The sequence below is a fragment of the Gilliamella sp. App4-10 genome, from assembly GCF_001690495.1.
Classification (GTDB): domain Bacteria; phylum Pseudomonadota; class Gammaproteobacteria; order Enterobacterales; family Orbaceae; genus Gilliamella; species Gilliamella apicola_G.
In genome coordinates, this window is sequence record NZ_LZGS01000035.1 from 1 (window position 1) to 230,686 (window position 230,686).

At 36.5% G+C, this 230,686-nt stretch carries 218 protein-coding genes, 1 rRNA gene, 2 pseudogenes, 1 CRISPR repeat array and 1 riboswitch (1 of these 223 cut by a window edge); of the genes and pseudogenes, 67 read left to right on the plus strand and 154 right to left on the minus strand.

Annotation, left to right across the window (positions count from 1 at the left end):
* A 16S ribosomal RNA gene (locus tag A9G23_RS04980) occupies nucleotides 1–391 on the minus strand; the annotation flags it as partial.
* 394 nt (nucleotides 392–785) lie between these two features.
* Nucleotides 786–1,601: a glutamate racemase gene (murI, locus tag A9G23_RS04985; protein ID WP_065586570.1), complete on the minus strand. Its 816-nt coding sequence runs from the start codon at nucleotides 1,599–1,601 to the stop codon at nucleotides 786–788.
* A gap of 216 nt (nucleotides 1,602–1,817) precedes the next feature.
* On the opposite strand from murI, the gene metK reads away from it, so the two are divergent.
* The 4 genes from metK to A9G23_RS05005 are packed head-to-tail and all read left to right on the plus strand — an operon-like array spanning nucleotide 1,818 to nucleotide 4,924.
* Nucleotides 1,818–2,969: a methionine adenosyltransferase gene (gene metK, locus A9G23_RS04990; protein ID WP_065586571.1), complete on the plus strand. Its 1,152-nt coding sequence runs from the start codon at nucleotides 1,818–1,820 to the stop codon at nucleotides 2,967–2,969.
* Nucleotides 2,953–3,462 (plus strand): SprT family zinc-dependent metalloprotease, encoded by a 510-nt coding sequence (locus tag A9G23_RS04995; RefSeq protein ID WP_065586572.1) that lies wholly within the window; start codon nucleotides 2,953–2,955, stop codon nucleotides 3,460–3,462. Before metK ends, A9G23_RS04995 begins: the two co-directional genes overlap by 17 nt.
* A gap of 8 nt (nucleotides 3,463–3,470) precedes the next feature.
* Nucleotides 3,471–4,082 carry a hypothetical protein gene (locus tag A9G23_RS05000; RefSeq protein WP_065586573.1) on the plus strand — a complete coding sequence of 204 codons (612 nt, stop codon included), beginning with the start codon at nucleotides 3,471–3,473 and terminating at the stop codon, nucleotides 4,080–4,082.
* On the plus strand, nucleotides 4,082–4,924 hold the full coding sequence (locus tag A9G23_RS05005) for a 23S rRNA (adenine(2030)-N(6))-methyltransferase RlmJ (RefSeq protein WP_065586574.1): 843 nt from the start codon (nucleotides 4,082–4,084) through the stop codon (nucleotides 4,922–4,924). The genes A9G23_RS05000 and A9G23_RS05005 overlap by 1 nt, the downstream gene beginning before the upstream one ends.
* Nucleotides 4,925–4,982: 58 nt before the next feature.
* On the opposite strand, the gene A9G23_RS05010 is transcribed toward A9G23_RS05005, so the two are convergent.
* The 20 genes from A9G23_RS05010 to pgk form a co-directional block, all read right to left on the minus strand.
* Complete coding sequence (locus A9G23_RS05010; protein ID WP_065586575.1) at nucleotides 4,983–5,351, minus strand: diacylglycerol kinase; 369 nt, start codon at nucleotides 5,349–5,351, stop codon at nucleotides 4,983–4,985.
* Between the two features lie 21 nt (nucleotides 5,352–5,372).
* The gene (accA, locus tag A9G23_RS05015; RefSeq protein ID WP_065586576.1) at nucleotides 5,373–6,332 is read right to left on the minus strand and encodes an acetyl-CoA carboxylase carboxyl transferase subunit alpha; all 960 of its coding nucleotides are present in this window, start codon (nucleotides 6,330–6,332) and stop codon (nucleotides 5,373–5,375) included.
* Nucleotides 6,333–6,581: 249 nt separating this feature from the next.
* The gene (gene dnaE, locus A9G23_RS05020) at nucleotides 6,582–10,061 is read right to left on the minus strand and encodes a DNA polymerase III subunit alpha (RefSeq protein ID WP_065586577.1); all 3,480 of its coding nucleotides are present in this window, start codon (nucleotides 10,059–10,061) and stop codon (nucleotides 6,582–6,584) included.
* Nucleotides 10,062–10,253: 192 nt separating this feature from the next.
* The gene (gene fabF, locus A9G23_RS05025) at nucleotides 10,254–11,498 is read right to left on the minus strand and encodes a beta-ketoacyl-ACP synthase II (protein WP_065586578.1); all 1,245 of its coding nucleotides are present in this window, start codon (nucleotides 11,496–11,498) and stop codon (nucleotides 10,254–10,256) included.
* Between the two features lie 153 nt (nucleotides 11,499–11,651).
* On the minus strand, nucleotides 11,652–11,885 hold the full coding sequence (gene acpP, locus A9G23_RS05030; RefSeq protein WP_034910452.1) for an acyl carrier protein: 234 nt from the start codon (nucleotides 11,883–11,885) through the stop codon (nucleotides 11,652–11,654).
* Between the two features lie 149 nt (nucleotides 11,886–12,034).
* Nucleotides 12,035–12,769, minus strand: coding sequence for a 3-oxoacyl-ACP reductase FabG (fabG, locus tag A9G23_RS05035; RefSeq protein ID WP_065586579.1), 735 nt, complete (start codon nucleotides 12,767–12,769; stop codon nucleotides 12,035–12,037).
* Nucleotides 12,770–12,788: 19 nt separating this feature from the next.
* On the minus strand, nucleotides 12,789–13,724 hold the full coding sequence (gene fabD, locus A9G23_RS05040) for an ACP S-malonyltransferase (RefSeq protein WP_065586580.1): 936 nt from the start codon (nucleotides 13,722–13,724) through the stop codon (nucleotides 12,789–12,791).
* A 35-nt stretch (nucleotides 13,725–13,759) separates the two neighbouring features.
* A complete protein-coding gene (locus A9G23_RS05045; protein WP_065586581.1) occupies nucleotides 13,760–14,713 on the minus strand; it encodes a beta-ketoacyl-ACP synthase III in 954 nt (317 codons plus the stop codon).
* 4 nt (nucleotides 14,714–14,717) lie between these two features.
* Entirely contained in the window at nucleotides 14,718–15,764 is a 1,047-nt protein-coding gene (plsX, locus tag A9G23_RS05050; RefSeq protein WP_081296960.1) for a phosphate acyltransferase PlsX, read from the minus strand.
* Between the two features lie 33 nt (nucleotides 15,765–15,797).
* Nucleotides 15,798–15,965 (minus strand): 50S ribosomal protein L32, encoded by a 168-nt coding sequence (gene rpmF, locus A9G23_RS05055; RefSeq protein ID WP_025316508.1) that lies wholly within the window; start codon nucleotides 15,963–15,965, stop codon nucleotides 15,798–15,800.
* A 4-nt stretch (nucleotides 15,966–15,969) separates the two neighbouring features.
* Entirely contained in the window at nucleotides 15,970–16,479 is a 510-nt protein-coding gene (gene yceD, locus A9G23_RS05060) for a 23S rRNA accumulation protein YceD (RefSeq protein WP_065586582.1), read from the minus strand.
* 439 nt (nucleotides 16,480–16,918) lie between these two features.
* The gene (locus A9G23_RS05065; protein WP_065586583.1) at nucleotides 16,919–17,203 is read right to left on the minus strand and encodes an antibiotic biosynthesis monooxygenase family protein; all 285 of its coding nucleotides are present in this window, start codon (nucleotides 17,201–17,203) and stop codon (nucleotides 16,919–16,921) included.
* An 84-nt stretch (nucleotides 17,204–17,287) separates the two neighbouring features.
* Complete coding sequence (rpoC, locus tag A9G23_RS05070) at nucleotides 17,288–21,505, minus strand: DNA-directed RNA polymerase subunit beta' (RefSeq protein ID WP_065586584.1); 4,218 nt, start codon at nucleotides 21,503–21,505, stop codon at nucleotides 17,288–17,290.
* A gap of 90 nt (nucleotides 21,506–21,595) precedes the next feature.
* Nucleotides 21,596–25,624, minus strand: a complete 4,029-nt coding sequence (gene rpoB, locus A9G23_RS05075) for a DNA-directed RNA polymerase subunit beta (RefSeq protein ID WP_065586585.1) — start codon at nucleotides 25,622–25,624, stop codon at nucleotides 21,596–21,598.
* 245 nt (nucleotides 25,625–25,869) lie between these two features.
* Nucleotides 25,870–26,238: a 50S ribosomal protein L7/L12 gene (gene rplL / locus A9G23_RS05080; RefSeq protein WP_065586586.1), complete on the minus strand. Its 369-nt coding sequence runs from the start codon at nucleotides 26,236–26,238 to the stop codon at nucleotides 25,870–25,872.
* 59 nt (nucleotides 26,239–26,297) lie between these two features.
* Nucleotides 26,298–26,795: a 50S ribosomal protein L10 gene (gene rplJ, locus A9G23_RS05085; RefSeq protein ID WP_065561374.1), complete on the minus strand. Its 498-nt coding sequence runs from the start codon at nucleotides 26,793–26,795 to the stop codon at nucleotides 26,298–26,300.
* A gap of 229 nt (nucleotides 26,796–27,024) precedes the next feature.
* Nucleotides 27,025–27,729 carry a 50S ribosomal protein L1 gene (gene rplA, locus A9G23_RS05090; protein ID WP_065586587.1) on the minus strand — a complete coding sequence of 235 codons (705 nt, stop codon included), beginning with the start codon at nucleotides 27,727–27,729 and terminating at the stop codon, nucleotides 27,025–27,027.
* 3 nt (nucleotides 27,730–27,732) lie between these two features.
* Nucleotides 27,733–28,161 (minus strand): 50S ribosomal protein L11, encoded by a 429-nt coding sequence (gene rplK, locus A9G23_RS05095; protein ID WP_065586588.1) that lies wholly within the window; start codon nucleotides 28,159–28,161, stop codon nucleotides 27,733–27,735.
* Between the two features lie 187 nt (nucleotides 28,162–28,348).
* Nucleotides 28,349–29,428 carry a class II fructose-bisphosphate aldolase gene (gene fbaA / locus A9G23_RS05100; RefSeq protein WP_065587031.1) on the minus strand — a complete coding sequence of 360 codons (1,080 nt, stop codon included), beginning with the start codon at nucleotides 29,426–29,428 and terminating at the stop codon, nucleotides 28,349–28,351.
* Between the two features lie 73 nt (nucleotides 29,429–29,501).
* Nucleotides 29,502–30,665, minus strand: a complete 1,164-nt coding sequence (pgk, locus tag A9G23_RS05105) for a phosphoglycerate kinase (protein WP_065586589.1) — start codon at nucleotides 30,663–30,665, stop codon at nucleotides 29,502–29,504.
* Between the two features lie 224 nt (nucleotides 30,666–30,889).
* On the opposite strand from pgk, the gene rpsT reads away from it, so the two are divergent.
* From rpsT to dtd, 4 genes are all read left to right on the plus strand, one after another.
* Nucleotides 30,890–31,153, plus strand: coding sequence for a 30S ribosomal protein S20 (rpsT, locus tag A9G23_RS05110; RefSeq protein ID WP_025316521.1), 264 nt, complete (start codon nucleotides 30,890–30,892; stop codon nucleotides 31,151–31,153).
* Nucleotides 31,154–31,266: 113 nt separating this feature from the next.
* On the plus strand, nucleotides 31,267–31,881 hold the full coding sequence (locus A9G23_RS05115) for an SPOR domain-containing protein (protein ID WP_065586590.1): 615 nt from the start codon (nucleotides 31,267–31,269) through the stop codon (nucleotides 31,879–31,881).
* Between the two features lie 15 nt (nucleotides 31,882–31,896).
* Complete coding sequence (locus A9G23_RS05120; RefSeq protein ID WP_065586591.1) at nucleotides 31,897–32,739, plus strand: virulence factor BrkB family protein; 843 nt, start codon at nucleotides 31,897–31,899, stop codon at nucleotides 32,737–32,739.
* 7 nt (nucleotides 32,740–32,746) lie between these two features.
* Nucleotides 32,747–33,181 carry a D-aminoacyl-tRNA deacylase gene (gene dtd / locus A9G23_RS05125; protein WP_065586592.1) on the plus strand — a complete coding sequence of 145 codons (435 nt, stop codon included), beginning with the start codon at nucleotides 32,747–32,749 and terminating at the stop codon, nucleotides 33,179–33,181.
* 253 nt (nucleotides 33,182–33,434) lie between these two features.
* Here the strand turns inward: dtd and metA are convergent, their stop codons facing one another.
* The 6 genes from metA to rne form a co-directional block, all read right to left on the minus strand.
* Nucleotides 33,435–34,367 (minus strand): homoserine O-acetyltransferase MetA, encoded by a 933-nt coding sequence (metA, locus tag A9G23_RS05130; protein WP_065586593.1) that lies wholly within the window; start codon nucleotides 34,365–34,367, stop codon nucleotides 33,435–33,437.
* A 213-nt stretch (nucleotides 34,368–34,580) separates the two neighbouring features.
* Nucleotides 34,581–35,393, minus strand: a complete 813-nt coding sequence (locus A9G23_RS05135) for a peptide ABC transporter ATP-binding protein (RefSeq protein ID WP_065586594.1) — start codon at nucleotides 35,391–35,393, stop codon at nucleotides 34,581–34,583.
* 23 nt (nucleotides 35,394–35,416) lie between these two features.
* Nucleotides 35,417–36,406, minus strand: coding sequence for a putrescine export ABC transporter ATP-binding protein SapD (gene sapD / locus A9G23_RS05140; protein ID WP_065586595.1), 990 nt, complete (start codon nucleotides 36,404–36,406; stop codon nucleotides 35,417–35,419).
* A 2-nt stretch (nucleotides 36,407–36,408) separates the two neighbouring features.
* Entirely contained in the window at nucleotides 36,409–37,269 is an 861-nt protein-coding gene (locus A9G23_RS05145) for an ABC transporter permease subunit (RefSeq protein ID WP_065586596.1), read from the minus strand.
* Complete coding sequence (locus tag A9G23_RS05150; protein WP_176700234.1) at nucleotides 37,262–38,113, minus strand: ABC transporter permease subunit; 852 nt, start codon at nucleotides 38,111–38,113, stop codon at nucleotides 37,262–37,264. Before A9G23_RS05150 ends, A9G23_RS05145 begins: the two co-directional genes overlap by 8 nt.
* Nucleotides 38,114–38,267: 154 nt before the next feature.
* A complete protein-coding gene (rne, locus tag A9G23_RS05155; RefSeq protein WP_065586598.1) occupies nucleotides 38,268–40,955 on the minus strand; it encodes a ribonuclease E in 2,688 nt (895 codons plus the stop codon).
* A 740-nt stretch (nucleotides 40,956–41,695) separates the two neighbouring features.
* Here rne and syd point away from each other — a divergent pair.
* The 7 genes from syd to A9G23_RS05190 all read left to right on the plus strand — a co-directional run bounded on the left by syd (nucleotide 41,696) and on the right by A9G23_RS05190 (nucleotide 48,154).
* Entirely contained in the window at nucleotides 41,696–42,229 is a 534-nt protein-coding gene (gene syd / locus A9G23_RS05160) for a SecY-interacting protein (protein ID WP_065586599.1), read from the plus strand.
* A 127-nt stretch (nucleotides 42,230–42,356) separates the two neighbouring features.
* Nucleotides 42,357–43,532: an amino acid aminotransferase gene (locus tag A9G23_RS05165; protein WP_065586600.1), complete on the plus strand. Its 1,176-nt coding sequence runs from the start codon at nucleotides 42,357–42,359 to the stop codon at nucleotides 43,530–43,532.
* 528 nt (nucleotides 43,533–44,060) lie between these two features.
* Nucleotides 44,061–45,422, plus strand: coding sequence for an adenylosuccinate lyase (gene purB, locus A9G23_RS05170; RefSeq protein WP_065587032.1), 1,362 nt, complete (start codon nucleotides 44,061–44,063; stop codon nucleotides 45,420–45,422).
* The gene (locus A9G23_RS05175) at nucleotides 45,419–45,943 is read left to right on the plus strand and encodes a GNAT family N-acetyltransferase (protein ID WP_141669985.1); all 525 of its coding nucleotides are present in this window, start codon (nucleotides 45,419–45,421) and stop codon (nucleotides 45,941–45,943) included. Before purB ends, A9G23_RS05175 begins: the two co-directional genes overlap by 4 nt.
* Nucleotides 45,940–46,722 carry an amino acid ABC transporter substrate-binding protein gene (locus A9G23_RS05180; protein ID WP_065586601.1) on the plus strand — a complete coding sequence of 261 codons (783 nt, stop codon included), beginning with the start codon at nucleotides 45,940–45,942 and terminating at the stop codon, nucleotides 46,720–46,722. Before A9G23_RS05175 ends, A9G23_RS05180 begins: the two co-directional genes overlap by 4 nt.
* Nucleotides 46,719–47,390, plus strand: a complete 672-nt coding sequence (locus A9G23_RS05185) for an amino acid ABC transporter permease (protein WP_065586602.1) — start codon at nucleotides 46,719–46,721, stop codon at nucleotides 47,388–47,390. Before A9G23_RS05180 ends, A9G23_RS05185 begins: the two co-directional genes overlap by 4 nt.
* An 11-nt stretch (nucleotides 47,391–47,401) precedes the next feature.
* The gene (locus A9G23_RS05190; RefSeq protein ID WP_065586603.1) at nucleotides 47,402–48,154 is read left to right on the plus strand and encodes an amino acid ABC transporter ATP-binding protein; all 753 of its coding nucleotides are present in this window, start codon (nucleotides 47,402–47,404) and stop codon (nucleotides 48,152–48,154) included.
* A 41-nt stretch (nucleotides 48,155–48,195) separates the two neighbouring features.
* Here the strand turns inward: A9G23_RS05190 and A9G23_RS05195 are convergent, their stop codons facing one another.
* Entirely contained in the window at nucleotides 48,196–49,554 is a 1,359-nt protein-coding gene (locus A9G23_RS05195; protein ID WP_065586604.1) for an MmgE/PrpD family protein, read from the minus strand.
* Between the two features lie 227 nt (nucleotides 49,555–49,781).
* On the opposite strand from A9G23_RS05195, the gene folK reads away from it, so the two are divergent.
* From folK to gluQRS, 3 genes are all read left to right on the plus strand, one after another.
* On the plus strand, nucleotides 49,782–50,267 hold the full coding sequence (folK, locus tag A9G23_RS05200) for a 2-amino-4-hydroxy-6-hydroxymethyldihydropteridine diphosphokinase (protein WP_065586605.1): 486 nt from the start codon (nucleotides 49,782–49,784) through the stop codon (nucleotides 50,265–50,267).
* 135 nt (nucleotides 50,268–50,402) lie between these two features.
* Nucleotides 50,403–50,858, plus strand: coding sequence for an RNA polymerase-binding protein DksA (gene dksA / locus A9G23_RS05205; RefSeq protein ID WP_065586606.1), 456 nt, complete (start codon nucleotides 50,403–50,405; stop codon nucleotides 50,856–50,858).
* A gap of 25 nt (nucleotides 50,859–50,883) precedes the next feature.
* Nucleotides 50,884–51,783 (plus strand): tRNA glutamyl-Q(34) synthetase GluQRS, encoded by a 900-nt coding sequence (gene gluQRS / locus A9G23_RS05210; protein ID WP_176700240.1) that lies wholly within the window; start codon nucleotides 50,884–50,886, stop codon nucleotides 51,781–51,783.
* Here the strand turns inward: gluQRS and moaA are convergent.
* Complete coding sequence (moaA, locus tag A9G23_RS05215; protein ID WP_065586608.1) at nucleotides 51,763–52,737, minus strand: GTP 3',8-cyclase MoaA; 975 nt, start codon at nucleotides 52,735–52,737, stop codon at nucleotides 51,763–51,765. The genes gluQRS and moaA overlap by 21 nt on opposite strands.
* A riboswitch (molybdenum cofactor riboswitch) is annotated at nucleotides 52,733–52,858 on the minus strand. It overlaps the preceding gene by 5 nt.
* Before the next feature lie 224 nt (nucleotides 52,859–53,082).
* Between moaA and ppnN the strand changes: the two genes are divergently transcribed.
* Nucleotides 53,083–54,459, plus strand: a complete 1,377-nt coding sequence (gene ppnN, locus A9G23_RS05220; protein WP_065586609.1) for a nucleotide 5'-monophosphate nucleosidase PpnN — start codon at nucleotides 53,083–53,085, stop codon at nucleotides 54,457–54,459.
* 99 nt (nucleotides 54,460–54,558) lie between these two features.
* Here ppnN and radA read toward each other — a convergent pair whose 3' ends face one another.
* The 3 genes from radA to A9G23_RS05235 all read right to left on the minus strand — a co-directional run bounded on the left by radA (nucleotide 54,559) and on the right by A9G23_RS05235 (nucleotide 57,451).
* Nucleotides 54,559–55,938: a DNA repair protein RadA gene (gene radA / locus A9G23_RS05225; RefSeq protein WP_065586610.1), complete on the minus strand. Its 1,380-nt coding sequence runs from the start codon at nucleotides 55,936–55,938 to the stop codon at nucleotides 54,559–54,561.
* Nucleotides 55,939–55,947: 9 nt separating this feature from the next.
* A complete protein-coding gene (gene serB / locus A9G23_RS05230; RefSeq protein WP_065586611.1) occupies nucleotides 55,948–56,922 on the minus strand; it encodes a phosphoserine phosphatase in 975 nt (324 codons plus the stop codon).
* Nucleotides 56,923–57,109: 187 nt separating this feature from the next.
* Entirely contained in the window at nucleotides 57,110–57,451 is a 342-nt protein-coding gene (locus tag A9G23_RS05235) for a winged helix-turn-helix transcriptional regulator (RefSeq protein WP_065586612.1), read from the minus strand.
* A 108-nt stretch (nucleotides 57,452–57,559) separates the two neighbouring features.
* Between A9G23_RS05235 and A9G23_RS05240 the strand changes: the two genes are divergently transcribed.
* The gene (locus A9G23_RS05240; protein ID WP_065567395.1) at nucleotides 57,560–58,102 is read left to right on the plus strand and encodes an NAD(P)H-dependent oxidoreductase; all 543 of its coding nucleotides are present in this window, start codon (nucleotides 57,560–57,562) and stop codon (nucleotides 58,100–58,102) included.
* A 53-nt stretch (nucleotides 58,103–58,155) separates the two neighbouring features.
* Here A9G23_RS05240 and rsmB read toward each other — a convergent pair whose 3' ends face one another.
* Entirely contained in the window at nucleotides 58,156–59,448 is a 1,293-nt protein-coding gene (rsmB, locus tag A9G23_RS05245) for a 16S rRNA (cytosine(967)-C(5))-methyltransferase RsmB (RefSeq protein ID WP_065586613.1), read from the minus strand.
* A gap of 33 nt (nucleotides 59,449–59,481) precedes the next feature.
* Entirely contained in the window at nucleotides 59,482–60,825 is a 1,344-nt protein-coding gene (locus A9G23_RS05250; protein ID WP_065586614.1) for a Na+/H+ antiporter family protein, read from the minus strand.
* Nucleotides 60,826–60,999: 174 nt separating this feature from the next.
* Between A9G23_RS05250 and A9G23_RS05255 the strand changes: the two genes are divergently transcribed.
* The 3 genes from A9G23_RS05255 to A9G23_RS11365 all read left to right on the plus strand — a co-directional run bounded on the left by A9G23_RS05255 (nucleotide 61,000) and on the right by A9G23_RS11365 (nucleotide 63,394).
* A complete protein-coding gene (locus A9G23_RS05255; RefSeq protein ID WP_065586615.1) occupies nucleotides 61,000–61,872 on the plus strand; it encodes a shikimate dehydrogenase in 873 nt (290 codons plus the stop codon).
* A 113-nt stretch (nucleotides 61,873–61,985) separates the two neighbouring features.
* Nucleotides 61,986–62,750: a type I 3-dehydroquinate dehydratase gene (gene aroD, locus A9G23_RS05260; protein ID WP_065586616.1), complete on the plus strand. Its 765-nt coding sequence runs from the start codon at nucleotides 61,986–61,988 to the stop codon at nucleotides 62,748–62,750.
* Nucleotides 62,751–63,235: 485 nt separating this feature from the next.
* Entirely contained in the window at nucleotides 63,236–63,394 is a 159-nt protein-coding gene (locus tag A9G23_RS11365) for an endonuclease V (protein WP_141669986.1), read from the plus strand.
* 58 nt (nucleotides 63,395–63,452) lie between these two features.
* Here A9G23_RS11365 and glnS read toward each other — a convergent pair whose 3' ends face one another.
* From glnS to A9G23_RS05280, 3 genes are all read right to left on the minus strand, one after another.
* Nucleotides 63,453–65,129 carry a glutamine--tRNA ligase gene (glnS, locus tag A9G23_RS05265; protein ID WP_065586617.1) on the minus strand — a complete coding sequence of 559 codons (1,677 nt, stop codon included), beginning with the start codon at nucleotides 65,127–65,129 and terminating at the stop codon, nucleotides 63,453–63,455.
* Nucleotides 65,130–65,399: 270 nt separating this feature from the next.
* On the minus strand, nucleotides 65,400–66,743 hold the full coding sequence (locus A9G23_RS05275) for an ATP-binding protein (protein ID WP_065586619.1): 1,344 nt from the start codon (nucleotides 66,741–66,743) through the stop codon (nucleotides 65,400–65,402).
* On the minus strand, nucleotides 66,740–67,468 hold the full coding sequence (locus A9G23_RS05280; protein WP_065586620.1) for a winged helix-turn-helix domain-containing protein: 729 nt from the start codon (nucleotides 67,466–67,468) through the stop codon (nucleotides 66,740–66,742). The genes A9G23_RS05275 and A9G23_RS05280 overlap by 4 nt, the downstream gene beginning before the upstream one ends.
* A gap of 160 nt (nucleotides 67,469–67,628) precedes the next feature.
* Between A9G23_RS05280 and A9G23_RS05285 the strand changes: the two genes are divergently transcribed.
* Genes A9G23_RS05285 through A9G23_RS05300 form a run of 4 tightly spaced genes read left to right on the plus strand, consistent with a single transcriptional unit; the run spans nucleotide 67,629 to nucleotide 69,962 of the window.
* Entirely contained in the window at nucleotides 67,629–68,360 is a 732-nt protein-coding gene (locus A9G23_RS05285; protein WP_081296962.1) for an MtnX-like HAD-IB family phosphatase, read from the plus strand.
* Nucleotides 68,361–68,369: 9 nt separating this feature from the next.
* Entirely contained in the window at nucleotides 68,370–69,203 is an 834-nt protein-coding gene (locus tag A9G23_RS05290) for an alpha/beta hydrolase (protein WP_065586621.1), read from the plus strand.
* Nucleotides 69,203–69,559: an EamA family transporter gene (locus tag A9G23_RS05295; RefSeq protein ID WP_065586622.1), complete on the plus strand. Its 357-nt coding sequence runs from the start codon at nucleotides 69,203–69,205 to the stop codon at nucleotides 69,557–69,559. Before A9G23_RS05290 ends, A9G23_RS05295 begins: the two co-directional genes overlap by 1 nt.
* A gap of 1 nt (nucleotide 69,560) precedes the next feature.
* Nucleotides 69,561–69,962 (plus strand): DMT family transporter, encoded by a 402-nt coding sequence (locus A9G23_RS05300; RefSeq protein WP_065586623.1) that lies wholly within the window; start codon nucleotides 69,561–69,563, stop codon nucleotides 69,960–69,962.
* Nucleotides 69,963–70,044: 82 nt separating this feature from the next.
* Here A9G23_RS05300 and A9G23_RS05305 read toward each other — a convergent pair whose 3' ends face one another.
* From A9G23_RS05305 to A9G23_RS05315, 3 genes are all read right to left on the minus strand, one after another.
* Entirely contained in the window at nucleotides 70,045–70,917 is an 873-nt protein-coding gene (locus A9G23_RS05305) for an arginase family protein (protein WP_065586624.1), read from the minus strand.
* Nucleotides 70,914–71,963 (minus strand): GNAT family N-acetyltransferase, encoded by a 1,050-nt coding sequence (locus A9G23_RS05310; RefSeq protein WP_065586625.1) that lies wholly within the window; start codon nucleotides 71,961–71,963, stop codon nucleotides 70,914–70,916. The genes A9G23_RS05305 and A9G23_RS05310 overlap by 4 nt, the downstream gene beginning before the upstream one ends.
* 74 nt (nucleotides 71,964–72,037) lie before the next feature.
* Entirely contained in the window at nucleotides 72,038–73,447 is a 1,410-nt protein-coding gene (locus A9G23_RS05315) for an aspartate aminotransferase family protein (protein ID WP_141669987.1), read from the minus strand.
* A gap of 184 nt (nucleotides 73,448–73,631) precedes the next feature.
* Here A9G23_RS05315 and A9G23_RS05320 point away from each other — a divergent pair, with 184 nt between their 5' ends.
* The 7 genes from A9G23_RS05320 to gyrB all read left to right on the plus strand — a co-directional run bounded on the left by A9G23_RS05320 (nucleotide 73,632) and on the right by gyrB (nucleotide 82,917).
* Nucleotides 73,632–74,381, plus strand: coding sequence for a MipA/OmpV family protein (locus A9G23_RS05320; protein ID WP_081296963.1), 750 nt, complete (start codon nucleotides 73,632–73,634; stop codon nucleotides 74,379–74,381).
* A 113-nt stretch (nucleotides 74,382–74,494) separates the two neighbouring features.
* A complete protein-coding gene (locus A9G23_RS05325) occupies nucleotides 74,495–75,403 on the plus strand; it encodes a recombination-associated protein RdgC (protein WP_065586626.1) in 909 nt (302 codons plus the stop codon).
* A gap of 195 nt (nucleotides 75,404–75,598) precedes the next feature.
* Entirely contained in the window at nucleotides 75,599–76,702 is a 1,104-nt protein-coding gene (ompA, locus tag A9G23_RS05330; protein ID WP_065586627.1) for a porin OmpA, read from the plus strand.
* 161 nt (nucleotides 76,703–76,863) lie between these two features.
* A complete protein-coding gene (dnaA, locus tag A9G23_RS05335) occupies nucleotides 76,864–78,222 on the plus strand; it encodes a chromosomal replication initiator protein DnaA (protein WP_065586628.1) in 1,359 nt (452 codons plus the stop codon).
* Nucleotides 78,223–78,237: 15 nt separating this feature from the next.
* A complete protein-coding gene (dnaN, locus tag A9G23_RS05340) occupies nucleotides 78,238–79,341 on the plus strand; it encodes a DNA polymerase III subunit beta (protein WP_065586629.1) in 1,104 nt (367 codons plus the stop codon).
* A gap of 48 nt (nucleotides 79,342–79,389) precedes the next feature.
* Nucleotides 79,390–80,463, plus strand: a complete 1,074-nt coding sequence (recF, locus tag A9G23_RS05345; protein ID WP_065586630.1) for a DNA replication/repair protein RecF — start codon at nucleotides 79,390–79,392, stop codon at nucleotides 80,461–80,463.
* 42 nt (nucleotides 80,464–80,505) lie between these two features.
* Nucleotides 80,506–82,917, plus strand: coding sequence for a DNA topoisomerase (ATP-hydrolyzing) subunit B (gene gyrB, locus A9G23_RS05350; RefSeq protein WP_065586631.1), 2,412 nt, complete (start codon nucleotides 80,506–80,508; stop codon nucleotides 82,915–82,917).
* A gap of 318 nt (nucleotides 82,918–83,235) precedes the next feature.
* Here gyrB and A9G23_RS05355 read toward each other — a convergent pair whose 3' ends face one another.
* The 12 genes from A9G23_RS05355 to gss all read right to left on the minus strand — a co-directional run bounded on the left by A9G23_RS05355 (nucleotide 83,236) and on the right by gss (nucleotide 101,859).
* A complete protein-coding gene (locus tag A9G23_RS05355) occupies nucleotides 83,236–84,651 on the minus strand; it encodes a VWA domain-containing protein (RefSeq protein ID WP_065586632.1) in 1,416 nt (471 codons plus the stop codon).
* A gap of 69 nt (nucleotides 84,652–84,720) precedes the next feature.
* Nucleotides 84,721–85,203, minus strand: coding sequence for a hypothetical protein (locus A9G23_RS05360; protein WP_065586633.1), 483 nt, complete (start codon nucleotides 85,201–85,203; stop codon nucleotides 84,721–84,723).
* A gap of 2 nt (nucleotides 85,204–85,205) precedes the next feature.
* Nucleotides 85,206–85,895: a hypothetical protein gene (locus A9G23_RS05365; protein WP_065586634.1), complete on the minus strand. Its 690-nt coding sequence runs from the start codon at nucleotides 85,893–85,895 to the stop codon at nucleotides 85,206–85,208.
* Nucleotides 85,895–87,511, minus strand: coding sequence for an SUMF1/EgtB/PvdO family nonheme iron enzyme (locus A9G23_RS05370; RefSeq protein WP_176700603.1), 1,617 nt, complete (start codon nucleotides 87,509–87,511; stop codon nucleotides 85,895–85,897). Before A9G23_RS05370 ends, A9G23_RS05365 begins: the two co-directional genes overlap by 1 nt.
* Complete coding sequence (locus tag A9G23_RS05375) at nucleotides 87,468–88,691, minus strand: ABC transporter permease (RefSeq protein WP_065586635.1); 1,224 nt, start codon at nucleotides 88,689–88,691, stop codon at nucleotides 87,468–87,470. Before A9G23_RS05375 ends, A9G23_RS05370 begins: the two co-directional genes overlap by 44 nt.
* 3 nt (nucleotides 88,692–88,694) lie before the next feature.
* Entirely contained in the window at nucleotides 88,695–89,411 is a 717-nt protein-coding gene (locus tag A9G23_RS05380) for an ABC transporter ATP-binding protein (protein WP_065586636.1), read from the minus strand.
* Between the two features lies 1 nt (nucleotide 89,412).
* Nucleotides 89,413–91,377, minus strand: a complete 1,965-nt coding sequence (locus A9G23_RS05385) for a vWA domain-containing protein (RefSeq protein ID WP_065586637.1) — start codon at nucleotides 91,375–91,377, stop codon at nucleotides 89,413–89,415.
* A gap of 12 nt (nucleotides 91,378–91,389) precedes the next feature.
* Complete coding sequence (locus tag A9G23_RS05390; protein ID WP_065586638.1) at nucleotides 91,390–92,391, minus strand: hypothetical protein; 1,002 nt, start codon at nucleotides 92,389–92,391, stop codon at nucleotides 91,390–91,392.
* 130 nt (nucleotides 92,392–92,521) lie between these two features.
* Nucleotides 92,522–95,194, minus strand: coding sequence for a putative virulence factor (locus tag A9G23_RS05395; RefSeq protein ID WP_065586639.1), 2,673 nt, complete (start codon nucleotides 95,192–95,194; stop codon nucleotides 92,522–92,524).
* Entirely contained in the window at nucleotides 95,191–98,217 is a 3,027-nt protein-coding gene (locus A9G23_RS05400) for a virulence factor SrfB (protein ID WP_065586640.1), read from the minus strand. Before A9G23_RS05400 ends, A9G23_RS05395 begins: the two co-directional genes overlap by 4 nt.
* A gap of 9 nt (nucleotides 98,218–98,226) precedes the next feature.
* Nucleotides 98,227–99,720: an SrfA family protein gene (locus A9G23_RS05405; protein ID WP_065586641.1), complete on the minus strand. Its 1,494-nt coding sequence runs from the start codon at nucleotides 99,718–99,720 to the stop codon at nucleotides 98,227–98,229.
* Nucleotides 99,721–99,984: 264 nt separating this feature from the next.
* Complete coding sequence (gene gss / locus A9G23_RS05410; protein ID WP_065586642.1) at nucleotides 99,985–101,859, minus strand: bifunctional glutathionylspermidine amidase/synthase; 1,875 nt, start codon at nucleotides 101,857–101,859, stop codon at nucleotides 99,985–99,987.
* 196 nt (nucleotides 101,860–102,055) lie between these two features.
* Here gss and ybeD point away from each other — a divergent pair, with 196 nt between their 5' ends.
* Nucleotides 102,056–102,322, plus strand: coding sequence for a DUF493 family protein YbeD (ybeD, locus tag A9G23_RS05415; protein ID WP_065586643.1), 267 nt, complete (start codon nucleotides 102,056–102,058; stop codon nucleotides 102,320–102,322).
* A 287-nt stretch (nucleotides 102,323–102,609) separates the two neighbouring features.
* Here the strand turns inward: ybeD and adk are convergent, their stop codons facing one another.
* The 11 genes from adk to putP all read right to left on the minus strand — a co-directional run bounded on the left by adk (nucleotide 102,610) and on the right by putP (nucleotide 113,656).
* Nucleotides 102,610–103,254, minus strand: a complete 645-nt coding sequence (adk, locus tag A9G23_RS05420; RefSeq protein ID WP_065586644.1) for an adenylate kinase — start codon at nucleotides 103,252–103,254, stop codon at nucleotides 102,610–102,612.
* Nucleotides 103,255–103,292: 38 nt separating this feature from the next.
* Nucleotides 103,293–103,544, minus strand: coding sequence for a YfgJ family double zinc ribbon protein (locus A9G23_RS11900; protein ID WP_081296964.1), 252 nt, complete (start codon nucleotides 103,542–103,544; stop codon nucleotides 103,293–103,295).
* 3 nt (nucleotides 103,545–103,547) lie between these two features.
* Nucleotides 103,548–105,014: a ribosome biogenesis GTPase Der gene (gene der / locus A9G23_RS05425; protein ID WP_065586645.1), complete on the minus strand. Its 1,467-nt coding sequence runs from the start codon at nucleotides 105,012–105,014 to the stop codon at nucleotides 103,548–103,550.
* A gap of 19 nt (nucleotides 105,015–105,033) precedes the next feature.
* Nucleotides 105,034–106,206 (minus strand): outer membrane protein assembly factor BamB, encoded by a 1,173-nt coding sequence (gene bamB, locus A9G23_RS05430; protein ID WP_065586646.1) that lies wholly within the window; start codon nucleotides 106,204–106,206, stop codon nucleotides 105,034–105,036.
* Nucleotides 106,207–106,232: 26 nt separating this feature from the next.
* A complete protein-coding gene (locus tag A9G23_RS05435) occupies nucleotides 106,233–106,958 on the minus strand; it encodes a YfgM family protein (RefSeq protein WP_065586647.1) in 726 nt (241 codons plus the stop codon).
* Nucleotides 106,959–106,976: 18 nt separating this feature from the next.
* On the minus strand, nucleotides 106,977–108,254 hold the full coding sequence (hisS, locus tag A9G23_RS05440; protein WP_065586648.1) for a histidine--tRNA ligase: 1,278 nt from the start codon (nucleotides 108,252–108,254) through the stop codon (nucleotides 106,977–106,979).
* 24 nt (nucleotides 108,255–108,278) lie between these two features.
* Nucleotides 108,279–109,388 (minus strand): flavodoxin-dependent (E)-4-hydroxy-3-methylbut-2-enyl-diphosphate synthase, encoded by a 1,110-nt coding sequence (gene ispG, locus A9G23_RS05445; protein ID WP_065586649.1) that lies wholly within the window; start codon nucleotides 109,386–109,388, stop codon nucleotides 108,279–108,281.
* A gap of 85 nt (nucleotides 109,389–109,473) precedes the next feature.
* Nucleotides 109,474–109,914, minus strand: coding sequence for a helix-turn-helix domain-containing protein (locus A9G23_RS05450; protein ID WP_065586650.1), 441 nt, complete (start codon nucleotides 109,912–109,914; stop codon nucleotides 109,474–109,476).
* A gap of 60 nt (nucleotides 109,915–109,974) precedes the next feature.
* Nucleotides 109,975–110,841: a pyridoxal kinase PdxY gene (gene pdxY, locus A9G23_RS05455; RefSeq protein WP_065586651.1), complete on the minus strand. Its 867-nt coding sequence runs from the start codon at nucleotides 110,839–110,841 to the stop codon at nucleotides 109,975–109,977.
* 4 nt (nucleotides 110,842–110,845) lie between these two features.
* Entirely contained in the window at nucleotides 110,846–112,117 is a 1,272-nt protein-coding gene (tyrS, locus tag A9G23_RS05460; RefSeq protein WP_218058750.1) for a tyrosine--tRNA ligase, read from the minus strand.
* Nucleotides 112,118–112,168: 51 nt separating this feature from the next.
* A complete protein-coding gene (putP, locus tag A9G23_RS05465; protein WP_176700237.1) occupies nucleotides 112,169–113,656 on the minus strand; it encodes a sodium/proline symporter PutP in 1,488 nt (495 codons plus the stop codon).
* A 268-nt stretch (nucleotides 113,657–113,924) separates the two neighbouring features.
* On the opposite strand from putP, the gene nth reads away from it, so the two are divergent.
* Together nth and smrB are read left to right on the plus strand one after the other, a co-directional pair.
* A complete protein-coding gene (gene nth, locus A9G23_RS05470) occupies nucleotides 113,925–114,563 on the plus strand; it encodes an endonuclease III (RefSeq protein ID WP_065586653.1) in 639 nt (212 codons plus the stop codon).
* A 6-nt stretch (nucleotides 114,564–114,569) separates the two neighbouring features.
* Entirely contained in the window at nucleotides 114,570–115,112 is a 543-nt protein-coding gene (gene smrB, locus A9G23_RS05475) for an endonuclease SmrB (RefSeq protein WP_065586654.1), read from the plus strand.
* A 350-nt stretch (nucleotides 115,113–115,462) separates the two neighbouring features.
* On the opposite strand, the gene cgtA is transcribed toward smrB, so the two are convergent.
* The 4 genes from cgtA to rplU form a co-directional block, all read right to left on the minus strand.
* A complete protein-coding gene (gene cgtA, locus A9G23_RS05480) occupies nucleotides 115,463–116,635 on the minus strand; it encodes an Obg family GTPase CgtA (RefSeq protein ID WP_065586655.1) in 1,173 nt (390 codons plus the stop codon).
* Nucleotides 116,635–117,600, minus strand: coding sequence for a DMT family transporter (locus A9G23_RS05485; protein ID WP_065586656.1), 966 nt, complete (start codon nucleotides 117,598–117,600; stop codon nucleotides 116,635–116,637). The genes cgtA and A9G23_RS05485 overlap by 1 nt, the downstream gene beginning before the upstream one ends.
* A gap of 88 nt (nucleotides 117,601–117,688) precedes the next feature.
* Entirely contained in the window at nucleotides 117,689–117,949 is a 261-nt protein-coding gene (gene rpmA, locus A9G23_RS05490; protein WP_034915250.1) for a 50S ribosomal protein L27, read from the minus strand.
* Between the two features lie 15 nt (nucleotides 117,950–117,964).
* On the minus strand, nucleotides 117,965–118,273 hold the full coding sequence (gene rplU / locus A9G23_RS05495) for a 50S ribosomal protein L21 (protein ID WP_065586657.1): 309 nt from the start codon (nucleotides 118,271–118,273) through the stop codon (nucleotides 117,965–117,967).
* Nucleotides 118,274–118,504: 231 nt separating this feature from the next.
* Between rplU and narX the strand changes: the two genes are divergently transcribed.
* The 3 genes from narX to A9G23_RS05510 all read left to right on the plus strand — a co-directional run bounded on the left by narX (nucleotide 118,505) and on the right by A9G23_RS05510 (nucleotide 122,182).
* Nucleotides 118,505–120,313, plus strand: coding sequence for a nitrate/nitrite two-component system sensor histidine kinase NarX (gene narX, locus A9G23_RS05500; protein ID WP_065586658.1), 1,809 nt, complete (start codon nucleotides 118,505–118,507; stop codon nucleotides 120,311–120,313).
* A 3-nt stretch (nucleotides 120,314–120,316) separates the two neighbouring features.
* The gene (gene narL, locus A9G23_RS05505; protein WP_065586659.1) at nucleotides 120,317–120,970 is read left to right on the plus strand and encodes a two-component system response regulator NarL; all 654 of its coding nucleotides are present in this window, start codon (nucleotides 120,317–120,319) and stop codon (nucleotides 120,968–120,970) included.
* A 189-nt stretch (nucleotides 120,971–121,159) separates the two neighbouring features.
* Complete coding sequence (locus A9G23_RS05510) at nucleotides 121,160–122,182, plus strand: DUF4272 domain-containing protein (protein ID WP_065586660.1); 1,023 nt, start codon at nucleotides 121,160–121,162, stop codon at nucleotides 122,180–122,182.
* Between the two features lie 150 nt (nucleotides 122,183–122,332).
* Here A9G23_RS05510 and cysG read toward each other — a convergent pair whose 3' ends face one another.
* The 4 genes from cysG to nirB form a co-directional block, all read right to left on the minus strand.
* Nucleotides 122,333–123,706 (minus strand): siroheme synthase CysG, encoded by a 1,374-nt coding sequence (gene cysG / locus A9G23_RS05515; RefSeq protein WP_065586661.1) that lies wholly within the window; start codon nucleotides 123,704–123,706, stop codon nucleotides 122,333–122,335.
* 233 nt (nucleotides 123,707–123,939) lie between these two features.
* Nucleotides 123,940–124,710 carry a nitrite transporter NirC gene (gene nirC, locus A9G23_RS05520; protein ID WP_065586662.1) on the minus strand — a complete coding sequence of 257 codons (771 nt, stop codon included), beginning with the start codon at nucleotides 124,708–124,710 and terminating at the stop codon, nucleotides 123,940–123,942.
* A gap of 27 nt (nucleotides 124,711–124,737) precedes the next feature.
* Nucleotides 124,738–125,070, minus strand: coding sequence for a nitrite reductase small subunit NirD (nirD, locus tag A9G23_RS05525; protein ID WP_065586663.1), 333 nt, complete (start codon nucleotides 125,068–125,070; stop codon nucleotides 124,738–124,740).
* Between the two features lies 1 nt (nucleotide 125,071).
* Nucleotides 125,072–127,594 (minus strand): nitrite reductase large subunit NirB, encoded by a 2,523-nt coding sequence (nirB, locus tag A9G23_RS05530; protein WP_065586664.1) that lies wholly within the window; start codon nucleotides 127,592–127,594, stop codon nucleotides 125,072–125,074.
* A gap of 220 nt (nucleotides 127,595–127,814) precedes the next feature.
* Here nirB and A9G23_RS05535 point away from each other — a divergent pair, with 220 nt between their 5' ends.
* The 3 genes from A9G23_RS05535 (at nucleotide 127,815) to A9G23_RS05545 (ending at nucleotide 130,653) form a co-directional block, all read left to right on the plus strand.
* Nucleotides 127,815–128,312 (plus strand): MarR family winged helix-turn-helix transcriptional regulator, encoded by a 498-nt coding sequence (locus A9G23_RS05535; protein WP_065586665.1) that lies wholly within the window; start codon nucleotides 127,815–127,817, stop codon nucleotides 128,310–128,312.
* Between the two features lie 74 nt (nucleotides 128,313–128,386).
* Entirely contained in the window at nucleotides 128,387–129,499 is a 1,113-nt protein-coding gene (locus tag A9G23_RS05540) for an HlyD family secretion protein (protein ID WP_081296965.1), read from the plus strand.
* The gene (locus A9G23_RS05545) at nucleotides 129,499–130,653 is read left to right on the plus strand and encodes an ABC transporter permease (protein ID WP_065587040.1); all 1,155 of its coding nucleotides are present in this window, start codon (nucleotides 129,499–129,501) and stop codon (nucleotides 130,651–130,653) included. Before A9G23_RS05540 ends, A9G23_RS05545 begins: the two co-directional genes overlap by 1 nt.
* A gap of 696 nt (nucleotides 130,654–131,349) precedes the next feature.
* Here the strand turns inward: A9G23_RS05545 and A9G23_RS05550 are convergent.
* The 4 genes from A9G23_RS05550 to A9G23_RS05565 form a co-directional block, all read right to left on the minus strand.
* Nucleotides 131,350–131,601, minus strand: coding sequence for a hypothetical protein (locus tag A9G23_RS05550; RefSeq protein WP_065586666.1), 252 nt, complete (start codon nucleotides 131,599–131,601; stop codon nucleotides 131,350–131,352).
* Nucleotides 131,601–132,854, minus strand: a complete 1,254-nt coding sequence (locus tag A9G23_RS05555; RefSeq protein WP_065586667.1) for a hypothetical protein — start codon at nucleotides 132,852–132,854, stop codon at nucleotides 131,601–131,603. The genes A9G23_RS05550 and A9G23_RS05555 overlap by 1 nt, the downstream gene beginning before the upstream one ends.
* The gene (locus A9G23_RS05560) at nucleotides 132,854–133,120 is read right to left on the minus strand and encodes a PAAR domain-containing protein (RefSeq protein WP_065586668.1); all 267 of its coding nucleotides are present in this window, start codon (nucleotides 133,118–133,120) and stop codon (nucleotides 132,854–132,856) included. Before A9G23_RS05560 ends, A9G23_RS05555 begins: the two co-directional genes overlap by 1 nt.
* Before the next feature lie 635 nt (nucleotides 133,121–133,755).
* On the minus strand, nucleotides 133,756–136,314 hold the full coding sequence (locus A9G23_RS05565; RefSeq protein WP_081296966.1) for a type VI secretion system Vgr family protein: 2,559 nt from the start codon (nucleotides 136,312–136,314) through the stop codon (nucleotides 133,756–133,758).
* A 900-nt stretch (nucleotides 136,315–137,214) separates the two neighbouring features.
* Between A9G23_RS05565 and agp the strand changes: the two genes are divergently transcribed.
* On the plus strand, nucleotides 137,215–138,474 hold the full coding sequence (gene agp / locus A9G23_RS05570; protein ID WP_065586669.1) for a bifunctional glucose-1-phosphatase/inositol phosphatase: 1,260 nt from the start codon (nucleotides 137,215–137,217) through the stop codon (nucleotides 138,472–138,474).
* 141 nt (nucleotides 138,475–138,615) lie between these two features.
* On the opposite strand, the pseudogene A9G23_RS11905 reads toward agp, so the two are convergent.
* From A9G23_RS11905 to gatA, 8 genes and pseudogenes are all read right to left on the minus strand, one after another.
* A pseudogene (locus A9G23_RS11905) lies at nucleotides 138,616–138,797 on the minus strand (class II fructose-bisphosphate aldolase); the annotation flags it as partial.
* Nucleotides 138,798–139,520: 723 nt separating this feature from the next.
* On the minus strand, nucleotides 139,521–140,375 hold the full coding sequence (locus A9G23_RS05575; protein ID WP_065586670.1) for a tagatose bisphosphate family class II aldolase: 855 nt from the start codon (nucleotides 140,373–140,375) through the stop codon (nucleotides 139,521–139,523).
* Nucleotides 140,376–140,396: 21 nt separating this feature from the next.
* Entirely contained in the window at nucleotides 140,397–141,341 is a 945-nt protein-coding gene (locus tag A9G23_RS05580; protein ID WP_065586671.1) for a hexose kinase, read from the minus strand.
* Nucleotides 141,342–141,479: 138 nt separating this feature from the next.
* Nucleotides 141,480–142,253 (minus strand): DeoR/GlpR family DNA-binding transcription regulator, encoded by a 774-nt coding sequence (locus A9G23_RS05585; RefSeq protein WP_065586672.1) that lies wholly within the window; start codon nucleotides 142,251–142,253, stop codon nucleotides 141,480–141,482.
* 94 nt (nucleotides 142,254–142,347) lie between these two features.
* Nucleotides 142,348–143,391: an alcohol dehydrogenase catalytic domain-containing protein gene (locus tag A9G23_RS05590; RefSeq protein WP_065586673.1), complete on the minus strand. Its 1,044-nt coding sequence runs from the start codon at nucleotides 143,389–143,391 to the stop codon at nucleotides 142,348–142,350.
* 101 nt (nucleotides 143,392–143,492) lie between these two features.
* Nucleotides 143,493–144,875, minus strand: a complete 1,383-nt coding sequence (locus A9G23_RS05595; RefSeq protein WP_065586674.1) for a PTS galactitol transporter subunit IIC — start codon at nucleotides 144,873–144,875, stop codon at nucleotides 143,493–143,495.
* A 4-nt stretch (nucleotides 144,876–144,879) separates the two neighbouring features.
* Complete coding sequence (gene gatB / locus A9G23_RS05600) at nucleotides 144,880–145,164, minus strand: PTS galactitol transporter subunit IIB (protein WP_065586675.1); 285 nt, start codon at nucleotides 145,162–145,164, stop codon at nucleotides 144,880–144,882.
* Between the two features lie 15 nt (nucleotides 145,165–145,179).
* A complete protein-coding gene (gene gatA, locus A9G23_RS05605; protein WP_065586676.1) occupies nucleotides 145,180–145,632 on the minus strand; it encodes a PTS galactitol transporter subunit IIA in 453 nt (150 codons plus the stop codon).
* Nucleotides 145,633–145,920: 288 nt separating this feature from the next.
* On the opposite strand from gatA, the gene gntK reads away from it, so the two are divergent.
* The 8 genes from gntK (at nucleotide 145,921) to A9G23_RS05645 (ending at nucleotide 155,064) form a co-directional block, all read left to right on the plus strand.
* Nucleotides 145,921–146,457 (plus strand): gluconokinase, encoded by a 537-nt coding sequence (gene gntK / locus A9G23_RS05610; RefSeq protein WP_065586677.1) that lies wholly within the window; start codon nucleotides 145,921–145,923, stop codon nucleotides 146,455–146,457.
* A gap of 35 nt (nucleotides 146,458–146,492) precedes the next feature.
* Nucleotides 146,493–148,298: a phosphogluconate dehydratase gene (edd, locus tag A9G23_RS05615; RefSeq protein WP_065586678.1), complete on the plus strand. Its 1,806-nt coding sequence runs from the start codon at nucleotides 146,493–146,495 to the stop codon at nucleotides 148,296–148,298.
* Nucleotides 148,299–148,604: 306 nt separating this feature from the next.
* Nucleotides 148,605–150,473 carry an SLC13 family permease gene (locus A9G23_RS05620; protein WP_442899769.1) on the plus strand — a complete coding sequence of 623 codons (1,869 nt, stop codon included), beginning with the start codon at nucleotides 148,605–148,607 and terminating at the stop codon, nucleotides 150,471–150,473.
* Nucleotides 150,474–151,118: 645 nt separating this feature from the next.
* Nucleotides 151,119–152,081, plus strand: a complete 963-nt coding sequence (gene fmt / locus A9G23_RS05625; RefSeq protein ID WP_065586679.1) for a methionyl-tRNA formyltransferase — start codon at nucleotides 151,119–151,121, stop codon at nucleotides 152,079–152,081.
* A gap of 332 nt (nucleotides 152,082–152,413) precedes the next feature.
* Entirely contained in the window at nucleotides 152,414–153,202 is a 789-nt protein-coding gene (gene fabI, locus A9G23_RS05630; RefSeq protein ID WP_065586680.1) for an enoyl-ACP reductase FabI, read from the plus strand.
* A 202-nt stretch (nucleotides 153,203–153,404) separates the two neighbouring features.
* A complete protein-coding gene (slyD, locus tag A9G23_RS05635) occupies nucleotides 153,405–153,962 on the plus strand; it encodes a peptidylprolyl isomerase (RefSeq protein WP_065586681.1) in 558 nt (185 codons plus the stop codon).
* A gap of 170 nt (nucleotides 153,963–154,132) precedes the next feature.
* Nucleotides 154,133–154,804, plus strand: coding sequence for a RadC family protein (gene radC / locus A9G23_RS05640; protein ID WP_065586682.1), 672 nt, complete (start codon nucleotides 154,133–154,135; stop codon nucleotides 154,802–154,804).
* A 56-nt stretch (nucleotides 154,805–154,860) separates the two neighbouring features.
* Entirely contained in the window at nucleotides 154,861–155,064 is a 204-nt protein-coding gene (locus A9G23_RS05645; RefSeq protein WP_065586683.1) for a SlyX family protein, read from the plus strand.
* Between the two features lie 173 nt (nucleotides 155,065–155,237).
* Here A9G23_RS05645 and rplQ read toward each other — a convergent pair whose 3' ends face one another.
* From rplQ to iscR, 35 genes are all read right to left on the minus strand, one after another.
* On the minus strand, nucleotides 155,238–155,627 hold the full coding sequence (gene rplQ / locus A9G23_RS05650; protein WP_065586684.1) for a 50S ribosomal protein L17: 390 nt from the start codon (nucleotides 155,625–155,627) through the stop codon (nucleotides 155,238–155,240).
* A 29-nt stretch (nucleotides 155,628–155,656) separates the two neighbouring features.
* Complete coding sequence (locus A9G23_RS05655) at nucleotides 155,657–156,646, minus strand: DNA-directed RNA polymerase subunit alpha (RefSeq protein WP_065586685.1); 990 nt, start codon at nucleotides 156,644–156,646, stop codon at nucleotides 155,657–155,659.
* A gap of 25 nt (nucleotides 156,647–156,671) precedes the next feature.
* Entirely contained in the window at nucleotides 156,672–157,292 is a 621-nt protein-coding gene (gene rpsD, locus A9G23_RS05660; protein ID WP_065567150.1) for a 30S ribosomal protein S4, read from the minus strand.
* Nucleotides 157,293–157,332: 40 nt separating this feature from the next.
* Nucleotides 157,333–157,722, minus strand: coding sequence for a 30S ribosomal protein S11 (gene rpsK, locus A9G23_RS05665; RefSeq protein ID WP_025314405.1), 390 nt, complete (start codon nucleotides 157,720–157,722; stop codon nucleotides 157,333–157,335).
* 15 nt (nucleotides 157,723–157,737) lie between these two features.
* Nucleotides 157,738–158,094: a 30S ribosomal protein S13 gene (rpsM, locus tag A9G23_RS05670; RefSeq protein ID WP_065586686.1), complete on the minus strand. Its 357-nt coding sequence runs from the start codon at nucleotides 158,092–158,094 to the stop codon at nucleotides 157,738–157,740.
* Between the two features lie 169 nt (nucleotides 158,095–158,263).
* Nucleotides 158,264–158,377 carry a 50S ribosomal protein L36 gene (gene rpmJ / locus A9G23_RS05675; RefSeq protein ID WP_025314403.1) on the minus strand — a complete coding sequence of 38 codons (114 nt, stop codon included), beginning with the start codon at nucleotides 158,375–158,377 and terminating at the stop codon, nucleotides 158,264–158,266.
* A gap of 26 nt (nucleotides 158,378–158,403) precedes the next feature.
* Nucleotides 158,404–159,744: a preprotein translocase subunit SecY gene (secY, locus tag A9G23_RS05680; RefSeq protein ID WP_065586687.1), complete on the minus strand. Its 1,341-nt coding sequence runs from the start codon at nucleotides 159,742–159,744 to the stop codon at nucleotides 158,404–158,406.
* Between the two features lie 8 nt (nucleotides 159,745–159,752).
* Nucleotides 159,753–160,187: a 50S ribosomal protein L15 gene (gene rplO / locus A9G23_RS05685; RefSeq protein WP_065586688.1), complete on the minus strand. Its 435-nt coding sequence runs from the start codon at nucleotides 160,185–160,187 to the stop codon at nucleotides 159,753–159,755.
* Between the two features lie 5 nt (nucleotides 160,188–160,192).
* A complete protein-coding gene (gene rpmD / locus A9G23_RS05690) occupies nucleotides 160,193–160,372 on the minus strand; it encodes a 50S ribosomal protein L30 (RefSeq protein WP_025314400.1) in 180 nt (59 codons plus the stop codon).
* Nucleotides 160,373–160,378: 6 nt separating this feature from the next.
* The gene (rpsE, locus tag A9G23_RS05695) at nucleotides 160,379–160,879 is read right to left on the minus strand and encodes a 30S ribosomal protein S5 (protein ID WP_065586689.1); all 501 of its coding nucleotides are present in this window, start codon (nucleotides 160,877–160,879) and stop codon (nucleotides 160,379–160,381) included.
* Between the two features lie 14 nt (nucleotides 160,880–160,893).
* A complete protein-coding gene (gene rplR / locus A9G23_RS05700; RefSeq protein ID WP_025314398.1) occupies nucleotides 160,894–161,247 on the minus strand; it encodes a 50S ribosomal protein L18 in 354 nt (117 codons plus the stop codon).
* 9 nt (nucleotides 161,248–161,256) lie between these two features.
* Nucleotides 161,257–161,790 carry a 50S ribosomal protein L6 gene (gene rplF, locus A9G23_RS05705; RefSeq protein WP_065586690.1) on the minus strand — a complete coding sequence of 178 codons (534 nt, stop codon included), beginning with the start codon at nucleotides 161,788–161,790 and terminating at the stop codon, nucleotides 161,257–161,259.
* Nucleotides 161,791–161,801: 11 nt separating this feature from the next.
* Nucleotides 161,802–162,194 (minus strand): 30S ribosomal protein S8, encoded by a 393-nt coding sequence (gene rpsH / locus A9G23_RS05710; RefSeq protein ID WP_065567155.1) that lies wholly within the window; start codon nucleotides 162,192–162,194, stop codon nucleotides 161,802–161,804.
* A gap of 17 nt (nucleotides 162,195–162,211) precedes the next feature.
* A complete protein-coding gene (rpsN, locus tag A9G23_RS05715; protein ID WP_025314395.1) occupies nucleotides 162,212–162,517 on the minus strand; it encodes a 30S ribosomal protein S14 in 306 nt (101 codons plus the stop codon).
* 11 nt (nucleotides 162,518–162,528) lie between these two features.
* The gene (gene rplE, locus A9G23_RS05720) at nucleotides 162,529–163,068 is read right to left on the minus strand and encodes a 50S ribosomal protein L5 (protein WP_065586691.1); all 540 of its coding nucleotides are present in this window, start codon (nucleotides 163,066–163,068) and stop codon (nucleotides 162,529–162,531) included.
* Nucleotides 163,069–163,089: 21 nt separating this feature from the next.
* Nucleotides 163,090–163,404 carry a 50S ribosomal protein L24 gene (gene rplX / locus A9G23_RS05725; protein WP_065586692.1) on the minus strand — a complete coding sequence of 105 codons (315 nt, stop codon included), beginning with the start codon at nucleotides 163,402–163,404 and terminating at the stop codon, nucleotides 163,090–163,092.
* 10 nt (nucleotides 163,405–163,414) lie between these two features.
* Nucleotides 163,415–163,786 carry a 50S ribosomal protein L14 gene (rplN, locus tag A9G23_RS05730; RefSeq protein WP_025314392.1) on the minus strand — a complete coding sequence of 124 codons (372 nt, stop codon included), beginning with the start codon at nucleotides 163,784–163,786 and terminating at the stop codon, nucleotides 163,415–163,417.
* 195 nt (nucleotides 163,787–163,981) lie between these two features.
* Nucleotides 163,982–164,242 (minus strand): 30S ribosomal protein S17, encoded by a 261-nt coding sequence (gene rpsQ, locus A9G23_RS05735; RefSeq protein WP_065586693.1) that lies wholly within the window; start codon nucleotides 164,240–164,242, stop codon nucleotides 163,982–163,984.
* A 1-nt stretch (nucleotide 164,243) separates the two neighbouring features.
* The gene (rpmC, locus tag A9G23_RS05740) at nucleotides 164,244–164,435 is read right to left on the minus strand and encodes a 50S ribosomal protein L29 (protein ID WP_034902373.1); all 192 of its coding nucleotides are present in this window, start codon (nucleotides 164,433–164,435) and stop codon (nucleotides 164,244–164,246) included.
* Entirely contained in the window at nucleotides 164,436–164,846 is a 411-nt protein-coding gene (rplP, locus tag A9G23_RS05745; RefSeq protein ID WP_065586694.1) for a 50S ribosomal protein L16, read from the minus strand.
* A 12-nt stretch (nucleotides 164,847–164,858) separates the two neighbouring features.
* Nucleotides 164,859–165,596 (minus strand): 30S ribosomal protein S3, encoded by a 738-nt coding sequence (gene rpsC, locus A9G23_RS05750; protein ID WP_025314388.1) that lies wholly within the window; start codon nucleotides 165,594–165,596, stop codon nucleotides 164,859–164,861.
* Between the two features lie 14 nt (nucleotides 165,597–165,610).
* Entirely contained in the window at nucleotides 165,611–165,943 is a 333-nt protein-coding gene (gene rplV, locus A9G23_RS05755) for a 50S ribosomal protein L22 (RefSeq protein WP_034947997.1), read from the minus strand.
* 13 nt (nucleotides 165,944–165,956) lie between these two features.
* Nucleotides 165,957–166,235, minus strand: a complete 279-nt coding sequence (gene rpsS, locus A9G23_RS05760) for a 30S ribosomal protein S19 (RefSeq protein ID WP_024496505.1) — start codon at nucleotides 166,233–166,235, stop codon at nucleotides 165,957–165,959.
* A gap of 19 nt (nucleotides 166,236–166,254) precedes the next feature.
* Nucleotides 166,255–167,079 (minus strand): 50S ribosomal protein L2, encoded by an 825-nt coding sequence (gene rplB / locus A9G23_RS05765; RefSeq protein ID WP_065586695.1) that lies wholly within the window; start codon nucleotides 167,077–167,079, stop codon nucleotides 166,255–166,257.
* An 18-nt stretch (nucleotides 167,080–167,097) separates the two neighbouring features.
* Entirely contained in the window at nucleotides 167,098–167,400 is a 303-nt protein-coding gene (rplW, locus tag A9G23_RS05770; RefSeq protein ID WP_034885052.1) for a 50S ribosomal protein L23, read from the minus strand.
* Nucleotides 167,397–167,999 (minus strand): 50S ribosomal protein L4, encoded by a 603-nt coding sequence (rplD, locus tag A9G23_RS05775; RefSeq protein ID WP_065586696.1) that lies wholly within the window; start codon nucleotides 167,997–167,999, stop codon nucleotides 167,397–167,399. The genes rplW and rplD overlap by 4 nt, the downstream gene beginning before the upstream one ends.
* Nucleotides 168,000–168,015: 16 nt before the next feature.
* Nucleotides 168,016–168,642, minus strand: coding sequence for a 50S ribosomal protein L3 (gene rplC / locus A9G23_RS05780; RefSeq protein WP_065586697.1), 627 nt, complete (start codon nucleotides 168,640–168,642; stop codon nucleotides 168,016–168,018).
* A 31-nt stretch (nucleotides 168,643–168,673) separates the two neighbouring features.
* On the minus strand, nucleotides 168,674–168,985 hold the full coding sequence (gene rpsJ, locus A9G23_RS05785; protein WP_006120582.1) for a 30S ribosomal protein S10: 312 nt from the start codon (nucleotides 168,983–168,985) through the stop codon (nucleotides 168,674–168,676).
* Between the two features lie 377 nt (nucleotides 168,986–169,362).
* The gene (gene fdx, locus A9G23_RS05790; RefSeq protein ID WP_065586698.1) at nucleotides 169,363–169,701 is read right to left on the minus strand and encodes an ISC system 2Fe-2S type ferredoxin; all 339 of its coding nucleotides are present in this window, start codon (nucleotides 169,699–169,701) and stop codon (nucleotides 169,363–169,365) included.
* A gap of 14 nt (nucleotides 169,702–169,715) precedes the next feature.
* Nucleotides 169,716–171,575 carry a Fe-S protein assembly chaperone HscA gene (hscA, locus tag A9G23_RS05795; RefSeq protein WP_065586699.1) on the minus strand — a complete coding sequence of 620 codons (1,860 nt, stop codon included), beginning with the start codon at nucleotides 171,573–171,575 and terminating at the stop codon, nucleotides 169,716–169,718.
* 36 nt (nucleotides 171,576–171,611) lie between these two features.
* The gene (gene hscB / locus A9G23_RS05800; RefSeq protein WP_065586700.1) at nucleotides 171,612–172,130 is read right to left on the minus strand and encodes a Fe-S protein assembly co-chaperone HscB; all 519 of its coding nucleotides are present in this window, start codon (nucleotides 172,128–172,130) and stop codon (nucleotides 171,612–171,614) included.
* Nucleotides 172,131–172,145: 15 nt separating this feature from the next.
* Complete coding sequence (gene iscA, locus A9G23_RS05805) at nucleotides 172,146–172,469, minus strand: iron-sulfur cluster assembly protein IscA (RefSeq protein ID WP_065586701.1); 324 nt, start codon at nucleotides 172,467–172,469, stop codon at nucleotides 172,146–172,148.
* Nucleotides 172,469–172,855 carry a Fe-S cluster assembly scaffold IscU gene (iscU, locus tag A9G23_RS05810; RefSeq protein ID WP_065586702.1) on the minus strand — a complete coding sequence of 129 codons (387 nt, stop codon included), beginning with the start codon at nucleotides 172,853–172,855 and terminating at the stop codon, nucleotides 172,469–172,471. Before iscU ends, iscA begins: the two co-directional genes overlap by 1 nt.
* Nucleotides 172,856–172,870: 15 nt before the next feature.
* Nucleotides 172,871–174,085, minus strand: coding sequence for an IscS subfamily cysteine desulfurase (locus A9G23_RS05815; RefSeq protein WP_065586703.1), 1,215 nt, complete (start codon nucleotides 174,083–174,085; stop codon nucleotides 172,871–172,873).
* Between the two features lie 37 nt (nucleotides 174,086–174,122).
* Entirely contained in the window at nucleotides 174,123–174,578 is a 456-nt protein-coding gene (gene iscR, locus A9G23_RS05820) for a Fe-S cluster assembly transcriptional regulator IscR (RefSeq protein WP_065586704.1), read from the minus strand.
* 162 nt (nucleotides 174,579–174,740) lie between these two features.
* Here iscR and sltY point away from each other — a divergent pair, with 162 nt between their 5' ends.
* The gene (gene sltY / locus A9G23_RS05825) at nucleotides 174,741–176,681 is read left to right on the plus strand and encodes a murein transglycosylase (protein WP_065586705.1); all 1,941 of its coding nucleotides are present in this window, start codon (nucleotides 174,741–174,743) and stop codon (nucleotides 176,679–176,681) included.
* Nucleotides 176,682–176,692: 11 nt separating this feature from the next.
* A complete protein-coding gene (trpR, locus tag A9G23_RS05830) occupies nucleotides 176,693–176,983 on the plus strand; it encodes a trp operon repressor (protein WP_218058752.1) in 291 nt (96 codons plus the stop codon).
* A gap of 49 nt (nucleotides 176,984–177,032) precedes the next feature.
* Here the strand turns inward: trpR and robA are convergent, their stop codons facing one another.
* The 3 genes from robA to A9G23_RS05845 all read right to left on the minus strand — a co-directional run bounded on the left by robA (nucleotide 177,033) and on the right by A9G23_RS05845 (nucleotide 179,373).
* On the minus strand, nucleotides 177,033–177,947 hold the full coding sequence (gene robA, locus A9G23_RS05835) for an MDR efflux pump AcrAB transcriptional activator RobA (RefSeq protein WP_065586707.1): 915 nt from the start codon (nucleotides 177,945–177,947) through the stop codon (nucleotides 177,033–177,035).
* Nucleotides 177,948–178,043: 96 nt separating this feature from the next.
* Nucleotides 178,044–178,619, minus strand: a complete 576-nt coding sequence (gene nfuA / locus A9G23_RS05840) for a Fe-S biogenesis protein NfuA (RefSeq protein ID WP_065587043.1) — start codon at nucleotides 178,617–178,619, stop codon at nucleotides 178,044–178,046.
* A 103-nt stretch (nucleotides 178,620–178,722) separates the two neighbouring features.
* Nucleotides 178,723–179,373, minus strand: a complete 651-nt coding sequence (locus A9G23_RS05845) for a phosphoribosyltransferase family protein (protein ID WP_176700238.1) — start codon at nucleotides 179,371–179,373, stop codon at nucleotides 178,723–178,725.
* A gap of 299 nt (nucleotides 179,374–179,672) precedes the next feature.
* Here A9G23_RS05845 and A9G23_RS05850 point away from each other — a divergent pair, with 299 nt between their 5' ends.
* Entirely contained in the window at nucleotides 179,673–180,239 is a 567-nt protein-coding gene (locus tag A9G23_RS05850) for a peptidylprolyl isomerase (protein WP_065586709.1), read from the plus strand.
* A 57-nt stretch (nucleotides 180,240–180,296) separates the two neighbouring features.
* On the opposite strand, the gene pepB is transcribed toward A9G23_RS05850, so the two are convergent.
* Complete coding sequence (pepB, locus tag A9G23_RS05855; RefSeq protein ID WP_065586710.1) at nucleotides 180,297–181,577, minus strand: aminopeptidase PepB; 1,281 nt, start codon at nucleotides 181,575–181,577, stop codon at nucleotides 180,297–180,299.
* Nucleotides 181,578–181,678: 101 nt separating this feature from the next.
* On the opposite strand from pepB, the gene A9G23_RS05860 reads away from it, so the two are divergent.
* Nucleotides 181,679–182,452, plus strand: a complete 774-nt coding sequence (locus A9G23_RS05860; RefSeq protein ID WP_065586711.1) for a tyrosine-protein phosphatase — start codon at nucleotides 181,679–181,681, stop codon at nucleotides 182,450–182,452.
* 49 nt (nucleotides 182,453–182,501) lie between these two features.
* Here the strand turns inward: A9G23_RS05860 and A9G23_RS05865 are convergent, their stop codons facing one another.
* The gene (locus A9G23_RS05865; RefSeq protein WP_065586712.1) at nucleotides 182,502–183,119 is read right to left on the minus strand and encodes a 4'-phosphopantetheinyl transferase family protein; all 618 of its coding nucleotides are present in this window, start codon (nucleotides 183,117–183,119) and stop codon (nucleotides 182,502–182,504) included.
* Nucleotides 183,120–183,218: 99 nt separating this feature from the next.
* Between A9G23_RS05865 and metC the strand changes: the two genes are divergently transcribed.
* Nucleotides 183,219–184,430 (plus strand): cystathionine beta-lyase, encoded by a 1,212-nt coding sequence (gene metC / locus A9G23_RS05870; RefSeq protein WP_065586713.1) that lies wholly within the window; start codon nucleotides 183,219–183,221, stop codon nucleotides 184,428–184,430.
* 38 nt (nucleotides 184,431–184,468) lie between these two features.
* Complete coding sequence (tilS, locus tag A9G23_RS05875; RefSeq protein ID WP_065587044.1) at nucleotides 184,469–185,755, plus strand: tRNA lysidine(34) synthetase TilS; 1,287 nt, start codon at nucleotides 184,469–184,471, stop codon at nucleotides 185,753–185,755.
* 89 nt (nucleotides 185,756–185,844) lie between these two features.
* Here tilS and A9G23_RS05880 read toward each other — a convergent pair whose 3' ends face one another.
* On the minus strand, nucleotides 185,845–188,025 hold the full coding sequence (locus A9G23_RS05880; protein ID WP_065586714.1) for a heavy metal translocating P-type ATPase: 2,181 nt from the start codon (nucleotides 188,023–188,025) through the stop codon (nucleotides 185,845–185,847).
* 116 nt (nucleotides 188,026–188,141) lie between these two features.
* A complete protein-coding gene (suhB, locus tag A9G23_RS05885) occupies nucleotides 188,142–188,945 on the minus strand; it encodes an inositol-1-monophosphatase (protein WP_065586715.1) in 804 nt (267 codons plus the stop codon).
* A 237-nt stretch (nucleotides 188,946–189,182) separates the two neighbouring features.
* Between suhB and A9G23_RS11225 the strand changes: the two are divergent.
* Nucleotides 189,183–190,219: pseudogene (locus A9G23_RS11225) on the plus strand (IS3 family transposase).
* Nucleotides 190,220–190,282: 63 nt separating this feature from the next.
* Here A9G23_RS11225 and A9G23_RS05900 read toward each other — a convergent pair.
* Entirely contained in the window at nucleotides 190,283–191,005 is a 723-nt protein-coding gene (locus A9G23_RS05900; protein ID WP_065586717.1) for a hypothetical protein, read from the minus strand.
* A gap of 352 nt (nucleotides 191,006–191,357) precedes the next feature.
* Between A9G23_RS05900 and A9G23_RS05910 the strand changes: the two genes are divergently transcribed.
* A protein-coding gene (locus tag A9G23_RS05910) for an IS3 family transposase (protein ID WP_442899740.1) occupies nucleotides 191,358–192,430 on the plus strand; the annotation gives its coding sequence in 2 pieces (ribosomal slippage) (nucleotides 191,358–191,592 and nucleotides 191,592–192,430; 1,074 coding nt in all).
* Nucleotides 192,431–192,851: 421 nt separating this feature from the next.
* Here the strand turns inward: A9G23_RS05910 and A9G23_RS05915 are convergent.
* The 9 genes from A9G23_RS05915 to A9G23_RS05955 all read right to left on the minus strand — a co-directional run bounded on the left by A9G23_RS05915 (nucleotide 192,852) and on the right by A9G23_RS05955 (nucleotide 201,647).
* Nucleotides 192,852–193,157 carry a hypothetical protein gene (locus A9G23_RS05915; RefSeq protein WP_065586719.1) on the minus strand — a complete coding sequence of 102 codons (306 nt, stop codon included), beginning with the start codon at nucleotides 193,155–193,157 and terminating at the stop codon, nucleotides 192,852–192,854.
* A 154-nt stretch (nucleotides 193,158–193,311) separates the two neighbouring features.
* Complete coding sequence (locus A9G23_RS05920) at nucleotides 193,312–193,626, minus strand: hypothetical protein (protein ID WP_065568027.1); 315 nt, start codon at nucleotides 193,624–193,626, stop codon at nucleotides 193,312–193,314.
* A 96-nt stretch (nucleotides 193,627–193,722) separates the two neighbouring features.
* Nucleotides 193,723–194,052 (minus strand): hypothetical protein, encoded by a 330-nt coding sequence (locus tag A9G23_RS05925; protein ID WP_065586720.1) that lies wholly within the window; start codon nucleotides 194,050–194,052, stop codon nucleotides 193,723–193,725.
* 276 nt (nucleotides 194,053–194,328) lie between these two features.
* Nucleotides 194,329–196,164: an RHS repeat domain-containing protein gene (locus A9G23_RS05930; RefSeq protein WP_065586721.1), complete on the minus strand. Its 1,836-nt coding sequence runs from the start codon at nucleotides 196,162–196,164 to the stop codon at nucleotides 194,329–194,331.
* 822 nt (nucleotides 196,165–196,986) lie between these two features.
* Nucleotides 196,987–197,133: an IS3 family transposase gene (locus tag A9G23_RS11910; protein ID WP_141669918.1), complete on the minus strand. Its 147-nt coding sequence runs from the start codon at nucleotides 197,131–197,133 to the stop codon at nucleotides 196,987–196,989.
* Nucleotides 197,097–197,405, minus strand: coding sequence for a DDE-type integrase/transposase/recombinase (locus A9G23_RS11230; RefSeq protein WP_081296968.1), 309 nt, complete (start codon nucleotides 197,403–197,405; stop codon nucleotides 197,097–197,099). Before A9G23_RS11230 ends, A9G23_RS11910 begins: the two co-directional genes overlap by 37 nt.
* A gap of 340 nt (nucleotides 197,406–197,745) precedes the next feature.
* Complete coding sequence (locus A9G23_RS11500) at nucleotides 197,746–197,886, minus strand: hypothetical protein (RefSeq protein WP_176700202.1); 141 nt, start codon at nucleotides 197,884–197,886, stop codon at nucleotides 197,746–197,748.
* 800 nt (nucleotides 197,887–198,686) lie between these two features.
* Nucleotides 198,687–200,168 (minus strand): SulP family inorganic anion transporter, encoded by a 1,482-nt coding sequence (locus A9G23_RS05950; RefSeq protein WP_065586723.1) that lies wholly within the window; start codon nucleotides 200,166–200,168, stop codon nucleotides 198,687–198,689.
* A gap of 474 nt (nucleotides 200,169–200,642) precedes the next feature.
* Entirely contained in the window at nucleotides 200,643–201,647 is a 1,005-nt protein-coding gene (locus A9G23_RS05955) for a LacI family DNA-binding transcriptional regulator (RefSeq protein ID WP_065586724.1), read from the minus strand.
* A gap of 196 nt (nucleotides 201,648–201,843) precedes the next feature.
* Here A9G23_RS05955 and A9G23_RS05960 point away from each other — a divergent pair, with 196 nt between their 5' ends.
* The gene (locus tag A9G23_RS05960; RefSeq protein ID WP_065586725.1) at nucleotides 201,844–203,088 is read left to right on the plus strand and encodes an oligosaccharide MFS transporter; all 1,245 of its coding nucleotides are present in this window, start codon (nucleotides 201,844–201,846) and stop codon (nucleotides 203,086–203,088) included.
* Between the two features lie 110 nt (nucleotides 203,089–203,198).
* On the opposite strand, the gene flgJ is transcribed toward A9G23_RS05960, so the two are convergent.
* The 9 genes from flgJ to flgB are packed head-to-tail and all read right to left on the minus strand — an operon-like array spanning nucleotide 203,199 to nucleotide 210,429.
* Nucleotides 203,199–204,230 (minus strand): flagellar assembly peptidoglycan hydrolase FlgJ, encoded by a 1,032-nt coding sequence (gene flgJ / locus A9G23_RS05965; RefSeq protein WP_065586726.1) that lies wholly within the window; start codon nucleotides 204,228–204,230, stop codon nucleotides 203,199–203,201.
* A gap of 12 nt (nucleotides 204,231–204,242) precedes the next feature.
* Nucleotides 204,243–205,352, minus strand: coding sequence for a flagellar basal body P-ring protein FlgI (locus tag A9G23_RS05970; RefSeq protein ID WP_065586727.1), 1,110 nt, complete (start codon nucleotides 205,350–205,352; stop codon nucleotides 204,243–204,245).
* An 11-nt stretch (nucleotides 205,353–205,363) separates the two neighbouring features.
* On the minus strand, nucleotides 205,364–206,053 hold the full coding sequence (locus A9G23_RS05975) for a flagellar basal body L-ring protein FlgH (RefSeq protein ID WP_065586728.1): 690 nt from the start codon (nucleotides 206,051–206,053) through the stop codon (nucleotides 205,364–205,366).
* 10 nt (nucleotides 206,054–206,063) lie between these two features.
* Nucleotides 206,064–206,846, minus strand: coding sequence for a flagellar basal-body rod protein FlgG (gene flgG / locus A9G23_RS05980; protein ID WP_065586729.1), 783 nt, complete (start codon nucleotides 206,844–206,846; stop codon nucleotides 206,064–206,066).
* A 29-nt stretch (nucleotides 206,847–206,875) separates the two neighbouring features.
* Nucleotides 206,876–207,634 carry a flagellar basal body rod protein FlgF gene (locus tag A9G23_RS05985; protein ID WP_065586730.1) on the minus strand — a complete coding sequence of 253 codons (759 nt, stop codon included), beginning with the start codon at nucleotides 207,632–207,634 and terminating at the stop codon, nucleotides 206,876–206,878.
* Nucleotides 207,635–207,648: 14 nt separating this feature from the next.
* A complete protein-coding gene (flgE, locus tag A9G23_RS05990; protein ID WP_065586731.1) occupies nucleotides 207,649–208,860 on the minus strand; it encodes a flagellar hook protein FlgE in 1,212 nt (403 codons plus the stop codon).
* Nucleotides 208,861–208,875: 15 nt separating this feature from the next.
* The gene (locus A9G23_RS05995; protein ID WP_065586732.1) at nucleotides 208,876–209,595 is read right to left on the minus strand and encodes a flagellar hook assembly protein FlgD; all 720 of its coding nucleotides are present in this window, start codon (nucleotides 209,593–209,595) and stop codon (nucleotides 208,876–208,878) included.
* A gap of 13 nt (nucleotides 209,596–209,608) precedes the next feature.
* Nucleotides 209,609–210,013 carry a flagellar basal body rod protein FlgC gene (flgC, locus tag A9G23_RS06000; RefSeq protein ID WP_065586733.1) on the minus strand — a complete coding sequence of 135 codons (405 nt, stop codon included), beginning with the start codon at nucleotides 210,011–210,013 and terminating at the stop codon, nucleotides 209,609–209,611.
* A 5-nt stretch (nucleotides 210,014–210,018) separates the two neighbouring features.
* The gene (flgB, locus tag A9G23_RS06005) at nucleotides 210,019–210,429 is read right to left on the minus strand and encodes a flagellar basal body rod protein FlgB (RefSeq protein ID WP_065586734.1); all 411 of its coding nucleotides are present in this window, start codon (nucleotides 210,427–210,429) and stop codon (nucleotides 210,019–210,021) included.
* A 152-nt stretch (nucleotides 210,430–210,581) separates the two neighbouring features.
* Here flgB and flgA point away from each other — a divergent pair, with 152 nt between their 5' ends.
* From flgA to flhA, 5 genes are all read left to right on the plus strand, one after another.
* Nucleotides 210,582–211,241, plus strand: coding sequence for a flagellar basal body P-ring formation chaperone FlgA (gene flgA / locus A9G23_RS06010; RefSeq protein ID WP_176700203.1), 660 nt, complete (start codon nucleotides 210,582–210,584; stop codon nucleotides 211,239–211,241).
* Between the two features lie 78 nt (nucleotides 211,242–211,319).
* Nucleotides 211,320–211,613 (plus strand): flagellar biosynthesis anti-sigma factor FlgM, encoded by a 294-nt coding sequence (gene flgM / locus A9G23_RS06015; RefSeq protein WP_065586736.1) that lies wholly within the window; start codon nucleotides 211,320–211,322, stop codon nucleotides 211,611–211,613.
* 28 nt (nucleotides 211,614–211,641) lie between these two features.
* On the plus strand, nucleotides 211,642–212,076 hold the full coding sequence (locus A9G23_RS06020) for a flagella synthesis protein FlgN (protein ID WP_065586737.1): 435 nt from the start codon (nucleotides 211,642–211,644) through the stop codon (nucleotides 212,074–212,076).
* Nucleotides 212,077–212,219: 143 nt separating this feature from the next.
* The gene (flhB, locus tag A9G23_RS06025) at nucleotides 212,220–213,350 is read left to right on the plus strand and encodes a flagellar biosynthesis protein FlhB (protein WP_065586738.1); all 1,131 of its coding nucleotides are present in this window, start codon (nucleotides 212,220–212,222) and stop codon (nucleotides 213,348–213,350) included.
* A gap of 17 nt (nucleotides 213,351–213,367) precedes the next feature.
* Nucleotides 213,368–215,455, plus strand: coding sequence for a flagellar biosynthesis protein FlhA (flhA, locus tag A9G23_RS06030; RefSeq protein ID WP_065586739.1), 2,088 nt, complete (start codon nucleotides 213,368–213,370; stop codon nucleotides 215,453–215,455).
* A 39-nt stretch (nucleotides 215,456–215,494) separates the two neighbouring features.
* Here flhA and A9G23_RS11505 read toward each other — a convergent pair whose 3' ends face one another.
* The 9 genes from A9G23_RS11505 to carA all read right to left on the minus strand — a co-directional run bounded on the left by A9G23_RS11505 (nucleotide 215,495) and on the right by carA (nucleotide 230,258).
* The gene (locus A9G23_RS11505; protein ID WP_176700604.1) at nucleotides 215,495–215,647 is read right to left on the minus strand and encodes a hypothetical protein; all 153 of its coding nucleotides are present in this window, start codon (nucleotides 215,645–215,647) and stop codon (nucleotides 215,495–215,497) included.
* Nucleotides 215,648–216,005: 358 nt separating this feature from the next.
* Nucleotides 216,006–216,991: direct repeats of the CRISPR family, unit length 28 nt; unit sequence TTTCTAAACTGCCTATACGGCATTGAAG.
* Nucleotides 216,992–217,128: 137 nt separating this feature from the next.
* On the minus strand, nucleotides 217,129–217,698 hold the full coding sequence (gene cas6f / locus A9G23_RS06035) for a type I-F CRISPR-associated endoribonuclease Cas6/Csy4 (protein ID WP_065586740.1): 570 nt from the start codon (nucleotides 217,696–217,698) through the stop codon (nucleotides 217,129–217,131).
* Between the two features lie 5 nt (nucleotides 217,699–217,703).
* The gene (csy3, locus tag A9G23_RS06040) at nucleotides 217,704–218,714 is read right to left on the minus strand and encodes a type I-F CRISPR-associated protein Csy3 (protein ID WP_065586741.1); all 1,011 of its coding nucleotides are present in this window, start codon (nucleotides 218,712–218,714) and stop codon (nucleotides 217,704–217,706) included.
* A 35-nt stretch (nucleotides 218,715–218,749) separates the two neighbouring features.
* Entirely contained in the window at nucleotides 218,750–219,673 is a 924-nt protein-coding gene (gene csy2 / locus A9G23_RS06045; RefSeq protein WP_065586742.1) for a type I-F CRISPR-associated protein Csy2, read from the minus strand.
* Nucleotides 219,673–221,052, minus strand: a complete 1,380-nt coding sequence (csy1, locus tag A9G23_RS06050; protein WP_065586743.1) for a type I-F CRISPR-associated protein Csy1 — start codon at nucleotides 221,050–221,052, stop codon at nucleotides 219,673–219,675. The genes csy2 and csy1 overlap by 1 nt, the downstream gene beginning before the upstream one ends.
* Before the next feature lie 402 nt (nucleotides 221,053–221,454).
* Complete coding sequence (gene cas3f, locus A9G23_RS06055; protein ID WP_065586744.1) at nucleotides 221,455–224,766, minus strand: type I-F CRISPR-associated helicase Cas3f; 3,312 nt, start codon at nucleotides 224,764–224,766, stop codon at nucleotides 221,455–221,457.
* Nucleotides 224,763–225,716 carry a type I-F CRISPR-associated endonuclease Cas1f gene (gene cas1f, locus A9G23_RS06060; RefSeq protein WP_065586745.1) on the minus strand — a complete coding sequence of 318 codons (954 nt, stop codon included), beginning with the start codon at nucleotides 225,714–225,716 and terminating at the stop codon, nucleotides 224,763–224,765. Before cas1f ends, cas3f begins: the two co-directional genes overlap by 4 nt.
* A gap of 169 nt (nucleotides 225,717–225,885) precedes the next feature.
* Nucleotides 225,886–229,098 (minus strand): carbamoyl-phosphate synthase large subunit, encoded by a 3,213-nt coding sequence (gene carB / locus A9G23_RS06065; protein ID WP_065586746.1) that lies wholly within the window; start codon nucleotides 229,096–229,098, stop codon nucleotides 225,886–225,888.
* 2 nt (nucleotides 229,099–229,100) lie between these two features.
* The gene (gene carA, locus A9G23_RS06070; protein WP_065586747.1) at nucleotides 229,101–230,258 is read right to left on the minus strand and encodes a glutamine-hydrolyzing carbamoyl-phosphate synthase small subunit; all 1,158 of its coding nucleotides are present in this window, start codon (nucleotides 230,256–230,258) and stop codon (nucleotides 229,101–229,103) included.
* A gap of 270 nt (nucleotides 230,259–230,528) precedes the next feature.
* Between carA and argF the strand changes: the two genes are divergently transcribed.
* A protein-coding gene (argF, locus tag A9G23_RS06075) for an ornithine carbamoyltransferase (RefSeq protein WP_065586748.1) crosses the window boundary here: on the plus strand, nucleotides 230,529–230,686 show its start. Its footprint extends 853 nt past the window's final position; 158 of the gene's 1,011 nt are visible here — the first part of the coding sequence; its start codon is at nucleotides 230,529–230,531; its stop codon lies off the right edge, out of view.

Genomic DNA, 230,686 nt, shown 5'->3' on the forward strand with positions numbered 1-230,686 from the left:
GCTGCATCAGGGTTCCCCCCATTGTGCAATATTCCCCACTGCTGCCTCCCGTAGGAGTCTGGACCGTGTCTCAGTTCCAGTGTGGCTGGTCATCCTCTCAGACCAGCTAGAGATCGTCGCCTAGGTAAGCCTTTACCTCACCTACTAGCTAATCCCATATGGGTTCATCAAATGGCGCATGGCCCGTAGGTCCCATGCTTTGGTCTCTCAACTTTATACGGTATTAGCAGTCGTTTCCAACTGTTGTCCCCTTCCATTCGGCAGATCCCCATACATTACTCACCCGTCCGCCACTCGTCATCAAGTGCAAGCACTCATGTTACCGTTCGACTTGCATGTGTTAAGCCTGCCGCCAGCGTTCAATCTGAGCCATGATCAAACTCTTCAATTTAAAGTTTGATGCTCAATAACTGTCTCTGACATATTCAAATGAATCTTCAGTGTCACTTATCAAGACTTGATTCTTTTAAGTCCGTAGACTTTTCATTCTTCGTCTCGCAAGTGCCCACACAGATTGTCTGTTTCTTCTTTTTAAAGAGCTGACAGCTTCAATATCTAATCAACTTTTTGTCAATTTAGTTTGCTGTCTCAAGGGCTGCGTATACTACGCTACACCTTTTAATTCGTCAAGATCTTTTTTTCAATTTTTCGATCTTATTTTTCAACTCACTCACCGTCTGCTTGTCGCTGACTGCGTGTCAGTGGATGCGCATTATAAGGACTTCTTTTTTTTTAGCAAGCAAAAAAGTTCAAACACTCATTCATTCGAGTGATATTTAGACACATTAAATTTTAATAGTTTGATATTTATTAAGATTATAACCGGATAATTTTTTAATCAACTTTTCCACAGACAGAGTATAGCTTGTACTCAATACAATATTTTCAGATGTAGATGAAGGTATTTGGTCTATGTTATATTTATCATTTAGTAAATTACAAACCCTTGCTGCAATTGCATAACCTGAATCTATGAAGGTAGCTTGAGGAAAAATCATCTGTAACTCTGTTTTAATAAAAGGGTAATGCGTACAGCCAAGCACTATTGTATCGGGGATTGTTTGTAATTCAAGCCAAGGTTGCATTATTTCTTTTAGCTGTTTCATATCTACAGTAACACCTTGCAATTTATTTTCGGCTATGAGTGCTAATTCCGACAGGCCTAACAATTTAACAGTGCAATGTGCCGCAAATTGCTGTATTAAATCAGTTGTATAAGTTCTTTCAATTGTTGCTTTTGTCGCTAATAACCCTATACATTTATTTTTAGTAATTAAGCTAGCTGGTTTAATCGCTGGTACAACGCCAATAATAGGAAAAGAAAATTTGGAGCGTAAACTAGGTAAACAAATAGTACTAGCTGTATTACAGGCAATAACCGCTAAATCTATTGAGTAAAATTTAGTAATAGCTTCAATGACCGAATTGACTCTATTAATTAAAAATCCTGAAGATTTATCTCCATAAGGAAACATTTCATTATCAAATACATATATATAGTGTACATTGGGTACTTTATTGTAAATTTCATTATAAACAGATAATCCACCAATACCTGAATCAAACACTAATATAGAAGGTGATTGTTTTACGATATTCATTTTAGCTATAGGTCACTAGATAATAAATTAGAAACGCCAATATCGTAAATTGATTAAAAATTAATGCAAGTAATTTTACCCAAGCCAATATTGTATTTTGTTCGATAAATTATAGACTAGACGTCTAGATGGTAAAACTGCTAAAATAGATTCATATATTAAAGCTGAATATTATATATCAGGCGTTATGCAAGAATTAATTTAAGAAGGTATTCTATGTCAGAATTTCTATTTACTTCAGAATCTGTTTCAGAAGGTCATCCAGATAAAATTGCCGATCAAATATCTGATGCAGTACTTGATGCAATATTAAAGCAAGACCCAAAAGCACGTGTTGCTTGTGAAACATATGTAAAAACGGGTATGGCTTTAGTTGGTGGTGAAATCACGACTTCAGCTTGGGTAGATATTGAGGAATTAACTCGAAAAACCATTAATGATATTGGTTATACCAGTTCTGAAATGGGATTTGATGCAAATTCATGTGCGGTGCTTAATGCTATTGGCAAGCAATCTCCTGACATCAATCAAGGGGTCGATCGAAAAGATCCACTAGAACAAGGTGCGGGCGATCAAGGTATTATGTTTGGTTATGCGACCAATGAAATGCCAAACTTTATGCCTGCAGCCATAAGTTATGCTCATGATTTGATGCGTCGCCAAGCAGAAGTCAGAAAAAATGGCACACTTTCTTGGTTAAGGCCTGATGCAAAAAGCCAAGTCACATTAATTTACCAAGACGGTCAAATAAAAGGGGTTGATACTATCGTTTTATCTACACAGCATTCAGAAGCCATTGAACAAAAAGCATTACATGAAGCTGTTATGGAAGAAATCATTAAACCTACATTACCAACTGAATGGTTAACTTCAAGGACAAAATACTTTATTAATCCAACTGGACGCTTCGTTATTGGTGGTCCAATGGGAGATTGTGGGTTAACTGGCCGCAAAATTATTGTAGATACTTATGGCGGAGCCGCACGTCATGGCGGTGGTGCTTTTTCAGGAAAAGATCCGTCAAAAGTTGACCGTTCAGCAGCTTATGCTGCACGCTATGTTGCCAAAAATATTGTTGCGGCTGGACTTGCTGACAGATGTGAATTACAGATATCTTACGCAATTGGTATTGCCAATCCTACATCAATTTATATTAATACTTTTGGCACTGAAAAAATCGATCACCATAAAATTGTTTCACTTATCAAAGAATTTTTTGACTTAAGACCTTATGGATTGATTCAGATGCTTGACCTCATTCAGCCAATTTACCAACAAACTGCAAGTTATGGTCATTTTGGACGAGATATCTTCCCTTGGGAAAAAACAGATAAAGCAGCACTACTTCGCGATGCAGCAGGATTATAAACGCATCCCAATTTATTTACATAATCAGGTAATGGCTTGTTTAAGAACTCACTTAATACAAGCCAATCAACTTCTACATACTCAATATAAAGAACCTAAAATTGTCTATAAGCCCAAAGGTAGCATTGCAGGTAGTGCCTTTTTAATACGTTGGGAAATTCAACTTAATTCAATAATGTTGTTAGAAAATGGTACACATTTTATTGAGGAAGTTGTACCTCATGAATTGGCACATCTCATTGTTTTTAAGGAATTTGGAAAAGTAAAGCCACACGGTAAACAATGGCAATATATTATGTCAGAAATATTAGGCAAAATCCCAACTACAACTCACCATTTTACGGTACAACGCAATACTTATTTATACTACTGTAGTTGTCAACAACATCATTTAACTTCAATAAGACACAATAAAATTAAAAACGATAAAACTAGTTATTTATGTCGTAAATGCGGTACTATACTCAAACTTAAAAACGCTAATAAATATTAAGACATTGTATGTGTAAATTAGATTTTCATTTTTACAAAAGTTCCTTATCGATTATTATTCTTGGTATTATTCTTTACATTATAGGTAATTTTTTTATACCTTTATACAATGGACTTACCGTTACTCTTATTGAACATGTTCAATCACTTTTTTTATTATTTATGTGTTGTTATACCTACTATTATGCGAAACGTGTGGCTAAACATTCGGAATTATACAAATTTTGGATTTGGACAATATTTTGGTGGTTTATGCTTTTTGGTCGGGGAATTAGTTGGGGGCGGGACTTTTTTCCTGAAGTACCCCGTTTTTATTATAAAATTATTGCTGGTATTATAATGGCACTTCCAATATTCAGTATATTTTTACCCACAATCCGCCGAGAAATTGTTCGTCGCTACAAATTTGAAAAAATTCCAGTTTGGCATATATTTTTAGCTTTTTTATTCTTGGGTATAGCTGATATTGCAGAACACCGCCGTATTGGCCATGAATTATTAGTTATAACAAGGGATCGAAAAGATTTAATAGAAGAATTAATGGAGATTCCCTGCCTTCTTTGTTTAGCTTTAACAACCTTTTATATGCAAAAAAATGAACAAGAGAGAGTAAATTCCTAATGTTAAGTTATCGCCATAGTTATCATGCTGGTAATCATGCAGATGTATTAAAACATATTGTTTTAACGTTATGTATTGAATCATTAAAAGAAAAAGAAAAACCTTTTTTATATTTAGATACACACTCTGGGGCGGGGCGATACCTACTAAAGAGTGAACATGCTGAAAAAACCGGTGAATATTTATCAGGAATTAATTTACTATGGCAACAATCTAATATTCCAGAATTGCTCAAGACCTATATATCAATACTAAGACGTTATAATCCTTTTGATGAATTAAAATATTATCCTGGCTCACCATTAATTGCCAAGCAATTATTACGTGAGCAAGACAAGCTCAATCTTACTGAATTACATCCATCTGATTATCCTTTATTAAGGCAAGAATTTAGCAAAGATAAACGAACAACAGTGCTACGTGAAGATGGTTTTGCCCAACTAAAATCAAAGTTACCCCCGCAATCACGTCGTGGAATTATATTAATTGATCCCTCTTATGAAATTAAGGATGATTATCAAAAGATTCCTGCAGCGTTATTTGAAGCATACAAACGATTTGCTACAGGCATCTACTTAATTTGGTATCCTGTGGTATCCCGTACACAAACTCAAAAAATGATTGATGGTATTGTTAACTTAGGTATCAAGCGAATTTCACAATTTGAGTTAGCAATAAAACCTGATAATAATCAAAAAGGAATGACTGCATCAGGAATGATAGTAATTAATCCACCATGGAAGTTACATGAACAAATGCGTACAGTTATGCCATGGCTAAAATCCACGTTAGATACAGAAAAAACTGGAAATTTTCTCATTAAAGAACTCGTTTCCGAATAGTGTTTTGCTAATTATCTATTGCCAATAATTTTCAGAAAAGTCTACGTTTAGGTAAAAATTATGAGAAAAAGTGACAAGAAAATAGATAAATCCACAAAATAACTGTCAATAATAATGACAAAAATACAGCAGCTGAACCATAATCTTTTGCTCGGCCAGATAACTCATGTCTTTCACTACCAATACGATCAACAACACATTCAATCGCACTATTGATTAACTCTGTAATCATCACAAAACCAATTGATCCAAGTAACAAAATACGTTCATAAATAGAAAAATCGACTAGCATTACAATGATATAAGCCACAACCAATAAAATTAACTCTTGGCGAAATGCAGCTTCAAATTTGATTGCCGCTTTTAAGCCTTTTAAAGAATATTTTGTCGCATTAAAAATACGTAGTAATCCTGTCGATTTTTTCATTATAGTATTCCAAAGTTAAAATTACCTTACATAACCATAGTTCATCAAACGTTGAAATCTTCTTTCTAGTAATGTAGATAAATCCATACTTTCAAGTTCATCAAGATCACTAAGTAGTTGTGTTTTGAGTGAAACAGATACGGTAGCATAATCTCGGTGAGCACCACCAAGTGGCTCGGGCACAATTGAATCAATCAAATTTAATTTTAATAAATTATCTGCTGTCATATTCATGGCTTCAGCTGCAACTGGTGCTTTATCAGCACTTTTCCATAAAATAGAAGCACAGCCTTCTGGTGAAATGACAGAATAAGTACTATATTGAAGCATATTAACTTTATCTGCTACCCCAATAGCAAGAGCCCCCCCAGATCCACCTTCACCAATTACTGTACAAATAGTTGGTACTTTAAGACGTGACATTTCTCTTAAATTACGAGCAATTGCTTCCGCTTGGCCTCGCTCTTCGGCACCAATACCCGGATAGGCTCCTGGAGTATCAATAAAAGTAATAATGGGCAATTTAAAACGTTCGGCTAATTGCATTAATCGTAAAGCTTTACGATAACCTTCGGGAGCTGGCATACCAAAGTTTCTGTAAATCTTCTGTTTTGTTTCACGACCTTTTTGATGTCCAATAACCACCACAGTTCGTCCATCAATACGTGCTATTCCACCAACAATTGCTTTATCATCGGCATAAGCTCTATCACCAGCTAATTCATCAAAGTCAGTAAAAATTTCTTTTATATAATCCAACGTATAGGGACGATTTGGATGTCTAGCTAATTGCGCAATTTCCCAAGGAGTTAAATTAGCAAATATTTTTTTTGTTAATTCACGGCTTTTTTTATGTAATTGCTTAATCTCTTTATCTAAATTAATATCTAATTCAACTTGTTGCGAATCAATATTCTTTAAGGAATTAATTTTTGCTTCTAATTCCGCTATCGGCTTTTCAAATTCCAAAAAATTGTTCATAACGCTTGTAATTGCCTCTTAATTTATTTGATATTCTAAAAAATATACTATTTAATACAGTATACTGACTAATTCTTAAGATAAAATTAAACCAATTCTACTATGTAACACTCATTGAAGTCACCTACATTTATATTATTAGACTTCAACTATTTTAAATCTCGTGCCACTCGCATTTACTGAAAGTAGCTTTTATTTATTCAAAAAATTAAATTAATCAACCAATCTACTATTAATAAGTTTATCGATTTATTCAAACTCAAATTCGATACGATCAAGACCAAGTAGTGTCTTTAACTCAACAATCAAAGCATCCTCTGGAATAATTCTCCATATCGTGCCAAATTGTATCCTAACAACAGAATCATCTCGATGATAATATAAATTAACAGGTACACTGCCATGCCGATAAGGTTCAAACAATTGTTGTAACCGTTGTAATATTGCTTGATTTACTTCGCTTTCAGTCAAAGTAATGGACAATCCTTTTACATATTTAGCTCGAGCATCTTTTAGGTCAACGATATCACGCACTGACATTTTATAGCCACCATTAAAATCGTCATTACTGACTTGACCTGTAACAATTAAAATCTTATCTTTTACAAGTAAATGACCAAATTTCTCCAACGACTCTGTAAAAAGCATACCATCAATGCGACCAGAACGATCATCTAAAGTAAACAAACCTATTTTTTTACCTTTTTTAGTAATTCGAATCCGAGCATCAGCAACAATACCTGCAAAAGTGGCCATCTTACCCCAACCTGTTGGAGTGGCCTCACTAATTCGCAGTCCACCTGTATAACGATTTAATTCTTTCAAATATTGTGTTACAGGATGTCCCGTTAAATAAAGTCCTAAGGCCTCACGTTCCCCATCAAGCAAAACTTGCTCAGGTAATTCAGGAACTGCAGCATAAGCATGCTCAACTTGTTCGGGCTCTTCCGCTAAAACACCAAACATATCTGCTTGACCAATATCTTGCGCTTTAGCATATTGATCTGCCGCTTGCATTGCATCATTGATGCTATGCAATATAGCCGCTCGATGAGGTCCTAATTTATCAAAAGCCCCCGCCATAGTGAGCTTTTCAAGTACTCGGCGATTGATCTTCTTCATATCTGTTCGAGCACAAAGTTCGAAAATATTTTTAAAATATCCCCCACTGTTACGTGCTTCAACAATTGCCTCAATAGGCCCTTCACCGACACCTTTTATAGCCCCAATACCATAAACAATCTCACCTTTATCATTTACATGAAAGTGATACAGGCCACTATTGATATCAGGAGGATTGACTTTTAACCCCATCCGCAAACATTCATCAACCAAACCAACAATTTTATCGGTATTATCCATATCGGCAGTCATAACCGCAGACATAAATTCCGCAGGATAGTGCGTTTTCAGCCACAAAGTTTGATAAGAAACAAGCGCATAAGCAGCCGAGTGAGATTTATTAAAACCATATCCAGCAAATTTTTCAACCAAATCAAATATTCGCATCGACAGCTCACCATCAATACCTTGTTTTTCAGCGCCTTCTTTAAAAACAGAACGTTGCTTCGCCATCTCTTCAGGTTTTTTCTTACCCATAGCTCGGCGCAATAAATCAGCACCGCCCAATGTATAACCTGAAAGAGTCTGTGCGATTTGCATAACTTGTTCTTGATATAAAATAATACCATAAGTGGGTTCTAAAATAGGTTTTAATGAGTCGTGTTGGTATTTAATATCAGGGTAAGAAACCTCTTCTCTTCCATGTTTTCGGTCAATAAAATTGTCGACCATGCCTGATTGTAAAGGACCTGGACGGAATAATGCGACTAAAGCGATCATATCCTCAAAACAGTCAGGCTTCAAACGTCTTATTAAATCTTTCATACCACGGGATTCAAGTTGGAATACCGCTGTAGTTTCAGCTTTTAATAATAATTCGAAAGATTTTTCATCATCTAAAGGAATTCGAGCAATATCGACTTTTTCTTTACCCTCTCGCAGCTGACGTTCATTAATCATTTTGATTGCCCAATCAATAATGGTTAATGTTCGTAAGCCTAGAAAGTCAAATTTCACAAGACCAGCATATTCCACATCATTTTTATCAAATTGAGTAACCGGATGATGGCCCTCTGGATCACAATAAATTGGCGAGAAATCAGTAATTTTAGTTGGTGAGATCACCACTCCACCGGCATGCTTACCAGCATTTCGGGTTACACCTTCCAATTGCCGGGCGATGTCAATTAATGATTTGACTTCTTCATTATTATCATATAATTCTTGTAACTGGGGTTCAATTTCAAAAGCTTTGACTAGTGTCATACCTGGATCTAAAGGTATTAATTTTGAAATACGATCGACAAACCCATAGGGATGTCCAAGTACTCGCCCCACATCCCGTATTACTGCTTTAGCTGCCATAGTACCAAAAGTAATAATTTGGGAAACCGCATCTCTTCCATACATATCAGCAACATGATCAATGACCAGATCGCGTTTTTCCATACAGAAATCAACATCAAAGTCTGGCATTGAAACACGTTCTGGATTTAAAAAACGTTCAAAAAGTAAATCAAACTCAAGTGGATCCAAATCGGTAATTTTCAAAGCATACGCAACTAGCGAGCCAGCACCAGAACCTCGTCCTGGTCCTACTGGAATATCATTATCTTTTGACCATTGTATAAACTCCATAACAATCAGAAAGTAACCCGGAAAACCCATTTGGTTAATTACGGTTAATTCGGTGTCTAAACGCTCGTCATATTCTGGTCGTCTTTGCTTTCTAATTGCTGGATCAGGAAATAAAAACGCTAGCCTTTCTTCTAATCCTTCTCGTGATTTATGCACTAAAAAGTCTTCAGTAGACATATCGCCAGTTGGAAATTTAGGTAAAAAATATTCGCCTAATCGAATAGAAACATTACAGCGTTTTGCTATTTCAACACTATTTTCAAGTGCTTCAGGAATGTCAGAAAATAATTCACACATTTCCTGTTCTGAACGTAGGTATTGCTCTGCCGAGTAGTTTTTAGGTCTGGAAGGATCTTCTAGCGTATTACCATCGTGAATAGCGACACGAATCTCGTGAGCATCAAAATCAGAAGATTTCAAAAATCGAACATCATTAGTTGCAACAACGGGTAACGAATATTGTTCAGCCAAATTCACAGCTCGATGAATAAATAGTTCTTCATTGGTTCGTTTAGTGCGTACTAATTCAAAATAAAAATGCTCACTAAAATTTTCAAGATAAAAATTAATAGCATTATCAACGATTATTTGGTTATTACGAACAATACCGATCCCAATATCACTTTCTCGACCTGCTAATACAATTAATCCGGCTCGATGCTCAATTAGCCAGTCATTATCAACAACTGGCAAATCACCTAGATATCCTCGCTGATAAGCTTTAGAAATCAATAAAGTAAGATTTTGATATCCTTGATGATTAGCTGCCAATAAAGTCAAATGATAAATATCATCAGGCATTTGAGAACTTCTAATAGCAAGATCTGCGCCGATGATCGGTTTAATACCTTTTGACATTGCTGAACCGTAAAATTTAACCAGCCCGCAAAGATTAGTAAAATCAGTGATAGCAAAAGCTGGCATCTGTAACTTGCTCACTTCATTTACTAATGCGCCAACTTTAGCAATCCCATCAACCATCGAGAAATCACTATGTAAATGAAGATGAATAAATTTAGGTTCAACCATAATTACCAGAAGTGAGGCTATAAAGTTAGCTTGAGATTATAACACAAGCAAAAGGAATATTCTTATTCTCTTTAATTGCAAATTCTAATTGAACAGAAAAGATATAGACTTTTTTCATTATAAATTTTATAAGTGAAAAACCATATATTAAAGATATCCGCCAATAATATATTATTAACGGATAAAGAGATATTAGAATTTCTTAAACAACACTGAACCATTGGTTCCACCAAAACCAAAAGAATTACAAAGTGCATATTCTAAATTCTTAACTTGACGCGCTGTATGCGGAACATAATCAAGATCACAACCCTCGTCAGGATTATCAAGATTAATTGTTGGTGGAACTGCTTGATCACGAAGTGCAAGTACAGTGAAAATAGACTCAACAGCACCAGCAGCTCCTAATAAATGCCCTATCATTGATTTAGTTGAACTAACCATAACTTTGTTGGCATTTTCTTTAAAAATACTTTTTACCGCTTGTGTTTCAGCTTTATCGCCAGCAGGTGTCGATGTACCATGGGCGTTGATATAACCAACCTGATCAGAATTAATACCAGCATCACGAAGAGCGCATTTCATAGCTAATGCAGCTCCACTGCCATCAGCTGGAGGTGAAGTCATATGATAAGCATCACCACTCATACCAAACCCAACCAGCTCAGCATAGATTTTAGCTCCTCGCTTTTTGGCATGTTCATATTCTTCTAAGAACATGATACCAGCACCATCACCCAATACAAAACCATCACGATCTTTATCCCAAGGCCGACTTGCAACTTTAGGATTATCGTTATTAGTTGATAAGGCACGAGCAGCACCAAAGCCACCAATACCCAGTGGAGTACTTGCTTTTTCGCCTCCTCCTGCTAACATCGCATCAGCATCACCATAAGCAATCATACGTGCAGCATGACCAATATTATGTACGCCTGAAGAACATGCTGTTGCAATAGTAATACTTGGTCCTTTTAATCCATAAATAATAGATAAGTGACCTGCAATCATATTAACAATTGTTGATGGTACGAAGAACGGACTAATTTTACGTGGTCCACCACTAATTAATGCACTGTGGTTTTCTTCAATCAACCCAAGTCCACCAATACCTGAACCTATAGCACAACCAATTCTTTTCGCGTTTTCTTCCGTGATCTCAATGCCTGCATCTTGCATTGCTTGCATACCCGCAGCAATACCGTATTGGATAAAATAATCCATTTTACGAGCATCTTTGCGTGAAATATTATAATCTTCGCCGTTAAAGTTTTTAACCATAGCAGCGAAACGCGTTGCGAAAGGGGCTGTATCAAAGTGTTCTATGAGTTCAACGCCACTTTGTCCTGCTAATAAAGCTTGCCAAGTGGATTCAACTGTATTACCTACAGGAGATATCATGCCCATTCCAGTAACAACAACTCTGCGTTTAGACACATTGCCCTCCAGGAAAGGATTGTAATGAAATTTGAATCATTGAAAATTTTATTTTGAGTTTTCTATAGATTTATACCAAACTTTTTTAATTTAAAAATTAAAAACACAAACTAGGCGATCTTTTGACCGCCTATCATGAAAACTCTGCTAACCTTATTGATTTGCAGTAATATAATCAATTGCTGATTGAACAGTTGTAATTTTTTCAGCTTCTTCATCAGGAATTTCTGTATCAAATTCTTCTTCTAAAGCCATAACTAATTCAACTGTATCAAGAGAGTCAGCGCCAAGATCTTCAATGAAAGAAGATTCATTTTTAACTTCTTCCTCTTTTACACCAAGTTGCTCAACAATAATTTTTTTAACTCGCTCTTCAATAGTGCTCATACTCTTTTTTTCCTATAAAAATCGCCGAAAGTGGCGGTGAATGTAAGTTTATAAAATGTTGAAAAAAATGCCAATCATTTTTCAACCCAATTGCTTAATTTTTGTTCGAAACATCAAGTTATTGGCTCATTTTACACTATTCTAGTCAATTACACCATATACATGCCTCCATTGACATGTAAAGTTTCACCAGTAATGTAAGACGCTTCATCTGATACCAAAAAAGCAACTGCATTAGCAATTTCTGTTGGCTCACCTAATCGTCCAGCAGGAACTTGCGCCAATGTTAACGCTTTTTGTTCATCAGTTAATGCATCAGTCATATCAGTTGCGATAAAACCAGGAGCCACAACATTAACAGTAATACCACGTGATGCAACTTCGCGCGCTAATGATTTACTAAAACCAATTAATCCTGCCTTAGTTGCTGCATAGTTAGCTTGACCTGCATTACCCATTGTACCAACTACTGAGCCGATAGTAACAATTCTGCCATAGCGTTTTTTCATCATTGTACGCATTAATGCTTTAGATAAACGAAAAACAGATGTTAGATTGGTATCTAAAATATCTTGCCATTCGTCATCTTTCATTCTCATTAACAAATTATCACGCGTAATACCTGCATTATTAACAAGAATATCAATATCACCAAATTCAATTTTTATTGTATTAATCACAGATTCAATGGATGCTTCATCCGTCACATTTAAAGCAAGGCCTTTACCATTTGAGCCTAAGTAATGACTAATAGACTCAGCACCTTTTTCTGTTGTTGCCGTACCAATAACCGTTGCGCCACAAGCAACTAATTTTTCTGCAATTGCTTTACCGATCCCACGGCTTGCGCCAGTAACTAAAGCAATTTTTCCTGATAGGTTCATAACCACCTCTATTTATCCTTTACTTTGTGTTTTCTAATGCCGTTTCTAACGATGATTTATCATTAACCGCAAGACCTGAAAGTGTATCAACAATACGTTTAGTTAATCCAGTTAACACTTTCCCTGGTCCCATTTCAACTAAAAGTGTTACATCTTGTTTTGCCATATATTCTACCGTCTGTGTCCAACGTACAGGGCTATAAAGCTGAGCAATTAATGCAGTTTTAATTTTTTCTGCTGAAGTTTCAACTTTAACATCGACATTATTAATAACAGCAAAATTTGGCGTACTAAATTCAATATCGTTTAAAGTAGTAGCTAACTTATCGGCTGCTGGTTTCATTAACGCACAATGTGATGGCACACTGACAGCAAGTGGTAATGCACGCTTAGCACCAGCTTCTTTACATAATGCACCTGCACGTTCAACAGCTTCTTTATTACCGGCAATAACCACTTGACCTGGTGAATTAAAATTCACTGGAGCAACAATTTGACCTTCAGCGGCTTGTTCACATGCTTTGCTAATAGATTCGTTATCTAATCCAATAATGGCATACATTGCACCTGTACCGCTTGGGACTGCCTCTTGCATTAGTTTTCCACGTAATTCAACTAATTTAATCGCATCTTTAAAATTAATTACTCCTGCACAAACTAATGCTGAGTATTCGCCTAAACTATGACCAGCCATAAATTCGGGTTGAGCGCCATTAACACTTTGCCACACTCTAAATATTGCAACAGACGAAGCAAGTAGCGCAGGCTGTGTTTGCCATGTTTTATTTAATTCTTCTATTGGACCTTTTTGTACTAAATCCCACAAATCATAATCAAGTACCTCATAAGCTTCATCAAATGTTGATTTGATAATTGGAAAATCATCAGCAAGATCTTTTAACATGCCGACAGCCTGAGAGCCTTGTCCTGGAAATACCATTGCAAATTTGGTCATTATTAAATCCTTGATCATTAAAAACACATAATAAACTAAAATCTAACTAGCGCAGAACCCCAAACAAATCCACCACCAAAGGCTTCTAATAAAATCAGGTGACCTTGTTGAATTCGCCCATCTCTCACCCCAGCATCTAAAGCACAAGGAACAGAAGCAGCAGAAGTATTGCCCTGCTTATCTAATGTGACAATGACTTTATTCATATCCATATCCAGCCGTTTTGCGGTTGCTGAAATAATCCTCAAATTAGCTTGATGTGGTACTAACCAATCTAAATCTGCTTTGTTAAACGCATTTTCTGTCAAAAGCTCATCAACCAAATTTGACAACTCTTTAACTGCCACTTTAAATACTTCATTACCATGCATGGTCATATAAACAGGATCTTTCATATCACGACGATCAACATATGGATATTTTAATAAATTACCATAGCGGCCATCAGCATGAAGATGTGAAGCAATAATACCTGGCTCTTTTGATGCACCAACAACAACTGCTCCTGCACCATCTCCAAAAATGATAATGGTACCTCTATCATTTGGATCAACACCACGGGTTAACATATCTGAACCAACAACTAAGGCATAACTAATTGCACCACTTTTAATATATTTATCAGCTATATCAAGCGCATAAATAAATCCCGAGCAAGCGGCAGATACATCAAACGCAACAACATCACCAATACCTAGTTTGGCTTGCAATTCTGTTGCTGAACTTGGAAATGCATTGACCGAGGTTGCTGTTGCAACAATAATCATACCAATTTCTTCTTTATCGATATTGGCCATTTCAATTGCATTTATAGCAGCTTCATAAGCCATGCTCGTTACAGTTTCATGTGGCTCTGCAATGCGCCTTTCTTTAATACCGGTACGCGTTGTGATCCATTCATCACTAGTATCGACCATTTTTTCAAGATCTGCATTAGTTCTTATCTGTTTTGGAAGATAACTCCCAGTTCCTAATATCTTTGTATACATCTAATTATTCGCTCTTGGGTAGTGCGGAAGAAAGGCTTGTTGCAATCTTCTCTGGTATATTTGTTTGTATAGCCAAAATAGCTTGTTCAATTGCTGCAAAAAATGACTTTTGGTTAGCACTACCATGACTTTTAATCACAATACTTCTAAGTCCAAGCAAGCAAGCACCATTATATCGTCCTGGTTCCAAATAACCAAAATTTTTTGAGAACTTTCTCTGTAACCATTTACTTAATAGTTTCATTAATAATGAATTGTGACCAAGAGACAACTTAAATGAAGACATGAAAATTTTAACTAAGCCTTCTACTGTTTTTAACGTCACATTGCCAACAAAACCATCACATACTAATACATCTGTTTTGCCAGTGAGAAGTTCATTACCTTCTAAATAGCCAATGTAATTAATCTGATCATTCGATTTTAAAATAGAAGCTGCTGCACGTATTTTATCCAATCCTTTAATATCTTCTTCACCAATGTTAAGTAAGGCAACTCGAGGATGTTCAATTTTTAGCACTGTTTTTGCTAATATTTCGCCCATTATGGCAAATTGTACTAACATATCACTATCACATTCAGCATTAGCACCTAAATCCAGCACAACTGTACTTTGATTGTTTAATGCGGGAATAGTGGCAACTAAAGCTGGGCGATCAATACCAGTTAAAGAGTGCAATAAGAGTTTGGACAGCCCCATCAGAGCACCTGTATTACCAGCACTAACACAGGCTTGAGCATTGTTATCTTTAACCAGCTCAAGCGCTATTCTCATTGACGTCCCTTGGCTATGGCGAATCGCATATGCAGGCTTCATATCATTAGCAATAACCGCAGTCGATTCGATCAAGGTTAACCGCCCCTCTTGTTCATATTGAGAGACAAGTTTTGAATTTTCTTTTGACAAAAAGAAACTAATTTCCGTTGGATCGCCCACCAGAAAAATAGAAAGGTTTGGATAACAGTTTAGAGCTGTTATTCCTGCAGGAATAATAGCACGAGGACCGAAGTCCCCGCTCATAGCATCTAACGCAATGGTTAGATTATCCAAAATGTCACCTGAGGATTTCTAATTAGGTAGTAATTATTTAGAAATCACTTTACGACCACGATAATAACCATCAGCGGTTACGTGATGACGTAAATGTGTTTTACCTGATTCATCAACTGAAATATTAGCAACAGTTAATGCATCATGAGAACGACGCATACCACGTTTTGCACGAGTTTTACGATTCTGTTGAACAGCCATGGATTTACCCCTTATTCTTTAAACTAACTAAAATTGCAAATGGATTTGGTTTTTCACGTTCAATTGAAATGTCACCAAATACCATATCAGCCTCTGACACTTCGCAGTGTTTACTATCATGTACCGGCGCAATTGGTAACGAGAGAATAATTTCGTCCTCAAGTAACGCTAATATATCTACTTCGCCAAACTCGTTCATCAGAACGGGCTCATAATGTTCCGGTAGAGCCTCTGCTTGAGCATCGCTCTTAACAGGACTAAATTTATTCATCACATGAACTTCTGTGATAAAAGGTTTAAAACAACGTTGGCAAACCAACTCTAACGTCATTTTTGCATCAATTGTAATAACACAAAGCCGCTGCTCATCAAACTTAAAAGATAAGCTGCACTCAATATCACTTTGCGGACTTTCAACCCTAGTTACACTTTTAGCTGGATAATATCCAACATAATCAAGCTTTTTTTGTGCCGATTTAATTGGGTCAATTGTTAATGGCAATTTATTTTGCATAAAATATGCATGCTACCTTAAAGTTTCTCTTATGTTCCTTCTAAAAAAAGAACACAATACATAAGGCGCGCATATTACCTTTAAATCATGATTTCGTCAATGGGCGCATGGAATATAATTTGTTTTTGTTACTAATTATTATTTTAACATTCATTGACTCTTTACTATGTTGTTTATCAACAATTATTACATTCTCTAATAAAATAGATTGGATATCAAATTGATTTTAATGAGTTTTTTGATGTTTTGAAAAACAAAATTTAATGCGGTATAGATTGTGGACGATTTTTATTTTGTTATTATGGCGTTGATGTAAAACAGGGTTTGCTATTACTCACATCACTTTGATTTACTGAATGATAAATAATTAAAATAGTTTTTTGCAACTTTATCAGACTTAATATCACATTTATTAAAGTACGACTTCGAAACACTCTAATTATGCTAGCTCTAAATAAATATCACTATTATTTGGTCGGTTATTCGTATTACGGTGGGTATGCTTAAAGTGTTCAGAATTAACCCAAGTTTCAAAATCAGCTTTAGATTCCCACTCAGTAAATGAAGAAAATAGTGTATAATTTTCTTCTGTCTTTCCTTGTAAAAAGTAAAAACGATTAAACCCTTGCATTTCGTTCAGATGGCTATCACGCTTTCGCCACATGTCAATAAATGTATCTTCACTACCGCGTTTAATTTTAAAACGGTTCATTACAATATACATACCAATCTTCTTTCATATAGTTTTAAGCATGACATAAAAAAATAGCACGCCATGCGTGCTATTTGCAAATTAAACCTAATGAGGCTATTGATTCTCTTCGGCAGAGTTTAGTAATTCAGCTAAATTAGCTGTTGCCTCTTCCGCTGAAATTGTTGTTTGAATCTCATCTGTTGATGGCATTGCGCGTTTACGTAAACGTTCTTTATGATAAGCATAACCCGTACCAGCTGGAATTAATCGACCTACAATTACGTTTTCTTTTAAGCCACGTAATTCATCATTTTTACCAGCCACTGCTGCTTCAGTTAAGACACGAGTTGTTTCTTGGAACGAAGCCGCAGAAATAAACGATTCAGTCGTTAGGGAAGCTTTAGTAATACCAAGTAAATCGTGTAAGTAAACAATTGGTTCTTTACCTTGCGCTTCAAGTTCACGGTTGATAATCTTCAAACGTGAAACTTCAAGTTGTTCACCTTCAAGTAGGCGTGAGCCACCCGGATGAATAACCGTTGCTTTACGTAACATTTGACGGACGATAACTTCAATGTGTTTATCGTTAATTTTTACACCTTGTAGACGATAAACTTCTTGAACTTCGTTAACAATATAACGGGTTACCGCATTAACGCCACGTAGACGTAAAATATCATGCGCTGATTCAGGACCATCAGAAATCACATCACCACGACCAACTTGTTCGCCTTCAAACACGTTAAGTTGACGCCATTTTGGAATCATCTCTTCATATGGTTCACTACCATCTAATGGCGTGATAATTAAGCGACGTTTACCTTTTGTTTCTTTACCGAATGAAATGATACCGTCAATTTCAGCCAAGATTGCTGGCTCTTTTGGTTTACGTGCTTCAAATAAATCAGCAACACGTGGTAAACCACCTGTGATATCTTTGGTACCAACAGATGCTTGTGGAATACGAGCGAGTGTGTCACCAATATTGATTTCAGCACCATCTTCTAACTGTACTAGAGCTTTACCAGGCAAAAAGTATTGCGCAAGCATTTCAGTACCGGCAAGATAGATATCATCACCTCTAGCATCAACAATTTTGATGGCTGGACGTAAATCTTTACCTACACCTGTACGTTCTGCTACATCTAATATCGCAATAGATGATAAACCAGTTAATTCATCAGTTTGACGAGTAATAGTTTGCCCATCAACCATATCCACAAAACGAACAAAACCTTTAGTTTCAGAGATAACTGGCATCGTATGTGGATCCCAGTTAGCCACTGTTTCACCCGCATCAACCGCAACACCATTACCTTTACTTAAAATCGAACCATAAGGCACTTTGTAGGTTTCTTTCATTCGACCTAAGTCATCAATAATGGTTAATTCAGCATTACGTGAAGTAATTACCAGTTTCTTGTCTGGGTTAGTTACAAATTTAGCGTTAGTTAATTTAATACTACCTTTGTTTTTAACTTGAACACTTGATTCGGCAGCCGCTCGCGATGCCGCACCACCAATGTGGAACGTACGCATGGTTAACTGTGTACCTGGCTCACCGATTGATTGCGCCGCAATGACACCGATTGCTTCACCTTTATTGACCAAGTGACCACGTGCTAAGTCACGACCATAACATTTTGCACACACACCAAAATCAGTATCACACGAAACCACTGAACGCACTTTAACGCTATCAACAGATTCTGCTTCAAGTAAGTCACATTTACTTTCATCAAGTAATGTGTTACGTGGGATTAAGATATCTGCACTACCAGGTTTTAATACATCTTCAGCCGTGACTCGACCTAATACTCGTTCACGAAGTGGCTCTTTAACATCACCGCCTTCAATAACAGGTGTCATCACTACACCTTCTAAGGTGCCACAGTCATCTTCAATCACCACTAAATCTTGCGCTACATCAACTAAACGTCGAGTTAAGTAACCTGAGTTCGCTGTTTTTAATGCGGTATCCGCAAGACCTTTACGCGCACCATGCGTAGAGATAAAGTACTGAAGTACGTTTAATCCTTCACGGAAGTTCGCAGTGATAGGTGTTTCAATAATCGAACCATCTGGTTTTGCCATCAAGCCACGCATACCAGCAAGCTGACGAATCTGTGCTGCAGAACCACGCGCACCAGAGTCGGCCATCATGTAAATGCTATTGAAAGAAGATTGAACTTCTTCTTCGCCTTCACGGTTAATTACTTTTTCAGTTGATAAGTTATCCATCATCGCTTTAGCAACGCGCTCATTAGCGGCAGCCCAAATATCGATAACTTTGTTATAACGTTCACCTGCAGTTACTAAACCAGATTGGAATTGCTCTTGAATTTCAGCAACTTCGATTTCAGCTTCGTTGATGATTTGTGATTTCTTCGCTGGAATTTCCATATCATCAATACCAACTGATACACCTGAACGCGCCGCATAAGCAAATCCAGTGTACATGATTTGGTCAGCTAAAATAACCGTATCTTTCATGCCTAACTGGCGATAACAGATATTTAAAATTTTAGAGATCGCTTTTTTACCCAAAGGTTGATTGATAACAGAGAAGCTCATCCCTTTTGGCATAATTAACCATAAAATTGCACGACCAACCGTTGTATCAACAACCGAGGTGGTGTCTTCCCACTCGCCTACACTGTTACGTTGGCTTTCAGTGATACGGACTTTAACCTTAGCATGTAATTCAACTAAACCTAAACGATACAGCTTTTCAGCTTCTTTAGGACCAGTTAATATCATGCCTTCACCTTTAGCATTGACTTTATCACGAGTCATATAGTAAAGACCTAGAACCACGTCCTGTGAAGGAACGATGATAGGCTCACCACTTGCCGGTGAAAGAATATTGTTGGTTGACATCATTAACGCACGAGCTTCTAATTGTGCTTCTAACGTTAATGGAACGTGAACCGCCATCTGGTCACCATCGAAGTCAGCATTAAACGCCGCACAAACTAATGGGTGTAATTGAATGGCTTTACCTTCAATTAGAATCGGTTCAAATGCTTGAATACCTAATCTATGCAATGTTGGGGCACGGTTTAGTAATACTGGATGCTCACGGATAACTTCATCTAAGATATCCCATACAATTGCATCTTCACGCTCAACCATTTTCTTCGCTGCTTTAATGGTTGTTGCATAACCGCGACGCTCTAATTTACCGTAAATAAATGGTTTGAATAATTCAAGGGCCATTTTCTTCGGTAAACCACACTGATGCAAATGTAAGTATGGACCTACAGTAATTACAGAACGACCAGAATAGTCAACACGTTTACCTAACAAGTTTTGACGGAAACGACCTTGCTTACCTTTAATCATATCAGCAAGTGACTTCAATGGGCGTTTGTTTGAACCAGTAATCGCACGACCACGACGACCATTATCTAATAATGCATCGACCGATTCTTGTAACATCCGTTTTTCATTACGTACAATGATATCCGGTGCAGCCAAGTCTAATAAACGTTTTAAACGGTTATTACGATTAATAACTCGACGATAAAGATCATTAAGATCTGATGTTGCAAAACGTCCGCCATCAAGTGGAACCAATGGGCGTAAATCTGGTGGCAACACAGGTAATACGTTCAGAATCATCCATTCAGGTTTATTTTCTGATTGAATAAATGCTTCAATAATCTTAATACGTTTGGTCAGCTTTTTACGCTTAGTTTCAGAATTAGTGGTAGCGAGTTCATCACGTAGTGCTTCACATTCTGCTTGCACATCAATATTACGTAATAACTCTTGAATAGCTTCTGCCCCCATGCGAGCATCAAATTCGTCACCAAACTCTTCTAACGCATCTAAATATTGTTCTTCAGTTAAAATTTGACCACGTTCAAGGTTCGTCATACCACCATCAAGAACCATAAATGATTCAAAATAAAGCACTCGCTCAATATCACGAAGAGGCATATCAAGTAATAAACCGATACGAGATGGTAATGATTTTAAAAACCAGATATGGGCAGTTGGTGATGCTAGTTCAATGTGCCCCATACGTTCACGACGTACTTTAGCTTGAGTTACTTCAACTCCACATTTTTCACAAATTACACCACGGTGTTTTAAACGTTTATATTTTCCACATAAACACTCATAATCTTTTACTGGTCCAAAAATACGCGCACAAAACAATCCATCGCGCTCAGGTTTGAACGTACGATAATTAATTGTTTCAGGTTTTTTAACTTCACCAAAAGACCATGAACGAATCATATCAGGAGAAGCAAGGCCTATCTTGATAGCATCAAAATCTTCTGTTTTTGTTTGTGCTTTTAGAAACTTTAGTAAGTCTTTCACAATTGACTCCTATGGAGTTAAACCAATTAGATAACTTATTACTAATAATAAGTTATCCCTATAAATAGAAATCATTTAAGTTAGCAAAAATTATTCTTCATCTAACTCGATATTAATACCTAGCGAACGGATCTCTTTTAATAGTACATTAAATGATTCTGGGATCGCAGGCTCCATACGATGATCACCATCTACAATATTTTTATACATCTTAGTACGGCCGTTTACGTCATCTGATTTAACGGTTAACATTTCTTGTAAGGTATAAGCTGCACCATATGCTTCAAGTGCCCATACTTCCATCTCACCAAAACGTTGACCACCAAATTGAGCTTTACCACCCAATGGCTGTTGAGTAACCAGACTGTATGAACCAGTAGAGCGGGCATGCATTTTGTCATCAACTAAATGATTCAATTTAAGCATATACATATAACCTACAGTAACTGGACGTTCAAATTGTTCCCCTGTACGACCATCATACAAAGTAATTTGACCAGAAGTTGGTAAATCACCCAGCTCTAGTAAGGCTTTAATTTCTTGCTCTTTGGCACCATCAAACACAGGAGTTGCTAGTGGCATACCATTACGCAAGTTTTGTGCTAAATTCATGACTTCTTGATCAGTAAATTCTGCTACATTAACTTTTTGTGCAGCGCCTAAACCAAGATCATACGCTTTTTGAATAAACTCACGTAATTTAGCTAACTCCTGCTGTTCTTTTAACATCGTATCAATCTTCTGACCAATACCTTTAGCAGCCATACCCAAGTGAGTTTCTAGGATCTGTCCAATATTCATACGAGATGGAACACCTAGTGGATTTAATACGATATCAACAGGACGACCTTTGTCATCATATGGCATATCTTCAATTGGGTTAATTTTAGAGATAACCCCTTTGTTACCATGACGACCAGCCATCTTATCACCAGGCTGAATTTGACGTTTAACTGCTAAGTAAACTTTAACAATTTTGAGCACACCGGGTTGTAAATCATCACCTTGTGTGATCTTCATGCGTTTAGCTTCAAATTTCTTATTAAATTCAGCTTTGATTTCCTCGTGCTGCTCAGCAAGCTGTTCTAATTGAGCTTGTTTATCTTCATTCGGGATACCGATTGTTAACCATTTTTCACGTGGTAAAGCATCTAATTTATCAGCTTTGATTCCATCCGAAATTAGTACATCACGAATACGAGCAAACAATGCAGCTTCTAAGATTTTAAGTTCTTCAGTTAAATCTTTTCTTGCCTGTTTAAGTTGCATCTCTTCGATTTCAAGCGCACGTTTATCTTTTTGTACACCATCACGAGTAAACACTTGAACATCAATAACTGTACCTGAAACACCATTTGGTACGCGTAATGAAGTATCTTTAACATCAGATGCTTTTTCACCAAAAATTGCACGTAGCAATTTTTCTTCTGGCGTTAATTGCGTTTCACCCTTAGGTGTTACTTTACCGACCAGAATATCACCACCTTGAACTTCAGCACCAATATAAACGATACCTGATTCATCAAGTTTAGATAGTGCAGCTTCGCCCACATTTGGAATATCAGCGGTAATTTCTTCCGCGCCTAACTTGGTATCACGAGAAATACAAGATAATTCTTGAATATGAATTGATGTAAAACGGTCATCTTGTACCACTTTTTCAGAAACTAAAATAGAATCCTCAAAGTTATAACCATTCCATGGCATGAAAGCCACTCGCATGTTTTGACCCAATGCCAATTCACCTAAGTCAGTTGATGGACCATCGGCAAGCACATCGCCACGCTCAACTTTTTCGCCTAATTCCACACATGGAATCTGATTAATACAAGTGTTTTGGTTAGAACGGGTATATTTAGTTAAATTATAAATATCAATACCGGTTTCACCTGCATATATTTCATCAGCATTAACATTAACCACAATACGCGATGCATCAACATATTGAACTGTACCACCGCGACGAGCAACAGCTGTTACACCTGAGTCAACTGCCACTGCACGTTCCATTCCCGTTCCAACAAACGGCTTTTCCGCTTTCAACGTTGGTACTGCCTGACGCTGCATGTTTGCACCCATTAAAGCACGGTTCGCATCATCATGTTCAAGGAATGGAATTAATGATGCACCAACCGATACGATTTGCTGGGTTGATACGTCCATATAATGAACTTGTTCTGGACTATATAAGCCTGATTCACCATTTAAACGACAAGTTACTAAGTCTTCTTTAAAACGGCCATCTTCATCAAGGTTCGAGTTTGCCTGAGCTATTACAAATTCACTTTCATCAATCGCTGATAAATAATTAATTTCGTCAGTTACGATACCATCAATCACTCGTCGGTATGGTGTTTCTAAAAATCCATACTCATTGGTACGAGCATAAACCGCTAATGAGTTAATTAAACCGATGTTTGGTCCTTCTGGCGTTTCGATTGGACATACACGACCATAATGTGTTGGATGTACGTCACGTACTTCGAACCCTGCTCGTTCACGTGTTAAACCACCTGGACCTAATGCTGAAATACGACGTTTATGGGTAATTTCAGATAATGGGTTGTTTTGATCCATAAACTGAGATAACTGACTTGAACCAAAAAATTCACGAATCGCTGCTGAAATTGGTTTAGCATTAATCATATCTTGTGGCATTAATGAATCGAGATCACCTAAAGATAAGCGCTCTTTCACTGCTCGCTCAACACGAACTAAACCAATACGGAATTGGTTTTCTGCCATTTCACCAACACTACGAATACGGCGGTTACCTAAATGGTCGATATCGTCGACTTCACCATGTCCATTACGAATAGCGATTAATTTCTTCATTACGTCAACGATATCATCTTTCGTTAAAACGCTTTCGCCTTCAATGCTATCACGCCCTAAAGAACGGTTAAACTTCATACGACCAACAGCAGATAAATCATAACGTTCATCAGAGAAGAATAAATTATCAAATAATGCTTCAGCAGCTTCTTTTGTTGGTGGCTCGCCTGGACGCATCATGCGATAAATTTCAACTAACGCGCCTAGTCGGTCGCGAGTTGAATCCACATTTAATGTTTCAGAAATAAATGCACCATGATCTAAATCATTAGTGAATAAAGTTTCTATTTGTTTATGTCCTGCTTTGGTTAATTGAAGTAATAGTTCTAATGAGATTGGTGTATTAGCAAAAGCAATAACCTCTCCCGTAGCTTCATCAACATAATTTTTAGCAAGAACTTTATTAACGATATATTCAACTGGTACATCAATTTTGCTAACTTTATCTTTTTCTAATTCACGAATGTGACGAGCAGTAATACGTCGGCCTTTTTCAGCATACACTTTACCTTTTGATTCAATATCAAACAGTGCTGTTTCACCACGTAAACGCTCTGGGACAAGATCCATTTTTAACTTAGATTTGCCAACTTCAAAATTAGTTTTTTCAAAGAAAATAGCTAAGATTTCTTCTGTTTCATAACCTAGTGCACGCAAAATAATTGTTGCTGGAAGTTTACGACGACGGTCAATTCGAGCAAAAAGATTATCTTTTGGATCAAATTCAAAATCAAGCCAAGAGCCACGATAAGGAATAATCCGAGCATTATATAAAACTTTACCTGAAGAATGTGTTTTACCTTTATCACTATCAAAGAATACACCCGGACTACGATGTAATTGTGATACGATTACACGTTCTGTACCGTTGATCACAAATGTACCATTGTCCGTCATTAAAGGAATCTCGCCCATGTAGACGTCTTGCTCTTTAATATCTTTAACTGTTCCTTCTGGCGCATCTTTATCATAAATAACTAAACGTAATTTTACGCGCAACGGTGCTGAGTAAGTGATCCCTCTAATTTGACATTCTTTAACATCAAATACGGGGTCACCCATCTTAAAGCTCACGTACTGTAACTCAGCATTACCACTATAACTTTTTATCGGAAATATTGAACGGAATGCAGCTTCTAAGCCATATTGTCCTTCTGGATCTTGCTCAATAAATTTCTGGAACGAATCAAGTTGAATAGAAAGAAGATACGGTATATCCAAGACTTGTGGACGCTTACCAAAATTCTTACGAATTCGTTTTTTCTCGGTATAAGAGTAAACCATTAGTTCCTCAACTTGCTTATCTGCTATTTTAGCATGATTAAATATTCATCAGGAGTGCTATCGCTAACTGATGGCACCTGACACCTCATCGAAAATATCTATAAATATCAATTGATTAGGCTTAATAAATATACTATTTCTTTATTACTTTATTGATAATCTTCAAATAAAATTCTTTAACTTATTATAGCGCAAAATGGCTGGAGGTATAAAACCCCCAGCCATTTATGGTATTATTGATAAACTTATTTAAGTTCGACAACTGCACCAGATTCTTCAAGTGCCTTTTTAAGTTCATCTGCATCAGCTTTGCTAATGCCTTCTTTAACTGTTGCTGGAGCTGATTCAACAAGATCTTTCGCTTCTTTTAAGCCTAAACCTGTTGCACCACGAACTGCTTTAATGACAGCTACTTTGTTAGCACCAACTTCTTTCAAGATTACATCAAATTCAGTTTTTTCTTCTGCTGCTTCAGCCGGACCAGCTGCTGCAACTGCAACTGCTGCAGCTGCAGAAACGCCAAATTTTTCTTCCATCATTGATACAAGTTCAACAACATCCATAACAGACATTTCAGCAACTGCATCTAAAATTTGTTCTTTAGTGATAGACATAATATAGTTTCCCAAATTTACATTTTTTTAATTGATAATATTCATAATCAAACTGACAATTAAGCAGCTTCTTTTTGATCACGAACCGCCGCAAGAGTACGAACCAGTTTGCCAGCTGCGGCTTCTTTCATGGTTGACATCAAGCGAGCTAATGCTTCTTCATAAGTAGGTAATGTTGCTAAGCGATCAATGTTCGCTGCAGTAATCAACTCACCTTCAAAGGCTGCGGCTTTAATCTCAAATTTTTCATTTTCTTTCGCAAACGCTTTAAAAATACGCGCAGCGGCACCTGGGTGCTCATTTGAAAATGCAATTAGAGTTGGACCAACAAACGTATCTTTTAAACACTCGTATTGAGTACCCTCAACAACACGGCGCAATAGCGTATTACGAACAACACGCATATAAACACCCGCTTCACGAGCAGATTTACGTAATGCAGTCATTTTTTCTACAGTTACGCCACGAGAATCAGCAACAACTGCAGATAGCGCACCTTTGGCGATTTCATTAACTTCAGCAACAATTTCTTGTTTATTTTGAAGATTTAGTGCCATTGGTATTGCTCCTGGATTATACTAGGCAAAGCCTAGACTTAATTTAACTAGTTACAAATGTAGCTAGCACAACCACGATGAGCAGAATCCTTCTATTATATCTTATCAGGTTCTGTCACCGTCTACGTAGGGAAATTAAGTAGTTAAACATCAACCACACCTACGGTCTTGGACGGGGTCTGGTTAAGGCCAGACACCAACCGATTTCATTGTTTAACGATAAAAATCATTAAACAGTTGCATTTAATGTTGCTTGATCAATAGCGACACCAGCGCCCATTGTAGTAGAAAGACTCACCTTCTTAACAAATACACCTTTAGAAGATGCTGGTTTTGCACGTTTTAACGCAACAAGTAATGCTTCTAAATTTTCTTTAAGCTTATCTGCATCAAAATCAGCTTTACCGATAGTTGTATGGATAATACCATTTTTATCATTACGGTAACGAATCTGACCTGCTTTAGCATTTTCTACAGCTTCAGCAACATTAGGGGTAACAGTTCCATCTTTAGGGTTTGGCATTAAACCACGCGGTCCTAAAATTTGACCTAATTGACCAACAACACGCATAGCGTCAGGTGATGCAATAACAACATCAAAATCCATTTCGCCTTTTTTGATTTGATCAGCAAGATCGTCCATACCTACTAAATCAGCACCCGCTTCTTTAGCTAATTCTGCTTTTGCTCCTTGAGTAAATACAGCAACGCGCACACTACTGCGTCCAGTACCATGTGGAAGCACAATTGCACCGCGAACATTTTGGTCTGATTTACGCGAATCGATACCTAAATTAACGGCAACGTCAACACTTTCTGTGAATTTAGCGGTAGCAAGTTCTTTTAATAAAGCGATAGCTTCATTAATTTCATATTGCTTAGTCGCATTCACTTTTTCGCGGATAAGTTTAGCTTTCTTAGATAATTTAGCCATTGGTTAACCCTCCACTTCCAAACCCATTGAACGAGCTGTTCCTTCAATAGAACGCATCATCGTTTCAATGGTAGCACCATTCATATCTGCAGCTTTTAATTCAGCGATTTCGCGAATTTGTGCAATCGTCACTTTACCTACCTTTTTCTTGTTAGGTTCGCCAGAACCAGACTTGATTTTAGCGGCTTTCTTTAATAAAACTGCAGCCGGAGGCGTTTTAGTTACGAATGTAAATGAACGGTCTGAATAAACTGTAATTACAACAGGAATTGGTAATCCTTTTTCCATGCTTTCTGTTTTTGCATTAAACGCTTTACAGAATTCCATGATATTAACACCGTGTTGACCAAGAGCTGGACCAACTGGTGGACTAGGATTCGCTGCACCAGCTGCAACTTGCAACTTAATGTAAGCTTGTACTTTCTTTGCCATTTTTAGTTTCCTTTTCTCGGGTGCAAACGCCTCTATTAATAATTAATATTAATAAATAGACAGCTCCCCTAAGTTAAATGAGGGCAGGATTATCCGATAATTCAAATAAAAATGCAAGATTTATTTGAATTATCGGATAATCAAAAGCAAGGTAAACACCTTGCTTTTACTCTAAATAACTTAAACATTAAAGAACATTAACTGCGTTAAGCTCTTTGAATGCAAGTTCTAAACGAGCAACTAAAGAATCTTGTCCTTTGCGTAGCCATACACGAGGATCGTAGTATTTTTTATTTGGAGCATCAACACCTTCTGGATTACCTAATTGGCCTTGTAGATAGGCCTCATTTGCTTTGTAGTAATCTAAAACACCCGCCCAGTTAGCCCATTGAGTATCTGTATCAATATTCATTTTGATTACACCATAACTGACTGCTTCAGCAATTTCTTCTGGCGTTGAACCTGAACCACCGTGGAAAACAAAATTCAATGATTTTGCAGGTAAATTGAACTTTTCTGATACATATTTTTGTGAATTATCTAGAATTTTTGGTGTTAATTTTACATTACCTGGTTTATAAACACCATGCACATTACCAAATGATGCAGCAATAGTAAAACGAGGACTGATGGCACTTAAACGCTCATAAGCATAAGCTACATCTTCTGGTTGAGTATAAAGTGCTGAGCTATCCATATGACTATTATCAACACCATCCTCTTCGCCACCAGTACATCCCAATTCTAACTCTAAAGTCATTTTCATTGCTGACATACGAGCAAGATATTGACAACAAATATCAATGTTATCTTTTAGTGACTCTTCTGAAAGATCAATCATATGAGATGAAAACAATGGTTTACCAGTTTTAGCAAAATGAGTTTCACCAGCATCAAGTAATCCATCTACCCATGGAAGTAATTTTTTAGCACAATGATCAGTATGAACAATAACCGGTACACCATATTTTTCTGCTACAAGATGAACATGTTTTGCCCCAGAAATTGCACCTAAAACAGCGCTTTCTTGACCTTCTAATTTCAGACCTTTACCTGCAATAAACTGAGCACCACCATTTGAAAATTGAACAATGACTGGTGATCCAACTTTAGCAGCAGTTTCAATAACCGCATTGATTGTATTTGTATCAACACAATTTACAGCTGGTAATGCAAAGTTATTATCACGAGCAATTTGAAACACTTTTTGAACATCATCACCAGTGACAACACCAGGTTTAACAACATCAGAAATCTTAGTAACCATCTTATTACCTATAAATTTATTTATAAAAATTAAAGAATGAGTCATTAACTCATCCTTTTACTAAACTTCAATTCTACGCTTTTGCTCTATCTTCTAACATCGCAACAGCAGGTAGTTTTTTGCCTTCAACAAATTCAAGGAAAGCTCCGCCACCAGTTGAAATATAAGAGATTTTATCTTCAATACCAAATAGATCAATTGCAGCTAATGTATCACCACCACCAGCGATTGAAAAACCTTCGCTATCGGCAATTGCTTTCGCTACAATTTCAGTGCCACGGCGAAAATTAGGGAACTCAAAAACACCCACAGGACCATTCCATAAAATAGTTTTCGCGTTTTTGATGACATTTGCTAATACTTCTGCTGATTTATCACCTAAATCAAGAATTTGTTCATTTTCTTTAACATCTTGAACTGATTTTTCAGTAGCTACGGCTGTTTCACTAAATTCAGTTGCAACACGGACATCGGTTGGAACAGGGATTTCACAGTTAGCCATTAATTTTTTAGCTTCTGGAATTAAATCTACTTCATAAAGCGATTTACCTACATTATAACCTTCAGCAGCAATAAAGGTATTAGCAATACCTCCTCCAACAATAATGTGATCAGCAATTTTTGATAGCGAATCAAGTACGGTTAATTTTGTTGATACTTTAGAACCAGCAACGATAGCAACCATTGGTCTTGCTGGATTATCTAGCGCTTTACCTAACGCATCAAGCTCAGCTGCTAATAATGGACCAGCGCAAGCAACCGGTGCAAATTTACCCGCACCATGAGTCGAAGCTTGTGCTCGGTGAGCAGTACCAAACGCATCCATTACATAAATATCACAAAGAGCAGCATACTTTTTAGATAAAGCTTCATCATCTTTACCTTCACCTACATTGAAACGGACGTTTTCTAGTACAACTAATTCGCCTTCTTTTACATCTACGCCATTAAGATAATCTTTTACTAAACGAACAGGGAATGACACATGTTCTTTTAAATAATCAACAACAGGTTGTAAAGAGAACTCTGGGTTATACTCTCCTTCTGTTGGACGCCCAATATGAGAGGTAACCATTACCTTAGCACCTTTTCTAATTGCCTCTTCAATAGTAGGTAATGACGCTTTAATACGCGCATCGGAAGTGACCTTACCATTTTTAACTGGCACATTAAGATCTGAGCGAATAAATAAACGTTTCCCTTTTAGATCAAGATCTTGCATTCTAATAATAGACATGATACTCCCTCTTATAAAATATAAATATAATAAAACTTTTGCTATTCTAACATAAAATTTCTGTTTAGGTTATAGACATTACCGGTCAAATAACAAACACTTATAATGAATATAAAATTTCCTAATCATATTTTTTATCCAGTGCCATTGACAATAGAAAGAAAATCAGGCATATTTTGCCACCTTATTAATATCTAATTTTTATCTAAACTTGGGAGTTGACTTTGGCTAATATCAAATCAGCTAAGAAACGTGCGGTTCAATCCGAAAAGCGCCGTAAACATAATGCTAGCAACCGTTCAATGATGCGTACTTATATCAAAAAAGTTTACGCAGCTGTTGCTGCTGGTGATAAACAAACAGCTGAAGTAGCATTCAAAGACATGCAAGCAGTTGTTGACCGTCAAGCGGCTCGTGGCTTAATTCATAAAAATAAAGCTGCACGTCATAAAGCGAATTTAATTAAACAAATTAAAGCATTGGCTTAATGCGATTATTTGTTAACTATCATAGTTAAAGAAAAATGACAAAAAGTGGTGTAAGCCACTTTTTTTATATACAAGTTATTTTGCAATGTTAATAAAATAGAAGAGAGTCTATTGTGGTTCAGCGTGATTATGTTAGAAAAAAGAGCCAATCAAAAAAAAATAAGTCACGAAACAAGCCTAAGTTAATGATATTTTTGGCTATTATCATCATTATTCTATTTTCTGCTATTCTTTATTTTATTGCCAATAATGCTCCCCAAAAAAATATTGAACCTCGAAAAGCAAAAACTCAGACACCCGTGATAACGCTACCAGAACAACCACAAGAACGTTGGACATACCTTAAAGAATTAGAAACCCCTAATGCAAACTATGGATCAATATCAAGTTCTACTGCTGGTGAACGACAACAAATTCTAGATAGTTTTATTAAGAATGCTCGTACTGTTGCACCTTCTTTACAAGAAAATACTGCAATACAAAATCAATCTTCAAATGTAACACCAACTATTACAACTAAATGGTTATTACAATGTGGAGCATTTAAGGATAAATCTAATGCTGACACACTAAAAGCTAAACTTGCAATGACAGGTATTCGCGGTAATATTTCTTCAGGACAATTATATCGAGTTACAGTGGGACCTTATACAAGTAAACAAGAAGCAAATAAGGTATTAAACTCATTAAATAGTAATGGATTTAATAATTGTATTATTTCTAACTAAAATAGAAAGAAGCTAATGAAATCACTGACGCAAATACAGATCTTTATGAAATTATTATGGAATCGTATTAACAACGATCGACTTACAACCTCTTCTGCTGGGCTTGCTTATACCACCATACTTGCACTAGTACCACTTATTACCGTTATTTTTTCTTTATTGTCTGCTTTTCCAATGTTTGATGAAGTTAGCCATTCATTAAAAAAATTGATTTATAATAACCTTGTTCCTACTGCTAGTGATACCATCCAAAATTATCTAGAACAATTTATCTCCAATACAAGAAAAATGACCTTTGTCGGGATAATAGGTTTAATTGTTACTTCCTTATTGTTGATCAACTCAATTAATACAGCACTTAATCATATTTGGAAAACCGAACGTAAACGTTCATTCATGTACAACCTAACCATGTATTGGACAATATTAACCTTGGGCCCTATTTTAGTTGGATCTAGTGTAGCAGTTAGTTCTTATATCTTTTCGCTAAAATGGCTATCAACAGTAACAACAGGCAACATATTACTTAATTTCCTACCATTTGTTATTTCTGTGATTGGTTTTTGGTTACTTTATAGCATTATTCCGACCGAATCTGTTCCTTTTAAAGAATCGATACTTGGTGCGCTTGTCGCTGCAGTGTTATTTGAATTCGGTAAACGTGCATTTGCACTGTATGTTACTTCGTTTCCAACTTATCAACTCATTTATGGAGTAGTATCATCGATCCCCATTATGTTAGTTTGGATCTATTTTTCTTGGTGTATTGTTTTGTTCGGTGCTGAATTTGCCGCAACATTGACTGACTATAACCGACAAAAAAAACACGTTGTTAACAATCCCCCTTTACCAGAGTAATTAATTTATGATCGCCTTAATCCAACGAGTAAAACAAGCTAGTGTTACAGTAGACAATAACATTATTGGACAGATTAATCAAGGACTGCTGATTTTACTTGGTATTGAGCAAGACGATAATGAGCAGAAAGCAATCCGTTTATGTGAAAAGGTATTAGGCTATCGCATTTTTAGTGATAATGAAGGGAAAATGAATCTAAATGTTAACCACGTTAACGGCGAAGTATTAGTTGTTTCTCAATTCACCCTAGCAGCAGACACTAAAAAAGGAATGCGACCAAGCTTTACTAAAGGCGCTAACCCTGATGAAGCAAATAGGCTTTATCAGTTTTTTGTCGAACAATGCCAACAAAAAATAACAACTCAAACAGGTCAATTTGCGGCCGACATGCAAGTATCTTTGATTAATGATGGGCCTGTGACATTTTGGTTACAAGTTTGATAATATAACCAAACCACATTCAGATAATACTTCGTAAACTTTACCAATTGTTATTTAAATTAGGCACTAAATTAAGCAAAAATAGTTTCTTTGCTCATTTTTTGTTTATGCCATAGACGTGAGCTATATATTCATTTAAAGACTCGCTTTTCTAGGCTATTGTTAGCTAAATCTAGCAATAGCCTAACAAGATCCAATTACAGCATATAACCGACCACAATATATAAAGCCAAATACAATTTAGCTGAATTTATTAGTCATCAATCGTTAAATCTCGAGTAGTTAAATCAAATGGAGTTAACTGGTAAACGTAATAGTTAAGCCAATTACTAAATAATAGATAAGCATGGCTGCGCCACGTTGCTTTTGGCTCAACATCGGGATTATTATCAGGAAAGTAATTATAAGGAATATTTGGACTAATACCTGCCTTTAAGTCACGAAAATATTCATTAGCTAATGTAAATGAATCATATTCGGGATGTCCTGTTACAAAAGCCATACGTTTATCAGGGGTTGCCATTAAGTAAGGTCCTGTAATATCAGACGTTGCTAAAATGGATAGATCTGTGTAATTTATAATTTTATCAATTGGAAAATCAGCATAACGCGAATGAGGCGCTAAAAAGGTATCATCAAAGCCACGCGTTAAAATTGCATTAGGTTGAACAATTTGGTGCTGAAAAACACCCGATAACTTATGTGCTCGAGTGAATTTAGGTAAATCATATAAGACATTTAATGCAGCTTGAACCGCCCAACAAACAAACATTGTTGAGGTGACATGATCTTTTGCCCAAGCAATAATTTCGGATAATTTAGGCCAATACACAACATCCGAAAAAGCCACTTTCCCTAGTGGAGCGCCAGTTATAATTAGCCCATCAAAATTCTGTTCACGAATATCATCAAAATCACAATAAAAACTGTTTAAATGTTCGACAGGTGTATTTTTTGACTCTCGTTGATCAATACGCAATAATTGAATATCAACTTGTAAAGACGAATTAGAAAGTAAACGTAAAAATTGATTTTCAGTCTCGATTTTTTTAGGCATGAGGTTTAAAAAAAGGAGCTTAAGTGGACGAATTTCTTGAGTATTAGCTCGTGATGAGGTCATAACAAATACATTCTCATTACGTAACACATCAACAGCGGGTAATGAGTCAGGAATACAAATAGGCATAACAAAAGCTCCTATAATGGTAAGTTATTTTTAAACATCAGAAATAGACGTCTAGAAATCTATACAGCTAAATATAGAGCCTTTTATGTTATTTGTCGAGATTTTTTATATAACAAATTCATTAGAACAATTAGATTAAAAGTAGGTAAATAATCCAAATAAAATGATCATTACCTCACGCGCTAAAATGCAAATGATAGATAGTTTTATTAACTAAAAAGCACGCGTATCGGTACGCCATGTATCAGCAGTAAGTGCTTCACCAAAGTAACTATTTATCAATTTTTGGGTAATATCACTTAGCGGCGAAGCCAATACTTCAGCAGTATTACCAGACTCAACAAGATCGCCATTGTGCATAACCAAAATTTCATCGCTGATATGTTTCATCATCCCAATATCTTGAGTGACATATACATAAGAAATATTTTGTTCAGCTTGTAATGTCAACATTAAATTGACAATTTGTGAACGCATCGAAATATCTAATGCCGCTAAGGCTTCGTCTAAAATTATTACTTTGGGTTTTAAAATCAATGCTCGAGCTAATGCCACACGTTGCTTTTGCCCCGCCGCCATCACAGAAGGGTAATAAGAGGCATGTTCAGGTAACAATCCAACTTGTTTTAATACACCGCTAATTAACTTTTCACGTTCATGAGCACCATAATTAGCATTACGCTTTAAGGGGATCTCAAGCAATTGACCAATACGTAATCTCGGATCAAATGAACTTTCTACGTGCTGAAATATCATCCGAATCAGTTGACAACGGTGACTATAATCACCGTATTGAACTTTATTACCATCAATCCAAATATCGCCATTATCAGGTTTTATCATACCAACTAACATTTTTGCCAGCGTTGACTTTCCTGAGCCATTTTGCCCAATAATTGCAAGAGTTTTACCTTCATTAAGAGAAAATGATAATGGCTTGACTGCATCAATGCGTATATGTCCTAAAAGACCTTTAGGAATTTTAAATTGCTTAGATAAGTTACGTACTTTTAATATTGGATTCATCGTGTATTCCTATTCATTTACGGTTACTCATCAGTATTTAACGGAAAATGACAGGCTACAAAATGATCTTTTATCGTTATCAATTCTGGAGCCAAAATACACTTCTTTTGGGCATAAGGGCATCGTGGTCCTAATCGACAGCCTATGGGTAAATGCTCCAATGATGGAATCACTCCGGGTAACGTATTTAACGGGCTTTTATGTGGCATGGCTTTACCAAAATCAGGGATAGCATAAATCAGCGCCTGAGTATAAGGATGATAAGGTGATTTAATTAAATCTTCACTATTAGCAACTTCAACGGTTTGTCCGCAATATAGGACATTGATACGATCAGTCCATCTGGTTACCATTTGTAAATCATGGCTGATAAGCAAGATAGTAGTCCCCATATTTTGATTCATACTAGCGAGCAACCTAAAAATTTGTGCTTCGGTAGTGGCTTCCATTGCATTTGTTGGTTCATCAGCAATAAGTAGCTTTGGCTGATTAGCCAACGCAATGGCTATCATGACTTTCTGACATTCGCCTTCGGTTAATTCAAACGGATAGGACTTTAATATCTCTTTGTGATTCTTAATTCCTACCCGATGCAATAACTCAATCGCTCGATGCTTACGCCAAAATAATCGCTGCCACCAATGCCCTTTAAATGTTCTTCTTGGAATTGCAGTGATTAACTGTTGCCCAACTTTCATAGAGGGATCTAAACAAGATTGTGGTTCTTGAAATATCATAGAGATATTAGCACTAATCACTTTTCGACGTTGTCTAGGTGAGAGTTTAAGTAAATCAATATCATTAAAATAAATACGATCGGCTGAAATCTTCCAGTTATGATTAGTTACCCCTAAGATAGCTTTAGCGATAAGGCTTTTTCCTGAGCCTGATTCACCAACCAAGCCTCGAATTTCACCTTCTGACAACTTCAAATTAACCCGATCAATTGCGCGCAAAAGACCCTCTGGCGTAATAAACTCAATGGTTAAATTTCGAATATCTAATAATGCCATCATTAAGTTCCTGCTCTTCGGCCATATAATCCAAAGTTGAATAAATATACCAAAATAATTGTAGCTGAAACCGCAATTCCTGGAGATAAAAAGGCCAAATAATTAATAGCAATGATATCTTTCATTTGAAACATCATCATTCCCAAATCCGGACGGGAAACATCATTAGCAAAGCCTAAAAAAGTTATTGTGGTAACTGACAAAATAACCGATCCAAACAATGAAACAATTTCGGTCAGATAAAGAGGTAAAATGTTAGGTAGAATATAATGATTTAAAATTGAAAACGAAGATAGTCCATCAAGTCTATAGGCCGTAATATAAGTTTTATTCCATTCGTTGATAACACGTTGATGGATATTGTAAATAAAGCGTGGGGAATAAGATAATCCAATCACCAATAACATATTAGTAATATTATCTTTTAATAATAAGCTAATCACAATCACACCAAGTAACGGCGGTACAACCATACAGAATTTAAAAATAAACAATACAAAAGGGCGTATAAATGATATAAAAAACATTAAGTAATTAATTACTCCGCCAATGGCAACCACATAAAATACTGCTTTTAACGTCATTGTCATAGTTGAACGATAACCAATTAACAAATAATTAAAAATATCTTGCCCTTTCGCGTTGGTACCGAGTATATGATTGATATCACCGCTAGACCACCAAGCAGGTGGCAATAAAGCTGGGTAACTAGGGTTTAAATGGGCATGAAAAAACCATTGAGTTGATAATGCTATAAATGTAATCGCCAATATGCCATAAAAGCCAACAATTAAGTAAAAATTACTGTGCAACCGACTAAAGCTTAACTTTATACCTTTTATTAACCTAGCTAGCCTAGACATAATGTTCCTTATGACGCAAAGGATAAATAACAACAGCCGAAATTTCACCTAATAGTGCTAATAAACTGATAACAGTGCCACAAGCTAGAATGGCAATAGAAATAATAAAATAATTATGATGGTGATAAGCACTCATCACCCACTGCCCTAGTCCTTCTCGATTATATAAAATTTCTATCACCATGGTAGAAAACAACAATGTAGTTGTATTATATGTTAACTGTGGAATGGTTGCAGGAATAGAATTAGGTAATAAATGCCGACGTAAAATTTTAAAAAGCGATCTTTCTCGAATAATTGCCATTTTTATAAAGTTTTGACGTGAGATACTTTTTACTGATTGGCTTACTAATTGGATAGTCATAATACTTGGCTGAATTGCCAAAATAAGCATAGGTAAAAGCAAATAGCGAAATTGCTCTAGTAATAGGCGCATCTTATCATCACTTGAAGAAAACAAAATGTCCAATAATGAAGTACCTGTTTCGGTTGGAGATAAGTGAAAATTCAATGATACTGTCCATGAAGGAGATATCAGGAACATAATAATAACAACAAGTAAGACTAATGGGCATGAATAAAGTAATAAACATCCTAGGCGAATTGTGTTATTTAACCAATGAATATTACTCAGACCAAGAAAGATCCCTAAAGGTAATCCAATAAGCAACGTAACAAGTAAAGCTAAGATACAAAGTTCAAAAGTAGTAGAAATTGTATGAAAAAAATGTACTTTTTCTCCAGATATTAGCGTAAATTGACCTTGTAGTAATTGCTGAAAAAAAGCTCTATATGCATCAATAAAACTAGGTTCACCTAACATTGAATAAGGCGAAAAATACACAAGACAAAAGCTTATCTGAGCTAGAACGCAGATAATAAATAAAAACGTTACTATTTTCTTAAAAATATAGATAATCATTGTTTATCTTTATCGAAGTTAAGAAGTATTAAAACAACGGTGACATATATCACCGTTATTTTAATATATTATAAGATTAATCGATTATCACCGGTTTACTTACTGCGGCATAAGCATGATCTTGTGCACTTAAACCGCCAGCATTTCCTTTACCTTCAAAACGATAATCTGACTCTTCACGTGATTTTATTCCAATAGCAGAAGTCACATATTCAGGAGCAGGTGCTTTAGTCATTGCTGAAGAAGAGTAGCCTGTTGATTGTAAATCATTAGTTAGCAAACCAACATCATTACTATTTTGCTCATCAACTTGAAAATCTTCTTGTGCATTTATGAATAAAGAACTTTTGGATACTTCATCCATGCTAGCTGTATCAACACTATTGACATCCTCTTCATTTTTAACAATGACAGGCAGTAAAAGCGAAGGGATAACCGGTACCTTAATACTTGATTCATCATTATTTATTCGACTGTAATCAACAATAACACGACCTAAAGCTAATTCTAATGATGCTGCAGCAAACGGCAACGGCATTGGTGACTGTTTTAGTTCTACATTACGAGCACGGCGTTTATTACGTTGACCATTCATTCGTAAATGTCTTGAAGTACGACGCTGACGTTTTGGTTGAAATTCCGTTGCAATATTGTTTTCAGTTGGTTCAGGTACAATAATGGGTAATAATAAAGAAGGAATAATAACTCTTTCTTGTTCAGTTTCCACCATACTATCACTATTTTTTATGCGAATACTTCTAGTTAATACCCGTTGTTGACGTCTTGGTTTAGCTTCACGCTGTTTTGGTTGTACAGTTTCAACAACTTTATCTGTCTTAAGATTATTTGCAGAGTTTGTCAAATTAGTACTTGCATTAGTATTTTGTTTAGTTCTACGGCTATTATTTCGACTTGATTCTTTCACCTCTTCAGTAGTACCTGTCGCAACAATATTAGTATTACTAGCCACACTATTGTTTCGGTTATTACGTTGACGTCGATTGTTTGCTCGTTGATTATCTCGTCTTTTGGCTATTTTTGTTTTAACCTCTGGCTCGGGTTCTGCTGTTTCTGTAACAAACAGTTTACGTAACTTACCAAATAATCCACTAAACAACCCACCTGATTTTTTAGTTTTTGACTCTATCTGTTCTTTTGATGCTGCACAAGCCTCAACTTTAGGGCCTGATAATACCGCTTGTTCCACAACAACTTCAACAGCTAGTTGGTCATCTTCCTCCTCTTCAAGCTCACGAATCAGTTTTGGGAGATGATAACTCAGTACGTCTGTTTCTTCTCCTCTACGCTTACGAATTACTTTATATAGAGGTGTTTCCATCTCTTCATCGCCAGCAATCACAATTTTGACATCAGGATGCATACTTTCAATATTGGTGATAGCGCGACGTTTTTCATTGAGTAAATAGCTCGCTATTGGTACTGGAACAATGACATCGATTTGTACAGTATTATCTTTCATTGCCTCTTCTTGAATTAAACGAAGAATAGATAAAGACAATGAATTATTGTCACGAACAGTACCTGTTCCTTGACAACGAGGGCATATATGATGAGTTGCTTCGCGTAATGAAGGGCTTAATCGTTGACGAGACATTTCGAGCAAACCAAAGCGTGAAATACGAGTCGTTTGAATACGCGCACGATCAGTTTTCATGGCTTCTTTAAGGCGATTTTCTACTTCACGCTGATTACGAACTGGGGTCATATCAATAAAATCGATAACAATCAAACCACCTAAGTCTCGTAAGCGTAGTTGGCGAGCTATTTCTTCGGCTGCTTCAAGATTAGTATTAAATGCGGTTTCTTCAATATCACTACCGCGAATTGATTTAGCAGAGTTAATATCAATTGCTGTAAGCGCTTCTGTCGCATCAATCACAATTGAGCCACCAGAAGGTAAGCGAACTTCACGCTGGAATGCCGACTCAATCTGACCTTCAATTTGGAAATGATTAAATAATGGTACATCACCCTCATAAAGCTTTAAGCGACTGACATACTCAACACGTCCTAAATCTGCTAACCGTTTTTTAGCAATTTCAAGCACTTTGGGATTATCAATTAAAATATCACCAACATCATCACGTAAATAATCACGAAATGCGCGAGTGATAATATCACTTTCTTTATGAATTAAACTAGGTGCAGGATGCTTTTTTGCTTCATTTTGAATGGCTGCCCAATAGGTAACTAATGCATCTAAATCTTGTTGTAACTCTTCTTGACTTTTACCCACCCCTGCAGTTCGGGCTATCACACCCATACCTTTAGGTTTTTCGATAGCATCAATAATACGTTTAAGATCGGCTCGTTCTTCACCTTCTATGCGACGCGAAACTCCGCCAGCACGAGGATCATTAGGCATCAACACTAAATAGCTGCCAGCTAAACTAATATAGGTGGTTAAAGCCGCACCTTTTTTGCCCCGAATCTCTTTTTCAATTTGGATAAGAACTTCTTGACCTTCTTGTAGGTGTTTAATACTACGCCGTCCAGAAATATTAGATGGAAAATAACTTTCAGCAATCTCTTTTAAAGGTAAAAATCCATCGCGCTCGCCACCATAAGAAACAAATGCGGCTTCTAAACTTGGATTGATTTTAGTGATTTTACCTTTATAAATATTGGCTTTCTTTTGTTCATGCCCAAGGCTTTCAATATCTAAATCATACAATCTTTGACCATCAACAAGCGCAACGCGCAGCTCTTCTTGCTGGGTTGCGTTGATTAACATTCTTTTCATTATTCTACACTCTTCATTAGTCTGAATTAACTGTAGGTAGAATCTTATTATTGATAAGTGGTTATTTTAACAATGATGAATAATGGTACTTAACTAAATATTTGTATACGGCATTCATTATTTTATTTGTGTTATTTTTGTTATTATTTTATGTGAATCCGATACCGCTTACACAACATCAATATAACAAGCAAAATATTAAATTAAAAAGCACTAAATACTTTGCAAAAAACCTAATTTTATAATTTATTGACACTATTAATATGGTTAATAAGCAAACCTCTGCGTCTTACCGGTTTTGGCAAACAAACTAAATCTTTATGCAATTGTTTAAAATAAACAGATTATCTAATTATAATGATTCTACTTACGCGATTTTATTTTGACAAACTGTAATGTCTAACGCCATTGCTGCATTACAAGGATAAAATTATCCGTCTCTATTATTAACGTTTCAGTCAAGGATAGCAAGTAAATTAAACTAGATATTTTACAAACAGTTAAGGATTCATTTTTCGTTATTTTTAACGAACGTTTACCGTATTATAAATAACTTATTTGATTTGCTTAAAGTTTTATATTAAAACACCTAATCACCTATTACCTCTTTACAATCTTTTACTTTACAAATTACCTAATTAATAAAAAATGAAACGTTGAGGTAATTATGCATTGCAAAACTTAATCAGTATAATGACGATTAAATAACATAATAATTTGAATATGAGATACATTTGTCCATGAACTCTGCTTATAAAATTGCCTTACTTGATTTTACTACTCTTTGGATTGACCAGTTTAAGTATGCACCACAAAGCGAAGAATTGCATGCTATTCCCTCGCCTTGTATTTTAAAAACTGAATATCTCACGGTATTTTGGCAACCATTTTTATTGGAGCCGCCAAGAGATCTTACGATTGTTGAACAAGTTGTCGGTATCACTTTACATCCCAGTGCTCACATTTTTTATGGAACACAATATGCAGGCAATATGACAGCTAAGTTTGCCAACACTCATTTAACTTTAATTCAAGCATGGAATGATGATGATTTTTCAACTTTAGAACAAAATTTAATAGCTCATTTATCTCAGCAAAAAAGATTAAAACGAATACCGACTATTTTTATTGCTTCGACAGATGACAGCACAACAATTATTTCATTAAACAATTTAACAGGCGAAGTAGTAAAAGAAGATTTGATTACGGGAGAATTAATAACATTAGCTAATGATTTGATTTCATTTTTTAATCAGCTTATAGTTTTTTACTAAATATAGGAATGTTAAAAATAAAGAATGCTTATAAAAATCTATTTATAGTATGCTTTTTTCGAAATTGTAACTTACAAAATAATGTGTATATAATGCGGTGATACCAATTGGATGAAATAGGTGAATTATGTTTGAAAATTTAACAGCAGCACCGGCAGATCCCATTTTAGGGCTGGCCGATCTTTATAATAAAGATGAACGCATCAATAAAATTAATTTAAGTGTCGGTATTTATAAAGATGAAACGACCAAAACACCTATTTTAGAAAGTGTGAAAAAAGCAGAACATTTTTTATTAAATGACGAAATTACCAAAAGTTACTTACCTATTGATGGTGTCAATACCTTCAATATTGTAACGCAAATTTTACTTTTTGGTCGTGAAAATGAACGAGCAAGAACTGCACAAGCGCCTGGCGGAACAGGGGCCTTACGCATAATGGCGGATTTTTTAGCCCGCCGGACTAAAGTAAAACGCGTTTGGGTAAGCAATCCAACTTGGCCAAATCATCGTAGTGTATTCCAAACTGCTGGTCTTGAAGTACATCAATACCATTATTACAGTGCACACACTCACACTTTTGATTTTGATGCCATGATGAGCAGCTTAAGCCAAGTTACCGCTGGTGAAGCAGTGTTGTTCCATGGTTGCTGTCATAACCCAACCGGTATTGACCCAACCCCAGAACAATGGCAAGCTATATCGGATCTTGCCTTAAAAAATGGTTGGTTGCCACTGTTTGATATAGCTTATCAAGGCTTTGGACAAGGTATAGAAGAAGACGTCTATGGGCTACGATTATTTGCTAATAACCATCCAGAGCTACTTATTGCTAGCTCATATTCAAAAAATTTTGGTCTCTATAATGAACGCGTAGGCGCATTCACGCTAATTGCTGCAAATACTGAAATTGCCGATCGCGCCTTTAGTCAAGTCAAAACAATTATTCGCGCTAATTACTCAAATCCACCTGCTCATGGTGCTAAAATCGTCTCTTACATTTTAAACAATGAAGAATTAAAAGAAGAGTGGATTGATGAGTTAACTGGTATGCGACAACGCATTCACCGCATGCGACAACTATTTGTAAAAACATTACAAGATAAAGGAGCCAATCAAGATTTTAGCTTCATCGCCAAACAAAACGGGATGTTCTCGTTCAGTGGTTTGAACGAAGAGCAAGTGCTTAAATTACGTAATGATTATGGCATCTACATCGTTAATTCAGGGCGTATCAATGTGGCAGGCATGACATTAGATAACATGTCTAGACTTTGCGAATCGATTGTTCAAGTGCTATAAAAATTGTAATAAACAATTACTAGAACATTGTTAATGCTATTGTTTAGGTCACAAGAAAAACACGCAAATAACTAGCGTGTTTTTCTTTGATCTTTTAAATTTGAGATAATTTTGATTATTAAAAGACATTTAGAAAAATACTGATTTTATTTATTTTTAATATTTTTCCAAACCACTTATCTAAATAAAAGATAAACAAAATTTTTTCTTTCTTTTCGCCTAGCTTATCCTAATTAGTTAATTTTATTTTTAATTCTTATTAAAACGATAGTTAACAACATGAAGCAAAAAAAATCAAATAAAATCAATTGGTTTTCTGAACGATTTTTGCAAAGAGATGAACTTGTTTAGCGCCTCCCCTCCACTCAAAAAGTATTCTGATTATGACTTAAATCACTCAAATTGCCCATTTCTATTAATCTTTTATTCCAATTAGTTATATCCATAGACAAACAGATTATTAGACGATCTCCCAATAATTACGAATAATTATTTAACCGGATAATAACCATGATTGAGGATAGTTTGGTGGCGTCACATATTTTAGATTTTTTAATTTTAGGCAATAACTTTGGTACAAGCGAAATGAGATCGATCTGGTCAGAGCAAAATCGCTTGCAAAAACAAGTAGAGGTCGAAGTCGCTTTAGCTAAAGCAGAAGGCGAGCTAGGCGTTATTCCAACCGAAGCAGCCAATGCAATCATAGCCAAAGCCGATGCATCTAAACTATCAATTGAACACATTGCCGAAGAAGCAGCAAAAGCCAAACACTCGTTAATGTCGACCATTAACGCACTACAAAAACAAGTCGGTGATGCCGGTCAATATATTCATTACGGAGCGACCACACAAGATATTGTCGATACCGCAACTGTTTTACAATTAAAACAATCATTTGAAGTCATTGAACGCGATAGTAAACAAGTGGCACTCGAACTAAAACGTTTAGCCAAACAGTATCAATATTTACCCATGGTTGGGCGTACACATGGCATGCAAGCACTTCCCACAACCTTTGGTTTTAAACTTGCGGTATGGTTAGATGAATTTATTCGGCACTTACAACGTTTAAGCGAAATCAAACAACGGGTATTAGTCGGTAATATTAGTGGCGCAATTTGTACTTATGCATCAATGGGCAAGCTAGGACCACAAGTAGAATCGCGAGCGTTAATGTTACTCGGACTAAATACCCCTAATATTGGTTGGCAAGCAGCTCGTGATCGTTTTTCTGAATATGCATCAGTCATCGCACTAATCAGTGGCACATTAGGCAAAATAGGTAATGAATTTTATAACTTGATGCGTACTGAGATTAACGAAGTCGAAGAACCTTTCTCGGCAGGAAAAATTGGCTCAACCACCATGCCACATAAACGCAACCCAGCAGCATTAGAAGGTTTAGCCAGTTTGACGGCTCCACTTTTAAAAAGCGTCGCGTTAATTCACGAATCAATGCAAGTTGAACATGAACGCGATGCCATGAGTTGGCGTGCCGAATGGATCGCACTACCCGAAATTAACCTTTACATTTCAGCGCAATTGCAAACAGCCCTTGCCGTGCTTAAAGGTCTTAAAGTCAATGCTGATCGGATGTTGGCCAATTTATCACTGCAAAATGGCTTGCTGTTATCAGAAAAAGTGATGTTCGAAATCGGTAAGCGATTAGGCAAACAAACCGCTCATCAGCTGGTTTATCAAAGCGCTATGAAAGCGTTTGAACAAAATCGACCATTTAAAGAGATATTATTAGAAGATCCAAGCTTGAACCAAATATTGACCGAATCGGAACTTGATACTTGGTTAGATCCAATTAACTATCTTGGCTCTGCTCCTGAAAAAGTAGCACAAGTCATTCAATATGCTCAACAGTGTGGAGTATTAGCATGAGCTTTCGCTTAATGACTGATAAAGATATTCCAGCTTATCAGGCACTACTGCATAGTGCTTATCAAGCCACAACTGAATTAGGCATTCATTTTGCCGCAGCGACAGTCATGCAACCGCAGATTGCTGAGCATATTGCATCGAATGCCGTGTATCTATTTGAAAAAGATGATGAGCTACTATCAACCTTAAGCATTCGCTTTCCGTGGGGCAATAACCCAGGACCTTATGGGTTACCCCATTTAGGTTGGTTTGCAACCGATCCACGTTATAAAGGTCAAGGCTATGGTAATGTATTATGGGATTTTGTTGAACAGCAAATTTTAATTAACCAACTAAAGTTACCCGCTGTCACGTTAGGCACTGCCGCAAATCATCCATGGCTTGCCCAAACGTATATGAATAAAGGTTATAAAAAAATAGGGCAAGCGGATTTAACACCCGATCATACCACGCTCTATTTTGAAAAAATCTTAAATCATAAAAGCTACACCGAATGGAAAAAAAGGAGTAATCAACAATGAAAAAAATAACCTCGTTACTATCCGCACTTTTATTAACTAGCCTAACCTTAATGGGTTGCGATAATCAATCCAACCATCAAGCCATAGAGCAAAATATTATTAAAGTGGGTTCTACAGGACAGAGCTACCCAAACGGTTATGAACAAGATGGCAATTTAGTCGGATTTGATGTTGAGGTTACCGAAGCGATTGCCAAAGAATTAGGCTATAAAGTCGAATGGGTCATTGCGGAATTTGGTGGATTGATGGGACAATTTGATACCGGACGATTAGATACTATTGCCAATGCGGTTGCAATTACACCTGCTCGTCAAGCCAAATATGATTTTTCGAACACCTATAGCTTTTATGGTAGCCAAATTGTGACTCACAAAGATAACAATGATATCAATCAATTAACTGATTTTAAAGGCAAAACTATTGCGGGTGTGCTAGGCTCAAATCATATAAACAATCTAAAAAAAGCCTTTCCTAACAATGAAATCACCATCAAGACCTATGAAACGCGAGATGGCGCAATATATGACACAGAGTATCAACGCGTTGATGGTTATGTCAATTCAAAACCGATATTACTGGCTGAAATTAAGCGTAAAAATCTACCGTTCAAATTAGTCGGTGACCCCATTACTATTGAGCAAGTCGCATTTCCATTTAGTAAAGATGAAAAAGGACAAGCACTGCGTGAAAAATTCAATCAAGCCATCGAAAAGTTACGCACTAATGGCACATTGAAAAATCTGGCAATTAAATATTTTGGCGAAGATATTACCTTATGAATTTTAATGTAAACTATTTTTTAAGTGTGTTTCCGCAGATATTGCCTTATCTGCCGGTTACCCTTTTTATTACCATCGTATCGATTATGTTTGCCATTATATTAGGGCTAGCGATTGCATTATTGCGTAGCAATAAAATAATCATTATCGATACTCTTTTTGCACTATTTATATCTCTGTTTCGAGGAATACCATCCGTTGTTTTACTGTTTATTATTTATTACGGATTACCGCAGATTTTTCCTGTTTTAAAACAAATGGGGGCAACAACGGCAGCCATTATCTGCTTTAGTTTAAAATATTCATCCTATTTAGCCGAAATTTTCCGAGCAAGTCTAGAGTCCGTTGATCACGGGCAGAAAGAAGCGGGACTAACAGTAGGATTAAGTAAAATACAAGTTTATCGCGGTATTATACTGCCTCAAGCCATGGTTAGTGCCTTACCCAACACCGGTAATATGTTCATCTCATTGCTTAAAGATTCGTCTGTCGCCTTTTTTGTTGGCGTGCAAGAACTATTAGCAGCCGGAAAAATGTTAACCGCTAACTCATTGCTCTACTTTGAAACCTATTTAGCTGTAGGCATTGTTTACTGGTTGACTGTAGTTATCTATTCTTGGATACAAAAACAGTTAGAACAGAAACTCACTGTACCTTATCATCGTTAAGGAGAAGTGTTATGATTACGGTATCACATTTATCTAAACGCTTTGCTAATAATGAAGTCTTAAAAGAGATCAACCTAAACATCAAACAAGGCGAGGTGGTCGCAATTATTGGACCTTCGGGATCAGGTAAATCGACCTTATTACGTTGTTTAAATTTATTAGAAAAACCGAACAACGGTACCATTCAAATTGGCACAGCGATGCTAGATGCTAAACATTATAGTCATAAAGAAGAAACCCATTTACGCAAGCAATCTGCAATGGTCTTTCAACACTACAACTTATTTAAAAATAAAACCGCATTAGAAAATATCACCTATCCATTAATTGTTGGACAAAAGAAAGATAAAAAAGAGGCCGAACAACTTGGCCTAGCATTATTAGAACGCGTTGGTATGTTATCCTACGCCACACAATATCCCATCACCTTATCTGGTGGTCAGCAACAGCGTGTTGCTATCGCAAGAGCACTTGCGGTCAGACCCAAAGTATTATTATTTGATGAACCAACATCCGCACTCGATCCCGAGCGTGTACACGAAGTATTACAAGTCATGCTACAGCTAGCCAAACAACATATCACAATGATTATCGTGACCCACGAAATGGAATTTGCTAAGTATGTTGCAGACCGAGTTATCTTTATGGCAGATGGCGTAATTGTTGAAGAAGGGCCTGCAAAATCAATAATTGATAATCCACAAAATGAAATAACACAACGTTTTTTACGCCAATTGACTGATGAAATTGATTTTGAAATTTAACGATAAAAAACTGACTTAACCATAAAATTAATTTTTAATTGTTAAAGCGTAAATAGATGTGACAATAAAAATGTATGCAAATCTAAATCGATCGCAAGCGCACGAATATCTTTCAATAAATTATCCGTTGTCTTTTGGTCGCCTACGGCTTTGACCAGCTTCAATGATAATTCGCGCTGACTGTATGGATTTTTTGGCGAACCTTTTGGCATATCAATTCGTTGGATCAACTTTTCGCCGGTGCGATTAAGAATTTCAACAACAACATAACGTTTATTATACGCCTGTGGATGGGGTATAAGTTGTATTTGATAGCTACGTTTCATCTTCTGCATCAATTGTTTTATGCCATTTGAAATTGGTTTTACAGAAAACTGTTCAAAACTAAGTGGCAATCCTAAAAGGGTTAATGCTAAAACATACTCAGCCGAAAAACGCCCTTGTTCAGCAAGCAAAGGCGTTTGATAAATTAACGCGGCATCACTTTGTGGTGGAGAAAAAAAGATAGTAATACGCTCAATCTTATCAACACTAAAGTTAGCATTTCGATAAAGCAATTGCCCCGCATCAGCAATATAAGCTGCAGCCGAACAATAAGAATAATTTTTAAACCATAATCCGGGATCAACAATCTTCCAAGTTTTGCCCCAACGACTTAAATCAAAATGCGTATTACCTTGCCCATAAATAGCCAAAAAACCTAATTTATCATCTAAAAAATCCTGATCAGCATGTATACCCGCTCTTAACCATTCAACCGATTGTATGGCATGCTCAGCTGCGAGCCCAGCATGCAAAAACTTAATCGGCGTACCCATTAACAAACGCATTCCCGATGCTTGAGTCGCAGCTAACGTTAATGCTTGTGATAAAAAAGGTTCATCATAGAGATAACAAATAGCTGCTGTTGCAGCAATCCCGCCTAAAGTCATGGTTGTATGCCAACCTTGTTCATAATGCTGTGGATTGACGCTTTGCCCCAATAAAGCCATCACTTCAATACCAATCACATAAGCCGTTAAAAAACGTCGACCATCAATCTTTTGCTCAGTCTTATCGAATCGAACACTTGCAATGAGTGCGGATAAAATAACGGCAGATGGGTGACCTCGAACATCTGAATGTACATCATCATAATCTAAACAATGCGCTTGAAAGCCATTAAAAAGTGCTGCTTGCCTTGCGCTAGCCAACTTTTTTTGGCCAATTAACCAAGCTCTCGCATTTCCACCTTCATCCGCTATCCATGCTAGCAATTTATAAACATCATCTTCATGGCAAGCTTGTAAAGCGCAAGCAAAATAATCCGTTACCCCATTGATAGCACAATTGATAACTTGTGGGTCACTGATTATTGGCGTATTTTGGATTAAAAAACTTAACTGTTGACCTAAATTCATGCAAAACTCTCAAACTAAGCAAATACGATAAGCGATTAGGAAAATTAGTTTACTTCGAGATAACTAAAATAACCTATCATTAGCTATAAGTTAAAGACTATGTAGTTATATTCTAATAACCCAAAATCATAATGCGTTAGTCATTAATATAATCATTTGGAGCGATTATTTTATATGTTAAAATGGTTTCAACAAAAACAATCAAATCAAAAATTTAACATCTCATTATGTCAACTTGTTATATCGCCTTAGGCAGTAACCTTGAAGATCCATTGGCGCAAGCCAATCGTGCAATTGCGGCATTAAAGCAGCTACCTAACACGACTGTTATGGATATTTCTCCTTTTTATCGCAGTAAGCCACTTGGTCCACAAGATCAAAATGATTATCTTAATGCCGTCATTAAATTGACGACAAATCTATCGCCAATCGCCCTGCTGGATGAACTGCAAACCATTGAAAAAGCGCAAGGTCGGGTACGCAAAGACAACCGTTGGGGAGCAAGAACCTTGGATCTGGATATTTTACTTTATGATGATTTAGTCATTAATAGTGAAAGACTCACTATCCCTCATTATCATATGAAAAATAGGGAGTTTGTACTCTACCCTTTATTTGATATTGCCCCTAATCTTATTTTACCTGACAACGATAAGTTAAAAGATTTAGTTGCTAAATGTCCCAAAAATGATTTGAAAATGTGGAATATTTAATTATTTTTATCAATAACAATCGGTTACATTATTTTTTTATCTAAAGTAAAAAAAAATGATAAAAAAATTTTGCCAATGGCTGAATTATTGTTATAGTTTAGCGCTTTCAAATAATCTGTACTTAAGGGGATTGCTGTGAAAAAGGAACAAAAAGTAAATACATCTTCTCTTAGCCTGCTTTCAATTGCTGGGCTTGAGCCATATAAAGAGGCACAAGGCGAGGAGTACATGAACCCTAAGCAATTGAAACATTTTAAACTTATTTTAGAAGCCTGGCTTGCTCAACTACAAGGTGAAATGGGCAAAACAGTTACCCACATGCAAGATGAAGCAGCGAATTTTCCAGATCCAGCTGACCGAGCAACGCAAGAAGAAGAATTCAGCCTTGAATTACGCGCTCGAGATAGAGAAAGAAGACTGATTAAAAAAATTGAAAAAACGTTAAAGAAAATCGAATCAGACGATTTTGGTTATTGTGAATCTTGTGGTGTTGAAATTGGTATCCGACGCTTAGAAGCAAGACCAACAGCAGATTTATGTATCGATTGTAAAACGCTTGCGGAACTGCGCGAAAAACAGATGGGCATGTAACGCCAGTTTCATCTATCATTCTCAAATTAGACCTATGCATTACATCGGTCGTTTTGCCCCTTCACCATCAGGACCATTACATTTTGGTTCGTTGGTTACAGCGCTTGGGAGTTATCTCCAAGCTAAATCTTGCCTCGGTAAATGGCTGGTTCGTATTGAAGATATCGACCCACCACGAGAAGTCAAAGGGGCATCATCACTGATATTAAAAACGCTTGAAGCACTAAATTTATATTGGGATGATGCGGTTTTATACCAATCATCGTGCAACGAACGTTACCAAGCTATTTTACAAACGCTAATCGATAATCAACAAGCCTATTATTGTGATTGTACTAGACAGCGAATTCAAAGTCTGGCAAATGGTATTTATGATGGTTTTTGTCGTGAACGGCATTTATCTATCAATAATAAACAACAGTTTGCGATTCGTTTAAAACAAAATCACCCTATTTTTCAATTTGCAGATCAAATTCGTGGTCTACAAACCGTTGAAAAAGCTAGCGCACAAGAAGATTTTATTATTCATCGTAAAGCTGGCTTATTTGCCTATAATTTAGTGGTGGTATTAGATGATCATCAGCAAGGCATTACTGAAATTGTGCGAGGTGCGGATTTATTACCAGTCACTGCTAAACAAATCTCACTGTATCAACTGTTCGGCTTTCCTGTGCCAAGCTACTGCCATTTACCGCTAGTACTCGATAACAACGGCAATAAACTATCAAAACAAAACCATGCAAACCCGATTGATTTAAACAATCTTAAAGCATTAACCGTTCAAGCTCTGCAATTTTTAGGGCAATGTGTGCCAAAACATTGGCAAGATGCCACACAACAGCAAATTTTAGATTGGGCAATAAAGCATTGGCAACTGATGAATGTGCCAAAGCAAAATATTCAATTATCCACCAATATTGGATAAATTAGGGGTAATACCAACATTATGAGCATGTAACAGATGTTTTTCTGGTTTGATCATTAGCGAAGAAAAGATTCTTGCAATTAATTGTTGCTTTTGCGCTGGACTTTGAAGCAAATCACGCAAATCAACTGCAGCCTCACCAAATAAACAATAATGTAATTGACCAATGGATGATACGCGCAATCGATTACAACTTTTACAAAAATCTTTTGAATACGGCATAATCAGTCCAATTTTACCTTGATAGTCGCTATGGACATAAACTTTAGCGGGACCTGATAGCGGATTTCTAGATTGCAATTGCCAACCCTGTGCAATTAGCTTTGTTTCAATCAAACTACCGGACTGGTGATAACGATTAAACACATCAAAGCTTTCGCCTGTTTCCATAAGTTCAATAAAACGTAATTCGACTGGTCGACATTTAATCCATGACAAATAATCATCTAAATTATCATTTATGTTTTTCATCAAGACAGTATTAATTTTGACTTTTTTTATACCCACTTCTAATGCTCTGTCCACACATTGCATTAATTCTTTAAGCTTATCTTGACCGGTAATTAATTTAAATAAATGTGGGGAAAGGCTATCAATACTAATATTAATCGCATTCAAACCTGCTTGATGCCAATGGTGAATATTTTTTAATAAACGAGAACCATTAGTCGTCATAGCCAGTTCTTTTACACTTGGGTAAGCGGAGATGATCGACAAAATATCCATAAAATCGCGACGCAAAGTAGGTTCGCCACCTGTTAACCGAATTTTGCGCACACCAAGCTCCGTAAATGTTGCAACAACATGATTAATCTCGCTGAGCGACAGAAATTTATGAGCCTTGTTAGGTTGATAACCATTGGGTAAACAGTACTGACACTGAAAATTACACAGCTCGGTAATCGACAAACGCAGATATTGAAATCGACGCTGATAATTATCAACTAATTGCATATTATATTAAACACCTTATCCAAATCGGGAAGCATAGCCATTTCTGTGCTATACCGCGGCTAATCCACCTTATGAATTGAAATATCACTTAGGCAAAAGAGCTTCAGAGTTTGGTTCAGTCTAGCATAGGCTTCATTTTTTGACTATGAACAAATTAATTTTTATAAAATACCTGTTTACTGAACAATTAAAACGGTAACGCCTTCCTAAAATAACACCGTCAAAACACGAGAAGTTTCTATCATAAACCTCCTTTTTTAAATAGAGTTTATCTAATTTACTTATTTAATCAGTTTGAGTATATAATAGTCGTCTTGCTGATAAAACCGTCAAACAGAGGTTGTGATGATCACCCATATTAGCCCATTAGGATCGATGGATTTGCTTGCTCAGGCAGAAGTCGATATTTTAAAAAAATCAGCCAATAGTGAACTTTATCAATTATTTAGAAATTGTTCATTAGCCACTTTGAATGCTGGCACTAAAACCGATAATACTAAAGATCTGTTAGATAGATTCCAGTCTTTTGAAATTAATGTTATTAGCAAAGAACGAGGCGTGAAATTAGAATTGATTAATGCTCCGGAAAGCGCTTTTGTTGATGGACGAATTATTCGTTCAATCCAAGCTAACTTGTTTGCTGTATTACGCGATATCCTTTTTTTAAATAGTCAAATCAGCGCCGTTAAAGAGCTTATTTCTAATATCAAATTTGAAAGAGATCATTCGTTTTATATTACAAACCTTGTTTTTTCAATTTTACGTAATGCAAACTCACTCCATGTAGGTGAAGAGCCAAATTTAGTTGTCTGCTGGGGTGGACATTCCATTAACGAAAGCGAATATTATTATGCTCGCCAAGTGGGTATGCAGCTGGGTTTGCGAGAACTTAATATTTGCACTGGTTGTGGTCCTGGTATTATGGAAGCACCAATGAAAGGTGCCGCAGTTGGTCATGCACAGCAGCGTTATAAAGACAGTCGCTTTATTGGCATGACCGAACCATCAATTATTGCAGCGGAACCGCCTAATGCGTTAGTCAATGAACTGATTATTATGCCTGATATCGAAAAACGTCTTGAAGCTTTTGTGCGGTTGGCGCATGGTATTATCATCTTCCCGGGTGGGCCGGGTACCGCCGAGGAGTTGCTTTATATTCTAGGTATTTTATTAAACCCAGCCAATCAACATCAATCACTCCCTCTGATCTTGACAGGACCAAAAGAATGCGAAGGCTATTTTGCATCAATAGATAATTTTATTCGGAGCACATTAGGTGATGAGGCAACCAAGCTTTACCAAATCGTGATCGACTCGCCCGAACAAGTGGCACGTATTATGAAAGATGGCGTTAAACATGTTAAATCTTCACGCTTAAAAACCGGCGATGCTTATGGATTTAATTGGCTACTGAAAATTGATGAATCGCTACAACATCCTTTTGAGCCAACGCACGCTAATATGGCGTCATTAAATCTTCATCGTGATCAACCTGTGGAACTATTAGCCGCAGATTTGCGTCGTGCATTTTCTGGTATTGTCGCTGGTAACGTGAAAGAGTTTGGTATGAAGCAAATTGGCGAACATGGTCGATATAAGTTACAAGGAGATATCGGAATTATGCAGCAACTTGATAATTTATTGCGTAGTTTTGTTCAACAAGACCGAATGAAATTGCCGGGAGGAAGTGCTTATCAACCTTGCTATGAAATTTGTTATTAAAAATAACATTCGTCGCAAATTTAATCGAAGATAAATCCAATCTTAACCGCCGATAAACCTCGGCGGAATAATTTTAACGATTGATAATTGAGATGATTTTTAAAAATCACCTAAAATATCTAATGCTTCTGAAACTTTTTTAACGGCAAAAATCTGCATATTTTCGGGCTTTTTCTTGGGCATATTAGCGATTGGTACGATTGCTTTTTTAAAACCATGCTTAGCGGCTTCAGATATGCGTTCTTGCCCACTCGGTACAGGTCGAATTTCACCGCCAAGGCCAATTTCACCAAATATAACAACATCTTGTGGTAGAGGACGATTGCGAAAACTGGATACCAGCGCCGCTATCAATGCTAAATCCGCACTAGTTTCGGTGACTTTAACCCCCCCAACCACATTAACAAAAATATCTTGATCGGCCATTTGTAACCCGCCATGCCGGTGTAATACCGCAAGCAATAATGCCAGTCGATTTTGATCTAATCCAACGGTTACACGTCTTGGATTACCATACATAGAGTGATCGACAAGTGCTTGGATTTCAACCAGTAATGGTCGGGTACCTTCCCACAGTACCATGACCGAACTACCCGGTAGCATCTCATCGCCACGGCTTAAAAAGATTGCGGATGGATTACTAACCTCTTTTAAACCTTGTTCAGTCATCGCAAATACCCCCAGTTCATTCACCGCCCCAAAGCGATTTTTATGACTGCGTAGCGTTCTAAAACGAGAATCAGCATCACCATCTAATAAAATTGAACAGTCAATACAGTGCTCAAGTACTTTTGGCCCTGCTAGCGAACCATCTTTGGTTACATGCCCAACCATAATAATGGCAATTCCTTTCGTTTTAGCAAACCGCGTTAAATAGGCAGCTGTTTCGCGAACTTGTGCAACACTACCGGGGGATGATTGGATATCAGTAAGGTGCATCACTTGAATAGAGTCAATTACCATAAGTTTAGGTTGTGACTGTTCGGCAAGCAGGCAAATTTGCTCAATGCTTGTTTCGGACAGCATATTGATATTATCAGCCGGTAAACCCAAGCGATGTGCACGCATCGCAACTTGTTGAAGTGACTCTTCACCTGTTACATAAAGTGTATTCATTTGTGATGATAGCTTACTCATGGTTTGCAGTAACAACGTACTTTTACCTGCACCAGGATTACCCCCAATTAAAATCGCGCTACCCGGTACGACGCCTCCACCAAGCACACGATCAAATTCTGAAAAACCTGTTGAAAATCTTGGCAGTGCCTCTAAGCTGATTTCAGATAATTTTTGAATTTTTGCTTGACCAACACCACTACCCGCATAACCGGTTAATCTATCATTGCGCGAAGCGGTACTTGCAAGCCTCACTTCAGTTATGGTATTCCAAGCATGGCAAGCACTACATTGACCTTGCCAACGCGGATAGTCTGCGCCACAATCATTACAAACATAAGCTCGCTTTACCGCTTTTGCCAATTTAATCTCCTAACCTTCACTTAATAAACTGGTTGATAAAATGCACCATAAACCCGTTAAATCAGCATAATTAATACTGATTCGTGCCTTTTCAACTACTTTGGGTTTGCCACGATAGGCAACGCCTAAACCCGCTATACGAATCATCATTAAATCATTGGCACCATCACCAATCGCCACTGTTTGCTCAATGGGGATATTAAGTGTTGCAGCTAATTGTTGTAATGTCCTTGCTTTATATTTTGCATCAACAATTTGACCAGTCACTTTACCCGTTAATTTACCATGTTTAATTTCTAACGCATTGGCATAAACTTCAACTAATTTTAACTTTTGCTTTAAGTGATCAGCAAAATAGGTAAAACCACCTGACACAATAGCAACATGCCAATTTTTTTTATGCAATTCTTTCACTAAAAATGTCAATCCAGGCGTAAGAGGCAAGCTATCTTTTACTTGCTGTAAAAGATCTTGATGTGCACCTTTTAACGTTGCCACACGTTTGCGCAAACTCGTTGTGAAATCAAGTTCACCACGCATCGTTTGTTCAGTCACGTCCGCAACTTGCTGCCCGACACCATGCAATTTAGCCAGTTCATCAATACATTCAATGCCAATAGCGGTTGAGTCCATGTCCATAACAAGTAACCCCGGGGAGCGTAGCGTGGGTAAATTATCGATTGGGGCAACATCAATACCTAATGCTAATGATATCGATTTAGCTTTTTTAGGTATCACCCCTGCAATACGAACAATCTGATAAGTTTTGATTTTCCATGATGAAACAATCACCATTGGCATAGCAAGTTGATCTTGGAATTTTGATAAGACTGTTTTATTTAACTTTTTACCATAAATAATCCAGCCTGTTTTACCGGCATTATAATCTAAAGGAACCACTTCACAGCCATTTAATGACAGCGGTAAACCTTGCCAATGTTGGATATTTTCAGGTAAATCATTGTAGGTGAGAGTATAAGCCATATCTGAACATCTTTATAAGATAAAACAAGCCCAAAATTTATCACAACTACTAAAGATTGTCCAAGTTAGGATTGTGTGATTTTTTTAGTTTTTTATACTTAAACACATAGTTACCTGAAACTTTTTGACAAAATAGATAAAACCGTGGGTTACCTTTAATCATTCCACCGCGATGCTTATATCAATCTTAAATATTCAACGCCCATAAACAAAGTTGCTCTAATACAGGCCCTAATTTTTCGCCAAATGGCGTTAATTTATAGACAACTTTTAAAGGGGGTTTATCACCAAAAACGCGTCGAGTAATTAACCCATCCTCCTCTAATTTTTTAAGTTGTATACTTAATGTCATATCGGTAATATGAGGAATAATAGTTTTCAATTCGCTGAATCTTTTTTCACCAAAAAGCAAATAATAAAGTATTACCCCTTTCCATTTTCCACCAACTAAATCCATTGCCAAACTAATAGGGCAATAATAAGTTTTATTGTTATAACGTTTTAATGGTCTTTGTTCATCTATTTGCATTAATTCACCTAACTATCAAGTTTGATAGATATTGCTATAAGTTTATTTACAAATAAACTAATTAGAGTAACTATCATTTTAACAGCAAAAAAGGAAAAAAGTATCATTATGACATTAATTATTTTAGGTCACCCCAATATTAAACAGTCTATCGCCAATAAAACAATTATCGAAACATTACAAGATAAAGTTGAGGATATTGAAATTCGCAATATTCACAAGCTTTATCCAAACTATCAAATCAATGTACAAGAGGAGCAAGCCGCATTACTCAGACATGACCTTATCGTTTTACAATATCCAATGTATTGGTTTAACATGCCGGCAATATTAAAAATATGGTTTGATGAAGTATTTACTTACCAATTTGCTTATGGCTCCAAAGGCGATAAATTAAAAGGTAAAAAACTATTACCAAGTTTAACCATAGGACAACAAGAACAAAATTATAAAAAATATCACAACGATTTAATGGATAATTTATTAGAGCCCGTCAAAGTATCAACTTTATATACGCAAATGGAATATCTGCCACCAATACTTTTATATGGTATTTCACCAGAGATTGAAGAAATGCAAGCTAAAATAAAAACAAAAGCACGACAACATGGGCAACAGTTAGTTGAAATCATAAATAAATATAACCAATAAAAATCAATATGATGATTTATAATAATTGATAAATCATCATATTTTATGTTGTATTAACTATGCTTTTTTAAAACCGCATAAAAAAAACCATCACCACCATTTTCAATAGGTAAAAATTGTTTAAGTTCACCTTGTAATTTGGCGCTGGTGTTTTCTTGTAAAAAACGCTCAATTTGTAATTTATTTTCGTCTGGTAGAATTGAACAAGTGGCATAAACTAAAGTACCACCAATTTTTAAATAAGACCAAATATTAGTTAAGATTGCATGTTGTAGCTCAGTTAATTGGGCAATATCATTATCTCGGCGTAACCATTTTATATCTGGATGACGGCGGATAACGCCTGTTGCCGAGCAAGGAGCATCAAGCAAAATGCGATCAAATTGTTGTCCTTCACACCATTGTTCTGGGGTTAATCCATCACCAATTTTAACTTTGGCGTGTAGATTTAAGCGTGTTAAGTTTTCGTGAATGCGCTTAACTCGACTAGGATCAATATCAACAGCTAAAACTTGTGCTTTTGGGGCAACTTCTAAAATATGTGTGGTTTTACCACCAGGTGCTGCACACATATCCAAAATATGCTCGCCATTTTGTGGTGCTAACAAATAAGCGGCATATTGAGCGGACAGATCTTGTACCGTAACAGCACCATTATCAAAATAGGGTAATTTAGTCACATTGACTGGCGACAATAATCGCAGTGCACTAGGTAGTTCAGCAAAGGTGTCAGACTCAATTTGTTGCTCAGCAAGTAATTGTTGGTACTCAGTGACTGTATATCGATTAAGATTAACCCGTAACCACATGGGTGGCTTTTGATTATTAGCATTAACAATAGCCTGCCACTGCTGTGGATAGGCTTGTTTAAGACGAGTTAACAGCCAATTTGGGTGTAATGATTGCTGGTTTTGTTGCTTGCTGTCTTGCGTAAATTTTTGTTGTAATGAGATTTGCTGGCGTAAAAATTCGCGTAATACGCCATTGATTACACCCTTAAGCTGTGTTTTTTTCAGTGTGTTGACAGCATTCACTGTTTCGCCAACTGCGGCATGTTCTGGGATTCGGGTATAAAGAATCTGATAAATTCCCACTAACAATAAATAGTGCAAAATTCTATTTTTACCGGTTAACACTTTACTCATTAAGGTGTGAATATAAAAATTAAGTTCTGGTAATACTCGCATCACACCAAAACAGATCTCTTGCACCAACGCTTTATCTTTATCGGCTATTTTATAATTTAAAGTTATCAATGTCGCACTTAATGATTGCCCTTCTTCTAGCACATTAAAAATAGCTTTTGCACAAATAGCTCGAATATTTTGATGTGATCGATTATTCATAATGATAGTGACCTAAATTCAACAATATGCTGATTATAAAATTAATGATCCAACCCAACCAGCAATAAATAACGGAATATTAAAATGGGTAAATGTTGGGATAACGCTATCGCGAATGTGGTCATGTTGCCCATCATGATTTAGCCCTGAAGAAGTGGCTAAAATGGTATCTGATGGCGGCGATCCTGCATCACCAATTGCACCAGATGCGCCAATTAAACAGACGGTTGCAATTGGCGAAAAGCCAAGCTGCACACAAAGAGGCACATAAACGGCAGCAATAATAGGGACTGTCGAAAATGATGAGCCAATACCTAAGGTAATAATCAATCCAATCAACATCATAACAAAAGCAGCAATCACTTTATTGCCAGCAAATAAAGCCGCGCTATGAATCACTAGTGGTTCGATTTCATGAGTCTGTTTTAATACTTCGGCAAAGCCTTGTGCTGAAATCATCACAAAACCGATCATTGCCATCATTTTGATGCCATCAGTAAAAACACCATCCGCTTCGCCCCATTTAATCGAACCCGATACAATAAAGCAAATAAAACCAATTAAAGCCCCTAAAATCATCGATCCAGTATAAAGCTGAACAGTAAAGGAGAGAACAATGGCCAGTAGTGAAACAATCAGTGAGCGCTTATTCACATTGTTTAACGCATCTAAATTCGCTACGCCTCGAATAATTTTATATTCTCTAGGTTTACGATAACTGACAAAGATCGCCCATAATAAACCCATAAACATACCTAATGCTGGAATGGCCATTGCATGCATCACATTAACATGGCTCACATCCATACCTGATGCAGTAATATTTTTTAATAATATTTGATTTAAAAAGATATTCCCAAATCCCACCGGTAAAAACATATAAGGCGTAATTAGACCAAATGTCATAATACAAGCAATCATCCTTCTATCGAGTTGTAATCGCGACATCACATATAAAAGTGGCGGAATTAAAAGTGGTATAAAGGCAATATGAATAGGGATAACATTTTGTGAAGAAATACTAACTAATGCAATAATGATAATTAAAATCCATTTGATGCGTTTTTTCGCATCGCTTGAGGTAAGCTGTTTGATCGCTTTATCTGCCAATAATTCAGGTAAGCCAGATTTTGATATTGCCACTGCAAATGCACCTAACATCGCATAAGAAAGCGCAATATTTGCCCCATTGCTGATCCCAGTATTGAATGCATCAATGGTTTCTTTCAACGATAAATGGCTAAATAGCCCACCAACAAATGCGCCAATAATTAAGCTAATAACGACATGAACACGGCAAAGAGATAAAATTAACATACAAATTACCGCAACTACAACTGCATTTATTGACGAGAACAAATCAAGCACTGTATTCATAAATAGATTCTTAATTGAGAAGCAAAGCTTATTATTTTAGGCGATAGATATTGAAAGTGCAATCAATAGTGTATACTCACTTCTTCTTAATATACAAAACTAAACGCGTGTTGCTAAAGAAGGTTAAAAATAGAAAGCTTTATAGGCAAATAAGGCTATTGTGGAGTGCGGTGAATGAGAAATAATATAGACGGACATTTTTTATTAATTGGTTTAATGGCTTACCCTATTCGCCATAGTTTATCCCCTCAAATGCAAAATACCATTTATGCTAAACTGAATGTACCCTATGTTTATTTAGCATTTGAAGTTGATCAAGAAAAACTGCCTGATGCAATTAAAGGAATTCGGGCATTGGGTTTACGTGGTAGTGCGATATCTATGCCTAATAAACAGCTTGTCTGCCAATATCTAGATAAGCTAACACCAGCTGTCGAATTGAGTGGAGCATGTAACACTATTTCAAATGATAATGGGGTTTTAACCGGTTATAACACTGACGGAATGGGTTACATGCGTATGCTCAAAGAAGCCAACATTAATGTGATAGGAAAAAAAATAACCATTCTTGGTGCAGGTGGCGCTGCGACAGCCATTGTGGTACAAGCTGCGCTTGATGGTGTAAAAGAGATCACCATCTTTAACCAAAAAGATGAGTGCTATGCCAAGATCGAAGCAGTTGCTAAAAAGTTGAATCAACATACCCAATGCCATGTACGTGTTATCGATCTGGACGATAAAGATCAACTACGCCAAGAAATTGCAACGAGTGCGGTTCTTTGTCATGCAACAGGTGTCGGGATGAAACCATTAGAAGGACAAAGCTTAATTACTGATCCAACAATGTTAAATCCTGATCTAGTTGTTACAGACTGTATTTATAGTCCACGTAAAACAAAACTACTCGAAATGGCCGAAAAACAAGGCTGTAAAACATTAAATGGTATAGGCATGATGTTATGGCAAGGCGCTGCGCAAATAAAAATTTGGACAGGTGAAGATGCTCCTATTGAATATGTGAAAGAACAAATGGGCTTTAATAATTAGTTGAACTAAGTGTGATTACATTACATCAACTTGTTTTACTCTTTTGTTTTATTTAATCTAACCTATAAAATGAAACCCTATAATAAAAGCATCGACGATTAACAGGAAATAAAATGAAAACAGTCACTATCAAACAACTTAAGATCGGTTCGGGCGCGCCCAAAATTATTGTGCCAATTATCGGTAAAACTAAAGCGGAATTAATTGATGAAGTTAAGCTTTTACAATCTATTGATTTTGATGTTTTAGAGTGGCGTGTTGATCACTTTACGAACGTTGATAATATCAATGCAGTCAAAGAGATGGCAAGGAAAATAGTCGATTTATTACCGAATAAACCGCTTTTATTCACCTTTAGAACCGTAAATGAAGGCGGCGTCAAACCTTGGCCTTTAACATCATATATTGAATTAAATAAAGAAATGGCATGTAGTGGACTTGTCGATCTGATTGATGTCGAGTTGTTTATTGGCGATGATTACGTAAAAGATATAATTGCTGTTGCACACAAAAATCAGATATTTGTTGTAGCATCAAACCATGATTTTGAAAAAACACCCGCTAAAAGCGATATCATCTATCGATTACAAAAGATGCAAGACCTTGGTGCCGACATTCTTAAAATTGCCGTCATGCCACAAACCACTGATGATGTGTTAACTTTGCTTTCTGCAACCACTGAAATGAACGAAAAATACGCCACCAAACCCATTGTTACCATGTCGATGGCCGGTCTTGGTGCCGTTAGCCGTATAGCAGGTTCAACATTTGGCTCAGCAATGACTTTTGGCGCCGCTAAAAATGCATCGGCACCCGGTCAATTCAATGTCACACAATTACGATATATTTTAGATGCATTATATCAAGGCCACAGTTAACTCAACATAATTAATATAAATCAATATGATATAATCAAAACATTAAAAAACAATGTGTCATTTCTACTTCATGATTAAGGATTCGTTGCTGTATTAATGAGTAGCTTAGGCGGTATTAGTCATAATCGCTATAGATTAACCATTGATGGTTTGGGATAACCACGGCGAATTGGTCGGCGTTTCATTTAATCATTGAACTCATTCGATATCTGAAATTGAAAAGGTAATCGTTGATTATCAAGATACTGTTACCCCCTATCAAGCTGGTCAATGTTATCAACGGAATTTACCTTGCATACTATCACTGCTTGATAAAGTTTTGATTTAGGTCTAATTAAAAACATCGTGATTGATGGTTATGTGCATTTGGGTGAAGGTAAAATAGGGTTAAGGTGGCATGTATATAGTGCGTTAAATAAAACCAATTCTATTATTGGAGTTAATAAAAACCTTTTTCTGGTAATAGCGAATATTTGATTGAAGTTATGCGATGTCAGATCAAACATCCTTTATATGTGACTTCAATCGGCATATCGTTAGAAAGTACGGCAGAAAACGTGCAATTAATGGCAGGCAAATACCGTATACCTGATTTACTGAGTTATTTGAATCAACAAATAAAATTGTTTAAACATAAGAACTAAATCATTGAAAGCGGTCGTCATTCGCCGAATTAAGTTGGCGAATGACTGGCGAGTTAAATTATGCTTCGTTCCAGCTGTCTCTTAAGCCCACTGTTCGGTTAAACACTAATTTATCTTCGGTTGCATATTTGTTATCTAAACAAAAGTAGCCTTCACGTTCAAATTGGTAAGCATATTCGGCTTGTGCATGTTGTAAACTTGGCTCAACTAAACCTTGTTTAATAATTAATGAATTAAGATTAATGGTTGATAAAAAATCCTCGGCTGCCCCTGGATTTGGTGTATTAAATAAACGATCATACAGACGAATTTCAGCCGGTTTTGCAAACTTAGCCGAAACCCAATGAATGACGCCTTTCACTTTACGACCATCTTCCGGATTTTTATTTAATGTTGCAGGGTCGTAACTACAATAGATCGTTTGGATGTTGCCTTCGGCGTCTTTTTCAACGCGATCAGCACGAATAACATAGGCATTACGCAAACGTACTTCTTTACCAAGTACTAAACGCTTGTAGTTTTTGTTAGCTTCTTCTCTAAAATCAGCTCTGTCGATGTAAATTTCACGCGTGAATGTCACTTCTCGAGCACCTAATTCTGGGCGGTTTGGGTGATTTGGCATGCTAAGCACTTCGTCGATCGTGTCAGAGAAGTTCTCGATCACAACTTTAACTGGATCTAGCACAGCCATTGCGCGAGGTGCGTTTTCATTCAGATCTTCACGAATACAAAACTCAAGGGTACTCATTTCAACAGTATTTTCTTGCTTAGTCACCCCAATTCGTCGGCAAAATTCACGGATCGAAGCAGGTGTATAACCTCGGCGACGTAAACCCGATACCGTTGGCATGCGCGGGTCATCCCAGCCATCAACAATGTTTTCTGCTACTAATTGGTTTAGCTTACGTTTAGACGTAATAGCATACTCTAAATTTAATCTTGAAAACTCATACTGGTGCGGACGCGCTTCGATCGTAATATTGTCTAATACCCAGTCATATAAACGGCGATTGTCTTGGAATTCAAGCGTACACAGTGAATGGGTAATATTTTCAATGGCATCAGAAATACAATGGGTAAAATCGTACATTGGATAAATGCACCACTTGTTGCCTGTTTGGTGATGCTCAGCAAATTTGATACGGTATAACACCGGATCACGCATCACAATAAATGGCGAGGCCATGTCAATTTTAGCACGTAAGCAGGCTTTTCCTTCGGCGAATTTGCCTTCTTTCATTTGTATAAAAAGTGCTAAATTTTCTTCAACACTACGATCGCGATAAGGGCTATTTTTACCCGGTTGCGTTAAAGTACCACGATATTCACGAATTTCATCAGCAGACAGTTCATCTACATAAGCCAGTCCTTTATTGATGAGTTCAATTGCATATTCATATAGCCTGTCAAAATAGTCAGATGAGTAACAAATCTCACCATCCCATTCAAACCCTAACCAACGGACATCTTGTTTAATCGACTCAACATACTCTATATCTTCTTTGGCTGGATTAGTGTCATCAAAACGTAAGTTACATTTACCCTGATAGTCTTGCGCAATACCAAAATTTAAACAAATTGATTTAGCATGGCCAATATGTAAATAACCATTAGGTTCTGGCGGAAAACGGGTATGCGTTGTTTTATATTTTCCTGCTGCTAAATCTGCATCAATAATTTGACGAATAAAATTAGATGGACGATTATCTGTCTCGGTCGGTAATGAACCGCTCATAAAAAACCTCTGATGATATATTTATTAATAACAAATTGAGAATTTTTGCTTTGTTATTGCGTATTATGTTAGCTGACGAATATAACAAATTTTTCTTGTTTCTGAAATGGAAAATAGGCGATTTGCATCGACAAAATGAGCTTTTCACAAAAGCCTATTGGTTTTAACAAAAAAACTATTGTTAGATCAAAAAAATCAAAATAAAAAAACAAAATAAAATCAACATGATACCTGACTGATTTGGCTAAAAAATTACCTTTAATGATTGTTTTATTCATCGCCTGACTTTAGCGAAACCACAAATCTTGCGCCACCAAGGGGACTGGTTACTACAAATGCTTTACCATCATGAAATTCTGCCATTAATTTTACATAGGCTAAACCAAGACCATAACCACCCGTTGAACGTGTTCGGCTAGTATCAAGTCTGGCAAAAGGCATAAAAATCTTTTCGCGCGCATCAAAAGGAATGCCAGCGCCATCATCATCGATCTCAAGGATAACGCGATTTTCATGTTTGGTAATATTTAAAACTGCTTTATGTGCTGCATATTTAAACGCATTAAGTAACAGATTTTTTACAATAGTTTCAACTAAATTGGTATCAATCATAGCGTATGCATCTTGGCTATTACAAGTTAGTTCAAACTCTTTAGGTTTGAATAAAGCCAGTGATTGGCACACTTTTTCACCCCACTCTTTGAGTGCTACACGCGTTAAGTTTAGCTCGATATTGCTTTGCTGCATTTTAAAATAATTCAAGCTGGCATTGATTAATGTTTCAAGCTCGTTAATATCATCACTCATACCTTTTTGTAAAAGACGTTTTTCTTGCTCGTCATTAGCTTCTTCAAGCATACTAAGTTCAAATCGCATTCGTGCAAGCGGTGTGCGTAGTTCGTGTGCCATTGCATGGGAAATCGTTTGATTGGTACTGACTAAGTGTTCAATATGCGTGCCCATATTATTTAATACGTTAGCGAGCGGCTTAAACAACCAACCTTTTACATTTTCGGTTCGTGCTTTTAAATTACCTTGCCCAAGTTGTTCGGCAGTTTGCCTAATATTGACAAGATCCTTCCAAACGACACTAAACGCCATATAAATTAAAATAAAAAAGATGATGGCACTAAATAAAGCCCAAATAATAAGAAAAATGGTCAATGACATGGTATTTGATTCCAAAATATCCCGCATTACAATCGGACCTAATTGAAGTAAATGACCATCTTTTAAATCAATGTAAACAACCTCTTTGTCACTATCATAAGAAAAATCCAGCTTCTTTAACTCATTAAGTACAGTATCAGGTAACCGTGTGTTACTTGACAGTACTTCAATAGGATAACCAAAATAAGGTTGTAATTCACTAACCACTTCTTGAAGGGGGCGATCTTTATGTTCGTTAATCTGCATACGAATAAGGTTTACCGTACCTCGCTGGGATTCTCGAAACACAACATGATCATCAGGTATATCCGTTAATGATGAAGGTAATGAATCAAAAACTAATAAAGCACCATAAGCAATAATACTTTGCAATAAAAGTAAAATGATCAAATAAAACACAATTCGGCGATTGAAAAATAGCGGTTTAGCTAAGAGCTGACTCAATGGCTTTCTCCCTCTCGCATAAATAAATAGCCTTTGCCACGAACCGTTTTGATGCGTGATGGATTATCTGGATCATCAAGTAATTTACGACGAAGTCTTGACACACGAGCATCAATAGACCGATCGCTACCATCAAAATCGATACCTCTTACCTGAGAAAAAATATCATCTCGAGATAGAATTGTCCCCGCATTATGAGCAAGTAACCATAACAGATCAAACTCGGCTGTCGTTAAATCAATTTCTTGCTCTTGCAAGAGCACTTTTCGATTTTCACCATCTACGATTAAATTGCCAAATATTAGGGTTTTATTATTCTGTGGCAACACAAATTCTTTATGATTGTCTTTATCAGTTTCTATCTGTTTCCGTCTTAATAAGGCTCGTATTCGGGCCAGCAGTAATCTTGGCTCAACGGGCTTAGCCAAATAATCATCTGCACCTAATTCAAGCCCAACAATTTCATCAATATTATCTTCGCTGGCTGTCATTATGAGGATATAGTTAGTAAACCATGTGCGTATATCACGACAAATATCAAAACCTGTTTTTTCAGGTAACATCACATCTAATATAACTAAATCAGGATTAAGCTGTTGAATCTTTTCTTCAGCGCCTGCACCACTATTATGCCATTCAACAAGATATCCTTGCCGAATGAGATAAACTTGAATTAAGTTGGCTAATCGTTGATCATCTTCGATGATTAATATACGTTCACTCATTATGTGCTCTCAATTACCGCAGCTTGTACTTAGAGATTCTTCATTATACAGACAATTAGCCGACCGTTACAAAACATATACAAAGAGTCTACAAAGTTTATTGTCACTTTATGAGAAAATTTGCGCCAATATCTATAAATAGACTATTTTTATATCAGAAATGAATACTTTTTCATCAATAACAAACCCTCTTTTTTATCCATCTCATACACAGCGTCATACGCCAATTATCTTATGTGATTTTGATGGCACAATTAGTGTGAAAGACGTTACCGATACGTTGCTGAGCCATTTCGGTCAAGATGGTTGTGATGAGCTTGAAGAATTATGGGTTAATGGCAAAATTGGCTCTCAAGAATGTATGAGCAAGCAAATTGCCTTAATGGATGCAAGCTTAGACGAGCTTAATGACGTCTTATCACAAATTGAAATTGATCCAGATTTTAAATCATTTATTCATTATACTGAACAAAATAATATCCCTGTTCACGTAGTTAGCGATGGACTTGATTATGCCATTGAGTTTATTTTAAAACGTCATGGTATTAAACTTTTGCCAATTTTTGCCAATAAATTGACGCACAATAATGTGCGCAGTTGGCGCCTTGAGTTCCCCTATGCAAACAAAGACTGCATCAAAAAAAGCGGCAATTGCAAATGTAATCACGTTAAAAAACAACAGCACTTTACGCAGATATTATATGTTGGTGATGGCTCTTCAGACTACTGCGTATCGCATAATGTTGATTTTGTGTTTGCTAAAAACAAGCTGGTTCATTATTGTGAAAAAAATAAGATTGAGCACTGTGCCATCAAGAGTTTTGCTAATGTAACTCAAGCCTTAAAACAAGCTCAGGATTTGCTAATTCCGATCATGATAGTAAAAGAATAAGGAATACTAATGAGTACAATTGAAGATTTATCGTACTTTCTACCAGGTAACAAAAATGGCGTGCTATTAATTCATGGATTAACTGGGACGCCCAATGAAATGCGAATTTTAGCCAATGGTTTACATAAAGCAGGATTTACGGTTTATGCCATCCAGTTAGCTGGGCATTGTGGTACGGAAGAAGATTTGTGTAAAACAACTTGGCAAGATTGGTATAAAAGCGTGCAAGATGGCGCTGATTATTTAGCACAGCATGTAGATAATATCTTTGTTGCAGGACTATCAATGGGCGCACTACTTGCGCTCAAACTGGCAGTAGACAGACCTGAACAAATTAAAGGGGTTGGTGTGTTAGCACCCACATTTTGTTACGATGGTTGGAGTATGCCATTTTGGGCAAAAAAACTGTTTTTCTTACTTGTTTACTTTAAAAAATTGGGTATTTTCCAAAAACAGGTTTTCATTGAACAACCGCCTTATGGACTTAAAGATGAACGCATTCGTGCGGTGGTCTCTGAAAGTATGTTAAGTGGTGATGCTGCATCAGCAGGCCTTGCTGGAAATCCATTCCCTGCGCTTGCCGAAATGCAGTTATTGGCAAAAGCGATGCGCAAGCAATTGCCCCAAGTGATTTCGCCTTGTTTAATTATGCATTCAGGTAACGATGATATCGCCAATATAGAAACGAATGCCAAATTGGTCGAAAAGCAAGTTTCAGGACCAACAAAGTTAGTGGTATTAAATGATAGCTATCATTTAATTACCATTGATAGCCAGCGCCGCGAAGTGATCAAGGAGTGTGCTTCTTTCTTTGATAATATAGCAGAAGGAATAAAAGCATAATGTCACCATTAGTTATTCTACTTTGGGTTAGTAACATTTGTTTCGATACCTTAGGACAGGTTGCTTTTAAATTTGCTGCCATCGCGCCCAACAATCGCAATGGTTGGTACTATTGGCTAGATTTAGCAAAAAATAAGTGGATTTGGATTGGCGTTACCTCTTATGTTGCTGAATTTTTATTATGGTTAGCCTTTTTAACGTTAGTCCCTCTTTCTCAAGGGGTATTACTTGCTTCATTTAATATCATTACAATTATGCTAGTTGGTCGTATTCTTTTCAAAGAATTACTGACTAGTTACCGTTTGATAGGAATGTTATTAATCACCGCTGGCGTCATTTTTGTAGGAATGTCTTAATATGGCTAGATTTTACTTAATTGGTTTTTCTGTATTACTCTTTTTTGACACAATTGCGCAATGTAGTTTTAAATTAACCGCTATTGAAGCGCAACCTTTAGAAATGAGCCTAGAATGGTTAACTCGCGTATTTACTAACCCTTGGATCTATATTTCAATAGCGGGTTATATTCTGACTTTCTTTACTTGGATGACGTTATTAAAAAAAGCACCAGTAGGCCCAGCTTTTGCGGCATCGCACTTTGAAGTTGTGACAGTCATGATTGTTTCTATCTGGTTATTTCACGAACCCATTACCTTATTCAAGTTAATTGGTGCAACACTAATTGTTTCGGGCATTCTCTTTTTGGCGTTAGCAGAAAGCAAATTATCTAAACAAAATTTGCAACATCATCAACGTTAAGTTCTCATCATAACAAATAATGGAAAAGTAGGTAAATTTTTATACTTAAACACCTACTTTTCTGAAATTTTTTTACACCAATTTATACTGCTAATGCTTTTAATAATGTCACATTAAGTTGATGTTGTTCTTGTTGCCAATTGATAAGGTTTTGGGGTGATATAGTCGGTTGTTTATCTAGCGAACTGAGTAAACGTTTAAACCAATTTGATGGCTGCCATATTGACAGTTCTCCCGTAATATCACTGCCGATAATTCTAGTTTTAATTGACGATATAGTATCAAGCAGATGATACGTTTGTAGCTTGCCTTGATCCCAGTTGGTGTGAATCACCTCTTCGCTTAATACGTCTTTATCAATCGATAAATAGACCGGTTGTGCGCTATGATATTGTTCGGATAAGAAGTTAGCAATAAGGTCATCTGGTGTGGCAAAATGCCTAAAAGCATGTCCTAAACCAATTTTTTTTGCCCATGCGACATTGACATCTAAGCTCCAATAAGTCAGTTTTTTATGAAAAAGTGGTTTCCACCTATTTTCCCAAAAATGAGCAAGTCCAATATCATGGGAGGTAATACCAAGCACATGTACATGACTCACAAATGGCAAACCTGCCACATAACTAACCCATGATCCACAATGGATACCAAATAAATAACGCATGTTATCGGGGTGATTATCAAAAATCACAACTTGGATCGGATTGTCTGCGGAATATTGCTGTGCTAAACGTTCAATAAGTAATAATGAAATATGATGAAAATCACCACTGCCCATTAATACCGTGCCATGAGTGTCGGGTAAAGATTTTTGTAATGCCTGTTTAAATTGGCTAAATTGTTTCTTAGTGCAACCAAAACGAATTGTATCTTGCCACTGCGTAACATCAATCGTTTGAGCATGACAAATATCACCCACGCTTCCATCAAAGTTGAGAATAATAGGACAGGTCATGCTACTTTCTCCTTATCACTTTCAAAGTGACCAATCAATCTGCGTAATACAGCTCTTAGTAATGGATTGCGAATATAGACAAGATGCTTAGTAAAAGTAAATTTTGCACCGAGTGATGCTTTTACCTCAGGATCGGTCCAACCCGCAATATAATGACTAAATCCTTGCTGCAAAGCATATTCAAGATTAACAAACCAGCTTACAAAATAGAGATTGAGCTCTCTTGCCTGTGGATAAACCATACCAATATACTTATCAACTAGCATATTGTTCACAACAAAACAAATATTGTACCCCACCAACTTATCATCATGGTGATAAGTCACAATATGCGCATTTTGGATTTTGCTTTGTAATAGCTGAGTAAAAAAGGGCTTAGTCAATAAGTCAAAATGGATTTCACTTTGCTGATAAACATTAAGATATAATTGATAATACTCATCTAAAACCGCTTGGTCATAAAAACACTCATCACCACTATGCAACATATTAATCACTAATTTTTCTCGTGATTTTAGTTTTCGCCTAAAATTTTTACGTCGACTATAAGAAAATCGTGAAAAAATCTCATCTATATTTACAAAATCAATCGGTAGCCAAGCCAATGCTTGCCCCTCGACTTCAATAAAACCTTGTTCTTTTAGTGACGAAATAAGATGCATTGAATAATCATTTTCTTTGTCTCTCAGTAAAGGCGATGCGATAGGTATATCTTTAACAATCAAAAAAGGATATTGCTTAGCATAAGCCGTTTTTAGATGTTGTGCTAATTGATTAGCATCCACTTTATCATTTAGTAACGCATATTCCGAAACAGTTGCGCCAACAAAACAAGTATTGGGTTGTAAGTAGCGCTGCCATTTATGATAAAAAGGCAGTTTTTGAATTTTATGTCTGAAATCATCATCTGCAGTAGTAAGAAGATCAAACTTGGCAGAAAAAACAGGCACACCATCTTCACTCAGCCATGCGGAAAATTCTTGTGGAGGATGAGCTAAAAAATTGTCTATTAATTCATTGGGTTCTAACTGATTGATATATTTCATAACGTTAAATATAAGATTGGCTGTAACTCGCGGTCCCGCCAATAGACATTGGCGGGAAAATGAAAACAAAACAATTAAAGCTCTTTTTTAGCTCGAGTAATTAATTGATCCAACAGTTCAATACCCTGATCAATTTCTTGACGAGAGATGTGTAACGATGGCGCAAAGGTAATCACGTTTTTATAGTAACCACCAATATCCAGCACTAAGCCCATTTTGGTACCTTTCCAATCAAGATCACCGGACATACCGATATCAACCATTTTGTCAACAAGTGCTTTATTGGCTGTAAAGCCATCTTCAGTACAGATTTCAGCACGTAGCGCTAAGCCTAAACCATCAACTTCGCCGATCTCTTTGTGTTTCTTCTCAAGTGTTTTTAAACCTTCTAGGAAGTAAGCACCGCTCTCCATGACCATTTTTTCGTAATCGGTTTCAGAAGTCATTTTTAACACTTCAAGACCAACTGCTGTACCAAGTGGATTTGAGGCAAAAGTTGAGTGAGTTGAACCAACTGGGAATACTTGTGGATTAATTAATTCTTCACGTGCCCATAAACCGCCTAGTGGATTAAGTCCATTAGTTAATGCTTTAGCAAAAACCACAACATCAGGTTTGACATCAAAGTGTTCAATTGACCAAAGTTTACCAGTACGATAAAAGCCCATTTGGATTTCATCAACGACTAATAAAATACCATACTGATCTAATACTTTTTTAAGACCTTTAAAGTAATTACGAGGAGGAACAATATAACCACCTGTTGCTTGTAAAGGTTCGGCATAAAACGCTGCATATTCCGCTTGTCCCACTTTTGGATCCCAAACACCGTGGTATTCGGTTTCAAATAAACGCGCAAATTCAGCCACCAAATGTTCACCATATTCTTCTGCTGTCATGCCTTTTGGTCGACGGAAAGGATATGGGAATGGAACAAACATAGCACGATCACCAAAATGACCATAGCGACGACGATAACGATAACTTGATGTAATGGATGAAGCGCCTAAAGTACGACCATGGTATCCACCTTGGAAAGCAAACATTAACGATTTACCGCCAGATGCATTACGAACCAATTTTAAAGAGTCTTCAATACATTGTGAACCACCCACATTGAAATGTACTCGTCCTTCATAACCAAAGCGTTTTTCCATGCCTTGGGCTATCGTTTTGGCTAATTCAATTTTAGTTGGATGCAAATATTGGCTAGCGCACTGTGGTAAAGTATCAATTTGCTTTTTAAGCACATTATTTAAACGTTCATTCGCATAACCAAAGTTACACGCAGAATACCACATTTGTAAGTCAAGGAAAGCTTTGCCTTCTTTATCATACATGTAGCTACCTTCACAACCATCAAAGATTTTTGGTGGTTCAACATAATGCACGGTATCACCAAAAGAACAATATTTAGCTTCATCCGCTAACAATGTCGCATCATCAGGACGACTATTAATCATTTCTAAAGTTGGTTTACTCATAATTATCTCACTAATCCATATTCAAATACGATAAAATGTGGCATTATTATTCAAGAAATTGGTTTGTTACAATGTACAATTAATGTATAGATTGTGTGACGATATGCGAAACAGCAAAATAAACGATAATAAAGTTTGTGTTACTAGCTACAGGTGATCACTTTTTATATATGGGTATAAAACAATGAAAAAAACAGCTTGTGCACTTTCTATTTTGTCAATCATCGTTTTAGGCACCACCAAAAATGCGTTAGCTGATCCCATTTCCATCGGGGCGGGTATGGGTTTGGCAAATTCACCTTATAAAGGTTATAGCACTAATTATTACCCTATCGGTCATATTGATTATGATAATGGCTTATTTTTTATTGATGACTTATCGGCTGGTGTTTATGCGTATAATGAAGATAATCAAAGCATCTCCATTGGCGCTCGTTATTTATCTAATGAATTTAAACCACATGATTCAGATAATCACCAATTAAAGCAACTTAATAGCCGTCATTCAACACTACTTGCAGAAATCGAGTATTCCATTGATACCAACTGGGGAAGTTTTTCTAGTAGCGTAGGGGCAGATGTACTAAATCAAAGTAATAGTATTTTAGTCAATGCTGATTATACGGTTCCTTATATGCAAGGTAATTTAATTGTTGCGCCTACTATCGGTATAAATTGGGCCAATAATAAACATAATGATTATTATTATGGTGTCTCGCATAAAGAATCCTCACGTTCAAAATTACGATACTTTAATGTTGATGATTCATTAACACCTTACGCTGAAATAGCAGCACAATATTCATTAACCCAAAATATTGCGACTTTTGGCGGAGTTCATATTGATAAGTTAACTGGCGATGCGGCCGATAGCCCTATGGTTGACAATAGCACTGTAACCTCAGTTTATATGGGTGTATCTTATCACTTTTAATGAATATACATTCATACTCAATAACAAAATAATCTCGGCTTATCCACTATAAGTTGTTACTCGTTTAAACAAGATAAAAACTTTATCACAAAAAATTCAGGAAATAGAAAAGTATGCTTTGGTTTAAAAATGCCATCATTTATCAACTTAATAATGATACATTACTTAATAAAGATGCGATTGAAAAAGCACTAAAATCTCAGCTTTTTACTCCGTGTGGTAGTTTAGATACCACCAAAATAGGTTGGGTTTCTCCTTATCATGATAATAATAACGATGATTTTATTGTTGATATACAAGGGCATTTGTTATTACGTATCAAAAAAGAAACAAAAATATTACCTGCCCCCGTCATTAAACAAGCATTATTAGAGAAAATCGATAAGCAAGAACAAGCTTTAAACAGAAAGCTGACTAAAAACGAAAAAGCCACCTTAAAAGACGAAGTCATGATTGATCTAATGCCAAGAGCATTTAGTAAATATAATCACTATTGGTTATGGATTGATACACAGAATAAACGCATTATTGTTGATTGTAGTAGTTTTAAACAAGCAGAAGATATCTTAGCTATATTACGTAAAGAGCTTGGTTCACTTGCTTTAATACCTTTATCAATTGATAAACCTCTTGAGCAAGTCATGACCACATGGGCTAAAGAGAATTTAACATTCCCGCCATTTTTATTGGGTGACCAAGCCGAACTTAAAGATCCGCTTGAGGGTAATGGGATTATCAGTTGTAAAAATCAAGAAATCACCAGCGATGAAATGCGTGTCCATTTTGATTCTGGAAAATGGATCACTAAAATTAAAATTATTGACGAAAGAGGCGTCAGCTTTATCGTCAATAATGACTTAACATTTAAACGAATTAAATTTGACTCGGTTATTTTAGACGAAAATGAAGATATCGGTTCCGATGAATTTGATAAACGACTTGAAGCGGACTTCTTTATTATGGCTAATTCATTAGCAAATACCATTAATGACTTTTACATGACTATTAACAAAATAATTTGATAAAATTATTTAAATATTTTCTATTGCTGTAGCAATAACTATAGATTTGCCTATTATCTATGTTATACTAGGCACTAAATTATGGGTAACATAATTATATAAAAATAAGTAATTGTTCTTTTTTATTTGAAGTAAATTTTAAACAATAAAGAAACTAAACATCGTCTATAACAACATATAAGTTGAGGCAATAAAATGAAAAAAACTACTCTAGCTCTAGCAATCGCAGTTGCAAGTTTAACAGCTACTGCAGCTAACGCATCATACGAAGAAAACACTTTTTATACAGGTGCTAAATTAGGTTGGTCAGAACTTTACAGATTAGATGCCAATAAAGTCCGTGGCTATAATAAAGATGAAATCGGTATTAAAACATCAAATCGTAGTAATGTTGCGGGCGGTGCTTTCCTTGGTTTCCAAGCAAACCCTTATTTAGCATTTGAATTAGGTTATGATTGGTTAGGTTCTGCTAAATATAAAAGAACTCGGACTGCTGATAATACTAAAGCTGGAAACAGCAAGATTTCTGCACAAGGTGTATCTTTAACTGGTAAATTAAGCTATCCATTATCATTTATCTCTGACGATTTAGATATCTATGGTCGTGCTGGTGGAATGGTAACTATCGCTAAATGGAAAAATGGTGGAGATATTAAAGCACAATACGGTCACGGTGGCACAAAAACTGACGTATCTCCTGTTTATGCATTAGGTCTTGACTATCGTATCGACGAAGATTTCTCTACTCGTTTAGAATATCAATATGTTCAACATATTCATACTAAAACTGACGCTTCTCCAGATGCAGGTTTAGTAACTTTAGGTATCACTTACCGTTTAGGTTCTACTGCAGTTGCTACACCACCGGTTGAAGTAAAAACTCAAGAAAACCGTTATGTATTAAATGAAGATGTATTATTTTCTTATGCAAAAGCTGACTTAAAAGAAGAAGGTCGCCAAGCATTAGACAACTTACTTACAAATCTTGTTAAAATTAACCCAACTGAAAGCGCTATCGTAGTAATTGGTCATACTGATCGTATCGGTTCAGATAACTATAACCAAAAACTATCAGAAAAACGAGCTAACTCAGTTATGAAATACCTAGTATCTAAAGGTGTTCCTGCTGACTTAATCAGCGCACGTGGTATGGGTAAATCTCAACCAGTTACTGGTACTAAATGTAATGCTCTTCGTGGCGCTAACTTGAAAGCATGTTTAGCACCAGATCGTCGTGTTGAAATTGAAGTTAAAGCACGTAACATTCAACAAGTTGAAGTAACTAATACAACAAATTAATTTTTTAAATTATTGATTAAGACCCGGTTAAAAGCCGGGTTTTTTTATCTATCTTTTTTGTTAACAACTAAATTATATATCACCTTAGATCTACAAATTATCCACAAAAAAGATTATAATGCTTTACAGTATTGTTAGTAAGCAAAGTTAAAGGAGTTGCCGTGCCTACCGCAATTTGGCAAGATTGCCTTTCTCAATTACAAGAAGAGATCCCGACAACGGAATTCAATTTATGGATTCGTCCGTTGCAAGCGGAACTGGTTGATAATAAACTCTATATTTATGCACCAAATAGATTTGTCTTAGATTGGGTCAGAAATAAATATCTAACAACTATTTCCCAACTATTAAATAAACTTTTTAATGACGATTCTCTAAAATTATTTCTAGAAGTTGGTTCAACGGTATCTACCGATAAAAAATTGCAAAGTAGTCAACGCAAAACAGATGTGGTACCTGCATGGAAAACAACAAAAGAAACAAATAATAATCATGTCTACCATTCAGGTATTAATCATAAGCACACGTTTAATAGCTTTGTCGAAGGTAAATCCAACCAGCTTGCTGTTGCTGCAGCAAAACAAGTCGCTGAAAACCCAGGCAAAGCTTATAACCCGTTATTTTTATATGGCTCTACCGGTTTAGGTAAAACCCATTTATTACATGCAGTTGGTAATCAAATAATGGCTGAAAAAGCCAACGCTAAAGTTGTCTACATGCATTCGGAACGCTTTGTGCAAGATATGGTTAAAGCATTACAAAATAATGCGATTGAAGAATTTAAGAACTACTATCGTTCAGTTGATGCGTTGCTTATTGATGACATTCAATTTTTTGCGAATAAAGAGCGTTCGCAAGAAGAATTTTTTCATACGTTCAATTCATTGTTAGAAGGCAATCAACAAATTATATTAACTTCTGATCGCTACCCTAAGGAAATAAATGGCGTTGAGGATCGCTTAAAATCACGTTTTGGTTGGGGATTAACCATTGCAATCGAACCACCCGAACTAGAAACACGAGTTGCAATTTTAATGAAAAAAGCCGAAGAAAATCATATTAAGTTACCTGAAGAAGTCGCTTTTTTTATTGCTAAACGATTACGTTCCAATGTTCGTGAATTAGAAGGTGCGCTTAATCGTGTTATCGCTAATGCTAATTTTACTGGTAAAGCCATTACCATTGATTTTGTTAAAGATGCCTTAAAAGATTTACTAGCTTTACAAGAAAAACTAGTTACCATTGAAAACATTCAAAAAACGGTTGCCGAATACTATAAAATTAAAGTATCAGATTTACTTTCTAAACGTCGTTCTCGTTCTGTTGCAAGACCACGACAAATGGCAATGGCACTTGCCAAAGAACTGACCAACAAAAGCCTGCCAGAGATCGGCGATGGCTTTGGAGGCAGAGATCACACAACGGTATTACATGCATGTAGAAAGATTGCAGAGTTGAAAGAAGAAAGCAATAATATTAAAGAAGATTACTCCAATTTAATTCGAACATTATCAACTTAAAAAAGAATCAATACTATGAAATTTATTATAGATCGTGAAAAATTGATAAAACCATTGCAACTTGTCAGTGCACCATTGAGTAGTCGTCCAACACTACCAATTTTGGGTAATTTACTATTACAAGTAAGCGATAACACGCTATCGATGACGGGAACTGATCTTGAAATAGAAATGATATCGCATATACCATTAGTTGAACTAAGTGAACCTGGTGCAACAACCGTGCCAGCAAGGAAATTTCTTGATATTTGCCGAAACCTACCTAATAATGCCAAAATTTCGATAAGCGTTGATGATAACCGATTGATGATTCAATCAGGTCGTAGTAAATTTTCTTTATCCACACTGCCCGCTAGCGATTTTCCTAATTTAGAAAATTGGCAAAGTGATGTTGATCTTTCTATTCCACAAAAAACCATTAAACGTCTTATTGATGCAGTGCAATTTTCAATGGCTAACCAAGATGTAAGATATTATTTAAATGGCATGTTATTTGAAATTGAAGATGGTTTATTAAAATCAGTTGCAACAGATGGACATCGATTAGCTTTATGTGCACAACCTATTGAAGAAGATACTAAAACTTCTTGTTCAGTCATTTTACCAAGAAAAGGGGTCCTTGAGCTTGCTAAACTGGTTAGTGATAACGACGAATTAATCAATATGCAAATCGGTAATAATAATTTACGTGTTAATCTTGGTGATTTCACCTTCACATCAAAACTCATTGATGGCAGATTCCCCGACTACAAACGCGTATTACCACGCAACCCCGATAAACCACTTGAAGTATCTTGTGAAGAACTCAGAAACGCCCTATCACGTGTTGCGATCTTATCCAACGAAAAATTCCGAGGTATTCGACTTTATGTCCATAACAATCAGATAAAAATCACCGCAAATAATCCAGAACAGGAAGAAGCAGAAGAAGTTATTGACGTAAAATATGAATCAGCAGAGCTTGAGATCGGCTTCAATGTCACCTATTTACTTGATATATTAAATACATTGAAATGTGATAGCGTACAACTGCTATTAACTGATGCAACATCAAGTGTACAAATAGAAGATATCAACAATCAGACCGCTACTTATGTTGTTATGCCAATGCGCTTATAATCAAATCTCATTTAATTGTCCGGCTTCGGCCGGCCTTATTCAAGGCATATGACTCTATCAAAAATCAACATTCATCATTTCCGTAATATTGATCATGCACAATTATCTTTATCGCCACATTTCAATTTTATTGTTGGTGATAATGGTAGTGGAAAAACGAGCTTACTTGAAGCTATTTATATGCTTGGCCATGGTCGCGCATTTAGACATACTCAATCAAATCGAATTATTCAGCATGAACAACCAGAGCTTGTATTATTTAGTGAGATAAAAAATACCCATCAACAAGTCCATTCCATTGGTCTTGCAAAGTCACGGAATAGCGAAAATAAAATCAAAATAGATGGGGACGAAGGCTTTCGATTAGCTGATTTAGCCAAATTATTACCCATACAATTAATTACACCTGAAGGGTTTGATTTATTGAGCGGTGGTCCCAAATATCGTCGCGCATTTATTGATTGGGGATGTTTTCATCATTATCCAGAATTTGTTCATTTATGGAATAATCTAAAACGCTTATTTAAACAGCGCAATGCATTATTAAAGCAATCCCATAGTTATAATCAATTATTACCTTGGGACAAAGAACTCGCTCCCATTGCTGAGAAAATTAGTCACATTAGAGCGGATTATTCGCAACAGATTTTCCCTGAAATTATAAAAACTTGCCATGACTTTTTACCCGAATATCAGCTGAATTGCCAATATTATCAAGGTTGGGAACATAGTACTGACTATGCTGAAATATTATATAAACAATATGAGCGAGACAAACTCCTTAGCTACACATCAGTCGGTCCACATAAAGCGGATATTCGATTACGTGTCGACAATATTCCAGTTGAAGATTTGTTATCGCGTGGTCAATTAAAGCTATTAATGTGTGCTTTACGCCTATCTCAAGGTGAATATTACTCAAAGCAAAGTACCCAAGCTTGTGTTTACTTGATTGATGATTTTGCCTCTGAACTCGATAACAATAAACGAGCGTTGTTAGCCAAACGTTTAAAATTAGCTCATTCACAAGTATTTATTACCGCCGTTAACCTAGCGCAAATTACCCACATGATCGATGAAAATGATAAGATTTTTTATATAAAATCTGGTATAATTTCTTAAATATACAGAATGATATAAACAATCAAATAAGTCGAGAAATCCATGTCTAATTCTTATGATTCTTCTAGCATTAAAGTACTCAAAGGGCTTGATGCTGTCCGTAAACGTCCAGGTATGTATATTGGTGATACTGATGATGGAACAGGACTTCACCATATGGTTTTTGAAGTGGTCGATAATGCCATAGATGAAGCATTAGCTGGGTATTGTCACCATATTGAAGTGACAATTCATCCCGATAACTCTGTTTCTGTGCGTGACGATGGTCGTGGTATTCCGACTGGTATTCATGAGGAAGAAGGTATCTCAGCGGCTGAAGTTATTATGACCGTGCTACATGCAGGTGGTAAATTTGATGATAATTCTTACAAAGTATCCGGTGGTTTACACGGTGTGGGTGTTTCAGTGGTTAATGCTTTATCGGATAAGTTAGAATTAGTGATTTATCGTGATGGTAAAATTCACCAACAAATTTATCACTTAGGGGTGCCACAAGCGCCACTCAAAGTGATTGACGACACCACTGAATCAGGTACCTATGTTCGCTTCTGGCCAAGTCCAGAAACTTTTACTAATATTGAGTTTGTGTATGAAATCTTAGCTAAACGACTACGTGAATTGTCTTTCTTAAACTCGGGGGTATCCATCAGATTACTTGATGAACGCACCGGTAAAAGCGAACATTATCATTACGAAGGCGGTATCCAAGCTTTTGTTGAATATTTAAATAAAAATAAAAATCCTATTCATCCTAAAATATTTTATTTCAGCACAGAAAAAGACGATATTGGCGTCGAAGTGGCACTGCAGTGGAACGATGGTTACCAAGAAAATATTTATTGTTTTACTAATAACATCCCCCAAAGAGACGGTGGTACACACTTAGCCGGTTTCCGTGGTGCAATGACACGCACATTAAACAATTATATGGAATCTGAAGGATACAGCAAAAAAGCGAAAATTAGTGCCACAGGTGATGATGCGCGTGAAGGTCTCATCGCGGTTGTATCAGTAAAAGTCCCAGATCCTAAATTCTCATCACAAACCAAAGACAAATTAGTCTCATCAGAAGTTAAATCTGCGGTTGAATCCGTCATGGGTGAAAAATTAGCCGAATATCTCCTTGAAAACCCAAGCGATGCCAAGATTGTCGTCGGAAAAATTATTGACGCAGCAAGAGCGCGAGAAGCCGCTCGTAAAGCGCGAGAAATGACACGCCGTAAAGGTGCTTTAGACTTAGGTGGACTACCGGGTAAACTTGCCGATTGCCAAGAAAAAGACCCAGCGCTATCTGAACTCTACCTAGTGGAAGGGGACTCTGCGGGTGGCTCGGCCAAACAAGGACGTAACCGCAAAAATCAAGCAATTTTACCGCTAAAAGGTAAGATATTGAACGTCGAAAAAGCCCGTTTTGATAAAATGCTTTCATCGCAAGAAGTGGGAACGTTAATTACTGCATTAGGTTGTGGTATTGGCCGTGATGAATATAATCCAGATAAAATGCGTTACCATAGCATTATTATCATGACCGATGCCGATGTCGATGGTTCACATATTCGTACTCTATTACTAACGTTCTTTTATCGCCAAATGCCAGAAATCATAGAGCGTGGCTATGTTTATATTGCACAACCGCCTTTATATAAAGTCAAAAAAGGCAAGCAAGAGCAATACATCAAAGATGATGAAGCAATGACGCAGTTTCAAATTGCTTTAGCCCTTGAAGATGCCTCATTACATGTTAATGACCATGCCCCTGCACTTGCAGGCGAAGCGTTAGAAAGACTCATTGCCGAATATCAAAAAGTCGAAAAAATGATTACCAAAATGGAGCGTCGTTACCCTAAAGCGCTACTTTCTGAATTGGTTTATCATGACGTATTAAACGAAAGTATTTTAAAAAACCAGCAGCAGTCTGAAAATTGGGCAAAAACCATTGTTGAAAAATTATCGAACAAAGAGCAACATGGCAGCAGCTACCTGTATTCAACTGAATATAATGAAAAAGCACAATTATATGTGCCAACCATTAAAATCAGAACCCATGGTGTTGATACAAATTATCCATTAGATCAAGTCTTTATCCATAGCAATGAATACCGTAATATCTGCCACCTTGGCGCACAATTAAAAGATCTACTGGAAGAGAGTGCCTTTATTCAACGCGGTGAGCGTAAACAGCCGGTTGAATCTTTTGAAGAAGCCGTTGATTGGTTAATTAAAGAGTCTCGTCGTGGCTTAACTATTCAGCGTTATAAAGGTCTTGGCGAAATGAATCCTGAACAATTATGGGAAACCACCATGGATCCCACCAGTCGCCGTATGTTACAAGTCACCATCAAAGACGCAATTGAAGCAGATCAATTGTTTACAACTCTTATGGGCGATGAAGTTGAACCACGACGATTATTCATTGAAGAAAATGCCCTTAAAGCAGCCAATTTAGATTTCTAAATATTACTGTTATAAAAAAACAAACATAAAAACCAGATGCTATGTCTGGTTTTTTATTGGGTAATGGTGTAACTTTCTTATTAAAGAAGATAATTATCATCTAAATAGATTTTGGTGAAAATCTTTGAAAATTTTGTCAAAAAGTTTCAGGTAGATAGTTGTTTGGATATAAAATTTGTATAATTTTTGGATTCTGTCATTTTTGCAATACCTAAAACTTTAGCGATTCATTAAATTTCAGACTTTAATTAAATATAAAACACACAAACAAGCAGATAATTGTCTACTTGTTTTTGTATTAATGGGAGCTTATGTTTTTTATTGACATACTGGTCTGTTGATTTTCAGATTTGAAACAGCTTTATTCATCTGTTGAATCAAGTCTTTAGGACTTTGTGCAATGTATACTTTTCCGCCCGTCGCATTGGCAATGCAGTCTATTTTGTGTTCACCAGCAATATCCACAATATTAATCTTTAATCGTGGCTTTTGTGCAGCTATATAATTAGCTAAAGTACAAATATTATTTCTTGTACAATTGTCTTCACCGTCGCTAATAATCAGAATATAGTCATCACGCTTTACACCGTCAAGCATTTTGCTGGCTTTTTCTAGACCGCTATACAAAGGTGTACCTCCTCCGCCAGCTCCAGTCGGTGTTAATTGCTTAATTTTACGCTTTAGCGCTCTCCTATTAACATAATTATAAAACGGTGAAACATCTGCAGCAGGGCAATTAGTCAGCGTTACAAGTGATATATCGATGTTCTGTTGTATGCTATCAATACTTGAAGTAGCCACACTTTTACTACTTGATAAACGAGTTGGTAAACGTGTCATTCGCTTTTCGTATTTAATTCTTTCTTGCTCGGAAAAATTACGTCCATATCCATAAGCCATATATTGAAAATATTGTTTAATTTCAGATGGCGGTTCATTTAATGTTACTGTCATAGATAATGAATTATCAAAGACTATTGCCATTTTTGATGGATTTGGATTTTTTTGTATCTCTTTCTTGGTTATGCAGTTAGGAGGATTTTTCACCTTTGGTTCTGGTAAAGGTTCTGCTGCAGGTGCTGGTGCGGGATCTTTTGACTCAGTAATAGGCTCAGGTACTGGTTCAGCTTGCTTGTTTTCTTCAACTGGTTGAGTTATTACTGGCTTAGCATCAAGAACCACTGGCTCAGGCTTTGCTTTTCCATATGGACAAAATAAGTACCAAAGAACACCAAGCAAAGCAAGTAACAATAAGGCTAAAAGTAAAAAATGCCACCAATGCCAAAATGATTTTGACGGAATAACTGGGGCAGGTGCTGGTAAAATAGGATCTTCAAAGGTATTAACAATAACGGGGTCATCATTAATCACATAAATATGATTACCTAAACTTTTAATTCTAGGTAACCACGATGAAATAAATACCTGCTGCTCAGCAGTGATTGACATTAACTTAACCGCAGTTTCGATATCGTTAATACGATTTTGTAACGTATTTTCTATCTTAGCTTTATGTGATTGAGCACTAATTTCACTCAATAAAATAGGTTGCCCTTCTAAAGGGCTGTACCATCCAATGTACTGATTATCATCAATCAACTTTGGTATAGCTAAGATCGAAAAAGTACGTTCAGTTAAATGTGGTTTTAGCAATACTAACAAAGAATTATATTGATCGAATAACGACATCTTTTCGGGATGATGATCAAAAATAATTCTTGTTATTCGCTGCATTGCTAATTTATTTCCTTTTATTTAACGACTGCTGTTGTTATTTAAACATCGATTAAGTAAGAAATATATTTATATGTTTAATGCTTTTTGCAATTGTTGAAGTTTTCTATTTAACTTATCTAACTCAACTTGTTTTTCAAGTTCAGAACTATTTGAATTGTTCACTTTATTCAGTTGCTGTTCAATATCTTTCACTTGAGCCTGTAGGTCGTCACGTCCTTTGGCTTTTTGTTTTACTTCATTGGTTAGTTTAGTTAAATCCGTTTTCAACTTTTGCTGCTGTGCCTTTTTTTGTTTAATGCTTAACGCGGTGGCGTTTTTTTGCTTCTCGATAGTGGCATAAATCTCTTTAAACTGCTGATTAGCTCTTACTTCATCTTCTAGAATTTGTTTTTTGTGATCAATTCGAGCCTGATAATTCCCTGAATAATTACAGCTAATTTTATCCATAATTCCAATGTTGGTATTAGTTGGATCGCACTGCTCAGGCGTAGTTGAACAACCGGCTAAAAAAATAAATGGGCTGAGTAATAAAAGATATTTTTTTTTCATAATTAGCTAACCTTAACCGCTGAACGTTGTTGTGTAACAAAATTAATTTGATTTCCAAGTACTGCAATTTGTTTATGCAATTGGCTTATTTGTTGATCAAGTTTTGATACATTCACACCTGACTGTCGTTCTTGAGATGATATTAAAATCCAATCATTTTCAACTTGTTTCATACGTTGTAATTTATCTGTCAAATAAGCAATATTCGCATCAATTTGATTCAACTCTTTTTGAGCTTGTTTTTTATTTAATGTATCATTTTTAATTTGATTATTTAATACTTTAAGTGTTGCTAAATTCTTATCTAATACCGCTTTTGCTGTTTGAGTTACAGCCTGTACTTCGTAGGTGTTTTTTTGAATATCTTGAATATAAACATCAAGACGCATTTCGGTATCAGCATATTCTGCACGTTTACTATCAAGATAATAGTTAGCACCCATCAGCACACCACAACCAACCGCCGCTGACGCAAGACATACCCCTGTTTTCCCACCTGCCAACATACAGCCAATACCGCCTAAACCAGCACCGACAGCACAAGATTGCCATGCTGATTTGCTAAAAAATTTAGCCGTATTACTTTTTGTTAATGCAGGATCGACATTTCTAGAACTTACCCCTCCAGAACCTTGACACCCTGTTAAAATAAGCGATAAGCATATAGTAAGTGTTACTATAATTTTATTCATCATTTTTTTCCTTTTATCTCATTACACGTTTGTAGCCAAGCTGTTCGCTCGATCTTCCCCGATTCAATATATTGATTAATATGTTCGAAATAGAGTTTTAAATAATCGCTCATATTCGCTTTGCCGCTATTTTCTAAAATAAATTGCGTTGATTTAACTTGATCATTAATCGTATTTTTCTCGTAATTTGACGCCGTATTAACAATCGTGTCAGAATAATATTTCAATATAAAGTCTCGAGCACTTTTAGATTCATCAACAACTTGTTTTAAATTATCTAGCTTCATTTTTGAGCACATATTGTCATCGGCTACAACATCTGTTTCTTTTAGATCACAAACCTCATTGATCATTGTCTTGTATAAATGGTCATTATACTCAAACTTGCCGTTCAAATCTGAAACATTAGCACACAAAAATGCACCTAATTGTAAAGCTGATTGAATAGAACGATCTCGTTGCTCATCGCGCGCTTGATTAGCGCTACGTAAAAGTGCATTGAGTTGATTTAATTCTTTTTTTGTTTTTTCATCTTCAACTTGTTTAGTAATTTTTTCAAGCTCGCTGACAACATTACCATTTTTTGCGCTGTCCGTCTCACTACCTAATTGACTCCATTCTTTGTCTAGTTCTTTTATATTGTTATTCGAATTCATCACTTCAGTTGTATAAACTAAGCGAAATCCAACATCTTTACTTTTATAAGCACTTTTATCATCATAGAAAGGCTTTTCAATACGAAAAGCACTGGTAGTTGAAGATTCAGGTGTTAAATAGCTACCCCCACGCACAATCATTCCACCTTGTTGACCATGGTAGCGATCAAGTTTATTCATTCTAAACGAATCAAACATCATTTCGCTCGCATTACCTAAAATATCATACAGATCTAGAGGATTAGGATCTAGCCTGCCAATCAGTTGCAATTTACCATTAGCCGACTTAGCACCAGAAAACCACGCATAACTTTCGAGATTTTTAGTCATAGGGAATCGTGATTCTCGAAATTCCGATTCTGTCACTTTTGAACCACCACGCGCAGCATATTCCCATTCCGTATTATTGGGTAAACGGACATAACCATTCGGTAAACTCATTGATTTTATTTTTGACTGGTTTGCAATTAACCAACGATTATATTTATCTGTAAAAGCAATAGCATCAAACCAGCTAATATCCGTGATAGGAAAGGCAAGATTCACTTTAGGAGTTGGGCAAGTATCATTCATGACGGATTGATATTGCAATGTGGTAATCTCATATTTACCTATCAAATAATAGCGTTCTTTATGTGAATCAGAAAAACTACCTGCAATATAATTGGGTGTGGCATACTCGGCAAAACCGAACTCTTTTTGATTGCTCCCTAAAATGACTTTGACATCATCTAGCGGTTTATTGGTAGGGGTAAATACCTTTTTCATCACTAAACTACCGTCACATGGCATCGGTAAAATGACATCATCTTTTGCCGGCTTGGGATTATAAAATTTACTATCCCAAGGTTCAGCAAAGCTTAATGCCGGTAGTAAGCTAATTGTGGCCAATCCCCAACAAGCTAATCGGGTATAATTATGCTTCACGTAAGCTTTCTGCTGGTTGAATTTGAATAGCACGTCGCCCTCCTATAACCACAATGCCCGCTGAAATAAATAAAGTCAGTAAAAATGCAATAATAAGATGATAAAATTGTAATTGACTCACAACGGATTGTGAAAGCAAATTTTTACCTAAAACAAAATTAAAAGCACAATTTCCTACCGCAAACAGCCCACAAGAGATTATAAAAGCGAAACAGCTCAAAATCATTGCTTGGTTAATCAAATAAAGCATAATGCCTTTTGAACGAAATCCAAGTAATCGCATAAAAGCAATATCTTTACGTTTACGTTCAATATTCGATAAAAATGAACCAGTAAACGATAAAACACATCCCAATACTGCCGTAATGGCAATAACGCTAAAAATAAAATTAAGCACTCGATCAATCGCTTGTATGTTTTCAATTGCATTAGCTTGGGTACGCGTTTCGATATGTTTTTCTCGTAATTTATATGCTAACGGTGCGACATTATCCAATGAGTCCGCATAAATACGGGCTCGCGCAAACGAAGTATGATTAGGTGGATTTAATTGTCCAGTAGAAGTCACAAAAACATCACTTTGATATCCATCATAATAGTTTTCCATATCAATCAGTAAATCTAAAGAGACAAAAGCCGCTGCACGGCTATAACGATTTTCGGGAATAATGCCAACTACTTCTAATTCAGTCATTCCTTTTTCAAGTTTTCCATCAAGCTGCCTTGTGATCACTATTTTCACGTGACTGCCCATCGTGACTTGCATTTTTTCGGCTGATAACGAACTTAATAAAATTTGTTTTTTATTATTCGGTAATGGCAAATTTTTTGTTATTGGATCATCTTTGGCTGTAGGAATAACTTCGGCATTATTAACAAAATGGCTAGCATCTTTCATTAAATCAGCTTGCGTATTTAATGAACGCGTGAGTGGAATCACAAAAGCTGTTTCTGGTTGCTGTTTTATCCACTCAAACATTTCATCTTTAAGTTGCAAATTCCCCACAATTTTTACTTCTAAATTTTGCGGATCACTGAGTAATTGTTCTCGAAGCTGCGAAACCACACCGTACTTTAAACTAAATAGCAATAATAGTGGTGTAATCACTGATATTACTGAGGCAATAATACAAAATGAAACTTTTTTGTCATACCATAAGTCCGCTAACGATAAACGAGTAATAAGTAACCATTTTGATATTGCTTTAGTCATTTTTTACGCCTTATCTTGTAACGGTAAAAATTCTGATGATTGTGCCGAGGTTAACTTAGCCGATAAAGTCAATAATTCTTTGTTAGCGATGCGTTGCCAGTCATGTGTGACAATCATGGCAGCAATTTTATCTTGCTGAGCTTGCTCAATAATTAAATTAAACAGTAAATTCGCATTATAGGGATCCAATGCCGAAGTCGGCTCATCGGCAAGTAACAACGCTGGTTTATGAATAATCGAACGAATAAAAGAAGCTCGTTGCCTTTCACCAATTGATAACTGTTTAGGGTGTTTATTGAGCAAATGAACGATATTGAGTTTTTGCACCAGATAATCAAACCGGCTATTATCTACTTTTTTTTGTAATAACTTCAATGATAATAAAATGTTGTCACGAATCGTCAAAAATGGCAGTAATCCACCTGTTTGCAGCATAAAACCTAAATATTGCGCCCGAATATCAGCAAGTTCATCGATTTTATCTTGCTTGATTAGCGTTGCGATATCAATATCACAATTATCGACAACTAAGTTATAACCATCAATTTGGTCTGGTTTTAAAATCATGCCCACCATTTCAAGTAAAGTGCTTTTACCTGCGCCACTATCACCTTGAATAACTACAACTTCACCCGCTTTGACAGTAAGCATCGGCAGACAAACGCTAAAAAAGGATTTGCCTGTGGAGCGTGAAATCGATAATTGCTTAATATTTAACATGTTACGGCAACATTTCTAATGGTATAGGATAAACATTTTCGCGAGGATCACTGCCGTCAGATAATGAAATCCAACGATCGACATCCGCATTACATTTTTGATAATAGCGAATTTTACTGTTTAAATTACGAATAAATTTTTCTTGTTCAAGCCCACTCATACTTTTCCATGTATCTTGATCAAGTCCAGTGACATCGCTTTTATAAGGGATATTATCTAAATATTCACCCAGCAAACCTAAGTCAGCAATTTTTGTGACGGAATCAGATTTTAATTTACTTGGATCTTGCCCCATTGCAGCCGCAACAGAACGAAGTTGAGAGAACATATCATCGGCAGAAATCAATCCATCATTAGCCGCATTAGCGATTTTGCTAACCACATCGCTCAAATCACTTAGTTGCGATTTTGTTAATAATATACGTGGCTCTGCTGTTGGGATAGTCGGTTTGACAAAATCTTTATCGGCAATCCATGCTTTAAAAACGGACGGTGCTTGAGTGCCTTTAACATCTCCCAAATAAGCCAGTTGCATTGCCTTGCTTAGTAGCAATGCATCTTTTAACATGTCTGAATTATCATCTTTTGCATTGATGGCATTACCAATAGAAGCTTCACCTTTATAAGCCAGTTTAACTTGTTCAGACAATGCTTTTGCTAGCAAATCAACTTTTTGACCAAACTCATTCACATCACCTGCATTCACTGGGTAATAAAGTGATTTATGAATAAAATCGTTATACGTTAAGTCCGAATATTGTTCTGCCGCAATTTGATGATCTTTTGCACCACTTGGCGTTTTTAAATGTAATGCATAAATCGCAACACCTTTATGCTGCGCTTCAAGTCTTAATTGCGCCGCATCCATGCCTGTACTAGAGAGCTTATCATCACCAGGAATTGCACTTGCATCGGTTATCAAAATCATATAACGCGCCCCAAAGCTATTCCAATTAATATCATTTAATGCTTGAGCGACACCTGCATAGGAATCTTCGGCAAAATACGAGGTAGAAACGGAAGCTTGTTTAAGCGAAGAGCTCAGTTGTTTAAAGTCCTCTTTATCTTTAACTTTATTGGGATCAGCAAAAATTTTACTCACAAATTCAAGCTTATCGGAGGCCTTTAAACTTGACCGAAATGAAACCAACCCAAACTTAACTTGATTTTGTAAATTTTCTTTTTCAATATGTTGATAAACTCGCGTTACTGCCTCCTTAGTTCTTGAAATATAAGGATCCATAGAAATAGTCGAGTCAATAACAAACACTATGGCGGCTTTAAAAGGGGCTACTTGGTTAGCACTATCATCAGTCGTCTGGGTATTTGTTGGTTTTGTGCTATTTTTTATCAATGATTCTTGTTTACTGACTGAGGCAACTTCTAACACTCGCTCATAAAACCCTTGCCCATTCATCACTTCTTCACCTTGTAAAATAGGTAATAAATAGAAGTTACTTTTAAAATCAACGAACTCTTTAGGTTCTTGAGCCACCACTTCTAATGCGGGTTTATTTGCTTTTAATGCGTCACGAATAGGTTTTAATAAAGCTTCAGGCTTGTCTGCATCAACAATTGCCGTTAATGCGGCCTTATCTTTAAAAAAGAGCAAAGGATCACGATCAACTGGATTTGTAAAAACCAATGTCATTTGCATATTCCAAGCAATCGCACATGAATTATTAATCCAACCAATGGTTTTTCCATAAGAATCAGGGCCAACACTAAGCCATTCTTGATTATTGTCATTTTTGCGTTCATAAACATAATAACGGGAAAATGCAGGCAAGGATTTGCCTGTAGCATCGGTAATATTGTTTTTTAATTCACACGTTGGGGTACTTAATACACGTTGGTATAAGGTTGTTTTTCCAGCCTGTTTAAGTGGCTCAGTTGCAAATCCCATCAAAGGCAGGCATGTTAGACCTAGTGTGCAAATGCGTTTCGAGATAGCTAGCTTATTCATTCTTGCTCCTCACTATTTTTGTAATTCAGTTAAACGATCTTTAACGAACGTATTATTTGCATCGTTAGTCAAAGACGTTTCATACCAATAAATAGCCGTTTCTTTATCCGCTTTAAAACAATTATTTGCTTCATAATATTTTTCGTCATACTCTTTTGCATATAACATCGCAATTTTAGGGTTAGTTTGAGCCTGATTTGCATATAACCGCTGAGCGATATTACATTTTTCAGCTTTTTTAGCTTCAGTAATGATCTGAATAATGGCATCTGTCTCTGGCTTGGTCTGTAAACATTGTTGAATAAAAGTTAAATCATCAGTAGAGACGTTGTTCAAACTACATTGACCACTAATTTGCACTGCTGGAGTGGGTAGTGTTGGTGGTGATTGATTTTTGAAAAATAAAAAATACCATGCAGCCATGCCAAGTCCAATTAGCACTATACAACCGATAATAATAGCCATAATTAACCCTAGGCGACTTCTCGATTTAACTGGCTCTTCTGGTATGATTTCTGGTTCGATGGATTCGGCAAACGTTTCATTTTCAGCGCCAAGGCTAGATTCTTCAATTAATGGTGTTTGATCTTCAATAATAGAATCACTAACAGGATCCGGCTGCGCTATAGTTTGTTCGTCATTCGGTAGTGCAGCTTGCAAGTTTAATGCGGTTGATGCAAGAACCGAATCAGCAATACTCACAACCCCCCCATCAACATAATTCTCATTTTGCTTATCACGAATTTGTATAAGAAATCGAATCTGGCTTTCTTGTGATAATAAAGAGTCGACCAGCCATTCACCAATTTGTCCAGTTAATTGTCCATTATCAACAGACATATTTTCAACCGCGTGCCAGTTTTTTTCTGGGCTCCATTGATTTAAACCGGATAAATAATAGCCATCTTGATTTCGTTGTATAAGCATATCAATGTCAGAACTACCACTCCATTTTTGAGCTAAAAACTTCGCAATACCGGGTTTATAACTAGCTAATTCAATTCTTAATGCCATGATATCCTCTATTTTTATACTCAAATATGTGAGTATTGTTTATCTGTGCTATTGAATAGGAAAGCTCTTTTTGCTCAAAAAGACTTTCCTACTATACTTTGTTATTTATTCAATATTGTGTTATTTAATTTTAATTAATCTGCGATTGCTTGAAAAAAGCAAGAATTTCGCCCAATCGGCTATTTTGTTCTTGGCTAATTTCGCGTCCTGCATGATGCCCTACATTTTCTTGCGCAAGCATAGCAAAGGCAATAAACCAATCAAATATTGCATACTGAGAGTAATTTTTCGTGTTATCGTCCAGTTTTGGTAATAAATGCGATGATTGCACATTAAATTCGCTGAGTGGTGAAGAAAATATTGGTTTCCCCTGATTAACTTTGCTCATTGGTATATCACTTGTTTGCCCTTGAATAAAACCCAGCCAAGCAATAAAGTCTGCCAGTAAGGTATGAATAGTGCTGACTTGTCTAGACTCTAGATCATCACGTTTACTACCTGTGTTTTCATTATTCAAAATGCGTTCGCTTAAACTTGCTTCAAGTTTCATTCGATTTGCAGCAGTAATCAATTCTTCTACCATAAAAGAGAGCGATTTTTGATGGATACCGAAAAACTGCAAGATATGCTTATCTAGCACAAGATTTCTTAAATGCTCTAACCATGCCGAGAAAACCGTTTTTGCAAACTTAGATTCATTCGATAATATAGCGACTTGTTTGGTGGTTGGTGATGAACTCACATCAGAAAATAGTTCAAAATTAGCAGTTAAACCAAAATCATTAGATAAATTATCTAACACATTATCATTACCTGCTTGCTGCGTTTCATTTTCGACAGTATTGGAATGATAAAGCGCTCTAATAGTTTGATCTGGCAATTCAAACGCTTTAAGTAGCTCACCTAATAATAGTGCTTTGCTCTGTAACTCTTTAACAACATCAGCAATAATTTGTTTTTTCTTGGCTAGTTCTTCATCATTGTCCGCTTGGTACCAAGTATCAAAACGCATATTAATAATATATTCAATTTTTTCATTAAGTTGTTCAACAATTCGTTGCTGTTTGACTTCAGTAATAGCAACTTGTTCTAAGTATTGGCTAATTCGCCCTATACCACCATCATTGAGTTTTAACATGGCATCCCATGCTTCTTCTGGCTGGAACACATACTGTTTGATATCACTATTTTGCACAAATGTATTTCTTAATGCATTCATTTTATCTTGATAATTTTCATTATAAGATTGCTCTTGGTAAGTGTTCGGCTCGACATTTAAAAACGGTACATCAAATCCCGGTTTGCGCACAAGAAAGACATTATTAAATTGATGATCATTAGACCAGTTGCTTAACCAATCGTAACTACCAAAGCGTTCTAAAATAGTTTGCTGAAGTAACCCACCTTTACCCCAGCTATTTTTAAGATTGTCTTCTGATAAAGTTAATGAGGTACCAATGCGTTTATCAAACATGGTAATTGCCCATAATAATCCGGCTTTTTTCGTCGCTCTTTTTTCAGCTGTTTCACCTTGGGTTTTATCGATCCAACGTTCAAGTACTGGACCAACATCATTAACATCAGATTGTTTATCTGACGGAGTGCAAACAACTAGCACGTTCATTTCTTGACTATCAGTATATTTTTCAAAAAGATAAGCAACTTTACCACGTAATAAAAGCTGAGCAATAGGGTTGCCTTCTTTCACATCTGAAATCGATATCAAATTTAAACGCCCTCGATATCCAGGAAAATCAAGTAAATCCACATTTTCAAAAGTTGGCACTCTGGTTTTATTGACTAATGGGAAAATTAATTCGGCGGTTAAAAAAGCCAATTGCGCTAAAGATATTGATGTTGGTTCACTATTTAACGGCGTTATAGTAATCGATGAATCTTTGTCGGTATTTAATCGCTCAAGAATATCGACATTCATAATACTGTCAATTTGTGACTTGGTGCCATTATTCTCTTTCACTAATACTGAAAGCGGCGCATACACAGTTTCAGCATGGTGTAAACTTGATAATGTTGTCGCCAATTGAGTATAAATTATCGTCAGTTCAGTAATTCCACCCCATAAGACAGAAAACAGCTCGCCACGCTCTACTATTGATAAATAAGGAATCAGGTGCGTTACTTTTTCCCAATAGCCCCCTTTTAATTCTTCAAGCGAGTTACCAAAGTTTTCAGATAAATAATCGTAAAGATCAACAATATCATCCTCGCTAACACCACCGACATAATTAGTTTGTTTCTGATTTTCCAAACGTTGAATTGTCTGATTTAACGGTGCAAACTCGATTTTATTAGATACTTTTTGCTGATCAAAATCTTTAAAATAAGCATTTATCAAAATTTTGACAATTTCGATCTCTTTAAACAATTTTAATTCTAACGGATAGTTAGGTATGCCACCTTTGGCAATCCGGCTAAAGCGAGTAACAAGCCCCGTCGCCTCTTTGCCACTACCCACGGGATTAACATGGTCAATAAAATCTAACACTTCATTATCGACAACCGTTTCAAGCTTACCATTCTCACCAGCTGCAAGTGCTGAAATTAAATAGGATTTACCGGCCTGTGATAATCCAAAAAAACCAACTGCAACAGATTTCGTTGATACATCTCCCAATCGTTTTGCGCTGTTACGTAACCGACGCAAATCCAAAATTAAGTTATCCGCTTCGCTATTTAAACGTTTAGATGAATGGCGTGTTTGATTCACCCACTCAATAGCCTTTGCAGATGCTTGATAGACCTGATCCCAAGATTTAGGCAGTTGTTCGTTTAAGTTTTTCATCGTTTTATCATTCCACTATCAAGCCAATATTGCGTACTTATTAACCCCGAGTTAACCATGGTGTTTAAACTGAGTTTAATATCCTGATTTTTATTACAGGCTCGACCATCTGAGGCTTTTACCTCTTTAATATAAAAATTTTCGACCGTTTTTTGTTTATTTTTTATGCCTAAAGTTACTTCTAGCACGACGCCTTCAGCGCTCAATCGCTTAGCCACTTCACTGCTTTCAATCGTTAAAATATAGATAGGCGATGCTGGCCAACGGTCAACTTCAAGTTGCCTAAAACCAAGTCTTGTGGTGCCTCGTATTTCAAATGAGAGATGAGGAAAATCATAATCAGGATTATCCAGATCAATATCTTGGTAATAGACATTTTCTTTTTTAATCATATTAAGATTATCTAAAAGTCCAATGTACTTAACGGTTGAATATAAATCTATATTAGAGGATCTAAAATAGAAATTAGGTAATCGTAAATTCTTGCTTAAAAAGCACAACATCGCCCCCACGGCGGCCGTTGTTTTAGGATCATCAATTCGTTCTTGTTTATGGAAAGGATACCAACCACCAGTATAATAACCATGCAAAGGCAAAATTCGACCAGCAGGCATGGATAAGCGTGATCGAAAATAACTTTGGATACCGGGTAAACGCGAAGGACGACCAGTTAACAAAAGAACATCACACTGATAACAACTAATAATTTCGGATAACGCATCAAAAGTTTTACAAATATTGTAATAATCGCCGCGAATAAACAAATAATGAATACGTTTAAGATTAATCTCAATACTTAAGTCAAGTACTGAAAAATCAGGATTATTTAATGCGCGCTTAATCGGTTCATTAATAAAATTAAGCACGTTATCAGTCATCATATTGTGTTGTAATAATTCACCGAAAGTAGAACAATAGACATGTTGCTCTGCGTGTAATGGGTCATAAAGTTCGTATGCTTTTAATATTTTTAATCCAACTGGTGTAAATAGCTGTAAGGTAAGTTGCTGGCGCAATACCGCATCTTGAACTGATAGTTGTTGTGAGCCAATAACTGTGGACAAAATAGGATTAGGATCAACAATTCCAGCTTGTTTTAAGCCATTTGTTAAAGCCGTTAAAACGGTGTCTTGAATGATGTCGAGTAAAATATCATCGCCAGCCACTTTGAATCCATCACGAAAACGCTGCGTTGGTACAATATAGGCATTACTACTATTGGCTTGCCCGCTAACGCCGTAGTCCAATTGATAATCGTTAATCACTAAATCCGTTGTGCCACCACCAATATCAACTGTTGCAATGGTGAGTTTTTGTTTATTAGCTTTAGTTGGGCGAACCATTGAAGCAATAAATTCTTCACTACGACCATTATAATTATTTTGTGTTTCGTTAAAAAGATACACAACTTGGCCACAAGTCGCTTCATCCCATTGGATATAAACTTCAGGAATATTTGGCCAAACACTTTTTATTTGTTCAGGATTATTAAAATCAATATTGTCATCTGAACTATCCCAACCAAGGCTTTTCCAAACCAAACCGATGGCTTGATATACGCAACTTTTAAATATTGCTTGTTCGGGTTTTGGCATGGCTGGCGGAATCGTTAAAATGATTGAACGCAAATTACGTGGTGTTTTCGCATGCTCTAGTTTATTACGCTGAGCGACACTATTCATTTGCATTAATGCATGCATTAATACTTCACATAACATAAACGTCATCAAAGAACTGCGAGAGTATTTTGGGTGGAAAACCGGCATTTTGCGATCATACTCGTCTTGAATATCATTGCTAAGAATATGCAACGCTTCACCATATTCATTAATTAAACTAGAAAAAGGTTCTGCTGTTGCAAATGGTTCATGATCGCTTTTTACATAATGAGAGTTAAAACGCCATCCTTGTTCATATTTATCTTGATCCCATAAATAACGTTTTGGGCTTGAAAGTCCCGTTGCGCCTTCATTGCCTTCACGCCGACTGGCAAGTCGGCTTGCTTCTTGACCAACACGGACAATACTTGGCCAACGAAAAGTATCGCGTCGTCCACTTTGCAAAGAAAAATGTTCCTTACCAAAAAAAGTTTGGGCAAATTCTACTCGACTTTCAAATGGTTCATTATAGATATGCTCAGGCTGAGTTAGATCACGGATTTCAAGCTCATAACGATGATTTAAACTATCTTTATCTTGAGCATGATCTTCAATTAAAATCCCACAAGTGCGCGAATTACCCACATCTAAAATCATATCGACAGGAATTGATTTCACCACATCATCTTTATTGTTTGACACAATTTTAATTGCTGGTAATTGCAATGAATCGGCAAGTAAATGGATGATATTTAGGTAGTGCCCATAATAAGATTTGTTTTTAATTTCTTGATTAAGATCATCTTTATGGATCTTTAACCGCTCAGATTGTGGTGCCAGCTCTTGAAAGAGATCAATTAACCAACTGGTTATCCATTTAAGCTCCAAATACCATGAAACCTGAGCTGAACGATGTGCTAAACTAAAGACTGCGCCAGTCTTCACATCATTTTCGGTTGGAGCAAGGTAAGCCACATCTTGTAAGTTAGCAAATACTTTTGTATCAAAAGCAAACGTAATTCGATGTGTATTGCCATCAGGGTCTTCACCTTCAGGAATACTAACAATTCGAACTCGGCTCCAATTATGCGGTCCTTGGTCAAAGCGCTCTGGCGGTATTGAACGCAAAACAGGCACAGGTAACCAAATACCATCGTATAATTTTAACGACTGATCAACACTAATTTCTTGTGTTGGTTTGACAGCAAATGTTGAATTATCAGGTGTAAAAAATTGACCACTTTCCACATCTTCAATCAACTTGATGAGTGCGCCACTTTCTGATGGGTCAATAAAAGCCCCATTAACTTTACTGCGCCATTGATTATCTTTCCAATCGATTTTAAGTGCAAAATCAAGAAACTGAATGCCACTATTCATAATTAGTGTCACTTCTTGACCATAATTGCGTAATTCTGGAAGCATATACAACCTTTATTGTTTTTTCATCGTTATCGGGAATGAAGTCCCGTTATTATAAATTCCTTGGCAATTGGCTTTATTATCTTTGCCTGGTGTGCATTGAATTTTGGGTAATTGATATTTGGTGTTATCACTACAAACAGCCTCTGTATTACCTGCTATACCTAGATTAGTATTTTTAATATCAGTGCCAACATTACCCGTACATTTCACACCGTCGCTACGCGTTATAGTGACTTCGCCATTACCATCTTTAAAGTTATAACTTAATTGCAACGGTTTTCCTGTGGCTTTATCTTGAATACCGCCATTGGCAGACCATTGGCCATCTAAGAATTTTGTGGATCCTTGCTTGATTGCATCTGCTGGTAAAGCTAAATTATTTGTTTGATCAACCGCAGCGTTAGAATTCGCTTTATTATCTTTTTTATCAAGATCGTTAGGCATTGATTTTTCATCTTTATCATCTGTTTTACCTATATCAGGCGGAGTCACTTGATCATTTTTATTATCTTGCGCATCTGGATTTGAAGTATTATTCCCCTCATTTGCATTATTTGGTGCTACAGAATAATCAACCGAATCACTTGCTACATCGGGATTAGTCGGAGTACTAGTTGTATTGTCTAAAATGGTACCATTTGGTATGGCGTTACCCGTGACACCCAACCGATTATCAACAACCACATCTCTTGGCTCAGTTTTTAATTCTGGTTCTGTGGCTTTTTTATCCTGTTTGTCATCTTTTTCAGGTTGATTAATATTGCTATTATCTAAAGATACATTCGGATTAATCGATATCTCAGGTTTTAACCAACAACCGCGTAACAAAAACAAGGCTAATAAAAGCAACAATAACGGTAATAATCCCAGTAACCATATCCACCAACGCTTCCACCATGCTCTATTATTGATAGGCGTTTGCACGGAAGTAATCGTTGCTGCTTGTGCAACTTTTTCTAGCGCTTCTAAACTATAGAATGGAGAATTGGCCTGAGAGGTGTGCGGATACACAAATCCCCAGAAAGTGATCACCGGTTTACCGTTAACAATATAAACAAATTGATTACTTGGAAAACGTATTGCCATCAAATTAGGTTCGGCACTATCAACATTATTTTTGGGATCATAAATAAGACGGCTAAAAAGCAGTTGATCGCCTTCTAAATTAGGATGACTGGCGAGTTGTTTGCCGAAATTCATCACTTTATGTTCAAACTCTTTCAGTAAAACCAGCGCTGACTGTTGCTCAGATTCACTAGCTGAAGTCCAAGGGACAATATCATATTGCCCATCAGGCTGATTTGAATCAAAAGGAATATACCAATCGATAATATTACCGTGATCATTGCGTTGCGGAATAGCTAAATAATCGGCATATTGTTTGCCTAATTTAACTCTAAACATTTCACGGATTTGAGCTGCAACTAAATAAGCAGCTTTACCATCATGCCCCAGTATTTTAAAATCTTTGATATCACCGCTTCGAAGTAATGTATTTGCCATATGTTCCTTTCTATTATTTTATTTCTCAGCACTTTTACGCAACAAAAATAAGTTTAACAGAAAACGCTATTATTGTAATTGATATGGATATCATGAGTTTTTAATCATTTTTGTGATAAGTGGTGTTATAAATAGCACCACTTGCATAAACCTTAGATAGCAATCAATATTAGGTTTATACAAGTTATTAAATTAACTATTACACTAATAATGTGTGCTAGTTTTATACTAAAACATCTACTTTCCTAAAACTTTTTTACAAAATTATTTTAAAAACACATCATCCGTCAATACACGTAATGGTTGCATATCGCTTTCACCTTTGATAACTAAAGAAGGATCGGAACGTAAACAAGTTCCACCATAATGTCCACCAACAGTAAAAGTACATAACTGTAGATAACGATCTTCGACTTTTGGTAAGCACCATAGTTCTTGGTAAATGTTTTCTTGTTTAGCAAATCGCCCTACTGTTTTATCAAGGATCTGATCTTTATTACTCACTAACTGAATATCACTGCCACGGCGCCCAGCTATAGGTTTAATCGCATACCCTTTTTTAATTAGGCTGTCAGTGAGCTCGAAAGTTGATTCTAATAAATAACGGTGATTTGGAAATAAAGACCATAATACAGGCAAGATAGCTTTATTACTTGGAATAACAGTCCATAAAGGTTCAAAAACAGATACCTCAGGTCGTAAAAGCACATCGATTAATCTTACCGAATTATCAGGATGCCACGTACGAATTGGTAACCCCGCAATTTGTGCTTCGCTTTCTTCACGAAGTTGATCGAGCACGGTTTCCCATGCCCATGTTTTCCAAACACAAGTTACTTGGCGGTCTTCATCATCTACAAGCCGCCCTCGTTTATCCCATTTTAGTCCAGTAAGTCCTCGTAAAATTTTGCTACTAAATCCCGCCTGAGTAAGTGCTGTTTGCATAAATAACGCATGGTAATTTTCCTCACTATCATTATCTTGCATGATATGAACAAAAGGTTGAGCGTCACTATGCATCCAACAGTTAGCTAAAGAATTGAGTAAGCCACCGCTGGGATTAGTACCAATATTTAGTCCAGCTTGAATTGCCCATTTTTGTAAAATGTGGCCAGCTTCAGTATGGCAAGAAGCCGAATCAGCATTATATTCATAGACTTTAAAGCCACGCTCATCCATACAAAAATCTAATCGCCCTGTAATCATTTGATAACGGCGTTGCTGCCACGAAAGCCTTAATCTTGGCCATAATATTTCTGGAATATTAAAATTAAGTAATAAATTATCATCCATTAATACCTTGTCGGTAGCATGCAAATACATTAAATGTAATTCATTGGTTGCGCGGATGAGTTCTTGTTCGGCACTTTCAGAAATAGTAAAGTAGCGGTAGTGATCATCGTGGCTTATTGCATGACCTGTCGCTGCTACATATGCACTTTCTAATGGATCTGATTCATCTAGCCATTTTTTAGCAAATTGACCTTGATTTTCAATATGAGCACTATGGATTTCAAGTAACGACTTAGAAATTTTAGGTTGGGGTAAACTATATTCAGTTTTTTCAGTTTGAATCATCCAACCTAAGATTTTCGTATCATCAAACGTGTCATGTAATTGATAACCGTCATTAGTCACTGTCATTTTAAGTTCACGTGTCCAATGCTGTCCAATAGGTAAACGTGTATGTATTACATTTTGTTCAGCTATCCGTACTTTATCTTTAAATACTTCAGTAATGATTGCTACATGTCCTGTACGGTCAAAAAATCCAGCGTCATCCCAAACAAGTAATGCGCCGGCTTGAGGCATTTTTTTGCTTCCGTTAGCAAACGCTTGCAAAGGTAAAATCGCTTCGTTAACCACTTTCCTCAGAAATCGCAGTGAAAAAATTTCATGCGCCATTCCAACATCGGTAAAGACAATGCCATAGTTTAAAAATAAAAATCGCCTTGCAAATTCAACGCATTGCCATTTATATCCCATATATTCATAACCAGAATAGCTACGAAATGATGCATCATTAGGATATTGCTTTGGTTCTAAAGTTTCATAATCAGATGAATAAATAGCAACCCCACCCGGGGCATAACCTAATAATGTGCCAAAAGGTTCTTTATTTTTGGAGTTAGATGACATATTGTTTTAGCCTTATTGGTAAAAATAGTAAAAAACGCTTATTTCACTATGTTAGAATTTTCTTATCATAGCTCAAAATATATACTTTAAAAAGCGATGTTTATTGTTCATTACTTGAAGAGTGATAAACAGCCTATATATAGTAATCATTCTTGATACCAATACATTGAACCTATTAAATGAGAAAAATAAAATTATGCAAAAAACAAAATTAAATGAGTTATTAGAGTTCCCATGTTCTTTTACTTATAAAGTAATGGGAGAAGCAAAACCTGAGCTTGTAGACAAAGTGGTATCAGTTATTCAACGCCATGCACCTGGTGATTATACACCATCAATCAAACCAAGTAGTAAAGGTAATTATCATTCTGTATCAATTACCATTAATGCCACGCATATTGAGCAGGTCGAAAATCTTTATAAAGAATTAGGCGAAATCGATATTGTAAGAATGGTCTTATAGCATTTTACGTATTGCGAAAAATAGGGTCTTGCTGTTATGGTTAAGGCTCTCTATCTTAAAAAATAAAATAAAATCAATACGCTACCTGAATAATTTTTAGGTAAAGAATCTGTCCTTGGTTAGAACAAAAATCTACTTAAAAAATATAATAAAATCAGTAACTTCCCTGAAAATTTTTAGACCATGTTTATAATGGCTCTATTTTTAGTTCATTGCTGTATGAGGGCGAGATTAATCTGTTGGAAATAAAAAAAGCGCAAGAGATTGCGCTTCTAATAGATAATAAATTATCCTAAAATTTTAGCTAATTCTTTTGTTACTTCAGCTACAGGCTGTGTTCCATCAACACGGAAATACTGTGTGTGTCCTTCTTTTGCTTCATGTTGATAATAATTAATGAGTGGTTTAGTCAAATCATGATATTCAACAAGACGTTTACGAACGATTTCTTCATTATCATCTTTGCGAATAGTGAGGGGCTCCCCAGTCACATCATCCACATTTTCAACTTTCGGTGGATTATGACGAACATGATAAACACGACCTGAAGCAGCATGAATACGGCGCCCACTCATACGATCAATAATGACAGCGTCTGGTACATCGAATTCAAGCACATAATCAACTTTAATACCGGCCGCTTTCATAGCATCAGCCTGAGGAACAGTTCGAGGAAAACCATCTAATAAAAAGCCATTAGCACAATCGCTTTGCGCAATACGCTCTTTCACTAATGCAATAACAAGTTCATCAGTAACCAATTTACCTGCATCCATTAATTCTTTTGCTTGCAAACCAAGCGCTGTACCTGCTTTTACTGCTGCACGCAACATATCACCAGTTGAAATTTGGGGAATTTCATATTTTTGCATAATAAATTGTGCTTGGGTTCCCTTTCCTGCTCCTGGTGCGCCTAATAAAATAATTCGCATAAAATAACCTCTTATGGCTTTAATATAGATAATATCTTCTATTCTGGTAAATAATGAAATATCACCTTACTGCTGGAGATTAAACCATCAGTTGGGCAAATATAGTTCACCGACCCGCAACCCTTAATCATCTGCGCTTTTTGCAGACAAGTTGGGCAAATATATTGTTCAAAATAATGTTGCTTGCAATGAAGACAATTAAAATGTTGAGGCGAAACAACACTCATTTTATGATGACACTTTGGGCAAAGACCTTCTTGTCCACCATCACTTCTCTTTATTTGAGACATAAATTATTTTCGACCTCTAACATGTTTCATCAATCGACGACGTTTGCGTTGCTGTGATGCGGTTAAACTATTTTTTCTCCCTTCAAATGGGTTTGCTCCTTCTTTAAACTGAATTCGAATTGGTGAGCCCATAATTTTTAGTGAGCGTCTAAAATAGTTCATTAAATAGCGTTTATAAGAATCAGGTAGATCTTCTACTTGATTACCGTGAATCACAACAATTGGTGGATTGTAGCCACCCGCGTGCGCATATTTTAATTTAACGCGGCGTCCTCGCACCAAAGGTGGCTGATGATCGTCTTGTGCCATTTGCATAATCTTAGTCAATAAGGCGGTGTTGACACGGCGCGTTGCGCAATCATATGCTTCTTGTATTGAATCAAATAAGTTACCAACTCCACTACCATGCAAAGCAGAAATAAAGTGAACACGAGCAAAATCAATAAAATCTAATCTATCATCTAGTGTTGTTTTCACTTGCTCTTTGATATCTTGTGACAAGCCATCCCATTTATTAACAGCTATAACAAGTGAGCGCCCACTATTAATAATAAAACCCAGTAATGATAAGTCTTGATCGGATATACCTTCACGGGCATCTATAACTAAAATGGCAACATTAGCATCTTCAATGGCTTGTAAGGTTTTAATGACAGAAAATTTTTCAACGGTTTCGGTGACTTTGCCACGTTTACGTACACCCGCGGTATCAATCAAGATATACTCACGTTCATCGCGTGTCATTGGTATATAGATGCTATCACGCGTAGTGCCTGGCATATCATATACAACGACTCGTTCCTCACCTAAAATTCGATTAGTTAGTGTTGACTTACCTACATTGGGTCGACCCACAATAGCAACTTTGATGGGTTGATTAATAAGAGATTCTGTTTCATCGACAAAATCATCGCAAGATTCAGTTAAGTCTTCAAATTGTTCTTTATTCTCAAAATCACTTTCTTCGTTATTATCAAACTGAAAAATAGGATCTAATACCGTTTCAATTAACGAGCTTACGCCTCGACCATGGCTAGCTGCAATGGGATGAATTTCGCCCAATCCTAAGCCGTAAAAATCAGAAATTGCAGTATCCGCATCAATACCATCAATTTTATTAGCCACTAAAAAAGTGGCTTTTTGACGTGAGCGTAAATGCTTAGCAATAGCATGATCGGCAGGCATGGCACCAGCTCTGGCATCAACCAAGAAAAGAACAATATCCGCTTCTTCTATGGCTTGCAGGGATTGCTCAGCCATAAAGCTTTCAACCCCATCTTCTGTTCCATCAATACCGCCAGTATCAATCAAGATATATTCTTGGCCCTTAATTTCTGCTCGTCCATATTTGCGATCACGAGTTAATCCAGGAAAGTCAGCTACTAAGGCATCTCGGGTTCGCGTTAACCGATTAAATAAAGTCGACTTTCCAACATTTGGACGACCAACAAGTGCTACAACAGGTACCATGATTTTTCTCTAAATTACTTTAATTCATTGTAAAAGCGTAAATATCACCATTTTTGACTTGAACGATTAATTTATTGTCCACAACTAATGGTTTAGATATTAATCCACTACTGCTCACTTGTGTTTTAGCTGCAAGTTCACCATTTTCAGCATTTAGCCAATATAGGTAACCTTCAAAATCACCAAACACAATATAATTCTGATAGATGACCGGATCAGTTAACTGGCGATGTACAAAGTTTGATTGAGTCCACAGTTCACCACCACCGTTCTTATCAATAGCTTGAACCTTATCGTTTTGGTCAATAACAAATAACCGATTAGTATCAACCGCAAAGTTATGAATAGAACCAAGCTCTTTTCGCCAAACAGTCTGACCATTACTTAAATCAAGTGCAACTAAACTACCATTATAACCAGAGGAATAAACTAAATTGCCTTCAACTACGGGAGTAGAATCAACATCATTGAGTTTTGCAATTTCATTAGAGCCTGATGGCTGTGAAATACGTTGCTGCCAAATTAATTGGCCGTCATTAATAAAGTAAGCATTTACTCGACCATTATCATCGCCAACAATAGCTGCACCATGAGCGATAGTCGGTGTAGAGTTGCCTCTTAGCGACAGTGCGGGAACGTCGAAAGAAACATCCCACAAATAATCACCTGTATCACGATTAAGACCTTGAAGAATGCCATTTGCAGTATGAATTATCAATTTGTCTTCAGAAGGTACTGGGCGTGCGAGCACTTCACCTTTTACTACTTTTTCCCACACCACGTTACCATCGCAACGATCTAACGCATACACAACAGCCCGCTCACTACCTACGTACACATATTTATCATCGACACTCACGCCACCAGAAAATAGTGCAGTCTTAGTGCTAAAAAGCGTACTTTTAGATAAATTTACATTCCATATAGTATTACCGCTTGCTAAATCAATTGCTTTAACTTGACCACTACGACTTGCTACGTAAATAACATTATCATAATTAATCGGACCTAATAATGAATAAATATGAGTATTACCAGCAGTACTATTTTTCCACACTTGTTGAATCGGGAATTTATTGTTTACTGTTGGTGACGGTGAAATTTGTACAATTTCTTCTTCCCCACCGAATAAAGAGCACCCAGCAAGTGAAAACACAAAAACACCAGTAAAAAGATATTTTGATAACCTCATTGTATAGCCCCTTATTACAGGATAAATTAATTTTTACTTTCTTCAGATGCAGCTTTTTTTGCCTGAGCTTCTTGCTCTGCCTTTTCTCTAGCTGCTTGAGCTTCTTGTTCAGCTTGTTGCTTTGCGTTTAAATATTCAGTTTGGTTCAACTTCATTTTAATGCTTTCTTCTAAATCTTTGGTTGGAGAAAAAGTTAAAGCAACGTTATAGGCACCCACTGCATCAGCATAGCGAGTCATTTTTACTAACACATCACCACGGAGATCGTTAATGACAGCACCCCAACTTTCACTGGTTACATTGCCTAGCGATGTTAAGCTTTCTTGATATAGCCCTTGTTGATACTGTAAGCGCGCTATACGAATATTGGTAATCGCTTTAACCGGTTCTGAATCAGTTTGCTTTAATGCATTAACCAATAATGCTTGCGCACCAGGATAATCTTTTAATACTTCAATATAAAATTTTGCAGCACGCAAATTAGCAAACACACTATAAATAGTATCGTTGTCTTTAGCAAAAGAGACTAATTCATTAACAGAATCTGGTTGATTATCATCTAATTGAGCAATTAACTGTTCATACTTATCTGATGATTCAATCGCTTTTTCAGCCTTATATGATTGCCAATAACGCCAGCCATAAAAGGCCAATAATCCGATTACAAGAACCGCAACCATAATTTTCCAAGTATTAGCAAAAAAGCCTTTTATATCTTCAAGTTGTTCTTCACTCGATAACTGATGACTCACGTTTTTCTCCTATTTCTTTTACTTAATCGACAAGCAAGTTTGAACAGCGTCTTTTTGTGCAACTTCTACTTGTTCGCCTGTTTGTAAATTTTTAATCATTACTGACTGATTAGCTAATTCATTTTCACCAATAATAACAGCTATTTTAGCACCTAATTTATCTGCCTTGGTAAATTGTTTCTTAAAATTACTACTACCATAATTTGTCATAATTCGCCAATCAGGTAAGCCATCGCGCAATTGCTCTGCAACATCTTGTGCAGCTGCAATTGTCTTTTCATCACCAGATGAGATCATATAAATATCAATCGAATTATCGTGATTGAATGATGGATTAACCGCTTGAACTAATAACACTAAACGTTCAACACCCATTGCAAAACCCACTGCTGGTGTTGGTTGCCCACCAAGTTGGCTCACAAGACCATTATAACGACCACCACCACAAACAGTGCCTTGTGCACCTAAACTGCTAGTTACCCATTCAAAAACTGTACGATTATAATAATCTAATCCACGAACTAATCTTTGATTAATATTATATTTTATTCCGGCATTATCCAATAATCGACACAAGCCTTCAAAGTGGGCTTTGGACTCTTCATCTAAATAATCAAACAATTTTGGCGCTTGGTTGAGTAACTCTTGCACAACTGGATTCTTTGAATCAAGTACACGCAATGGATTAGTATACATTCTACGTAAACAGTCTTCATCCAATTTATCTTTATGTTGTTCAAGAAAGGCAACTAACGCATTTCGATAATTGGCTCTAGCCTCAAGAGAACCAATTGAATTAAGCTCAAGAGAGGTATGCTGTTCAATACCCAAAGCTTTCCAAAAACGAGCCGTTAATAAAATAAGTTCAGCGTCAATATTGGGCCCTTCAAGGCCAAATACTTCAACCCCAAATTGATGAAATTGACGATAGCGTCCTTTTTGTGGTTTTTCGTAACGAAAAGCCGGTCCTAAATACCAAAGGCGTTGTTCTTGATTATAAAAAAGGCCGTGTTCAATGCCAGCCCGAACACAACCTGCGGTAATCTCTGGACGTAAGGTAATACTTTCATCATTACGGTCATTGAATGTGTACATCTCTTTTTCAACAATATCGGTCACTTCACCGACAGCCCGCTTAAATAACGCAGTATCTTCAACAATGGGTGTTCTAATTTCGTTATAGCCATAACTGTTCAATACACCTTTAACGATTTTTTCAATATGTTGCCAACTTGCACTATCTGTTGGGAGTAAATCGTTCATCCCTCGTATAGATTGAATCTTTTTCTCTGTCATTTATTTATTCGCTATCTAATCAAATTATAATTCAGTTGCTGCAATTCGGTTTTTCAATATTAATGCTTTCGCACGAATTTTAGCTTCTAATTCATCAATCATTTGTTCATTATCAATACGGCCAATACGCACACCATCTTCATAAAAACCACTTTTATTATGACCGCCAGCAACCCCCATGGTTGAAGCTAACGCTTCGCCCGGACCGTTAACCACACAACCAATAATTGACACATCCATTGGTGTAATAATATCTTCTAATCGCTGCTCTAATGCATTGACGGTATTAATCACATCAAACTCTTGGCGCGAACAGGTTGGACACGCAATAAAATTAATACCACGAGACCGTATACGCAGCGATTTTAAGATATCAAAACCAACTTTAACTTCTTCTGTAGGATCAGCAGCTAGGGATACTCGGAGTGTATCGCCAATCCCTTCTGATAGCAATAATCCTAATCCAATAGCCGATTTAATCGCACCGCTACGAACACCGCCTGCCTCAGTTATACCCAAGTGTAATGGCTGCTTAATTTGTTTAGCTAACAATCGATAAGCGTCAACTGCAGTAAACACATCAGATGCTTTTACACTAACTTTAAACTGATCAAAATTAAGCCTGTCAAGTATATCAACATGACGCATTGCTGATTCAACAATCGCTTTTGGAGTGGGCTCGCCATATTTTTCTTGAATATCTTTTTCAAGCGATCCCGAATTCACCCCAATACGTATTGGGATGTTTTTATCTTTCGCACAATCGACAACGGCACGAATTCTTGACTCATTACCTATATTACCGGGATTAATTCTTAAACAATCAACGCCATATTCTGCAACTTTTAAAGCTATACGATAATCAAAATGAATATCAGCAATGAGCGGAACTTTTGTTGCCTGTTTAATAAATTTAAACGCTTCGGCTGCATCCATCGTAGGAATGGAAACACGTACAATATCTACACCAACACGTTCAAGCGCTTGAATTTGAGCTACCGTTTTTTCTACATCAGTGGTACGAGTATTTGTCATTGATTGAACTGCTATTGGCGCACCGTCACCAATAGGAACATTGCCGACATAAATTCGGGTAGATTCTCGTCTAAATATTGGTGAATCTTGATGACTCATACATGTTTAACCATATTACAAAATAACTAGCCAGCAATCTTAACAAGATTTAAGACAAATGTCTGTATGAGAATAAGAAAATTTGCTAACTATTAACATGCTTAGAGGGAGATGGAGAAATATAATGACTTACTTCAATAAGATTACTTTTATTATCTTTATTAACATAATATAAACTGATACCACACGCACAAAGCAGAATAAATATACCGATAAAGATAAAAGGAGCCTTTCCTTGTTTTTTCGTTATAAACATTTGCGTTTGGATTTTCTTTTGTTGAGTCTTATATTGTTTAATTAATTCATCGAGATAAGGTTGATACTGTTCAACTGACAAACCGACAATTTCAGCATAAGAACGAATATAACCTTTTATGAAAACAGGAGGGGAATAAGGCAACTGGTCATTTTCGATATCTACAATCACTGCCTTTCGCACATGTATTTTATTGGCAATATCATCTTGAGTTAATCCCATTTGTTCTCGTAAATCAGCGAGCATCACTCCTAATGAAATATCGTCCATTATCCCCTCATAAATTTAATACTAACTGTTAGCTAATTCCATTTTTACATATTTTTATAATTAATCAATTCTTTTTGCATTAAACCATTGTGTTGGTTTTTCGATTTCATTTTGGGCTGCAACTAATTGTAATTCATATTCATCTTGTTTTAAGGTTTCAAGCATAACCGCATACACCGCTGAGGTAGTATGTTCTAAGGCTTCAACCAATGATTTTCCAAGTAAAATATTCGCTAAAAATAGTCCGCTTGTCATATCGCCAACACCAACCGGCTGTCTTACACCGAAATCAACTAATGGGCGATCAATATGCCATGCATCATCTTTAGTCACAAGTAACATTTCAAAACGATCATTTTTATACCCAGCACGGCTTAAATGTTTAACCAAGATGGCTTTAGGTCCTTTTTTACACAACTCTCGACAAACTAAAATGGCTTCATCAACGTTATGAATACGCTGTTTACCATTTAGCTCTTCAAGCTCCAAAATATTTGGTGCTATCATATCTGCCATTGGCAATGCTGTATTACATAAAAACTCTGATACGCCTGATGCAACAAAGCAACCTTTTTCTGGATGACCCATTACAGGATCGCAAAGATAAATCGCATTAGGGTTAACTGCTTTTACTTTTTTTACAATCTCTATAATGGCATTGCCTTGCTCTGGTGATCCCATATATCCACTTAATACCGCATCACAACGCTTCAATTCATCAATTTCATTAATTCCATCAGCAATCTCGGTTAAATGAGATGCAGACATTATCGTTCCAGTCCATTGACGATATTGAGTATGATTAGAAAATTGTACGGTGTTTAAAGGCCAAACATTTACCCCTAATCGACGCATAGGAAATACAGCAGCACTATTTCCTGCATGACCAAATACAACATGTGACTGAATCGATAAAATATTTTTCATGAATTTAGCTCCAAATTAACAAGCAATAATATTTTTTACCACGACGAAGTAAAGTATAACGATTAAAAAGCTTATCACTATCTGCAAAATGGTAATCTATTGTTGTATTACGTTCCCCATTAATTGAAATGGCATTAGATTCAATCATCGTTCTTGCTTGCCCTCTTGATGGAGCAAACTCCGCATTAACGATTGCTTGTTGTAAATCAATATCACCCTCAGCGGCTAATGTTGGCATACCATCTTGAGCTAATTGTTCAAAGTCAGTTTCAGACAAATCAGTTAATTTGCCAGAGAATAGGCTTTCAGTAATGCGTTTTGCCGCTATAAGCCCTTCTTCACCATGAACTAAGCGAGTAACTTGTTCCGCAAGTACATATTGAGCACGAGGCGCAACACCACTGTTTTTATCTTCTTCTTCCAATGCATCAATTTCATTTAACGGCATAAATGTGAAGAACTTTAAGAATCGATAAACATCAGCATCTGCAGTGTTAATCCAGAACTGATAGAATTTATACGGGCTTGTCTTTTTCGGATCTAACCATACCGCACCACTTTCAGTTTTACCAAACTTAGTACCATCTGATTTAGTAATTAAAGGCACAGTCAAACCATAAACTTGTTTTTGATGTAAGCGACGTGTTAAATCAATACCTGCAGTAATGTTACCCCATTGATCAGAGCCACCAATTTGTAAAACAACATCATGCGATTTATTCAAACAAGCAAAATCATAAGATTGCAATAAGCTATAAGAAAATTCGGTAAACGAAATACCCACCTCATCACGATCGATACGTTGCTTAACTGACTCTTTGTTAATCATCGCATTTACTGAAAAATACTTACCAACATCACGTAAAAATGTCAGCACATTCATGCGACTAAACCAGTCGTAGTTATTAGCCACAATTGCCGAATTTTCACCACAATTAAAATCTAAAAATGGAGAGACCTGTTGTTTAATTTTTTCACTCCACTCAACAACTGTCTCCTCAGTATTAAGTTTACGCTCTACCGCCTTAAAACTCGGATCACCAATTAATCCGGTCGCCCCACCAACTAAAGCCACAGGTTTATGTCCAGCTAATTGAAAGCGTTTTAAACAAAGTAAGGGGACTAAATGACCGAGATGCAAACTATCGGCTGTTGGATCAAAACCACAATAAAGCGCAATAGGATTTTTTTCAATTTGTTCTATTAGTGCTTTTTCATCGGTAAGCTGAGCAATCAGTCCACGTTCTTGTAGTTGTTTGATCACATTTTTTGTCATGATATTTTACCTATTAAATTTATTACATTTATATTCTAGTTTAAATAAAATTTATTTTGTTTTGTTATGATAACGTTTATACGCTTGTTCAAAATGATCTGCCACTATTTCATTTGGCTTTTTATCAAAATAACTAAAAACAACAATAGCTATAGAAGCAAATAAAAATCCAGGAATAAGCGAATAAAGATTAAACCAATTGAAATTAATCCATAACAACACAGTTATTGTACCCGTTATCATTCCAGCTAGTGCACCATTACGCGTCATACGTGACCAAAAAACAGAAAATATGATTATAGGACCAAACGCCGCACCAAATCCAGCCCAAGCATGGCTCACTAAATCAAGTACGCTATTATTTGGATTAATAGCTAATAAAATCGCAATAACTGAAACTAGTAACACCATTACTCTACCAACCCATACCAACTCTTGTTGCTTCGCCTTTGGTCTAAAGAAGGCTCGGTAAAAATCTTCTGTTATAGCGCTTGAGCAAACTAATAGCTGGCAACTTAATGTGCTCATTACTGCAGCTAAAATAGCGGCCAACAGGATGCCTGCAATCCAAGGATTAAACAGTAATTTTGACAGTTCAATAAAAATACGTTCATGTTTACCATTGTCAATCAAATAAGCTAAATCGGGATGATGAGCAAAAAAGGCAATACCAAAAAAGCCAACCGTAATGGCTCCGACTAAACATAAAATCATCCAAGTCATACTAATTCGACGCGCATTTTTCATTACTTCGTGTGAATCAGCAGCCATAAATCTGGCTAAAATATGTGGTTGCCCAAAATACCCAAGCCCCCAGCCTAATAATGAAATTATGGCGATAAAATCCATGTGAGCAAATAAATTGGTATAATCAGGATTGAGCGATTCAATATATGCCAATGCATCAGAAAGCCCACCAGCATTCACTATAACCATGATTGGGGTTAGAATAAGTGCAAACATCATTAAGCTGGCTTGAATAGTATCAGTCCAACTTACAGCTAAAAAACCACCAATAAACGTATAGATAATTGTTGCACCGGCACCTGCTAACATTGCCCAGCCATAACTCATACCAAATGTACTTTCGAATAATTTTGCGCCAGCAACCACACCGGAAGCACAATAAATAGTAAAAAAGATAAGAATAATCACCGCAGAAATGATGCGAAGTAAAGAACTTTTATCATCAAATCGACGAGCAAAATAATCGGGTAAAGTTAATGAATTATGATTGATTTCCGTAAAAACACGTAATCGTCCAGCGATCAGTAACCAATTCAAATAGGCGCCAATAATCAATCCAATTGCAGTCCAACTTTGAGAAATACCAAACAAATAAACCGCACCAGGTAGCCCCATTAACAACCAACCACTCATATCTGAAGCGCCAGCTGAAAGTGCTGTCACAACACTACCAATACGGCGCCCACCTAAAATATAATCACCAAAATTCTGTGTTGATCGAAACGCAAAATAGCCAATCATAATCATGCCTAAAATGTATATAGTAAAGGTGACAATCATTGGTAAGGACATATTTTTAAAAAACCTTGTTTGATAAAATTAAAAAATAGTTGGCTAGCTTATCATAAAATCACCATGCTAAAAAGCCAGTGATTATGAATGTGAATACTCAAATAACTAAAACCTACACAACGTTTAAAATAAATGTATCTTGCAATTGGTAATCAGTACTCGATACATTTCATTGTTTAAATCTATATAAAAACTAAATGTGAGCTACAGATAAATAGTAAATAAAAGTATATAATATGCCCCTCACTATTTTTAATATAATTATTTTGTGAAACAATCAACCCGAATCCAAATTTTAGAAAGATTAAAGGATCATATTAAAGATCCAACAACAGAACTAGTTTATCAGACACCCTTTGAACTACTAATCGCAGTAGTGCTTTCAGCACAAGCGACTGATGTTAGTGTAAACAAAGCCACTAAACCACTATTTACTGTTGCAAATACTGCCGAGCAAATTTTAGCTCTTGGTGTTGATAAACTAAAAAGCTATATTCGTACCATTGGGCTTTATAATAGTAAAGCTGAAAACATTATAAAAACATGTCAAATTTTAGTTGATAAATATCAAGGCGAAGTACCAGAAAATTTTGATTCACTTATTGAGTTACCCGGTGTGGGTCGTAAAACAGCCAATGTTGTGTTAAATACGGCGTTTGGTTGGCCGACCATTGCTGTTGATACACATATTTTTAGAGTAAGTAACCGTACAGGTTTTGCACCTGGTAAAACTGTCGAAGCAGTTGAAGAAAAATTGCTGAAAGTCGTACCGAAAGAATATAAAATAAATTGTCACCATTGGCTAATATTACACGGTCGTTATACCTGCATTGCCAGAAAGCCTAGATGCGGTTCTTGTGTTATAGAAGATTTGTGTGAATTTAAAGAAAAAGTTTACCCAGAGTGAAAATTAATGCCAAATAAATTTAATTTAGACCAAGATGACATAAACTTGTTTAAAAATAGTATTGGTAACACCAAAAAGTTAAAACAAGATACTGTTATTCATAAACCGATAAAACGCTCAAAAAAAATAATGGAAACACAAAAACTACAACATGATAAAACGCATGCTGAGTTTTATTTTTCTGATAATTATCAACCTCTATTGCAACAAGATCCTATCAGATATAGTCGAGAAAATGCCGATCCTTATGAAGTAAAAAAATTACGCCGTGGATTTTATGAACCAGAATTCTTTTTGGATTTACATGGGCTCACTCAGCAAGAGGCTAAAAAAGAGATTGCAGCCCTTATCGCCGCGTGTTTACGTGAAAGAGCCCATTGCGCATGTATCATGTATGGACATGGAAAGAATATTTTAAAAAAACAGACGCCTATGTGGCTTGCACAACACCCTCGCATTATTTGTTTTCACCAAGCACCAAAAGAGTTTGGTGGCAGCGCAGCATTACTCATTTTATTTGACATCAACAATGAATTAGCAAATAACTAGTACTTGAAAATTAAAATAGCTGTGAATCACCCAAAAATAAAAAAGCCAGCTTAGCGATGCTAGTCTGGCAAACATTGGAAGCAATGTGAGCAATGTCATACTTTTTAGAAGCCTTTCGAGCTCTAACAAAGCACAAATTAATGATAATGATTATCATTACTGAAAGCAAGCATTTTTTGACTCCTTTAAATTAAACACAAATAAATGCCTGAATCGCCTATTTCATAATAAGTTAGTTTATATTTAACTTTTTGAAAAATAAAAATAAGCAGAAGCTTTCACTTCTGCTTTTATAAAACGATTGTACGCAACATCTAATTTAGGTGAAATAAAAGGGAGTATAATACTCATTATTTTTGATAAATAAACTCTACGCCCTCTTCATCACTTTCATCCCAATCATCAAAATCATCGTCATCATCGTCATCATCAAAAGCTTCATTCATTGCTTGTTGATGATAATCATCCCACATAAATTCAACTTTTTCGGGTGATGATTCTTGTTCAGCTTCACGTGGATGAGCATTAATATATTCCATTAAATCCCAGCATAACGCTTTTACACCTTCTTGATTAATGGCAGAAATAACATAATATTTATCCTGCCAGTCAATCGCCTTAGCAATTTCAGCCGCACGTTTAGCACTCTCCTCTGGCCCTAATACATCCATTTTATTAAATACTAACCAACGAGGTTTATTCGCTAATTTTTCGCTGTATTGTTGAACTTCTTGAATGATTACTTTAGCATTTTCTATCGGATCTGATTCATCTACTGGTGCCATATCGATTAAATGGACTAAAACACGGCAACGCTCAAGGTGTTTTAAGAAACGAATACCCAGTCCTGCACCATCTGACGCGCCCTCTATCAAACCGGGGATATCAGCAACAACAAAACTTTGTTCATTATCCATTCTAACAACACCTAAACTCGGTACTAAAGTCGTAAATGGGTAATCGGCAACTTTCGGCTTAGCTGCTGAAACAGCTCGAATAAATGTTGACTTACCTGCATTAGGCAAGCCTAGCATCCCAACATCAGCAAGCAATAATAGCTCTAATAATACATCACGTTTTTCACCTGGAGTACCATCGGTTTTCTGTCTTGGTGCACGATTGACTGATGATTTAAAACGCGTATTCCCAAGCCCATGAAAACCACCTTTGGCAACCAATACTTTTTGCTGGTGATGCGTTAAGTCACCTATAATTTCGCCTGTATATTTATCTGTGATGCGTGTTCCCACGGGCACTTTAACAGTAATATCTCGACCACGTTTCCCCGTACAATCAGAACCTTGTCCATTTTGACCGCGCTCTGCGCGATAATTTTTTTCAAACTGGAAATCAACAAGTGTATTTAAATTCTCATCAGCAATAAAAAAGACATCACCACCATCACCACCGTCGCCACCATCAGGGCCACCTTTGGGTATATACTTTTCTCGGCGAAAACCGACACACCCATTTCCACCATCACCGGCTTCAACTCGGATTGATGCTTCATCAACAAATTTCATTATTCTTCCCCTTTATTGAAGTTAATTAGCCAGCCTCTTCTTGGATGCCAAAGATAATGCCCAATGGTTGCAAACATTGCGCCCGCAACAACAGACACGGCGCCAATATAACCTAAAATATTTAAATACTGCATAGCAAACTTTTCAGGCCAAATTAATGCAAACAAATCTGAAAAGATCAGTGCAAATAATGGTGTTAAGGTTGTTATAGCACTCACTTGTGCCGCTTGCCACCGTTCCATTGCCATCACTAACGCTCCATAAGCAATAATGGTATTTAAACCACAAAATATGATAGCAAGTAGTTGCGTTGCATCAGCATTGGCTATTTTACTTGGTGAGGTAAAAGGCAACAAAAAAACAGCACAAATAAGGTAAATTAACCAAAGTAATTGTTCTGCACGTAATTTTCGTAATAGTACTTTTTGAGCAAGTGCATAGCAAGCCCACGATACCGAAGCCAATAAGCCAAGCCAAACACCAATGCTATATGCAGACATATTAGAAAAAAGATCGACAATATTTTTATTAAAAAATAGTACAAGCCCTGTGAGCAATACTAAGATACCAATAATCTGTGTCGGTCTTAATCGCTCTTTAAAAATAAAAGCACTTGATATCATAAATATCACAATGCCAGTTTGTCCAACTACCTGAGCTGTTGTGGCAGAAAGGTACTGAACAGCACTTGCAAATAATGCAAAATTACCCAACAATCCAAAGCCAGCAATCATCAATAATATAAAGCGACGACGCTTTTTAAACATCATTAAATTAGGGAATTGCTTTTTGTAAGCCAGCCAGATGGTTATACCAAGCGCTGAAATAGCCAATCGCGACCAAGCTAAAGTCAACGGATCAATAACTACCAGCGCATATTTCATTGCAACTGGCACAATGCCCCACATCACTGCTGTTAACATGGCAAGTGCAAAACCTAATTTAACATTTTGCTGTTTTATCATATCGCCATCAATTTTATATGAATTTTAAGAAATGAAAAAAGCCCCACAATAACTGTGAGGCTTCTATAACTTTCGAACCGCTTTTAAATTAGCTATTAGCAACTACACTAACATAACGACGGTTTTTAGGGCCTTTAACTTCAAACTTTACTTGTCCATCAATTAAGGCAAATAGAGTATGATCGCGACCACAACCCACATTAGTTCCTGGGTGAAATTGAGTTCCACGTTGACGAACTAAAATATTACCAGCAAGAACTTCTTGACTACCATAACGTTTAACACCTAAACGTTTACTTTGGGAATCACGACCATTACGTGATGAACCACCAGCCTTCTTATGTGCCATTGTTCGATACTCCTATTAAGCGATTGCAGTGATCTTCACATCAGTGAACCACTGACGGTGACCTTGTTGTTTACGATAGTGTTTACGACGACGGAATTTAACAATTTTCACTTTGTCACCACGACCGTGTTCAACAATTTCTGCTTTAATTGTTGCACCTTCAACAAACGGAGCACCAACTTTGATGTCTTCACCATTTGCTACCATTAAAACTTTATCGAAAACAACTTCTGCACCTGTTTCGACTTCAATTTTTTCCAAGCGAACGACTTCTCCTTCGCTAACTCGGTGTTGCTTACCACCACTTTGGAAAACTGCGTACATACTTAACTCCGCAATAAAAAGCAGACGATTACTTGATTAAACATATATGTCTGCGTAATTAATCTTATAGGGCGTGAATTTTACGCAAAATTTATTCCTGTTGCAAGCGCTGTTTAACAAAAGATCGCAAAAAGTGACAAAAAAGATCAGCAGCATACACTTTTCAAGCTACAATAATCATAAATTACTATTTATCCGAAATAAAATTATAAAATAATATTGAGTGTTTATATGCCGAAAAGAAAAATTCGCTACAGCGCATCAATTATTAATCGTTTAACACTATTAATGTTTTTTTTAGGTACTATTGCTTTAATCGCCTTATCGTTTTCAATTCAGGTAGCCAATGATGCAAAAGGTGGGGCATATATGGTGAATCAATTAGGTTTGCTAAGAATGAAGAACTACCAACTGCTTACCATGATTCCTCTTAACAAAAAAGAGTATGACCACTTGAACATTTTTATGGGTATTACTTCATCACAGCAGCATCTCATACTTTTAAAACGCTACGGCTTAATGAATGAATTTAATCAGTTAGAAACTGATTGGCAAACTCAACTTACCATTAAAATAAAGCAAGCACAAAAAATGGATGATATAAAAAGTGACATTGAAAATTATGTTGTTCGCATTAACGATTTAGTATATAAAATTGATCAAAATACCGAGGGAAAAATTCAACATATTTCTCAAATACAACAATTATTTATTTTTATCATTGCCCTATTTCTTACCGCTCAGATCTACTATTTGCGTTACTACCTTCTTGCACCATGGACAAAACTAATTGATATGGCCGAAGCTATTTCGAACCACAATTTTAAAGCGCGTTTTAATATTAGAGCCCAAAAGAATGAATTTGATCTATTAGGGCTCGCTTTCAATAAAATGTCAACTCAGATCGAGTCACAATATTTATTGCTAGAACAACAAGTTGCGGAAAAAACCGCTAAATTACAACAAACCAATAAGATCGTTTCCTTTCAATATCAAGCTACCAAGCAGCTACATACTTCAGAACCATTATGTGAACGTTTTTTAAAAATATTACGCGAACTCGAGGAATTAGTCCCACTAACTCAATTTCAAATTCGCTTTTATGAATCAGATGATCCTAAGCATTATCAACAAATCAGTTATGATAATGAACAAAAATTATCCTATTGCCAAAATCCCACTTGCAGTGCATGTTTGATCTCACCAAAACCCGATCAAAAAAATGGTTTTCAACGTCATTGGTATCTTCAAGAGAACGACGAAAAATATGGGATATTATTTGCTTTACAGTCAGAAGAGGTCATATTAACCGATGAGCAAGAAAAATTAATTATGGGATTGATTGGGCAAATGACCACAGCAATGAAGCTAGAAAGAAAAATAGAACAACAAAAGCAATATTTATTAATGAAAGAACGCTCAGCAATGGCCAGAGAACTGCATGACTCCATCGCGCAATCACTATCTTGTTTGAAAATACACCTGAGCTGTTTACAAATGCAATCCGATTTAACTTCACAAAATAGTATTGAATTACTAGCAACTATGCGTAAAGAGGTCAATATTACTTATTCTCAACTAAGAGAGCTAATTACGTCTTTTCGTTTACGCTTAAACCAAACTGGGTTTTATGCAAACCTAATGGAATTAATTGAAGAATTTAATCAAAAATTACAATTCAACATTCAGTTTGAATACCATTTACCATTAAATATTATCAATAGTAAATATGCATTTCATTTATTACAGATTATTCGAGAAGGACTTAATAATATATACAAACATGCTAAGGCCACACATGTAATTGTAAGTTTAAAAATTGATGACAATCAAATTATCTCTGTTTGCATAAAAGACAATGGCATTGGCTTACAAAATGATATTAAACAAGAAAATCATTATGGTTTGATCATTATGCATGATAGAGTTGAATCACTAAATGGTAATTTAACAATAGATAGCACTCCCCACAAAGGGACACAAATTATGGTAGCATTTAAAACTAATAAAATCATTCCATTTAAGGCAATAGATGAGTAAAAAATGGAACAAATAAATAGCTCAATACTTCTTATTGATGATCACCCAATGTTAAGAAATGGCGTAAAACAGTTAATCAATACTGTCAACCATTTTGAAATTGTGGGTGAGACTGGCTCTGGAATAGAAGGCGTTAAACTAGCACAAGAGCTTGATCCTGATATTATTCTGCTTGATATCAATATGCAAGATGTCAATGGACTAGAAATATTACGCTATTTACGAGAAAGAAACATCGCTAGCCGTATCATTATATTTACGGTATCAGATGCGAAAGAAGATATTATCACTGCACTAAAAACCGGTGCTGACGGCTACTTATTAAAGGATATGGAGCCAGAAGACTTTTTAACATCACTAAAGGAGATTTCGGTTGGCAAGCTAATCATGAATAATGCTATTTCACATATTATCCTTAATTACATGCGTCATAACGTACAACCAACCACAAAGCAAATACATGATGTCAGTTTGTTAACACCAAGAGAAAATGAAATTTTTAATTTATTAGTCCAAGGATTATCGAATAAATTGATTGCCAAAGAGCTTGGTATCGTAGAAAGCACAGTCAAAGTACATATCAAAAGTATATTCAAAAAACTTAATTTTAAATCCCGAATGGAAATGACCGTATGGTATTTACAAAGTAAGGAATAAAATTATTCATTGAAAAATAAAAATAGATAAATCTTCATGCTTTACCTTTAATAAGTTAATCACAAAACACCAAATGGATCATGGCACTTAAAACTAGAAAGGTACAATGACCTATAATAAAATTGGAAGCAAAAATAACCGCCACTTATAACCATAAAACACACAAAATCTAAAATAGGAAAGTTTGAAATGCCAAGATTGATCAATGCTTATTCTACAGTCACTCATCCACCAGCCATTGATTTCCCTTGTGAACGTTTATATCATCGCGGATTAGATGATTCTGAATTGATGAAACACCTTGATGGTTTTATCGGTTATGTCATGCAAGCAGGAGATGGGCAGATGAATTCACGTCGTTATGCTTTGTATCGCCATATCCAACGAGTTAAACATCAATTTACCTTTGAGATTGAAGAAGATAATTTCAATGAATTTACCTCTTGGGGCTGGCAGGCAAATGCCATTATATTTATGCCAGATGGAACTATTCGAAACCCTGATGGAGATGTATTGCAATATCCTGAAGGTGATATGGATTTAGATGCAATTGTCCCTTACCCACCAGAAGCATTAAAGCGCAAATCAAAAACTGAACAGTATTTAGCAAAATTGGGTTTGCATACGCCGACACATTTACCACCAGTTATTGCCGAATCCGAAGTAATACTTAGAACGCCTGACGAGGTAGCTAAACGTACTTTAGCGATAATGTTAACAGGTATTCAAGCCGAAAGTTTTCGAGATAATGATCCGATTAATCCGATGGAATTTAAAGAACGTTGCCCAATGGGGTTTGCGGCTTTATCAAATAATGAACGTGACTTTATTTATAGCGGGCAACCAACGGAGCAAGATGTGATAGATATGTCCTGGAAATACGAAGCATTATTACCTTTACAATGGGCGGTCAATTGGCAATCAGAGCTCCCTTTTGCTGATACTTTTTGCGATGTTTCATCGTTAGTGGACGAAGGAATGCAACATAGTGAACAAGATATTTCAACGGTAACCTTAAGACCTGTTAGTGAATTATTAGATGCTTTAGATTTGCACTACCGCTTACATTGGATAACCACAGATTTTCGAATAAAAAATAAGCAACCACCCGCATCGATTATAAGTGATGTTATTCAAGAGCGCCATTATGCATTAAATTGGTTAACTTGCTTTGAAAATGCGGATTGGGATGATGTCGATACACCGACCTGATATTTTGCCGCGGGCATCATGCCCGTATTAAATTTATAGATATTTTATTCATTGGCCATTCTTTTAAAGTGGGCAACTAAATCTTTTATAAATGACGGGAAAATATAATCGCAAAATGGCGCACAACTAAAACTGACCTATCTACTCCGATTAATGTTCAGCAAACCAATTGAGCTTTTCACGTAATGCGACAACTGGTCCAATAATAATTAAACTTGGGCTACAAGCTTGCAAAGATAATTGCGCCAAATCACATAATAAACCCGATACTACTTTTTGTTTTGTCGTAGTGCCTTCTTCAACAATGGCTACCGGCGTATTTGCATTCATACCATGCTTAATTAATTGTTTTTCAATATTTTCAGCTTGCGACAATCCCATGTAAAAGACTAACGTTTGTTTTTCAGCCGCTAGGCTTTGCCAATCAAGACGACTACCATCCTTTAAATGACCGGTGATTAAACGCACACTATGGGCATAATCTCGATGCGTTAATGGGATTCCGCTATAGGCAGAGCAACCCGAAGCGGCTGTAATTCCCGGGACGACGGAAAAAGGAATATCAGCGTTAAATAATGTTTCAAGCTCTTCACCGCCACGACCAAAAATAAAGGGATCTCCGCCTTTTAGGCGTACAACACGTTTACCTTTTTGCGCTTGTTGTAAAAGAATCTGGTTTATTTGCTCTTGAGGTACACAATGAAATCCTGCGCGTTTACCAACAAATACACGCTTAGCATCTCGACGAGCAAGATTCATAATGTCATCTGAAACCAATCTATCATAGACAATAATATCTGCTTGTTGGATCTGTTGTAATCCCTTTAAAGTCAATAAACCCGCATCACCAGGCCCAGCGCCAACTAAAACCACCTCGCCACGAGCATCAAGTGATGTATCAAATAACTCATTCGTGAGTTTTTCAACATCATCAGAATCACTATTAGCAAGCGCTTGAGCTAATCTATCATGCGAAAATAGTCTTTCCCAAAAACGACGTCGTTCCGTCATTGTTTGGTAGGTTAGTTTAACTTTATCGCGTAAATAACCAGCATATTTAGCTAATTTACCTAAATGTTGGGGTAATATAGACTCTAGTTTTTCGCGCAATAATCTGGCCAAAACAGGGGCATGTCCTTCCGAAGAGACGGCAACCATAATAGGAGAACGATCAATAATCGAAGGCATAATAAAACTTGCCGCTTTAGGAGCATCAACAACATTACAAAAAATACATCGTTTTTCTGCCTCAATACTCACTTTTTGATTAGTCTCTTGGCAATCTGTGGCGGCAATGACTAGCCACTTATTATCAAGTAATTCAGCATCAAATTCCCCTTGAACTAGGGCAAGTTGTTTTTGCTCATGCCAACACATAAATTGTTCATTAAATGTTTGTGCATTAACCGTAAGGCGAGCACCTGCTTCAAGCAATAATCGAGCCTTACGTTCAGCGACTTCACCACCACCGACTAATAAGCAATCACGGTTTTCTAACTTACAAAATAGGGGGAAATAATCCATAGCACCTCAAAATAGAACACTATCCGTTTAAAAAATTTATCAACACCTAACCTTTAATAATAGAATTTTATTGCTTATTCTATTTTTAATCACCTCACTATTTTGTATCACTAATGACCTTGAAAACAAAATATAAGACTAACCAATTTGGTACTTTTTAAGAGAAGGGGAATTATTCACTATACATTCCCTCCTAGGTTGATTATGGTAATAACATCTTGTTAATTAAGTTGTTATACTGGGCGCTCTGCTTTCGGCGTTGAATACCAGTATCCTAATCCCATAAATAATGCACCAGAGACAATATTACCCAACGAGACCCAAAGTAAATTATGGCCTATTCCAGTTAATGTATAAGTATCACTGTGGTGACCAAACCAAGAAAGTGAAAAAAGCGTCATATTTGCAACAGAGTGTTCATAACCACAAGCGATAAATGCTAATAAACACCACCAAATAGCAATAAATTTTGCCGAGCCTTCAACTCGATTAGCCATCCAAATCGCTAAACAAACTAGCCAGTTACATAACACACCTCTAAAAAATAATGCGGACGCCGTAGCCGATGTTTTGGCTAAAGCTGCGGCATGAACCAAGCTGGTATCTGTGGATAATAAAGGCGTTGCAGCATAGCAATACAATGCAGCTACAAAAATTGATCCTAATAAATTACCTAACCATGTTTGCGGTAATACCAACCACATTTGGGCATGGGTAATTTTTTTGCATTTAACACCAAGCGTTAAAAACATGGTATGCCCTGTAAATAATTCCGATCCGGCTATCACAACCAACGTTAATGCAATACCAAACGTTGCTCCCATCACTAACGGTCTCATTGCCGGATCAACGAGATTTCCTAAAGTAAAAATTAAAATAATACCAAGCCCTACATAAGCCCCCGCCATAGCAGAATTTACCCAAAAACCAAATGGATTCGTTTTTACCAAACGAACAATGCGCGCAGCATTGGCTGCACATTTATTAATTGTTTCAGTATACATAACCACTTTATCCTTTTAACAATAGGTTTAGTGCGACTTTACTTGTACCATCCCATCGTCATTAACGGTGACTTCATAATGAGCGATCGAGTATTGTTCATCTTCAAAACAATAGCCATCTTTTAAGCGAAAACGTTGTTTTTTCAGCGGGCTTGCCACCCATAACTGATTTTCATGCTCCGCAATAATGCCACGAGATAAAACACTTGCCTTAGCGAAGGGATCAATATTACTAATCGCATAAAGCTCAGCATTATTATAAGGACGAAAGATAGCAACATGATCATTACCGACAAGAGCACAGACACCAGTGCCTGGCAAAATATCATCAAGTTTACAAATAGTTATCCATTGATTCATATTATTCCCCTATCATTACTTTACGTTCTTCTGCTGTCGCGGGTCGATGCTGATCGCGTTCAGATACAATTTGGACATTCTCATCACGTTTGCTGCTGTTAATAAAATGCGCAAATCGAATTTGGTTTGCATTATTTTCAACCGTTTCTTTCCATTCGCATACCATTAATTTACGTAAGCGTGCCATCTCACTTTCTAGCTCTGCATTAACACCTAACTTATCGTCTATAATGACACTGCGTAAATAATCAATACCACCTTCTAGGTTTTCAAGCCAAACTGACGTTCGTTGTAACTTATCTGCAGTACGAATATAAAACATCAAAAAACGGTCAATAAATTGAATTAGTGTGTTTTTATCGAGATCCGCAGCAAGTAAATCGGCGTGACGAGGCTTCATTCCCCCGTTACCGCAGACATAAAGATTCCATCCCTTTTCAGTGGCAATCACCCCAATATCTTTACCTTGAGCTTCGGCACATTCACGCGTACAACCTGATACACCTAGTTTAAATTTATGTGGTGCACGAATGCCTTTATAGCGGTTTTCGAGTTCTACCCCCAATCCCACACTATCGCCTACACCAAATCGACACCAAGTGCTACCCACACAGGTTTTTGCCATTCTTAACGCTTTGGCATAAGCATAACCACTTTCAAACCCTGCAGCTATTAGATCTTTCCAAATAGCAGGCAGATCATCTTTTTGTGCACCAAATAGACCAATACGCTGTGATCCGGTAATTTTAGAATAGAGTTGATATTTTTTAGCTATTTGACCAATGGCAATTAATCCTTCTGGTGTAATTTCGCCACCTGCACTGCGGGGAATCACAGAATAAGTCCCATTTTTTTGAATATTACCTAAGAAAATATCATTACTATCTTGCAAAGGAATCAAATTATCTTTAAGGATATAATCATTCCAGCACGAAGCTAATAACGATCCAACTGTAGGTTTACAAACTTCACAACCGTAGCCATTACCATGTTTTTTAATCACTTGATCAAATGACTTTAAACCCTCAACACGAATTAAATGATATAACTCTTGGCGCGAGTATTTAAAATGTTCACATAAGGCATCACTGACCTCGATCCCTTGTTTAGCTAGCTCCAAATTAAGAATTTGCGTAACTAATGGGATACAGCCGCCGCATCCCGTTCCAGCTTTTGTTTCTGCCTTAATGGCTGCAACTGTATGACAACCCGCATTAATCGCATGAATAATTTTTTCTTTAGTCACATCAAAACAAGAACAAATTTGTGCTGAATCAGGAAGCGCATCAACGCCCATAGTGGGTTTTGCGCCTGCATGTGCTGGTAGTATCAACGTATCTGGATGTTCGGGGAGATCTATATTATTAAGCATTAATTGTAATAAATTACTATAATCCGACGTATCGCCGACCAATACCGCACCCAAGAGTTTTTTATTATCACCCGAAACAATTAATTTTTTATAAACTGGCGTTGTCTCATCTAAGTAAACATAACTACGACTACCCACGGTTTTCGCTTTAGCATCACCAATACTGCCAACATCGACACCCATTAGTTTTAGCTTGGCGCTCATATCGGCACCTTCAAATTTATCAGCTTGGCCCATTAAATGCGCTAAAGCAATCTGAGCCATTTTATAGCCTGGCGCAACCAAACCAAAAACCTTGCTTTGCCAACAAGCGCATTCACCAATAGCATAAATATCCGAATCCGATGTTTGGCAATAATCATTAATCACAATCCCACCACGAGGACCGATTTCTAACTCACATTCTTGAGCTAATTTATCGTTTGCTCTAATGCCGGTTGAAAAAACAATAAAATCGATTTCAAGTGAAGAACCATCTGCAAATTGCATGATTTTACCTTCAGGGGTATGAATAATTTCTTGGGTATTTTTACTGGTGTGAACCCCTACCCCCATCTCCTCAATTTTACGACGTAATTGTTCTCCTCCCTGTACATCAAGCTGTTCAGCCATAAGCACTGGAGCAAACTCAACCACGTGCGTTTCCATACCTAAGTTTTTTAAAGCGCCAGCAGCTTCAAGCCCTAGCAACCCACCGCCCACAACAGCGCCTTTTTTACAACGCTTCGCACATTCGCGAATGGCATCAAGATCTTCAATCGTACGGTAAACAAAACAATCAGAACCCTCAGCACCTTTAATCGGCGGCACCCAAGGATAAGATCCTGTCGCAATAATCAATTTATCATAAGCAACAATTCGACCTTGTTGAGAATGAACTTCCTTACGCTGACGATTGATTAAAATAGCCCGTTCATTAAGTAAAACCTTAATATGATTCTCTTCGTATAATCCTTCGCGAACTAGAGAAAGTGCTTCGGCAGTATGACCAGAAAAATAAGAAGAAAGATGCACCCGATCATAGGCAAGACGTGTCTCTTCACAAAAAATAGTAATATTGAATTGATTGGGCTGCATTTTATCGATCAATTCTTCAACAAAACGATGCCCAACCATCCCATTACCAATGATCACGAGGTTGGTTTTACTCATACAAAAACTCCACTTATATTTAATATCAAATTGATTAATTCTTAACTTATTAACATTGTATGGAACTTTGTATAGAATATAATTACCCTCAAGGATTACCACTTTAGTAGTATTTAACCTTATTTACTTAAATATCAAACTTGAAAAAACAACTTAAAATAATTGCTAATTAAAATTAAATTTGTATAATTAGCCGACTAAATAAATTGAGTAATGATAATTGAATTACAATTCAAGAAAACTTCCTTCACGTGAGACCTTAGCGCGTGCACAAAGATTTAATGATGACATCGTTGATGTTTCTGGTGTTGATCTGGTTTTAAGTTTAATCACAACAGCCGATCTCATTCGCACGAATATCTATGCACAATTAGATCAAGATTACGGCGTTTCTGAGGGGAAATTTGCCTTATTGATGTCACTGTTTTCCGAAGGTGAAACCTGCGCCAGTGATCTTGCTATACGCATTGGCGTAACACCGGCGACGGTATCAGTCATGGTTAAACGAATGCTGACAGCTCCTGAGCCTTTAATTTCGATGACAAAAAGTGGTGAAGATGGGCGTGCTCGCCTAATTACTTTAACGCATGCAGGTGAAAAGCTGATTCAAGAGGCATTACCTAACCACCTTAAATCGATTCGCGCTTTTGCGCAGGTATTAAATTCGCAAGAACAAGAGTCTTTAATCGCGATGTTACGCAAATTATTAAGAAAATAAATGATTTAAATAATTAAAGTCTTTCTTTTTACTTAAATACTTAGCTGACTAAATAAATGGAAAATAAGCTATATATGAAAAAAAATGTCAAAATCCCTGTTACCTTTTTACTTCTGCTAATTTTTGGTTCCTTTTTAATTTTTGTAGGTTCAAGAAATGATGCGGTATCTGTTGCCAAAAGCATTAAATCTGGCGTATTAACCGCTGATGAGATAAATATTGCCTTTCAAAATGTTGGCGGAAAAGTCACCCAGCGATTTGTGCAAGAATCACAAATGGTTAAAAAAGGGGATCGATTAATGCAATTAGAAGATATCGATACCAAGCTGGCTATCGATCGCTTACAAGCTTTAGTGGATAGTCAAAAAGCAGCAGTCAATCAAGAACAAGCAGCCATTGAAATTACGGAAAACGAGACTAACCTTTCAGAATTAACAACTTGGCGCAAAATTGAAGAAGTACAAGCCAATTTAGAAGCAGCAAAATCTGCTCAAAATTTAGCGAAGACTGAATTTGATCGCCAAACCCAATTACGAAAAACAGGTGGCAACTCACAGTCACAACTTGATAATGCACGTAATGCATTTATTAATGCCAAAATGCAAGTTGTGCAAATTGAAAGCCAATTATCGACTTTAATGATTGGCGCAACACCAGAACAAATCAGCCAATTTGAACAAACACAAAATGCAACCGGCATGACATTACAGTCCATCTTAATTGCACGACAAAAACTGCAAAACCGCCAAAATCAATTAGCACAGCTTAAAGCACAACTCGCGCAAGGCGAAGCTGAATTAAAACAGTTACAACTCAATTATGAACGACTAACATTAATAGCACCTGAAGATGGAAAAATATTAAAACTAATGTTTGAAGATGGCGAAATGGTACCCAACGGCGCCCCCGCAGTATTGTTAGAGACTAACCGTAAATATATCGATATTTATGTGAATGAAAAAATGGTGAATGATTATCAACCTGACACCACTGTCACCGCTAATGTGATTGCGCTGAATAAAGAAGTAAAAGGTAAAGTTCGCTTTGCCACCGCTGCGCCATCATTTGCCGATTTACGCATGACGCGAGAACGCGGCCAAGCCGATCTAACCTCTTATCAAGTTAGAATTTATATAGAATCGATTCCAAAATTATTAACCGGAATGACACTTGAGGTGGATCAATGATGCAAAACATCATTAAATCTATACTCGAAGAACTTGACGCCATGTTGTCAGGTCACTTTATCCCTTATTATAAAGTTTCGCTTGGCTTAGCGGCAATTGTTTCACTCGTGTTTTCTATTGTATTAAGTCACGGAGCCGTATTTGAAGGTAAAATTGCAGTGATTGATCTTGACGGCTCAAATTATTCGACCGAATTAATTAGTAAAGTCAATACGTCACCTTACATTGAAGTGACCGAAGTGATAAGATCGCCAGTAAACCCGATAACGTTAGTTTCACACGACCGTAATTTAGGCGTTTTATATATTCCCAAAGGCTTAGAAAAAAGCGTAAAGAAAGGCGATCAAACTGTCCGTTTGGGTTATTTTGCTGATGATACCAATGATGCACAAAATGCTAAAGTAATGCAAAGCCTTAATGAATATATTCCTGAATTAGGTGCAGAATTAAGTGTAGGTAAAGTTGCCGCATTAGGACTTGGCAAAGAAGGGATCGAAGCCACTTTATCACCCATGCAACTTAAAACAAGATATCTGTTTAACCCTGCAAGTTCATCGACAATTTCGACAATTATTTATTTTGTTTACTTTTTCTCATCACTGACTTACGGATTAACTTCATTGATGATTATTGGCCGATTAAAAGTCACTGGTATGTGGCAAATAGCCATAGAAAGAGGCTTCTTATCTCTATTAGCAAGAACGATTCCTTATGCACTATTTTACACAACCGCATTAACCCTTATTACCGCCATACTGGTAATATTTGGGCAACTACGTTTTGAAGGTAACTATTTTGCTTTTGTGCCGAGTGTATTTATGACAGGACTTGCCTTTGGTTGGTTAGCCTTTTTACTTTCTTGGACAACAACTAATCCGGGCGAAGGTGCAAGTCGAATGATCTTCTTAGTTCCGCCAGGGTTTATTATGGGGGGATCAACAATGGCAGTGGGTATTATGCCAATTTGGACATACTACGTCAGCCACGCGTTTCCATTAGTTTGGTTATTTCGATTTTTCCGTGATTTTGCCATGCGAGGGCGTTCACTAATTGATATGTTAGCAACTTATGGGGCTTACATCATCTATTTAACCATGATTGCTTTTGTCGTGATGATGTTTGTTGAGCGAGTAAAAAAGACAGCAAAAAACTAATTTTTTGTCAAAAACTTTCAGGTAACACCTACGTTTCAGTAAAAAATTGATACCACATCACATCGATTTTTTATCCCTCTCCCTCGATGAATGTTCACCGAGGGTTAAATTTATAGCTGTTACGCCCTTTTTAGAGTATCACAACAATGACTTTATAAAGCTGAGGCTAACTAACGTCACTTGTCCAATTCCAAAAACCAGATTACCGTGCCCAGTGAAATACCATTCACACAGCAACTCACATTACTTACTCCCCACACAAACTACCTTTAAGTTATCCTCTAAACGATTCAAACCAAATTTCATCAAACTCTTCTTGATAACGCTGAATTTTAAAATAAAGAGGAATACAAACTGCAATCATCGATAAAAAAGTACTTAAAACAATTATTGATAATATTTTCTTTAATTCAATATAATTAACGGCAAATAAAGTAATAATAGAAGACAGGCAAAAAACAAGACTAAAAAATAAACTGCAGAGGGAATAAATAATACGTTGTTGCCTTCTATATCATTGATGAACGCATTTTTTTAACCTGCTCGGCTTTAATTAAATAATTATATCGTCACTTAAATCAGTAAACTCCGTTTTAAGAGCGTGAGGCACTCTTAAGTTAGATGGTTTTAACGCTTTTTCAACATTAGAAAATAATAATGCACAACAATATTGATCTTATTGGCATAAGAAATTTTTCATTTCTGTTTTTTCACAAAATAGTTTTTTTCTTCACTTTTAAATATGTCATAAGTGATACAATTGATGATAAATTTTAATACAATGACAAAACAACTCACAAAAATACCTACCAATAATATTGTGAAAGAATATTCCACTTTTTTGGGCGTTGTCATTAAAGAAGCGTCATCAGAAAACCAAATAGAAGCGACAAAGCAGATAGCCAAAATATAACAAATGAATACCCAACCAAGTACCATCTTTTTCATTATGCATCCTTTTCTGTGCCAATTTTTATTTTATCTAGAATAGTAGCGTTAAAATATGATTTTTTCTCACCAATTACCATCTGTTTATTGTCAATTTGAGTGGCATATTCCATCGCAAAAGCTAATGCAACCCAGTAATCACATTCACCTGATATACCAAATGATGTAGCAATATTATAAATATTTTTCACTGAACACTGCTTATCAATATATCGTGATAAAACATTAACATTTACTTCTGGTGATAGTTGCGATAACCAAATAGCATCTAACGGCGCTTTATTGCTGCGTTCATCATTGTTTAATTTTCCCCATAACTCAGCATGCTCAAGAACATAATCAAGTTTTTCGCTTTCTTCAGTTCGATGCAAGGCAACAACCACCGATTTACTTTTTTGTATATATTGAATAGTGTTTTGTTTGTTAATAAGATTCTTGCCTAAAAAAATCATACTTGTCATAGCTTCAGCGCTATACACTACAGGGCTATCAAATAAATGCACACTGATACAACATAGTAAATGATCATCATTTGCCAAATCATCTAACCAACCATCTATAAAAACAGTACTTTGTTTTGCATCAATCACCTGCCAAGAATCAAATAAGCTTGTTTTCCCTAATTTATATTCCCAAATTTTTTTAATATCCTCGGCCAATATGGGTACATCAATAAATAGGCGGATATGTTTTTGAACGTCATTAAAAGCGTTATTGTTTAATATCAATAATGTCTTTTGCAAATTATCAAATAAATTATCTATTTTTTGATTAAAATCGTTAGGTTTTAAATCATTAAATGGAAATTTTGAATAAATGATTGGGTTTTCATAAGAATTTGAAAAATTACTGGTTCTCGCCTCGAGTGACATTAGACCACCTACAAGCGCTTGCGCATGATTATCATCACCAAATTCAGATATCAATTGTTGGAAAATAACATACAACGGTCTTTGACCATACTCTATGAGTTGTTGTTTTCGTTCTTCTCTTAATTGATTCCAAATTTCAACATAGGCTTCATTACACCCTCGAATAAATAACCATATACAAAATAATATTAACCAACTTATAACTGAAAAAGTAATACTAATAATAAGATGTTTTAATGTTAAATTGCTATTAAGTTGTCTTGCGTAGATAAAAAGTAGTCCAATGACAATAAATACAATTAAAGCAATAAACCAAAATAGGCGAGATAAACCTTTTTTTAAAACTAGTGGTTGTGGAAGTAAATTTAAATCAATAGCCATTAATTATTTTTACCAAAATTAGTTAATGATGAAATTAGTGCACAGCCACATGCTGATCTATGTCCATGAAAGGCGACTTGTTTACCATCCTCAATAAATAGCGGATCACCTTCAATTATTGGATTAATACCATGCCCTGTTATTGGACAGCTCACCAGATCACCAACACGCGCAACACCTTTTGTAAATACAATGAGTTTTGTAGAAGCAGAAATAACTTGCCCACCATGACTTGTCTTATCACCTAGCCGTATTACACCTTTCATGATTTTATTTCCTTTAAATTTTATAATTTATTTAAAAGCCCATTCAATTTCTAAAATCTATTTTTCTGACTCAACTCTATCGACCGATTTATATTTCATTTTTTATAAATTTCCTTAGTTTAGTTATTATTTTTTATTGTTTTGAGTGCTATTGTGTGATCGCAAAATGTAGATAACTTTTTTCTATTCTTGTCTTAGAAGCACCATTTAACAATCTATCATCTATAATATTCCAACATAATAGGCTATTTAGTGGTTGAGTTCGTTGCTTTAAGTTTATAACAGGAAGACTAACTGACCATCTACCATAACTTTCCCTATAACCTTGCAGATTTAACATTTCATAGCTGAATTATTGCTGCTTCGGTTCTATATTCTTCTCTAGCCTTTTTTATGTGTTGATCAATAATTTTTTCATCCTTATAGAAGATTTCAGGCCAGTATAGTGCCTTAGAAAAAGTACCATCACTTTCAATAAAAACAAATGGAACTTTCTGCCTATACGGATCCATTTAAGTTGTATATAGCCATCTTTTTCGTCTGCATATGTAGTACAAGGGTTCATAAGAGACAATATTACTCATAATAGCAGTTGTGAATTCACTCCAATCACTCATAAACAATTTATCCATCAATTATTTATATTTAAAAATAACTTCGTCTTCTTCATATCCAGATGTCACAATTTGAGCCTTACCTTGAGCATCGGTTCTACCTTCAGCAATAATTTGATTATCTTTGTTTACTATTTGATATTCTCGGTTGATGATTGGTTTGTCTGTGCCATCTTCAACCAATATAAATTGTTTGATATAAGGTGCTTGGGGTTGCTGTTTTGGGAATGAATAAAGTGTTGGTAACATTTTTTGTGGACCAGAATATGGAAATGCTTGCGCCCCATGCTTAATTATACCAGGTGCATAAAGCTCAATATTGCCATCAGCAATACGAATATAAGCGCCCCCACATGCAATAGTTATTTCTTTTTTAGCATTAATATTAATTTTATCGTCGTTACTGATCATTTTTAGTGACTTATCAGCTATTAACTCTATATCACCATTATGGGCTTGCAGTTGGACTTTTGCTTCACCACTAAATAGTTTGATATTTTCTTTGGCAAAGACAGAGTAATCTTTAGTTGCGCTAACATGAACTGAATTATTGGCTGCTATATTAGTATCATGTTTGCTAGTCAATAAAATGTTTTTCTCAGCAAATTGATAAATACTATCTGGTGTCACAGAGGCTATGCCTTTAGGACTGGATAACACCATACTTGGTTGCGTAAATGATAACTTGATATCGGTCTGTGTTGCCGTATAACTGACAAACATATTAAAACTATCTGCACCCTCCAATTTACCTGCTCGGTGACTATCTGAACGTTTGGATAGGCGATTAGATACACTCAAGCCTGTTTTTAATAACATTGCTGTTTCATCATCATTTAAACTCGCTTTTTTGACACCTTGGTTACCCTCACGCTTATAGGATGTTACATAAACGCCTTTACCTGCTCGTATTACCCCCCAGTCATCAGTACGTAGTTCAAATCCTTCACCCCGCTGCTTTTTTTCACTATCAACTAAGTGCCCCATGTTAAGCTGGGTTTTACCATATTCAGTGGCAAGTTTGATATGTTCTTGTCCTCGCTTATCATCCATACGCAATTTATTATTGGCGGGCGTTCTTATCACATTGCGGTGTTTATTAATCGTGGTGACATGATCAGGGTGCGTACTATCATGCATCGCATGGGCAATATAGGGTCTATCGGGGTTACCATTAGTGAAGGCTACAGCAACTTCGGTACCATCAATAAGGGGAAAATGAAAACCATACGTGTCCCCAGAATAAGGTTTAGCAAGCCTTACCCATAAGCTTTCTTCGCCTTTGTTCCAGTTTTTTAAGTCAAAGTTAAATTTAATCCGATAGCGTCCTTGCGTATCAATATAACCGTAAGTGTCGTTATCCGGGCTAGTTACCCTTGCAGGTAGTGTACCGCTCACTTGTGGCCACGGTAATGGCGCAGGGCGATAAGGTTTAAGTACGTTAAATGGTATTGCTGTAAAATCGGTTTGGTATGAGTCGTTTCTATCCTCATGGCTATGAGTTGAAACAATCACTATTCCGTCTTTGATATCCTGAATCGGACAGCTTTCAATAATGAGATGTTGTCCCGGTGCTAACTGATAATCATTACATTTGCCATAAATAATAAGTTGTTCGCTAATATGTTGCTGATGGCGTATATGCGCATACCATTTGCCACTTTCAACGCTCCGCACATCACCCAGCGTTTTATGATGTTCTTCATAGCGGTAATCATTTCCGTATGTGGTATTATCTTTGGGTTGACTATTAACGCTGTCATCAAGTTGGCTACCAGCCATCCGGTAGTTATAATCATTGACACTCACCTGCATTGGCTTGGTTTTACTGCTGAATTGCAAATCCCAAACACTATGGAGATGACTATCATTTAAACCACTTGGCGACTTAATTACCGTACTGCCAACCTTATCAAGTCCTTGTTCATAATCACTAATCACAATCACATCACAGTGATGTTTAGGATTTGTTTCAAAATAAAACCAGATACCGACATCTGCTAACAATCGTTGAATAAAGGTTAAATCACTTTCTTGCCATTGGGTAATAAATTCACGCGCAGGATAGGTTTCATTTAACTCCATGCGAAAATCAATCCCGATAAAACCATGATTACGCAGGACTTCTTCTACGACTTCAATTACGCTTTTATTCTGGAAAATGGCACTTTGGTAATGGTTAGCCAGTAATGACACTCTAGGCTCAAGAACAACTCGATAATGAGCTTGCTCTTCACTCATTGAGACAAAACTAAATTCTGTAATCACACCATAAATGGTTCGAGGCTTATCTTGAATAGCAAGCGAATCTATTTTAGTTAGTTCAAATGGTAAGGATTGTGGATGAAAGGTCAGTGATGCTTTTTGACTTAGTATCGAATCAATGGATATCTGCCTATCTGAGCTAGTAAAAGTAATGCAATATTGCCAAGGTTGATTTAATTGTTCTTTGCCCTCAAGTGTTAAAACCGAAATATCCGATGAGGCATCAAGCTTATCAAATGACAGCGAGTAATTATTAAGCTGTGTGTTTCTGGTTAGCAAAGACAAACCATCGGCAAACGGCTCTATTATACTCATATTTTATATCCTTATTTTAATATCGCTAATATTTGCGCTTTAACTTGTTAATACATTGTAAAGATAATCTAATTAATTTAGTTAAAATACGTATTTTTTTTTAAGTAGTCAATTTCTTTCATAAATTAATTCATTTACGTAATTACTAAAATACATCACTAAATCAATATAGGTAATTAGATTAAACTGAATTTGTTGTGTTAAATTGTTCTTCTGATAGGAATAGACTATCTTAATTTAGACAGCAACATTAACCTCCGTCATACTCGTTATATTCGGTCAAATGAGATAAGTAACTATTTTGCTTTTGTACCAAGTTTATTTGTGACAAGATTAACATTCGGCTGATTATTTTCATTCTACCGTGATTTTTCCATGCATAGACGCTCACAAATAGAAATGCATGCAACTTATGGCGTTTTCACTATCTATTTAACGGTGATTGATTTTGTGTGTTGATGTTTGTTTGAGCGAGTGGGAAAAGTGGCTATAAAGTGATTTTTTTTGTAAAGATGTTTTAGAAATCTATGCATTTCAGTAAAAAACTGTTGTGATATCACTAGCTATATTTTTATACTAATCACCGAATATTCATCTTTTCTTTAAGCTAAATTAATAATCTTCCTGAATATTTAATAAGGCTCGCAATTTTCTATTTTAATCGCTATAAGTTTTAATTATATCCACCTTCCATGAGTAAAATTTGTGTTCACTATCATTTATAGATAGAAATTTTATTTCTTTATTTCTTAACACGAGTTATCGTTTTACAAAAATAATCAAAACTATCCATACATAATAGCATTAAAACAAAATATCTATAGGAATTTAAATAAAAACATACGAAAAATAAGATATTTAATTGATCAAATTATTTTTATGTAACTTAAGGAAAATCATATGAAAAAAACAATATTAACAGGCATATTAAGCTTAACGTATTTTTTGTCATTTTCAACATATGCAGCAAATAATCATGATGATTACACCTTAGAGCAAGTAGTGGTTTTTAGCCGCCATGGTTTACGTGCTCCGTTAGCGAGTCCAACAAGTACTCTAGGAAAAATTACACCCAATCAATGGCCACAGTGGGATACGCCGGCCAGTTATTTAACGACACGAGGAGGGGCATTAGAAAGCTATTTTGGCCACTATTTTAGTGAATGGTTAGCCGACAATAAATTATTAACCGCCGATAAGTGTCCAAACGAAAAAGATGTTTATATTTATACTAATAGTCTTCAACGAACTATTGCAACAGGTCAGTTTTTTATTGTGGGTGCCTTCCCAGGATGTATTTTTCCGATCGTTCATAAAGAAAAACTTGGACAGATGGATCCATTGTTTTTCCCTGTAATTAGAGATGATAGTGTTGAATTTAAACAGGCTGCTATTGCTTCAATTAATCAAAATGCGAATGTAAATGGTATTACCGGCTTAAATAAAAAACTTAACAACGCATATCAGAATATGGCTAAGATAATTGATTATCAAAAATCAACTAATTGCATAAATGACAAACAGTGCGATTTTGTTGCTTTACCAACAGAGTTAATAATAGAGAAAGGAAAAGAACCTGGAATCACTGGACCATTGCGCACAGGTACATCAATTGCCGATGCCTTCATTTTACAATATTATGAAGGCGTACCTTTAAAAAAAGTTGCCTGGGGTAAAATAAAAGATGAACAACAGTTTAAACAACTTGTTGCTATCAAAGAGAATTATAATACTGTACTATTTGGCTCACCTATCGTGGCAAAACATGTTGCTGCCAATTTAGTTAATTATATTAATCAAGCTTTTGCTAATAATGAAAGTACAACTAAATTCACTCTTTTAGTGGGACACGATTCTAATATCGCTTCGTTATTTTCCACTATGCAAATTCAATCTTATCACTTGCCTAATCAATTTGAGACCACTCCGATCGGTGGTAAAGTTGTATTTCAAAAATGGCGTGATAATCGTAGTGGTGAGCATTTAATGAAAATTGAATACTTTTACCAATCCACAGAACAAATTCGCAATTTATCACCATTAAATCGTAATAATCCACCGCAAAAAGTTACGTTAACCATGACAAACTGTCCAACTAATGAGAAGGGTTTCTGTTCTTTTTCAACGTTTAAACAGGTGATGGACGGTATCATTAAATAAACAATAAATCATTCATAGTAAGCCATATTTAATCATGATTTCAATGCTTACTATGAATCTATTCATGCCAAAACACGGCAATGGAATCTTGAAAAACAATATGTTGATCAGTTAATAATCAAAGTTATATAACGTATTGTAAGCAACTATTTGATAGAGGATTTGTTCAGAAATACCCAATGCGCCATGTAAGACTAAAGGAATATCAAATTTATCGCGGATTTTTGCTAAACGGTCAAAATCCAGTTTTGGTTCACCTTTATATAAACCTTGAGTAAACCGATTGCCACTGCTAAAGAATCAATCTGAGTTCGTTCAACATAAATCATAATCTATCGATAAACGCCGGGTTGTTTACACTTCATGCTGAAAAATAATCTTCTAAAAACTTATACGGCGTTTTGCCGGAAATCGTTTAAACTTTTAGTTTTATCTTTTGAATCGCTCATTATTTGGTGATTATGCGACATCTCCATTAATGAACGTATCAGGCATTCGATTTATCCATTCATTTGAGCGCTGTCAGATTTGGTAAATGTTTGATTGATACGATGACTATCACACATTTTAATAAATGGGATACATAGTAGTCTCAATTCATCACAAACGGTATAAAATCCTGAATATTTTTTACAAAAATAAAGCCTAAAAAAGTGAATAATTGCGTAAATATCTGATAATGAGCACACAACTCACCTAGAAAAGGACGCTATCTGTATTCCGTGTTTTATATTCAATGGAGGCATGTTATTTAATGTTTAACAATGTCTTTCGGTGCAATTAATGGCAGGGTGAATGATCATAAAGCGGTTAACCAAATCGGTGACGGTGATTTTTCTTTATGATATAGGCGCGCTATATCGCATCTGGAATACGGCGTTATGTCTATGCATTACAATCGTTTTTTAAATTACGGTAAACAACAAAAGTCATTCCTACAAATACTTAACTTGCTGTCACTTAACACATTTTAACCAGCAGCGCTCAACTGCTGGTCATGAATTGTACGTTCCTAATAATTTAAAACAACGCCTTGAGCTTTCATATTATAATTTACCTGCACTACCGCAAATACGAATTTTATCTTCAACAATTTTTTTCATGGCAGATTTTGCGGGCTGCATATAGTACCTTGGATCGTTAGCATCAGGATGGAGTTTAAAATCTTGTTTTAAAGCATCTGAAAAGGCAATTTTTAATTCGGTTGCCACATTCACTTTACAAATACCCAAAGAAATCGATTGTTTAACCATTTGTTCGGGAATGCCCGATGCACCATGTAAAACTAAAGGAATATCAACTTTAGCGCGGATTTTTGCTAAACGATCAAAATCCAGTTTTGGCTCGCCTTTATATAAGCCATGTGCTGAACCGATTGCCACCGCTAAAGAGTCAATCCGAGTTCGTTCAACATATTCTTTAGCGGCATCGGGATCGGTAAAAGCGCTGTCTTTATGATCGACAATAAGATCATCTTCTTGTCCGCCTAATCGTCCTAGTTCGGCTTCAACACTGGCATTATATTTATGACTAAAAGCAACCATTTTACTCACTATGTCAATGTTTTCTTCAAAGGGGTGATACGAAGCATCAATCATAATCGATCTAATTCCTGCCTCTATTTTTGTTTGAATATCACTGATATTTTCATGATGATCCAAATGTAGCGCAAAAGGAAAATGGTGAATGCTTGCTGCTGTTTCACAAATACTGATTAAATACTGTATTCCTGCGTAACTATAAGTTGCTGGCGTTGCTGCAAGTATCACGGGGGATTGCATCTGTTTAGCGGTATCAATAACAACTTGGATGGTTTCAAGGTTGTGTATATTAAATGCAGGCACAGCATAACATTCACGTTGAGCTTTTTTTAACATCTCTTGACTAGATATAAGATACATAATTTAATCCTCATTAATCTGTTATTTTGCAATGATTTTTGTGACTTTAACGTGTTGATAATACTTGTCATAATTATCCATATTGACAAAACCGGTTTGCGATTCCATTGCATTTAGCATTCCCATAGTCATCGCACGTTTAAGCATTACCTCTACAGCTTCATTTTCATGAATGCTGACCGCAAGCCCAGCTAACGTGACATCCCCCGATCCAACAGGATTCACCACGTTAATTTTAGGAATTGAAACTTGGTAATAGTGGTGATGACAACGAGCAAAAGCGCCATTTTCGCCTAATGAGATGATGATAAAAGCAATATCATTCAGTACAGGGTGATTGACGGCTTTAACTAATGAAGTTACATCATTTGGATCGATATCCATTTGAAGAATCTGCTGTAGTTCATCTTTATTGGGTTTGATTAAAAAAGGTTTATTTTTAGAAACGAGCGTTTTTAATAACATTTTACCGGATGAGTCTAGCAATACTGGGATCTTATACTTATTTGCCTTTTCAATTAATTGAGTATAAAAACCAACTGGAAATCCTTGTGGTAATGACCCTGAAATAGCAATAACCTGCGATTGGTTAAGCAGACTCTGGTAGTGTTCCAGAAAAACATTGACATCATGGCTATCTAATACTGGCCCTGACTCTAGGATTTCAGTTTGATTTCCCTCATGTAAAATGGCAATACAGTTTCTTGATTCATGTTGGGTGATATAAAAGTTGTAATTAATATTATCGTTATCTAATTGTTTTTGAATATACTCGCCCGTTGTTCCACCAATAATGCCGGAGGCAAGAACGGGAATACCTGAGTATTTAATGCCTCGAGTTACATTAAGCCCTTTACCTCCTGCAGTTTTTTTTACCTCTGAAACTCGATTAATATCATTAATCACTAATTTATTTAATGAATACGATATATCCACCGAAGGGTTCATCGTAATTGTTAATATCATATTCTCACCTACGCATTCATATCGTTGGGAGAAACAACAAGCTTAAATGATCACTATCATTAAATGGACTTGGCTAGAAGTAAAAACTTTTATGACCAATTAAAATATTAAAAAAACATACGCGTGTAAGCACAAATATTAAACCGTTATTAATTTAATACCCTTTGCCACAAATTCTTGTTTACAGCTACTGTCAACATCAATATCGGTAATAATGGTATTGAGTTGACTAAGTGGTAACACAACATTAATACCATTACGACCAAATTTTGATGAATCGAGCACGGCAATCACATTCTTAGCGGCATTAGCCATAACACTGCTGATAGTGTAACCTTCGTTAAACGTTGTTATTCCTCTTTTTGCATCGATTCCATCTGCACCAACAAACAAAATATCAGCAGAGATGCCAGTTAACGATTGCTCAGCAATTTTTCCATGAAAAGAACGCGTTTTATGTCTAAGTGTACCACCACACATAAATAGCATAATGTCACTATTGTCTGATAATATAAATGCAGAAGTAAGACTATTGGTAATCACAGTTATATGCTTCAATTTTACGAGTTCTTCAGCTATCAACATGGTGGTACTACCACTATCTAAAATAATAGTGTCACCTTCTTTAACATGTTTAACCGCTTCAATTGCAATACGTTTTTTAGCTTCTATAAATCGCTGATAACGTTCTTCTAATTGCAGTTCTTTAAATGATTTTAAGTCACCGTTATTCATCATTTTGGTTGCTCCGCCATGAAATCGTGTTAGCACTCCTTGTTTTTCTAGCAATCTCAGATCGGTTCTAGTTGTGACTTCCGAAACATTGAACTGTTCCGACAAATCAGAAACTAATACCGTTCCTTTCATATTAAGAAGTTCTACTATCTGTTGTCGTCTTTCACTTGCATTCATAATATTTCCTTTTCCGAAAATTTTTTAGCAGTGTATAACAAACATAATCAAAAGATAAGGTTTCATTTTCCATGGCTGACTTAAATCAAAATAATTACATGCAATTTAATAAAATTTTGCCATTCATAGAGCGACCATTTAAGGCAGTCACTTGTTTAATAAATGAATCAAAGTCACCCATGCCTGCAATCAGTTCATCAAGTTTAATTTTTCCATCCATAAAGTACTGACTCACTAATTGCCACTCTTTACCTGGCCATGGTGAGGAATAGTTCATCCAACTGCCTAAAATTTGTAACTCTTTTCGTAAAATCAGTCCGAATGTTTTTTCTGGAAGTGTAATATCATGATGAAGTGTACCCACCAAGGCTATCTTCGCTCTAGGCCCTGCAATTTCAATAGCTAAGTTGACCGTAACGGGTGAACCCGCCGTTTCTAATACAATTTGATCAAAGCGAGATGAAAATAAAGCTTGGTAAATTGCTTCGGCGCTAAGATCTTGAGAATGATATACCGCATCGGCTCCTAATTGTTTGGCTAGATCGAGGCGATGCTGGTTAATATCAAGCACTACAACTGATTTCGCCCCCATTGCCTTGGCACATTGCATAGCAAGTAATCCAATTGTGCCACCGCCAACGATGACAACATTTTTGCTCTCACACCCATCAGCCAATAGCAATGCATGCATCCCAACGGTCATGGGTTCAAAAAAGGCGCCCTCAAGCGGACTGATACCTTTAGGTAATTTAAATGCATTTTTCTTATCTAATACAATATACTCCGCAAAGCCACCGACTATCCTTGAACCAACAAAAGTGTAATTTTTACAGAGTGAGTAGTAATACTTTTGACATTCATCACATTTGAAGCATGGCCATAATGGTACGCAACAGATTAAATCACCATTGTCAAACTCAGTCACGCCATGCCCCGTATCCACTACGGTGCCACTAAATTCATGACCAAGTGTAATCGGGTAAAAATGAGCACCATGGTGAAATATACGCGGAATATCTGAACCACATAATCCACAATAAGCCACTTTAACTAAAATTTGATCTGGGGATGTTATTTTGGGCATTTCTATATTCTGTATAGATAAAGCTCCCCCTTCATTAACAACAACCGCTTTCATGTTATTTTCCTTTATTGGTAAACAAATTACGTTGATGTATTGCTTTCACTCGTTACTGAGTGAAAGCACTCTGATTGATTTTTTTGATGACTATTTTGGGATTATTTTATTACTCCATCTTCTTGAGCTAATGGCTGATTTTTCAGAAATAACTGGTATTTTTGGGCACGTTTCCATGTCAAAAATAAGCAGAAAAGGTAAAACAATCCAATAAGGGCAAAACCAATGGGTTGTTTCAAGTTGACCAACTGAACCATAAGATAAGTAATTGGCGCTCCCCCTTGATCCATTGCACCAACCGAAACGTCATTACTCGTAGTCATCGTGCCTGCATTAATGGCTAGTTGAGTGGTCAATGGAACCATTTGAGTGGCAATCCAAAGCGTAATGGCGATAATAATAGAGCCTGAAACAATGATCCTAAACAGATTACCTTGATGAACCGCAACCCCCATTGCGATAAAAAAGCCAATAGTTGCCAGATCACCAAAAGGTAAAACTTCATTACCTGGCAGGATGATGGCAATAAAAATACTTAATGGAATAAAAATTAAACTCGCCGATACTACCGTTGAATGCCCTAATAACAATGCAGGATCTAAACCAATAAGAAAATCTTGCCCACCAAATTTTGATTGCAAGTGTTTACGTGCTTGTTTAGAGAGCGGTGTTAATCCATCCATAATAGGTTTAATCACGCGTGGCATTAATAACATGACCGCCGCAGTTTGAATCGCTAGTTGTAGCGTTTCTTTCACACCATACCCAGCTAATAAACCTAATATTATTCCCATAAATAAGCCAACGGTGACAGGTTCACCAAACGCACCAAACCTTTTTTGCATATCAACAGCATTAAAATTAATCTTATTAATGCCTGGCGTTTTTTCAATGACAGCATCAACAAAAACAGCAATTGGACCACAATATGCAGACGTACCATGAGGAACCGCAATACCGTCAAGCTCAAAAAAATCTTTGGTATCTTTGGCAAACCAATCACCCAGTTTATAAGCAATAATGGCATGAACAATAACACCTACAATACCAAGCCAGTAAGAACCGGTTGCAATGTAAACAAGCGCGCCGGTAAAGGTCATGTGCCAGATATTCCAAATATCCACATTAACTACTCGAGTTAACCTTAAAACTAACATAATAATATTCACTAAAATTGCGATAGGAATGGCAACTAAAGCAATTTGTGATGCCCAAGTCATAGGTGCTGCCCCCGGCCAACCGACATCAATAACATTTAGACTAATATCGAATCGCTCGGCCATCGCTTGAGCTGCCGGCCCAACCGAACTGGTTAATAAGCCAACAACTAGACCGATACCAACAAACCCTATTCCTATATGAATCCCAGCTTTTAATGCATCACCTACTTTCATTCTTAATACTAACGAAAATAAGATAATTACAATGGGTAACATCACCGATGGACCAAGATCCAAAATGTACTGCATTATTTCAGTAAACATAGATTTATCCTTTTAGAATAGATAAAATTTTTTCTTTTAACTGGTCGATACCCACGCCAGATACAAAAGGCATGCCATGAACAATTGGAATATCCCCAAAATGTTGATCTATTCTGGCTGTAGTACAAATCAAATCAACATCATCAATAAACGTATTAATTTCATTAATACGACATTGAATAAGGTCAAGTTGTATATTATTTTCGCTACACAACTCTTTTATCTCTTCTGCAGCCAACGTTGATGTTGCAACCGCACCGCCACAAGCAACAATAATCTTTTTTTTCATAATGCCTCCTGAAACTTATTGATTAAATATTACGTTATTAAAATGCACCTCTATTTCATTTTGTGGAGCATTTAATAAAAATTGATAGAATTCTTCATTTTGTAAATTTGAAAAAAGTGCTTTTAATAGTTCAATTTGATCTTCTGGTGCAGTAACAACAAGTGAAATAATCAGTGAAACTTCAACGGTGCTGTCATCATCGGCTCGATGAAAAGCAACCGGTGTTTGAGTCCGAATAATAAAGATTGCTGGTGTATTAGCATGCTTTGCTTCACAATGCGGAATTGCCACAGCATACCCATCAAAATTAATGCCTGTTGGGAATAATGCTTCCCGTTCAATTAAAGCTTGCAAATGACTTTCTTTGACAATCCCCTTTTGTTGTAATTGCTCGCTAATATAAGTTAATGTCTCTAATTCATTGTTAAACTTAAGATTGTCTTCGAAAAAAAGCTGACATTTATTCATCATTGTTCTCCACTATTGTTTTTTATGTAAGGTTTTAAATCATTATTTTCGAAAACAAAAACCTTATCGAAAGGTTATTTTCTTTCGAATTAAAAAGCAAATAGGATTTTATATTTTTGTGATCGAAATCTATTTTTCACTGTAAAGATCAACAAATAAATAACTATCTATTTAAGAATTAAAAATAAAATCTGATCCAGATCACAAAAGACACTTTTTTAGATTGCAAAAAAAAATGAGCATGTAAGAATGTTACCCGTAACAATCAAGGTGTACTAAGGATTAACAATGACTAAAAAAGATAAACACGTTTTTGTATTAATGGGTGTATCAGGTTGCGGTAAATCAGCGGTTGCCAAACAAGTGGCGTACAACCTAGAGGCTGCTTTTTTAGATGGCGATTTTTTACATCCAAAGACTAACATTCTAAAAATGCGTAGTGGTACACCATTAAATGATGAAGATCGAATGCCTTGGCTTAATTTAATCAGTAATGCTGCATTTGCAATGAGTAATGTCAATGATGTTTCAATTATTATCTGTTCGGCATTAAAGCGAAAATATCGAGATATTATCCGTGGTGAAAACGAAAACATACATTTTATTTATTTAAAAGGCAGCTATGATGTCATTGCTGAACGTTTAGCGAAACGTAAAGGACATTACCAAAAATCAGGCATGCTTCAATCGCAATTTGATACTCTAGAAGAACCAACAGCCGATGAAAAAGATGTCTACAATATTAACATTGAACAACCATTAAAAGAGGTTGTGCGCGATACTGAACAAGTCATACGCACAATATGTCATTGTAAAAAAATATAAAAATAAAAATATAAGCGAAATAAAAAGAGGTTAATGTGAATCCGACTGTCCAAGCTGTAACCCAACGTATTATTGAGCGTTCTAAGGCTTCTCGTGCTGCTTATTTACAAAAAATAGAACATGCTATGAGTAAAAAAGTAACGCGATCTAGTTTGCCATGTAGCAATTTAGCGCATGGTTTTGCTGCTTGTTGTATTGATGATAAAAAGGATCTAAAAAATATCTTAAAAAGTAACATTGGTATTATTAGTTCTTACAACGACATGCTTTCAGCGCACAAGCCTTACGAATTTTATCCAGAACAAATTCGCAAAGTATTGCACGAGGTCGGCGCCGTTGGGCAAATGGCAGGTGGTGTGCCAGCAATGTGCGATGGTGTGACACAAGGCGAACCGGGAATGGAACTATCATTAATGAGCCGTGATGTGATCGCGATGTCGGTTGCCGTTGGACTTTCACATAATATGTTTGATGGTGCGCTATATCTTGGCATATGCGATAAAATCGTGCCCGGATTATTTGTTGGTGCATTAACATTTGGCCACTTACCGGCTATTTTTGTGCCAGCAGGCCCGATGCCATCGGGATTATCCAATAAAGAAAAAGTGCGTATCCGTCAACTTTTCTCAGAAGGTAAAGCTTCGCGTGAAGATTTACTGGAGTCAGAATCCGCCTCTTACCACACCAGCGGGACTTGTACTTTTTATGGTACAGCCAATAGTAACCAGATGGTGATTGAATTAATGGGGTTACATTTACCTGGTGCGGCTTTTGTTCATCCTGAAACCGCATTACGCTTTGAATTAACTAATGCCGCCGCTAAACAGATTACTCGCCTTACCAACCAATCAGGAAATTATATGCCTGTTGGTAAAATGGTCGACGAAAAAGTAATTGTCAATGGTTTAGTTGCACTGCTTGCGACAGGCGGTTCAACTAATTTAACCATGCATATAGTTGCCATGGCGAAAGCAGCAGGTATTATTATCAATTGGGATGATATTTCAGACTTATCAACCGTTGTTCCTTTACTTTGTCGAATTTATCCAAATGGTTCTGCTGATATTAACTACTTCCAAGCCGCTGGTGGCACAGCTTTATTGGTTCGAGAATTATTAGCTGGTGGTTTATTGCATGAAGATGTTGAAACTGTGGTGGGGCGTGGACTGAGCCGTTATACGCAAGAGCCAATTTTAGAAAACGGCAAACTCATTTTCCGCGAAGGACCAACAAAATCATTAGATGAAAGTGTCATTGCCTCAATCAAAAAACCGTTTAATTCTCACGGTGGATTAAAAGTGATGTCAGGCAATCTTGGCCGTGCCATTATGAAAACCTCTGCGGTGGCGCCAGAACATCAAATTATTGAAGCGCCAGCCGTCATCTTTAATAGCCAATATGATTTAGATGCTGAATATAAAGCAGGGAAATTAGATAAAGACTGTGTAGTTGTTGTGCGCTATCAAGGGCCAAAAGCAATCGGCATGCCAGAGTTACATAAACTTATAACGCCGCTAGGTGTACTACAAGATAAAGGCTATAAAGTTGCCTTGTTAACTGACGGTCGATTATCGGGAGCGTCTGGTAAAGTCCCAGCAGCGATTCATGTTACTCCTGAAGCTTATGATGGTGGCTCATTAAGTAAAGTCCAAGAAGGTGATATGATTCGAGTTAATGGTCAAACTGGCGAAATAACATTATTAGTTGACGAAGCAGAGCTAGCTAAACGTCAACCTTATCCATTCGACTTGACCGATTCACATCTTGGCTATGGTCGTGAACTGTTCACCGTTATTCGTGAAAATTTAACTTCTGCAGAAGAAGGCGCTGTGAGCTTCTAATGTATTTACCCTGTCGCAAATACGCGGCAGGCAACGTTAAAGTTATACTAAAACAATTTATTTTCTGAAAATTTTTGACAAAAATTAACCACAAAAGTGATGATGTTTCACATATTCCTATCATACTATCACAATGTTAGCCGCCTGCTTTACTTACGTTTTGGTAATGATAATAAATTATAAAAAACAGCAATAGAAAATATTCCCTAGTACCATAAATCAAGGTATTATGTCTAAAATCTAATCGGCATCATAGAGCTACTTTTTGTGGAACATTTGTCATCTGAGGATAATTTAGTCTCATCAATCACTACAGTCTTACCCAATTATTTTATTGAATATGACCCACTTATTACCGTTTGCTTGTTGTTATTAATAGCAATTTTAATGTTCACGTTCAGCAAATTAAGAATGGATGTTATTGCATTACTCACAATTACAGCTATCACCATTAGTGGCGTGTTAACACCAAGCGAGGCATTAGCTGGCTTTAGCGATCCCAATATAATCTTAATAGCTTTATTATTTATTATTGGGGAAAGCTTAGTTAGAACAGGCATTTCGTACAAAATGAGCGAGTATATTCTTAAAATAGCTGGCAAAAACGATATTCGTATTATTATTTATATCATGTTAGGCGCTGCGTTACTCGGCTCAGTCATGAGTTCAACAGGGGTAGTTGCTATTTTTATCCCTGTTGCCATTAGTATTGCGAATCACACGGGTATTCACGTCAAAAAATTAATGATGCCACTTTGTATTGCTGCCTTAATTAGTGGCATGATGACTTTAGTTGCAACAGCACCCAACCTTGTTGTCAACAGTGAACTTGATCATTTTAAATTAAAAGAGTTTGGTTTTTTTTCAATTACACCAATTGGTTTAGGGGTTTTAGTTGTTGGTGTCATTTATTGTGTATTAACACGCAATTGGTTGCTCACAGCTGAACAAGTCACCCCAACCAATACCCAACCACAAAGACGGAAAATTACCGATTTAATCCGTGACTATAAATTAATTGGTCGTGCCCACCGTGCACAAATATTAGCGGGATCGCCTTTTGTTGGGCGCACAATTGATGGCTTGCATTTACGTAGTGATCATGGCGTAAATGTTATTGGTATTGAACGTTGGCGCAAATTTCACAAAGTATTAATTCCCGTTAATGGTTCAACTGAGTTTCGTGAAAATGATATTTTACTACTGGATATGTCACACTCCGAGGCAGATTATCGCACCTTTTTAACCACCAATAACCTTGAACCCAAAGTTTTACGCGGTGAGTATTTTTCAGAACAAGTAAAACAAGTCGGTATGACCGAAGTCGCCCTACTGCCCGAATCCACACTATGTGGAAAAACACTCAATGAAATTAATTTTAGAGGGAAATATTTCCTAACAGTAATTGGCATTTGGCGTAATCATGCCCCCGTTGAAACAAACAACTTATTCCAAGAACGTTTACAAATGAGCGATACACTATTGGTTTGTGGTGACTGGGGCTCAATACAAAAATTACAAACGCGAACCAGTGATTTTGTCGTATTAGACTATCCATCGGATATTGATGATGTCGCACCGGCAAGTTCCCAAGCACCAATGGCGTTAATTAACCTAGCGATTATGATTACGTTAATGGTGACCGGCATTGTACCCAATGTGGTTGCCGCGCTAATTGCTTGCTTATTAATGGGCGCTACACGCTGCATTGATATGACTAATGCTTATAAATCCATCCATTGGCCAACCTTAATTTTAATTATCGGTATGATGCCTTTTGCACTCGCTCTTAATAAAACAGGCGGGATTTCGCTTATATCCGCTTGGCTTGAAGTTCACCTGCGTTCTTTTGGCCCTTATATGGTGCTAACCTTTATTTTCTTATTATGTTCAACGATTGGATTATTTATATCCAATACCGCAACCGCCATTTTAGTTGCACCAATCGCCATTGATTTAGCACTAAAATTTGGTTATTCGCCCTACCCTTTTGCCATGACGGTTGCCATTGCCACATCCGCATCATTTATTACCCCTGTATCATCACCAATTAAAACCATGGTAGTTGCACCGGGTGGATATAGCTTTGGCGATTTTGTCAAAATTGGCGTGCCGTTAACTTTTTTGGTTATGGCGGTGGATATTGCTTTAGTGCCAGTGTTTTTTCCATTTTAGCATTTAAGAGATTTGTGAGAAAAAATTTAATAAAATCAAGTTCTTTTCTGGATGTCTTTTAATGGGTTTGGCGTTTTTGATAGTGGTGATTTGGATCCTGTTAGGTTTCGGACGTTTTATTCCTTTGATGAATTAAATCGACGTTCGAGCCAAGAAGGATTAGCTAATCCCTTTGGCGAACTCTCGCTTGGTTGCAAGATAATAAGGCCTCACGGAAATCCTATTCCTTGACTATTTTTTTACACTCCGTCTATATTTTGTATTCGACGAAATATAGTCACGCCAAACATCCTTGATTAGCATTCTCACTTCACTCAGTTGTCAGCACATTCTGGCCCTGAGAAACAACTGCCATAACTTTAAGTATAATGAAAAATCGTGATGCTTCCTTCATAAAAACAGTTCAGGTATTAATTTAATTTTAATTAAATTTTTATAAAACTTTGTATTTTTACCTTTAAAAATACAATTCTTAATATTTATAAAAAAGATATGATTCAACATAGCTTGCTTTTATAAATATTCTCTTCAAGTCTGATACTAATAAAGGGCGCTTATAATATATATGACACCTTTTTGATTAAAGATTCTTACTAAAATTTCAGGTATAATCCATACAATTTTTCGATTATGGACATAATACTTATGCCTAATACAACTAAACCGTTAAATATTATTTTTGCTGGTACGCCTGATTTTGCAGCTACCCATCTCAAGGCACTTATTGACGCTAACCATAATGTGATCGCCGTTTTTACTCAGCCTGATCGCCCCGCAGGTCGAGGCAATAAATTAACCGCTAGTCCTGTTAAACAATTAGCTATTGAAAATAACCTACCTGTTTATCAACCAGCAACGCTTAGATCCGAAGAAAACCAAAAAATCATTGCTGAACTTAAAGCTGATATTATGATTGTTGTGGCTTATGGGCTAATTTTGCCACAAGCAGTGCTTGATATGCCTAAACTAGGTTGTTTAAATGTTCATGGTTCATTACTACCTCGCTGGCGTGGCGCAGCGCCAATTCAGCGAGCTTGTTGGGCGGGAGATCACGAAACCGGAATTACTATTATGCAGATGGATGCAGGGCTTGATACGGGTGATATGCTATATAAACTTACCTGCCCAATTGAGCAAACCGATACTAGTTCATCTCTGTATGAAAAACTGGCTAAACTAGGGCCACAAGCGTTACTTGAGACATTAACATTCATCTGCGAACAAAAAATCCAACCAGAAAAACAAGATCCATCACAGGCTACTTATGCCGAAAAGCTTTCAAAACAAGAAGCGAAACTTGATTGGAACTTATCTGCCGAGCAACTTGAGCGTTGTGTACGCGCTTTTAATCCATGGCCGGTTAGTTATTTTGATGTTAATGGCGAACTGATCAAAGTCTGGCAAGCTCAAGTCGTTAAAATTGACTCAAAACAGCCTGTTGGTACCATTTTGCAAGCCGATAAAAATGGTATTTGCATCGCAACAAGCGAAGGGGCATTAAATATGACAAAGCTCCAACCAGCGGGTAAAAAACCAATGTCGGCACAAGATTTATTAAATTCTCGTAAATCTTGGTTTGTTGTTGGTGAAAAACTAAGAATGGATTAAAAATAGCCCGCAATATTACAGGATCCAGTTCTTTAATAATTATCGTTTTCTGGCTCAGAATATAGCTAATTACAAGTTAATTAGCTTTTAGTAGCTAGTAGCTTAAATAAATGAGTAATGTTTTATAATTAACTGATTTTTTCAAAAGGATATCATCCTTAATATCAATTAATAATTGACTGTTATAGTCAATTATTAAGCACATAATCAGCTAGTAGTAACACAAGATAAAATAACTAAGAGTGCAAAACAGAAATTTATGGTAGCGAAGTTGGCTTGATCAACATATAATCATACTAGACTATATAGTGAAAACATTAGAGGAATAATTTATGGGATTTTTAACAGGCAAACGTATACTCGTTACGGGTGTTGCAAGTAACCGTTCTATTGCTTATGGTATTGCACAATCTATGCATCGTGAAGGTGCAGAATTAGCTTTTACTTACCAAAGCGATAAATTAAAAAATCGTGTTGAGGAGTTTGCCGCAGATTTTGGCTCTAAAATCGTTTTACCTTGTGATGTGGCTCATGATGAAAGCATCACCGAACTATTTACTGAACTGGCAAAAACTTGGGATAAATTCGACGGATTTGTTCATGCAATTGCTTTCGCCCCAGGCGATCAATTAGATGGTGATTATGTCAATGCTGTAACTCGTGAAGGGTTTTCAATTGCTCATGATATTAGCTCTTACAGTTTTGTTGCCATGGCTAAAGCATGCCGTTCAATGTTAAATCCAAGTTCAGCATTAGTTACGCTTTCTTACTTAGGCGCTGAACGTGCCATCCCTAACTACAATGTAATGGGATTAGCCAAAGCCTCCTTAGAAGCAAATGTGCGTTATATGGCAAATGCTATGGGTCCTGAAGGTGTACGCGTTAACGCAATCTCAGCAGGTCCTATCCGTACTCTTGCTGCCTCAGGTATTAAAGATTTCAAAAAAATGTTATCTCACTGCGAATCAGTAACTCCAATACGCCGCACTGTCACAATTGAAGATGTAGGGAATTCAGCTGCATTTTTATGTTCAAATTTAGCATCTGGTATTACTGGTGAAGTAATTCACGTTGATGGTGGTTTTAGCATCGCTGCAATGAATGAGTTAGAACTAAAATAGATCCCCCCATTGTATTAAAAAGGCGCTAAACCATACGTGTTTGCGCCTTTTTTAATTATATTTAATAACAAATTACTATCTTAGTTTTTTATATTATTCTTTTTGTAAGTTTTGAACAAAGACATAAAATTTAGAATACATATACCCTTTTTTCCGTTAAAATCTAGCGTAATTTGCTCAATAAAAGTTTGTTGGAGAAAAAATGAAAATAGCAAAAAATACAGTGGTCAGTTTAGCATATCAAGTTCGCACTAAAGATGGTGTTCTAGTTGACGAAGCAACTAAGGCGGCGCCACTAGAATATTTACAAGGTGCTGGAAACTTGTTACAAGATCTTGAAAACGCATTAGAAGGTCATCAAGTTGGCGATAAATTTGACGTTGAGCTAATTAATGCTTACGGAGATTTTAATGATGCTCTTGTACAAAATGTTCCTCGTGACGTTTTTGTCGGCGTAGATGAACTTGAGGTTGGTATGCGATTTTTTGCTGATACTGAGCATGGCTCTTTACCGGTTGAAATCACCTCTATCGACGGAGATACCATAACTATTGATGGAAACCATATGTTAGCAGGGCAAGACTTGCAATTCAACGTCGAAGTATTAGCTATTCGTGAAGCAACTGAGGAAGAAATTGCACACGGTCATATTCATGGTAAACATGATCATGGCGGTTGTGGGTGTAGTGGACATTCTCATGAAGATGAAGAAAATACAGGTTGCTGTGGCGGTAATCATGGAGGCTGCGGTTGTCACTAACCTACCGATTAAAATCAAATAAAAATCGCTACATAGCGCTTTTTATTTGATTTTTATTTCATATGGCTTAATAAGTTGTGAAATAACTCCCAATATTTTACATTATCATTTTACCTTGCTAATTATTCCTTTAATAATCTCTATTTTACAATTATTGGAATCTAGCAATTATGCCGTCAAAATCAGTTGCATTAATGCCACGTGAGAAGCTTTTAAAATTTGGCGTTGAGACACTCAGTGATGCAGAATTACTGGCTCTTTTTTTGCGTACTGGCACTCGAAATTTGCCCGTTTTAGAACTATCACAAAAGTTGTTAAATGAGTTTGGCTCCTTTTACCACCTAATGAATGCAAGCCACACTGAATTTTGTCAAAAGCAAGGATTGGGCACAGCTAAATACACACAATTAAAAGCAGTTATCGAGCTTTCACATAGATATTTAAAATTAAAAATGAGTAATGAAGGTTCGCTTACGTCGCCTGCACTAACGCTTCACTATTTATCTAGTCTATTAGCAAATAAAGATCGAGAAATTTTTATGGTTATTTTCTTAGATAATCAAAATCGAGTCATTACTTCTGAAGAAATGTTTGTAGGTACTTATAACTGTGTAGAAGTACATCCAAGAGAGGTCGCTCGTCGAGCATTACAGGTTAATGCAGCGTTTTTAATTTTAGCGCATAATCATCCTTCTGGTTTAGCAGAACCAAGCCAAGCTGATAGACGCCTTACTCAACGATTAGAGAAAGTTTGCGAATTAATCGATATTCGTATTATCGATCATATTGTAATTGGTAAAGGTGAATATGTTTCTTTTGCTGAACGTGGATGGATTTCATAACTATTTTTACTTACAATGTAGCTTATTATCTACTAACTAATGCGTGAATCTATTTTATGAATCAACAGCTGGAATTACTGGAAACTAAAGTGGCTTTTCAAGAAGTTACCATTGAAGAATTAAATCAAATGGTGGCACATCTTCAGGAAGATATAAGTAAATTAAAAGAACAATTAACTTTATTGTCCCAAAAACTACAAGCAACTCAATCATCAAATATTGCTAGTTTATCTGAAGAAACACCTCCCCCTCATTATTAATTATAGAGTAAATAACCATATATTTATATCATTTATCTATCTAATCGATAATATCTTGACATCATTAAGTTAATAGCCAAACTTAAATGAGGTTAGCAATTTATGAATCAAGATATCGTTTTGATAAATAAAAAACCGGCTTATAGCCGGTTTTAGTACACAATGATTTACTATTATTCAGCTGTTGCTTCTGCTTCTTCTACTGCAGGACGATCAACTAATTCGATATAAGCCATTGGAGCATTATCCCCATCACGGAAACCACATTTTAAAATACGTACATAACCGCCAGGACGGGTAGCAAAACGTGGACCTAAATCTGAAAATAATTTTTTAACTGTATCTTTATCACGGATACGAGCAAAAGCCAGACGGCGATTAGCTACGCTATCGCTTTTGGCTAGCGTAATTAACGGTTCAACAACACGACGCAACTCTTTTGCTTTAGGCAATGTAGTTTTGATGATTTCATGTTCAACAAGTGAACTAGTCATGTTACGAAACATTGCTTGACGATGGCTGCTATTTCGGTTCAGTTGACGACCACTTTTACGATGGCGCATAACTTTATCCTTCTTATATAAATTTTATTTTAGTCTTCAACAATACTTGCTGGTGGCCAGTTCTCAAGACGCATGCCTAAAGATAAACCACGAGATGCGAGTACGTCCTTAATTTCAGTAAGTGATTTCTTACCAAGATTAGGGGTTTTAAGTAACTCAACTTCAGTACGTTGTACTAAATCACCAATATAATGAACTGCTTCTGCTTTTAAGCAATTAGCAGACCGAACAGTTAATTCCAAATCATCTACTGGACGTAAAAGAATTGGATCAAATTCCGGTTTATCTTCTTTTACTTCTGGTTGACGTACGTCACGTAAATCAACGAAAGCTTCAAGTTGTTCAGCCAAAATAGTTGATGCACGACGAATAGATTCCTCTGGATCGATAGTACCATTAGTTTCCATATCGATGACAAGTTTATCTAAATCCGTACGTTGTTCCACACGAGCAGCATCAACTGAATATGCAATGCGCTCTACAGGGCTATAACATGCGTCAACTAATAGACGACCGATTGGTCGTTCTTCATCTTCTGACTTAACTCGAGCAGAAGCAGGGACATAACCACGTCCTCGTTGTACACGAATACGCATACTAATTGAAGCATTGGCATCAGTAAGGTGACAAATTACTAAATCAGGATTAACAATTTCAACATCACCATCATGAATGATATCAGATGCAGTTACTGCACCAATGCCTGATTTATTTAAAGTCAGCATAACATCATCTTTCGTATGTACGCGTACTGCTAATTTTTTTAAATTAAGCAAAATATCAAGTACATCTTCTTGAACGCCTTCTTTAGTACTGTACTCATGCAGAACACCGTCAATTTCAACTTCGGTTACTGCATATCCCGGCATAGATGATAATAAAATGCGGCGTAGTGCATTACCTAAAGTATGGCCAAAACCACGTTCTAGTGGCTCTAAAGTCACTTTAGCATGTGTTTGGCTGTATTGAACAACATCAACTAGGTGAGGTTTTAAAAACTCTGTTACAGAACCCTGCATTATGTCCTCTCTTAAGTGCTAAACTTTACTTAGAGTAAAGTTCGACGATCAAATGTTCGTTGATATCAGCAGATAAATCTGAACGTTCTGGTAAGCGTTTAAATACACCTTCCATCTTGCTAGCATCAACTTCTAACCATGTTGGTTTTTCACGTTGTTCAGCTAGCTCTAAAGCAGCTTTAATACGTGCTTGTTTTTTTGATTTTTCGCGAACACTAATCACATCTTCAGGTGAAACTTGATAAGATGCAATATTCACAACGCGACCATTAACAAGAACAGCTTTATGACTAACTAACTGACGAGCTTCAGCGCGTGTCGCACCAAATCCCATGCGATAAACAACGTTATCTAAGCGACGTTCTAAAAGCCCAAGTAAGTTTTCACCTGTATTGCCTTTAATACGCGCAGCGCTTTTATAATAATTACGGAATTGACGTTCTAAAATTCCATAAATACGTCTAACTTTTTGTTTTTCACGTAACTGAACACCATAATCTGATAAACGCGGTTTACGCGCACCATGTTGTCCAGGAGCTTGTTCTAATTTACATTTACTATCAACCGCTCGGACACCAGACTTAAGGAATAAATCTGTACCTTCACGACGACTTAATTTGAGTTTTGGTCCCAAATATCTTGCCATTTTATTTCTCCAATAATCCTAAACATTCAATGTTTAAAAATTAAACACGACGTTTTTTTGGTGGACGACAACCGTTATGAGGAATCGGAGTAACATCAGTAATGTTAGTGATGCGATAACCCGCTGCATTTAATGCACGAATTGTTGACTCACGACCAGGACCAGGTCCTTTAACCATAACTTCTAGATTCTTAATTCCGTAATCTTTGACAGCTTCAGCACAACGTTCTGCGGCCACTTGAGCTGCAAAAGGTGTTGATTTACGAGAGCCACGGAAACCAGAACCACCAGCGGTTGCCCAACCTAACGCATTACCTTGACGATCGGTAATAGTTACGATTGTATTGTTAAATGATGCATGAATATGAGCTATACCATCAGAAACTTGCTTTTTTACACGTTTACGTGTACGAACAGGTGTCTTTGCCATTTAATTATACCTCAATTATTTCTTGATTGGCTTACGCGGTCCCTTACGGGTACGAGCGTTAGTCTTTGTGCGTTGACCACGGACAGGAAGTCCACGACGGTGACGCATGCCACGATAACAACCAAGGTCTAATAAACGCTTGATACTCATAGTTACTTCACGACGTAAATCACCTTCAACAGTGAATTTAGCGACTTGTTCACGTAACTTTTCAATCTGATCTTCAGATAGTTCTCTGATCTTAACATGTTCAGGAATACCCGCTTCAGCACAAATTGTCTTAGCGCGAGTACTTCCAATACCATAAATTGCCTGTAAAGCAATTACAGCATGTTGTTGATCAGGAATGTTAATGCCTGCTATACGGGCCACTATGCACTCCTTTATTGTTAATGTTTAGCGAATTCACCATACTGAAAAGCCCGTTTTCAGGATACTCAAATAGTGAATTCACAACTAAATCTAAGCTGGTCATTCTAGCCAGCTTTACTATACTTTGGCAAGAAAAATATGCAAAAGCTCAACTTTCTAGTTAAATCAATTAACCTTGACGTTGTTTGTGCTTACCTTCAACGCAAATAACACGAACAATGCCATTACGTTTAATGATTTTACAATTTCTGCATAATTTCTTGACTGAAGCACGAACTTTCATTTTTTTCTCCGTAACTTCTGGCTAACTTATCGGCCATAGCCTTTAAGGTTCGCTTTCTTTAACACTGACTCATAACGATTTGGCATCATTAAAGTCTGTACTTGTGCCATAAAATCCATGATTACAACAACAACAATTAATAAAGATGTTCCACCAAATTGGACAGGAACTTTCATTGCGCTTGTCATAAACATTGGAACCAAACATACAAAAGTAATGTAGATTGCGCCAATTAGCGTTAAACGAGTCATCACTTTGTCAATATACTTAGATGTTTGTTCTCCTGGACGGATACCTGGAATAAATGCGCCAGATTTTTTAAGCTGATCTGCTGTTTCCCTTGGGTTGAAAACCAACGCTGTATAAAAGAAACAAAAGAAGATAATCGCTGCCGCAAAAAAGATTATATATAATGGTTGATCGTGAGAAAAATATTGTCCAATAAGTACAATAATGTATCTCCACCCTTCACCATCTCCTTGAAACCAAGAAGCCATCATCGACGGTAACATAACAATTGTTGAGGCAAATATTGCAGGAATAACACCTGCCATATTAATCTTTAATGGTAAATGTGTACTTTGCGCAGCGTAAATGCGACGCCCTTGTTGTCGTTGCGCATAGTTAACAACAATTCTTCGTTGCCCACCCTCAACAAATACAACAAAATAAGTTACGCCAACCACTAATGCAGCAACAACTAATAATAAAATCGGATGCAATGAACCAGAACGAGCTTGTTCAATCGTTTCATAAATAGCATGTGGAAGACTCGCCACGATACCAGCAAAGATAATGATTGAAATACCATTACCTACACCTCGCTCGGTGATTTGTTCTCCCAACCACATAAGAAACATAGTGCCAGTAACTAAGCTAACCGATGCGATAAAATAGAAAGAAAATCCTGGATTAATCACAACATGACCATAACCAGGAATGTTTGGTAAACCAGTTGCAATACCAACAGCCTGTACTATTGCTAAAGCTAATGTGCCATAACGAGTGTACTGACTAATCTTTTTACGACCGGACTCACCTTCTTTCTTCAATTCTGCTAACTTAGGGCTAATTGCTGTTAATAACTGTACAATAATTGATGCAGAAATATAAGGCATTATCCCTAATGCAAAAATTGAAGCACGGCTTAAAGCACCACCAGAGAACATATTGAACATACCCACAATACCATTTGACGATGCTTGTGTTAGTAAGTCCGATAACGCTTTAGTATCAATACCAGGAACGGGAATGTAAGAACCAAGACGAAAAACAATAAGCGCTAAAAGCACAAACATTAAGCGTCTTTTAAGCTCACCACTACCGCCTCGTGTACTTTGAAAATCTAATCCTGGTCGCTTTGCCATCTTTCTACTTATTCCTCAATTTTTCCGCCAGCAGCTTCAATTGCAGCTTTCGCACCTTTAGTTACACGAATACCACGAACAGTTACTGGTTTCGTTACTTCACCAGATAACATAATTTTTGCATATTCAATTTGTGAATTGATCACATTTGCAACTTTTAAGCTATTTAGGTCAACAATATCACCTTCGACTTTCATTAAATCTGAAAGACGAACTTGAGCTGTAACTTGAGCTTTACGTGAGGTAAAGCCAAATTTTGGTAAACGACGATATAAAGGCATCTGACCACCTTCAAAGCCACGACGAACGCCACCACCTGAACGAGATTTTTGACCTTTAACACCACGAGTACCAGTTTTACCTAGCCCAGAACCGATTCCTCGACCTAGACGCTTTGGTGCATGCTTTGAACCTTCAGCAGGAGATAAAGTATTTAAACGCATTACTATTACTCCTCTACTTTAACCATGTAATAAACTTGGTTCACCATACCGCGAATTGCAGGAGTATCCTCACGTTCAACAGTATGACCAATACGACGTAATCCTAGACCAACTAACGTCGCTTTATGCTTCGGTAGACGACCAATTGAACTACGGGTTTGTGTAATTTTAATTGTTTTTGCCATGGTTAATTACCCCAAAATTTCTTCGACGGTTTTACCACGTTTAGCAGCAACCATTTCTGGTGATTTCATATTCCCTAAGCCATCTATAGTTGCACGAACCACATTAATTGGGTTAGTAGAACCATATGCTTTAGCTAGAACGTTACGAACTCCTGCAACTTCTAAAACGGCACGCATTGCACCACCGGCGATAATACCAGTACCTTCTGATGCTGGCTGCATATAAACACGAGAACCTGTGTGAGCACCTTTAACTGGATGCTGTAAAGTATCGTTATTTAAAGCAACATTGATCATATTGCGACGTGCTTTTTCCATTGCTTTTTGAATTGCTGCTGGCACTTCACGTGCTTTACCATACCCAAAACCTACGCGGCCATTACCGTCACCAACAACTGTTAGTGCAGAAAAACTAAAAATACGGCCACCTTTTACGGTTTTAGAAACTCGGTTAACTGCGATTAGTTTTTCCTGCAGTTCACCAGCTTGTTTTTCGATGTTTGACATCTTTAACTCCTACCTTAGAACTGTAGGCCAGCTTCGCGAGCAGCATCTGCTAGCGCCTGAACTCGACCATGATATTGGAAACCTGAACGATCAAATGAAACTTCTTTGATATCTTTCGCTAATGCACGTTCAGCAATTGCTTTACCAACCGCCGCTGCTGCATCTTTGTTTCCTGTGTATTTTAAACTTTCACTGATAGCTTTTTCTAATGTAGAAGCAGCTGCCAGTACTTCTGATCCGTTTGGTGCGATAATCTGCGCATAAATATGACGCGGAGTGCGATGAACCACCAAGCGAGTTGCAAGTAGTTCATGCATCTTGCGACGCGCTTTAGTTGCACGACGGATACGAGCTGATTTCTTATCCATAGTGTTACCTTACTTTTTCTTAGCTTCTTTAGTACGCACAACTTCATCTGCGTAACGAACACCTTTACCTTTATAAGGCTCAGGACGACGATAAGCACGGATATCAGCAGCCACTTGTCCAATTAACTGTTTATCAGCACTTTTTAGTACTATCTCAGTTTGAGAAGGACACTCAGCTGTTACACCTGCAGGTAATTGATGTTCAATTGGATGTGAATATCCAAGTGATAAACCAATTGCATTACCTTTAACTTGTGCACGATAACCGACACCAACTAGCTGAAGTTTTTTAGTAAAACCTTCAGTAACACCAATAACCATTGCATTAATCAATGCACGAGCTGTACCTGCTTGAGCCCAAGCATCAGTAAAACCATCACGAGGAGCAAATTTAATTTGACCTTCTTCTTGATTAATCACAACAGCATTATTTATTGTGCGAGATAACTCGCCATTTTTACCTTTAATCGTAATTACCTGACCATTGAGTTTTACCTCTACGCCAGCAGGAATAACGACAGGTGCTTTTGCAACACGAGACATTTTTTTCTCCCTTACGCTACGTAGCAGATAATTTCACCACCAAGACCTGCTTGGCGTGCTGCACGATCAGTCATAACACCTTTAGAAGTAGAAACAACTGCGATACCTAATCCAGCCATAACTTTTGGCAATTCATCTTTACGTTTATAAATACGTAAACCTGGACGGCTAACTCGTTTGATACTTTCTACAACAGCTTTACCTTGGAAATATTTTAAAGTAATTTCCAACTCTGGCTTAGTGTCACCAACTACTTTATAGTCCCCAATATAACCTTCTTCTTTTAGCACGTTGGCAATTGCCACTTTCAGCTTAGAGGAAGGCATGGTGACTGCAACTTTATTCGCAGATTGACCGTTACGAATACGGGTCAACATATCTGCTATAGGATCTTGCATGCTCATCTATAACACTCCCCTGATTACCAACTTGCCTTTTTAAGACCAGGAATCTCACCACGCATGGCTGACTCACGAACCTTAATACGACTTAAACCAAACTTACGAAGGACGCCATGAGGACGACCAGTTTGACGACAACGACGACGTTGACGTGATGGACTAGAATCACGAGGAAGCGTTTGCAATTTAAGCACTGCGTTCCAACGATCTTCATCTGATGCATTAAGATCAGAGATAATCGCTTTTAATTCTTGACGCTTTGCAAAATATTTTTCTGCTAGCTTTACGCGTTTTTTATCGCGTTCAATCATTGATTGTTTAGCCATTATGCCCTACCTTACTTACGAAATGGGAAGTTAAAGGCAGATAATAAAGCTCGGCCTTCTTCATCTGATTGTGCAGTAGTGGTAATAGTAATATCTAAACCACGAACACGATCAACTTTGTCATAATCGATTTCAGGGAAAACGATTTGCTCACGAACACCCATGCTATAGTTACCACGACCATCAAAAGATTTTGCGCTTAAACCACGGAAATCTCGAGTACGAGGAAGAGCAATATAAACTAGACGTTCGAAAAATTCCCACATACGTTCGCCACGTAAAGTGACTTTACAACCAATAGGATACCCTTGGCGGATTTTAAAACCAGCAACTGACTTACGTGCTTTAGTGACTAGTGGTTTTTGACCACTGATTGCAGCTAAATCTGCAACCGCATTATCTAATAATTTCTTATCAGTAATTGCTTCACCTACACCCATATTCAAGGTGATCTTTTCGATCCGAGGGACTTGCATGACAGATTTGTAGGCAAACTGTTCTTGCAGTTTATTTACTACCTGTGCTTTGTAGTAATCATGCAGTTTCGCCATCGTACACTCCAAATTACTTAATTAATTGATTAATTCATTAGTAGACTTATAAAAACGGACTTTCTTACCGTCTTCAATACGGAAGCCTACGCGATCTGCTTTGCCTGTAGCGGGGTTGAAAATTGCTACATTAGAAACATTGATAGCTGCTTCTTTTTCAACAATTCCACCTTCTTGATTTAATGCTGGTACTGGTTTTTGGTGTTTTTTCACCAAGTTAATACCTTCGATAATCACTTTGCCTGTAGACAAAACACTTTTAACTTTACCGCGTTTCCCTTTATCTTTACCGGTTAACACGATAACTTCATCTTCTCGACGGATTTTCGCTGCCATTACCCGCTCCTTACAGTACTTCTGGTGCTAATGAAATGATCTTCATAAACTTCTCAGAACGAAGTTCACGAGTGACCGGTCCAAAAATACGCGTACCAATCGGTTGCTCACTGTTATTATTTAAAATAACACAAGCATTGCGATCGAAACGAATGACAGATCCATCAGGGCGACGAACACCTTTTCTAGTGCGTACAACAACAGCTTTAAGCACATCACCTTTTTTAACTTTACCACGAGGAATTGCTTCTTTAATGGTAACTTTGATGATATCCCCTACTGCTGCATAACGACGGTGCGATCCACCGAGAACCTTGATACACATTACGCTACGTGCGCCAGAGTTATCGGCAACATCTAGCCTAGTCTGTTCTTGGATCATTTTAATGCTCCGTATAAATAAATTATTGTCTAATCTACCTTCATCCACCTCAACTACCATGGATAAGAATAGACAACCAAAAACCCACTTACGTGAGTGATGCATAGTATATCACCACTCAAATAAAATGGATAGCATAAAATAAACGGCCGCTGAGCCGTTTATTATATTATGTCCAGTTTTTAATCAAAAAGATTAAACAACTGCTTTTTCAACGATTCGAACAAGAGTCCAAGATTTGGTTTTTGATAATGGACGGCACTCTTTAATTTCTACAGTATCGCCAATACCACACTCGTTGTTTTCATCATGTACATGCAATTTAGTCGTACGTTTAATGAACTTACCATATAACGGATGCTTCACTTTACGTTCAATAGCTACAGTAATAGATTTATCCATTTTGTCGCTAATAACACGACCTTGCTGAGTACGAATTTTTACTTCAGTAGTCATATTACGCACCCGCCTTCTCAGTTAATAACGTTTTAACACGTGCAATATTACGACGCACTTGTTTTAACATATGAGTCTGTGTCAACTGACCTCCAGCTAATTGCATACGTAAGTTAAATTGCTCACGTAATAAATTAAGAAGTTCAGTATTTAACTCTTCAACGCTTTTTTCGCGTAGCTCTTTTGCTTTCATTTACATCACCGTCTTAATCACAAAGGTGGTTTTAATTGGCAGTTTTGCAGCTGCCAACGCAAATGCTTCACGAGCAACTTCTTCCGGTACACCGTCCATTTCATAAAGGACTTTACCTGGTTGAATCTGAGCAACCCAGTATTCAACGTTACCCTTACCTTTACCCATACGCACTGCAAGTGGTTTTTCGGTAATTGGTTTATCAGGGAAAACTCGAATCCAGATTTTACCTTGACGCTTAACTGCACGAGTCATTGCACGACGTGCTGCTTCGATCTGGCGCGCAGTCAAACGACCACGACCTACAGCCTTAAGACCGAATGTACCGAAACTGACTTCAGTACTTACAGCTAGACCACGATTGCGGCCCTTGTGCACTTTACGGAATTTTGTACGCTTTGGTTGTAACATCAGCGACGCTCCTTATTGTTTTCGGCCTTTTCGCTGCTTTTTCGGTTGAGCAGCAGGTTGTTTTTCTGCTTGTTCAACGGCAGCCATACCACCAAGGATCTCACCTTTGAAGATCCACACTTTAACACCAATAATACCATAGGTAGTTAATGCTTCAGACAAACCATAGTCAATGTCAGCCCGTAATGTATGTAAAGGTACACGACCTTCACGATACCATTCACTACGAGCAATTTCAGCGCCACCTAAACGACCACTTACTTCAACTTTGATCCCCTTAGCACCCGCCTTCATTGCATTTTGAACCGCGCGTTTCATAGCACGACGGAACATAACACGGCGTTCTAACTGAGAAGTAATGCTATCAGCTACTAATTTAGCATCAAGTTCTGGCTTACGAACTTCAGCAATATTAATTTGTACTGCAACATCACGTTTTTCTCTTTTGTCTTTATATTTATTGACAATAGAAGCTACGGCATTACGTAATTTTTCAACGTCCTCGCCTTTTTTACCAATCACAATACCTGGACGAGCAGTGTGAATAGTAATACGAACGTTAGTTTCTGCTGAACGATCGATCACAATCTTAGAGATTGACGCTTGCGCTAATTCTTTGTTCAAGAATTCACGCACTCTAAAATCACTTTCTAAATTATCAGCGAATGTCTTTGTACCCGAATACCATGTAGATGTCCAAGGCTTGACAATGCCTAATCGGATACCATTTGGATTTACTTTTTGACCCATTGCTATTCTCCAGCCTAGCGATCTGAAACGATCACGGTGATGTGACTCGTACGCTTCAAAATTCGATCTGCACGACCTTTCGCACGAGGCATAATACGCTTCATGGTTGGGCCTTCATCTACGAAAATTTTCGCAACTTTTAGATCATCAATATCAGCACCATCGTTATGCTCTGCATTAGCAATAGCAGACTCTAATACTTTTTTAACAAGTACAGCCGCTTTTTTATTGGTGTATGTTAAAATATCTAGTGCCTGAGACACATTCTTACCGCGAACAAGATCTGCAACTAAGCGAACTTTTTGTGCAGAAGAACGAGCGTGGCGGTACTTTGCAATTGTTTCCATCTCTTTCTCCTACTTATTTCTTCTTAGCTTTCTTATCAGCCGCATGGCCGCGATAAGTACGAGTCGGCGCGAATTCACCCAATTTATGCCCAACCATTTCGTCGGAAACATAAACTGGAACGTGCTGACGACCATTATGGACAGCGATGGTCAAACCGATCATGTTAGGAAAGATCGTTGAACGACGGGACCAAGTACGAATTGGTTTCTTGTCCCCGCTTTCCACCGCTTTCTCTACCTTCTTCAGCAAGTGTAGGTCAATAAAAGGACCCTTCTTGAGAGAACGTGGCATAGCTAATCCTCTATATTAATTATTTCTTATTGCGACGGCGAACAATATACTTATCAGTACGTTTGTTGCTACGCGTTTTCAATCCTTTGGCTTTTTGACCCCATGGAGACACAGGATGTTTACCAAAGTTACGACCTTCACCACCACCATGTGGATGGTCTACCGGGTTCATTGCTGTACCACGAACAGTAGGACGAACACCGCGCCAACGCGCTGCACCCGCTTTACCTAATACGCGAAGCATATGCTCTGAATTACCAACTTCACCAACTGTGGCACGACAATCAGATAATACTTTACGCATTTCACCTGAACGTAGACGTAATGTTACATAAGCACCATCACGCGCAACAATTTGAACATAACTACCAGCAGAGCGAGCAAGTTGTCCGCCTTTACCTGGTTTCATTTCAATATTATGCACGGTAGAACCGACTGGGATGTTACGCATTGGTAAACAGTTACCTGTTTTAATTGATGCATCAACACCAGATTGGATCTGATCACCTGCTTTTAAGCCTTTAGGCGCTAAAATATAACGACGTTCACCGTCTTTATATAAAACCAATGCAATATTTGCACTACGGTTTGGATCATATTCCAAACGTTCAACAACTGCTGGAATACCATCTTTATTACGCTTAAAGTCGACAATACGATAATGTTGTTTATGACCACCACCAATATGACGGGTAGTGATACGACCATTATTATTGCGACCACCAGTTTTGCTTTTTGAATCAAGCAACGGTGCATAAGGCTTACCTTTATGCAACTCTGGGTTAACCACTTTAACAACGTGGCGACGACCCGGAGATGTAGGTTTACACTTAACAACTGCCATTGTTCTTACTCCTCCGAATTACTCAGCGACGCCAGCAAGGTCTAAATTTTGACCTTCTGCTAAAGTAACGTAAGCTTTTTTCCAGTCGCTACGGCGACCGATTTGTTGACCACGACGTTTAACTTTACCTTTAACAACAAGGGTATTAACGTCATCTACTTTAACTTCAAATAGTTGTTCAACTGCGGCTTTTATCTCTCTCTTAGTAGCATCTTTAGCAACTTTCAATACTAATGTATTTGTTTTTTCCATTGAAATAGATGCTTTTTCAGAAACATGTGGTGCTCGCAGGACTTTAAGCAGACGCTCTTCACGAATCATGCTAACATCTCCTCTACTTGTTTAACAGCATCAACAGTGATAACCACTTTGTCAAATGCGATCAAACTAACTGGATCAATACCTGCCACATCACGCACATCAACTTTATGCAAGTTACGTGCTGCTAAGAAAAGATTTTCATCAACTTCAGAAGCGATAATAAGAACATCATTAAGGTTCATATCATTTAATTTCTGAGTTAATAATTTAGTCTTAGGTGCTTCAACAGTAAATGTTTCAACCACAACTAAACGTTCTTGACGCACTAATTCAGAGAAAATACTCTTTAATGCACCACGATACATTTTACGGTTAACTTTTTGGCTATGATCTTGTGGTTTTGCTGCAAATGTTACACCACCGCTACGCCAAATTGGGCTCTTAACAGAACCTGCACGAGCACGACCTGTGCCTTTTTGACGCCATGGTTTTTTACCTGAACCAGCGATTTCTGCACGAGTTTTTTGGGCGCGAGAGCCTTGACGAGCAGCAGATGCATAAGCAACAACTACTTGGTGAACTAACGCTTCATTAAACTCACGTCCGAAGGTAGTTTCGGAAACAGAAAGCGCTTGCGCGTCTTTTACTACTAATTCCATCTCTATCTCCTCGACGTTAAGCCTTGATTGCCGGTTTAACAATTACGTCACTATTGATTGCGCCAGGAACTGCACCTTTAATTAATAAAAGATTACGTTCAGCATCAACACGCACAATATCTAAATTCTGAACAGTTACACGTTCATTACCTAGGTGACCTGCCATTTTACGACCTTTAAACACTTTACCCGGAGTTTGGTTTTGACCGATAGAGCCATGACCACGGTGTGCCAAAGAGTTACCATGAGTTGCATCTTGAGTACGGAAATTCCAACGCTTCGTTACGCCAGCAAAACCTTTACCTTTAGATGTCCCAGTAACATCAACTTTTTTAACGTCTGTGAAAATATCAACGTTAATATTTTGACCTACAGTAAATTCGCCTTCTTCAAAACGGAATTCCCATAGACCACGACCAGCTTCAACGCCAGCCTTAGCGAAATGACCTGCTTCAGGTTTGTTTACGCGACTTGCTTTTTTACTGCCAGTAGTAACCTGAATAGCTTGATAACCATCATTCTCAAGCGTTTTTACTTGAGTAATGCGGTTGCTTTGAACTTCTACTACGGTGACAGGAATAGAAACACCTTCTTCGGTGAAGATACGTGTCATTCCCACTTTACGACCGATTAAACCAATCATTGTTTCGACCTCTCAATCATTCAGCTTAGGATTAACCTAAACTGATCTGCACATCAACACCGGCAGCAAGATCTAGACGCATTAAAGCATCAACTGTTTTTTCAGTTGGCTCAACGATATCAACTAGACGTTTATGAGTGCGAATCTCGTATTGATCACGTGCATCTTTATTAACGTGCGGAGAAATCAATACAGTAAAACGCTCTTTGCGTGTCGGTAATGGAATAGGACCACGAACTTGCGCACCAGTGCGCTTCGCAGTTTCTACAATTTCAGCAGTTGATTGATCAATCAAACGATGATCAAACGCTTTTAACCGGATACGGATTCTTTGGTTCGACATGAGACCAGAGCTCCATTATTTAAAAGTTATAACAAAAGACTACTCCTCTTGCCCTGTTTCGATTGACAGGAGAGTGTAATCCGTTCTTTTTCGTAACCCCCAAATCGGGAATATTGTTGATATAACTAGCTATTTTCTACATAACGGTTATATCTTTTTATCTTTTGCTTATATAAATGCAATAAACAAAGTGGGTGGATTATACTCTGTTAATTAACTAACAGCAAGAAATAAATACATATATTTGGACTTTTAGATAAAGTGATTTTTCTGGTTATTGTTTTTACATATATCAAATTTCAATCTAATAACCAGATTTAATATTAATTCATTATATTGAACTATAATGGGTAATCATTCGTCCTTACAATGAGCAGTTAATGTTCTTCTTTGGCGTGATTAAGACTATATCTTGGAATCTCCACCTCCAGATCTTGATTCTTGACGCGAGCTTGACAACTTAAACGGCTATGTGGTTCAACACCCCACGCTTTGTCTAACATGTCATCTTCTTGCTCATCGCTTTCGTTAAGAGAATCGAACCCTTTGCGAACAATACAGTGGCATGTAGAACAAGCGCATGACATTTCACACGCATGCTCAATTTCAATATCATTGCGCAATGCCACTTCTAAAATAGATTCGCCTTCTTGCGCCTCAACAATTTTTCCATCTGGGCAAAGATCGGCATTCGGTAAAAAAGTAATTTTTGGCATAATAATCTCGTTAGTTAAATATCATCAACTTTATGACCTGTTAACGCATGACGAATTGACCTATCCATTCGCTTAGCTGCAAAATTCTGTGTCACCTTATCAACAATTTTAATTTGCTTTTCAATTGCGTAACTGTCATCTGACTCACTCACGGTTTGTAATTGATGCTTAGCAGCTAAAATCTGGTTAAGTTCACTTTTATTTAATAAGTCAGCATCTTTGGCTAAGGCACTTTGTAAGCTTTCAAGCACTCTAGCTGCCTCAACTTTTTGTTCGGCAAGCATTCGAATCTGTTTATCTTGTTGTGCGTAACTGATTGAATCTTGAATCATATCAGCAATTTCATTATCTGTCAGTCCATATGAAGGTTTTACTTGAATAGCAGCTTCAATACCCGTTGATTTTTCCATTGCAGTTACACTTAATAAACCATCGGCATCAACTTGAAAAGTCACCCTAATGTGCGCACCACCGGCTGGTAACGATGGAATACCTTGCAATGTAAAACGAGCCAATGATCGGCAATCAGCAACACTTTCACGTTCTCCTTGTAAAACATGAAACATCATCGCAGTTTGTCCATCTTTAAAAGTGGTAAATTCTTGAGCTTTAGCACACGGAATCGTACTATTACGTGGAATGATTTTTTCAACCAATCCGCCCATGATTTCAATGCCTAACGACAAAGGAATCACATCAAGCAATAACATATCTGAATCAGGTTTATTTCCAACCAAAATATCAGCTTGAATAGCTGCACCAATAGCTACTACTTTATCCGGATCAATAGATGTTAACGGTTGAGTTTTGAAATAATGACCCACTGATTCTCGCACTAAGGGGATACGAGTAGAGCCACCAACCATAACAACTTCAACCACTTCATCCACATTAATCTCGGCATCTTTTAATGCTCGACGACAAACTATCAAAGTACGTTTAACCAATGGTTCAATTAATTGTTGAAATTGCTGGCGAGTAATAGTCAATGACTGATTATCAAGCGACAATACAGCCGACTCTTGATGACTCAGTAAAATCTTTATTTCAGTCGCTTTGTTACTGATTTTTTGATTAATATAAGGGTCTATATTATTAACTAACCCTAATTCCCTCTTTATATAGTCAGCCAGTAATCGATCAAAATCATCACCACCAAGTGCAGAATCACCACTGGTTGCTAGGACTTCAAAAACACCTTTATTTAAACGCAAAATAGAAATATCAAAAGTACCACCACCTAAATCATAAACAGCGATAACACCTTCCTTTCCTGAATCTAAACCATAGGCAATCGCAGCTGCTGTAGGCTCATTGAGTAAACGCAATACATGCAAACCTGCTAATTTTGCAGCATCTTTTGTTGCTTGCCGTTGGGCATCATCAAAATAGGCTGGTACAGTAATAACTACACCATCAATTTCACCTTGTAAGCTCTCTTTTGCCCGTTCAGCTAAAGCTGTCAGAATTTCTGATGAAACTTGTATTGGATTTACTTGATCATTAGACAAGTTTAATAAAGGAACACCATTTTCAGTTTGTGAAAAAGTATAAGGAAAATGCGATAAATCTATATCAGATAAACTTCGCCCCATTAATCGCTTAATAGAGCTGACAGTATTTTGCGGATCCTTAACTGCATTGTCTTTGGCATGTTTCCCAATCGTAATAATAGGGTTATCATCATGATCAACACCATAATGCACAACAGATGGCAACAGTGAATTACCTTCTAAATCAGGTAATACCTCTGCTTGTCCACTTCTAACCGTTGCTACTAATGAATTGGTTGTGCCAAGATCAATCCCCACCGCCAGGCGACGATGATGTGGTAGTGGAGTTTGCCCTGGTTCACTGATCTGTAATAATACCATTTAATCTATCTCTATCGATACGTTACTTATTTTAAATTATAAATCAAATTGCTTTTCTTGTAACTTTTCGATTTGTTCAATCAACCTAGCAAGATAGCGGATTTTATAGATCTGATTAAGTGCAGTTGACCAATTTTGATTAGTTATAAATTGTAATAACTCGTTGTAAACTATATTTTGACGCTCAACAATCTCAGCATGAAAATCATCTAATAATTCAAAATTCCCTTTGCTCTCGATTTCATCAAGCCTTTCACGTAAAACAAATTGCTCCATCAAAAAATCGGCATCATGAATAATATTTTGTTCAGTTGCCACATCAAAACCTTGTAGAGATAAAAAATACTCGGCAGCTTTGATTGGATTTTTTAACGTATGGTAACCATCATTAATGATGGCTGATTTTTGAACAATTGCCACTTTATCATTATCGGTTGCAACGGCAAAATTATCTGGGTGATATTGCCTCTGCAATTGCTGATAATGGGTTGTTAGCTCAGCGGTATTCACCGGTAATTGAACCGGCAAATTAAATAGCTCAAAGTAATTAACCATAATTATTGTGTCCAATTACACATTAAAACTTTCACCACAACCACATTCGTGTTGCGCATTAGGATTATTAAACTTGAAACCTTCGTTTAATCCTTCTTTAACAAAATCAAGTTCAGTGCCATCAATATAGACCAAGCTCTTTTTATCCACGATAACTTTGACTTGTTTGTCTTCAAAGACACGATCATCATCATTAATCACATCGGCAAACTCTAAAACATACGCCATACCAGAACAACCGGATGTTTTAACACCTAATCGTAACCCAACACCTTTTCCTCGATTTGCAAGGAAAGTTTGCACACGATCAGCTGCGCTATTAGTCAATGTGATTGCCATTAGCGTTGTCCTTTTTTCGTTTTATAGTCTTCAATAGCTGCTTTAATAGCATCTTCCGCTAAAATCGAACAGTGAATTTTAACTGGAGGTAAAGCAAGCTCCTTAGCAATATCCGTATTTTTGATCGCTCCTGCTTCGTCCAATGATTTACCTTTTATCCATTCTGTAACTAAGGAACTTGATGCAATTGCACTACCACAACCATAAGTTTTGAACTTAGCATCTTCAATAATCCCATTATCATTCACTTTGATTTGTAGACGCATTACATCCCCACACGCTGGTGCGCCAACCATACCGCTACCAACATTAGGATCATTTTGATCAAATGAACCAACATTACGTGGGTTTTCATAATGATCAACGACTTTTTCACTATATGCCATAATTTACTCCTAATTTTAATGTGCTGACCATTTAATTTTTGTTAAATCAACGCCATCTTTAAACATTTCCCAAAGTGGCGATAAATCTCGTAATTTTCCAATTGATTCTTTAATTAATTTAATAACATAATCAATTTCTTCTTCTTTGGTGAAACGACCAATAGAAAAACGAATAGAGCTATGCGCGAGTTCATCATTAAGACCTAATGCTCGAAGTACATAAGAGGGTTCCAAACTTGCAGATGTACATGCTGAACCAGATGAAACAGCTAAATCTTTTAAAGCCATCATCAATGATTCACCTTCAATATAAGCAAAACTCACATTTAAAATATTTGGCACACTGTGTTCTAAAGATCCATTAAGATAGACTTCTTCAATATCTTTTAAACCATTCCATAAACGATTTTTTAAGGCTAATAAGCGTGGCATTTCGGTTGCCATCTCTTCTCTAGCGATACGATATGCTTCGCCCATACCTACAATTTGGTGTACAGGTAAAGTGCCTGATCTCATCCCACGTTCATGACCACCGCCATGCATTTGTGCTTCAATGCGCACACGTGGTTTGCGTCTTACATAAAGCCCCCCAATACCTTTGGGTCCGTAAATTTTATGACTCGAAAATGACATTAAATCAACTTTTAAGTTGGTCACATTAATGGGTAATTTACCCACAGATTGTGTTGCATCAACATGAAAAACAATACCTCGTTCACGACACATCTCGCCAATTTTTTCAATGTTTTGTATTACACCTGTTTCATTATTAACATGCATAATTGACACAACGGTTGTATCTTTGCGCATTGCTGCTGCAAGTTTATCTAGATCGAGTATACCATTAGATTCTGGTGCTAAATAAGTCACTTCATAGCCTTCTCGCTCAAGTTGGCGACAAGTATCAAGCACAGCTTTGTGCTCAGTTTTACAAGTAATAATGTGCTTACCTTTGACTTGATTAAAATGAGCAGCACCTTTAATTGCTAAATTATCAGCTTCAGTTGCACCTGACGTAAAAACGATTTCACGAGAATCGGCTCCGATAAGATCGGCAATTTGATTACGTGCAATATCAACAGCTTCTTCAGCTTGCCAACCAAATTTATGGGAACGAGATGCCGGATTACCAAATATACCGTCTGGTGTTAAATACTGCATCATTTTTTCAGCAACTCTAGGATCTACAGGCGTTGTAGCTGCATAATCCATGTAAATAGGTAGATTCATTAATTACTCCCAATGACAAATTCTGTATTGTATTTTATTAATTAATTTGAACGTGTTGTATATTATTTTGTCGATTAGCTATGGCTTTAACTTCTTTATTATTCACCAGTTCACTCAATGTAATGCTAGTTAAAAAGTCCTCAATTCGTTCACTTAGATCGTTCCAAAGTGTATGAGTTAAACATCTAACACCACCTTGGCATCCATCTAGCCCATGGCATTTTGTTGCATGCACTGTCTCATCGACAGCTTTAACAATTGAGCTAATAGCAATTTGATCCATAGAACGACTCAGTATATAACCACCTCCAGGACCTCTGACACTGAGAACTAAACCATTTTTTCGTAATCGAGCAAACAATTGTTCAAGATAAGAAAGTGAAATTTCTTGACGTTCTGAAATATCAGCGAGTGATACCGGTCCTGAATCAGCGTGTAAAGCAACATCAAGCATTGCTGTTACTGCATATCGTCCTTTTGATGTCAGTTTCATTGATTATTCCCCTATATTTTATAACGACTATTGTATATATCCTCTTTATTTAGTCAAGTATTTAGTTGAGTATTTTAGTCGGAATTGAACTATAGTTTATCATCGACGCATCATAGCTTAATATGCTAATCTAATTAGCTGATTTAACATAGGAGTTAACGGATGAAATTAGTATTACGTTATTTTTTGATAATCGGTCTATTGTTCACAAGTAACACTTACGCCGCTCATTCTCAAAAGGTGCTACGAGAAAATTATCAAAAATGGCTTAATTCTTATCAAACACTGACTTTTGAAGAACAGCAAACATTGCTCTCTACCATAAAAGATTATCCACTATATCCCTATGCTGCTGTACAGTTTTTTCAGAATAATATTAAAGTAGTTCCTCCGCAAATGGTAAGAGATTTTGTTCACCAATATAATGAATTTCCAGCAACGACTTCAGTAATACAATCTTATTTAACCGAATTAAGCAATCGTCAAGATTGGAATGCAATTGTTTCATTCCCCAAAGATCATTCCACACACTCTAACTGTCGCTATCAATATGCATTACTACAACAAGGAAATATCGAAGCAGCCTTTAGCACTATTAAATCACTTTGGATTACCGGTAAAGAGCTTCCCTCTGCATGCGATCCATTACTCGATGCATGGGCACAAGCAGGTAAACGAACAGCTAATTTAATACTATTACGTATTGAACTGGCTATTGAAGCAAATAATTTAAAATTAGCCAAACACCTAACTAACTTACTTGATAATAATTACAAAACAACTAAAAACAATTTATTAGCTGTACTTGATAATCCTAAAAAATTAGAAGATTTTTCAAAAAATATTAAAGCTAGCCCTTTCACTAAAAAAATTGTCTTAGCATCATTTTCTCGCTTAGTAAAAGCAGATATCAACTTAGCAGCATCATTATTACCAAAACTAGTTAAACAGCAAACTTTAAGTGAAACTGAACAAGTTGCATTACAAAAGAGTTTGGCTAACAGCTACTTTACAGATTCCGCAACTGATGAACAAATTAAATGGCGTGATAATTATATTACCAAATATCATGATACAACATTAGTCGAAAAGCGTATCCGCCTTGCTATCGATGACTATAACTTTACTGAAATTGCCTATTGGATAGCACAATTATCGCCGGAAGATCAATTGAAAGAAGAATGGCAATATTGGCAGGCTCGAGTATTACTCAATAATAATCAAAAAAATGAAGCTAACCAAATTTTACAAACATTGACAACCAAACGTGGATTTTATGGCATGATAAGTGCACAAACACTTAATCAACCTTATTCCCTCAATAACCAATCTAAACAGATGACACCATCTGAAATATCAATACTAAAATCTAAATATGATAATCAATCTTATATAAAAAGGATTAATGAATTATATTATTTTGGTATGGTTTCAGAATCAAGCAACGAATGGCGATATATGTTAAATAAGCAAACCAATAAAAATGAATATTTAGCATTAGCTCAATATGCCTTACAAAAAGGCTGGGGCGATCTTAGTATTCAAGCAACTATTGTTGGTAAGCTTTGGAATAACTGGACAGAACGTTTACCTATTATGTACCAAGCCTTATATAACAATGCATTAAAAGATAAAGCGATTCCGTTATCTTATGCTTTAGCTATTTCTCGTCAAGAAAGTGCGCTGGATACCACTGCCAAATCCCCTGCCGGCGCCCGCGGACTTATGCAATTAATGCCAGCAACAGCAAAAGAAACCGCTAAAAAAGTCAATTCAGTCACTTATGTTTCATCGGGACAATTGTTTGATCCTAAAACCAATATAGAATTAGGTACATCCTATTTAAACACTGTTTATCTACAAAATGATAATAATCGTATATTATCTTCAGCAGCTTATAATGCAGGTCCTAATCGTGTAAAAAGATGGCTTAATAATAGTCATGGAAAGCTGGATGCTGTCGCATTTATTGATAGCATACCGTTTACCGAAACGCGCAATTATGTCAAAAATGTATTGGTATATGATTATATTTATCAAATAGTCTTAGGGCAAAAAAATGTCAATATTCTTAATTCAAATGAATTTAATAAACAATATTAATGGTGATTATAATGAAAACTAACGAATGGAAACAGACAGTCGAAATATTACACCAAGCATTTAACGATGGTTATTCACTTGATATATTAAAATTATTAATGACCGCTGATGAGCGCGACGCTTTAATTACTCGCGTCAAAATTGTACATTCATTACTTGATGGTTCAATCAATCAACGCCAACTAAAAGAGCAACTTGGAATAGGAATTGCAACTGTAACTCGTGGATCGAACAGTCTAAAAGAAGTAACCCCTGAATTCAAAAAATGGTTGGAAAATATTTTATTAAATTCAGATAATTAATCATATCAGTCAATATCTATTAACCGATTTTTATATCACATTATAACTATCAATTGGATTGGATATTGACTTCACTTTCAGCAACAATCGGCACACAATAATCGCACTCCATACGTGTAATATCTTTAACTGATTCGGCAGTGCCATCATGATGGTTATGATGAATTTCAATTACGCAACTAGAGCTACGCAAACGTACTTTTAATGCGGGCATGGCAGCTAAATGCACTTGCGAAATAAAATCACTAAACTCATCAGGAGACCCAATATATTTAAAACAAAGATACAAGCCACCTTCACTCTCAACCTGTTCAATACTTTCAAGATTATTATTGTGATCTAAAGCAATGGTATAAAGAAGTTCTTGTTCATTAGCATTATCTTTGCTTTTCAATATACGGCTAAAAGCATAAATTTTGTCTGGTAGATTTTCACATTTATGGTTACAGCGAGATATATAATTATAAAAAAATTGCGTTCTTAGTTTATTTTCTTCATCTAATAAGTGACTCAAACTGCAATTATTCTTAAAGGTGATACCCCAAAAAGTTTTTTGAGGCATATTAACAAATTTTGGTTCAGGCAATGAAAGCCTATTTTTATTGAGCTCAATAGCTGGTGTTAATCCTGTAGGATCCCAAAAATCACCACGACGATAACTGGCAGGTGTTTCATTAAATTGTTTTTTAAAAGAACGAGTAAAAGTTTGCTGAGAATCAAAACGATATTGCATCGCAATATCTAAAATGGGTTTACTTGTCATACGTAAAGAAAGTGCGGCATAAGTTAAACGACGATGACGAATATAAGTACCAAGAACCTGACCAGTTACCTCTTTAAACATACGTTGTAAATGCCATTTTGAATAACCTGATTTTTGTGCAACATGATCAATAGATAATGGTTGTTCCAAATTTTTTTCAATCCAAATGATAAGATCTGAAATAATACTAACTTGATTCATAAAACCCCATCAGAATGTCAAATGGCAAACGTCATCCGATTATGACTTAATCCCAGCAATAAGCAAGGTTTAAATAAAAATTATTTTCTGTCATTTTTAGCAAAAAGAATGTGCTCCAGCTTGATGTTCAGTAATATCTTTTACACCAACAAGTTCAGGAAACTCTGTCATTAATTGTTTCTCAATACCTTCTTTCAAAGTGTAATCGACCATTGAACAACCATTACATCCACCACCAAATTGCAATATAACATAGTTATCTTCAGTCAACTCAACTAAGCTAACATGCCCTCCATGACTGGCTAATTGCGGATTTATTTGCGTTTGAATGGCGTAATTAACACGCTCAATAAGTGGCGCATCGTCAGCCACTTTTTTCATTTTTGAATTTGGCGCTTTTAATGTTAACTGCGAACCTAATTCATCAGTCACATAATCAATAACCGTTTCTTCTAAAAATGGTGCACTCATTTCATCAATATAAACTGAAAAATCAGCAAACTTTTCTTCTATGTCGCTATCTTCTACAGTATCAGCCGGACAATACGACACACCACATTCGGCACTTGGCGTACCTGGGTTAATAACAAATACCCGAATTTGTGTTCCATCGGGTTGATTAGCAAGCAATTTTTTAAAGTGCTGTTGAGCTGCTTCAGAAATAGTGATAATAGACATGACCCCTCACTTTAATGTAATTAGGTAATAAACAGACCTAACATCATTTATAATAGTTGACTAGCTTTCTTGGTTATTATAGGGGTTGTTTAGGATTTTACAATACTGTACGACATAAACAAACAACATGAACACTAGTTGCACCACATTTTTTTAGTTGTTGGCTAATTGCATTAATCGTATTACCAGTTGTAACGATATCATCAATGAGCATTACTGATTTATGTGAAAGATCTTGACGGCATATAAAAAGCGTTTCGACATTAGCGATTCGTTCGGTAAGAGATAGATTTTTTTGATCTTGCCTATTTAGCTTTCGAGACAGCAAATAAGGATAAAAGTCACGGTCTAGCCATCTAGCAATCGGTTTTGCTAATAATTCAGCTTGATTAAAGCCACGTGACCAATAACGAATGTGATGCAATGGTACACAAGTGACCAAATCAGGTTTAATTAAAGTATCGATTTTTTGCCGTTGATACCAAGCCAAAAACATCAATCTTGCCAATGCAATATTTAGTTCAATTTTGCTGTAGAACTTTAAATGATGAATCAACTTTTTTAGCGGATTAATATACTCAGAAACAGCAATAAGCTCATCCCAGTATGGTTTTTTTGCACGACATCGATAACATATATCAGTCGATAAAGAGTGTGGTAAACAGCATTGATGACAAACCTTATTAAATTTAGGTATATTTTGAACACATTGGCTACAAATACCATGATGAGATAAAAATAAAGGCATATCACACAAAATACATCGCATAAAATTTAATAAACTTATTTATAAAAAGTTTCAGGGAACTAAATGTTTTAATATAAAAACTGTAGCAATAAAGAACTATTTTTTATAACATACTAACTTTGTAGTATTTATTAACAAAAAACTTCAATACTATAGACCAATCCATTGTGTAATTATATACAATTAAGTACTTATGTGATCTACAACCCAAAAAATTATCCTATTTTGCGCAATTGTTATTTAAATTAACCTAATATTCGGTATAATCAATCAACTTAACTGGAGAAAGGATTTATTATATGAAAAAAATCAAACTATTAATTTTAACATTGTTGTTAACTATTTTTTCAACTGTCGCCCTAGCAGCTCCTAAAGTATTATTACAAACCAGTATGGGTGATATTGAAATCGAATTAGACAGCGAGCATGCCCCCATTACCACGAAAAACTTTCTTGATTATGTTAACAATGGTTTTTATGAAAATTTAACTTTCCATCGCGTCATTCCTGGATTTATGATTCAAGGTGGTGGCGCTGATGATCAACTAAAATTCAAAGAAAATAACCCACCAATTAAAAACGAAGCTGACAATGGCTTAAAAAATGATCGTGGCACCATTGCAATGGCAAGAACAAGTGAAGTAAATAGTGCAACCAGCCAATTTTTTATCAATGTAGTTAACAATGATTTCCTTAATTATCAATCACCAGAAAAGTACGGTTATGCTGTTTTTGGTAAAGTCATTAAAGGAATGGAAATCGTTGATAAAATCGCTAACGTACCAACTAAACGTATGGGACCACATCAAAATGTACCGGCTGAGCCAATTTATATCAAAAAAGCAACTGTTATTGAAAATAATTAAACAATTGTACTTTTTTTAAGAAACAAAAAACCACTTTTTAAAGTGGTTTTTTCAGTTTTATTTAAGCTGACTAAGTAAATTAGCAATTGTCCTTACCCCAATTCCCGTTGCGCCTGTTGCCCATAATGCTGTAGCACTTTTACGAAATGTTGCCGAACAATCAATATGTAACCAATTTTGTTGATAATTTTTAATAAAATGTGATAAGAAAGCCGCAGCAGTACTCGCACCAGCGGTATTAGGTAAACCTGAATTTGCCATATCAGCAAATGATGAGGGAAATTGTGAGCGATGAAACTCTGCTAATGGTAATCGCCAAAAAGCCTCATGTTCAATGTTGCTACTAGCTAACAATTGATTAGCAAATTTATCATCAAATGAGAGTAATGATTGATAATCATTCCCCACCGCAATTTTAGCGGCACCTGTTAATGTTGCACAATCAATAATATAATTCGGTTTATCATTATCGGCACAAATTAAACCATCGGCTAAAACTAAACGTCCTTCAGCATCAGTATTATCAACTTCAACCGTTTTACCATTACGATAACGAATAATATCACCAAGTTTAAAAGCGCTGCCACTGACTAAATTATCGGCACAACATAAATAGAGTTTAATACGATGACTTAAGCCACGCGCAATGGCTAGCGCTAAAGCACTCGTTACTAATGCTGCCCCCCCCATATCTGAACGCATTGATTCCATAAAGCTACTTGGTTTTAAGCTATAACCACCCGAATCAAAGGTAATGCCTTTACCAACTAAACAAGCCGTAATCGGTGATTTAGGATTTTGGGTTGGGTTATAATCAAGTTCAAGTAAAGCTGCAGGCCTATCAGAACCTTTGCCAACCGCATAGATCCCCATGAAATTATGCTCTTTTAAAACTTCACCCGAAATAATGTTGTAAGTCACATCATTTGAATAAGTGCTAATTAATTTCATAGCTTGTGTTGCTAACTCAACAGGGCTTAATGTTTCTGCTTGCTGGTTAACAATATCTCGACACCAATCAATAATCGCTAGGCGATGAATTAATTCTTGTTTATCTTTGGTATTAAGTTTTGGCCAATTTACCTGTGTACTTTTTTTCGCATTACGATAACCTAACCAAAAATGCCAACAAGCTTCAAGATCCCAATTTTCGCCATTTAGCTTAACCGAATTTATTCCTTGGTTATCCAGCTTTCTCCCCGCTCGTTGAATCGTTCCTAAACGATGATCTGGTTTATAGTGAATAGTAATTGTATCGTCCGAAAAACTCAGCAGCGCATCTTTTCCCCATTGTCTTGGTGCAGCTTTATCAGAAAGTAAAACAGATAACATCGACATAATAAGTACCTTAATCATTAATAAAGCAAAAAGAATGGCTTAATTCTAATCAGAAACATGTTAAGATAGCAAGCGAAGTTAAGTATAAATAAGGACGAGTTATGACATCAGCTATACTAATAAAAAATGGGATTAATTTTCGTGATTTAGGTGGAATTAAAACAATTGACGGACGTCAAATTCGATCTGGTCTACTATACCGTTCAGGCGCATTTTCGCTTATTACGTCAGAAGAGCAGTCTTTTTTATCTGATGAGTTAAAACTGCACTATGTTTTAGACTATCGCGATCCTAATGAAATTGCACAAAATCCAGATAAGTTATGGCAAAATATTCATTATATTAATGTGCCTGCTAATCCATTGAGTGATACGGTCACCGCAAGTTTAACAAGCGATTTAGGCAATACCCAACAAATACTTAAAAAAAATGCACCATTTGATTTTATGGTTAAGCTTTATCAACTGCTGCCATTTAATAACCCCGCATACCGAAGACTTTCGTCAATACTACTGAACTCAAAAGGTAAACCATTAGTACAACATTGTGCTGTTGGTAAAGATCGCACTGGTGTTGGCGTCGCATTAACGTTGTTTGCTTTAGGTGTTAGTGAAGAAGCTGTCATGCAAGATTATTTACTGACTGAACAGCTATTGTCGGATTATCGTGAAAATCTATTAAGCCAATATCAACATACTGTTACTCCTGATGAGTTTGAAAACCGTAAATTAATTTTTGCAGCCAAAAAAGAGTATTTAACAGCAGCATTTGACGCAATTAAAACGCGTTACGATACCATTGACAATTGGTTGTCACAGGAATATCAATTAAACGAAAACAAGAGAAAAAGAATCCAAGATATCTATCTAGTTTAATAAAAAGCAACAACTTATTTTACCATAACAGATCATGGCAAACGTGGTATTAAGATAACAAAATCAATTTAGAAATCGGTTGGTTACTGTTTACCGATAGATGAACATCACACACTTGATGATATTGATAATAAAATTGTTGTGCAAAAGGCGCTGTAATCAGCTGCTGTCTAAAGTCAATTTTAACCGATTTAATTTGCCAAACCCCTTTGGCATATAGTTTTAATGCAGACTCTTTCAACGTCCATAATTGCCAAAAAGCCGTTAATGTATCTTCTTGTTTGATCATCCATTGATACTCATCATCCGCAAAAAAGTTTTTAGCCACATTTAAATAGTTTTTGCGCGGGCGAGCTACTTCGATATCTAAGCCAATCTTACTCGTCAATGAAATTGCTACCGCCACCCAATCTTTACTATGACTGATATTAAAATCTGGTAGGTGGCGTTCCACAAAACAAGGGCGACCATTATCACCGACTTTAATAGTGGGTAACACCGAAATATTACAATACTGTTTAAGCAAGTGAGCCAAAATTGAACGGCAAACCAAAAACTGTTTTTTGCGTTGACCTTTTAATTTATTCGCTTCATCAAGAAGCGATGTCGGCAGCAGTGAAAAATCAATGTCAGTATCATTAAGGCAAGCAAGTTGAACTATTAGCATAATTAGCAAGAGGATATTAATAAAATTTATTTTTTACTATTTTAACAGCATGCTATGCTAACTGTTATTAAAATTTATAAAGTAGCAAAAGGAATCTTCATGTCATTACCAACCAAATTAGTTCACGCAGGACGAAAAAAATGCTACACCCAAGGCGCAGTGAATTCAGTCATTCAGCGTGCTTCATCACTTGTTTTTGATACAGTGGTTGCTAAAAAAGAAGCAACCGAAAATCGCGCTAAAGGTGCACTATTTTATGGGAGACGCGGAACATTAACTCATTTTGCGCTACAAGATGCCATGATTGAAATTGAAGGAGGGGCTGGTTGCTACCTCTATCCTTGTGGCGCAGCGGCAATCACCAATGCCATTTTAGCCTTTGTAAAGGCGGGTGATCATATATTAGTCTCTGAAGCTGCTTACGAACCCACTCAAGAATTTTGTCAACATATTTTAAAAGATTTTGGTGTTGAAACAGATTACTTTTCGCCGTTAGTGGGGCGCTATATTACAAACCATATCAAGCCAAATACTAAAGTCGTATTTTTAGAATCGCCAAGTTCAATTACGATGGAAGTCCACGATGTACTATCAATTGTTAAAGCAATACGAAGTGTCAACCCTGACATTATCATTATGATCGATAACACATGGAGTGCAGGCGTTTTATTTAAAGCGTTAGAGCATGATATTGATATCTCAATACAAGCCGGAACCAAATACCTAATCGGTCATTCTGATGCCATGCTAGGCACTGTTGTAGCTAATGAGCGCTGTTGGGATACTTTGCGTGAGCGCTCATATTTAATGGGACAAATGTGTGATGCAGATACCGCCTATATGGCTGCGCGCGGTTTACGCACATTAGCAATAAGACTAAAACAACATCACAAAAGCGGTTTAAAAGTAGCAAAATGGCTAGCAAATCACCCAAAAGTGGCGACCGTTAATCACCCAGCATTAAAAAGTTGTAAAGGACATGAGTTTTTTAAACGTGATTTTTCGGGAGCAAGTGGATTATTTTCTTTTGTACTCAAAGATCGATTAAATGACGTACAATTATCAGATTTTATAGATAACCTAACTTACTTCTCGATGGCTTATTCATGGGGTGGATTTGAGTCATTAATTTTAGCCAATCAACCCGAAGAACTTGCAAACATTAGACCGGTATCTGGCGTAGACTTTGCAGGAACACTGATTCGGCTACATATAGGACTTGAAGATCCTGATGACTTAATTACCGATCTTGCGGCTGGTTTAGACAGAATCAAACAACACAAAAATAAAGCCAATGCATTACAAAGCTAGGTGTAATTAAATAGAAGATGAATAACCCACTCCCAATAATGTTTGATGAAAACATCAAACAAACAATTATGCATAAAATCACACACCACAAAGCACTACTGGTTGCTTATAGTGGTGGTGTTGATTCAACCGTATTAATGCATGCACTAGTTGCACTCAAACAGCAATTATTACCTGATTTAAAGCTAAGGGCGATCTATATTCATCATGGTTTGAGCAGTAATGCTGACCACTGGGCAATGCATTGCCAAAAACAATGCCACACCTGGCAAGTTCCACTGATTATTGAAAAAGTCAAACTCGACCCTAATGCAGGAAATATCGAAGAACAAGCTAGAAATGCGCGTTACCAAGCTATCTATCGTCATTTAAAAAATGATGAAACCTTATGCACTGCGCAACATCTTGATGATCAATGCGAAACTTTCTTTTTAGCATTAAAACGCGGTAGTGGTCCTGCGGGATTGGCCGCCATGCCACAGGAAAATAAACAGCATCTTCGTCCTTTATTAACGATTTCACGTGCACAAATTGAAACTTATGCTAATAAGCATCAACTCAACTGGATAGAAGATGAAAGCAACCAAGATGATCGTTATGACCGCAATTTTTTACGCTTAAAGGTCTTACCAACACTAAATCAACGCTGGCCACATTTTTCGCAAATGGTGGCACGTAGTGCTGAATTATGTCAGCAACAAGAAGCGTTAATTAATGAATTATTATTAGCTGATTTTCAACAAGTGGTTAGCCAACAAGGACAGCTAAATCTAGCGCCTTTAATGACGTGTTCAGAATATAAACGCAATGCTGTGTTGCGCATGTGGCTGCGTTCCCAACAAATGACTATGCCAAGCCAAAAGCAATTAGCACTCATTTGGCAAACGGTTGTGCTAGCAAAAGAAGATGCCAACCCTAAATTCTTACTACATTGCAGGCAAATTCGTCGCTATCAAAATCAACTCTATTTATTACCGTTATACCAAAATATTGAACAACAAATCCTCAACTGGGATTTGGCTTTACCTTTAAATCTGCCAGATAGTGTTGGTAAATTGCAGATTAATTATCAAACTGATTTATCCTGCCGTTTACCCCATGCAGATGAACAAGTCACTGTACGATTTCATGCTAAAGGACAATTTCAAATTATCAATCGAAATGGATCGCGATCAATAAAAAAACTATGGCAAGAACATAACATTCCGCCGTGGATGCGTACACGAATCCCGTTGATTTACTATAATGAACAACTGATCTGCGCTGTTGGCAAGTTTGTTACCGAACAAGGAAAGGGCTCACAAATTAGCTTTAGTTTAATTTAATTATTTATGCAATTAAACATAAAAATAATAAAGGCGGCACTTAACCACCTTTATTTAAGTGTTAAAATTCTAACTTTTGCTATGCACGATTAAGATCTTGCCTTCCAACGTTTAAGTAACAACGCATTAGTAACCACACTTACGCTACTTAACGCCATGGCAGCGCCTGCTATCATTGGATTTAAAAATCCAAATGCCGCTAGCGGAATACCAATCAAGTTATAGAAAAATGCCCAAAATAGATTTTGTTTAATCTTATGATAAGTTCGGCGCGAAATATCGATTGCATCAGCAACTAAAAACAGATTACCACGCATGAGGGTAATACTTGCTGCATGCATAGCCACATCGGTGCCCGTGCCCATGGCAATACCAATATCCGCAGCAGCCAATGCTGGTGCATCATTAATCCCATCTCCCACCATTGCCACTCGATTATGGGTATCAACATGACTTTCTTTTTGTAATTGATAAATATAATTGGCTTTATCTTGTGGTAACACTTCAGCAATGACTTCATCCAAGCCTAACTGCTGCCCTACGTAATTCGCCGCTTTCTGGTTATCCCCAGTTAACATAACGTTTTTTACATTTAACTGATGCAATGCTTCAATGGCGGTTTTCGCTTCTGGCTTGATTACATCAGCAAAACCAAATAGCGCTAATATTACCACATTACCTTCTAATTGCTGCTTAGCTAAAAATGAAATGGTGTAACCTTTACTGGCTAACTCATTAATCTTATCGTCCATACCAACAAAATAGGCATTTAATGATTTCATCCATCGCAAACTACCTAAATAATACTCCGTATTATTAACCGTAGCCATCACCCCCGATCCCGCTACTGAGGTAATATTTTGAGCACGACTATACTCTTTGACTTTACTTAAAATGGCTTTAGCAAGTGGATGTTCACTACCCGCTTGCAGAGAGGCCGCGATCGATAAAATTTGATTGGGTGTCTCACTACCTATAATATCCATCTCGACTAATTCAGGCTTACCCATGGTGAGTGTACCGGTTTTATCAAATGCGACTGTATTAATACTGTGCAACGTTTCTAACGCTTCGGCATCTTTAATTAAAATACCATGGCGAGCAGCCACCCCAGTCCCCACCATAATCGCGGTTGGTGTTGCCAAGCCTAACGCACATGGGCAAGCAATCACTAACACCGCAACCGCATAAAGTAAAGCTTGCTGCCAATCATGCAATATCATTCCCCAAGCCAATAGCGTAACTAGTGCAATCAATAAAATCACCGGCACAAAAATCGCACTAATGCGATCAACGATTCGTTGAATCGGCGCTTTCTTGGCCTGTGCCGATTCAACCATTTCAATGATTTTGGATAAAGTAGAATCAGCCTGAATAGCTGTGGTTTTAACAAGCAGTAGGCCTTCACCATTAATCGTACCACCAGTCACCACATCGTTAACCGATTTATTTACAGGCAAGCTCTCACCGGTTAACATTGACTCATCGCTACTTGATGTGCCTTCAATCACAATACCATCAACAGCAATACGCTCACCGGGCTTAACAATAACAATATCCCCCACATTAACTTGGCTAATGGGTAAACTTACTTCTTGATCACCTTGCTTGACTAACGCAACATCTGGCCGTAGCGAAGAAAGCGCTTCGATGGCTTGGGTAGTTTGATGTTTAGCGCTTGATTCTAGCCATTTACCGATCAAGATTAAGGTAATAATAATAACTGACGATTCAAAATAAAGATGTTCACCATTGCCAGTCATCAACTGATAAACCGATAATCCATACGCAGCACTTGTGCCAATAGCAACCAATAAATCCATATTGCCAGCCCCTGCTTTAACCGCACTAAAGCCATTTCGATAAAATTTAGCCCCCAAACCAAATTGTACAACCGATGCAATCCCCCATTGCAACCAAGCAGGCAACATCCAATTTATCCCAAACGGCGCTAATAGCATTGGCAATACAAAAGGAATAACAAGCATTACAGCTGTCACAACAGGCCAGGTAGCATATTGTTTTTTCGTTATTTTTTTATTATCTGCTGATTCGTCAATTTTAACCGCATGATAACCCGTTTTCTCAACTGCAGACATTAATGTTTCGAGCTTTACATGTGCATCAGCATCAACCGTTGCTTTTTCAGTCGCGAGATTAACGCTGACATCAATTACACCATCGACTTTTTTAAGTGCTTTTTCAACGCGCCCAACACAAGATGCGCAGCTCATATCTTCAACAATAAAATAATATTGGACCGTTTTCATGATATATACCTTATATGGTTTATGAAGTTTAAAGTTAGTATATACTGAATATTAGAGGTTATGCACAAAAATAAAGCGGAATCACAGGGCTTATAAAACCCTGTAAAAAAAGGAAGTTAGTTACGTAATTTTTCTGGCCAATCGTTTTGGGTAGAAACCAATAAATCTTTTACAATTCTAGGATTACCAGCCACAACATTGCCTGAAACCATATAGTTATTACCACCAGCAAAATCGGTAATGACCCCTCCCGCTTCACGCAAAATCAGCTCGCCACCAGCGATATCCCATGGTTTTAAGCCAATTTCAAAAAAGCCATCTAAACGACCTGCGGCAACATAAGCCAAATCTAAAGCGGCCGAACCTGCACGACGAAAATCACCACATTTAACAAATAACTTTTGCAAAACGGCAAAATAACTATCGCTGTATTGTTTAGCTTTAAATGGGAAAGCCGTTGCCAATACGCTACCATCTAAATCTTTCGCATTACTCACTCGAATACGGTAACCATTAAGCTGAGCACCTTTACCACGGGCAGCTGTAAACAGTTCATTACTCATTGGATTATAAACCACAGCAACTTCGGTCTTACCTTTAACTCGAGCTGCGATTGATACAGCAAAATGCGGAATATTTTTAATAAAATTAGTCGTACCATCAATTGGATCGATTATCCACTGTGTATCGGCATCATTACCTTTAGCAAGACCGCTTTCTTCGGCAATAATAGTATGATCAGGATAAGCTTTTTTGATTGTTTCAATAATCAAGGCTTCTGCCGCACGATCTGCATTAGTGGCAAAATCGTTAGCGCCTTTGGCTTCGATTTCGATTGAACTAGGATTTTCATAAGCCTTGATGGCTACATTACCTGCTTTACGAGCAGCGCGAATAGCAATATTCAGCATCGGATGCATAATTTTTTTCCAATTGATGATGTTAAAGAACGGATTGATTTAGTAAAACTAAATTTAGTCATACTAAAAATTACAACATAGTATATCGGTTTTGCAACTTTATTGCCAGACTAAGCGAAGATTGATAGGTAAAATACCTATGTAACTATTATATATCAAATAGGATCTGATCCTCGCCAAAAAAGTGGACAGAAGTCGCCTCTATGATATAAATACAAATTATAGGAGACAAATATCATGGTCAGAAAATTTAGTGTCAAATTCAAACAACAATTAATCGAGTATGCGTTACCTCATGCACACTTTTCTATCAGCGAACTTGCCAACCACTTAGGAATAGACAAATCAACCCTAGATAAATGGATTAGACAACTTGCACTTTGCACTGAATAAAACCAGTCGCTGAAGTACGCTTATATGAAAAATCATTTAACCTGCTATCCCGTTACTAGAATATGCTCGTTACTTGGTGTCAGTTCATCGGGTTATTATGCCTGGTTAAAAAGTGCAAACAAATCAGCCAAACTCAGCGAGTATATCCAAAAGCAGTATTGGCACCATAAGGCCCATTTGGGGGTCACCGAGGCTACTTGATGCTAGGGGGATGCAGGCTATCAAGTTTCAGAAAGGACAATTAGCCGTGTTTTGCAACAATTGGGATTACGGAGTAAAGCAGCACGTAAATTCAAGTATAAAACAGATACGGCTCATCACAATATTGCGCCCAACACGTTAAATAGGCAATTTAACCCTGATAAGCCGAATACGACATGGGTAACCGATATTACTTATATTAAAACGGGTGAAGGTTGGTTATATTTGTCGGTGATTATCGATTTATATGGACGAAAAGTGATTGCTAGGCAAACGAGTCGCTACATAGACCGCCATTTAGTGTGTAATACATTAAAACAAGCCTTATTTCGGCGTCACTTTCCTAAAAATGTACTCATTCATAGTGACCAAGGAAGCCAATATGGCAGTGCTGATTTCAAGCAGTTATTGTTACAATATGGACTCAGGCAAAGCATGAGTCGAAGAGGAAACTGCTTTGATAATGCGGTTGTTGAGAGTTTTTTCATACACTCAAAACACATATTATTCATGACTGTTACTACAAAACGAGGAAACTGGCTAATAAAGCACTATTTGAATATATCGAAATCTATTATAATCGGATACGCCGTCATTCAGCCAATGGCTGGGTATCACCTGAACAATATGAACAACAATATTACCAAAATGAAAAAATGATAGAGGTAGGCACTGTCTAATATTTTGGCGAGGATCATTCGCTTAGTTCAAAAATTAGGTAAATATATAAATTTATTTACGAGTCATTTTTCTCGTTGCTTGGCAAGGTCAATAAGTTTGTCTAGGCTAATCAGAGCATTCATCACATCATTTTGACATGTACTTTCATCATTTTGATATATATCTTCATCATCTTGATATGTATCTTCTCTTGTAACCCATATTAGCCAAGCTTTAATTGCTAAATATTCGTCAACAGTTAATGTTGCCCAGCGGTCAAAGTTATAGCTTTCAGATAGTATTTCTTCAAAATCCATAATCCAAAATACGATTCTATTTATAAATTCTTTAATCCCTGCTTTTTGCTCCTCTATAGCTCTTGCTTTAGCTCTTGCTTTAGCTCTAGTTCTAGCTAAAACTATATCTATAGCTTTAGCTTTAGCCTCAGCCTCAGCTTCAGCTCTAACTATAGCTTCGGCTTCAGCTATAGCTATATCTAGAGCTTTAGCTGAAGTGATGAGTAATCCAGGTAAATAATAAGCATGAGCTGATGGCGTAAACGCATATAAAGCTTCCACATAGTTCATGTATATATCAAGAGTGATATCTTGCCAATTCTTACCCAAAAACTGTTTTAGCGCAATTTCATCATCAGGCATTATTATTTTGGAATATTCAAAGCTTAATTTCCACATATCTTTTGGACGCTCTCGCCAAGAGAATGCAGTCGTTATTTTATTGAATAATATTTTTTCATATATAACATCATATTTTTCCTGTTTAGGTGCGATTACCTTTTTCACCATCGAAGTTCCTTTTTCAATTTATCACCAATTTTATAACATCTTTTTATTTCACTATCTATCTGATTGATCCTCGCCAAAATATTTGGACAGGCTATACTAATTAGTACCTGTTTTATCAGGTTATTGTTACGATAAACAAAAAAACAAAAGAAATCACCCATGACAAATCGCATTTCAAGAAGAAAAAAACGCCGTTTTACTTACCAATAAAAAAACAAATGGTGATTCTATATCAACATGCTAAAAAATAAACAAATATTATTACTGAATATTGTAACTATCCCCTAAAATAGTACAGCAAAAAGTAGAAAATTCTCTATGATACAAGTAAAGAGGATTTAATTATGAAAAAATGACTGAACATCAAATCGTCGCTATTTTAAAAGAAGCTGAAGCAGGTATTCCTGTCAAGGAACTCTGCCGTAAATATGGCATGGGGAATTCAACTTTCTATAAATGGCGAGAAAAATACGGCGGAATGGAAACGTCGGATATCAAACGCTTAAAAGAGCTGGAGGCTGAAAACCGTAAGCTTAAGCAGATGTTTGCTGAGCTCAGTTTAAAATCTCAGCTTCAGGAAGAAATCATAAAAAAGCTTTAGTGCCAACTGGGGCACGTAAAACGTGGGCACAGCAACTACAACAAAATCATTTGGTTACTATTGCTATGAGTTGTGCCATTGTTGGCTTAAGCCGTTGTGCTTACTATTATCAACCTAAGTTACAGGATGATTCGGTGATTGTTTCGGTATTGAATGCTATCACAGACCGGCATTTACGCTGGGGCTTTCCTAAATGCTTTAATCGTATCAGAAAGCTCGGCTATAAATGGAATCATAAACGGGTATATCGGGTGTATTGTGAATTAAAGCTTAATCTCAGGGTAAAGCGTAAAAAACGTATTCCTCCACGAAGCCCAGAAAGGCTATTGGTTCCTAATAAACAAGGTGAATGTTGGTCAATGGATTTTATGAGTGACAGTAGCTGTAATCAACGTCGCTTTAGGACATTCAATGTCATTGATGACTTTAATCGTGAGGCGTTAGGTATTGATATTGCAGTAAGCTTACCGGCAGGGAGAGTTACCCGTTACTTAGATAAACTGGCTGAATATCATGGCTATCTATTAAAAATACGCGTCGATAATGGACCAGAATTTACAGGAAAAACCTTTATAAACTGGGCTAAATCACATGATATAGCCATTGATTATATAGAGCCCGGTAGCCCATATCAAAACGGGTACATTGAACGATTTAATCGCACCTATCGTACTGAAGTACTCGATTTATATCTTTTTAACAACTTAGCACAAGCAAGGAGAATAACCGAAGAATGGTTAACGATTTATAACACCGAAAGACCGCATGAGGCATTAAATAACATGACGCCGATTGAGTATAAAACACTAAGACAAGCAGTATGATTTTCTACTTGAATCTTGTACTAAGTTTGGGGTATTTACATAATTAGTACCCGTTTTATCAGGTCATTGTTACGATAAACAAAAGAAATCACCCATGACAAATCACATTTCAAAAAGAGAAAAACGCCGTTTTACTTACCAATAAAAAAACAAATGGTGATTCTCTACCAAAATGCTAAAAAATGAACGAATATTGTTGCTGAGTATGACATCACTAAATCCGCATTAGATAAGTGGATAAAGCAATATCAAACCACTGCCTGTTGTTTAAACTCTGCACTCAATTTTTTGACACACAATGTGTTTACCTAGGATTGTTAGTTATATCATAGAAGTGGCATTTGCCCATTTTTTGGCGAGAATTAAACCTATTTCGCTTTCCAACAGAATTCAATTTAACTTGAAATAATAGCCATTACAATTAATTGAGATGGCCTCCAATTTTCTCCAATTCAATATAAAAATTATTAATGATATTTTCTTCCAATTCATCATAATTAATTAAACAACGATTAAAATTATTATCTAGAGTAAATAGATTTTTATCGATATTTATAAAATTTTCATCATAACGAGCTAACATTCTATAGCAATCTTTTCTATAAATAATTCCTTTAAATCCGTTATTTCCTTTATAGACTTCTAATTTATATTCTGCGTAATCATCTTTGGTATCAACTTTGTAAATTATTGTTTTTATTAATTCATATTGTTTTAGTTCTGCCATTGAGTTTTCCCATTATTTATTAGTACTCTTAATTCTATTTTATATCAATTTATATAGATACTTGTCCAAAGATATTATGGTTATCTATCTTAGCAAAGCTAGGCTGGTACTGAATAAGCTACATTAGTTTAATTAATTTTAAGAATAATGATAATTATAACAAATTGAGTGGCCCAAATATTTTCTCTAACCTAATATAAAAATTATTAATGATATCTTCTTCCGACTTGTTGTAACAAATTAAATCATTATAAAAATTATGATTTTCAAGAAATAAAGATACATCGCTATTTACAAATCCTTTAACATCATCACGACGTTTCAATCTATATGAGTCTAACCAATAACCAATACCTCTAAAATCTTTGTCTCCTTTATAGATTTCTAATTTAAATTCTTCGTAATGCTCATCTTTACTTAATTCATAAATGATCGTTTTTATTAATTCATATTTTTTTATCTTTGCCATTTTAATTTTTTCCAGTGTTTATTTGAGTATTACAAGATACTAAGCAACACGACTCAACTTTTCTTTAACCTATATCAATTTATATAGTAATTATAATTAATTGAGAGAGCTAAAATTTTTCTCTAATTCATTATAAAAAATATTAATGATATCTTCTTCTGATTCATTATAATTAATTAAATTAAGACTGAAATTATTATCTGGACTAAAAATAAATTCATCGCACTTTGCAAGACCTCCTTTATAATTAGCTCGCATTCGATATAGCTCCTTTCTATAGACGATGCCTTTAAATACGTTTTCCCTTCTATATATTTCTAATCGATATTCTATGGAACCTTCATCAGTATCAACCTCATATATCATCGTTTTTATTAATTTATCTTGTTTTATTTTAGCCAATTCAAATTTTTCTACTTTCGTCATTTAATTTCTCCATTATTGACAATCACGAGTAAGATTTTCTTAATTCTTATCAACTGATACAGTAATCTCTCTATATTTCTGTGCGAAATATAGAGAGATCGATTTAACTAAAAATAACAATTCTTTGATTGATTATAATTAACATACTCATACTGAAAAAATAAGCATACCTTAATTTTTCGCTCATGATAAATTTATAATCTATAGAATTATCACCCTTCTAATCTTCTAATTTATATTCGTTTTAATTATTATCTTACTTATTGTGTAAGTTAATTATTTTTTCCAACATCTACAATTACAATGCCTTGTATAAGTATCTCTAGGAGCCAATGCTACTGCTTTATCTTTTGCTGCATTACAAGCCTCATACTGAGAACTTCCTCTATGAGCCGCTTGCACTCTTTCAGGAACTTTACCATCTAATTTATGATCAATCGTTTGAATATTACACTTTGCTTCACAATACCACTTGCCCTTACCTTCAATCTTATCTTTGCTTTTCTTGGTAGTAGTAGATATAGAAGCTGATGGACAGGAAGCATGACCATTATTTGATGAACCATAGTTATATTCCTCTAACAATTTAATGCTATTTGATACTCCATAAGCTATAGCGCCTCCCACAACTGCAACACATTGTGGGTTTGCCATACATGCCCTTATGCCACCAAAGAGAAGGGCTACTGGATTTTTCCCTAAGGGATCTCGATATAAAAGCGGATTGCCACCAACATAACTAAAGGTATTTATTCCGCCATTTAAGCCTATCGGATCGCTTTGGATATAACGCCCTATTTTGGGATTATAGTCCCTAAAGTAATTATAAGAAAGCCCCGTTTCTTTATCATAATATTGCCCCGGAAAACGTAAATTTAAGGTAATTTGGTTATTAGGATCTAATACCGCATTACCAAAGGCATCACTGTGCATTTTCCATGTTTGTTGGCCTTGATTGTTAATGGCCAGTTGGGGTGTACCTAAATGATCCGTAATCAGATAATGGTAAGACGCAGTTTGTAGCGTCTGGTTAGCAGCGGTTAAACTTGCCTGCCACAGTGGACTGGTTCCCCATTCGGTATCTGGTACCCAACCATAGGCAACAGTCATCTGACCGCGATGGTCTAATTCAGCAATCAGACCTTCATTGGTATAAATAAAATAGGTGATATTACCATTAATGGTTTTACTAATACGACGACCAAAAGGATCATATTGATAAGTCACCAGTTCAGTCGTTTCATCGTTAACGCTGATAAGGCGCTCTGCTGCATTATAGTGATAGCTTAATTTTTTATCTGCACTAACTTCACTGGCTAACTGACTATTAGGGGTATAGGACAAGGTGGTTTGACTAGTGCCTTCGCCCCATTTGATTAGCTGATTAAATTTGTTGTATTTCCATTCGCCTAATTGTTGCGTGCTACCGATGCGATTACCAATCGCATCGTAGCTATAAGACTCTACAGTAAGTCCATTTTTTTGTAGTTCAATATTAGGTTTAGCAAGAATAAGCCGGTCTAATAAGTCATATTGGTAATTATTTTCCCCGTTTTCTGTTGCGATTCGGGTTATATTACCCACCTTATCATAGCTATATTGGCGATTTAATAATGTTTTGCGATTCGCCGTTAGCCCTATCAGTAAGGGGCGCTGTAATGAATCATACTGCTTAGTTTGCGTTGCATTAGGATAAGTCACTTTAGATGGCATAAACCAGCGGTAATCACTCCAGTTAATCACCTCGCCATTAGCCAGTGTTGCCTGTTTTAGCTGATTTTTATCATATCCATAGGTTACTTTAGTCTTATCTGGATAGCTAATGGAAGCTAAATTATCCTCTTTATCATAAGCGTACTGCAAAGTCTTAGTAATACTATTTGCACCTGTGCCATAAGTAATCGTTTCTTGAGTTACTCGACCAAGTTTATCGCGCTGATAAACAAAGTGGGAATAGGTATCACCAGTTTGTAGTACATCAATTAATTGATTAGCCTGATTATAGCTATAAGCGACAACCTGACTTGAAGTTGTTTGACCTTTTTCAATATAACTTTGTTTTATCAGATTTCCTGCCGCATCGTATTGGTATTGAATACGGTTGTTATTCATTTTGTAATTTGCAATGTATTATCTAATTAAAAAACAGGTATAGACTATATAGCCTATACCTGTTTTTTAATTATTTAATTCTTTTTTGGAACGACTTTAAATGCTAATTATGAATATGATTTAGAAATTAATAACTTAAAATAAATCCTCTATCACACAATTTAATTATTATAATATATTAATAGGGTGACTTTTTTGTCTCATTTTTACTTGTCTTACACTGTTTACTCCAAGGAAACCTTCGAGCTTCCAGCCAATAGCAAGCTGAAAAAAAACAACCAAAACAAGTAACATAAAATACAAGTTTGATCATAGTTAATATATTAACTTCTTCCCTAACATAAATTGCATATACCCACCCCATTATAAAAGAAAAAATGATATCGGTGTAAAGTAGAACCTTTGGCCAATTCTTGTTCATTGCTATCGCTTGAATTATAAATGAGATAATCATTCCAGCTAGAAAGATACATGGATAGATTTCTTTAATCATCATATAGTTTCCTGTAATAACAATACTAGATTTACACATTATATATTCTCCTGCAATAGCAATATTATATTATATTATACTTTTTGGCTCATAATCATTAATAATTTTAATTAATGTATAATAAAAGATGAAAATATATCTTTTATCTCAACTTCATCAACATCTTGACATTCGCAATCACTTTCAAATCTAAGTTTTTTAGGCATTATCTTTTTAAAGACATACCCTACTGGTCCTGTACCTGGAATGGCAACACATTTTCAAACAAAAAAATTAAGGGGTAAGTGTTTTTTAACTTCAACGGGAGGCAAGTAGCCTAACGAAGAATGTCATCGTTTATGATGATACCAATAGGCATAAGCCGAAAAAGCGCGTTGTAACTTAGTTATTGAGTTACAACGTTGGCCTGTTACAAACTCCGTTTTAAATGTCGCTTCCGCTACCGCATTGTCATAAGGACACCTTTTTTGCTTAATGAATGCGTGATATTAAATGTCTTAAAACAATCCTCTAATAACCGATTATCAAACTCTTTACCTCGGTCTGAATGAAATAAATCCAATTTCGATAATGGCTGTTTAATTTGGCTTAATGCTGACATGACAAGCTCTGCCGTTTTATGTTTACCAACATGATAACCAACAATCTGCCTATTGGATAAATTCACTAAAACATATAAGTAATTCCAATGTTGGTTAACTCGAATATACGTTAAATCCGCAACAGCAATTTGTTTTTTATCACCCACGTCAAATTGCCATTATAAATGATTTTCTGTAGCTTTTTTATTCACTTCTGTATTGTGAGATTTATAACGTTTAACGGTGTATTTTGATACCAGCAATAAGGATTTCATCACGCTAGCAATGTAACGGTGTTATATCCAAATATTCTCTTTTTGCAAATCAAAATGAATTCGCCGTGTGTACCATAAGAATGATAGCTTCGATTAAATAGCATCACAATTTTATCTGCATAAAGTTCTACTGATTTTTGTTTATGCAATTTACACTGATAATACGCATAATATCTTGATAATCCTAAACATTGACATAGCTTTGTTGGGCTATAACGATGTTGGTTGGCTTTTAGAATAGTGATTTTTTCCTTATTATTAGTGCAGCTTGCTTTAGAATATCGTTTTCCATACGGCGTTGTTTAAGCGCTCTGCGCAAAGCTATCAACTCTTGTTCTTGCGGACTGCGATTATCTTTTGTTTTAATGTGCACTTTGGCTTGCTTGTGTTATCCAACAATCCCATGCTGATGGTGTTAAATCATATTCAGCAACGCTTTCACTACGTGATTTACCGTGTTGATAAAGACTGACCATTGGGTGTTTAAAATCATCATTGAATGTTCATCTTTTGCGTTTAATCTTATTCATATTAGATCCTTTTTTGTTGTGATAAGTTTACCTTACCCCTTAAAAAGTTGGATGATTTAGTGTAGCCGATCCAACTCATAGCTCTCAACAATTAAGGTATATTGATTAAACCACTAATTAATCCACTAGCCAATCCTTGACCTAATTAAACAATATGGCGATTCAATTATTCGCTATATTGTTAGCCTATTTCCTTTAAAAAACCATACATGCTATTTTTGATTAATAATTTTGTTGGTTAAATAGGTATAATATTGCCGTTAAAGGCTTTGTTGTGAAAGAGATTTAGGAAAACTGTTACTTCATCAATTAAATTTTTTACTTTGCTGACTTGACCGAGGATTCATACTTAAATGTATATATTTTATAAAAATTATTGATGAAAAAAATCAGCTATTTTTAAAAGACGGATGCGTTTTTATTACTGATGTTATGAAAATATATAACTATTCGCACTTAACGATTTAATCTGCAACATACAGTTTTTTAATTAAGCTACTCAACTTAGGTATAGTAATTTAATTACTATACAGATTGTTTTAATTATCATCGGCTATCTTTGTATTCAATGGAATTAATATCAAATGCAGTCGATGATAATTAAACCTATCTAGTAAATCATTATTTTTATTACCATATACTCTTAGTGATTCTTTAGGTCATGTTTCACATCAGGTTTATCATAAACCCCAAAATGGTCTACAATTGTACTACTGGCTTTATTCAGCCCTAACACTTCTACTTGTGCGCCTTCTTTGCGAAATTTAATCACCACTTTATCTAAAGCTGCTACAGCGGTTATATCCCAAAAATGTGCGTGGGTAAGATCGATTGTTACTTTTTGTACAACCTCTTTTAAATCAAATGAACTAATAAATTTTGCAGAGGAAGCAAAAAATACTTGTCCATATACGGTATAAATACGTTGTTCCTCGCTGGGTTGCTCAGTTTTAATTTGTAGGTAATGAGCGACTTTATTGGCATAAAATAGTGATGCCAGTAATACCCCAACAAATACGCCATAAGCAAGGTTATGGGTAAATACAACGACAACTACAGTTGCGAGCATCACAATATTGGTTGAAAGTGGGTACGATTTAAGGTTTTTAATCGAGTCCCAGCTAAAGGTACCAATGGAAACCATGATCATCACAGCCACTAATGCAGCCATAGGAATTTGGCTTACCCAGTCTTGTAAAAAAACAACTAATAATAAAAGTACCGTCCCAGCGATAAATGAGGAGAGACGCGTTCGTCCGCCTGACTTCATATTGATAATTGATTGCCCAATCATTGCGCACCCCGCCATACCACCAAAGAAGCCTGTCACGATATTAGCAATACCTTGTCCCTTGCACTCTCGGTTTTTATCACTCGGCGTATCGGTAATATCATCTACAATGGTTGCAGTCATCATTGATTCTAATAAGCCGACAATGGCTAATGAAAGAGAGTAAGGCAGAATAATCAATAAGGTATCAAGGTTAAAAGGAACATTGGGAAGTAAAAACGTAGGCAAGCTGGTGGGCAATGTGCCCATATCACCTACCGTTCGTATATCCATGCCAAAATACATATAGATACCGGTAAGGATAAGAATACAAAGTAACGGTGAAGGAATCATTTTTCCTACTTTGGGGATATAAGGGAACAGATAAATAATGCCAAGCCCAGCAATGGTCATGGCATAGACATGCCATGTGACATTGGTTAGCTCAGGCAGTTGTGCTAAAAAAATTAAGATGGCTAATGCATTAACAAACCCCGTTACCACAGAGCGAGAAACAAAGCGCATTAAGTTCCCCAATTTAAGAAAACCGGCAATAATCTGAAAAATACCACATAAGATTGTTGCGACCAGTAAATATTCAACCCCATGAGCTTTAACCAGTCCCGCAATGACTAGCGCCATTGCACCGGTAGCAGCAGAAATCATACCTGGGCGACCACCCGCAAAAGCAGTAACAACCGCTATACAAAAAGCCGCATATAGTCCTACTTTAGGATCAACACCGGCAATAATTGAGAAAGCAATTGCTTCAGGAATAAGGGCAAGCGCTACAACGACACCCGATAGAACATCATTTTTAATATTTGAAAACCATTCTTTACGTAAAGATTGCATTGAATTTAATCACCACTGAAAAAACAAAAGAAAATTACAGCGTGAAGCAATGCATTATCAGGTTATCAAAATTTGATAGGGAAAATATGGCTTCTGTGCATCACGCGAGTAATTATAATTATTATTGATAGATAGAACGCGCAATAAACTACACAGCTATACTCCATAATTAAATTATATTTTTTATAATAATAGAACTTAACCCATTGTACAATGGCTAATTTTATCATTAGCGTTGATAAGTTATAATATCTTTATAACCTTAAAAAATTTTAATCTAACAATGCAAATTTAAATGTATTTAGATGCAATAGATCTATTTCTTATAGAATTTGATGACGAAATTAACCGTCATCATTAAGAGAAAAATAGAAAAAATTTAGTATAGAGATAGGAATTGAAGATTAAACAACGCTTGTGATCTTTTTTGTTTTTACGCTTTTACTCGGTTTGCGTTAATACATGTTATTTCACTTATAAAGAGGCTCTTTCTAAATAAGGTGATGCTACCTGTATTATCTCTTTTTGGCTTTTTCCATGAATAATATGTAAAGCTGCTTGTTCCCCAATTTCATAATGAGGCAACTGGACTGTTGTTAAAGGTGGATAAAATAATTCACCGGTACCCACCATATTATCATAACCTAATATAGCGACATCAGATGGAATATGAAGCCCTAGACCGAGTAAAAATTGATAAGCAACAAAAGCAATTCGATCATTACCACAAATCAGTACATCAAAATCAGGTTTTTTATGACAATGTTGTTTCAATATATCAACCGTTATCATATACTCTTGGGCCAGATCATCGGACAAAGGTGAAGTGTGATAACTGGCAATAGCATTTAAAGTGTTACCTGCATCTAACCACGCTTGTTCAACAGCTTTACGTCTAGTTTTGCCAGCTAATGTGTTTTCTGATAAATAAATACATAGCGGCTTTTTATAGCCTTTCTTTATGACCTGTTGCATGGCTTGATATTGACCTAAATAGTCATTTGGAATGTAGCAAGCAAGATGCTTTGAATCACTGATGCAGTTGGCTAATACAACATTTTTATCTAATAACTTTTCAGGAAGCTCAACTTTTCTTAATCCCATTGTGGTATAGATGATACCGTTAGGGCGATATGACAGTAGGGTATTGATGGCATGATCGGCATCTTTATCATCAAATAAATTAACAATAAAGGTATTCCAACCATGATTTTGTGCAGTTTTTTCTATGGCTTGGAGTAATTCTACTGAAAACGGCGTCATGGCGGTTTCTAATGCTAAAACACCAATAGCACAAGGTCCCGAATTATCACCACGAATCTTTCTTGCCGATAAGTCAGGCACATAATTAAGTTGCTCAATAGCTTGTTTAACACGTTTATAAGTCTCTTTATTTAATTTTTTAGGATTATTTATTGCGCGTGAAACCGTCATCAATGAAACAGATGCGAGTTTAGCGACATCCTTAAGTGAAGCCATAGTTAAATCCTTTTGCTTAACAAGATAAAAATAATTATCAGTCATTAATCATTTGTGATGATACCACAAATATAAATGATAAAAAGTGTGAGGAAAGTAACATTTATGATAATCGGTTCTATCTATTTAGTGTTAAATATGCTCATAATGTTAACGTTAAACTTCATCAAATTTCAACAATATAAGAGTAATAAACATGAATATGATAAAAAATAGAAATTATTGGTTCTCATCTGGTTACCTTATTACGTTTTATGCTGCTTGGTCACTTTGGTGGTCTTTTTACGCAATTTGGTTAAAAAGTAAAATTGGCTTATCGGGCGAACAGTTAGGAATTGTTTATGCGGCTAATTCAGCTGCGGCCATGTTTTTTATGATTTTCTATGGCATTATTCAAGATAAATTACAAATAGGAAAAGCGGTAGTGACCTTTCAAGGTATCATGATGGTGCTTATTGGTCCATTCTTAATTTATGTGTATGAACCTTTATTGAAAAATGATTTCATTTTGGGGGTGTGTATCGGTGCCCCAGTTTTAAGTGCTAGCTTTATTTCAGGTAGTGCTTTGATTGATTCTTTTATTGAGCGTATTAGTCGATTATTTGGTTTTGAATTTGGTCCTGCGCGTTTTTGGGGCTCGTTTGGTTATGCGGCTGCCACCTTTGTTGCCGGTATTTTATTTGGTATTGATCCGCATATTAACTTTTGGATGGCATCGCTGGTTGCTGCTATCTTTTTAATTATTAATATTGTATTTAAGCCAACACACTATCAAGGTTCACAACCCCACAATAACCATACCGCTTCAACTGAAAAAACATCGACCATACCCACAATGAGTGAAATTTTTTCGCTGTTTGGATTACAAAAATTTTGGTTGTTTGTCATGTTTGTCATTGGAACTTACAGCTTTTATACTATCTATGATCAGCAATTATTTCCGAATTTTTATACTGGTTTTTTTGAAACACCAGAAGATGGTTATCAGGTTTATGGTTATTTAAATTCTTTTCAGGTCTTTTTAGAAGCAACTTGTATGATTATCGCGCCTTATTTTATTAATAAAATGGGGGCTAAAAAATCATTATTAGTTGCGGCCCTAGTTATGATCTGCCGAATTGCATTATCGGCAACATTGGATAATATTTATATGATTTCTTTCGTTAAACTCTTTCATGCCATCGAGATTCCATTATTTATTTTGGCGATGTTCAAATATATTGTGGGCAATTTTGATGCAAGGTTATCGGCGACCCTTTATTTAGTTGGGTTTAATATTTCATCGAATCTTGGCGTTATTGTGTTGTCATGGCTAGTCGGTAAATTATTTGATAATACCGGATATGCGACAACATTTTATGTGCTTGCTGGTGTTGTTTTACTGACCTCGTTGATAGCTATATTTACTTTAAGTGATGAGAAAAAAGCAAAGCAACAATAATTTTAAATTAGCATTATCAATAAAAAATGGAAACAAGGTATTTCCATTTTTTTGTAAGGATGTGTCACGAACCATTAGAATTTAGCTAATTCTAACTTTTGTTTTTATCATCAATTAAACGCAATTTGTCTAAACCCTGATACCATTGTTGGTTGATGTTTTTGGGAAATTTTTTCGATACGACCAATGATTTGAATCAGTTTGTCACTATAATTTGGATCGGTTGCATAATTTGCAGCTTGTAATTCTTTGGCGGCTGTTCTGGCATCGGGTGCATTAACTACAGCACGATAACGTGGACTTTGGGTTAATAAATTAAGATAGTCGGTTAACGCATGTTGTTTACTATTATAGACTCTAAAATTATCTGCAATTTTCATCATTTTGTTATTAATAAATTCTTGCGTGGTTGAACGAGCACAATCCCCATGCCATGATGCATTCGCTTTAATACCAAAATAATTATGGCTTAATTGATTATTAGCGGTTTTGATCTGTTTTTGTCCCCACCCTGTTTCTAATGCAGCTTGTGCAATAATTACTTCATAAGGGATACCTGAATGTTTAGCTGCCTGCTTGGCTGGCTCTAACCAGTCTTTTACAAATTTAACGATATGCTCATCTTTACCTTCTTTTGTTGGTGTTTTTAAAGATAATTCATTGGTTGAATTGGTTTGCTTTATGGCCTGATTTGCTTTATGGCTTTGGTAAAGCATTTGCCCCAAAGCTTGAGGTGATAAATGAGATGGCGCATGACTAAATAAAGATTGAGCTAAATGAAGATTTTGCTCAGTATTATTTGAATTAGCTTGTGAGTTAATATTGATTGATGGTGAAACCTTGTTAGTTAATTGTTTAGTGAGCTTCTCCGCTAAACCAAATCCTTTACCCGCTGCCTGCTGTGCAATTTGTTGATCAAACATTGAAGTGAATAGCTGTGAAGCAGACTGACCCAATAAACCACTTTCAGGTACAGCCTTACGCATTGATTGCATCATCATATTAATAAATAATGATTCAAATTGCTCAGCCACTTGTTTAACACTTACAGATGAACCATTCGCTGCACTGCGCTTTAGTTGGTTAAGGCCCGATAAATCATAGGCAAAACGATTGAATGATTGACCAATTTTAGTATTCATAAGCAATATTCTTTACATAGTTTCAAGCGTTGCATGCAAACAACCGGCTGATTTTAGTGCCTCAAGAATCGACATTAATTCGGTCGGGTTTGCACCTAATAAGTTCAGTGAGTTAATAACATGTTTTAAATCAGCCCCTGCGGCTAAATTATGTAACGCACCACCCTCTTGCTCAATACTTAGTTGCGTATTTGGTGTCACCACTGTTTCACCACCGGCAAGCGGTGTATTGGGTTGATTGACGTTTAATTTATTATTCACCACAACAGATAAATTACCATGCGCTACCGAACAATTATCGAGCTGCACTTTTTGATTCATAACAACAACACCTGTTCGCGTGTTGATAACCACTTTGGCTGTAATAGGCGTGTTACCTATTTCTAAATTTTGTATTTTAGATAAAAACTGTACGCGTGCATGGCTTTCTTTTGGCATTTTTAAGGAAACCGTTGTGCCGTCCAAAGCAACTGCACTATTTTTTTGTAATTTATTAATCGCATCCGAGATTTTTAAAGCACGAGTAAAGTCAAATTGGTTAAGATGCAAATGGATAATATCTTGTTCATCTAAACGAGTGGCTAACTCACGTTCAACCGTTGCGCCATTCGGGATAGTTGCACCCGCAGTTTGGTTAACACTGACACTACTACCTTTACTACTTGCGCCCATTCCGCCTACAAAAAGATTGCCTTGTGCAATAGCGTACACTTGATTATCGGCGCCTTTTAATGGTGTCATAATTAGGGTTCCACCACGTAAACTTTTAGCGTTACCAAGAGAAGAAACTACCACATCAAGTTGTTGACCTACTCGCGAATAAGAAGGCAATTTGGCGGTTACCATCACAGCGGCAACATTTTTCAATTGCATATTGCTTCCTGACGGTACCGTGATGCCTAATTGAGATAACATGTTGGTGATACTTTGAATAGTAAACGGCGTTTGCGAGGTTTGATCGCCAGTACCATCCAGCCCAACAACAATACCATAACCGACTAAAGGATTATCTCTTATACCTTGAATGGTGACTAAATCGCGGATACGTTCAGCATGACCAACAGGTATAATCAATATCATCATCAAGACAAAACAAACAAAAATACGCAATTTTTTTAACATAATGAGACTCGTTAAAATGGTGAAAGATTTAAAAATAGGCGTTGTAACCAGCCCATTGTTTGTGCTTCGTCAATATACCCATTACCGACATATTCAATACGTGCGTCAGCAACTTGAGTCGAGATAACGGTATTATTGCCACTTATGGTTCTTGGATTAACCACACCTGAAAAGCGGATAAATTCAGTGCCCTGATTAATCGCAATCTGTTTTTCACCAATGACTTTTAAATTTCCATTTATCATAACATCTTGAACAGTCACCGTTATTGTTCCACTAAACGTATTTTTAGCATTAGCGCCACCAGCGCCTTTAAAATCATTGCCACCTGCAATATCCGTTTCAGCTTTGCCTCTACCAACGAATCCATCAAGAAACGTAGGCAACTTTTTTATACCTAAATTCACCGACCCATTACGCCCTGCATTCACAGATGAGCTTTTGCTGGCACTGACGTTTTCTTGTAAAACAATGGTTAACACATCACCAATATTACGTGGACGGCGATCTTCAAACATGGGTTGATACCCAAAACTGCTTGGTTGAGCGGCTTGATAAATAGAACCGCTGGTATTTACAATTGTCGGCATTTGCGGAACAATGCTCGTTTCGCCTTCAACTAAAGCTTGTTTGGGTAATTGCGCGCAACTAAACAAAAAGAAGGCAATTGGAATATAAAAATATCTCAATACACTTATCATATTGTCAATTTTAAAGTTGATTTAACCGTTGTAACATTTGATCGGATGTTGAAATCGCCTTGCTATTAATTTCGTAAGCACGTTGCACTTGAATCATATTCACCAATTCTTCAGCAACATTGACATTAGAGGTTTCGGTATAACCTTGATATAGTAATCCTGCACCATTTAATCCAGGCGTATTTTCGGTCGGATTGCCTGAACTTTCGGTTTCTAAATAAAGATTTTCGCCTACGCTTTCCAGACCTGCGTCATTAATAAAGGTATGTAAAGTGAGTTGACCAACTTGAACTTGTGTTGATTGATTCGCTAATGTCACATTCACTACACCATCACGCGCAACAGTCATTTTGATTGCATTGGATGGAATAGTAATGACTGGTTGAATTTCATATCCCGCTGCTGTCACCAATTGACCATTTTGATTAACTTGAAAAGCGCCACTGCGTGTATAAGCTTGTGTACCATCGGGCAATAAAACTTGAAAAAAACCTTGTCCATTAATAGCAATATCACTACTGTTATCTGTTGCCTCTAAATTGCCTTGGCTATGAATTCGCTCTGTTGCAACAGGACGAACACCAGTACCAATTTGTAAGCCTGACGGTAATGTCGTTTGCTCAGAAGACTGGGCGCCTGGTTGGCGAACCGTTTGATACAATAAATCTTCAAATACCGCTCTTTGTCTTTTAAACCCACTGGTACTCACATTCGCTAAATTATTGGAAATGATATCCATATTCATTTGTTGTGCGGTTAAGCCCGTTTTGGCAATCCATAATGATTTAATCATAGTCTTTCCTACTTAATATATTGATAAATTTAAGTCAGCGACAAAATTTGGTTCGCTTTTTGTGCATTTTCATCTGCCGTTACAATTTCTTTCATCTGCATTTCAAACTGGCGAGCATGGCTAATTAAATCCACCATAGCAGTGACAGGATTTACATTACTCCCTTCTAATACACCTGACATCAGTTTTGCTTTAGGGTCATCTGGCATGACAGCACCACGTTCATTACGTGCTTGGTCTGTTAGTTGAAAAAAACCACTATCACCACGGACAATCTCATTACGCTCAAGATGTACTTTTTTTATTTTACCCACTTGGGCAATGGTGGTTGGTTTATTGCCTGCACCCAATGCAGAAAGTGTTCCATCGCCACTAATACTGATTTGCGATCGTTGAGGCACAGTCAAAACACCACCATCACCAATTAATGGATAGCCTTGTATGTTAAGCGTACCATTTTCGTCAATTTGGATAGCGCCATTACGCGTGTAAGCTTCGCTACCATCCGCTAATTGCACCGCCAACCAGTGATCTTCTGCCAAAGCAACATCCAAATTTCTACCCGTGTAATTAAATGCACCCATGGTTGAGTCAAAAGTAGGCGTTGTTGCTGTTACCATAGTCCGTGTCGGCATATTATTGGTTCCCACAATAGGAACCGCTTTCATCGCCGTTAGCTGTGCACGAAACCCTGCGGTGGAGACATTAGCTAGGTTATTAGTCGTCACTGACTGCCGGTTTAACGTCTGACTTGCTGCCGACATCGCTGTATAAATAACACGATCCATAAATAACCTTTAAATTAGCGCAAATTAACTAAAGTATTTAGAATTTGGTCCTGCGTTTTAATGGTTTGTGAATTGGATTGGTAATTGCGCTGAGCAACAATCATATTCACTAACTCTTGGCTCATATCAACATTTGAAGATTCAAGTGCGCCACTGGCTAACGCACCAAATGTACCGGAATTTGCCACACCCAATACTTCTGTACCAGACTTAATTGTCGAACGCCAATTATTATTCCCTGCTGATTCTAGACCGTTAACATTGGCAAAATCAGCCATGGCAATTTGACCTAATAACATCGTTTGTTGGTTAGAATAAACACCATAAATAGAACCATCATCATTAATGCTATAACCCACTAAATTACCTGGTGCATAACCATTAACAATTGGCGTTTTAATACTACCGACTTCTTTCCCCATATTTTGCTGAGAGCTATTGGCTAATGATAAAGTAAAGGTATTATCAGCAGATCCATTTAACCCATTAATATTAATGGTCATTTCAGGATCACTAATTAATTTACCGGAAGAATCAAACTCCATTTGCCCCACTTTTTGTAAACTTGCATTAGGGTCACTGCTATCAAGATAATGAACGTCCCATTGATTATCAGCCGTTTTAACATAAAAGAGCTGAATATTACGTTGATTACCAAGCGAGTCATAAGTGGTAATGGTTGTAGAATAATTAAATGTATCCGCATCAAGGGCATTGACCGGTTGTTTGGCAGGAACTTTACTATTGGCATTTAAGTTTGTTTGCAAAGAAGCCTTGGTTGTTGCTGATGCATTTAACATTTCTTGCGAAATTTTTAATGGACCCGGTGCTGCACCTTGCTGCACTTGAGGTGGCGTTCCAGTTGCAAGATAACCAGTCAGATAAAGACCATCAGTAGAAATAATATTTCGCTCAGCATCTAATTGAAATTGTCCGTTACGAGTATAGAAAGCTTGCCCATTACTATCCACTAAACGAAAAAACCCATTACCTGAAATAGCAACATCTAGACTATTGTTAGTGGTTGTTGCGGTTCCATCATTAAAATTTTGCATAACCGCAGCCACTTTGACCCCCATACCCACTTTTGAGCCGGCATAGATATCAGCAAATGAAATACTGGCGCTTTTAAAGCCAACCGTTGCTGAGTTGGCAATATTATTACCAATCACATCTAATTGCTTTGATGCGGCATTCATGCCACTCACTGCTTGAGAAAATCCCATCTGAACTTATCCCCTTTAAAGAATTTGACGCACTTCGTCAATACTAATTGAACCGAGTATTCCTAAATCGAGTAATACTTTATTATTAACTTTACTATTGATAACACCATAGACCACTGAATAAGCTAATGATGTTGATGATACTTTCTGCCCGTCTGAAGTTGCATTGACCGAAAAGGTATAACTGCCGTCTGGCGCAATCGTTCCATCATTTAGCATGCCATCCCAAGTAAAAGAGCTCACGCCAGCAGGGATTGCACCTAAATCAACTTCTCGCACCACATTGCCATTTGCATCTTGAATAGTGATAATCACTGAATCTGCATCTCGCACTAACTCAAAGCCAAAGGGTGTGGTAATCGTTTCTTTTTCTGCATCTGAGCGTTCTAGTTCAGAGGTAGCAACTAAAATTTTATTGCCAGGCACCATGACACCCTTACCGATCATGTTGCTAGCATTCACCGATAAACTGTCATCGATCTGACCTGAAACCATTCCCAATGTCGTATTTAGTCTTTCTATACCTGCTAAAGTATTAATTTGTGCCAATTGTGAAGTTAACTGGCTATTATCCATTGGATTGGTTGGATCTTGGTTTTTCATTTGGGCAATAAGCAATGTTAAAAAATTATCTTGCAACTCTCTGCTTGAATTACCATCTGATGAACTTTTTTGAATCTTTTGCGGATTTTTTATACCTGATGATTCTGAAACGGCAACATTAGTTACTCCCATAAGTCACTCCTTATTACTGGCCTAATGTCAGAGTTTTTAGCATTAAACTTTTTGCCGTATTAATGACTTCGACATTGGCTTGATAACTACGTGATGCTGAAATAGTATTGACCATTTCGGCAACCACATCGACATTCGGTTTTTGGATATAACCTTTAGTATCGGCCAGCGGATGATTGGGTTCATAAACTAAATTCATTGGTGTGGGATCTTCAATCACCTGCGACACTTTAACGCCCGCAATTGAATGAGTTTCACCATTATTATCCACTTGAAAAATAACTTGTTTGGCTCGATAAGCTTCTCCAGAAGTACTTGTTACGCTATCGGCATTAGCTAAATTACTGGCACTAACATTCATACGTTGGGTTTGTGCCATTAATGCTGACCCCGAAATGGCAAAAATAGAAAAACTCATCTTTATTATCCTTGCTGTAATACTGACATCACATTTTTAAATTGTTCACCTAAAAACGTTAAATTACTCTGATAGTGAATACTATTGTCAATAAACGCGGTACGCTCTTGATCCATTTCGACCGTATTACCATCAGCTGACGCTTGATAAGGAATACGATAAAGTACATTTTGATTAGGTATGATTGACGCTTTTACCTGAATATGGTGATTTGAGGTAATATTAAGTCCAACGTGATTAAAATTATTCTGATTATTAATCGCTTTGCTTAACTCAGCATTAAAATCAATATCTCGAGCCTGATAGTTAGGCGTATCGCTGTTGGCAATATTTGCTGCTAATATATTTTGTCGTATTTCACGTATATTTAATGCTTGCTGGTGAAAATTAACCCATGTATCCAATTTATCAAACATAAAATCATCTCACTTTTTTTGATAATGAGGATTTTAAGCGAATAAAAAAAAAGTCATTGAGCAAATAACAATAAAAATTGCCCTTATTTCAAGATTCGTTTAATGCAATCATGAAGTAAAATCCGTTTATGCATAATTTGAAACAAGCAAACATGATTAAAATCGTAAAATTAATACTCGCTATTTTTATACTATTTAGCTGGAATAGTGCTTTAGCTAATTCTCTTGATAAGCAGATTAATAATCTAATCTCTCAGCAACTTAGTCATAAAGTAGATGATATTTTGATTACTTATCTCACCCCTAAACCGCAATTGAGTTGCGATACACCAATACTTTTGTTATTGAATAAAAAGAAGCAGTGGGGCAACATGACCATTGGGGCGCAATGTGATAATAAGAAAAAATTTATCCAGATTAATGTTGCTGTCATGGGTAACTATATTGTCGCTAAGCAAGCAATAAGCGCAGGTACTGTCATCAGCAAAGATCACATACGTACACAATCAGGTTGGTTAGATAAGCTACCTTCCGCTGTTATTTTAAATGAAGTTGACGCGCTTAATCATATCGCTTTACGAAATATTAATCTCGATGAGCCAATAAAAACAGCTATGCTTCAAAAAAATTGGCTGGTAAAAGCAGGACAAATAATTAAAGTAATAATGCATGGTGAAGGTTATGAGATAGCGACTACAGGCAAAACACTTAGCAACGCTGTATTAAACGATAAGATTAAAGTTAAACTAAATTATGACAAAATTGTTGAAGGTACATTAACCCACCAAGGAGTTATAATTTTCAACAAATAATATTAATGAATTTTTTATTATTGCCGATAATAAAACTAAACAAATCACTTAAATCGTCAATTTGATTAAAGGTATTTTATGAGTATCGATGCAACAAAATCCATGACAACCATATCAGGACTACTTAACCGTGATGTAGTCAATGAACAACAAAAAAATCAGACAGCATCTGTACCAACAAAAATCAGTACCAATGCAAGTACTACCGTGAGTATAACTCAAAGTTCAATGAATCTTTTGCATTCAACCGACAAAGATCTTGATGTAGAAAAAATTGAAAAAATAAAACAATCCATTACTGATGGCACACTGATTATTGATACCCATAAAATTGCAGACAAGTTAATTAAACAATTACTACAAAATATTTAAAGATAAGTCAAAATTACAGGAATATAAAATGTTAAAACTCGATGACATCCTAAAACAAATAACAGAAATGTTACAAACACTCTCAGAAATTCTACAAACAGAGCAACACATCTTAATTGAAAATAGCTCAACAAATCAATTAAATGAAATAATTAATAAAAAAAGTCAGTTACTGATCCAATTAAAGTTACTGGATGAACAACGTATAACGTTAAGTAAACAATTAGATATTCAACCACCCTATAGCGAAAACCCGACAATCGCAGCACATTGGCTATCCATCACAGACACAACAAAATTATTAGCCAATATAAATCGTGATAATGGGTTGATCATTCAAAATCGCATGACTATTACCCAGCAATCTATTAACTACCTTAAAGGCATAAACAGCCCTATTGTTTATAACAATAATGGCTATCAGCAAGCCGATGTTATCTCGTCAGAACGAGCTAAAGTTTAAAAGAGAATTACGATTTTTTTGATGGTAAACGAGATAAATACCGCCAAAAATGCCCTCTTATTAAGCCAATAATTCGTGAGTAATAGTTCATACTGTTAGCAGGTAAACTGTAATTAAACGATGAAGTTTTATTTGATTCCATCATGGCTGACGATAATGATCTAGATAAAAGCGAGCAACCCACCGATAGCAAAATAAAAAAAGCTCGGGAAAAGGGACAAATTCCTCGATCTCGCGAATTAACTTCGTTGATAATCTTGTTAATAGGCATCTTCTTGTTTGGATTAATGGGTTCACATTTAGTTAACCAATTAATCATAATCATAAAAACAGCGATGACGTTTTCGTATAAAACAGACGATGATAAGTTGATCGTTTTCAATTTAGTTAATTTGTTAACCCATGGCTTTTGGTCAATTGCGCCAATTTTTTTCGGTTTAGTTATAGTTGCCATATTCGCACCACTTTGTGTGGGAGGGTTACTATTTAGCCTGCAATCAATTAAACCCAATTTTAAAAAATTAAATCCTATCGAGGGCTTTGGCAGATTATTTAGCACTAAAATTTTTTCTGAGTTACTAAAAAGTATACTTAAAGTTATTTTAATTTCTATCGCATCAACATGGTTTTTAATGCACCATTTTTATGACCTGCTTGCGTTACCCCATATGTATTTAAATAATGCATTAGCTAAAGCAATACAGTTAGTGATCCTTTGCGCAATACTAAGCGTTATATCATTAATACCCATGGTGGGGTTTGATATTTTTTATCAAATATGGAGCAATTTGAAAAAATTGAAAATGTCAAAACAAGAAATTAAAGATGAGTTTAAAGAGCAAGAGGGAAACCCGCAAATTAAAGGACGTATTCGCCAAATGCAACAAGCTATTGCCAGACGTCGAATGATGAAAGATGTGCCAAAAGCGAATGTCATTGTAACCAATCCAACCCATTATGCCGTTGCCCTACAATATGATGAAAAAACCATGATTGCACCCAAATTACTGGCAAAAGGAACTGACAACATTGCGCTACGCATTAGAGAAATTGCCAGTGAATATAATATACCTCTATTAGAAGCACCGCCTTTAGCTCGAGCTTTATATCGTCATGGTGAAATAGGCGAAACGATTCCAACCGAATTATATACCGCAGTTGCTCAAATTTTAGCTTGGGTATATCAATTAAAACATTGGCATAAATATGGCGGCAATAAACCAACCGTACCTAATAATTTACCCATTCCAGAGTCATTATCTGTCAATCAATAAAGGCAATTACTCATTTTATGATTAAATCAAAACTACTTACTTTATTATCACTTAATACGTTAAAAAATGGCCATTATCAAATTTTAGCTGGCCCAATGCTCATCTTATTGATTCTTTCAATGATGGTATTACCCCTCCCTGCCTTTATTTTGGATCTATTTTTTACGTTTAATATTGCTTTATCAATTATTATCCTGATAGTGGCATTATTCACTAAACGAGTGCTCGATTTTGCAGCATTTCCGACCGTTTTATTATTTGCAACTTTATTAAGATTATCATTAAACGTTGCCTCTACACGAGTCGTTTTATTAAAAGGACACACCGGCAGCGCTGCGGCTGGACGGGTGATTGAAGCTTTTGGACACTTTTTAGTTGGCGGTAATTTTGCTATTGGTATCGTCGTATTTATCATTTTGGTTATCATCAACTTTATGGTCATCACCAAAGGAGCAGGTAGAATAGCCGAAGTGGGAGCTCGCTTTGCATTAGATGGCATGCCAGGAAAACAAATGGCCATTGACGCCGACCTCAATGCCGGCTTAATTGGTGAAGATGAAGCCAAAGCACGCCGAGCCGAAGTTTCTCAAGAAGCGGATTTTTATGGTTCGATGGATGGTGCTAGTAAATTTGTACGTGGTGATGCAATTGCCGGATTATTAATCATGGCCATTACCATTGTTGGCGGCTTGCTCGTTGGGGTTGTACAACATGATATGGCGCTATCTGATGCAAGTAAAACCTATGTGTTACTGACCATTGGTGATGGCTTGGTTGCGCAAATACCGTCACTGATTATTTCAACGGCTGCGGGAGTTATCGTTACGCGAGTGACATCGCAAGATAATATTAGTAATCAAATGATTACTCAGCTTTTTAATAATCCGCAAGTATTAATTTTAACCGCTGTCGTAATTGGTTTACTTGGGCTCATTCCGGGCATGCCAAATTTAGTTTTTTTACTTTTTACTGCCATTTTATCCATTCTCTCTTGGTGGCTAACTAAACAGAAAAAAACAGAACAGACAGCCACGCCCAAACAAGCTAATGTGCAAGCAACCACGCCGGCCAATATTGAAGCGACATGGTCTGATGTCAATATTGAAGATATATTAGCAATGGAAGTGGGTTATGGATTAATTCCAATGGTCGATCAAACTCAAAACGGTGAGTTGTTAGGGCGAATCCGTAGTTTACGTAAAAAATTTGCTCAAACACTGGGTTTTTTACCTCCTCAGGTGCATATAAGAGATAATCTCTCGTTAGCGCCTTATCAATATAAAATATTTATCAAAGGTGGCGAAATCGGCAAAGGCGAAATTGTGAATAATAAATGGTTAGCCATTAATCCCGGTAATGTGACAGAAACTATTGAGGGCATTGCAACAACCGAACCGGCTTTTGGGCTACCTGCCATATGGATAGATGAAAACGATAAAGAAAATGCGCAAATATTAGGATATACCGTTGTAGATACCAGTACGATGATCGCAACACACTTCAACCATTTATTACAACAATTTGCAAGCGACTTATTAGGACGCTTAGAAACCCAAGAACTGCTCGACAGAATAAAACAGGATATTCCAAAATTAGTCGAGGATTTTATTCCAGGCGTTGTGACACTAACGACTTTTCATAAAATACTACAAAGTTTAATCGCCGAAAAAGTATCAATTCGGGATATGCGAACCATTATTGAAACGATCTGTGAACATGCGCCCACCCAAAATGATGCTTATCAGCTACTTAGTATGGTAAGAATCGCATTAGGCAGAGTGATCACACAACAATGGTTCCCAGGCTCTGATCCAATTAATGTCATAGGATTAAATATCAATTTAGAACGTTTGTTATTACAAGCGCTGCAAAATACCAGCAATTTTGAACCAGGACTTGCCGAACACATTATTGAACAGATCAGACAAGCTATTAATCAACAAGATGCCATCGGCGCACCACCGGTATTATTAGTAAATCATGCATTAAGACCGATGTTATCGCAATTTTTAAGGTCTAACTTTCCTCAATTAGCGGTGCTATCGAATTTAGAAATCGCCGATAATCGAGAGATAAAAATGACTTCGCAAATTGGGGCTGAATAGTGATCTTATTATGCTAATAATGTGTAGTAATTATTTCCGTTATTTACAGTAATTTAAGACACTACGATAATAAATATCCATAAAAAAGCGAATTAACGCCATATCACAGACAAGAGATATGGCGCTGATATCATAAACAAAACTAACCGTCACTGATTTAGCAAAACGTTTTATGGTCAGTTGTTCGACCATTTATAACGTGCTAAAGAAAGCCCGATTAAAGCTGCCCATCCCCTTAACCAGGGCAAATATGATAAGGCCATCCGTTATGGAATTAAACGTTTAGTTAAAGTTGAACTGTTTACTTTTTAGGTTATATTTTTGTAAAAAATATTCAGGATTCTATACCGTTTCAAGATTAAAAAAGTCGAAAAGAGCGATACACACTTTAATTGAAATCTAGCATAATCAACAAATATTCAAAAAATAAAACAAAAGTTTAAGCAATTTATTCACTTTTATAATACGGTTAAACCACATTGATAGGGCTATATTGTGGCACTTAATGATTATTGAAGTTACAACAATGATGTCATTTAAATCTGAACAGTTTTTAAACTGCCTATACGGCATTGAAGATGGCTGTGCTAAACCGATGATTGCCTATATTTTTCTAAACTGCCTATACGGCATTGAAGTTAATGATGTGCGAAAAACTCAGCGGCTAGATTTTCTAAACTGCCTATACGGCATTGAAGCATATTATCGGCATGAAGGATATTATCGATTTTTTCTAAACTGCCTATACGGCATTGAAGCCAATTTGTCAGCGTGGTAAATATCGATAACCTTTCTAAACTGCCTATACGGCATTGAAGGGCGATACTCTACGTAATACAAATCTATTGCTTTTCTAAACTGCCTATACGGCATTGAAGAATCTGTGAGCGACTAATGGGATCATGCTGTTTTTCTAAACTGCCTATACGGCATTGAAGGATAATCATCAAAATAAGTGGTAGCCTGTACATTTCTAAACTGCCTATACGGCATTGAAGCTGTAAGCGTGAATTGGTGACTATCGGATGCTTTTCTAAACTGCCTATACGGCATTGAAGATTATTATCATTACTACTATTAATATTAACTTTCTAAACTGCCTATACGGCATTGAAGATCCAGAAACCAAAATTAACGTTCCTGCGACATTTCTAAACTGCCTATACGGCATTGAAGTTTCATCAACTAACAATTGCCCCTCATCATCTTTTCTAAACTGCCTATACGGCATTGAAGAGAGCGATGGGCTCCGAAGCTAACGCGATAAATTTCTAAACTGCCTATACGGCATTGAAGTGTTGAATAATTGCACCACATTTTCACCGTACTTTCTAAACTGCCTATACGGCATTGAAGCTCAATAACAGACGGCCAAGGGACGTCGGGTTTTTCTAAACTGCCTATACGGCATTGAAGCCGCCGCTAACAGAGGTAAACCTAATAAAAATTTTCTAAACTGCCTATACGGCATTGAAGCAGATTGGTGGGAAATTTGATTTTGATGACAATTTCTAAACTGCCTATACGGCATTGAAGTAGAATTTTATCTCAATAGTGCCTTATTGTAAAAGAGCATATTGCACTTTAGCCAATTTTTACCCTTTTTTTGAGTCTATTTTAATATCAATAATAATCAATATGTTAAAATTATCATCGAAAAAAGGGTTTGAAATTTAAAAATCAGGAACCGTTGCGGTTTGACTTAGTCCATAGCTATTAAATGTGCCTTGTACTGGCTCTGGGCATTTTTCTTGCTTTAACCACAAAATAAATTTTTGCCCTGTACTTTTACTATTCAAATGAAGGTGTGGGTATTGCAAATGAACGCTTCCCCACTTTTCAATCATTTTATTTTTCACTTCAGGCGTCCATTTACCTTGTGCTGTTAATCGTTTTTCTGCACGCCTTAACGCACTCTGACCCTTTGGATTAACACGGATAAAACGTAGGTGGCCTTTTATCGTCGTCGGCACTGTAGTGATAGGCATCAGTAAAGCATAATCACTAATTGATGATTTTTGCTGTATATCTGCTTGGAGATTTTGCAATTCCTGCTCAGTACCCAATAATCGAATCACTCCACCTAAAGTTCGGTGCACATGGTAACAAGGAAAGCTAATTGCGATATTGCCTTGGTAATTGACCAAAATTTGATGTAATGATTGCATCACTTGATTCATCACATCCACTTCGGTTATCTCAATTTGCGAAATCGCTCGCAACTCTAAATAATGTGAGTGCATCTTATTTACTCCTTACCGCTGGCACCAAAGACACCACCACGAATTAATACCGCAATTACATAATGTTGCTGATCAAGCGATGGTTTTTCACCTTTTAAAACCCAATTATCAAATAAGGTATAAAAATCTAATTTTTGTTTTGGTTGGCGGAAAGCATGCCCCATTGAAGTGACCGAGCCATACGGTTCTATCGCTATTGGAAATTGTGCATTATCGTCATACCAAGTATCGATGGTTCGGATAGCATTACTGACTTTTTGTGAATGCATAGCAGCTTGTTTGTTCTTCTCATACAATACTTTACTTTTAGTTTTGCCAGTATCTAGGATTAATTCTTGTGACGGGTAAACTTCTTGACCTAAGCCCATTTTCAGTTTGGCTTCAACGTTAAAAATTACAAACTCTTTACCGGATAATCCTGCTTCAATCAGTTTGGCAAGATTATTCACCGATTTATCATCATAATCAAATGCATTAAGCTGGTATTGTTTAACATCACTGACTTGGATGATTGGTTTTTCAGCATCTTTACGAATAATCGAAATACTAATTTGCTCTGCCGCCATACGATTACGCCATAACCAACGACCATTTAAGATATTAATAGCATAACGCTTAGCCAAGTTAAGCATTCCTTGCGTTTGAATATAATCCTGCGTTGTTTTTTCTAGTTCTTTTTGATATTCGATATCATTACACACGGAAGGTTTACCTAAAAATGGCAAAACTTTACAGCTCCATGTCACGACCAATGTATCTTTATCGGCATCTAACGCAGCGACATCAACTGTTTGTAAATTTGGCTTTTGTATTTCAGCATCTAATTTGGTTGGATCGTTTGCAACTGCATTTTTAAGACGATTTGAAATAGTGCCTCGGACTGATTTTTCAGTGACTATAACAGGAGATAATTTATTGTCATCTGCATTATCTTGCTGTGCAAAAATCGCATCTGAAATATCGAAACTACGTTCAAAAGCAAGTACGCTGGCGGTGGTGATTTTATCTTTACTCATAATATATTCCTTATTCCACAATTTTCTAAATTTACTTAATTGGTTTCTTGATTGATAATATAAATTTCTGCATCATTAGATTGCAATTCACTGCATTTATAACGCCAAAAAGCCTGTGATAAATTCTCTTTCAAGCGTAAAGGAAAGACCCATTTACCGAGCCCATAAATACACTCCACAAATTGCGTGGCATGCTCATTACTGCGCGCATGTTTAACCTTACCCGCTGAAAATAACGGTGAAATAGCTTGATAACCCAAATGTAAAGGAACAAGCCAACCGCGCCCTTGTTTAACTGATGTAGTTTGCCAGTGATCTTTTTCTTGAGGATAATGATGTAACATTGCAGTTTCAACCAAGGCATCAAGCGCTGTAGCATTAGGATCTTGTTGCTGTAATTCAGCAGTGATATCTTGTAAATCTTGTGGTGCTTCCACCAAAACAAAAGCTGGTAATAATAAATTAGCTAAATCAGTATCTGATTTATCAGAAGAAATTAACTTGACATCCTCAATAGATACCACATGACCACCAGCTATACGTTGCTGATAAAGTTTTTGTTTTATCTGTTGGATAAATGCTTTCTGTTGCTCGGCGTCATATAATGTTTCTAAATCTTCTATTCTCACTTCGATTAATAATGAAATATCAAGATGTACCCTGCCTTCTTCGATAATTGAACGGGTACTACCGTTTTTGGCCAACGGATTGCGCGTTAAACGAAAAGTATAATCTGTATAATCGTTGGGTCTATAGACTTGTACATCGCATTCATGGCAAGCGATTAACACGCCATCTAAGTAAATAGGATTTTCTGATTCAATTTTACGACTTAAAGCATGAATAGCACCCAAAAACCCCGAAATAGCTGGAAAGCCATACGTTAATGGGCTAGAAATTGCATTAGCATTATGAATTTTGACATGATCAAAAAATAAATAATAATCAGGCAATGCCATTAAAAGATTCCCTCCCGTTTACGTTGACTTGCTTTCACCGCAGCACTAAATTCTCGGCGCCACTCTCTGTATTCAGAATCTGAAAATTGTTTTTGAATATTATCAAACTTATTTTTTAAAATTGTTTGAATCCAAAAAGCAAATTGATCTACTAAATCAAGTAGCCATTCGCCTTGTTCATACTGACTTTTAAAATCTTCTTCGCCCTCTAAATCAGCGCGTTTAGGGTCTAACCAAAGTTTTTGCTTAAAATTGAGTGAATAATCACAACTCCAACCGGCTGGCAGAGTAATTTGAATATGGCGAGCAAACTTAAGAACTAATGTTAAAATAATAAAAAATGCCTCTTTTCTATTATTTCTTACTGAAAAAGTATTTTTTGGGAATTCAACCGCATTAAACAATAATTTAAACCCATATCGGCAATAATATTGAAGAGACTTAGCAAAAATAGATTCTTTAAAGTTTGAAATTGAAGGAAAAGCAGTTTTAGTCAATTTGGGAGGCATTGAAGGTAATAAAAAGTTACGCCCCATTTGACTACCAATAAGTTGACTTGCATTCTGAGCATTACTGCCTCCTATTTTAACTACGGCTAAATCATGGAAAGAAAAATAAGGTTGATGCTCAACATCCTTTTTTCTGCGCAATTCTCGTGCATTTTTATTTTCTTCTGAAAATCGTGTTTGTACCTTTTGGTAAACTAAATGGCACAAAGCACTAGGGTGCAGTGGAATCAGTAAGCGGTAATTATTTTCATGCTGTGACAAATAAGTTTCTTCACTATTCGGCCAGAAAAATTGCTTGTTAAGTTCCGAAGCCTGTGCATCACTCCAATTATCTTTAAGTAACTGATTAAAATTTTCTAAATAAAGAACCGACTTATTTTTATCATCAGATAAAGCGTCTTGAACAGCAGGATGATTATTAATAATAAGCTGTAAAATTGTTATATCATTTTTAACAGTTTGGTTTAGCACCCCAAATATGTCTAAAGCCGCAGCACCACTGGCATCAAAAGGTAAGGTATTTACTGTAGAAGACGATACAAAATTATTCAGATTATTAGGCTTTATCTGCGTATTGTAATTGGCATTACAGGCTTTAGAGCTAGGATGAATCCCTTTTGACAAGTGCGTTGCGATAATAAGCCATGAAATACGACGAATAGCAGCATCTTCCATCCACGTTTCAAAATCAAACCGTTTAGCGAGTTCAGCTAACTTTTGCTGAGCTTCATTTACTGCAACCTGATCGCCAGCTTCTTTTGCTTTTTCTAGCTTCGCCGTTTCACTTTTATAATTACTATTATTGGCAAGCCGTTGTTGCAGAAAGTCTAAAATTACTTTTCTTATATCTTGCCAAGATATGTTATCCATTTTCCCTCCTTATATTTATCTTATATTTATCTTAAATTAATAAAATTAGAATAAAATAAATCCGGCCAAATATCAAACAAAAAATGATCAAAAAAAATAAATAACAAAAGAAACAAAAAAAGAAAATTATAATACTTAAAAGGAAGAATATTAATTAATATTAACCCCAAAAATTAACTAATTTAGAAAGTGGGACTTAATTTTTTTTATAAACCGCTTATTCAGCGGTAAAATTCTCTTTAAAGAAAAGAAAATACTTAAAATTTCTCAGCAACCTATACGGCTGTCTGCCCTGAGTATAAAAGAATTAATTCTTTTTTACTAGCAATCATTATTCACCTGACGATATTTTGTCAAAAAGTTTAAGGTAACTATGTGTTTCAGTATAAAAACAAGTTTCTTTTATCCTTTCTTTTCATAAAATCCAAAGCAAGGATGAAAATACCAACTGCAATTACGATATAAGCTTACGCTACAAAATTCATTCGCTAATCGATATGGCGTTTTATTTGAGAAATATTCGGTTATTTTTGCTATGGCTTGCTCGACATTATTAATTAGCCAAGGTTGGATGTTAGGATTAGCAAATGACCAGTTCTTATATTCAATTATACTATTTTGTGTATCTTCGCAGCATTCATCCGGTGTTTGCCATGCGATATCTGCATAGCTAAATTGATAATCCCCATCATCGTCAAGTTGGCAAATATATTCATCTTGTGTCTTATCATTCCCTCTAAATGGCGAAATCGCCTGTAAATGCACACAATGGTGATGAGCTAAGCCTTGTTGCCAATAGCTGGTCACATAATTACTTTTACGGGCATTAATTGCAAAAAGATCTGCCATGACCTTATGTTCTAATTCGGCGAGAGTCAGCCCATCTTCAGGGCAGGACTTAATACGTGGAATAGCGTCAATATTTATTAACTGATGAGTTGGGATTAGTTCATTGGTTTTATGGGTTTTCAGCAAGAATAATGACTCTTCTTCAAACCCTGGTTTAGTAAAACAGGCTTTATCCGTACGATACTTAGATTCAATTGCTTTTAAATTCGAGCCTAATATGGCCACATTGGCCTTTTGTGCAATTTTTTGTGGCCGGTGACGCCATACTCGTCCAACTAACTGAATAATAGATCGCATGGATGATGGTTCTACAATTGCCCAATCATAATCGTGATCGCGCCCAACTTCGGTGACTGGCGTACCTATTACAATAAAGATATGGTTTTCTTTCTTGCTACTTTTTATCGCTTGGAGAATTTCGGGTTGGCTAAATAGTGCCTGTTCATCACTGCGATTTAAAATTCTATCAAGTTTTTCCTCTAATTGGCTACGTAATAACAGCAGTTGCCGAGCATGATAAACCACGATATGAAAAGCGGTATCATTAGGTAACTTCGTTTGTGCATAAATTTGTTCTGTAAGTGAAATAACATCTTCTGTATGGGCAAAACGCATTAAACCGATACTTACCTTTTTTTGTGATTTTTTATCAATTTGATGATGATCTTGGTGAAATTGATAAGCTTGATCTAATAATTGTTTAGCCAGCACATCATAATTGGGGTTTTGGTTTTCTGTTTTATTTTCTTGGTAATTTAGTAGATCTAAGATATGCCCTTGGCGACGAACTGCGCTTTGTGCTAATTGATGAATGCGCATTGCTACAAATTGTTGATGGTGATCGTTAAACGTTTTGGTATCAGCAATTTGTGATATCGACTGTTCATATTCATCAAACCAACCACATACAATGGTATTATCGGCATATTGGTTATTTTGATTCCAAATTTTTCGTCCTGCTTGGTAAGCGTCAAATAATCCGGCAATTAAATCTGGTGTTAAAGTCGCCGATGACAGCAGTACTTTGCTCCCAAACAATCCGGCTAAATGCACTAAACGCGCTAGCGCTGGCAAATCGTGTTGATCAAAATCATCAGGTTCATCTAAAATCAGATCTGAGGTTAACAATCTTAACGTTGGTGCAATATATTTACCGCCTCGGGTACATTCGCTCGCTTGGATAATATGGTCAATAGTGCATGTCACAATGGGCGCATAGAGTAATTGCCGTGCTTTACTGTTTTCGATAATGGTACCTAATTCACAATCCGCAATACCACTTTCGGCTACATCAATATATTCATCAAGTAACGATTCGATAGATTCACTACCTTGGTTTTCTGAATCGTTTTGTTCAATGTCTTCATTACTCAGTTCAAACAAGGTTTTTGTGGCTCGCCCACCCACTAAAATCGCCAGATGTTCATCACTTAAGTGTAATCTTTCTCTTAATGCTTTACCTGTTTGCAACGTTAAAACACGTAATCCCAATGCAATGGTAAAACGCACGCCCCGTTTTGGATTTGAAAGCGCATACATAATCCGCCCATTGGCTAAGGTTTTACCACAGCCAGTCGATGCCATGTTAACACCAAAAAAGCCACATTCATCAGTTTGTTGTTGATAACTTTTTGCTAAATCAAAAGCATGATTTTGCCATTGGAATCGTTTTATAGTTGTTCGTTTGGTAAAGGGTTTATGTTGATTAATTGCGGGTAATTCCGTGGTTATTTTAGGTAATAAACGAGCAAAGCGGGCAGCTAAATTGGCAACCCCAATTAAATGATCATCTAAACACTGTTTGGCTTCTTTTTGGTAATTTGTGTTAGCAATCAGTATTGCCCTATTTTTTTTTGCTTCGTCATTTGATAAAGATAAACTTGAGTAGTTATGATCAGCCACCATTAAGCTTAAACGCGAAATATGCAATAAAAACTCGTCAATATTAGACAATTGCATTAAAGGAACATGATTTAAGGCTTTGGTTGCATAACGGCTTAGTTTTTTCAGCCAAAGCTGGCTTAAGGTAATATCGCTTTTAAGCTGCCAAAAATCGTTGGGTGAAGTGTGTTGACTATGACTATTTTTAACCCACCCATCAACTGCATTCAATATTTTATAAAAGGTAGTTATTTTTAAGCCTGAGAGATATGAATCTTTTTCTTGTTTCTTTTTTTTATCACCATCTAATGAAGTCGTTAAAAACGGCATTCGATGATGCGACACAATGAGCCACGCAATCCATTGTGCCAATAACGGTAACTGCGTGAGATCATTTTTGTCGACTTTGGTTAGTTGCTGGTACCAATTAGGATTCTGTTGTCGATATTGATCAAAATGCGCTAATCGATCAAATAAGGCTTCGTTCGTGGTGCAGTCTTGAATCATTAATAAAAATAATTGCAACGAAATCCATTCATGTCGATAAGGATCAGCCGCCACAGCCGTTTCTGCTCGTAATTTAGATTGAAAACCAACCGTTGCTTTGCCTAAATCATGAAGTAGAGCTGCCATAGTTGTGATTAATTGAATGGCGGTTGCATATTGCCAACAATTTTCGCTATCACTGCGTAAAATATTACGTTTAGTACGATTAGTTGGGACTCGTCCCTCTTGATTAAACTGACTGCTATCGCCCACAATCCACAAAAGATCAGTTAAATTTTTACCATGTGTCCAATAACATGCAACAGCAGTATTTTTTCGTGCAGTTTTGCGTAATAATTTATAAAGCGTTTGTAGCCCTGCTTCGGTCATTGGGCTTTGCCATGTTCGTTCACCACAACGTTCTGCGAACTGATCAATAATGCGACGCGTTTCAGTTAATGCATTCTTTTTGCATTGGCTAACAAGTAAAATATTCATATTTGATCTGCTATCTGTTTTAAAGTATCAATAATCCTATCAAGTGCACCTAATTGAGCAAATTGCGCAATACATGCCATACGAAATTCTTTTTCACTATCGCCTTGTTTAGCTGATAAAAAGGCTTGAGGTAACACAATGCCATCTTTAATAATATCTGCCGCATCAAACACTAAGCCACCTCGGCGAGTTTTTCCGTGTAAAATAGCCATCCCATGAGGTAGACCTAATACCCAACAAGCCGTTGCGCCAAGGCCATAGGCTAAATAGTTACCATGATCTAAAAATTGATTAGCGGGATCATGACTTTTGCCTCGTGTGCCTTGTTCTCGTTTAAATTTGTCATCTTGTAAGGTTAATTGATTTGCCATGCCATAAAGACGTTTGCTAATTCGCCCTTCTGCGGCTAAAAGTGCTTGGCTATTATCAACATCGGTAAATTGTTGTGTTGCATCAGTAAGAATATGCGCTAACTGCGTTGTATCAACATCCCAATCAAATTGCGGCCAACATTCACTAATAATATTAAGCCGTGTTTGTTGTAATAATTTAGCGGCTTGTAATCGACGTTTGTCATCAAACCAAAATTGACACCAACTTTGTAGATATTCTGTCGGGCGATATTCACTTTGTGGCGAAAAAAATTGACAAGCGAATTCAGATTCGGTTGATGAAAAAAGGGGCGTTCCGCCTCCGCCACAAAAGCCAATCATAACACCTGCTCGTGAAAGCTCTCGCACTGCCGCTTGAGTCAATGATGTACCCGTACCTAATAAAATACAGGTGGTATTTGCTATTGGGATATTCCAATATAACGACTGTTGGCCTTGCTCAGTCACATACTCAACTCGTCCACCATTAACCAAAACACGACAATGCTCTAAATAATAAATATTGGCTCGCTTGGAATGCATGATCGTTTTTAGATCAGAAGAATGAATCATATCCATGATGATAACTGATTAAATTAATTGAAATATAGCAAATAAATTAACATTATTTTATATTAAAAACGAGCATTTTATTGTCTATTACGAGCAATTGAGTGATTGCAAAGTTATTATATCATGGCAGGGGTTTTTTAAGACGAGCATTGCCCGTCTTCATCTTTTTTGTTTATCAATAAAGCTGCTGTAATGGCGTTACAGTTTGTGCCGGATCGTAATTAAGTGCCGCCGTTGTGGCATAGGCTGCATTCATGGTGGTATCGTAATGTACCTTATATTGAATAGCACTTCGACGCAATATTTTTGACGCTTCAATGGCTGCGCGTCCAGAAGTAGTATTAAGAATATAGCTGTACTCGCCATTTTTTATGTGATCATGGATATTCGGTCGCCCTTCGTTTTCTTTTTTTACAATTTGGCATGGTATATCTGCTTGTTGTAACACTTTTGCCGTGCCGATAGTTGCGTCAATACTAAATCCATGGGCAATTAATCGCTTAGCGACTTCTAACAGCCTTGTTTTATCCTTATCACGAACCGATAATAATGCTTTTCCTGATTTTTTCATATTCGATAGGCTACCAAGTTGCGCTTTAGCAAAGGCTTCAGCAAAGGTTTTACCGATTCCCATCACTTCCCCCGTTGAGCGCATTTCTGGACCTAAGATTGGATCAACGCCACTGAATTTATTAAACGGTAATACCACTTCTTTTACCGAATAATAAGATGGAATCACCTCTTTAGTCACATTTTGCTTGGCAAGTGATTGCCCTGTCATGACGCGAGCGGCAATTTTAGCCAGTGGTAAACCTGTTGCTTTTGAGACAAACGGTACGGTGCGTGCTGCACGAGGATTAATTTCAATCAGATAAATTTGGTTATCTTTGATGGCAAATTGTCCATTCATTAAGCCTTTTACATTAAGTTCAAGTGCCAATTGTTTGGCCTGCTGCCTTAGTTTATCTAAAATCTCTGCACTTAAGGTGTGAGTTGGCAGTGAGCAAGCGGAATCGCCAGAGTGAATGCCTGCTTGTTCAATATGTTCCATAATGCCACCAATCACAATTAGTTCGCCATCAGCAATCACATCAATATCAACTTCAATGGCATCATCTAAAAAGTGATCGAGTAAGACAGGCGCATTATTTGATTCGCTTACCGCTGTTTTAAAATAACGGCGTAAATCTTGTTCATTATAAACAATTTCCATTGCGCGACCTCCTAATACATAAGATGGTCTAACCACCAATGGATAACCTATTTTTTCTGCTTTGATGACTGCCTCATTAATATCAGTCACTGTTGCGTTGACAGGTTGTTTTAATTTCAGTTTATCGACAACTTCTTGAAAGCGTTTACGATCTTCGGCTTTATCGATAGCGTCAGGTGAGGTACCAATAATAGGTAGACCTGCGGCTTCAAGTGCACGGGCGAGCTTTAGTGGTGTTTGCCCACCATATTGCACGATAACACCATTTGGCTTTTCAACATGCGCAATCTCAAGCACATCTTCAAGCGTAACTGGCTCAAAATAGAGGCGATCAGAAGTATCATAATCGGTTGACACGGTTTCTGGATTACAGTTAACCATAATGGTTTCATAACCATCCTCACGCAGAGCTAATGCTGCATGCACACAGCAATAATCGAACTCGATACCTTGACCAATTCGATTAGGACCACCACCTAGGATCATAATTTTTTTACGGCGAAATTGAGGATTGGCTTCACACTCTTGCTCATAGGTTGAATAAAGGTAAGCGGTATCGGTTGCAAATTCAGCCGCACAGGTATCAACACGTTTATAAACAGGGTGAATTTGATATTGATGACGTAAATCGCGAACCGATTGCTCGGTGGTATTAAGTAGTTTAGCAATGCGTAAATCTGAAAAACCTTTACGTTTTAATTGCCATAATGTTTCTGGATTGAGCTGTGCAAGTGACTGCTTCTTTAGCTTGTTTTCAAAATTAACCAACTCTTCAATTTGCACTAAAAACCAACGATCTATATTGGTTAATGTAAAGATCTCATCTAAACTCAATCCAGCCCTAAAGGCATCGGCAATATACCAAATACGATCGGCGCCCGCTTCTTGGAGTTCATAACGAATTTTGGTAATATTTTTTTCATCGGTATAATCATCAATTTTAGGATCAAAACCTGAAGCGCCAACCTCAAGCCCTCGCAATGCTTTTTGTAATGACTCTTGGAAGGTACGCCCAATAGCCATGACTTCACCAACCGATTTCATTTGCGTGGTTAAACGATTATTACAACCAGCAAACTTTTCAAAATTAAAGCGTGGGATTTTAGTGACCACATAATCAATTGATGGTTCAAATGAGGCAGGTGTTTTACCCCCTGTAATATCATTCGATAATTCATCGAGTGTATAACCAACTGCCAATTTAGCAGCGATTTTAGCAATTGGAAAACCGGTAGCTTTAGAAGCTAACGCTGATGAACGTGATACTCTCGGATTCATCTCAATGACAATTAATCGCCCAGTGTTTGGATCAACGGAAAATTGTACATTGGAGCCACCAGTTTCAACGCCAATTTCACGCAGTACGGCAATTGATGCATTACGCATGATTTGATACTCTTTATCCGTCAAGGTTTGTGCCGGCGCAACAGTAATTGAATCACCGGTGTGAATGCCCATTGGATCAAAGTTTTCAATTGAGCAAACAATAATACAGTTATCATTTTTGTCTCGCACCACTTCCATTTCGTACTCTTTCCAACCTATCAATGATTCATCGATGAGCAGTTCATTGGTTGGTGAAAGATCAAGTCCTCGGGTACAAATTTCATCAAATTCTTCTGTGTTATATGCAATTCCGCCCCCCGTTCCCCCCATGGTAAAGGACGGGCGAATAATGCAAGGAAAACCAACTTGCTCAAGAACGGCATAAGCTTCTTTAAGCGAATGCGCAATGCCTGAACGAGCGGTATCAAGGCCGATTTTTTTCATCGCCTCATCAAACCGTTTGCGATCTTCGGCTTTATCTATAGCATCAGCTGTTGCGCCAATCATTTCGACATTAAACTCTTTTAATACGCCTTGCTTTTCAAGCTCTAATGCACAATTTAGCGCTGTTTGCCCGCCCATAGTCGGTAAAATGGCGTCGGGTCTTTCTTGTTCAATAATCTTGCGAACGCATGTCCAATGAATTGGCTCGATATAAGTGGCATCGGCCATTTCAGGATCCGTCATGATAGTGGCTGGGTTGGAATTAACTAAAATAACGCGATAGCCTTCTTCACGTAGAGCCTTACAGGCTTGTGCTCCCGAATAATCAAATTCACATGCTTGACCAATAACAATTGGGCCTGCGCCAATAATTAATATACTGTTGATATCTGTTCGCTTAGCCATAATTATTGCTCCTGCTTATAAATTTTAATTAACTCAATAAAGTGATCAAAAAGAGGTGCGGCATCATGTGGTCCGGGACTGGCTTCTGGGTGACCTTGAAAACTAAAAGCTGGTTTGTAATTGTGATGAATACCTTGCAGTGAACCATCAAATAGTGATTTATGAGTGGCTCTTAGATGAGCTGGTAAACTTGTTTCATCTACCGCAAAACCATGATTTTGAGCGGTGATCATAACCTTATTATTTTCAAGATTTTTAACGGGGTGATTTCCGCCATGGTGACCAAACTTCATTTTAATCGTTTTAGCGCCACATGCTAATGCTAAAAGTTGATGACCTAAGCAGATACCAAAGATGGGAATGTCAGTATTTAAAAACTGCTTAATGGCCTCAATTGCATAACGGCAAGGGGCTGGATCACCTGGGCCATTAGATAAAAATATTCCATCTGGCTTTAATGCAAGGACTTGTTCTGCTGTCGTTTTGGCTGGTACGACTGTTAATTTACAACCACGCTCAACTAACATGCGCAAAATATTGCGTTTTACGCCAAAGTCATAAGCAACAACATGGTATGGTAATTGTTTTTCTGGTATTGGATTAGGCTGTTGTTGTCTTGTCCATATGCCTTGAGTCCAAATATAACTTGTCAAACACGTCACTTCTTTAGCTAAATCAAGCCCACTTAATCCTTTAAAATTTATTGCCTGTTGTTTGGCTATTTCGGCTTTTTCAAGTAAGGTCTTTTTATCCGTTACCGTTATAATAACACCATGCTGTGCTCCTTTTTCACGCAAAATACGCGTTAAGCGCCGTGTATCAATATCAGCGATGGCAATAACATTATGCTTTTTTAAATAGCTGGAAAGATCGAGTTCACTTCGGTAATTGCTGGCTAATAATGGCAAATCACGAATAATCAATCCCTTTGCATAAATTTGGCAGGATTCAGCATCATTATCATTTGTTCCGACATTACCAATATGAGGATAGGTCAGTGTAACCAATTGTTCACAGTAAGAAGGATCGGTAAGGATTTCTTGGTAGCCAGTCATTGAGGTGTTAAATACTACTTCCCCAACAGAGTGCCCATCAGCACCAATTGATTTTCCGATAAATTGCGAACCATCTTGTAACATAAGGAGGGCATAAGTTTGCATGATAAAAAAGACCTTTTGAATAAATGATCGTTATTTTTGAATATAAATTCAAATTTACTTATCTATAAAGATATAATAATTGGTCATTTTATTACACTTTTTTGTACAAAAAAAGCAATATTATAAAAATTATCTTAATGAACAAGTCTAATTTTTTAGACATTTCTCAACGTAAGCTAAAATATTGGGATTATTATAATGTTTAACTTGAACTTGCATAATTATTCAAATAGAATCTTTTGAATAATTATGGTTATTAGGAGCAATATCATGCACGGTTTTTATCAGCGCCATTTTTTACGATTACTCGACTTTACCCCTACCGAAATCAATCAACTAATTAATCTTGCCATAGAATTAAAACAAGCCAAACAACAAGGGCGAGAACAACAACATTTGATTGGTAAAAATATCGCGTTAATTTTTGA

Coding starts and splice junctions, on each gene's coding strand:
- A9G23_RS05920 (WP_065568027.1), bottom strand. CDS start 193,626: ATGGCAAAGATAAAAAAATATGAATTAATAAAAACGATCATTTATGAA.
- syd (WP_065586599.1), top strand. CDS start 41,696: ATGAACTCTGCTTATAAAATTGCCTTACTTGATTTTACTACTCTTTGG.
- dnaE (WP_065586577.1), bottom strand. CDS start 10,061: ATGGTTGAACCTAAATTTATTCATCTTCATTTACATAGTGATTTCTCG.
- fabD (WP_065586580.1), bottom strand. CDS start 13,724: ATGACCAAATTTGCAATGGTATTTCCAGGACAAGGCTCTCAGGCTGTC.
- rplR (WP_025314398.1), bottom strand. CDS start 161,247: ATGGATAAGAAATCAGCTCGTATCCGTCGTGCAACTAAAGCGCGTCGC.
- flgG (WP_065586729.1), bottom strand. CDS start 206,846: ATGATTAAATCATTATGGATTGCCAAAACGGGCTTAACCGCACAACAA.
- A9G23_RS05165 (WP_065586600.1), top strand. CDS start 42,357: ATGTTTGAAAATTTAACAGCAGCACCGGCAGATCCCATTTTAGGGCTG.
- A9G23_RS05280 (WP_065586620.1), bottom strand. CDS start 67,468: ATGAGTGAACGTATATTAATCATCGAAGATGATCAACGATTAGCCAAC.
- iscU (WP_065586702.1), bottom strand. CDS start 172,855: ATGGCATATAGTGAAAAAGTCGTTGATCATTATGAAAACCCACGTAAT.
- glnS (WP_065586617.1), bottom strand. CDS start 65,129: ATGAGCGGTTCATTACCGACCGAGACAGATAATCGTCCATCTAATTTT.
- metC (WP_065586713.1), top strand. CDS start 183,219: ATGTCATTACCAACCAAATTAGTTCACGCAGGACGAAAAAAATGCTAC.
- A9G23_RS05325 (WP_065586626.1), top strand. CDS start 74,495: ATGCTTTGGTTTAAAAATGCCATCATTTATCAACTTAATAATGATACA.
- rplO (WP_065586688.1), bottom strand. CDS start 160,187: ATGCGTTTAAATACTTTATCTCCTGCTGAAGGTTCAAAGCATGCACCA.
- smrB (WP_065586654.1), top strand. CDS start 114,570: ATGCCAAATAAATTTAATTTAGACCAAGATGACATAAACTTGTTTAAA.
- rpsK (WP_025314405.1), bottom strand. CDS start 157,722: ATGGCAAAGACACCTGTTCGTACACGTAAACGTGTAAAAAAGCAAGTT.
- A9G23_RS05285 (WP_081296962.1), top strand. CDS start 67,629: ATGAATACTTTTTCATCAATAACAAACCCTCTTTTTTATCCATCTCAT.
- rpsH (WP_065567155.1), bottom strand. CDS start 162,194: ATGAGCATGCAAGATCCTATAGCAGATATGTTGACCCGTATTCGTAAC.
- A9G23_RS05250 (WP_065586614.1), bottom strand. CDS start 60,825: ATGAATACAGTGCTTGATTTGTTCTCGTCAATAAATGCAGTTGTAGTT.
- A9G23_RS05970 (WP_065586727.1), bottom strand. CDS start 205,352: ATGTTAAAAAAATTGCGTATTTTTGTTTGTTTTGTCTTGATGATGATA.
- csy2 (WP_065586742.1), bottom strand. CDS start 219,673: ATGGCATTGCCTGATTATTATTTATTTTTTGATCATGTCAAAATTCAT.
- carB (WP_065586746.1), bottom strand. CDS start 229,098: ATGGCTAAGCGAACAGATATCAACAGTATATTAATTATTGGCGCAGGC.
- iscA (WP_065586701.1), bottom strand. CDS start 172,469: ATGGCAATCACATTGACTAATAGCGCAGCTGATCGTGTGCAAACTTTC.
- rsmB (WP_065586613.1), bottom strand. CDS start 59,448: ATGAATAATCGATCACATCAAAATATTCGAGCTATTTGTGCAAAAGCT.
- A9G23_RS05655 (WP_065586685.1), bottom strand. CDS start 156,646: ATGCAGGGTTCTGTAACAGAGTTTTTAAAACCTCACCTAGTTGATGTT.
- A9G23_RS05065 (WP_065586583.1), bottom strand. CDS start 17,203: ATGTATATTGTAATGAACCGTTTTAAAATTAAACGCGGTAGTGAAGAT.
- A9G23_RS04995 (WP_065586572.1), top strand. CDS start 2,953: ATGCAGCAGGATTATAAACGCATCCCAATTTATTTACATAATCAGGTA.
- A9G23_RS05355 (WP_065586632.1), bottom strand. CDS start 84,651: ATGCAGCGAATAACAAGAATTATTTTTGATCATCATCCCGAAAAGATG.
- A9G23_RS05405 (WP_065586641.1), bottom strand. CDS start 99,720: ATGGCAAATACATTACTTCGAAGCGGTGATATCAAAGATTTTAAAATA.
- A9G23_RS05365 (WP_065586634.1), bottom strand. CDS start 85,895: ATGAATAAAATTATAGTAACACTTACTATATGCTTATCGCTTATTTTA.
- flgC (WP_065586733.1), bottom strand. CDS start 210,013: ATGAGTTTTTCTATTTTTGCCATTTCGGGGTCAGCATTAATGGCACAA.
- A9G23_RS05955 (WP_065586724.1), bottom strand. CDS start 201,647: ATGGCTTCACTTAAGGATGTCGCTAAACTCGCATCTGTTTCATTGATG.
- rplV (WP_034947997.1), bottom strand. CDS start 165,943: ATGGAAACAATTGCAAAGTACCGCCACGCTCGTTCTTCTGCACAAAAA.
- ompA (WP_065586627.1), top strand. CDS start 75,599: ATGAAAAAAACTACTCTAGCTCTAGCAATCGCAGTTGCAAGTTTAACA.
- agp (WP_065586669.1), top strand. CDS start 137,215: ATGAAAAAAACAATATTAACAGGCATATTAAGCTTAACGTATTTTTTG.
- A9G23_RS05925 (WP_065586720.1), bottom strand. CDS start 194,052: ATGACGAAAGTAGAAAAATTTGAATTGGCTAAAATAAAACAAGATAAA.
- rplP (WP_065586694.1), bottom strand. CDS start 164,846: ATGTTACAACCAAAGCGTACAAAATTCCGTAAAGTGCACAAGGGCCGC.
- rplF (WP_065586690.1), bottom strand. CDS start 161,790: ATGTCTCGTGTTGCAAAAGCACCTGTCGTTATTCCTGCTGGCGTAGAG.
- fmt (WP_065586679.1), top strand. CDS start 151,119: ATGCCTAATACAACTAAACCGTTAAATATTATTTTTGCTGGTACGCCT.
- nirD (WP_065586663.1), bottom strand. CDS start 125,070: ATGAATCAATGGATAACTATTTGTAAACTTGATGATATTTTGCCAGGC.
- rplQ (WP_065586684.1), bottom strand. CDS start 155,627: ATGCGCCATCGTAAAAGTGGTCGTCAACTGAACCGAAATAGCAGCCAT.
- A9G23_RS05180 (WP_065586601.1), top strand. CDS start 45,940: ATGAAAAAAATAACCTCGTTACTATCCGCACTTTTATTAACTAGCCTA.
- der (WP_065586645.1), bottom strand. CDS start 105,014: ATGGTACCTGTTGTAGCACTTGTTGGTCGTCCAAATGTTGGAAAGTCG.
- A9G23_RS05860 (WP_065586711.1), top strand. CDS start 181,679: ATGACATCAGCTATACTAATAAAAAATGGGATTAATTTTCGTGATTTA.
- gyrB (WP_065586631.1), top strand. CDS start 80,506: ATGTCTAATTCTTATGATTCTTCTAGCATTAAAGTACTCAAAGGGCTT.
- A9G23_RS11505 (WP_176700604.1), bottom strand. CDS start 215,647: ATGGTCGAACAACTGACCATAAAACGTTTTGCTAAATCAGTGACGGTT.
- A9G23_RS05320 (WP_081296963.1), top strand. CDS start 73,632: ATGAAAAAAACAGCTTGTGCACTTTCTATTTTGTCAATCATCGTTTTA.
- rplW (WP_034885052.1), bottom strand. CDS start 167,400: ATGATTCGTGAAGAGCGTCTGCTTAAAGTCCTGCGAGCACCACATGTT.
- cysG (WP_065586661.1), bottom strand. CDS start 123,706: ATGGATTATTTCCCCCTATTTTGTAAGTTAGAAAACCGTGATTGCTTA.
- A9G23_RS05175 (WP_141669985.1), top strand. CDS start 45,419: ATGAGCTTTCGCTTAATGACTGATAAAGATATTCCAGCTTATCAGGCA.
- rplK (WP_065586588.1), bottom strand. CDS start 28,161: ATGGCAAAGAAAGTACAAGCTTACATTAAGTTGCAAGTTGCAGCTGGT.
- A9G23_RS05310 (WP_065586625.1), bottom strand. CDS start 71,963: ATGAAATATATCAATCAGTTAGAACCCAATGAATTAATAGACAATTTT.
- A9G23_RS05850 (WP_065586709.1), top strand. CDS start 179,673: ATGAAAAAAATCAAACTATTAATTTTAACATTGTTGTTAACTATTTTT.
- carA (WP_065586747.1), bottom strand. CDS start 230,258: ATGCAAACTTATGCCCTCCTTATGTTACAAGATGGTTCGCAATTTATC.
- iscR (WP_065586704.1), bottom strand. CDS start 174,578: ATGAAACTGACATCAAAAGGACGATATGCAGTAACAGCAATGCTTGAT.
- A9G23_RS05385 (WP_065586637.1), bottom strand. CDS start 91,377: ATGAATAAGCTAGCTATCTCGAAACGCATTTGCACACTAGGTCTAACA.
- A9G23_RS05545 (WP_065587040.1), top strand. CDS start 129,499: ATGCAAAACATCATTAAATCTATACTCGAAGAACTTGACGCCATGTTG.
- A9G23_RS05550 (WP_065586666.1), bottom strand. CDS start 131,601: ATGAAAAAGATGGTACTTGGTTGGGTATTCATTTGTTATATTTTGGCT.
- A9G23_RS05815 (WP_065586703.1), bottom strand. CDS start 174,085: ATGAATCTACCTATTTACATGGATTATGCAGCTACAACGCCTGTAGAT.
- cas3f (WP_065586744.1), bottom strand. CDS start 224,766: ATGAATATTTTACTTGTTAGCCAATGCAAAAAGAATGCATTAACTGAA.
- A9G23_RS05975 (WP_065586728.1), bottom strand. CDS start 206,053: ATGATAAGTGTATTGAGATATTTTTATATTCCAATTGCCTTCTTTTTG.
- gatB (WP_065586675.1), bottom strand. CDS start 145,164: ATGAAAAAAAAGATTATTGTTGCTTGTGGCGGTGCGGTTGCAACATCA.
- nirC (WP_065586662.1), bottom strand. CDS start 124,710: ATGTATACTGAAACAATTAATAAATGTGCAGCCAATGCTGCGCGCATT.
- fabG (WP_065586579.1), bottom strand. CDS start 12,769: ATGAACCTATCAGGAAAAATTGCTTTAGTTACTGGCGCAAGCCGTGGG.
- A9G23_RS05005 (WP_065586574.1), top strand. CDS start 4,082: ATGTTAAGTTATCGCCATAGTTATCATGCTGGTAATCATGCAGATGTA.
- fdx (WP_065586698.1), bottom strand. CDS start 169,701: ATGCCAAAAATTACTTTTTTACCGAATGCCGATCTTTGCCCAGATGGA.
- ppnN (WP_065586609.1), top strand. CDS start 53,083: ATGATCACCCATATTAGCCCATTAGGATCGATGGATTTGCTTGCTCAG.
- A9G23_RS05540 (WP_081296965.1), top strand. CDS start 128,387: ATGAAAAAAAATGTCAAAATCCCTGTTACCTTTTTACTTCTGCTAATT.
- A9G23_RS05305 (WP_065586624.1), bottom strand. CDS start 70,917: ATGACCTGTCCTATTATTCTCAACTTTGATGGAAGCGTGGGTGATATT.
- A9G23_RS05900 (WP_065586717.1), bottom strand. CDS start 191,005: ATGGTGAAAAAGGTAATCGCACCTAAACAGGAAAAATATGATGTTATA.
- A9G23_RS05565 (WP_081296966.1), bottom strand. CDS start 136,314: ATGAGTATAATAGAGCCGTTTGCCGATGGTTTGTCTTTGCTAACCAGA.
- pdxY (WP_065586651.1), bottom strand. CDS start 110,841: ATGAAAAATATTTTATCGATTCAGTCACATGTTGTATTTGGTCATGCA.
- adk (WP_065586644.1), bottom strand. CDS start 103,254: ATGCGAATTATTTTATTAGGCGCACCAGGAGCAGGAAAGGGAACCCAA.
- A9G23_RS11900 (WP_081296964.1), bottom strand. CDS start 103,544: ATGTCTCAAATAAAGAGAAGTGATGGTGGACAAGAAGGTCTTTGCCCA.
- bamB (WP_065586646.1), bottom strand. CDS start 106,206: ATGAGGTTATCAAAATATCTTTTTACTGGTGTTTTTGTGTTTTCACTT.
- folK (WP_065586605.1), top strand. CDS start 49,782: ATGTCAACTTGTTATATCGCCTTAGGCAGTAACCTTGAAGATCCATTG.
- A9G23_RS05555 (WP_065586667.1), bottom strand. CDS start 132,854: ATGGCTATTGATTTAAATTTACTTCCACAACCACTAGTTTTAAAAAAA.
- flhA (WP_065586739.1), top strand. CDS start 213,368: ATGATTAAATCAAAACTACTTACTTTATTATCACTTAATACGTTAAAA.
- slyD (WP_065586681.1), top strand. CDS start 153,405: ATGAAAATAGCAAAAAATACAGTGGTCAGTTTAGCATATCAAGTTCGC.
- rpsJ (WP_006120582.1), bottom strand. CDS start 168,985: ATGTCGAACCAAAGAATCCGTATCCGGTTAAAAGCGTTTGATCATCGT.
- A9G23_RS05590 (WP_065586673.1), bottom strand. CDS start 143,391: ATGAAAGCGGTTGTTGTTAATGAAGGGGGAGCTTTATCTATACAGAAT.
- pgk (WP_065586589.1), bottom strand. CDS start 30,665: ATGTCTATTATTAGAATGCAAGATCTTGATCTAAAAGGGAAACGTTTA.
- flgJ (WP_065586726.1), bottom strand. CDS start 204,230: ATGAATACTAAAATTGGTCAATCATTCAATCGTTTTGCCTATGATTTA.
- cas6f (WP_065586740.1), bottom strand. CDS start 217,698: ATGCACTCACATTATTTAGAGTTGCGAGCGATTTCGCAAATTGAGATA.
- A9G23_RS05315 (WP_141669987.1), bottom strand. CDS start 73,447: ATGAGTAAACCAACTTTAGAAATGATTAATAGTCGTCCTGATGATGCG.
- hscB (WP_065586700.1), bottom strand. CDS start 172,130: ATGGTTAATTACTTTGAGCTATTTAATTTGCCGGTTCAATTACCGGTG.
- nirB (WP_065586664.1), bottom strand. CDS start 127,594: ATGAGTAAAACCAACCTCGTGATCATTGGTAATGGGATGGTTGGGCAT.
- moaA (WP_065586608.1), bottom strand. CDS start 52,737: ATGCAATTAGTTGATAATTATCAGCGTCGATTTCAATATCTGCGTTTG.
- rplJ (WP_065561374.1), bottom strand. CDS start 26,795: ATGGCACTAAATCTTCAAAATAAACAAGAAATTGTTGCTGAAGTTAAT.
- putP (WP_176700237.1), bottom strand. CDS start 113,656: ATGTCCTTACCAATGATTGTCACCTTTACTATATACATTTTAGGCATG.
- rpsS (WP_024496505.1), bottom strand. CDS start 166,235: ATGCCACGTTCTCTCAAGAAGGGTCCTTTTATTGACCTACACTTGCTG.
- A9G23_RS05290 (WP_065586621.1), top strand. CDS start 68,370: ATGAGTACAATTGAAGATTTATCGTACTTTCTACCAGGTAACAAAAAT.
- A9G23_RS05360 (WP_065586633.1), bottom strand. CDS start 85,203: ATGAAAAAAAAATATCTTTTATTACTCAGCCCATTTATTTTTTTAGCC.
- A9G23_RS05950 (WP_065586723.1), bottom strand. CDS start 200,168: ATGCAATCTTTACGTAAAGAATGGTTTTCAAATATTAAAAATGATGTT.
- accA (WP_065586576.1), bottom strand. CDS start 6,332: ATGAACAATTTTTTGGAATTTGAAAAGCCGATAGCGGAATTAGAAGCA.
- rne (WP_065586598.1), bottom strand. CDS start 40,955: ATGAAAAGAATGTTAATCAACGCAACCCAGCAAGAAGAGCTGCGCGTT.
- rpsE (WP_065586689.1), bottom strand. CDS start 160,879: ATGTCAAACATCGAAAAACAAGCTGGTGAACTGCAGGAAAAACTAATC.
- pepB (WP_065586710.1), bottom strand. CDS start 181,577: ATGTCGATGTTATCTGTTTTACTTTCTGATAAAGCTGCACCAAGACAA.
- rpmC (WP_034902373.1), bottom strand. CDS start 164,435: ATGAAAGCAAAAGAGCTACGCGAAAAAAGCGTTGAAGAGTTAAATACT.
- rplN (WP_025314392.1), bottom strand. CDS start 163,786: ATGATCCAAGAACAGACTAGGCTAGATGTTGCCGATAACTCTGGCGCA.
- A9G23_RS05450 (WP_065586650.1), bottom strand. CDS start 109,914: ATGGACGATATTTCATTAGGAGTGATGCTCGCTGATTTACGAGAACAA.
- rpmF (WP_025316508.1), bottom strand. CDS start 15,965: ATGGCTGTTCAACAGAATCGTAAAACTCGTGCAAAACGTGGTATGCGT.
- acpP (WP_034910452.1), bottom strand. CDS start 11,885: ATGAGCACTATTGAAGAGCGAGTTAAAAAAATTATTGTTGAGCAACTT.
- A9G23_RS05045 (WP_065586581.1), bottom strand. CDS start 14,713: ATGTATACAAAGATATTAGGAACTGGGAGTTATCTTCCAAAACAGATA.
- tilS (WP_065587044.1), top strand. CDS start 184,469: ATGTTTGATGAAAACATCAAACAAACAATTATGCATAAAATCACACAC.
- A9G23_RS05865 (WP_065586712.1), bottom strand. CDS start 183,119: ATGCTAATAGTTCAACTTGCTTGCCTTAATGATACTGACATTGATTTT.
- csy1 (WP_065586743.1), bottom strand. CDS start 221,052: ATGGATAACATATCTTGGCAAGATATAAGAAAAGTAATTTTAGACTTT.
- A9G23_RS05380 (WP_065586636.1), bottom strand. CDS start 89,411: ATGTTAAATATTAAGCAATTATCGATTTCACGCTCCACAGGCAAATCC.
- rplD (WP_065586696.1), bottom strand. CDS start 167,999: ATGGAATTAGTAGTAAAAGACGCGCAAGCGCTTTCTGTTTCCGAAACT.
- A9G23_RS05915 (WP_065586719.1), bottom strand. CDS start 193,157: ATGGCAGAACTAAAACAATATGAATTAATAAAAACAATAATTTACAAA.
- hisS (WP_065586648.1), bottom strand. CDS start 108,254: ATGACAGAGAAAAAGATTCAATCTATACGAGGGATGAACGATTTACTC.
- rplC (WP_065586697.1), bottom strand. CDS start 168,642: ATGATTGGTTTAATCGGTCGTAAAGTGGGAATGACACGTATCTTCACC.
- robA (WP_065586707.1), bottom strand. CDS start 177,947: ATGAATCAAGTTAGTATTATTTCAGATCTTATCATTTGGATTGAAAAA.
- sapD (WP_065586595.1), bottom strand. CDS start 36,406: ATGGCATTATTAGATATTCGAAATTTAACCATTGAGTTTATTACGCCA.
- rpoB (WP_065586585.1), bottom strand. CDS start 25,624: ATGGTTTACTCTTATACCGAGAAAAAACGAATTCGTAAGAATTTTGGT.
- ybeD (WP_065586643.1), top strand. CDS start 102,056: ATGCAAAAAACAAAATTAAATGAGTTATTAGAGTTCCCATGTTCTTTT.
- radC (WP_065586682.1), top strand. CDS start 154,133: ATGCCGTCAAAATCAGTTGCATTAATGCCACGTGAGAAGCTTTTAAAA.
- A9G23_RS05235 (WP_065586612.1), bottom strand. CDS start 57,451: ATGCAAATAGATGAACAAAGACCATTAAAACGTTATAACAATAAAACT.
- A9G23_RS05595 (WP_065586674.1), bottom strand. CDS start 144,875: ATGTTTACTGAAATAATGCAGTACATTTTGGATCTTGGTCCATCGGTG.
- A9G23_RS05375 (WP_065586635.1), bottom strand. CDS start 88,691: ATGACTAAAGCAATATCAAAATGGTTACTTATTACTCGTTTATCGTTA.
- yceD (WP_065586582.1), bottom strand. CDS start 16,479: ATGCAAAATAAATTGCCATTAACAATTGACCCAATTAAATCGGCACAA.
- narX (WP_065586658.1), top strand. CDS start 118,505: ATGCCGAAAAGAAAAATTCGCTACAGCGCATCAATTATTAATCGTTTA.
- fabI (WP_065586680.1), top strand. CDS start 152,414: ATGGGATTTTTAACAGGCAAACGTATACTCGTTACGGGTGTTGCAAGT.
- rpmJ (WP_025314403.1), bottom strand. CDS start 158,377: ATGAAAGTTCGTGCTTCAGTCAAGAAATTATGCAGAAATTGTAAAATC.
- flgB (WP_065586734.1), bottom strand. CDS start 210,429: ATGTTTGATAAATTGGATACATGGGTTAATTTTCACCAGCAAGCATTA.
- A9G23_RS05575 (WP_065586670.1), bottom strand. CDS start 140,375: ATGTATCTTATATCTAGTCAAGAGATGTTAAAAAAAGCTCAACGTGAA.
- ispG (WP_065586649.1), bottom strand. CDS start 109,388: ATGAGTCATCAAGATTCACCAATATTTAGACGAGAATCTACCCGAATT.
- A9G23_RS05195 (WP_065586604.1), bottom strand. CDS start 49,554: ATGAATTTAGGTCAACAGTTAAGTTTTTTAATCCAAAATACGCCAATA.
- secY (WP_065586687.1), bottom strand. CDS start 159,744: ATGGCAAAGCGACCAGGATTAGATTTTCAAAGTACACGAGGCGGTAGT.
- rplA (WP_065586587.1), bottom strand. CDS start 27,729: ATGGCTAAATTATCTAAGAAAGCTAAACTTATCCGCGAAAAAGTGAAT.
- A9G23_RS05145 (WP_065586596.1), bottom strand. CDS start 37,269: ATGTCTAGGCTAGCTAGGTTAATAAAAGGTATAAAGTTAAGCTTTAGT.
- rplB (WP_065586695.1), bottom strand. CDS start 167,079: ATGGCAGTTGTTAAGTGTAAACCTACATCTCCGGGTCGTCGCCACGTT.
- rpmA (WP_034915250.1), bottom strand. CDS start 117,949: ATGGCACATAAGAAGGCTGGTGGTTCATCACGTAATGGTCGTGATTCC.
- flhB (WP_065586738.1), top strand. CDS start 212,220: ATGGCTGACGATAATGATCTAGATAAAAGCGAGCAACCCACCGATAGC.
- A9G23_RS06020 (WP_065586737.1), top strand. CDS start 211,642: ATGTTAAAACTCGATGACATCCTAAAACAAATAACAGAAATGTTACAA.
- rplL (WP_065586586.1), bottom strand. CDS start 26,238: ATGTCTATCACTAAAGAACAAATTTTAGATGCAGTTGCTGAAATGTCT.
- murI (WP_065586570.1), bottom strand. CDS start 1,601: ATGAATATCGTAAAACAATCACCTTCTATATTAGTGTTTGATTCAGGT.
- A9G23_RS05485 (WP_065586656.1), bottom strand. CDS start 117,600: ATGATAAAACAGCAAAATGTTAAATTAGGTTTTGCACTTGCCATGTTA.
- A9G23_RS05995 (WP_065586732.1), bottom strand. CDS start 209,595: ATGGGAGTAACTAATGTTGCCGTTTCAGAATCATCAGGTATAAAAAAT.
- sltY (WP_065586705.1), top strand. CDS start 174,741: ATGAAATTAGTATTACGTTATTTTTTGATAATCGGTCTATTGTTCACA.
- suhB (WP_065586715.1), bottom strand. CDS start 188,945: ATGCATCCGATGCTGAATATTGCTATTCGCGCTGCTCGTAAAGCAGGT.
- flgE (WP_065586731.1), bottom strand. CDS start 208,860: ATGGGATTTTCTCAAGCAGTGAGTGGCATGAATGCCGCATCAAAGCAA.
- A9G23_RS05960 (WP_065586725.1), top strand. CDS start 201,844: ATGAATATGATAAAAAATAGAAATTATTGGTTCTCATCTGGTTACCTT.
- rplE (WP_065586691.1), bottom strand. CDS start 163,068: ATGGCGAAACTGCATGATTACTACAAAGCACAGGTAGTAAATAAACTG.
- A9G23_RS05880 (WP_065586714.1), bottom strand. CDS start 188,025: ATGAAAACGGTCCAATATTATTTTATTGTTGAAGATATGAGCTGCGCA.
- cgtA (WP_065586655.1), bottom strand. CDS start 116,635: ATGAAATTTGTTGATGAAGCATCAATCCGAGTTGAAGCCGGTGATGGT.
- A9G23_RS05255 (WP_065586615.1), top strand. CDS start 61,000: ATGAGAAATAATATAGACGGACATTTTTTATTAATTGGTTTAATGGCT.
- csy3 (WP_065586741.1), bottom strand. CDS start 218,714: ATGAGTAAAGATAAAATCACCACCGCCAGCGTACTTGCTTTTGAACGT.
- flgA (WP_176700203.1), top strand. CDS start 210,582: ATGATTAAAATCGTAAAATTAATACTCGCTATTTTTATACTATTTAGC.
- dnaN (WP_065586629.1), top strand. CDS start 78,238: ATGAAATTTATTATAGATCGTGAAAAATTGATAAAACCATTGCAACTT.
- aroD (WP_065586616.1), top strand. CDS start 61,986: ATGAAAACAGTCACTATCAAACAACTTAAGATCGGTTCGGGCGCGCCC.
- A9G23_RS05580 (WP_065586671.1), bottom strand. CDS start 141,341: ATGATATTAACAATTACGATGAACCCTTCGGTGGATATATCGTATTCA.
- rpmD (WP_025314400.1), bottom strand. CDS start 160,372: ATGGCAAAAACAATTAAAATTACACAAACCCGTAGTTCAATTGGTCGT.
- A9G23_RS05585 (WP_065586672.1), bottom strand. CDS start 142,253: ATGAATGCAAGTGAAAGACGACAACAGATAGTAGAACTTCTTAATATG.
- A9G23_RS05395 (WP_065586639.1), bottom strand. CDS start 95,194: ATGAAAAACTTAAACGAACAACTGCCTAAATCTTGGGATCAGGTCTAT.
- rpsC (WP_025314388.1), bottom strand. CDS start 165,596: ATGGGTCAAAAAGTAAATCCAAATGGTATCCGATTAGGCATTGTCAAG.
- rpsQ (WP_065586693.1), bottom strand. CDS start 164,242: ATGACTACTGAAGTAAAAATTCGTACTCAGCAAGGTCGTGTTATTAGC.
- dtd (WP_065586592.1), top strand. CDS start 32,747: ATGATCGCCTTAATCCAACGAGTAAAACAAGCTAGTGTTACAGTAGAC.
- A9G23_RS05560 (WP_065586668.1), bottom strand. CDS start 133,120: ATGAAAGGTGTAATACGGCTAGGTGATAAGACAAGTCATGGTGGGCAA.
- A9G23_RS05930 (WP_065586721.1), bottom strand. CDS start 196,164: ATGAATAACAACCGTATTCAATACCAATACGATGCGGCAGGAAATCTG.
- flgM (WP_065586736.1), top strand. CDS start 211,320: ATGAGTATCGATGCAACAAAATCCATGACAACCATATCAGGACTACTT.
- recF (WP_065586630.1), top strand. CDS start 79,390: ATGACTCTATCAAAAATCAACATTCATCATTTCCGTAATATTGATCAT.
- A9G23_RS05010 (WP_065586575.1), bottom strand. CDS start 5,351: ATGAAAAAATCGACAGGATTACTACGTATTTTTAATGCGACAAAATAT.
- A9G23_RS05510 (WP_065586660.1), top strand. CDS start 121,160: ATGCCAAGATTGATCAATGCTTATTCTACAGTCACTCATCCACCAGCC.
- rplX (WP_065586692.1), bottom strand. CDS start 163,404: ATGGCAGCGAAAATCCGTCGAGAAGATGAAGTTATCGTGTTAACCGGT.
- metA (WP_065586593.1), bottom strand. CDS start 34,367: ATGCCTATTTGTATTCCTGACTCATTACCCGCTGTTGATGTGTTACGT.
- gatA (WP_065586676.1), bottom strand. CDS start 145,632: ATGAATAAATGTCAGCTTTTTTTCGAAGACAATCTTAAGTTTAACAAT.
- A9G23_RS05240 (WP_065567395.1), top strand. CDS start 57,560: ATGACATTAATTATTTTAGGTCACCCCAATATTAAACAGTCTATCGCC.
- gss (WP_065586642.1), bottom strand. CDS start 101,859: ATGTCATCTAACTCCAAAAATAAAGAACCTTTTGGCACATTATTAGGT.
- A9G23_RS05295 (WP_065586622.1), top strand. CDS start 69,203: ATGTCACCATTAGTTATTCTACTTTGGGTTAGTAACATTTGTTTCGAT.
- A9G23_RS05135 (WP_065586594.1), bottom strand. CDS start 35,393: ATGAATCCAATATTAAAAGTACGTAACTTATCTAAGCAATTTAAAATT.
- A9G23_RS11365 (WP_141669986.1), top strand. CDS start 63,236: ATGCGATGTCAGATCAAACATCCTTTATATGTGACTTCAATCGGCATA.
- A9G23_RS05845 (WP_176700238.1), bottom strand. CDS start 179,373: ATGCCTTTATTTTTATCTCATCATGGTATTTGTAGCCAATGTGTTCAA.
- A9G23_RS05190 (WP_065586603.1), top strand. CDS start 47,402: ATGATTACGGTATCACATTTATCTAAACGCTTTGCTAATAATGAAGTC.
- cas1f (WP_065586745.1), bottom strand. CDS start 225,716: ATGGATATGATTCATTCTTCTGATCTAAAAACGATCATGCATTCCAAG.
- rplU (WP_065586657.1), bottom strand. CDS start 118,273: ATGTACGCAGTTTTCCAAAGTGGTGGTAAGCAACACCGAGTTAGCGAA.
- gntK (WP_065586677.1), top strand. CDS start 145,921: ATGACTAAAAAAGATAAACACGTTTTTGTATTAATGGGTGTATCAGGT.
- A9G23_RS05390 (WP_065586638.1), bottom strand. CDS start 92,391: ATGGCATTAAGAATTGAATTAGCTAGTTATAAACCCGGTATTGCGAAG.
- serB (WP_065586611.1), bottom strand. CDS start 56,922: ATGGCTTATACTCTCACCTACAATGATTTACCTGAAAATATCCAACAT.
- hscA (WP_065586699.1), bottom strand. CDS start 171,575: ATGGTATTATTACAGATCAGTGAACCAGGGCAAACTCCACTACCACAT.
- metK (WP_065586571.1), top strand. CDS start 1,818: ATGTCAGAATTTCTATTTACTTCAGAATCTGTTTCAGAAGGTCATCCA.
- A9G23_RS05185 (WP_065586602.1), top strand. CDS start 46,719: ATGAATTTTAATGTAAACTATTTTTTAAGTGTGTTTCCGCAGATATTG.
- fbaA (WP_065587031.1), bottom strand. CDS start 29,428: ATGGTTACTAAGATTTCTGATGTTGTTAAACCTGGTGTTGTCACTGGT.
- narL (WP_065586659.1), top strand. CDS start 120,317: ATGGAACAAATAAATAGCTCAATACTTCTTATTGATGATCACCCAATG.
- A9G23_RS05120 (WP_065586591.1), top strand. CDS start 31,897: ATGAAATCACTGACGCAAATACAGATCTTTATGAAATTATTATGGAAT.
- rpsN (WP_025314395.1), bottom strand. CDS start 162,517: ATGGCTAAACAATCAATGATTGAACGCGATAAAAAACGCGTAAAGCTA.
- A9G23_RS05300 (WP_065586623.1), top strand. CDS start 69,561: ATGGCTAGATTTTACTTAATTGGTTTTTCTGTATTACTCTTTTTTGAC.
- rpsD (WP_065567150.1), bottom strand. CDS start 157,292: ATGGCAAGATATTTGGGACCAAAACTCAAATTAAGTCGTCGTGAAGGT.
- A9G23_RS05985 (WP_065586730.1), bottom strand. CDS start 207,634: ATGGATCGTGTTATTTATACAGCGATGTCGGCAGCAAGTCAGACGTTA.
- A9G23_RS05645 (WP_065586683.1), top strand. CDS start 154,861: ATGAATCAACAGCTGGAATTACTGGAAACTAAAGTGGCTTTTCAAGAA.
- trpR (WP_218058752.1), top strand. CDS start 176,693: ATGAAAACTAACGAATGGAAACAGACAGTCGAAATATTACACCAAGCA.
- A9G23_RS05000 (WP_065586573.1), top strand. CDS start 3,471: ATGTGTAAATTAGATTTTCATTTTTACAAAAGTTCCTTATCGATTATT.
- A9G23_RS05400 (WP_065586640.1), bottom strand. CDS start 98,217: ATGCTTCCAGAATTACGCAATTATGGTCAAGAAGTGACACTAATTATG.
- tyrS (WP_218058750.1), bottom strand. CDS start 112,117: ATGACAAAAAATGTGATCAAACAACTACAAGAACGTGGACTGATTGCT.